The organism is Glutamicibacter sp. NPDC088483 (genome assembly GCF_044753145.1).
Lineage (GTDB): Bacteria > Actinomycetota > Actinomycetes > Actinomycetales > Micrococcaceae > Glutamicibacter.
The window spans coordinates 113,488-342,755 of the sequence record NZ_JBIVMP010000004.1 but is presented as its reverse complement, the minus strand read 5'-3'; the positions used below and the strand labels follow the sequence as shown (position 1 = coordinate 342,755).

The following is a 229,268-nucleotide window of genomic DNA, read 5'->3' as shown; positions in this document are numbered from 1 at the left end:
GCTGGCGGCCAGCGCATCAAAAGCGTGGGTGATCGCGTTGAGGACCAATGGCGTGAGCACCACCTGCGCCTGGGCGCTGGCCAGCTCTGCCGCATCGTTGGCTGCTTCGTCCTCTTCCCCGGTCACCTCGCCGGTGTGCAGCGCCTGCGCAGTTTCATAGGCTCCCTGCAATGCCGTCGACACTCGTTCCACCGTTGCCGCGGCAGCGAAGGCCGCCGCGGAGACCTCGCCGATCACCTGCAGCAGCTGCGGGTCTTCGGCCGCCAGATTGGCCGCGGCATGGCTGAAGGTCCGCTTGCGCGCCTTCAGCTCGGCGGCGAAGTCGCGCTCGGCTGCTTTGGCGGAGCCGGCCAGAACAGCGAGCAGCACCTGCTGGTAGAAAGCTGTCTGGTACTTGAAACGCGTATCGAAGTCGATGAGGTCTTCTTCGGCGACAATCGCATCGGTGAAGGTGGAGGTGCCGGTACCCGTGGTGCGCTGGCCGAAGCCATCCCAGTCATCGGCCAGCTCGACGCCGGGCTGGTGGCGGTTGACTGCGGCGATCACGCGCTTTCCGGTGTCGGTGCGCTCTGCGTAGGTATCGAGCCAGTCGGCGAAGATCGAGCCGGTGGAGTAGTACTTGGTGCCGTTGATCTTGAATCCGCCCTCGCCGTCCGGGGTGACCTTGGTGATCACGTCCCCGACCTTGACGGTGCCGACCTCGGTCCAGGAGTTGCCCACCAGTTCTCCCGCCACGAAGCGGGCCAGCCACTTGTCGCGCCCCGGGCCGGGGGCCGCAACCAGACGGTCCTCGACGAAGGCGAAGTGCGCGCGCAGCGCTTGGGCAATATTGGAATCCGCGGCCGCGAGATCCACGAAGAGCTCGAAGAGTTCGGGCAGCGTAGCACCGGCACCTCCGTGCGATTCCGGGATCCGAACCGCACCAAAGCCGGCAGCAGCCAGGTCCGCGACCTGCTGGTAGGGCAATTCGCCGGTGCGGTCGCGTTCGGCTGCGCCCTGCGCAATGCGCGCGAAGAGCGGTGCGAAGCGGTTTTTGAGTCCTGCGAGTCGATTGCCAGTTGCCAGTACAGTCATCGTTCAGTCCAATCCGGGAGAAGTTTTCTTAGGTGTACAGCGAGAGCGGCTGGGACTCTCCGCGCAGGAAGTAGGCGCCGACCTCGATCTTCTTGTAGTCCACTGGGTCGTGCAGCGAATGGGTGCGCACATTGCGCCAGTACAGGTCCAGACCCACCGAGTTCGCAGTCGAAGATGAACCGGTCACCTCGAAGATCCGGTTCGCCACATCCACTCCCACCTCAGTGGAGACCACCTTGGCTTCAGCAATTTCCACGGCCAACGCCGCTCGTTCGGGCTGGGTGACTTCCCCGGCCTTCGAGAGCAGGGCATCGAATTTCCGGCCCAGCTTCTCGGTCAGCGCCGCCACTGCTGCAGTGCGGGCTTTGAGCTCTCCGACGGTGCGCTGGAAGATCGGGTCCTGCGAGTAGGTCTCTGCCTGCGAGAACAGCCAGGCGTTCTTGCGGCCCAGCAAGATCTGCTTGCCGCGCTCCAGTGCTCCCTGGGCGATGCCCAGGTAGAAGTTGGCGAAGGCCAACTGGATACCGGGGGTAAGCAGGGTGGAGACCGGTTCATCGGTGACGAATCCCAGCAAGTCCCCTGCTTCGAGCCGCACGTTGTGGAACTTCAAGGAATTCGACGCGCTCAGCCGCTGTCCCAGGTAGTCCCAGTCGTCAACGATTTCCAAGCCATCGATATCGCGTGGCAGAACCAACGCGAGAATCTGCCCGTCGTATTCTCCGCCCTGGACCAGCGCGTTGATGACGATGACCTCGCCAACACCGGAACCCGTGGAGAATCGCTTGGCTCCATTCAGTCGGTAGCCGTCCCCTTCGGCGCTCAGCGTCAAATCCGGATCAACTGGATTCACCGAATCGCCCCAGAGCCAGCCACCTTCCACGGTGCGCTGCCACCATGCCCCTTGGGCTTCTGCCGGGGCATAGAACGCAATGCCGGACTGGTTGATGTAGTGGTAAGCCAGCAACTGCGAGATGGATCCATCAGCTGCGGCCAGTATGCGGACCGCTTCGAAGGCCGTTTCCCAATGGGCTCCGGCTCCGCCGAATTCTGCAGGCACCAAGAGATTGAGCAACCCGGCTTCGCGCAGCAGCTGCACTTCGGCGAAAGGCTGGGCGTTCTTTCGGTCGCGTTCGAGCGCGTCAGCCGCCAGCTTGTCAGCTACTTGCTGGGCGACGTCGCGCCAATGAGCCAGTTCAGCTTCATCAGCAGTGCCGGTGTAGGGCACGCGCGGCAATTGGGTATCCAGTACAGTCATCTTCGTTCTCCTCTTGGGCTATGGATTCCGAAGGATGCAGAAAATCTGCGGATCCATCGAACCTGGCGTTAGCACTACCTGCGGAGTGCAGGCTTGCTGCGGCGTCTCGGAGCCAGGCCTCTCAGCCGCTCTGGATGGGTTGTGCTCCGAGTCAAGCATTACTGGCAGGTCCTCGGGAAGGGCGCTGTCATGCGGAGGAACAGCAGGACAAAATACGTCATCTTCGCGCCTTCGCCCTGCCGGAAAACGGGCAGATAAGACGTCATATGACCTTCGCATGACGCACTTGGCATGCCGGAACTGGATCTCAAGAGCGTTCCCGCAGGCATCGATTGGGAACACAGCGTGGATCAGGGCACTTCCATGCGACCGCATAGAATGGCCATTCAAGATCAATCGGCAGAAGAGGCGGCAAGTGGATCCAGCAGGCGTGATTGCCTTCATGTTCGGGTTGCTGAGCATAACGCTGGTCGCAGCGTTCCTCGCCCCGATGGCACGGGACCGGAAGCTCGCTCGCAATGCGGCGATCGGCATCAAGACGCGCCACACCTTGGCCAGCGATGACGCCTGGTTCGCCGAGCATCAGCAGGCTGCGCCCCTGCTTGCCGCGGCTTCCTGGGCCGGTTGGGCGGCATTGGCCAGCGCAGCAGTTCTCTGCCTGCTGGGCCAATTCGGTTTCGCCTTCGCCGCGATCGGAACCGGCTACCTGGCCGCCATCGCGTTGCTGGTGATCTCGACTGCCACAGCGAATAAGGCCGCGCGGAGCTTCCCGGCGGCAGGCCTGGGCTAATCCAGCACTGCTTAAAGCAACGGATCGCGCCATCTGCCGATGGAGCGATCCGTTGCTTTCTTGGAAGGCGTGCTGCTAAAGCAGTACGGCTCCCAGGACCAGTACAGTCAGGAACCCCGCGGTGCCCTGGATGGCGGTAGCCACGCTCAGGGTCTTGTAGGCGGTGATCACCGGAATGCGGCTGAGCTGCGAGACGACCCAGAAGTAGGAGTCGTTGGCGTGCGAGACAACCATCGCACCGGCACCTACGGCCAATACGGACAGCACCATGCCCAGCTCCGAACCCAATCCCAGGGAGCCGAGCATCGGAGCGACCAGCGCGGAAGTGGTCACCATTGAGACGGTGGACGAGCCCTGGGCGGACTTCAGTGCAGCGGCGATCAGGAATGGCACAGCCAGGCCCAAGCCCAGTCCGCTGAGTGAATCCGAAAGAATCGTGGTCAGATCCGACGCGGCCAGGACCGCGCCGAAGCCGGCGCCGGCACCGGTGATCAGCAAGATCGGAGCAGCGGTGCGTACAGCTTCGTTCATCTGCTCATTGAAAACCGCCAGCTTGCTGCCACCGCTCAAAAGGAAAGTCGAGGAGATCAAGCCGAAGATCAGTGCAATAACCGGCGTCCCCAGGAAGGAAAGGATTTCCAGGGCAGCGCCTTCGCCCATCGGGTGCGAGGGCAGCTTCGCAATGGATGCGGCACAGATCAGCACCAGCGGAATCAGGATCGGCATGAAGGCCAGCGCCGGGCTGGGCAATTTTCCGAAGCTTGCACGCAGCTGCTCATAGTCGAGTTCGGAGATGTCATTGTGGTCGTCGCTTGGCAACGGGGTCCATTGGGATTTGTTGAAGCGGCTGGCGTAGGCCAAGCCAGCAAGTGCCGAGATGGCCGCAACGGGCAATCCGACTGCGATGATCAAGCCCAGGTTATCGGCAATGCCGATGCTTTCGGCCGCGGCCAGCGGGCCCGGAGTTGGAGGCACCATGGTGTGGGTCGCGTACAGGCCGGTCATCAGGGCGATGGAAGTTGCCAGCCCGGAGACCCCGGTACGCAGGGTGATGGCTTTGCGCAGCGAGTTGAGCACCACGTATCCCGAGTCGCAGAAGACCGGAATGGAAACGATGTAGCCGATAATCGATAGCGTCAGGTTGGGGAACCGGGTACCCAGGACCTTGATCAGCGCATCTGCCATGGAGATCGCGGCGCCGGATTTCTCCAGGATGACACCGATCATTGTTCCGAACAGGATCACCAGTCCGATATTTCCCATGGTGCTGCCGAAAGCCGTGGTGACCGTCGAAGCCACGTCGGCCAGCGGAATCCGGTAGGCGAAGGCCGCCAGGATAGCGGCGCCAACGAGGGCGAGAAATGGGCTGATCTTCAAGCGTGCTGTGACCATCACGATGGCCACAACAAGGATCAGCAGAACTAGCAATTCGTACACGGCGGGTTGGCTCCTTTGCCAATATCGGTAGTTCAATGCGCCCAGCCCGCAATGGCTCAACGGGTGGACCAGCCCTATCGGCAAAGCCGCTCAAGGCTTTGCCCGTTGGGCTAGATGCCACCGTGCCACCCCGGGTTTCGGGCGCAAAGATCGATCATCCTGCCAATACTAGGAAAAGTGACCCCGAATACCTATGGGCACACGACCACATTTGCCTGGGTTCGAAAGAGCCAATGTGTGCAAACATCCCACCCTTCCCAGCCCCGGCGCCAGCTCCCCTAGTTTCCAGGGCCTAGAAAACATGCAGCTGGCCCAAGGCCACTCTCGCGTAGATGGCATGCTGGAGTTTCAGGGACTCGCTGGACCGCCGAATATCGATGCCGCTGACCTGGCTTATCCGCTCAAGTCTTTGAACCAAGGTATTGCGGTGAATATGCAGATCCGTGGCTGCTTGGCTCATCGAAGCAGCTGTCGCAACGACCAGCAGGGTTCTGGCTTGTTCCTCATTGAGCTGCATCGCTGGAGCAGCTGCATGGTCCAGGCTGCGGGCTGGGGTGCGGGCGATAGCCACAGCAATTTCCCGGCTCCACATGCGGCGCCGCGCGTGGGATGGCACGAGTGCCGGATAGCCCACCAATACGCGCAGCACTTCGGTTTCGGCCATGAGATCCTCGGCCTTTTCGACAGGCGCGGAGACCAGGAAACGTTCCTGGTCCATGCGCTCGGGAGCGAAAGCTGTCTCACTGGCAGCGCAAAGCCTCCAGTACGCGCCGGAAAGGCTAATCCATGACGTGCGGTGATGATCCTTCGCCGGCTCTTCGAGCGACGGATCCCCCACGCTTCGGGGCAGCCAAGCTTCAATGCATTTCGGCCCGCGCAAACCATGCGCTGCGAGCGAGCGGTCGATCACTTCAGGTGCAACGCGACCGGCGATCAACGCAGAAATAATGTCGCGGGCTTCGGTCTCGCGCCGCGCGCTGCGAGAGTGCTCGCGTTCTTGGGCAAAGAGCAATTGAACGGTCAATGCAATCAGGCCGGCCAGCGGTTCCACCTCGTGGGGAGCTCCGGTCACGCCCACAACGCCGCAGAGCTGGTCGTTCAGCACCAGCGGCACATTGACCCCTGGCTGGGTTCCGGCCGAGCCGTCGGCCTGGCTGACACGGATGATGCCGTTGCGTCGGATCGCCTCTGCGCTGCCGTCGTGGTGGGTACCGATACGCGCAGCATCCGTAGAAGCAATGATGACTCCGTGAGCATTCATGATGTTCACATTGCGGTTGATGGTCGGCGCAATCGTGTCGACGACTTTCTGCGCCAACGCGCTAGCCAGCCGGGGTTGCTCCTTTTCGCGCATGAGCTCATCCTATCCGTCACATACAGCTGAACGACGGAAACGCGCGTCTGGCGGCCGAGTCCCGTCGCCTGCGCCCAGGACATGGTTACTCGAACCTCTCTGCCTTAACAACCCGTGATCAGGACGATGTGAGGAAGCTCACTGGCAAGGTCCCGCTACCCGAGTCCACCGAAAAGAAAGTTTTCTCATCTCAAAAATACATTTTTAGCTTGACAGTGCAATAGATCACACGCAATATGTTTATAAGCTTCCGGCCAGGGTGCACCTCGCACAAATGCATTTCCTGTCCGAAAAGAAAAGATGGGGAGTAGAAATTGTGAAAAGAATCAGGTCATCCGGGGCGCTCCTAGCGCTTTTCCTATTGTTCATCTGCGCCTTTTTCGGCTACCCGCTGGCAATGCTTGTTTACGGAACCTTCCGTAGCGGACAGCCGGGCACGGATGGATCGTTCGGCCTCGCCGGAATCGTCGACGCTTATGGTGATCCTGCAACTTGGGATACTTTGTGGGCATCGGTCATCTATGCGGTGGCAGTTCAGAGCATCGGCATTATCGGCGGATTCATCTTCGCCTGGATATCCATGCGCACCAAGACTCCCGCGGGTCGAGCCATCACTCCGATCATGGTTACCATATTCGCCATCCCAACCCTTTTCTTCGCTATCAGCTGGGGAATGATGACCTCGCCAACTGGCCTGCTGACCCTGATCTTCGGGGTCTCCGGCGACGGAATGCCTCGGCTGGATGCCTACTCCTGGATGGGCTTGATCGTTGTCAGCGGATTGAAGAGCATCTCGGTCATGTACCTGTTGCTGCTGGGTCCGGTTCGCGCGCTGAACCGTTCACTCGAAGAAGCTGCTCTGCTTTCGGGCGCCAACCGACTGCGCCTGTTCCTTGATATCAACATCCCGATCCTGCTGCCTACGCTTTCGGGCCTGGCAATTCTCGGCTTTGTCAACTCTCTAGGCCAACTGGATGTCGCCCTGATTCTCGGTGTGCCGGCAGCCATCTACGTGTTCCCGACGCAGATCTACGATTTCCTGGCCACCACCCCGATTCGCTACGACTCTGCGAGCGCACTGGCCCTGCTGCTCATCGCTATCATCTACATCCTGGTCGCTATCCGCTCCAAGGCCATCGGCAACCGCAACTTCATCACCGTCACGGGCAAGGCCTACCGCCTCGAAAAGGAAGAAATCGGTCGTTGGAAGTGGGCAGGTTTTTCCCTCTTCGCAGCCTACGTCCTAGTCGCCCTGGTACTCCCCCTGGTCCAGCTGATCATCGGTTCCTTCCAACCCGTACTCGGCGTCGCTGGCTTCACCTTCAAGCATTATGCGGGATTGTTCGAATCGTCGAAGGTCATCAGGGCGTTGGAAAACACCTTGGTCATGGGCATCATTGGCGGCCTGTTCGCCACCATCTTGGCCGTCTTGATCAGCTACGTGGCATTGCGCAGCAAGAGCCGGTGGGCTCAAGTCCCGGAAATGATTGTTTGGGCTGTAGTTGCGGTTCCAGGCATCGTGCTAGCACTGGCAATCACCTGGGCGTACCTCAGCGTTCCGGGCCTGAAGAATTTGTACGGCTCGATCTGGATCGTGCTGATCGCACTGGTCATCGTGGTGACTCCCATTGCGCAGCGCGCCACCTCGGGCCCAGTTGGCCAGCTAGGTGTTGAGCTGGAAGAGTCCGCTCGCATCTGCGGAGCCTCCGCGCCGCGAATGATGGTCACCATCGTAGTTCCGCTGATCGGCCCGACCTTCTTGGCTTCATGGTTCATAACCGGCGTGATGGCCGCTGGCAGCTTGGATATCCCTATCCTCCTCTCCAGCGCCAAGACGGAAACCGTCTCCCTGCTCGTATACAACTACTACACGCAGCTTGGCAACGGTTCTGCCGCCGCAGCCCTCTTGCTGCTCCTCTTGGCCCTGCTGGCGGCCGGGGGCGGATTGCTTCTCGCCGCCGGAGCGCTGCTCAAACGCCTCAACTACCGCAAGACCACCAAGCGGGGGCAGCTGGTTGACATTGCTGCTCCGTCCCAGAGCTTCGACCCTGCAAAGTCCAAGGCTGTCGAAGCAGACAACGATCCAACTACCCTGCGTCGAGTTCCGACCTCCGCTTCCAAGTGATAGGAAATTCCATGGCACACGTAAGTATTGAGTCACTAGAAAAGAAGTACTCGCCGAAAGCGCCAGCTGCAGTGGAATCACTGGATCTGGAAATTCAAGAGGGCGAGTTCCTCACCCTGCTGGGCCCATCGGGTTGCGGCAAGACCACCACCCTGCGCTGTGTCGCCGGCCTGGAACGCCCAACCGGCGGCCAGGTCTCCATTGGCGGCAAAGTTGTGGACGCACCGGCGCAGCGTATCCATGTTGCCCCGGACAAGCGAGATATCGGCATGGTGTTCCAGAGCTACGCCCTGTGGCCGCATATGTCGGTGGCTTCCAACGTCGCCTACCCATTGAAGATGCGGAAGATCAGCGTGGACGAACGTGCTCGCCGGGTCCGCGAAGTCTTGGAAATGGTCGGGCTGGAAGAGTATGCAAGCCGGATGGCTACCGATCTCTCCGGCGGCCAGCAGCAGCGCGTGGCTTTGGCTCGCGCCTTGGTTGCAACTCCGCAGCTTCTCCTCTTCGACGAGCCCCTGTCCAACCTCGACGCTCGTCTGCGTCAGGACATGCGTTCGGAACTGCGTGAAATGCATAAGCGCGTTGGCACCACCTCCATCTACGTGACACATGACCAGGAAGAAGCGGTCTCCCTGTCCACTCGTATCGTCTTGCTCAACAAGGGCGCTATCGAACAGGTCGGCAGCCCGCGAGAGATCTACTGGCACCCGGTCTCGCACTTCGTCGCTGACTTCGTTGGATACGACAACTTCGTGAGCGCCACCGTTGTCTCCACCGATCAGTACGGAGTCAAGGTCCTGCTTGACGGAACCGATGTCCGCTTGGCTTGCCCACCACGCAACGACGTGCATGAGGGCCAGCAGGTCGATATTGCGGTCCGCTCTTCCTCGGTGATCCTGGGGCCTCCTGCCTGCGAAAAACCAAACCGGTTCCAGGGTGTCATCACCGACGTGATGTACCTGGGCGATGACTTCATCTACGAACTGCAGTTGGGCCCGCACAAGGTCAAGGTCTCCATTCGCACCGCAGAAGTGGCCAACATCTGGCCAGTTGGCGCCCCTCGGGTCGGCGACTCCATCTCCGGAGCCATCGCTCCGGATTCGCTGGCATGCCTGCCAGCGCTCAATTCCAAGGTACCGGCCCTGGCCTAAGGCGAAGGCCTCGGGAACATCAGCCAAAAACGAAGTCACTCCTCGTCCATCATTATGAAAGGCACGACCATGGGGATCAAGAAGAACAAATTTGCAACCATCGCAGCACTCGGACTTTCCTCCGCTCTGCTGCTCAGCGCTTGCGCAGGCGGCAGCGGCGACGCTGCCAGCGAGGGTCTGGGAGAACGCGAAGGCGTCGATACCGTTGCCGCGCTGGGTGGCGAAGAAGCCAAAAAGCAGATTGAAGAGCAGTACGCCGCTGCCCTTGAAGCCGGCCAGGACTCACTGAACATCTACACCCCGCTGACGGCCACCTGGCCATCGGTTTTCGAAGCCTTCAACGAGCGATTCCCAGGCATTGAAGTTGAGCCGTTGCAGATTGTCGGCGCCGAGTTGGACACCAAGATTTCCCAGGAGCAGTCCTCCGGCCAACGCATCGCAGACATTGTCATCACCGGCGACGTGGGAGCGGTCTCGCTCGCCGATCGGGATTACTTCAGCGAGTTCCGGCCTCTCAATGCGGAAAAGGTCACCAAGGATCCACAGCTATCGCTCGAGACCGGAACCCTCACCCCGGTATCCGCATCTCCACGCGGCCTGATCTATGACACCCGTCAGGATCTGGGCAAGACGCCGGATAGCTGGCAGTCTCTGTTGGATCCTGCCTACAAGGGAAAAATCACCATGACCGATCCTGCCACCGACGGTGGCGGCATGCAATGGGCAGACCTTGTGCTCAATGACAAGGATCTGGGTAAGGACTACCTAGAAAAGTTGGCGGCACAAGATCCCATCATCTCTTCAAGCACCGCTGAGTGCCACAACGCCGTAGTACAGGGCCGCGCTTATGTCTGCCTGATGGGCGCAATGGGCAACTACCTGACCTTGACCGGTGATGGTGCGCCAGTTGAGATCTCCTACCCGATCGAGGGTGGCAACTGGGCAACCTACTGGTACGCCGGAGTCATCGATGGCGCTGAAAACGCGCAGGCCGCTGAACTGTTCATCACCTGGTTGAACTCCCCAGAGGCTAATGAAGTCAAGGCCAAGGCTGGCCACGGACCAATCGTGAACGCTGAAGATCTGGACCTTCCATTCGAAAACCCGGCAGACGTTCCACTGCTGCCGCGTCCGGATCTGGTTGATGTAACTGATCGCCAGCGCAAGGGCCAGGAAAGCGTCAGCAGCATCTTCAGCCGCTAGACATTCTCCGAACGGTGGGTATCGCAACGCGGTACCCACCGTCTTTATATCCCTGGAAGTTTTCACAATGAAAGTGGTTTTACGTTGAGTACTGGAATGACCGTTTATTCCTTGGGAACAGCCGGAGGTCCGCTCCTCCGCCGAGGTCTCGATAACGGCCATCGTCGAGGCATCGCCACAGCCGTCGTCGTAGATGGCAGCACCTATCTGATCGACTGCGGACATGGTGTGGGCATGGGGCTGGCAGACGCAGGGCTCTCGCCAACGAGTCTGCGCGCCATTTTCATCACCCATCAGCACTCCGACCATGTCATCGACCTGAATTCGGTCATGGTGCTCGGCGGCCTCGCATTCCGTGGCAACCCAGAACTACGCGTACGCGTTGTAGGTCCCGCAGATCGCGGCATGCTCCCGGAGGTCCAGCATGCCGAAAAGGATGTCCCGACGATCTACCCTCAATCACCTACTCCAGGCACCAAGGAAATGGTTGAGCTGATGCTTCGATCCCATGCCACCGATCTCAACGATCGCCGGCGGGATTCTGGAGCTCCAGACATCTCGAAAATCTTTATTGGAGAAGACATCCGGCTTCCCGAAGAAGTGGATTTCCATCCCAACACGGCAAACCATCCTGCGATGGAGCCGTTCGAAGTCTACTCGGACAAGTTTGTCACCGTTACGGCCACGTTAGTGCAGCACCAGCCGATCGCTCCGGCCTACGCCTTCCGCATTGACAGCGCATACGGCTCCGTGGTCGTTTCCGGGGATACGGCACCGAGCCAGAATCTCGTGGGCCTGGCACAGGGATGTGACCTTCTTTTCCATGAAGCCATTGATCTCGATTCCGTCATTCGCAGCTATCCCAATGCCACCAAGCAAGAGCTTGAAGCAAGCATGGGACACCACAGGCGAGCACATACGACACCTCAGGATGCCGGCGCAATTGCCCAGCAGGCAGGGGCGTCTCATCTGGCGCTTCACCATTTAGTTCCTGCTTCTTCAGACCTCGAAGTCTGGCAATCAGCTTTGACGCAATTCCGCGGCAAGTTGTTCGTTCCATGCGATGGTGACAGTTTCAGAATTGACGATGGGAATGTAACTCATCAAACCAACTCCTAGCTTTTTCACAGTGGCACACTGTTGCAGCTCTCTTGATTGCCATTATCAGGATGCTAGGCTCACTGCAGCACGTTTTACCCTCGGAAGGTTTGCCATGAGTTCAGCTACCTGTTACCTGACCGGCGGATTCCTGGTGTCGCTCTTAGTTGCTTTCAACCTCACGTGGAGTAAGCATCTGCCGGGTCTGTTCGGGTCCGCTGCAGTACTTGTCAGCCTCCTCGGCCTCGTAAGCTGCGTTTTATATGCCACCCGGTCGACCCCGCGCCCGCGCAACTGAGGTCGAGCTAGACAGATTTCGAACGGCAGGCCGCCAACCATGTTCCCGGTTGGTGGCCTGCCATTCAGCAGTTCGTGTGCAGACACTACTTGTCGTCCTTGGCTGCACGTTCCTTCTCGATGGCCTGAACCTGGGTGACCGTATCCGGTGAGAAGGCGTAGAGCTTGCCGTCTGCCTGGTGAACCCAGAACCGTCCGCACAGATCAGTCGTGCTGGCCTGCGCGCTCTGTGGCCACCACTCCGCTTCCAAGGTACGGGTCTTGGACAGCTCTTCGGGCTTCATGTTCTTGGTGCGCGAATCAGAAGCATAGGCCTGGGCCAATTCGGCATCGGTGGGCTGTCCGGTAGTCTTCAGTGCCTTGCACTGCTCGCTATCGAGCTTGCCCTCGTAGTTCATGATGAAGATCCGTTCAGAACCGGTGTTGCGTTGAACCAGCTGCACATCAGTGCCGCCGGCCGGCACCCAGTCGGGCAGCACGCCATCTTCAACCGCTTTCTGAGAAGTTTTGGCGGTTCGCGTGGTGGATTCATCGAATTTATCGGAAAGGAGATCAGAACCGCTGCATCCAGTGAGCAGAAGTGCAAAGGGAAGGGCAAGCGCGCCAGCGGCGAGGTACTTTTTCTTAAGCATGACTCCATCGTAGAAATTCCAGCGCCCTTGGACATCAGCGATGCGAGGTAACCATCCCGCTTCCTACTCATACCCTCGGTTGAGATATTTTCCGTTGGCCTCAACCCAAAAAGCCCATCTCACCTATTGAAAGCATTCGCCAATAACCACAATTCGCTACGGCTTATTGGTAAATTACCTACGATCATAACGCTAATTAGGAGCTGTCAACGTTGAGCACTTTTGACCCTGTGAGCCTTGAATCGGAACTGCGCACTGCAGAAGACCAGCGCCTTTCGGCCATGCTTGCTGGTGACCTTGCGACCTTGGAGAGCCTGCTCGAGCCGGACTTGCAGTACACGCATTCCACCGGTCGGGTCGATAACCGCGATTCGCTGCTGGAATTGCTTGGCTCAGGAGCCACCGAATATTTGGCACTGAAGCACGACTTCGGGTCAGTCACCCAGCAGGGCGGCGTGGCGGTTGTCGAAGGCACCATGAAGATGCATCTGATTTCCGGCGGAGTGGAGAAGCATCTGGAAACGATCAACCGCACGGTGTGGGCCAATACCGATGGACAGTGGAAGCTGCGCCTCTTTATCGGGACTAAAGCAGAATAGGACTGCACCTGAACGTTTAATGCAGCAGGCGGCAGGTTGGATATCCAACCTGCCGCCTGCTGCGTACTGGCTAAAGGCTCAGTGCTTAGACCTGGCCGCCATGGCGAGCCACGACTTCACGAGCCAAGGTCTTGCCGAACTCGGTGTGGGCAGCAAGTGCTGCTTGGGCTGCTGGGGCATCGCCGGCAGCCAGTGCCTCGGTCAGTTCTGCAACGTGGCGGTGTTCGAGCTGGCGCGACCACTGCTCTGCGGTCAATGCCTGACGCCATACGGTGCCAATGCCCAGACGGCGGAAGGAATCAACCAGCTGGCTGGAGCCGGCAACGCCGACCAAAGTGTCGTGGTAGGCCACATTCAGGGCCAAGAACTCTTCCAAGTCGGACTCGGAGGTCTCGCGCAGGGTGGCCAGTTTCGCGGTGATCTCACGCAGCGTGGAGATGGTTTCTGCTGACACCTTGCCCAGGTGCGATGCGATGACGCCGGACTCGATGGTGGCGCGCGACTCATAGGCCGAATCGGTCAGCTCTGCGGTGATCGGCTTTGGCTGGTACTTGCCGTTCTCGGTGCGGAAGACCAGGTGCTCGCTTTCCAGCTTCACCAGTGCATTGGAGACATGATCGGCGTCGGCGCGGGAAGCGGCGGCGATTGCATCCACGTCGAGGTCTTCGCCCAGCGGGCTGGTGCGCAGCAGCACCCAGTTGCGGGTGGCCTGGTAGGCAGCTAATTCCTTGGTCGGCTCCAAGCGTCCCATGGTGCCGCGGTAGTAGGCCAGTGGTTCGCGGTCGTGGGCTTCAGCGTGGCTGACCAGTCCCAGGAACACGGTGTGGGTGCCGCCGGTTGGAGTCTCGGCTACGTGGCATACGATCGTGGCCAGTGCGCCGTCAATCAGCGGGATGCCTTCTTCGGAGAGGGTGTGCGGCACGGTGGCGAACTTGTCTTCGCCCTTGCGTCCGAAGTGGAAGGCCAGCGCACCCTGGTCTTCCGCCAAGATGTTGATGCCGAAGACTCCTGCTTCCACCACGCGGTCGTGGGTGGAGCTGGAACGGTTCAGGCAGGCGAGCATCATTGGCGGTTCCATGGACAGCGAGGACACTGCCGAGGCGGTGGTTCCGTAGAGCTGGCCGTCCACGGCGGTGGTGATCACCGTGACACCGGAGGCGAAGTGGCCTACGACGTTGCGGAAGGTGTTCATGTCGACGGGGGTGACCGAGTCAAGGTTGGTGATGCTCATGAGAGTTGCTCCTGGTAATTCGGGGTGAAGTTTTCAGCTGGGTCCAGCGCTGCGATCAGATTCCTCAGATCCGGTGCGCTGGCAAGGTGTTCGAACTGGTCAAGCAACGCGTCCTTGCGTGCCGCCAATTCAGGATGCGAGAACTCGAGATTCTTCGAGAACTTCTCAACTACCTGGTCATGCTCCAGGGGTGTGCGCAAGATGTTTCCATCCGGGTGCTCCACGCGTATGTGGCGCACTTCGCCGTTGCGCAGCCGTGCGGTGATTTCTGCGGTCAGCCGCTGGCTGTTGGGCAGGGTGCCGGCCAGTTCAATGCGTCCGAGCATCTGCGCCAGTTCCTGGTCCGCCAGCGCGCTGGCGGTCAGGTGCTCGGGGCGGACCGTCCCGTGGATCAAGGCGATGGCCGCGGTGGCGTGCACCGAGAACAGCGCTGCCACAGTGCGGGTATCCCCGGCTTCGAAGCGTGCTCCTACGAATCCGTTCAGAGTCCGTTCGCTCAGGTGGACGGTGAGGCATTCGATGTCCTTGTAGTTCACCGTGCCATCGGCCACCAGTTGCGCGCAGGCCTGCAGCGATGGCTGCGCGGCGCGGCAGCTGGCAAATGGCTTGATGGTGCAATCGCCGTGGAACACCACGCCGAGGCCCACCACTGCCAGTTCCGGCTGCGCGTCGATGCCGAACTGCTGGAAGTAGCCGTGCTTGCCGCTCAGCGGATCATCCGCCGCCTGCAAGCCGGCCTTGGCCAGCTGCGCTGCGGAAATTCCGGAGCGGGCGGCGAAGGCCATGGGCAGCTTGAAGCCGTTGGCGCCATCGAAGATCGCAGCTACATTGCCCGAAGCTTGGTTGACCGCGATGCCGATGGCATGGCGTGCCTGCACCTTGCTCAAGCCCAGCATCCGGCTGGCGATTGCCGCGGCGGCCAAGGCGTTGAGCGTGCCGGTATTATCCTGGCCGGAGTACACATCGAATCCGCCGGCGATGGCCAGACGCGCGGCCAGGTCATCTCCCAGTGCCAACGCAGCCAGGGTCTCTTCGCCGTTGGCGCCGGTTGCCTCGGCCAATGCCAGGACCACCGCCACGGTGGTACCTGAAATGTGGGCGGCGACTTGCTTGCCTTCCGGCCCTTCGGCTTCCACCGGCTCGAAGTCGAAGGAGCGGATCAGGGCCGCGTTGACGAAGGCGGCCGAGGTGGCCGGGAGCTTGATTCCGGTCCCCAGTACGGTTGCTTCTTGACCGCTGCCCCAGGCGCGAGCGACCTCGATGAGCCCTGAGGCATCATCGGCACGGTGGCCTGCCACCCCAACGCCCACCGAATCGAGCAGGCGCTGGTTCACACGCTGGATCGTGGCCGTCGGCAGCTGGGAATACTGGGTTTCCAGCAGGTGCTCCAGCAGCGCATCGAGCACATCGGGTGTTGGGTTAGCCATGATTTTCTGCTTTCCTAGGCGCGCGTTGCCGCGGCGTCCAGATCCAGTCCGGCGTGTTCGGCAATGACCGGGTTGATGCCCAGCTCGGCGAACATCGCCTCGAAGGCACCGGTTTCGCCCTTCATCTGCGCCTTGCGGTGGTCCAGTCCGCGGGCACGGCCTACCGAGCCCAGGTAGAAGCGCTCGTAGAGTTCGATGCGGCTGCCCAGGGCGGATCCGGCGAAGTCCCATGCGGTGCGGAAGATCTTGGCACGCTCTTCTGGTGCGATGCCGTTGGCCCCTGGCAGGTACTTCTTGAGCAGTGGGCCCAGGCGCGGATCCTCGAAGGAGGCCGCGGTTGGGGTGGCCAGCAGGTTGTGGCTGCCCATGGACTTGATGATGTCGTTCACGCGGGCCATCCACAGCGGCATCATGGTGCGCAGCGCGGAGATGTCGTCGTGGCAGAAGAATGCTCCGCCGCCCCATTCCGAGGCGTTGACCTCGGCCGAGTGGATTACGGCGCGGGCGATGCGCAGGTAGGAGTAGATTTCGCCGAGCATCGACGCGGTTTCCGGCTTGTTGTCGGTGGCGGTGACCTTGGCCATCTGCACGCACAGGTCGTAGGCGAATTCCAGCTTCACCGAGGCGCGGATGGCAGTCTGCTGCTGGGTGTTGCCGGTAGCGGTGCCCGAGTTCAGGGAGTTGTAGACATCGAGCTGGCCGTCGATGAACACGCGGTCCCATGGAACCAGCACGTCATCGAAGATGATGACCGCATCCTGCTCGTCGAAGCGCGAGGAGAACGGCTTGTCCACTACGGGCTGGTCGACGCCGTAGTGGTCGCGGCATACCGAGACCACTCCCGGGGTGGCGACCGGGATCGCGAAGGACAGCGCGTATTCCTCGTAGCCCTTCTGGATTGGCACCGCTGGGTAGACGTAGAGTTCGTCTGCGATCGGGCCCAGGGTGGCGAGCATCTTCGCGCCGCGCACGATCAGGCCCTCTTCGGTGCGCTCCACCACGCGCAGGGTCAGCTCTTCGTTGATGCCCTGCAGTTCGCCCACCGACTTGTCGATGGCTGCGTGCACGATGGTGTGGGTCAGCGCCAGGTCGTTTTCCTGGACGTGGCGCCAGTAGTTCTCCAAGCGCTCGTAGTAGACCGGGTCGCCGGATTTGGCGAAGATGTCCGGACGCGAAGCGTGGCCGGCCAGGACGACGTTCACGTAGTCAGGGGTGCGGCCGAGCATGCCGTTGGAGTAGCGGGCCAGGCGGTCGAAGGCGCGGTGGCGGCGGGCGATGTCTTCTGCGTTCTTCGGACGAAGCAGCGAGACGTTATGCTGCTCGCCGGTCTCTTCATCGACCATCAGGCAGTCATCGGCATACTTGTGCTGGTAGTCGAAGTAGGCGGCCATGCCGTTGATCGAGCCTGCAAATGCAGGATGCTCGGTCACGTCGATGCGCTGGTCGCCTAGCCAGACCTCACGGGAATCCTTGAGCCCTGCCAGGTACTGCTCTCCAGTGCGTGCACTCATCTTTGCTGCTCCTTATCGGACGTCCCGACTAGCGGGTCAAAAATATATTCTGTGCATCAGTTTATATAACTCATGTGACCCAGATCAAGCTCTGGGTTAAAGATTTTTTTAGAAAACCCGGAATTACGCGGTTTTTGACCTCAAAAGAAAATATTCCTAGTCATAAAATGCGTAAAAAGTAGACAAGATCAGTGAAATGGGCCACTATGGCTTAAGTCACAAACCGCGATCAGGAAAGGTTCCCAACGTGTCCGACTCGCAACAGAACCAGCCAGTGCCGGCATCGAAGCCGAACGACTCCCTCAACACCAAGGATTTGCGCCGCATTCTCGGTTCCAGCTTCTTGGGCAGCGTCATCGAGTACTACGACTTCATCTTGTACGCCACTGCGGCGTCGCTGATTTTCGACAAGGTCTTCTTCGGCAACCTGACCCCCGGCTTGGCGCTCTTCGCCTCCTTCGGCACCCTGGCAGTCGGCTATATAGCCCGTCCGCTGGGCGGCATCATCTTCGGTCACTACGGCGATCGCTTGGGACGCAAGAAGATGCTGGTCCTTTCCATGATGATGATGGGCTTTGCCACGATCGCCATCGGCCTGCTGCCAACCACCGCAACCATCGGCATGGCAGCACCGATCATCCTGATCCTGCTGCGCGTCATCCAGGGTGTTGCCGTTGGCGGCGAATGGGGCGGTGCCACCTTGATGGCACTTGAACACGCACCGGCTTCCAAGCGCGGCTTCGCCGCTTCCTTCGCCAACGCAGGAGCTCCTGCCGGCGGCCTGCTGGCAACCTTCCTGGTTTCCTTCGTCTCCTTCTCTACGGGCGATGCCTTCTTGGAATGGGGCTGGCGCATTCCGTTCGTCTTCTCGGCAGTATTGATCATCATCGGCATGGTTATTCGCCTGAAAGTGGCCGAAACCCCGATCTTCCAAGAGCTCGACGCGAAGGCCGCGAACCGCAAAGAAGAACGCAAGACCCCTATCGCACTGGTGCTCAAGAACCATTCCCGCACCGTGATCATCACCCTTGTTGCTTCGCTTGGCTTCTACACCTGCCAGGGCGTATTGACCTCCTGGGGCGTCTCCGAAGCAGCCGCCCAGGGCGTGGACCGCTCCTTCGTTCTGAATACCAAGGGATACGCGGCCATGGTCACCATCCTGGTTTGCTTCTTGGCCGCCAAGCTTTCTGACAAGTACGGCCGCAAGGCGATCCTGACCGTTGGCGGTACCGCCGGCATCCTGTGGGCCTTCCCTGCCGTCTTCTTGATGAGCAATGGCACCGGATGGGGCTTCGCAGTTGCCGTCATCGTCGGCAACGGCGTCATCCAGGGCATCCTGGCCGGACCAATCGGCGCCTATATCTCCGAACTGTTCCCCGCCGACGTCCGCTACACCGGCGCTTCGCTGGCCTACCAGGGCTCCTCCACCGTTGGTGCCGGCTTCACTCCAATGATCTGCACCGCGCTGGCTGTCAGCTTCGGCATCACCGCGGTAGGCATCTTCTGGGCAGCCATCTTGGTTATTGGCCTGATCGCCATCCGCATGAGCCCCGAGGGTGCGGCGCTGCCAGCCAAAGGTGCTGCAAAAACCAAAGAATTCTTGAACGCCTAAACTTCAGCACGGTCCGCGTATCACTTGGTGCGCGGACCTGCTTTTACCAACTAACATCAATTTTTCTGAATTCTAAAGCGCAAAAGTTCTCTATTTACTACTTTAGGGACTCTTGAAAACATGGTTTCAGCGCTTCCCCTCGCATTCGCAGGAAAGGATGAGTTTCAATGACTCCCAAAAACCCCCAGCACATGGTGCTCACGACCTTCATGCTCCCAGCCGGCTACCACAAGGACTCGTGGCGCATGGACGGCTCGCGCTCCGAAGAGCTGGCAAACCTGGACTTCGTCTACGACCTGACCAAGATGGCTGAAGACGCCAAGCTGGACGCCATCTTCTTCGGCGACATCGTCCACGCCAACACCGTGATGCGCGGCGATATCAAAATGAACGGCTTCTACGAGCCGATCTCGGTGCTTTCCGCTCTGGCAGCGCGCACCAAGAACATCGGCCTGATCGGCACCGTTTCCACTTCCTTCTCCGAGCCATACAATCTGGCTCGACAGATGGCAGGACTGGACCACATGTCCGGTGGCCGCGCCGGCTGGAACATCGTGACCAGTTCCGATGGCTTCGCCAACTTCGGCATGGATTCCGCGCCGGATCCAGCCACCCGCTACCGCCGCGCCACAGAGTTCGTCGAGGTCGCCAACCAGCTGTGGGATTCGTGGGAAGACGACGCCGTCACCAACGACAAGGAATCTGCTTGGTACGTCAACACCGACAAGATCCACCCGATCAACCATGAGGGCGAATTCTTCAAGGTGCAGGGTCCGATCAACATGCCGCGCAGCCCGCAGGGCCGCCCGGTGCTGGTCCAAGCCGGCTCCTCGGGACCGGGCATGGAACTGGGCTCCTCGGTGGCCGATGGCATCTACACCGCGCAGCCGTTGAAAGAACCATCTGTGGAGTTCTACGCCAAGTTCAAGGCCATGGCAGCTGCCAAGGGCCGCAACCCCAACGACATCAAGATCATCCCGGGCATCCTGCCGATCCTCGGCGACACCCAGGCTGAAGCAGATGAGCTGGCCGAAGAGCTGGCCAACCACATCCACCTGGAAAACGGTCGCGTGCAGGTCGGCGCGGATCTGAAGATGGACCTGTCCTCGCTGGACTTCAACGAGAAGATCCCTGCCGACTGGTTCTCCGATGATCCGGCTCTGGGTTCGCGTTACCAGATCTACCGCCGCAAGTCGGTGGACCAGGGCATGACCCTGCGTGAGCTGATCGTTGACCTAGCCCGCTCTACCGGACACCAGTGGATGGCCGGCACCGCTTCGGCAGTGGCTGACCGGATGATCGACTGGTTCGATTCCAAGGCCTGCGACGGCTTCAACCTGAACGCCCCATTCAACCCGGGTGGGTTCAAGCTGATCTGCGACAAGCTAGTCCCGGAATTGCAGAACCGCGGCTACTTCCGCACCGAGTACGAGGGCACCACCCTGCGCGATAACTTCGGGCTGTCCTACCCGTCCTCGATCCGCGCGCGCGTCTAGCCGCTAGCTGCGCCGGCCGGCATCCTCGAAGAGCTCGGCAGCTACTTCCACCCACGCTTGGGCACGGGAGTTCAGCCGAGAGCTGCGGGGCCAAGCCACTGAAACTGGAACTACAGCGATATTCTCGTCATCGAGTTTCAGTGGCTTGAGCACCACGTTCAACTCTTCATAGGGTGCTTCCAGGGCCGGCTGCTGGAACAGGACCGCCACCCCACGGCCGGTACTGACCAGCGAGCGAACCGTTGCATAGGAACGCGAACGGTGCCGGATAACCGGCTCCAGCCCGCTACCTTGGTACAGCCCCAAGATGCGCTGGGTGATCGGTTCGGATTCGAAAAGCACCAACGGATCCGTAGAGATTTCACGCAGTGACACCGACGGGCGTGCGGCCAGCGGATGATCCGAAGGAAGCAGGATCTGGGCTTCGGCCATCGCCACGGTGGCCGAACGCAGCGCCGGAGAAATCTCCGAACCGTAGAGGAAGGCGACGTCGATGGAACCATCGAGCAGCGCATCCTGCATTTCCTGGTGGAACCCTTCCAAAAAGTCGACCTCTACCTTGGGGCACTGCTGGGCAAAGGCACTGAGCATGGGAGGGATGATGATCGGCCCCAGAGGCATGAAGCAGCCAACGGTCAGCGGGCCGGCCAGCTCTTCACGGGTTCCCTGGCCCATGGTTTCCAGATCGTGGGCGCGTTCGAGCAGTTCGCGGGCCTGGAGCAGCACGGTCTTGCCGCTGGCGGTCAAAGTCAGCCCCTTGGCTCGGCGCTTGATCGCCAGCTCGGCACCGACGATGCGCTCGAGTTCAGCAATGGACATGGAGATCGCAGAAGGGGCCAGATGCAGCCTGCGGGCAGCTTCGGCCATGGTTCCGGCTTCGGCGGCAACAACGAAGTGCCAAAGCTGGCGCAAGGTCAGCTGCGGGTGGGACACAAGATTCATGTCATCAAGCATATTGATGACGGTGAGAAACAAAGCAAATTTTTTAGATTAAGACAGTGAGGCCGCGGCACTAGCCCGCAGCCAGTGGAAGGGTGAATCATGGATCGTCGTGAAGAATTTCTTCAGGCAGCCAAGGAAATCGTTGGCGCAGAAAACGTTGTTTCATTGGGAGATTCCGAGGGCTATCTTGATCCCTACCCGCTGAACCCGGGACGCACCCCGTGGCCGGGCATCCGCCCGGCCAATACAGAAGAAGTCCAAGCCGTCGTCAAGCTGGCTACCGAGCACGAAGTTCCGCTGTGGACCTTCTCCTGCGGCAAGAACCTGGGCTATGGCGGCCCGGAACCGCGCGATACCGGCATGGTGGCGCTGGATCTGAGCCGCATGAAGCGCATCATCACCGTCGATGACCGCCTGTGCTACGCCGTGGTGGAACCCGGCGTCACCTTCTTCGAGCTCTTCGAATACATCAAGGAACGCGGCCTGAAGGTGTGGATGTCGGTACCGGCCCTGGGCTGGGGTTCGGTGATGGGCAACATGCTCGACCGCGGCTACGGCATGACCCCGCTGGGCGACCACGTGAAGTCCCTGTGCGGCATGGAAGTTGTCCTGCCCGACGGCGACCTGGTCCGCACCGGCATGGGCGCGATGGACGGCACCGAGCTGGGCCCGATCTTCCAGGGCGGCTTCGGTCCGACGCTGGACGGGCTGTTCACCCAGTCCAACTACGGCGTGGTCACCCAGGTCGGCCTGTGGCTGATGCCGGCGCCGCACACCTACGTCAACGGCGATATTTTCGTCGACGATGAAGCCCAACTGCCTCAGCTCATCGACATCCTCACCACCCTGCGTCGTGAAGAAATCATCCAGAACAACGCACTGTGCGGCAACGTGGTGCGTGCCGCGACCATGCGCGGGAACCGGGCGCAGTTCTGGGATGGCGAAGGCTCCATCCCGGACTGGCGCCTGGAAGAAATGCGCAAGGAATTCGGCGTCGGGCAGTGGAACTGCAAGTTCGCCTTCTATGGCGATAAGGAACTGTGCGAGCGCCGCCTTGAAATCGTCAAGGAACGCATCAGCTCCATCCCAGGAGCCCGCGTAGATGCCCGCTTCTACTCCGGCGTTGAAGGCATGGCACTGCAGCATGAGGACATTGCAGATTTGGACCGCACCCAGATGGCTGGCGTGCCGACCTTGAAGCCGCTGTCCACCGTGGGCTGGGCAGCCGAAAACGGCGGCCACATCGACGCTGCGCCGATCATCCCGGCCCGCGGCGAGCTGGTGGCCGAGTTCTACCAGGAAGCCAAGAAGCTCTACGCAAAGCACGGTTTCGATCTGTACATCGGCTACCACCTGTACCCACGCCACATGGTGCACGTAACCATGATCTTCTTCGAGCGTGGCAACGAGGAAATGCTCACCCGCGCTCGCGCCCTGTACTCCGAGTTGCTCGACGCGGCCCGCGCACGCGGCTACGCACCGTACCGCAGCCACGTGGACTACATGGACCGCATTGCCGATGGCTTCGACTTCAATGACAACGCGGCGCGTCGACTGCAGGAGAAGATCAAGGACGCCTTGGACCCCGCCGGCATCCTTTCCCCCGGCAAGCAGGGCGTCTGGCCGCAGCGCTTCCGTGCCGAGCGCACCAGCGCCCAGAGCTAAACCCGGCGATATTCAGCATCAACGCGTGCGGGTCTTTCATCAGAAACTGCTGGTGAAAGACCCACACGCGTTTGTCGTTAAGCGGTTCTGAACAATCTGGTTTCCCGTTGCGGCCAAATTGCCGCATCCGGTTCAGTTGGCCCTTGCGCCTAAAGCAGTTCGCGGCAGTCGCTTGCGTCAGGGGTTGGGCTGCTGCTTCTTACGCCGGCGATCAAGCAATGACCCGCCTCCGCAGAACACTAGGAAAGCGAATAAGGTTGTCAGCGCGGAGAAAAGAGAAGGATTCTCAGAAGAATCCCAAAAGTAGGGGCTTGCGAAGGCAATCGCGATGGAGAGCACGCTTCCGATACCTACAAACACTTGGCAACCTTTCAAGTTGGGTCGTTTGAGTTTTTCCCAGAGCGCTTTTTACAGGACAAGAGATGCGCAAATTCACGGTCCGGCTCATTTGCCAACCGTAGCAAGCGAAGTTTCTGAGGTAAATCATCCTTTAGCAGGAGGGAGCCGTATTATTCATGCACGCCAGAACAGAGCGCTGGCAACCGAGAACCCCTCCTGAAGATGGCCCACAAACCTTCGCCAATCAAGCCTCGGTTCTCGGCCATGCCCATTGGCTTCCTCCGAAAACGCAAATAGTCCCTTGCCAGCAGTTACCGGCAAGGGACCACCATGCTCGAACAGTTAGACGGACCGTGCCACTCCACCGTCGACGCGAAGATTCTGACCGGTCATGTAGCTGGATTCATCGCTAGCCAAGAAACGCACAGACTTCGCGATCTCAACAGCGCTAGCGGCCCGACGCAACGGAATCTTCTGGGTCCAGGCTTCTGGAACCGTACTCGGATCCTCCTTGGTAAAGCCAGGAAGCACGTTGTTCATCCGGATTCCCTGCGGGCCATATTCGTCCGTGTACAGCTTGGTGAAAGAAGCTAGAGCTGCACGGAAAGTCGCCGAGACCGGATACTTGGGATTGGGTTCAAACGGTGAGCTGGTAGAGATATTGACGATGGTTCCTCCCCCGCTCTGCTCGAAATGGGGCGTGACAATGCGGCACATGCGAATTACGTTCATCAGGTACATTTGCATGCCCAATTCCCAGTCCTCGTCTCTGAGCTCCAGAACTGGTGCGGAGGCTGCATGCCCCGAACCGTTCACTACAAGATCGATTCGGCCATAAGTCTCCATGGCGAGGTCAACCACTGCCTGCAGGTCTTCGGTGTTCTGGTTGGATCCGGCCAGCCCTACCCCGCCGAGTTCTTCTGCCAGTGCCTTCGCCCTGCCAGAAGGCGAGAGCGCCACGATCTTATACCCGTCGCGTGCAGCCAGTTCTCGCGCTACCGCCGCACCGATTCCGGAGCCAGCTCCAACTACTACAGCTACTTTTTCACTCAACGTCATTTGCTCTCCTTCGCGGTTACACGCTCTACTTCACGGGCGACCAAGGCATTGATCGCAGCGGAAGACAGCTCTGCAAACTCCAGGTAATCAATGTCGTCACCTGCCGAGGCGGCAACGTAAAAACCATCGGTGAGGGCTCGGCCCAACACCACCATTTTTCGACCAAAATTCGGATCTGCTTCAAGCACCACATCCGGGATCCCCGGTTCTACCCGGGCGACCATATGCTCGAACATTTCTTTTCTAACTTCCAGATAGCGCTCGCGAGCCAGGTTGCCTTCCAAGCGCTTTTCCAAAGCGAATAGCAACGCAAGAATCCAGAAGGCTTCAGTCTCATTTTCAGGGTTAACCGAACCACCGGCAGATTCAGCAATACTGCGTCGCAACAGATCACGGTTGGTGGGCCCGGTATGGTCAATTTTCCATTGGGCAAAACAGAAATCGATCAGCTCAGAAAAGAGATGTTCCTTGTTCTTGAAGTGCCAATAAACAGAGCCAATAGGCAGGCCCGAAAGCTTCGCAACCTTGGACATCGTCGTGCCCTCATATCCAGCCGTAACCGCTAGAGTCAGCGCTGCTGAGAGAATCGCTTTTTCATTCTCCGGGGTTCCTTGATGGACTCCAGCACGTCTGGCCACGGTGTTCTCCTTATTCTGAGCGGCACAGGTCAATACAGCCGAGACTACATGTACGCGGAAGCAAAATTGCTCGCTCCCGCGTACATGTAGTAAATACTTGCCCTATTCAGTTAAGATATTCATATTCATCGGCAAGCACGTTTTCAGTGGCTTCCCAATATTCGATATTCGTAAACGGCCAGACCTGGGAAACCCTCCCCTTGCGGTTCTGGTACCAGGTGCGGACATAGGGCTGTCCCCATGCCATCTGCCGGTTCTCCGCATCCACCCAAGCGGTGAAACGGTCCAGCGCCGCCTGGGTTACGTCCAAGGCCTTCGCATCACGCTTGAGCACTTCGTGGACTGCCTTCAGAGCGTATTCGCTGGCTCGTTCCAGCATGAAGTGCAGGCTGCCGGCAACTACGCCGCCAACATTGGGTCCATAAACCATGAAGAAGTTCGGGAATCCTGGCACGGTGACGCCGTTATGTGCCCGGGCATCGCCCTGCCAGTAGTCATGAATTCTGGTGCCTTCACGACCCACAATTTCAATTCCGTCGAGGTAATCCGACGGCTTGAAACCGGTTGCGTAGATGACGATATCAACCTCGTGGTTGGTGCCATCTGCCGTGACAATACCGTTCTCGGTGAACTCGCTGATGGGTGAGACCTCTAGGGTGGCGTGTTCTGCGGTGAGTGCTTTCGCCCAAACTCCGTTATCACGCAACATTCGCTTGGCGCCTGGCGGGTAACTCGGAATAGCATGCTTGAGCAGTTCAGGATGACCCGCGAATTGTTTGCTCAGCATCCCGATGAGTTCTTCACGAACCTGATGGTTTTTGTGCGAAACGCTCAATGGTGCCTGAGACCAGTTTTCCTCGGCGCGCACCGTGTGGAACCGACCTTGGATACCCAGCACCGTGGTCCACAAGCGGAACCACTGTGCATAGCATGGCACCTTGCGAACCAGCCAGGCGAAGGTATCGCTGACTTCTGCATGGTAGGTCGGCGCTGGAAGCATCCATGGAGCGTTGCGCTGGAAAACAACAAGTTCGGCGACCTCTTCATAGATAGCCGGAACAATTTGGTAGGCGCTCGCGCCGGTACCGATCACTGCGACCTTCTTGCCGCGCCAATCAACATTCACGTCCCACTCTTGGGAGTGCATCTGGATTCCGGTGAATTTCCCCTGGCCCGGGAATTCCGGAACGTTTGGAATATCCAGCTGCCCCGAGGCACTAATCACGGCGTTGAAATGCCGAACTTCGGTTTCCTGTCCCTGCTTGGAAATGGCGGTTTCCCACACACCGGCAGCTTCATCCCAAGTAGCGCTGATCAGCTTGGCACCGTACTCGATCTTCTGCGACAGGCCAGCCTTCTCGGCCACCGTTTGCAGGTAGCTGCGGACCTCTTCGCCCTGTGCAAACTGGTGCGGCCAATCGGCCTTCTGCGCAAAGGAATAAGAGTAGCCAAAGGTAGGGGTGTCAAGACGCACTCCAGGATACTTATTCTTCTGCCAGGTCCCGCCTAAGCGATCACTGGCTTCAATGATTTCAAAAGGAACGCCAGCCTGCGCGAAACGGTGTGCTGCTGCGATACCGGCAACGCCGGAACCCACGATCAAGGCTTTGAAAGTCCTACCTGCTGGTACGACATCTTCATAGCACCATGTCGGTGCGCCGCTATTTTCCGGCGTCAAACCCAGCTCATGTTTGAGCATGTTGTTCCACTCGGAATGCCCGTTGCTCAAGAAACCGAGAATGTCCTCAGCAGCTTCAGCGTCCAAACGCGGGGTGGCAGTAATCTGCTGATCGCGTAGCGCGATGAGCCCCGACAAAGCAACCGCTTTGGCTTTTTCTACAGCCTCGGCGCTCATCCCACCGTGGGGGTGGTTCTTGGTATCCACCGGGGTCAACGGCGGGCGCAGCTCTTCGGCAAGGATTTTGGTGTTTCCAGTGGCTGCAGCCAAAGCTGCCAGAAGCGCTGGCAGGTCAGCTTGATCCACTAGCTGCGCGAGCTGTTCATCGTTCTCGGTAATTGGCTCATAGCATTCCTGCCAGAACAGGTCATCCACTGCAATTTCCAAGGTATCAATACTGTTTTCGCTCATGCCCTTACTTCCTCGCGCCGCGGCACATCTGAGTTGCCTTCGGTGTTGGTCTTAGCGCGCTGCACCTGCTCGTATACCTCGGAGCGAAGTTCACCGAAGCGTGTTTCGCTGCGAGTCAGCAACTGGTTGCGCTCTGCCGGCAGATCGATCTCGATATCGTTCTGGATGACAGTTGGCGAGCTGGAAAGCACGAGGACTCGGTCAGCCAAGTAGACGGACTCGTCAATATCGTGGGTGACGAACAGGATCGTCATATTGTGCTGCTTCCAGATCCGGCGCACCAGATCTTCCAGCTCGGCTCTGGTCTGAGCGTCAACTGCCGCAAATGGTTCATCCATCAGCAAAACGCTTGGCTGCGCAGCCACCGCACGGGCAATTGCCACGCGCTGCTGCATACCGCCAGATAGCTGCCAAGGGTATTTCTTGCCGGCCTTGTCCAGACCAACCGATTCCAAGGCATCCTGCACACGTGCGGCGCGTTCGGCTTTGGAAACACCGCTGGTTTTCAATGGCAGATCTACGTTGGCTTCGACGGTCATCCATGGGAAGAGGCTGCGGCCGTACTCCTGGAAGACCACTGCCATGCCCTTGGCCGGGCCGTTGACCGGACGGCCATCGAGAACCACGTTTCCGGCCGTAGCGTTCATCAGACCAGCAATGCACTTGAGCAAAGTAGTCTTACCGCTGCCCGATGGGCCTACCAGGCAAACGAATTCGCCCTCGTGCAGGTCGAAGGTCAACGAGCGGACCGCTTCAAATTCCTTGCCGGAGGACAGCTTGTAGATCTTCTGGACCTGGCTGACTTCAAGCCGAACATTGCGTTGTTGATTAGTCATTTTCGTTTTCCTTTAATCCTTCGTACCAAGCAAGAGTGCGTCGTTGAATCCACTGGAAGACTGCCGAGAGGACAACACCGATGAGACCGAGCAGGAATACACCGCTCCACATTTCGGGAATCGCAATACGGTTCTGGAAGTTGATGGTCCAGTGTCCGATGCCATCGGTTGAAGCGAACATTTCTGAAACCACCATGAGAATCAGGGCCACTGCCAGGCTCTGGCGGATACCTGCCATGATCTGCGGTGACGCCCCGGGCAGCACCAGGTAGCGCATGCGATCCCACTTCTTCATCTGCATCATCTGCGAGGTATTTTTCAGAACCTCATCCAGGGAAGTCACGCCGGCCACGGTGTTCAGCAGAATCGGCCAGACACAACTGAGCACGATCAGCGTGATCTTCATGGTGTCGTTGATGCCGATCAGCAACAACAGCACTGGAATGAGGATCGTGGATGGTACTGCGCGGATGAATTCAAAGAGCGGTTCCAGCAACCACCGCAGCCAGCGTACCGAACCGACCAGGATACCCAGCAGGATCCCCACAACAATCGAGATTCCCAGGCCGGTCAGCAGTCGGTAAAGGCTCGGGATGACATCCGAGAAGAATCGTTCGGTAAACCAAATGCTCACGAACTTGTCTAAGAGATCAAGCGGTTCAGGAATGAAGAAGTTGGAGTTGAAAGAGGTATAAATGAACCACGCTGCAACCAGAATAATTGGCAGGCCTAGGAGATATCCGGTCTTCTTGAGCAATGTCATAGCGATGTTCCTCCTCGAACGCTTTCATGCCAGAACAGGGTCTTGCGTTCAATGAATCGCATGAGCATGTTGATTGCGATGCCCAGCAATCCACTGGTGATGATCAGTGCATAGATTGCCGGAGCAGATCCATTAATCTGCGCAAAGGCTACTTCTTGTCCCAACCCCGGAGTGCCCACGATCAGCTCCACGCTGATGGCGAGGATTAGCGCGATAGTCGCAGAAAGCCGCAGGCCAGTCATCAAGAACGGCAGCAGGGTCGGGAAAATCAGGTACCGCACGCGCTGCATGAAATTCATGCCCAAGGTGCGGGCGGTATCGACAGCGACCTTGTCGAGGTCGGAAATTCCGTAGAAGACCTGAATCAGCACTACCCAGAAGCAGGCGTAGATGATGATCATCAGCTCTGTACCGATACGAGGTCCGAAAAGAAGAGCCGCGATAGGGATCAGGGCCACCGCAGGAATCGGACGGAAGAACTCCACCGTCGAGTGCGTTGCCTTGACCAGGAACTTGCTGGAACCGATGATGATGCCGAAGATGATTCCAAGCACCGTGGAGATCACCACGCCGAGAATCCAGGCCTTCATGGTGTTGCCGACGGCTACCCAGAAATCTGCATAGGCGAAGTTCATCACGAAGCGTTCCAGCACCACGGTGGGCGGCGGCATGTGGGTCGGATTGACCAATTCCAAGGTGGAAGCGGCCTGCCAGATGGCGAGGAAAACGATGATCCCCAAGGCGCCCAAGGTTACTGGGCCAATCGTTTGCAACGAAGCATGTCGGCGCTTTGGCATGCTCTTTACTCTGCGTGCTGTAGTCGCAGGAATCGCTGGATTACTCATGAGCTCCAGCCCCCTTTCAAATTTCGCTTTCGGTATCGAACGGCGAGCGCCTGCCCGGCAGGCGCTCGCCAAACAGCTTTGGCGCTACTTGGCCCAAACCGTTTTTTCGATATCCGGACGCTCGTCAACCAGGCTGTACTTCTTCATCAAGTCCGCGAACTGATTCAACGCATCCACGTTCAGTTCGGCATCCCATTCGATGAAGTCGGTCTTGGCAGCGGCTTCTTCAGAGGTGCCAAGTACTTGCGGGAGCAGGCCGCGAACCTCGTCCTGGTGTTCTTCTGCGTAGCTCAGGGTCTTATCCAGTGCCGCATTGAAGCCGTTCACCAGCTCCGGATCCTTCTCGGCCAGCGCACCGCTGGAGACAATCACCAGTTCCGCACCTCCCAGCTTCGACTCGTTGATGAAGTCGCTGATGACGCTGCCGCCGCTAGCAACGATCTGCTGCATGAATGGCGGACCTGCCATGCCTGCATCGATCTCGCCGCTTTCCAGCTGTGCGGCAACTTCGTTGAAGCCAAGCTGAACGAAGTTCACCTTGCTTGGATCTCCGCCATCCAGTGCGATTGCTTCGCGGATGCCGATGTCGCCGATGCTGCCCAGCGCGTTGATGGAAACGGTCTTGCCTTCCAGATCCTTGGCACTTGTGATGTCCGACTTAGGACCAACCAGCACTGCAACGGAGTCTTCAACAATGTCTGGACGGTTCTTCGCGTAACCGGCGACGATCTTCACGTCCAGGCCCTTGGTGGTGGCAACCAGTGGGGTAGTTGGACTGGCCAGCATGAATTCAAGGCTGCCTGAGGTCAGCGATGGAAGCTGAGCGGCACTTCCCTGCCCCAAAAGCAGTTCGAGGTCGATGCCCTCCTCTTCGAAGTAGCCCTTGTTGACGCCCAGCTGGATTGCGCCAACTGCCGAGGATGGGAACAAGCCGATGGTGGCCTTGGTCAGGCCTGAAGAGGAGCTTGAGCCGGTGCTGGAGTCGGTGCCGCCGGAGATCGATCCCTGGGCGCAACCGGTCAGGGCCAGTGCTGCGATGAGGGCTGCTGCGGAAAGCTTGCGAGTGGTTTTGAGGTTCATGAGAGTTCTTTCTTTCATGGATGATCTTGCATAATCGGTCATCGAACAGCTCGACGCCGCGTGCTGGCGGAGTCGTGCGGCATGCCCGCGTCCTAGCTGGCTGCGCTGATGTCAGCGGCCAGCGCTTTCGCAGGCGAGATGCTGGCCTTTTCGAGCAGCTGAGTCAGGATCTGCTCAAGATCCTGTGCCAGCGATTCGGCCGCAACAACGTGATCTGGCCGTACAATGACGGCCGAAACTGGACGCTTGTGGAACCATTCCTTGAGTACTCCGGCAGGGTCCCCCAATACCTGGACCCCCGGCGAAACGTGCTTCTCGGCCCACGGCAGCTGTGCGCTAGGAACCACCTGCACCAGGGTTGCGCCCAGTGCTTCGAAGCGGCGCCGGGTTTCCTCGCTCAAGAACTTCGACGGGTCGTTATTCCACGAGTAGATCCTCCAGCCCAACTCGGTTGCATCATCCAGCAGCACTTCGCGACGCTGTGCATCGGTAACCTTTGGCTGCGGGAAGAGCATCCCTGTGATGGACTTTGCGCCCTCTTCCACCGGTACCGACTTGGAATCCTTCCAGGTATCGTGCACCACCACGCCTCGGGTGTACTTGGGCATCGGCTTGAAGCCCTGGCCCGAAACATAGGACTTCAGCTTTGGCAGATGCTCAATGACCGCCGCGGTCGCATCGCGTACCGCCGAGGTGACCTTGCTTCGGTTGGTGACCACCTTGGACATCCCCACCGACAGTTCCACCATGGCCTTGACGTGGTCGCGGCGCTCGACGGCGTAGGTATCAAGCAGCTTCTCATCTGCCAGGCCACGGGTGACAGCATGCAGCTTCCAGCCCAGGTTCATGGCATCGCGGATGCATGAGTTCCAGCCCTGGCCGGCAACTACCGGCATGACGTGGCCGGCATCGCCGGCCAGCAGCACGCGTCCCTTGCGGAAGCTCTCGGCAATGCGCGCGTGGTGCGCGTACACGCGGCGACGGATGATATCCAGGCTCGATGGATCTTCGACGTGGTCCTTGAGCAGCTTGTGCAAGAATGCCTCGCTGTTCACGAGCTCGTCGCTCTCATCTTCCAGGAGCATGAACTCCCAGCGGCGAATGCCATGCGGCAGGCTCAGGGTTGCGTAGCCGCGTGCCGGGTCTCCGCCGAAGACTGCGTGCGGGGTGCCCAGCGGATCATTGGCCACATCGATCACCAGTCCGCGCTGGGCGCGGGTGGTGCCTGGGAAGCCGATCCCCAGCTTCTTGCGGGTGAAGGATGCGCCGCCTTCGCAGCCCACCACATAGTCGGCGCGGATGGTGCGTTCGGCGCCCGCCGGACCCACAGTCACGGTCACGCCGCCAGCGTCCTGCACCAGGTCCAGCGCCTCGGCGCCGAAGATCACCTCGACGCTCTCGAAGCGACGGGCCCCGTCCAGCAGCACTTGGTCAACCAGCGGCTGCACGAAGCCGTTGCGGCGCGGCCAACCGAATTCACGGGTAGTGGGGTTGATCCCTGCGATCACCTTGCCGGTGCCGTTGACAATGCGCACCTGCTGATCTGGCACCGTATGGACCAGTACCTCATCTACCAGGCCCAAGGTCTGCATCGCACGCAGAGACTCGTCGTCAATTCCCACCGCGCGCGGGTAGTCGATCAGCGCGTCGCGGGCCTCGATGAGAATGGTGCGCACGCCCTTCATCCCCAACAGGTTCGCCAGGGTCAGGCCGGTTGGCCCGGCGCCGATGATCAGGACTTCAGTTTGCTCGCTCATGCTTTGTCCTCCAGTGCCGCGAGTGAAACCCGTGCTTGTTTTCCGACGTATAAAAGGTCAATTCCCAGACCGGCAAAGGCCAGCTCATGGATGCGCATCTGCTTCAGGGCAAACGCCGCATCGCTGCAGTACAGGCCCAGCCCGATCCCTGCATCCTTGGTGATCGCGGCCAGTTCCCCAACCGCTTCGGCGACCGGACCGTCTTCCCAGTCCGCGCCACCGCCCAGCCCGTAGGTCACTGCCAAATCGGAGGGACCCACATAGAGGGATGCGATGCCGGGTACCGCAGCGATCTGCGCTGCTGCACTGACGCCCGCCGCCGATTCGATCTGCGCCACGGCTGCTACCGCTGCGTTTCCTGCGTCGCAGTAGTTTTCGCCCGGGTACAGATTCGGACGGCTTGGCCCCAGGCTTCGCCCGCCCAGGGGCGGGTACTTCACCGCGTGCACCAGCGCTTGGGCCTGTTCCACGGTTTCAACGGTGGGAGCCACGATGCCGCGGGCGCCGCTGTCCAGCAGCCGGCCGATTGCCCCCGAGTCGATGCTTGCCACGCGTGCGTAGACCCACGGATTGCCCCGCGGGATCGCACGCAACAGGTTGCAGGCCTGGTCCAGCCCGATCTCCCCATGCTGCAGGTCGATCATGACCCCGTCATAGCCGGCGTTCAGCGCACTCTCGATCACTGCCATGGAAGGAAGCGCTACGTGCAGCAGCACCGGAGAGGCACCGGATGCGCGACTCATTTTTCGCCACCTGCGGCTACCTTGGCCGCATGCTTTGCAGCGTTTTCGGCACCGAAGACCGGGACGATTTCACGACGCTGGATCAGCCACTTGCCCTCAACATTGACGTATTCCTCTTGGAATTCGCCCACGCTGGCCGGGTGCAGCGGATCTGGCTGGCTGTCGCGGAAGGTCATGTAATAGGTGGTGCTCTTCAGCACGCCATCCTCGAAGTAGACCCGGGTGCCGCCGGAGAAGTGGCGGACGATCCCCGCGTTGATCTTGCTGCGGCGTTCTCCCCAGGCCTTGATCGTTTCGCGGCCTTCCATCACACCCATCGGCCCTACCGAAAGGCCGTCCTCAGCATAGAGCTCATGCAGCTTGTCTGCGTGCCCGTGATCAAGGCGCCAGTGGAATTCGGAAACCAGGGCCAGGATTTCGTTGCGGATTTCAGCGGTTAACTCAGCCATTGCGGGCCTCCTTGGTGACCAGGGTTGCGCTGACTTCGCCGAAACCGTGGGAGTACTTGGCGGTATAGGTAACGTCTTCGTCCCAGTCCATGATCAGGCCCAGCGAACCAGAGAGCAGGATTTCGCCGGCACGCAGTGGCTTGCCGACGCGGATGGAGGTTTCGGCCAGCCACGCGATTGCGTTGATCGGGCCCTGCAGGACGTTGCGCCCCACGCCGCGGGTGATTTCTTCATCTCCGCGGTACAGCACCATTTCAACTTCGTCGAGGTTGACCTCATCCAGGGACTTGTGCACGTTGCCTACCACCAGCCCTTCGCAGGCGGCATTGTCTGCCACGGTGTCCAGGATGCTCATGCGGTAGTTGTGGTACCGGCAATCGACCAGCTCGATAGCCGGAACCACGTAGTCGATGGCTGCCTTGATGCTGTCCATATCGGCTTCGAGAATGTCGCTCTTGAGCACGAAGGCCAGCTCTGCTTCGATCTTGGGGCGGATGAAGGCCGAGCGCGGACGGTCAACCGGGCTCTGGAAGACCATGTCATCCAGGACGATGCCGTAGTCCGGCTGGTTTACTCCGGCTCGTTCCTGCACCATCGGGTTGGTGAGCCCTACCTTGCGGCCGACTCGGCGCAGGTTGAATTCTTCTTCGCGGCGCTGGGTGTTCAATTCCGAGATTGCATAGGCGGCATCCAGATCGCCCTCGGCCAGCTCGTGGCGGATGAAGTCGATGGAGGTTAGCGTCGTGCGTGCCTCGTAGAGGTCATCGGCCAGCTTCTGAATAAGTTCGGACATGTTCAGGCCTTCCTGGCTAGAAAATCGATGGCTGTCGCATTGAATTTCTCGGGGTCTTCCCATTGCGGCCAATGCGCCGCGTTTTCAATAACCAGCAGCTCGCCATCTGGAAGATGCGATGCCAGCTCATGTCCCGTATCCACTCCGCCGGTTGGCTCGTGGTCGGTCCAGACCAGCAAGGTTGGAACCGCTACTGCTGCGAAGTCCTCTTCGGTAACTCGGTTGCGGAACCGGATTTCAGGATCCTGCAAGGCCAGGATGTGCCCGATGGAGGTGCCGAATCCCTCGCGGGAGTAGACGGCCTGGCGCATTCGCACCAGCTCATCGGAGATCAGATCCGCATCGTGAATCACTACCTGCAGTCGCGCCTTGACGTTCTCGAAGGTTGGATTGTCCACCGCGTCGCGGGTGACCGAGCGTCCCTTGCTCATCGCCGGCTTGCCAACGATGCGGCCGCCCGGTGCGCTGAGGATCAGCGTGCGGACCCGGTCTGCATGCTTCTGCGCGAACTTCAGCGCGACCCATCCGCCCAGGGATTCGCCGCACAAGTGCGCGCGTTCCAGCCCGAGCACATCGAGCAGGCCAAGCAGATGCTCCTCATAGTCCGCGATTTCCAGGTCGACTTCTGCCAAGCTGGAGAAGCCATGTCCCGGGTAGTCGTAGGCGACTACGCGGTGGTTCTGCGCCAGCACGCGGATGTTATGCGTGAATGCTTCGAGGTGGCCGCTGGTTCCAGCCAGCAGGATAATGGTTTCTTCGCCCGCGCCTACCGTGAGAACGCGGGTGTTCCACTTGCCCACCTGAACGTATTCCAAGGTATGGGGCAGGTCACCGATGGCCTGCCACATTGTGCTCATATCCGTGCTCACGCGGCACCGTCCGTGATTGCTGCGACGACGCCGAAGCCTGCGCCCCAGGTTTCCACTGGCCAGTACTTGTCCACGGTGAAGCTGTAGCTTCCCTGCGTTGCCAGCGCGGCGAAGGCGGCGATCCAGGTACGCACTTCATGTGCGCCGCTGCCGCCTTCGCTTCCAAACCATTCATTGGTCCAGGAGTCCACTGCCGAGAGGTCGCCGCTGCGCAGCACGTCGAGCACTTCGTTATCCCATGCTTCGTTCAGTGGCTGGGTCTGCGCCTTGCCTTCGGCGAACTTACGGATGTTGGCGAGCATGGTCGATTCCTTGACCTCACGCTGTTCCGGAGTCATCTCCTGGCGGATCAAGCGGGCGCGAACTTCATCAGGAACGTCATCCCATACCGGGATTGGCGGGTTGTGCGACAAACCGCCCGACGCGAACAGCAGCACCTTCTTGTCCAGCTTCTTAGCTGCACGGCCTAGCGCCTCGCCCAGCAAGCGAACACGGTTCATCGGGGTCAGGGGCAAGCCGACGGAGTTCACGAAGATTGGCACGAATGGGTTGGTGAAGCCGTGGCCGTAAACGAATTCCAGTGGCTGCAGCACGCCGTGGTCCACCAGCAGGTTTTCCGAACGAGCAATGTCGATGCCGTCTTCAAGGATCAGCTTGTGCAGTTCGCGGGCAGTCTCGCTGTCTACCGGAAGCGGGCCAGCGGCCGTTCCCCAGTCGCCTACCCCGTCGGCCTGCGCGCCGACGCAGAAGGGAGGCATCATTTCATACATCACGCCGTTGAAGTGGTCTGGGCCCAGGGCGATGGTGATGTCCGGCGCGAAGTCCTCGACGAATTTGCGCACGCCTTCAATGGCCTCATTGATCTCGGCGAAGATCGTTCCGCCCGGATCAACATTCCCAAACGACGGTGCGTGGGACATGGCAGCAACTGCAAGTGTCATTTCGTTTCCCTCAGAGATTATTGGATCGATCCCCATCGCCTGCTTCAGCTAAATGTGATCTAGATCATTACTTCTAGAACTTAGATTCTAGAGTCTTGGATCACATTAAGCTAGTGCGGTCTGCGAAAGAATTTAAAGACGCCAAAAATTTCCCACCCCTGAGATCTCGGGGATCATGAGAAAAACTTGGCCTACTTTAATGAGAAAAATATTTTTTATGCAGGTCAGCAACACCTGAAGCGCAAGCCCGCTAGAGGTCCTCATGCAGAACTTCCGCCGATGCCTGTAGGGCTAACGACGTTAAATGGAAATCGGGCGCCTCCCCATAGGGGAGGCGCCCGAAAATGCGGCAACTAGCGCGCTACTTCAGCGCTTTCACATGCGGCAGGCAGGCCAGGCCTACCTCGCCGCCATTCTTCACCGCGCTGAGCGTGGTCTCGTAATGCGCCCGCAAAAGCTTGCCTGCCAAATCAGCGTCACGATCCAGCGCCGCATTCAAGATGTCGCGGTGCTCCTTATCCAGGTCGCGCTTGGCATCACGCGTTGCCGGGCCGGCCCAGCGGCCGTAGAGCTGAATGAGATCCGAGAGGGTGCGGGTCATTTCGGTCAGCAGCGGAACGCCGCAAGCCTCGACGAGCTTGTCATGGAAGCGCTGATGAGCATGATTCCACTGAACCGTATGGTTATCCGGATCCTCGGGATTTCGGCGCGGGGTTCGCTCCAGGGTGTGGTGCGCGGCCATGAGCTCGCTCTCCCATTCCAGCGGGGCGCGCTCAAATCCCATGGACACCGCGAGCTGTTCGTTGACACAGCGCATTTCCACAATGTCGCTGAGGTCTGCCAGGGAAAGCTCCGGAACGAAGAATCCCTTGTTGGGACGCAGGGTGACGAGCTTGTCACCCACCAGCCGGGTGAGCGCCTCGCGGATGACGGTGCTTGAGGTCTCGTAATATTCCGAAAGGTGCGTCAACTGCAGACGAGCGCCCGGTTCCCAGCGCCCATCAAGGATATCTGTGCGCAGAGTATCGCGGATGTGCTTGGACATCGTCTCTGAATCGGTACGTTTCGCCATGACGTAAATCATACCAAAGTCCGCAAAGAATACATTTTTAGTTGACTTATGCATAACGCAGAGGTGACACTGGTTACATCACGCGCCTTACCTGACTCTGTCGAGCAAGGCCCGAAAAGACTTGCAAGGAGTAAAACCATGAGCGAATCACTGATCGAGACCACCGCTGGCCAACAGGTTGATGACCTGTACTGGCGAGATAATTACTCGCCAATCACCCACAGCGATGAGCAGCTACGCCAGCTAGTTTCCAGCACCGAGTTGCCACCACTGATGGTGGCCCTGGCTGCTGCCACCGGCGATTACTCGATCCTGCGTGATGAGCTCCGTCCACCACAGCCACCAGTTGACACCGTTGGCCAGCCACACGGCGGCATGGACGCTGCGGCTCAGGAAGCAGCCCGCGAGCTAGCTTTCGAAGCACTACGCAAGATCCGCGACGAGAAGATCACCTCCGTGGACACCCTTAGCGACGAGCAGGCCACCGTGATCCTGGACTGGATCACCAACCAGGCCACCTCCGATTACCACGAGATGCTCAAGCACGATATGTCGCTGGTTCCTCAGGTCTCCGGCGCACCAGAATTCACCAAGGCCCAAGTTGCCCCAGAGCGTGACTTCACCGTTGCAGTCATCGGTTCCGGCGTCGCCGGCATGGCCTCGGCCTACCGCCTGAAGCAGGCCGGTCTGGATTACACCGTCTTTGAAAAGGGCCACGAAGTCGGCGGCACCTGGTGGAAGAACACCTACCCAGGCGTCCGCCTGGATACCCCTAACTACGCTTACTCCTTCTCCTTCGCGCAGCGCGATGACTGGCCACAGCAGTTCTCCGAAGGCGCCGAAATCCACAAGTACACCCGCGACGTGGCAGAACGCGGCGGCATCACCGAGAACATCCAGATGGGCACCGAAGTGCTGTCTGCGACCTGGGATGAAGAAGATGGCCGCTGGGTGCTGTCCATGATCGTGGACGGCGGCGAAGTGGAAGAACGCCGCTTCAACGCGGTACTTTCGGCAGTAGGCCAGCTGGACCGCCCGAAGTTCCCAGATACCCCGGGCCGGGATAAGTTCGCTGGCGTGCAGGTACACTCGGCCGAATGGAAGCCGGGCATTGAGCTTGCCGGCAAGAAGGTTGCGGTCATCGGTTCCGGCGCCAGCGCCTACCAGATCGTGCCAGCCATCGTTGATGAGGTTGCCGAGCTGAAGGTCTTCCAGCGCTCCTCCCCATGGATGCTCCCTACCCCGTTCTACTACGAGAACATGCCAGAGTCGGTCACCTACCTCGTTGAGCATCTGCCACAGTACGGTCAGTGGCTGCGCTTTTGGCAGCACTGGCTGGGTGTCGAGGGCCGCCAGCACACCACCGCCGCGGATCCTAACTGGACCAAGGAAGGTTCGGTCTCTGAGATCAACGAGCGCGTGCGCACCCAGCTGACCGAGATGTTCAAGGAACAGTACGCCGACCGCCCGGACCTGCTGGAAAAGGTCACCCCGGATTACATCGTGGGCGGCAAGCGCATGCTGCGCGATAACGGCGTCTGGGCTGCCAGCCTGAAGAAGCCGCAGACCACCCTGGTCACCGAGGGCCTGAGCGAAATGACCGAGGCCGGCATCATCGACGGCGAGGGCAACCTGCACGAACTCGATGTCATCATCTACGCCACCGGCTTCCAGGCTTCCGAGTTCTTGGAACCGCTGCGTATCACCGGCCGCGACGGCAAGGATCTGCACGAGTACTGGGGCGGCAACGCCACCGCATACGCCGGTGCTACCGTGCCAGGCTTCCCGAACCTGTTCATCGTTTCCGGCCCTAACACCGGTCACGTGGTCAACGGTTCCCTGTTCTCGATGATCGAGTACGGCCTGACCTACATCCTCGATGCACTGAATATCGTGCTGGAAAAGGATCTGAAGGCACTGGATCTGAAGCAGGATGTGCTCGATAAGTTCGTTGCGGACATCGACGCCGCCAACCAGCTCAAGGCCTGGGGCCACCCAGATGTGCACACCTGGTACAAGAATAAGTTCGGTCGCGTCTCGCAGATCTGGCCTTACCCAATCGTTGAGTACTGGAACATCACCCGTGCGGTGGATGCTTCGCAGTACACGGAAATCCGCTGAATATGAGCGTTTACAGCTACGCTACGCGCGGCGCCACTCGCTTTGAGAAGCTCAGGGCCGTGCCCGGGCTTCTTCAAGCGCAGCCGGCAATTTTCCCGCAGACCCCCGGCTCCCTGGACTGGCTGTTAGGTCCTGCCCTGCAGGAGCTGCCCCAGTCCGAAGACGCCTTCCAGGTTGCGGTCTTTGCTCCGCAGGATGCCAAGGACCTGCCGGTCATGGTCTTCCTGCCCGGTGGCGGCTTCGTTTCCGGGGCCGGCACCGTGCGCTGGTATGACGCGCAGAATTTCGCCGAAACGCAGAACTGCGTCGTGGTCATGGTCAACTACCGGGTCGGCCTGCTGGGGCACAACCAGCAGGTTGGCGGCGGAAATACGCCACCTGAGGAACTGCTTTTGGCCCTTGAATGGGTGCAGCGAAATATTGCCGAACTCGGTGGCGATCCGCAGCAGATCACCCTGGCAGGTCAGTCCGCAGGTGCCTTCTGGGCCTTCGCGTTAGCCCAGCTTGAGGCAGCCCGCGGCTTGTTCAACCGGCTCTATGTTGGCTCGCTGTCCTTCCAGCCGCCGATGAATGATGCTCAGGCGCAGGAACGCAATGCGGTGATTGCACAAGCACTTGATGGCGCTTCCTTGGCCGAAGCGAGCACCGAGCAGCTGCTGGCTGCCGGTGGCGCGCTGGCCAAGGCCTGGGCCGGTCGCGGCCTGGGCCTCTACCCGAGCGCCGACGAGGCTGTTCCGGCGGATCTTTTCGATACCGCGCAGGCAGCTAAACGCCTGCATGTGGAGCAGCTCTTGCTGACCTACACCGGCGATGAGGCAAATGCCTTCATTGGCATGGCACCCGAGCAGGCGTTCAGCCTCGATAGCGTGCGTGGATTTATTGCCGGCAACTTCAACGAACCGCAGGCCGTCTTCGAGGCACTAGTTGCGCAGGAGCCGCAGGCGACAGCTAAGTCGCTGATGGTTCGGGCGATGAGCCTGCACCAGATTCAGCTCTATGCAGCGGAATTGGCCGATGCGGCAGCAACTGCCGGCATCCAGGTGCAGCTCCTAGGCTTCGAGGTTCGCTCTCCGTTGCCTAACGCGGGTTCGGCGCACTGCTTTGAGTTGCCGTTCCTCTTCGATAACCGTGAGCGCTGGCAGGATGCGCCAATGCTCTTTGGCATCAGCCAGGAGCTCTTCTCCACGACAGCGAAGGTTCTGGGCGACACGCTGGGGTCATTTATTCATCATGGCCTGGCCACCACCGGCACCAGGCAGGCTCTTCCAGTGCATCAGGCCGGCAACAAGTCGCTGAACACACTGGATGAAACAGGTCTAGTCAAGCGCGAAATTCCGCGTCAACTCAGCACCCAGCGACCGGTTTTGGTCTAGTCTTTGCGCGCCCACCCAAGCGGCCCGGCAGGTCCGCTTGGGTGGGCGCGCAAATCTTTTTTCAAAAAGACTAGACAATCTAACTTAATGTAAATAATCTAATTATCTAGATCACAATATTTTGTAGCTTCAGGAAGGATCCACCATGGCTTGGGGATTAATTAGGGAAATGGGCCACGTGTCCATCCAGACCAATGACATCGAAGGGTCCATCTTCGACGCTACGCAGCTGCTCGGCCTGCGCGTTACCGAACGCACCGACAATGAGGTCTACCTCGCAGCTAACTCCGTGCACCATGAACTGACCTATGTAGAGTCCGAGGTCAACGGCATCCACTCGCTCGGCCTCATCGCCCAGAACGGCGACGCACTGCGCGAAATCCGCAAGCGTGTAGCCAACGAAAACTTCAAGATCGTCTCCGAAACCCCGGTCTCCGCCGGTGTGCAGGACGGTTTCTCGTTCATCGGCCCAGAAGGCTGGATCTTCGAGGTCTACACCGGCATGCAGTCCAACGACCGCGGCCTGCTCTCCTTCGGTCCGGACCGCTACGGCCACATCAACTTCCACCCGCGCGATGTGCGCGGCATGATGGAATTCCTGCGTCGCATCTTCGACTTCCGCCTCTCGGATGTCATTGGCGATGACTTCGCCTACTTCATGCGCTGCAATCCGGATCACCACGGCATCGCGCTGATCAAGGGCCAGGGCACCTTCCACCACCACGCCTGGCAGGTCCAGTCCATCGGCGACCTGGCAAAGCTCGGCGACCGCCTGGGCGCAGCCGGCCGTGAACTGATCTGGGGTCCGGTCCGCCACGGCGCCGGCCACAATATCGCAGCCTACTACGTCGAAACCTCCGGCGCAGTCGTCGAGCTCTACACAGACCTAGAGCAGATCTACGACGATCAGCGCGACCCAATTATCTGGGGCGAGGACGAAAACTGGTGGAACATGTGGTCCAACCGCCGCACCGAGGACTTCCGCACCTTCGGCATCCCAACGGTCACCGAACTGAAGACTTTTATCTAACTTAGAACTTTTTTCGAAAGGCAACATCACCATGCAGTACGTATCATTCAAGGCAGCAAACGGCACCGAGACCTGGGGCGTGTCCATCGACGGCACCGTCCACGACCTGGGCCCAACCGGCAAGAACCTGGCAGCCGACACCCGCGACGCCATCGAAAAGGGCATCTTCGGCACCGAACTGGACCTCACCGGTGCACCAACCGTCGCAGAAGCTGAGATCGAATTCCTGCCATCGGTCACCAACCCGGGCAAGATCATCTGCATCGGCGTGAACTACCTGGCCCACCAGGAAGAGTCGGGCAAGACCGGCCAGACCGCGCCAACCGTCTTCACCCGCTTCGCCGATTCGCAGATGGGCCACCTGGCTCCTGCCGTGAAGCCTACCTCCACCACCAAGTTCGACTACGAAGGCGAAATGGCCCTGGTCATCTCCAAGGATGCCTTCCACGTGGAGAAGGAAGACTCCTGGGATTACATCGCCGGCTACGCCTGCTACAACGACTTCTCGGTCCGCGACTGGCAGAAGGCTGCGAGCCAGTGGATCCCGGGCAAGAACTTCCCGGGCACCGGCGGCTTCGGCCCATACCTGGTTCCAGCAGCTGACCTGGGCGACATCACCACCGCGGTACTCGAAACCCGTGTCAACGGTGAAGTACGCCAGAACGCCCCGGTTTCCAACCTGGTCTTCGACATCCCAACCCTGATCAACTACGTCACCGGCTTCACCAAGCTGAGCGCTGGCGATGTCATCGTCACCGGCACCCCGGGCGGCGTTGGCCTGTTCTACGGTCCAGAGGGCCTGATCAACCACGGCGACGTGGTTGAAGTTGAGATCACCGGCCTGGGCATCCTGCGCAACATCGTCGCCGATGAGGCATCGCTGAACGCTGCGGCAGAAGCCACCGCCGGCGCAACCGCATAACCGCGTACCCACGCAGCAAGAAGCACGTTTAGCAAGAAGGAAGTAGCGGGCAGTGGCACAGTCTCATGAAATCGACGTTTTGGTCATCGGCTCGGGCCCAACCGGCCTGACCGCGGCGAGCCTCCTGGCCGATTCCGGCCTGCAGGTTGCATTGATCGAAAAGAACCCGGGCAGCGGCGATGAGCCGCGCGCCATCAGCGCCACCGATGAAACCCTGCGCGTCATGGCGCATCTGGGGATCATGGATGAGCTGGGTCCGCAGATGCTCATGGACACCGGTGCCCGCTACTTCGGCCTGGGCGGCAAGGTCATTGCCGATGTCCGCCCCGGCGCACCCCGCCTAGGCCAGCCCGGCAAGAGCCAGTTCGACCAGCCAATCATGGAGGGCCTGCTCTACGAGGCCGCCACGCTGCGCCAGAACCTGGACCTGCACTACGCCACCGCGGCCACCAGGATCCAGCAGTTCTCCGATCACGTGATCGTGCACGCCACCCGCACCGGCGAAGCCACCACCGGCTTCAACGGCGCCAAGGCGGCCGACACCGGCCAGGACCCCTACGCGGCGCTTGAAGGCGAAGAAACCGCCCTGGAGTTCAAGGCCAAATGGGTGCTTGCCTGCGATGGCGGACGTTCCTTCGCGCGCCGCGAACTGGGCATCGGCCTGCAGGGATCCACCCAAACCGAACGCTGGATCGTGGTGGACCTGCTGGACGTGCCGGGCAACCCAGAGCCTTTCGCTTCCTTCCACTGCAACGGGCAGCGCCCGGCCGTAGTGGTCCCCGGGGTGGACGGCCGCCGCCGCTACGAATTCATGCTCTTCGACCACGAAGACGGCGACGCGATGATCACTCCCGAATCCATCGCCGCATTGGTGGCGCCCTTCCAGGACACCGAGGTGGTCACCGTGCGCCGCGCCGCGGTCTACACCGCGCACCAGCGCATTGCCGACACCTACCGCAAGGACCGCGTTCTGCTGGCCGGCGACGCCGCGCACCTGATGCCGCCCTTCGCCGGACAGGGCCTGAACGCAGGCATCCGCGACGCCGCAGGGGCCGCCTGGCGCCTGGCCGCGGTCATCAAGGGCGAGGCCGACGAGTCGCTCATCGACGACTACGAGACCGAACGCCGCCCGCATGCCGCGGAAATGGTCAAGCTCTCCAAGCGCATCGGCTGGGTAGTGATGAACACCAACCCGGTCATCACCCGGGTCCGCGATGCCGTGGTGACCGGAACCCGCATCATCCCGCCGCTGAACCGCTGGCTGACCGGCATGTGCTTCCTCAAGCAGCCCCACTACACCACCGGCACCGTGGCTGCGCCGCTTCCCGGCGTGCCGCAACTGGCCCAGAACTTTGTTGGCCGCATGCTTCCGCAGCCGGACCTGGACGTCAACGGGGCCATCGTGAAGCTCGATGAGCTGCTGTCAGCCGGGTGGAACACCATTGAGGTGGCCGCCGGAGCACAACTGGTCTTCACCAACCAGGATGGCGACAGCGTGACGGCCAAGGACCTCCACCGGGTCTTCGATACCGCCACCGGCACCGTGCTGCTGGTGCGCCCCGACTACTATGTAGCAGGCATTGCACCAGCTCGCGAGGCCGATGCGCTGCTGGAGGCGCTGAGCGCCAAGGCCACCGTGCTACGCACCTTCGGCGCAGCCAAGCAAGGGACCCGTGGCTAGGCCAGCAGAAGCAGCCCTGTCCGGGATCCGTGAAGCCATCCTCGATGGCGCGTGGATGCCCGGCAAGCGTCTGGCTCCCCCGCATCTGGCGCAGCGCTTTTCCACCAGCACCACCGTCATCCGCGAATCCCTCACCCGGCTTTCCGGCGAGGGCCTGGTGGCGGCGATCCCCAACCGCGGGTTCTTCGTGCCGGAACTGAACCTGCAGCAGCTGCAGGACCAGACCGAGCTGCGCTGTGTCACCGAGGAGCTGGCGGTCAAGCTGGCCATTACCCGCGGGGATCTGGAGTGGGAGTCGGCGCTGATTGCCGCGCACTACAAGCTCTCCAAGGCGCCCCGACGCCAGGAGGACCAGCCCGAGCAGTTCACCCCCGAATGGGGCAAGGCGCACCGCGATTTCCACCAGCTGCTGCTGGCCCCTTGCGCCTGCCCGCAAATCCTCGAGCTTTCGGCCAACTTGGCCAACTCCACGCTGCTCTACCGGCGTTGGGCGGCCGCCTCCCAGGGTGCCACGCACCGAAATGTGGAGGCCGAGCATGAGGCCCTGCTGCAGGCGGCGCTTGATCGTGATGCGCCTGCCTTGGCTGTGCGCCTGCGTACCCACTATGAGGCTTCAGCCAAGATTATTCTGGATGCTGGTCTGCTCAAGCTGGATATCTTCTAGCGCCTAGCGCAGGAAGGTTCGGGCCACGCTGAAGGCGGTGCGTTCGGCCAGCTCCATGGTGTCTGCTGAAAGTTCTGCCAGCGTGGCCGGGCCTGGCGCAATCGAGTACGCGGCCAGGATTCCCGAGGCTTCCAGCTGCTCATCGGACAGTTGCACCGAACCGGCCACCACGATCACCTCGGCCTGTTCACCGGCAGCCTGCAACACCCCGGAGACGACTTTGCCGTCCAAGGATTGCGCATCCAGCCGGCCTTCACCGGTGATCACCAGCTCAGCGTCGGCCAGAATTTCATGGGCACCAAGTACCTTGGCCACCAAATCCCAGCCCGGCACCAGCTCCACCTCGAAGTAGGATCCTAGGCTCACCGCAATCCCGCCGGCAGCCCCCATGCCCGGCTGCTCACGCAGTGCCCGGCCGGTATCGGCTTCTAAAACGTCAGCCAACCGCGCCAACCCGCGGTCCAAAATCTGGACTTCCTTTTCGCTGGCGCCCTTTTGCGGCCCGAAGATCGCCGCCGCGCCTTTGGCACCCAGCAACGGATTGGTGACATCGCAGGCGATCTGCCAGCTAACCTGCCCTGCCCGGGCGTCCAGCTCTGACACATCGATCCGCGACAGCTCATTCAATGCCCCGCCCCCGGCCACAAGCCGCTCCCCGTTGGCATCGAGGAATTTCGCGCCCAGCGCGCTGAGCAGCCCGGTGCCGCCATCGGTGGTAGCTGAACCGCCCAGGCACAGGATTATTTGGGTGACCCCGAGATCCAAAGCGTGGCGAACCAAGGTGCCCAACCCATAGGTAGTGGCAGCCAGTGGCTGTCGTGGCACGTCGCTGACCTGTGGCAACCCGGCGGCCTCGGCAGCTTCCACCACGGCGATTTTTCCATCTGCCGACAGGCCCAGCCGGGAGGTGACAGGACGTCCCAAGGCGTCGGTGGTCTCCAACGGGATAGCTTCGGTCTCCCAGGTGTCGATCAGCGCTTCGAGGGTCCCCTCACCGCCATCGGCAAAAGGTACTGCGGTAATCTCGACCGCCCGAGACCGGCTAGCCGCACCCCTGCTAAAGCCCCGAGCCAAGGCCGCTGCCACCTCGCTGGCGCGGGCGCTGCCCTTGAAGGAATCGGGCACAATGGCCACATTGCAGGTCATCGGATGCTGGGTTGAAGTCATACTCACCAGCCTAGGCACTCTCGACTCCCGAGCCTATGGTCTTTTATCCATAGTTCGCCGGAGAACCGCGGCTGATTTATGTGCATTTCGCTGGGTCCGCGAACCTTCTCAAGTGCATCGCTAATAGCTAGCTCCGCCAAAGGAATGGCACAGAAAGCGGCATTAGAGTTTAAGACACCTCTTGAAGGTGCGAGTGATGATCGTAAAGATTCCCGTCGGATATTGCCCGGCGGGATTTCTTCTTTAACCGCGCTTGGACTCGCTGTATTCCTCGATCGAGATGTTGAAGCGATGCAGGTACTTGGCGAACTGATCAATGTCCTCGGGAGCCCAGTCCCCCATGATGCGTTCCAGCGCATTGATCGACAAGGCGCGCGCATCTCCAAGCTTCTGGTTGCCAATAGCGGTCAGTGCGATCTTCCGCGCCAGGCTGCCGTCCGGGTCAGTGACGCGTTGCAGATAACCTTCCTTGACTGCGTTGGTCACCTGCCGTTGTAGCGTGGAAGCATCCAGTCGCAGCGCATGGCTCAATTCTGCGATGGTCATGGCCCCATGGCTGTCAATCCGGCTCATCAATAAATAGACGCTGCGGTCCAGCCCGCCTGCTTGTCGCTGCTGGGCAATGGTGTACCGGCTGAGCATCATCTGCTCATATTCAATGTCCGCAATGCGCTGCTGCATTTCGCCCTTTCTTCGGCCTAGCTTTCCATCATACCCTCAATGTGTAATATACATATTGCATGTAACTTACACATACCTTGAAAGGTTCCCGTGTCCCCTTCCATCAAAGCCAGCGCACCCAGCTCCGGCTTCGTTGTTGGCGTCCTGGCTACGGCCGGCATCGCCTCATCGCTCACCCAGACCATGGTCACGCCGCTGATCCCTGAGCTTCCGAGCATCTTCAACACCACCGCCGACAACACCGCGTGGATCATCACCGCAACCCTGCTCGCCGCCGCAGCAGTCGTGCCGATCTCCGGCCGCCTAGGCGACATGTTCAGCAAGCGCAAAATGCTCCTCATTCTGGCTCTTCCGCTGATTATCGGCGGCTTGGTCTGCGCATTCGCACCCAATGTTTCGGTGATGATCATCGGCCGCGCACTGCAGGGCATGGGTTCGGGAATGGTGCCGCTGGGCATCGCAATGTTGCGCGATCTGGTGGACAAGGAAAAGTTGCCCTCAGCCATTGCCACAGTCTCAGCGACACTCGGCGTGGGTGGAGCCATCGGGTTGCCCCTGTCCGCCGCGATCATCCAGTTCTCTTCCTGGCGCGTACTCTTCTGCTTCGGAGCCGCGGTGACGCTGATCGTCGCCGCACTGATCTTTAAATTCATCCCGAATGCCGGCACCCCGGGTGCACGCCAGCGCTTCGACTGGCCAGGTGCCATCGGACTGGCCGCCGGCCTGATCAGCCTGATGCTCGGCATCTCCAAGGGCTCCACCTGGGGATGGAGCTCGCCGCTCACCCTGAGCACCATCATTGCCGGCGTCCTGCTGCTGGTGGCCTGGGGATTCTGGGAACTGCGCGCCACGGCACCACTGGTTGACCTGCGCACGGCCGCAGTGCCACGCGTGCTGCTGACCAATATCGCCTCAATCTTCGTGGGCTTCGGCATGTACGCCAGCATGCTGGTCATGCCGCAGATTCTGCAGATGCCTGATGCCACCGGCTACGGGCTGGGACAATCGGTCTTGGCAGCCGGCCTGTGGATGGCCCCTGCTGGCCTGATGATGCTCTTCCTCGCCCCGGTCAGCGGACGGCTAACCAGCGCCAAGGGTCCGAAGTTCACTCTGGTGCTCGGCATCCTGATCATGGCGGCAGGCTACTTGGTGGGACAGCTGGGCATGGGCTCGGCTTGGGGCCTGCTGCTCACCGGCGTGGTCATTAACAGCGGCGTGGCCTTCGCCTATGGCTCGATGCCGGCCATCATCATGGGTGCGGTTCCGCGCAGCGAAACCGCGGCCGCCAACGGCTTCAATACGCTGATGCGCTCGTTGGGCACCACCACCGGCGCTGCGGTGATCGGACTGGTACTGGCGCAGATGACCATCGACTTTGGCGGAACCCAGATCCCATCGTTGGATGGCTTCCACATGAGCTTCTGGCTGGGCGCTGGCATCTGCGTCGTGGCAGCCATTTTCGCGGCGCTCATTCCGGCTGCCGCCAAGCCTGTGGTTGAGCAGATTGACGCGAAATCGGCTGAGTCGAAGGCCTGATCTACCGAAAATGCGGCGCTACAGCAGGTAGCGCCGCATGGGTTCGGATGGCAGCTGGCACGCGCGGCACTCATGAGTTGCACGCATTCAACCGCCCAGCGAGGTGATAGCTGCAGGTGCGAGCTGGACGCAGGTGGGACTCAATTCACGTTGCGTCGCCAAGCTTGCGAGAGTTCTCTACATGCACACCACCGTGAACCTCGGCTTAGTGATCAAGGCGAATCATGCCCCAGGCTTGGTCGAATTTGATTTCAGCTAGTCGTTTGAGCGCATCCAGACTTCAAATACGTCATTCCATTCGGGCACGGCATTTCTGTTGCTCAATGCACTTCTATCCCTATTAAAACTGACTGGTCCCGCGATCCACCAAAGGTTCGCGGGACCAGATGTCGACTATCCGAATATTTCTCGGATAATCGGTGCTGCAGTACGTAAGCTTGAGATTCCAACAAGCGCAGTGATTTCCAAAGTTTCTACGATCTCTTCGAGGCTAGCGCCGTGCTTGAAGGCATTCTCAATATGCGGCCCGACACCTGCGGTAAACAGATGTGTAGGTGACAGATCAATAGCAATATAGATCAGTTCACGCAGTTTAGGAGTAAGATCGCCGTTGATCCATGGATGCGCTGAATAATCAGTGTAGGCCGCGAACCAATCATGGTCTACGCGCAGCAGCATCTCATTCATGCCACTCCAGTACCCACGCTTAGATTCAAACTTTTCTTTGGTCGCCAACTGCTTGTCACTGAGCTCGCGCCCGTCAACGAGCTGCAGGCCGCGAGATTGCGCAACCGATTCAACCTCAGGGAACCCGGTTACCACGGTATGCACGCCGAGAACCGAGACCAATTGGATTACTTCCAATGCCTGTTCACGGGTAGCACCAGCTTCACGCGCCTGAACAGCCGCGGTACGAATGCCTTCCGGATCAAGCGTCGTGACGCAAGCGCTGACAGCCAGAGAGATCAACGCGCGGGAGGCGCCGTCCAGGCGAGCCCTACGTTCAGGAACTCGGGCCAGGTCCAAATAGGCGGCCACGAATTCGGGATCGATTTCTACGGCAGCCTGCCAGTTTTGATCCAGTTCACCCACAAGCTGTTGAAGAGCAGCTGCGACCATTGCCTGTGCTTGAGCGGGAATTTCTTCGGCCAGGTTGTTCTGAGTCATCGTCGTGCCCCTTACTACTTGTTGTTTTCCGGTTTGCGGGCCCAGAACAACTCGATGCCCTTCCACTCCATGATCTGCGGGTTTTCAACGCGGTCGCCGAAAGCTTCACGGATTTCTTCGCCGGAGTAATACGGGATATCTGTTGGCAAGATCTGTTCGTAGAGCTTGTCGAACCACTGGCGGAAGTGAACATCAGAGTTGACCCGGTTGTGGAAGTTTGGTCCGTTGAGCACTGCCTCAGCAAGCACGATACGACGCCCTGGCTTGAGTACTCGCAATAGGTCTCCAGCGGTTTCCTCCCAATCATCGGCGTGCTGAGTTGACTGCAGGATGGCTACAGAATCGTAAGATTCGGAGTCCAGTTCGTCGGTGTAGTCCCAGCGCCAACAACCGGTCATGCCGCTACGTCCGCGCTTTTTGCTGTGTACGGCTTTGCGCCCGTCGCGGATGATTTCCACAACGTCGACACGCCCCTCGGGACCGGCTAAATCGCGCAGTTCACGATCCCAACCGGCTGGCTCGACGCCCTCGCCAATGAGCAGAATCTTGTCACCCTTGCGCACTTCAAGCAGGCCGTAACAGATCTCCGTAATAGGGCGGGCCAGCTCCTGCCAGATGTAAGGCAATCCGCCAGCTAGACGGATAGCCAGTTCCCAGATGCGACGCTGCTGTGGATCGCGAACGGCTTCACCAAGCAGTTCTACATCCCACTCCTGAACGTAGTCCCAGGGGTTACCGCCGCCAAAATTCTTTTCGCCGTAGGTCTTTGGCTCATATGACTTTTCCAAGATGGAATCCTTACTGCGTTGAAAGACTAATTCGTCAGACTCGCCACGCTTAGCGCAGCATCCGTCCGCCATCCATGACGATAGTTTGGCCGGTGATATAGGTGGATTCGCCCGAAAGTAGGAAAGTCGCGGCATAGGCGGTGTCCCATGACGTACCAAAACGTCCGATCGGGATGTTGATCTGATTTCGCTCTGGACGCTGACGACCTCCCTTACGTCCCAGCGGGGTATCAATCAGCCCTGGCGCGAGGATGTTGCAACGGATACCACGGTTAACATTTTCGTTCGCTACGTGATTACGAATGCCCTCCAAAGCAGCCTTGGAAGCACTCATGGCTGGTACACCACCGGTTGAGGTGTAAGCAGAGGTTGAACTGATCAGCACGACGGAACCACCCTGGTTCATGAGCGGCAGGGCCGATTTGCACGCTAGGAAGTGAGATCGGGCGTTCACCGCAAAAACGGTATCCCAAGTTTCGGCACTGGTGCCGGCCATCTTGTGCCCACCATCGATTCCTACGTTAAGCACCAGACCGTCCAGTCCGCCCATCAGCTTGTGAGCCTCCTCGACGATGCGCTGGACTTCTGCTTCCTTGGTGGCGTCTCCTACTACTGCGAAGGATTCAACACCCTCATTCTGCACATATTTAACGGTATCCCGGGCGCTGTTCAGATCCAGATCGGCGACCGTCACGGCGGCGCCTTCGCGTCCGAACAAAATGGACATGGCTCGCCCGTTTCCGTGCAATTCTTCGTCGTTACCATAGTCGGCTTGGCCGCCACCGACAACAAGGATTTTCTTGCCTAGAAGGCGGCCTCGCCCTGGCGCATGCCCCAGTGCTTCGGCGGAAAGTTCGAGCAGGTTGTTCTCGCTCATGGGTAACGGTCCTTTCGAGCTGTGGCGCAGTGGCGCCTGAAATATGAAAAGTGGGGTGTGCAGCCTCTATATGACTGCACACCCAGGTTTCTCAAGAAATGAGACGCTTAATTAGCAGGTGGCAACACTTCGCCGTTGATCTCTACCGGAGCGGCATCGAGCAGGACGAAAGCAACCTTCGACATCGAATCGGTAGCATTCCTCCACGTATGGATGGTTCCTCTCTGAATCGCGACATCGCCAGCCTTCACAACAGTCTTTTCCCCGTTGTCCAGCTCCAATTCCAGTTCACCCTCCAACACGATCGCGTAATCTAGCGAGTGGGTTCGGTGGTGCTTGGACTCTGTGTGCGGGAACATGCTGACGAACTGCAGCACCGACCCTCCTGGGGAGACTCGGCGCACTTCACGCAGTGCACCATCAAAATCGTCATTGTTGTCCGAAGGGAATTCTGCGGTGGTCCAAGGAACAACCATTTCAGCTTCGGTACCAAAAACCTTGGTGTCTAGCACGCTATCCGACTTGATAATTGCGTTGCCTTCATTGTCGTGACCGGTAACGACGCGACGGACGTTGAGATAAGCCATGGGGATCTCCTTTACGAGAATGTGTCTCAGGGGCGGAGCCGTGAGAGTCAATTGTCTATACTTTGTGTGGGTCGTCAGCCGTTGTTTTGTGGCTTTGACTGGCAACCCGTTCTCTGCTGGGCGCAGCGATTTGCTATGCCGAAGCGGTAGCGGATTCGAGGGCAGCTCCTAAGGTGAAGCCTTCGAATCCGTTTGCTTCGTGAGCTTCCAAGACTTCGCGGTATTTCTTGACCCCATCGAGGTAGGTCAAGAAGTACTTCGGACGAGGCTTTTCAGCGATGTTGGCACCCGACCACCATGATTCGGTCTTCAGCAGCAACGTTGCTTCCGCTTGCTTCTGGACCATGTCGGCCCATTTGAACTCCGCTTCGGCAGTTGCCTCGACGCGATCGATTCCCTGCTCAACCATGTGGCCAATCATGCGTGCGGTCCAACCCACATTGAGTTCGATGCCGAACAAGAAGTTAGCCATAACTGAAGGGCTCTGGGGGCCTTGGCACATGAACATGTTGGGGAAGCCTTCCGTGGCGATGCCCAGATGTGCCATGACCTCGGCGCCGTTCTTCCACTTCTCGCGAAGGGTCTGGCCGCCGACTCCTCGAATGTCCATGTTGAACAGGGTTCCGGTAACAGCATCGAACCCAGTAGCGAAGATGATCATGTCCAGCTCATAGAAGCCATCCTTGGTCTGGATTCCGTTGGCAGTAACCTCGACGATTGGTTCTTCCTTCAACGCAACGAGATCAACGTTTTCGCGGTTGAAAGTTTCGTAGTAGTTGTCAGCCTTGATCGGGCGCTTGGTTCCAAAAAGGTACGTTGGCATGAGCTTGCGTGCCGTTTCCTGATCGGTAACAATCTCAGAGATCTTGTCGCGTACGAACTGCGCGGCGAAACCATTGGCTTCCTCATTCGACGTAAGGTCGTTGTAGGTCGCTAGGGCGAATGCTTGGGCTCCATACTCCCAGGCAGCTTCGAAGACTTCCTTCCGTTGTTCCGCGGTGTGCTCAAATGCAGAACGGTTAGTGCTAGTTCCTGGCGCTCCGAACGAAGAGTTCTTCATTTCCTCGACCAGAGCTTCCAAATTCTCCTTGCGCTCGCGAACAACATCCTCGCTTAGCACCATTTGCTTAGCCGGTGTGATGTACTGCGGGGTCCGTTGGAAGACGACCATGCGATCGACCTTTTCCGCGATACCTCCATTGCAGATCACCTGTGCGCCAGAGGAACCTGTACCAACGACTGCGATCTTCTTGCCAGAGAACTTAATGTCTTCGTGTGGCCAAGTCGCCGTATGATAAACCTCGCCCGAGAAGCCCTCAAGCCCCGGCAGAGTTGGGACATTGGCGGTCGAAAGTGGCCCAGAAGCGGTTACAAAGAAGCGACTGGTCAGAACCGTGCCGTCGTCGAGGCCAACTTTCCATGTATTGCTTTCTTCCTGGAAGTGGGCGAAAGAAACAGCCGTTTGGAACTGGATATCCTTGCGCAGGTCCAAGCGATCGGTGACATACTCCGCGTAGCGCTGGATTTCCTCGCGAGGAGCGAAGCGCCGCGACCACGTCCAGTCGTTGTACAGAGCCTTGTCGAAGGTGAAGCTGTAAGAAATTGTTTCGGTATCGCACTGCAGACCCGGGTAGCGGTTCCAGTACCATGTACCACCGACGGCGGTTCCACGCTCAAAGACGCGAACAGTCAGACCCTGTTCACGCAGACGGTGCAGCATGTAAAGTCCGGAGAATCCGGCACCTACAACAATCGCATCCAAATCAGTCTTCACGATGTTTCCTTTCATAGGATTAATGGCCTCATGGCTTTGGCTTCTGCGCCGAGCCGGAGGAAAGTTCTATGACAGACAAGACGAGTTCAATTCCCGTCGCCATGCGCCTACATACAACTGTGATTCACCGCATAAATAAAATGAAGTACTTATTTTGGCATCCACTAATACCTAAAGATTCATAATCGGCGATGGGTGGGCAGAGCTCTGGAGGGAACCTGCCAATGGCAGGTTCCCTCCAGATGTTGTTACTTCATCAGTACTTTTAGATCGTGGGGGCTTTGGTCCCCGGATGGTTCTGCGTGAAAATTTGCGAAATGATCTGCTTGCGATACTCTGCAAACTTGGGCTGGGAGCGGGTCTCGATTTGATTACGTTCCGCACCCAAATCAATGTCCAAAACCTGCTTGACGTGAGCCGGTGGACCGCCCAAAATCGCCACCCTGTCTGAGATATAGACCGATTCGTCAATGTCATGTGTAACGAAAACGGTCGTCATGGAATGCTGCCGGTGGATGCCACGAATCAAGTCTTCGAGGTCTAGGCGGGTTTGCGCATCAACCGACGCGAACGGCTCATCCATGATCAACACGTCCGGACGATAGGCAATGCCACGGGCGATAGACACGCGTTGCTGCATACCTCCGGAAAGTTGCCAAGGGTATTTCTTTCCAGCCGCAGATAGTCCTACGTCGCGTAGCGCTTCGTTGACCACCTCGAAAGCGTCTTTTTTCGCCATGCCGCGAGCCAGCAATGGCAGAGCCGCATTCTTTTCAACACTCATCCAAGGCAAGAGCGAACGGCTGTAGTCCTGGGAAACCATGGCGATTTCCTTCGGTGGTTCGGTGACGAGATTGCCATTGACTTTCACCGAGCCGGCGGTGGGTTCCATAAGTCCGGACAGGCATCGCAACAAGGTGGTTTTGCCGACGCCGGAGGGCCCGACGATTGAAACGAATTCTCCGGGATATACGTCGAGAGTGACGTTCGCGATAACGGTGTTGGTCCCGAAGGATTTGCTCAGCTGCTGGATGGACAAAGTAGGTTGCACAGTTTGCTCCTGATTAATGGTCCAGGCGGATGTTGTATGCATCATCGGGTTGCCTCCCGGCGACCGCGGTGCCATGCCAGCAGCCTGTATTCGACCAGACGTACTGCAAGGTTGGCGAGATAGCCGATGACGCCCAAAAGGATGGTGGCCGCCCAAGTTTCGGAGATCGCAAAGGTCTTCTGGGACATGGTGAGGTAGAAGCCGATGCCTTTGGTGGCGGAAAACATTTCGCTGGAGACCATGACGATGATCGCCAGCGATACGGACCAGCGAATACCAACCATGATTTGTGGCATTGCTGCGGGTAGTTTGATGAATCGCCATACCATTGAGGATGGAATTCGGTAGCTGCGGGTCATATCCAGCAGTGCTGGTTCGACCGAGCGTACGCCTTCGACGGTGTTCAGCAATACTGGCCAGAGCGCGGCGAAAGCGATAAGCCAGATCTTTCCGCTGGAGCCGATGCCGAATACGGAAATTGCTACTGGAATCAGTGCGATCGGCGGAATGGCTCGGGAGACTTCCAAGAACGGCCGCGTCGCGCGGTCAAGCTTCGCTGAGGATCCAATGAAGGTTCCCAACACGACGCCGACGACCAATCCAAGGCCCAGCCCCACGCCGAGGTTAGTCAGTGAGGGAAGGATATGCTTAGCTGCATCGCCAAACAGGATGTCCTGGAAGAACACCGTGAGCATCTGTGACAGCGGGATCCAGTACTTGTCAGTGCTGGAGGCCGAGGATACCCACCAGGCGGCGAGCAGGAGCACCGGTAGCCACAGCTCCCAAACCAGCAATTTGGGCCAAGGAATCCGCTGGGTCTTGGTGGGTTTAGTTGCCAGGCTAGTCATTAGCGGGCCTCCGTGATGAGTGCCAGTGGAAGAGTTTGTTTTCGCCAGTGACCACGGCTGTGTTCACGATGACCGCCAGTACGGTAGTCCAAACCACATAAGCGAGCAGCAGGATTGAATTGCCGACTTCTTGGGCGACAGCCATTCGGTAGCCAAGGCCAGAGATACCGCCGATTAGTTCGATGCCCAAAACCGCGAATAGACCTAGGACGCTGACCACACGCAGCCCACTGGACAGATAGATCCCCACACTGGGGACTAGGATCCACTTGAAGTTTTGCCAGGTTGAGAAACGGAAGCCGCGACCCATATCTGCGGTAACGGGGTCGATATCTTTGACGCCCTGGGTGACTTGCACCGTCAGCGGCCAGATGCAGGCAGCACCAACCAATATGATTTTCAGGTCTTGACTGGCACCGAGCAAGATCAAGCCAAGCGGAAGGAGGGCAACAGTGGGGACCGCGCGGACAACATCGATCAACAGCTTGGAAGAACCATCGGCGAATCGATTGCGTCCCAGGAAGGCTCCGAGTGGGACGGCTATGATCGCTGCCCCAAGGATGGACAGCGCCCAACCGTACACGGTTTGCCACATGGCAACCCAGAAGGACTTCTCCGCTAGAAGTTCAATGGCTTTGGGGAAGACTTTGGTCGGTGGCGGCAAGACCGAGGCGTCCAGTACGCCGCTGCGTGAGAGTGCTTCCCAAGTCCCAGCCGCTAGGAAAAATACGCCAAGTTGCGCGAGTCGCAGGGGAAGCTGCGAAGCGGTGCGTCGCGTGGTTTTCGAAGCTACGCGCTGTGTTTGGAGAGTCAATGTACTCATGGTGTTCTCCTAGATGACCCGGCTGCTATTTACCGGTGAGATCAGTAAGCACGCTGGCCGGATCGATCTCCTGGTTGATAACACCGTAGGTTGCGAGCAGGTCTGCCATTGGCTGGAGATCCGCTGCGGTCAAGGTGCGCTGGTAAGCAGGGATGCGCATCGTATCGGCAACATTCTGATCCAGTCCCTGCTCCACGGCGACCGCGCGCAGGATAGCCGAGTCCTCTTCGATAAGCGCTGCTGCTTTGTCCATGGCGCGAAGGAAAGCCTGGGCGTCGTCAGGACGGTCCTTGGCGAAGTCATCAGAAACGAACCAGGAGAACGCGAGGAGGTTGCCCGACTTTTCAGGGTATTCCAGAACTTTGGCGCCGTCGGACAGCGCCACAGTCAGGGACGGGTCGGTCATGACTGCGGCTTGAATTTCTCCTCCCTTCAAGCTTTCCCACTGCTGCCCCGAAGGAATCGCTACGAACGTGGTGTCATCTTTGCTGATGCCGTCCTTATCCAAGGTTCCAAGCGCATCAAGGTGCGGTGCATTCAGTAGGTTTGAGACTGCTAGCGTCTGGTCTTTGAGCTGGGAAACATCGGTAATGCCCTTCGACGGATCGATCACGATGCCACGCAGTGCCTTGGCGGGATCGGTTGAAGAGACGTCGGAAAAGGGCAGGATTTTGACCGACATCCCCTGGGCGGCTGCGGTCAGTAGTTCTGCTGGACCAGAGCCACCTATGTCGAGGGTGCCGCTTTCCATGAGGGCTACCTGCTGGGAGGCGCTGGTGACGTCGGTGAGTTCCACATCCAGGCCCTCCTCATCGAAAAACCCCCTTTCTTCGGCAACCCGGGCTGTGTAGAAGTGCGCGATTGGTGCGGCGCCGACGCGGACCGTGCTGGAGTTTGTTTCGCTGCCGCTAGCGTTGCTTGAGCTGGAGCAGGCGGCTAGAGAAAAGGCAGCAACGGCGGTGAGCGCGAGTGCGACAGATGTGATGGTGCGGGACATCCCGACCTCCTGAATGTGAAAGGGTGGTGGTCCTAGCGGCGCTGGGTCAGATAACCAATCAGCCGGACGCAAAAATTGTCATGAATTGCAGATCGCCTATCTGCTAAGCAGGACAAGATGAAAGCTATAACTCATGGATGTGACTGTCAACACACTTCGTTTGGGGATTGCGGTAGCGACCTGCCAAGCAATGGGTTTTTGAATACAAAAAAACGCCGCGACATGTGTAAATACGTGTCATGGCGTTAATTTGGACCAGTTTGATATGGGTGTTTAGCCGGCCGCAATTTGTAGTTTGGAGCTGATCTTCTCGGCACTCATACGTAGTGCTCGGATAATTTTTAAACGCTCAATCTGATTGACGCGGCTACCCAATGCAACTATGCTCAAACCCGCGGTCACTCTGCCCTCGCCATCAAAAATTGGTGCAGCCATGCCTAGTGCATCGGTGTCGACTTCAGCATGGGTCATGCAATATCCGACTTCTCGAATTTGGTGTAGACGTTCGATCAGCTCATCGGTTGTGGTGAGCGTCTTGTCAGTAAAGCGCGGTCGCTGAATGGATTCAAAGAGCGCACGAGCCTCAGCGTCATCGAGCCAAGCCAATAACACCAGCGCCGAGGCACCCGCAGTCAAGGGGAGCTGGCTGCCTCGCTCGTAGGAGATCCGTAATAGCTGCCCGAGGGGGACTTCTCGCTCAAGGCAGACAGCTGCAGTGCCAGCCCGGCGCGTTAGCAGGACAGTCTGGCCGACCTGATCACACAGCTGGCGCATGATCGGCAGCGCTATGTCAGACAGGCCGAATCCCTGACGTGCGAGGTGAGCTAGCTCTAGGATCCGCAGCCCAAGTCGGAAACCTCCAGTAGGAGACTCTTCTATGAACCCTCGAGAAACCAGCGACTCAAGATAGCGGTAGGCGGTAGAGCGAGCTACTGACAGAGCAGTTGCTACTTCGAGAGCAGACACCGATAGTTTGGTTTCGGTGAACATGTCAAGGATTGTCAGGGCTCTGTCGGCGGTACTATTACGGTCGCGGTATCCGCTGGAGGAAGTCTGTGGGTCCATAGTCCTTAGCTTAGCTGTGAGGTTGAGGCCTTCAACGCACGCTGCCCCCTGCCTCAACGGCTAAGCCGTGGAGGCAGGGGGCAGAAGTACGATATTGCGATGGGGATTCTAAGCGCCTACTAGACCCGCTCGGCGACGACCTTATTGCTGACGGTCCCAACACCTTCAATGGTCACTGAGACGGTATCGCCGTCCTTCATGAACAGCTGGGGGTCGCGGCGGTATCCGACGCCCGACGGGGTTCCCGTAAGGATTACGTCACCCGGCTCCAGAGCCGTAAACTCGGAAACGGTGGCGATCAGGTTCGGGATGCTAAAGATCAGATATGAAAGATCTGATTCCTGCACAGTCTGCCCGTTCAGCACCGTCTTGATGCCGGCTTTGCTCAGGTCCACTTCGTCCGGAGTGACAACGAAGGGACCAACCGGAGTTGAATTGTCCCAGGCCTTGCCCTGCATCCACTGGTGGGTCTTGTACTGGTAGTTGCGCACCGTCACGTCATTGGCCGCGGCGTAGCCCAAAACATGGTCCAGCGCGTTACTTTCGGAAATGCGACGTCCACCCTTGCCTATAATGACCGCCAGCTCACCTTCATAGTCGAGCTGGGTAGCTTCCGGAGGAAGCTGAATCTCTGCATCTGAGCTGATCAAGCTGGAGGAATACTTTGGGAACATGACCGGGTAGCTCGGAAGTTCACGATTGGTTTCTGCTACATGCGACTTATAGTTCAAGCCAATGCAGAGAACCTTTCCTGCTTCGGGAGACGCGCTACGCAAAGCCACCTGGGACACCGCTACTGCTTGGTCTTTCAGACGTTCAGCGGTTGCCAGGACCTCAGAGGGGGTGCTGGAATTAATACTCTCGATGCCCTGCAGCGGCACCAGTTGGTCACCGAAAACCTCACCGACGAAGTTCTGACCCTGATAGATGTAATTGGCGTACGCCATGGGATATTCTCCTGAATTTTATGAAATGGATGGTGCGAATTCTGCTTAGCCCGATACCTTGCGCCAGTTCGGCAATTGGCCGCCCCAGAGGTTGACGCTGACAGGGGTTGGCTCCCAGCGACGGGGTACGTAGGTCACTCGGTCGTCGTAGAACTTTTCCATTTCCGCGGATAGCTCGATGTGGTTGCCAGCAGGATCATCGAAGAATACGAACAGATTGTTGCCTGGCCCATGGCGTCCTGGCCCCCAGGCTACAGGCACATCTAGTTCAGTCAGGCGGTCGCACCATGACTTAAAATCTTCCCATTCAGCGAGGTCGTAAGAGTAATGGTCGATGTCACCACCCTTGCCAGTGAAAACAACGGCCAGTGTGTGATGATCTTTGTCAGAACGCAACCAGCAGAAGTTTCCATCGTGCAGTTGATCTGAGATGCGGAAACCGACAAGTTTGGTGTAGAACTCTACAGTTCGAGCCACGTCGGCGGTACCGATAGTGGTGTGCTGGAACTTGATAGGACGACGGCCTGGATCGGCTGCATTCTCGCCCTGGCGCTGGACCTGCGAATGGAAGTGCACCTCTGTGCCATCTGGGTCGGTGAAGACAATTCCCTTGGCCACCCCCGACGGTTCAGTGATGAAGGAAGGGTCTAGGTCCTTAACTTCATGCCCTGCGGCCAGCAGGCGTTCGCGGATGCCTTCAATGCCGTTTTCATCACGAACTTCAAAACCGTAGTGCGCCAGTGATTTCTCCCCCTGAAGCAGGTCCAGAACGTGGTGGCCGGTGCCCCAACCCATGCGCACGCCGTTTTCAATTTCGGCATGACGCACCAAACCCAACACGCGATTGTAGAAACGCTCGGCGGCGGCAACGTCGGGGACGTAGAAGCCGATGTGGGAAGTGGCGGTTTCGCGTAAGGTGCCTGCGGCACCAGTCTCTTCAAGGATGACACGTGCAGGACGTTCCATGATATTGCTCCTTTGCTTTGGACTCACAGAGTCTAGAAAATGAGTGGGTTAGTAAAGTATTAGCGAGGCGTGGTAGCCAGCACCTGATCTGGCAGCTGAAGCGTGCGGGCTTGGGTCAACAGGTCTGTTGTTTGTTCAGGTGAGAAAACTGCCGCGATGAAGTGATCCGGGCGAACCAAAACAAACTTTCCACCAAATCTTTCGAACTCGCGGTAGAGCGATCCATCAAGATCGATCAGTAGACCGTCTGTTTGGGCATCACGTGGTTGCACGTCACCGAAAGGGATGTACCAGCGGGAAGCTCCGAAGACGCGGGCCAGCTCCTTGACCTGTTCCCAATCTTCGACGGTGACATCTGCTCCGAACAGCGCCCACCCATTACCAACAACGTGATCCAGTCGGGCGGTGCGCCTTGATTTCGCATCGAACACCAGAGGTTGGCCGATCGCCACGCCCGCGTCTTCAGTCAGGGACAGTTTCGAGTCGTATTTGGCCAGCGGTCGGTAACGCATTTCCTCGAAGTAAGCCAGCCCCTCAGCCGAGGCGATGGTTTGCTTGATCGCCGCGTCTCGGTGACGGGCAACCCGTTCATTGGTGGTCATTACGACGCTGCCTAACCGAACGGACTGCGCAATGATTGCCGCAGCGTGTGGCTTGCGTTCGAGCTCATAGGTATCCAACAGCGAATCCGGTGCCTTGCCATTGATTACCTCAGCGATTTTCCAAGTCAAGTTCGCGGCGTCGCGAATACCCGAGTTCAACCCCTGCCCAGCGAACGGTGGCATCATATGAGCTGCGTCGCCAAGTACGAAGAACTTTCCCGCACGGTAGCTGTCGGCGTTGACTGCATTGAAACGATAGTTCACCGAACGTTCAAGTTGATGCGGTTCTATCTCGCGATACGGGGCGACTAGCTTCTTTACCAGCTCAATATCCGGTGCATCGCCAGGCTTACCTTCCCCCTCGAAAAGACGGAATTCATAACGACAACGACCATCCAGGCCTGGCACGATAACATGCGGCCGTCGCGGATCGCCGTGGTGCATACCGTAACGCTCGGTATGTGGATCCTCCAAAGTATCAGCTACCAGCCAGACGTCTGAGTAACTGCGACCGCTCATCGCGTTGTCCATAGTCTTTTCGCGAACTACTGAACGTCCCCCGTCGGCGCCCAGTACATACAAGGCGCTGATGGTTTCTTTCCCCTGCGGTCCTTCAACAGTGAGGTAGGCGTTTAAAGCATCCTGATCCACGTCAACGACCCGGGTGTTGTATTCAACGCTTACCAGCTCATGCTCGGCCAAGCTCTGGGCCAATACACGTTCCAGATCAGGCTGAGCGAAGGGATTCTTGAAAGGGTGACCAAGACGGTATGGCACAGCGCCACGAGCTTGGAAAACCGGATTGTTTTCCGAGTCATAGTAGCGGGTTCCAGTACCTGGAACGATGATGCTGGAGACCGCTTCGTCTATGCCAGCCTGCTGATAAGTGCGCAGCGCCTCATCATCGATGCTGATGGCCTTGGGCTCGTTGCTGGTGCCAGCGTTCATTTCCAGCACGATGACATTGATTCCGCGGGAGGCTAGAAGGGCCGCGGCAGTCATACCGACTGGCCCAGCGCCGACCACGACCGCATCGGCGGACCGGGAGACCGTACGTTCGTTCATGTGATTGTCCTCTCTCGAACTTGCTCGGATTCAGCATAGGAAAATGATGTCCTATTTTCAAGGGCGATAGTAGCGAAATTCAGGACAGCGCGAAAAAAGTGGCGATATGACGCGAAGAATATGCCAAGAAAATATTTAATGACTGGCTCATCTATACTCAATCAACATGGATGTCAGGAATGCTCAAGCCTTTATCGCCGTCGCCGAAGAGCTGCATTTCGGTCGCGCTGCAGCCCGTTTGCATATTGCCCAGCCACCGCTAAGTCGGCTAATCCGCCAATTGGAAAGCGACCTCGGGGTCCCCCTATTTCAAAGAAATACGCGAAAAGTCGAGCTCACTAGGCAAGGCCAAGCCTTGCTCGAACCCGCAAGGGAGCTAGTGATGCTTTCCCAGCGCATGAGGGAAATCGTGAAACAGGCAGACCTCGGCGAGACGGGTCAAGTCAGCTTGGGCTTCGGCGAAGCCGCAGCGAACCCGATCGTGGGTGAACTAGCGCGTCGAGTACGGCATGATTACCCGGGGATCAGCCTAGATCTGGTCAATTCCCAGTTCTGGCACATGGGCCTCGAGAAACTCTTAGACGGTCGACTGGATTTGCTCATTGGGCGCTGGGACCAAATTCCGGCGGAGGTCGACTCGTTTGTCATCTCCTCAGAAGATGAGCTGATTTGCCTGCCCGACGACCACCCCCTAGCTCAAGCCTCCAGCGTTTCACCCATCGATCTAGCCCAAGAACCATGGGTGGTACTTCAAGGCGGCAACTCGCATCTGCCAAACCGCATCAATCAGCTTGCGCGATCTGGCGGGTTCATACCTCGCGTGGTGCAGATGGCTCCGGACTCTTCCACGCTAATGATGCTTGTAGGCGCCGGCATCGGCATCACCATGACGCTGGAATCCATTCGAGACAACCTTCCATCGCATGGCGTGGTCTTCAAACCCGTCATACCGCGCAATGAGCCCTTGCAGGTACGCATGATTTGGCGGCGGGAAGAGACTAACAATGCGATCCACAGAGTGATCGACTTAGCACGCGAGCTCTCTGGGGGTCAAATATCCCCAGCACGTCTTTACCAATCTGGTATTACTGACGGTCAGAAATAGTACTTGTCTTATTCTGTGCTTGGCATCACAGTTGATTCAGTGAGGTTGAGAAATAACAAGCAGGCCTGATGCATCGAAGGGGCCCGCCGGCAAGATGGTTAAGGCATACGGTGAAGGATACCGGTGTCTCTAGACCACGAGGCTGGCACTTCGGTTCACTAAAACCTGTTCAAACGGGAAAGGACCCGCAAGGATTCCGGTCCCTAGCCAAATCGCTCCTCCACGAATTCTATAAACCAATGGTTCTGAAATAGCACAATTTTCTAGACTACAAGCGCTCTGATCCGAGATATCTTCCTCGGGACCAAGTTCGGCACCGTCAGCGTTTGATTCTTAGCTATTTCGAATGCCTTCGAGGAAGAAGCTCCCCTTGGAAAAAATAAACCCTGCAGCACTGATCCAGGATGCCAAGTTCAACAAGTTTCACCTGGGATTGGCGTCGCTCAGCTTCCTGCTGATTGTCTTCGACGGTTACGACGTAGCAATTTATGGTGCGATTACACCCACCCTGATGGATGAATGGGGCATCGACGCGGTCAAGGCCGGAACTATCGGAAGTGCCGGGCTCTTTGGCATGCTGATCGGTGCTTTCATTTTTGGAACTTTGGCCGATAAATTGGGCCGCCGTCGCATAATTCTCCTCACCGTCGGACTGTATAGTTTCTTCACCGCGCTTTGTGGATTCGCCCAAGAACCGCTGTTCTTCACAGTATGCCGTTTCATCGCTGGTATGGGATTGGGCGGCGTCATGCCAAACGTCATCGCCCTTCTTTCAGATTTCTCACCCAAAAAGCATGTTGCCACCATCACGACTTTTGTCCTCACTGGTTTTGCAGTCGGCGGATTGTTAGCACCGGTATTGGGCATCTTCATTATTCCAAATTTCGGTTGGGAATGGTCCGTATGGATCGCAGCATTCCCGCTAGCCCTACTGCCCTGGATCGCTAAGACAACACCAGAATCTTTCGCCATACTGGAAAAGAAAGGCCGTCAGACCGAAATCGCAGCACAGGTTCGTCGCATTCTCAAGGATTCCTTACCATCTCCTGATCATGTGTTTATTGTCGAGGAACGTTCTAAGAATGCGCTTCCTATCTCGGATCTCTTCAGCGAGCGACGTGGTGCTAGCACCATACTCTTCTGGGTTGCATTCTTCTGCCATCTGATGTTGGCCTACGGCATCTTGAACTGGTTGCCGAAAATTATGATGGAGGCTGGATTTAGCTTGACCAGCTCGTTGACCTTCTTGGCTTTCTGGCAGATCGGCGGAATAGTGGGAACGATTCTAGCCGGGCGATTGGCCGACAAGTTTGGCGCGAAGAGCATTGTCATATCCCTGTACGCCATCGGCGTGCTCGTGATTATCGGAGTGGGCTTAAGCAAGAGCGTTGTGCTGACCTTTGCCCTCGTCGCCTTGGCTGGCGGCACTATTACCGGTGTACAGAATCTGGTTCAGGTCTACATCTCACAGTTCTATCCTCCCTTTGCTCGCGCTACCGCGCTCGGCTCGGCGTCAAGCATCGGTCGTCTCGGAGCCATGGTTGGCCCAATCCTAGGTGGCATGTTGCTAACCAGATCTTTCAGTAGCGAAGCGATCTTCTTCAGTTTCGCAATTCCGGGCATCTTTGCAGCCCTAGCCATCTTGCTAGTAAAAAACAATCGCGGATATCACGTCACCTCGGCTTCACCGAGGGGAACCGATTTGTCCAAGCCGGCAAAGGAATCTGCCCCAAGTATTAAAGTTTCTAGAGACTGACCATAAAGGAGTCAGACTATTCGTGGCCGCTGCAACACCTGACTTTCAGGGGTACAGTGGCCATGAAACGGTTAACCGCTGCAGTTCGGCAGCACCGTATTTGCTCGTGCGCTTAATGATCTGTCCGGCATTCAACAACAAGCCAAGCGACTTATAGAACGTGTCAATAGGTGGCCGTTAATTCCCAAAGTTTTCGATTAGGCTATGAAACTCCCCGATACCTCAACCACGCTTCTCGGATCAGACTGCGCATCAAAATTATGCTGTTTGCATTGCTGATCTTGGCTTCAATGACCTTAGCCTTGTGCCTGGCCCAGAGCGCCACTTTGTTGAAGCCAGGCTTGTTCCACAAGCCGTACGTTTCATGCCCCCTATGGGCCCCGGCTTTCAAGGATCCCCATTTGGAACTGACTCCCATTCGCACCTAACTCGATTAGAAGGTAGCGTGCACTATTCCTTTCGCAGCCGGCATGCGGATGGACTTCCATGCGTTCTGGCAACTGATAGCAGAATCCGGAAAGACGTTCCAACGTCGGGCGCCGCAGCGGGGATCCGCGTCGGTTGGATTGACGCAATCGATAGAGCTGCTTTTCCATCGGCGATACAGAGCACTTTGCGCCTTATTTATTATCATCTACCGGGAATCTGCCGGATGTTCAACCTTCGAAGGGCAGTTTAACTAGCCGTCGATGGCGAGGTTCCCTAGCTCGCCCGATCAACGGGTCGTAGTCATCGAGATAGGCCTGCTCCAAGCCGAGGAAGACCCCAGCGGCGATCCGTTCGGCGCGGCTACGTCAGTTGGCGGTTGCTGAGCACATTGTGTCGCTGATTTTCTCGTAGGCCTAATCTAGTAAGAGGGTTTAGGCGATCTTGTCGAAAAGGTACCAGTCGCTGATTCTGGACTTATGGAACCTCAGAAGGTGGCTGGCATAGTTTACGGGGCGCAAGGCCTCGAATTGGTGCCAAAAGGGTCAAAAGGGTCAAAAATGAAAGATGCTCGGCAGGCTCACGATATTCTGCATCAAAGATTTCCTTGGTAGAAAAATGCTCAACAGCATTAATGCCTAACGTACGTATGGACTCTGAATGGCGCGATCTATTAATAAACAAGAATTCATGATCTTCGAAACCCTTCGTGGGCGAGCCTAATAGGACATATTTTTGGTTACGACAAAACCTCTCCTAACTCTCCTTAATTCATAATAAATCATGAGTCTCGTGACACCAGATAAGACAGCAGACATGGTTATGAGGTTCGGAATTCGATCTTTAGCAAAAAATTTGTGTAGACCTGATCCTGGCCCAGAAAGTCGGGAATAATCAAGATTCTCATGGACGTAGAATCCATGAGTCGGAACTCACTGAACTGTGAATATAGACGAAACTGGTCTGGGATCGACTCGCAAGCTGTAAACCGGCCGTCCTACATCTTAATGCGACTCTTTACTGGACTGACCTTGAACAGGTGCCTTTGGTTGATCCTGCGTTTCCATTTGAGTCCACGCGACCCGGACTCGCTTGCCCAGCCACGACTGTAGATTGGCATAGAATCCGCCCCTGGCCCGCACGTAGAACGTTAAAAATCGATGCCACGTTTTCTGCCTAGACTGACGTCCAGACGGAAAACGCGGCATCATATATTCGGTCAGCAGACGACCAACAAGGACTGACCGAGCTCTAGGAGTTACGGGACCAATACAGTTTTGCCCGTTGTTTCTCGGTTTTCTAAGGCAGCATGGGCCTGCGCTGCTTCGGCTAATGGGAAGGCCCTGCCGACACGGATCTTAAGCTTGCCCTCAGAGACGAGCTGTAATACGTCATTGATACGTCGTTGGCGTTCTTGGTCGGTTCGCAGGTAGTCGCCCGTTTTTGGCCTGGTGACGTAGAGGGAGCCGTACGTGTTTAGTCGCTGCAGCTGGAATGGAGGAACCGGTCCCGAAGAGCCTCCAAAGAGCACTAGGGTGCCTCTGACCTTCAAAGATTCCAGCGAGCCATCGAAGGTGTCCTTGCCGACGCCATCGAAGACTACGTCCACACCAAGTCCCTCGGTGAGTTCACGTACTTTTGCAGCAAAGCCTTCGTATCCAATCACGAAGTCGGCACCGGCTTCCGTAGCAACCGCAGCTTTGTCCGTGGTGGAAGTAGTAGCGATAACAGTTGCCCCTGCCAACTTGCTCAGCTGAATAAGAAGACGTCCAACACCTCCGGCACCTGCATGAATCAAGACAGTATGTTCTTTGCGGACAGGGTAGCAATCAACGCTTAGGTAATGAGCGGTAATTCCCTGTGAAAGCATAGCCGCTGCTGACTCGAACTGAACGTTATCAGGAATGCGCACAGCCTTCGAAGCTTCAATTAAAGTATGGGTTGCGTAGGTCTTTTTCCCCCACATAGTGGCAACTCGATCACCTACGGAAAAGCTAGTAATACCATCCCCGACGGCTACGACGGTTCCGGCGCATTCACTACCCGGGACGAAAGGGTAATCCACCGCGTATTGACCAGCGCGACGGTAGGTTTCAATGAAATTAACACCAGTCGCACCGACTTCCACCAGTAACTGCCCAGATCCAACGGGTGGCAGTTCCATCGGCTCGTATTTCAGCACCTCTGGACCGCCAGCTTCATGGGCAACTACATTGTGCGAAATCATCTAAATTTCCTTTGTTTAACGCCAGGGATAGCTGCGCTCGACCCTGACCGACCAGAGAGTTCGGCCAGTGGCGCAGATGTTATCTTTGAGTATCCAATAAATACCTAAAGTGATCAATTGAATTTGGCACATATACCAAGATAGTAATTATAAGTATCAGAAAAAGTATGATTCATATTCTTAGGTATCCACACCCATGAAAATTCGGACTATCGACACCTCGGAGCATAACTGGACTTATATTGGTTCGCGCATATTGCTACTGTCCAATATGGGGCTCACTTGGCTTAACTAACTCAGAAGTTGAGGCGAACGAAATGTGCTCAACGAACGTCAAGGGGCACTTAGCAAACTAACAAGATAAAGAAATCGCTTTATTCCTTCCTTGTAATTTTGCGTTAGCGCACTTGAAGCAAGCTGATAAAGCGAGAATGCTCGTATCACCATCGGTAGACCCTCCGGTGCGTCATAGAACATCCAGTCGAAGTGATCCATGAACCGAGCTTCTGAAGCACACAAGTACCATTCTCCCCCAGACACAGACGTTGCATTGAACCCTGTACGCTGGCGGATTCTGGCGGTGTTACTAACTGCGCAGTTCATGTCGCTGGTAAGCGTCAGCATACTGAATGTGGTGCTACCGGCGCTTCAAACGGGACTAGATGCCACCGAATCCGATCTACAGTGGGTACTATCAGGATACGCTCTGGCCTTCGGTATAGTACTTGTCGCGGCTGGACGTATTGGTGATATCTACGGTCGAGAAATACTCTTTCTTCTTGGCATCGGCCTATTTATTAGCGCAAGCCTTGCGGCAGGACTCGCTCATGATGCATTTGCATTGAACCTAGCCAGAGTAGTACAAGGACTCGGCTCCGGGCTGATGAATCCCCAGATTATGGGGATTATCCAGCAGAATTTTAAAGGCCGGGAACGAGGACGCGCCTACGGGATGTTAGGCACGATCGCTGGGGCATCGGTAGCCGTCGGACCATTACTCGGAGGTGCATTCGTGGCACTACTGGGTACCGATCTGGGATGGAGAAGTACCTTTTGGATTAACGTGCCAATCGGCTTGTTGATCATTCTGCTTGGACTAGTTTGGTTTCCCCGGGCATCATTTCGCAAACGCCGCCGGGAGCACGGAGAAGTGCCAGTACGAGATCTTGACCCGATTGGCGCGTTGCTCTTAGCCACGGGTATTTTCATGGTGCTTTTCCCTATCGTTCAAGGGCGCGAATCAACATGGGTGTGGTTCCTGAGCCCTCTGGGACCGGGCCTTATCGTGTCCTGGGTCTTTTGGGAACTGGCGTACAAGAAACGTAACCGCTCACCCATGATTAACTTAGAACTTTTTAGAATTCGCTCCTTCAGTTACGGCAGTATCGTTGGCGGACTCTACTACCTAGGCGCTACGAGCGTCTGGGTTTTGGTAGCCATATATACGCAGCAGGCGTATGATTTCAGTGCTGTTCACGCTGGTCTGCTGGGTCTTCCATCTGCCATTTTGGCTGCTTTAGGTTCAGCTTGGGCAGGTAAACGGGTTACCGATTACGGGCGAAAAATCGTTATTGCGGGAACGTATTTTGCTCTTTGCGGACTTTCCCTTAGCGTTGCGGCTATTTATCTGCACCATCTTGTTGGTTTGAGCCTCTGGTGGTTACTGCTGACTTTGTCATTAATGGGTGTTGCGCAGGGGACCATTATCTCTCCAAATCAGGCTTTGACGATGATGGAGATCCCACCTGAACATGCTGGCAGTGCCGGTGGGTTAGTCCAGACTTTCCAACGTGTCGGTACAGCAGTGGGAGTCGCGGTGATGACCGCAATATTTTACGTTGCGTTGCCATCGCTCGGTTGGGACCATGCAATGTCCATTTCCTTCGGTGCCATTGGACTCGTAATTCTTTTAACCTTGATCGTGGGAAAAATGGACCAGAGGGCTCGGGGCAAAATTACAAAATGATTTCTGTGGCCCGCTCGAGCCTGCAACCCATTTCAACCCCAGCAGACCCTTGACCGCGTGGGCCAGAAACTGCGTTTTTATAGAGTCTTGCGCAGACGGTCCAGCAGATCATTCGAATCGACATTCCCGGACCTTTCCTGACCAACATGGTTTTCGTTGGAAAACATGGCGTTCCTCTTATCCAGTGGTCTGTTTTGGTTCTTAGCTTGTGTACGTTGGCATTCCACCGCGTTCCCCTGACCCAACGCTATGCTGGCTCCCGTTCATCTTCTGCTATGCCAGTTTTACCTTGGAAATACTGGGCGTCGAGTCATGAGTAGTCAAACGTTGCAATGTCGCATTCATTTTTAGTGGCAAAGCATCTCCACATGTGGCCTCAGAGCGCAGCTTTGTAATGTATCCGCCTAATTCTTGGGCTCCTTGAAACATCTAGATACCCGAAGTGCTGTTCATCGCCAGTCCGGATATCTCGGAACTGCAAATCCTGGAACTCGCAAAACTCGATGCGTTCCGCATGCCCCGCTCTCGTCCGGATCCCTGCACACGACGTCGTCTATTGTCTAAGCCAAGGCGCTGGAAGCGAACGCGTTGGCCCGCTGCAACCGCCGTTCCTCGCGGTGGTAAGGATCCGCTGCTGGCCGCGCCGCCAGCAGCGCCCGGGTATATGGATGCTCGGGCTGCTCGAACAGTTGCTCGGTCGTGGCCTGCTCCACCAGCTGACCGGCATTCATCACGGCCACCCGATGCGAAATATGCCGCACAATGCCCAGGTCGTGGGCGATGAACAGATAGCTGACCCCGGTGGATTCCTGCAGTTCCGCCAGCAGGTTGATGATCTGCGACTGGGTGGATAGGTCCAGCGCGCTGACCGCTTCGTCGCAGACCACCAGCCGCGGCTGCAGCACCAGCGCGCGGGCGATCGCCACGCGCTGGTTCTGTCCCCCGGAGAGCTCGCCTGGATAACGATGCAGGTGCACCGGCGCCAGCCCGACCTTCTCGAAAGCGTCAGCCACCTGTTGCTTTCGCTCCGCACGGCTGCCCACGCGATGCCGGGCCAGTACTGCATGCAGACCCTGGGACACCGGCTGGCGTGGATTCAGTGAAGCGCCGGGGTCTTGGAAAATCGACTGCACATCGCGGCGGTAGGACAGCGGGGTCTTCTTGCCCAATGCGGTGACTTCGGTTCCGTCGAAGCTGATGTTGCCGCTGGCCGCTTGGACCAGCCGGAGCACTGCCTTGCCGGTGGTGGACTTTCCGGAACCGGATTCCCCCACAATGCCTAGGGTCTGACCAGGAGCAATCTCGAAGCTGACCCCGCTGACTGCGGGCTTTGCCGTGCGGGCACGCCATCCGGTGCCGTAGCGCACGCTTAAATCCTTGACGCGCAAGAGCGCAGTGCTGTTCAGATTCACCGGATCACTTCCTTCAGCTCATCGGCCAACTGGGCGCTGCGCACGCAGCGCACCTGTTCTTCCAGTGCGATCGGCCCGGCGCTGCATGCGTCGGTGGAAAAAACGCAGCGCTCTGCAAAGTGGCAGCCCTGCGGCCAGGCTCCGGCCAACGGTACCCGCCCCTCGATGGTCGGCAATCGGCCTGCCTCCCGCACCGCAGTTTGGCCAGCAGCACCTTCTGCTGATTGCCACCCGAGAGGGAGCCGACCGGCGGATTGGCTCCGATGGATACGACCCCGAAGCGCTGGCGCAATTGCGCGGCCCGGGCGTGCAGTTCCCGCCAGTTGACCAGCTTCCTTCGCTCAGTGCGGTCCTTGGCCATCAGGATGTTCTCATCGATACTCAGCCCGCCCACCAGCCCGTAGCCCAGTCGGTTCCCGGCAATGCAGCGCAGTCCGCTGCGCAACGACGCAGTGATGCTGCCTGGCCGGACCAGCGCGCCATTCACATGCAGGGTTCCAGCGTCCGGCTTCAGCCGTCCGGAGAGCACCTCGAAGAGCAGCGACTGCCCGTCCCCCGCAGGCCCGAGCACGGCCGTTACCTGCCCCGCCCGAGCGACGAACCCGAGATCCTTGAGCCGGTGGCCAACGCATATGCCGGACAGCTCCAGCTTCCCCTCCCCCGCCTCGCGCTCAATGGCAGGCCGGTCCGAAACCACATGATCCCCGACCATCGCGTAGATCAGCTGCGCCATCTCCAGTTGGGCATTCTCCACAGTCAGCTGCCATTTGGCATCGCGCAGCACCGTGATCCGGTCAGCCAGCTCGAGGATCTCCTCCAAGTGATGGGAAATGTAGACAACCGTCTTGCCCTGCGCGCGCAGCCGCTTGACCAATGCCCGAACCTCGACCGCGGCATGTCCCCCGAGGGCTGCTGTCGGCTCATCGAGAATGAGCACCCGGCCGCCGCGATGCACTTCGCGCGCGATCTCCACCATGGTTTGCTCGGCAGCGCTGAGCGTCCCGGTGATCGCGTCGACATCGATCTGGATGCCGATTTCAGCCAGCGCCGTACGGGCCACCTGCCGCACCGCTTTCCAGTCCACCACACCAGCCCTGGTTGGCAGATCGCCCATCAGCAGGTTCTCGGCCACCGAGAGCTGCAACACCAGATCGCGCCGTTGCGGAACCGTGGCAATGCCCAATTCACGGGCCTTGCGCGGGTCCAGCCCGTCCAGCTTCTGGCCGTCAATGATGATGGCGCCAGCATCCGGCCGGTGATTGCCCGAAAGCACTCCGATCAGTGTCGACTTACCGGCACCGTTCATGCCGATCAGCGCATGGACCTCCCCGGGCCGCAGGTCGAAATCGACCTGGTCCAAGGCCTTCGCGTCGCCAAAGATTTTTGTAATTCCGCGCATGGCAAGCAGCTCTTCGACGCCGTCACGCTGTTGGGAGGGATAGCGATGAGCGGCAATCCGCCCACCTTGCTCGACTTCCATACTTTTGTTCATGCCTGCAGCTTCCAAGGCTCGTGATCCGCAGAGCCGCGAGTCGCAGCACCCTGTCCTTCACACCAAGGACAGGAAAACGGCTCGTGGGATCAGCAATTTCCTTACACGGCAAACCCTTAGTGTGGTTCAGCTCACTCGTGATTGATATGCAGAGATCCTATAAATATAGTTATGGGTTCAGTACCGTCTTTTTGTCATCAAATAGCTGCAGAATGGGTATCGACCGCAACGCCGATCTGGCCGGTTCGTAGATTAGCCCTGCCGAATCCATGGCCTACGCGCAGTGCCTGCTAATCTCTTCCACAGGCTGGCGCTTTAGAGTTGTAAGTACCTCATAAAGGTGCGAGTGATGACGTAGAAACTGGCACTGTCGGTCTTGCGACAGTGCCAGTTTCTGTATCCAAAACCATTTTCTCCCCCAGTTTTCGATACCAACGTGCAGTTGATACCCAGTGCCGGCACAGCTTCTGGAACTACATTGGTAAGTACCCCTTAAAGGTGCGAGTGATGATCGCTCTGTCCCAGCCGGAACCCCCAAGTTCGGCTGGGACAGTGTTTTTAAAACGACCTTTTTGGCCCATCAGATGGCCAAGGAAATGTCTGACTAGCCGAATCACAGGATTTTACGTCGCGTTGTTCCAGTTGTTAATCATGGATATGCTTCAGAACATGAGTAGCATGCAACCAATTCGGCCGAAGGTTTCCCTCACCGAGCAGGTGACCACGATGATCCGTGCCGCCATTATTTCTGGTGAAATGACCCCGGGAGAACATTACTCGGCGATTGGAATCTCAGAAAAGCTGGGAGTCTCACGCACCCCAGTACGCGAAGCGTTGCAGCTGCTGGAAAAAGAAGGCATCGTAACCGTGGCGAAAAATCGCGGGGTACGGGTGAACCAGATTTCATTGGAAGATATCGTCGAAGTCTTCCAGCTGCGATTGGCGATCGAGCCACCTGCCGCGGCACTTGGTGTACGAAATGCCAGTGAATCTGATATTGCACGACTAAAGGATCTGCATCAGCGGATGCTCGAAATTGGTGAAACTGGGGACGGCCGCGCGACCCTAGAAGCAGACAAAGAATTTCACCTATACCTATTGGGCCTTGCCAAGAACAGCAAATTGGAAGACGTCGCCGGAGAGCTACGCAACCTCGTATTAGCCCACGGCCAGACGACGGTCCCCTTCGCACGATCCAGCCAGGATCTGGCTGGAGATCGGGATGAAATCATGCAGGCCATCCTGGCTAAGGATCCCAAGGCGGCCGCAGAAGCGGTCCGCGGCCACGTCAGGCGAACAGCACAGATGCTCGTTCGGTCCGTATGCTCGCGCACCCCTGGACTAGAAGCAGAACCCTTTTTGAAACGTCTTGACGAGCTGATCATCTGAGCAATTTGCAGTAATTTCTGAATTCGCTATTGCCAAGGATTAACTACGCGACATAGAGTAGCATGCAACATGTAACTAGAAATTGTGAGTGAAATGGTGGTGTGAAAGCAAATGAGCCAACCTCTTGCCGGGATCAAAGTCATCGATCTCTCACGCATTCTGGCCGGACCGTTATGCACTATGACTCTGGCAGATTTTGGTGCAGACGTGCTGAAAGTAGAAAGCACGGCTGGAGACGAAACCCGTAGCTGGAAGCCGCCGGTTAATGCGCAGGGAATTAGCACCTACTACTGGTCCGTGAACCGAAACAAGCAGGCTGCCATCGTTGACTTTGCAGATGCTTCGGCATTGCAAGCGCTGCGCGAGCTGATCCGCGAAGCAGATGTCTTAGTAGAAAACTTCCGCCCTGGGGTTCTTGCCAAGTTCGGCCTGAACTATGAGAACCTCAAGGAATTAAACCCAACGCTGGTCTACTGCTCCATCTCAGGCTTTGGAGAAGATAAAGGCGCTATGTTGCCGGGCTTTGACCTATTGGTGCAGGCCGTCGGCGGGCTGATGAGCATTACCGGCGAACCGTCGGGACCTCCCAGCAAAGTAGGCGTGGCCCTAGTAGATGTCCTAGCCGCACAAAATGCTGTGACCGGTATCCTTTTGGCTCTGCGCGAGCGGGATACCAGCGGTGTAGGCCAACGGGTAAGCGTGAACCTGCTCAGCTCACTACTGTCGGGACTGACCAACCAATCCAGCAGCACGCTGGCCACCGGCGAATCGCCAGCTCGCATGGGCAACGCACATCCAAGCATCGCACCGTATGAAACCTTCAAATCCGCAGACGGGGTCGTGGCCATCGCCGTGGGCAACGACCGGCAATTCCGGGCACTCAGCGAACAGCTGGAACAACCCGAACTCGCCGTGGATCCCAGATTTTGTACCAACATTGACCGAGTCGCCCATCGCGAAGAGCTCAAAGAAATCATCGAGACCGCTACCGTCAGGCAATCCTCTGCTTACTGGGCATCGACTCTCATGAGCTCTGGGGTGCCTGCGGGCAAAGTCAATTCCATTGCGGAAGCCATTGAATTTGCCCAAGAACTGGGACTGGAACCGATCGCAACCATCACTGATCCGGACACCGCCGTAGTAACCAGCCAGATTGCCAGCCCCATTGGACTTTCACGGAGCCCTGCCCAATATCGAAGCGCACCCCCAGCGCACGGGGCTCACCAAGAGCTTTTAAGCCCAGTTCATTAAATATTCAGCACTTTCAAGGAGCACAACCATGAGCACTGCAACTCACCTTCTGGACCCAGCAGACCTGATCAATTTCGACTCGATGCTCGCTGCCGAAGAATTAGCGCTCCGCGATACCGTACGCGGATTCGTCAATGAGAACATCAAACCCAATATTGCCCAGTGGTACAACGACGCCGTCTTCCCGCTCGAGATCGTTCCAGAGATGGCAAAGCTCGGCCTGTTGGGAATGCATCTGAACGGTTACGGCTGCGCCGGACGTTCAGCTGTGGAATACGGTATCGCCGGGGCAGAGCTCGAAGCCGGTGATTCCGGTCTACGCACCTTCGTCTCGGTCCAGGGTTCCCTGGCCATGAGCGCCATTTACAAGCACGGCTCCGAGGAGCAGAAGCAGGAATGGCTGCCAAAAATGGCTGCGGGCGAAGCCATCGGTTGCTTCGGCCTGACTGAGCCAACAGCTGGATCTGACCCTTCGAGCATGAAGACCTTCGCCCGTCGCGATGGTGATGACTGGGTCATCAATGGCTCCAAGCGTTGGATCGGGCTCGCCAACGTGGCCCAGGTTGCCGTGATTTGGGCGCAGACCGATGAAGGAATCCGCGGCTTTGTGATCCCGACCAGCACCCCGGGCTTCACCGCAACCCCTATCGAGCAGAAGCTGTCCATGCGGGCTTCAATCCAGTGCGAGATCGACTTGGTGGATGTACGCCTGCCCGGCTCGGCTGTCCTGCCCAACGTCATCGGCTTGAAGGGCCCGTTCTCCTGCCTCAATGAGGCACGCTACGGAATTTTGTGGGGTTCCATGGGCGCTGCTCGTGACTCATTTGAAGCTGCATTGGCCTACTCTCAGGAACGTCTTCAGTTCGATAAGCCTTTGGCCGGATACCAGATGACCCAGCAGAAGCTGGTGGATATGGCCTTGGAAATCAACAAGGGATTCCTCCTGGCACTGCACATTGGTCGGCTCAAAGACGCAGGGAAGCTAGATCTGCACATGATCTCGGTGGGCAAGCTCAATAACTGCCGCGAAGCTATCGCCATTTGCCGTGAAGCACGCACCATCCTCGGCGGCAACGGGATTACCCTGGACTACTCGCCGCTGCGCCATGCAAACAACTTGGAATCGGTGCGCACCTACGAAGGCACCGATGAAGTCCACACCCTCATCCTGGGCAATAAGCTCACCGGTGTGCCGGCCTTCCGCTAAACCAGTCCCTGTTGGTCAGTGAGCACTAGGTGCAAAGCACCACAACCTGCCCTCTTGGCAAGATCCATCAACCAAGTTTTAAGTAAGGAACGCACGATGGCGATTGAACGAATTTTGGTGATTGGCGCGGGCACGATGGGGCGTCAAATCGCAATGAATTGCGCATTAAGCGGATACAGCACAGTGCTTCAAGACATTTCGAACGAAGCGCTTTCTACCGCCCGCGCTGAACTCGAGTCCTGGGCTGCGGGCCGAGTTGCTAAAGGCAAACTAGAACAGGCCACCGCAGATGCTGCCCTGCAGCGGCTAAGCCAGGAGACCGATCTGGCTGAAGCGGCAGCGGTGGCGGATTTGGTCATTGAAGCTGCCGTAGAACGGCTGGACATTAAAGAACAGATCTTTGCGTCGCTTGGCAAATATGCACCGGCTCATGCAATTTTCGCAACGAATTCCTCTACGTTCCCCTCGTCGCGAATTGCTGCGGCCACCGGGCGCCCGGAGCAGGTCTGCAATATGCATTTCTTTAATCCTGCACTGGTTATGAAGTGCGTCGAAGTTGTTCGTAACGAACAGACCAACGATGCAACCATCGAAGCAGTCTCGGCGGTGGCGACACGTCTGGGAAAGAGCCCAGTGCTAGTCAATAAAGAGATTCCTGGGTTTATTGCCAATCGCATCATGGGGGCCATAAACGCCGAAGCGCTGGATCTAGCTCAGGCTGGGATTGCGAGCATGGAAGACATTGATACCACCGCTAAAACTGCGCTTGGCCACCCCATGGGACCCTTCGAACTTATGGACATGGTAGGCCTTGATGTCATAGATTTCATCGCGCAGGCAACTTTTGCTGAAACTGGAAACGAAACCGATCTTCCGCATCCCTTAATTACTGAGAAGGTTAGTTTAGGAAAGCTCGGCCGCAAGAGCGGTGAAGGTTTCTATCTTTACTAATAAGTATCCACAGGCCGACTCAGGATGCTTCGCCTCTCATCAGCTTGGCCAGGAAAAACGCAAACCTGTTCATAATTATCGACGCTATTTTCCCGTTAGATTGTGTCGTTGACAGCTCCTAAGCCCTAGGAATACGGGCGATGTGGAGCGACCAATCTCGAGATGACGCCTAGCCCCGGCCTATTCAGTAGTCCGGGGCTCTGCAGCGGATGCTAAGTCATCTGATTCTCCATCTGCGGTGCGCCGCTGAAAACGGCCCCGCGCATCGGCCAACAAATCCAGGGTTTCTTCGCTGGCGCAGGTCCTAGGCTTTCAAGACGGCGTTTTAAACTCCTCTGCGTTACCCCCGGTGCGATACCGTAGACGGGTTCCCACTTTTCTTTCCCTGGGACAGCTGACGAAACGGAGCCCCGGTGAGTGCCGCGATCGCTGAACTGACACCCCTGCAACGACAGTCGGTGCTGCGCACCCTGAAGTCCCCGCGGCTGCTCAAAACCGAGCTGCTTGCCGGCCTGGTGGTCTCCCTGGCGCTGATCCCCGAGGTCATCGCCTTCACAGTGATCGCCGGCGTGGATCCGCGCGTGGGCATCTTCGCCTCGTTCACGATGTCCGTGGTCATCGCCATTACCGGCGGGCGACCGGCGATGATTTCGGCAGCTGCCGGCGCGGTGGCTCTGGTGGTCGCCCCGCTGGTGCGCGCCCACGGCGTGGAGTACCTCTTCGCTACCGTGGTCCTGGCCGGCGTCATCCAGGTGAGTCTGGCGCTGCTGGGCGTGGCCAAGCTGCTGCGCTTCATCCCGCGCCAGGTGATGATCGGCTTCGTCAACGGCCTGGCCATCTCGATTTTCTGGGCGCAGATGCCCGAGCTGCGCAATGTCCCGTGGATGGTCTACCCGCTGGTGATCCTGGGCGTGGCCATCGTCTGCTTCTTCCCGAAGATCACCAAGGCGGTGCCGGCTCCGCTGATCGCCATCGTGGTGCTCACCGCGATCACCATCTTTGCCAAGGTTGCCGTTCCGACCGTGGGAGAGAAGGGCGAACTGCCTGATTCGCTGCCGATCTTCCACCTGCCCGGGGTGCCGCTGGACCTGGAGACCCTGCAGATCATCGCGCCCTACGCGATCGCGGTGGCCTTCGTGGGGCTGCTCGAATCGCTGCTGACCGCCAAGCTGGTCGATGACATCACCGATACCCCGTCAAGCAAGACCCGCGAGTCCTGGGCGCAGGGCACCGCGAATATCGTCACCGGCTTCTTCGGCGGCATCTGCGGCTGCGCGATGATCGGCCAGACCATGGTGGGCGTGAAGGTCTCCGGCGGGCGCACCCGCATCTCCACCGCCTTCGCCGGCATCTTCATGCTGCTGCTCGCGGTGCTGCTCGGCGACATTGTCGCGCAGATTCCGATGGCGGCCCTGGTGGCGGTGATGATCGTGGTTTCGGCGACCACCTTCGACTGGCATTCCATCCGACCGAGCACGCTGAAGATGATGCCCAAGAGCGAAACCTTCGTCATGGCCATCACCGTGGCGCTCACCGTGATCACCAGCAACCTGGCCATCGGCGTGGGGGCGGGCATCCTCTCGGCGATGGTGCTTTTCGCCAATCGCGTGGCGCATATGGTCACCGTGGATCGCAGCGCAACCCCGGATGCCGCCGTGTACAAGGTCAACGGCGAACTGTTCTTCGCCTCCTCGAACGACCTGTACACCCAGTTCGACTACGCGCAGGACCCCGAGAAGGTCATCATCGACATGTCCGATTCGCACCTGTGGGACGCCTCGACCATCGCCGCCCTGGACTCGATCCGCACCAAGTACCAGAACTACGGGAAAACCGTGGAAATCCGCGGCCTGAACGAGGCCAGCCAGAAGATGCAGGACCGCCTGGGCGGGAAGCTGAACTAGGGCACGGAGCTCAGCTTCCCTCCGCGCTCTTTCCGCGTTCGGCCGTCCGCAGGCGCTTGGAGGAGTACATGTCCCGGTCGGCCCGGAGAATCATCGTGCTCAAGTTGTCATCCGTGCGGGCTTCTGCCGTTCCGAAGCTCCACGCCAGCGGCGATGAACACTCGATGCGCTCCATCAGCACCTGAGCCTGGCCACGGGTCGTATTTGGGAAGACCAGCACGAATTCATCGCCGCCCAAGCGGCTGACCAGGTCCCCTGCCCGCGTGGCACTGCGCAGATGCCGTACCAGTTGCTTCAAGGCAAGATCCCCGGCTTCGTGGCCGCCTTGGTCGTTGATCTCCTTGAATCCGTCCAGGTCCAGCAGCGCCACAGCCAGGGGCCTGCGGTATTTCCGGGAGGAGAGCAAGGCGGCATCGCCGCGCACGGCCAGCCCGACGCGGTTCAAGGCCCCGGTCAATGCGTCGATCTGGGTTTGCTGGCGGAACCGGCGCTTGACGTAGAGGCCGACGAACATCCCGGCGACGGTGAAGAACACCAAGCTCAGCACGTTCAACAGCCCGCTTTGGTGCTCGGTGCCCACAGCAGGGCCGGAGAACACCGAGTAGGGAATCGTGAAAGCCATGATCGGGTAGATGGTCCACCGGGTGATAGCCGGTGGAAAGAGCCACGACATGTACAGTGCGATGAGCGGAAATTCCTGGAGCCTGAACACGATCTGCTCATGGTTGACCGAAAAACCCACGAAGACCACGAAGGCCGAGAGTTCGGCCAGGGCCCCGAGATAGGCGATCCACAACGGAAAACGATCCAGCATCCACCACACGGCGATCACCAGCCCCAGCGCCCCGGCAACCCTGGCTACCGCCAGCTTCTGGAAGAGCGGAGAGCTGAAATCATTGCCCAGGTTGACCACATAGAAAAGCAGCAGGAAAACTGCCACCATCCCTGTGACAGCCACTTCCAATCGCTTGATGCGGCGGAGCCTGGCTGGAAGGAACCGGCTCCACCAAATTCCATCGTCGTTTGACCGCCGGTCCATTGTCCTCGGCATGCCATCACCCGCTTTCTCTTAAATTCATCTTAACCGCGTGATCCCGGCCAGTGGCGCGGTAAGATCTCATTCGTAGCAACAGCCTAATCAGCAATCAAGTTGCCAGCCCATACCGCCAGGTTAGGTAGTCCATGAAGTTCGTATTCCAGCCACTGATCAACCTGCGTTCCACAACGCTGCTGGGTTTCGAGGCACTGGCGCGCTTCAGCGACGGGCGCAGCCCTGACGAGCATTTCTCCGCAGCCCGCGCCGAAGGCAACCTGGTTGAACTGGAGCTTCGCGCCCTGGAGCGCATCGTCGAATCCAGCCAAGGCCTGCCCGAGGGGCTGCTGCTCACCATGAATGCTTCGGGTCCAGCGATCAGGGCGTTCGCGCACGCAGGGCCGGCACTCGATCCCCGGCTGCTCTGGGGCCTGGAACTGCACGAGCAGTCCGCGCCGGAAGTTTGCGATGCGGCCCGCATCCATGCAGATGAGCTCGGCTGCCTGCTGCTGGTTGACGATGCCGGCATCGGCTACGCAACGCGGGGGCGCATCCTCCGGCTGAAGCCGCACATCGTGAAGCTGGACCGGTCGCTTTTCCTCCACTACCTGGCATCGACGCAGGCTCGCGAACACGTTGGCATCCTGCTGGCCGCTGCCCGTGAGATCGGTGCCAGGACTCTGGTCGAGGGGATCGAAACCGGTGAGCATCTCGATCTGGCCCGCAAGCTGGACTTCGACTATGCGCAGGGCTTCTATTTCAGCCCCGGCGTCGAGCTTGCGGGCTTGCCAGCTGCGATGCATGAGCTACACGGACGCCTCGGGATCGATATTCCGGGTTTCTGAGCGCCGTTCCCGTCCCCGCGAGCTGCGGATCCGGATCACCGGCAGCAGCTTGGCCAGTCCCAGAACCAGATAGAGCACGGTGTTGATCGCGACGAACGAAGCGAGCACGGCGAACCAATCACTGAGCAGAACGCTCTCGGGAAGAATGATTCCACGTGGAATCTGGACGAGGTGATTCATCATGAGGTGCTTTCCTTACGTGCGGCGCCCGCGTGGTCGACGTGCTTCCAATCCGCGCTCCGGGCAAACGCGATATCCCCTACGCCCTTGAGGAACGCAAGGTCCAGGAAGGCGTCATAGACCAATTCCGGAATCACCAGCGCGGCGATGATCCTGGCTTTCCAGCCGCCGTGCCAGACCGTGACCACGCGCTCGACAGCGAAGAGCGCTCCAAGCAGCATCCAGAAGGGGAACCACACCCAGTTGTCCATGGAGACCAGCATGATGATCATCAGCGCGAAATAGCTGAACAGCGCGATCACGCCGTAGCCGATGCCGATCTGCTGGGCCCAGTACCGCGTGGTCTGCGGGGTGACTCCGTACGCGCCCAGGTTCTCCAAGGCGCCGCGCTGCCAGCGCAGCCGCTGCGCCCACAGCATCTTCCAGTTGGGCATCAGCTCGGTGACCACCGTGCAGTCCTGCGGCGATGTGGTCAGCGCGCCAAGGGTTTTGAGCGCAATGGTCAGTTCGTTGTCTTCGGTCAAAGCCGCCGTGTCGTAGACCTCGCCGAAGGTGCCCGGCAGCATGCTCCCGCGCGCCGCAGCCACTTCGCGCAGGGCCGTCGCGCGGAATACCGAGGCCGTACCGGTCAGCACAAAGACCCGGCCGTCGCGACGGCCGATTTCGCGTTGGTAGCGGGTGTACTCATTGCGCTGGAACTGGCCGATCAGCCCATGGCCCTCTTCTCCGTGGAACAGCCCGCCCACGGACATCAGCGCGCGGTCCCAGGTGAAGCGGTCCCGGGCGGTTGCCAGGAAATCCGCGCCGATCTGGCTGTCGGCATCCATCACCATGACGCAGTCGTTATCGCCCATCCCGGGCAGGATCGAGTGCAGCGCCTGGTTCAGCGCGCCGCCCTTCTTGTGCGTGTTCTCCACCGATTCGAACACCTCGACCCCGTGCTCGTGGGCAACTTGCACGGTCCGGTCGGTGCAGTTGTCGGCAACCACGATGACGCGCGAGGGAGCAAAGCTCTGCTCCTCCAGTGCTTTCAGGGTGTACGGCAGGGAGGCTTCTTCATTGTGCGCCGGGATCAGCACGGTCACGGTCACCGGCCCGGCGTAGATGCCCCGCGTCCGGGCCATCACCGCCTTGGGCGCCAGCGGCCGGCTCGATTTCTGGATCGGCGTCCGGCGATAGCGCCAGGTGACAAAGCGTTCGCCCAGGACCACCAGCAGCACCAGGACGACCGCTGCGGCGACGGCGAAAGCGAGGATGGACAGATCCGGCAGCTCGGTGCTGTAGAAAGTAGTCCAGAGTTTTCCGATATGGACCTCGATCGGGTTCCACATCAGCGCAGGCTTCCCGCTCATGCTCAACGACCAGGCCAAGAGCGAGGCCGCGAGAACGACGATCAAAATGACAGCGATGCCCACTAAGCGGCTGAAATGTTTCTGCAAGTACGCGCCCCATTCACGTTCGGATTCCTTGGCAACCCCTGGCCTGGACCTGATCTGGATCAGCAAATCATGCCAGGCTTGCCCAAGGCAAGCTACTTGGAAAACTAGCAGTCGGAAAAATCATCGACGCAGTATTTATGTCCAAGGTCACCTCCACCCAAAGCAACGCTGTGCCTTGCGCCCTGCCTGGTGGCATTTGGCTACAGTTCGAGCACTTTCGCCGCATCCTCGCGCAGCTGGTTCTTGCGGATCTTCCCGGTGACGGTGGTCGGGAAATCCTGCAGGATCTGCACGTAGGCGGGGATCTTGTAATGCGCCAGATGCCCGGTGCAATATTCGCCGATGGCCGCAACGTCCAGGGGTTCGCGGCCGTCCCTCATGCGGATGCAGGCGCAGATCGCCTCGCCGTACTTCTCATCGGGCACCCCGACCACCTGCACGTCCTCGATATCCGGATGCTTGTAGAGGAATTCCTCGATTTCCGCCGGGTAGATGTTCTCCCCGCCACGGATCACCATGTCCTTGATGCGGCCCACGATGGTGCAGCACCCGTCCTCGCGCATCACCGCCAAGTCGCCGGTGTGCATCCAGCCTTCGTCGTCGATGGCCGCCCGGGTCTTGTCTTCGTCGTTCCAGTAGCCGAGCATCACCGAGTAGCCGCGGGTGCAGTATTCGCCGGTTTCCCCGCGCTGCAGGGTTTCGCCGCTCACCGGGTCCACCACCTTGATTTCCACATGCGGGTGCACCCGGCCGATGGTGGAGGTGCGGCGCTCGATATCGTCGTCGCTGCGGGTCTGGCAGGAGACCGGCGAGGTCTCGGTCATGCCGTAGGCGATGGACACCCCGTCCATGCCCATCTCGTCGATGCAGCGGCGCATCACCTCGACCGGGCAGATGGATCCGGCCATGATGCCGGTGCGCAGCGACGAAAGGTCGTAGTCCTTGAAATTGGAGAGGTTCTGCATGGCGATGAACATCGTGGGCACCCCGTACAGGCCCGTGCAATTCTCCTCCGCCACCACCCGCAGCGTGGTTTCGGCGTCGAAGCCCGGGGCCGGGATGACGATGGTCGCGCCCCGGGAGGTGCAGCCCAGGTTGCCCATCACCATGCCGAAGCAGTGGTAGAACGGTACCGGGATGCACAGCCGGTCATGCTCGTCCAGATCGATCATGCCGGTGACCTGGTAGCCGTTATTCAGGATGTTGCGGTGGCTGAGCACCGCGCCCTTGGGGTAGCCGGTGGTGCCCGAGGTGTACTGGATGTTGATCGGGTCCCCGGGCTTGGTGGCCGCCAGATGCCGGGCCAGCTCCTCGTCGCTGACCTGCTCGCCCTCGCCCAGCAATTGGGCGAAGTCCCCGGTGTCCACGTAGACCACGCGTTCGAGGCTCGGGGTGTCGGCGCGGGTCGCCTCCACCATCGAACGGTAGTTGCTGGTCTTGAATTCGGAGACCGCCAGCAGCAGGCGCACCCCGGAGTGGTTGACCGCGTAGGCGTATTCGTGGGTGCGGTAGGCAGGATTGACATTGACCAGGATGACGCCGATCTTCGCGGTGGCGTACTGCGCGAATACCCATTCCGCGCAGTTAGGTGCCCAGATGCCCACCCGGTCTCCCGCCTCCAGGCCGGCGGCCAGCAGGCCCTTGGCCAGGGAGTTGATCTGCGCATCCAGTTCACTCCATGACCAACGCCGTCCGCTGGCCGCTTCGACCAGTGCTTCTGCCGGCCCGAAGCGGGCAGTGGTGCGTTCGAAGTTCGCTCCGATCGTCTCTTCGATCAGCTGCGGTCCGCTCTCGCCCTGGGCATAAGCCTTCATCTGCGTACCCCTTCATGGATCGCCTCGTCGGAATTGGCGGGGACACGAAACATGTGCCCAGCGTCACATTCACACCCTAGCCGCGAGCTGTCCCGCTGCCAAGCGCCAGGAAGGAGCCGCGCCGGTGGCCAAGTGGCGGCATGGGGCAACATGGGGCCCGTGGCAGTCCAGTGCCTCCCGGCATAATTCAACCCTGGAAATCAATCGTTGAATACAGTGCGGCCCAGTCATTCATACTTGTAGACTCTCAATCGACCCAGAATAAGTATTTCACCCTCTTGGACCGCCGCGTTAGAGTTGCCAGCAAGCGTCTTCTGCGCATTCGACGCGCGGTCCGACGATCGGAGCACCATGGACACGAGACTACTTCGCTACTTTGTCGCCGTCGCCGAAGAACGCCATTTCGGCCGCGCAGCGGCGCGCCTGCATATCGCGCAGCCCCCGCTCTCCCAGCAGATCAAGCAGCTCGAAGAGACCCTGGATACCCAGCTGCTGATCCGCACCACGCGCAAGGTGGAACTGACCAACGCCGGCGAGCTGCTGCTGCGCCGCGGACGCATCCTGCTCGCAGAGCTCGACCAGCTCTCCCGCGATGTGCGCACCGTGGGCCAAGGCGCGCTGGGCGTGCTGCGACTGGGTTCCACCGGCAGCGCCACCTCGCGCATCATGCCCAAGCTCATCGAAGCCAGCTCCCAGCAGATGCCGGGCCTGCAGCTGAACGTGCAGGGCGAAATGCTCACCCCGCAGATGGTCGAGGGACTGGTCGAAGGACGCCTGGACCTGGCCATCCTGCGCCCGCCGGTGCGCGGCACCGAGGTGGACTACATGCTGCTGGACCGCGACCACCTGGCCGTGGCGCTGCCGCTGGGCCACCCGCTCGCCGCCCACGATGAGCTGGACCTGGAACAGCTGGCTGGCGAGAAGTTCATCTGCTACCCGCCATCCTCCGCGGTGAACAACATCATCATGGACTCCTGCCGCCGCGTGGGCTTCGCCCCGCAGATCGCGCAGGTGGCCAGCGAGACTTCCACCCTGCTCACCTTCGTCGCCGCGGGCCTGGGCATCGGGTTGCTGCCCACCACGCACTACCTGCCGCACAGCAACCGGATCACCTTCCGGCCGCTGCGCAACGCACCGGCCGTCGACCTGGCGATCGCCTGGAAGGCCGGCAACGAGTCTGCGCTGGTGCGCAACTTCCTGGAACTTTGCACATTGCTCAACCCCCTAGAAAGGCTGGACCCCGATGCGAATCCAGCGGATTGAAACAATCCCCTACGCCATCCCCTACAACCACCCGCTGCGCTTTGCCAGCGGCGAGGTGCACACCGCCGAGCACGTGCTCATCCGCGTGCACACCGACGAAGGCGTGATCGGCACCGCCGACGCCCCGCCGCGCCCGTACACCTACGGCGAGACGCAGAAGTCCATCGTCGCGATCGTGCAGGATGTCTTCGCCCCGCAGCTGATCGGCCTGGAAATCATGGACCGCGCCAAGATCCGCCAGGTGCTGGATAGGACCATCCACAACCAGGTGGCCAAGGGCGCGATCGACATCGCCATCTGGGACGCCATCGGCCAGGCGCTGGGCACGCCGGTGCACAAGCTGCTCGGCGGCTTCACCGACTCGATGCGCGTGAGCCACATGCTCGGCTTCAAGCCCGCCCAGGAGCTGCTCGACGAGGCCCTGCGCTTCGGCGAGCAGTACGGAATCACCACCTTCAAGCTCAAGGTCGGCCGCCGCCCGCTCGCCCTGGACATCGAGGCCTGCCGCGTGCTGCGCGAAGGGCTGGGCGAGGACGTGGAGCTCTACCTGGACGCCAACCGCGGCTGGAGCGCGAACGAGTCCATGGAGGTGCTGCGCCAGACCGAGGGCCTTGGCCTGACCATGCTCGAAGAGCCGTGCGATGCCAAGGAAGCGATGAGCCGACGCCGCCTGGTCGAACGCTCCCCGATCCCGATCGTCGCCGACGAGTCCGCGCCCACCGCGGGCGATGCCTCGCGCGAACTGCTCTCCGGTGGCGCGAACGCAATCTGCATCAAGACCGCCCGCTCGGGCTTCACCGAAGCCACCGAAATCCTGGGCCTGTGCACCGGGCTGGGCGTGGATGTCACCATGGGCAATCAGATCGACACCCAGGTCGGCTCGCTGGCCACGGTGACCTTCGGCGCGGCCTTCGAAGCCACCAGCCGCCGCGCCGGCGAACTGTCCAATTTCCTGGACATGTCCGATGACCTGCTCGCCGAGCCGCTGCAGATCGTCAACGGCCGCATTCCGGTGCGCACCGTGCCCGGCGTGGGCGCCGCCATCGACGAATCCAAGCTGGCGCGCTACCGCCAGGACCACGTGCTTTCCACCTCGAACTAAAGGAGATCCCCATGTTGTTCCTCGCCCGTATGGACGTTGTTTTCCCGGACCACCTGACCAATGAGCAAGTCGCTGACTTCCAGGCCCGGGAAAAGGAGTACTCCGCAAGCCTGCAGCGCAGCGGCAAGATGCAGGGCATCTGGCGCGTGGTCGGCGAGTACGCGAACCACTCGCTGTACAACGTCGAATCCAACGACGAACTGCACGAAATCCTCAGCGGCTTCCCGATGTACCCGTACATTAAGATCAAGGTCACCGCGCTGGCCAAGCATCCGAATTCGCTGGCCTAGGACTTTTCCGGACCGGCGGATTCCCTCCGTGTCCCAGCCCACAAGCATTGATATTCAGAACGTTCCAATGACCGCCAAATGAGTATTTCACTTGGCATAGACGCTGCACTACATTGAATATCAATCACCCGGGATGATGGGGGTCACAGTATGGATCCGCATCCGCCACACCACATAATTTAGGGGAGTCACCATGACCACTGAAACTCCAGCAGACGCAACTGCAGCCAAGTCCGGCAACGCCGCCACCGACAGCTTCCGCAACTCCGGCAAGCTCGGCAGCATCGCGACCTCCACCGAGCGCGTGAACATGCTTGCTTCCAAGCTCGTCAAGGCCGCCAACGACATCATCCTCGAAGAGCGCGTGAGCTACGACGAGTTCAATGCCCTGAAGGCATGGTTGATCAAGGTTGGCGACGACGGCGAATGGCCATTGTTCCTGGACGTGTGGCTGGAGCACTCGGTGGAAGAGGTCGCCACCGACCACCGTGAAGGCAACAAGGGCTCGATCGAAGGCCCTTACTACGTGCCCGAAGCGCCTTCGCAGAACACCCCTGCAACCATCTCGATGCGCGAGGACGAGAAGGGCACCAACCTGCTCTTCCAGGGCCAGGTTCGCTCCACCGACGGCTCGGCGCTGAAGAACGCCAAGATCGAGCTGTGGCACGCAGACGAAGAGGGGTTCTACTCGCAGTTCGCCCCTGGCATCCCCGAGTGGAACCTGCGCGGCACCTTCATTGCTGACGAGGAAGGCAACTTCCAGATCAACACCATGCAGCCAGCCCCGTACCAGATCCCGACCGACGGCGCCTGCGGCCAGCTGATCGCCGCCGCCGGCTGGCACGCGTGGCGCCCAGCGCACCTGCACCTGAAGGTCTCCGCCGAGGGCCACGAGCTGCTCACCGCCCAGCTGTACTTCCCGGGCGATGCGCACAACGACGACGACATCGCCACCGCGGTGAAGCCGGAACTGATGCTCGACGTGCAGCCAGCAGCATCGGGCAACGGCAAGCAGGTCACCTACGACTTCGTGCTCGACCCTGTGAAGTAAGCCCCAGCGCGCCTCAACACGGCGGGGGTCCCGGCAGCATTGGCCGGACCCCCGCCGTTGCCGTACCCGGAACCTCGACGAACGGGCGAACACCCGCCAATCCAATGGGAGTGCAGCATGAATGCTTCAACACTGAACGATCCAGCCGGGAAGTTCCAGCCCCAATCCATCGCGCACCGAGCTGCCGATGCCAGTGAACCCCAGAACCACTGGGCCTGGACCGGATGGATGCCAGAAGAGGAGCACGGCATCTCGATGCTTGCCGCCTAGGGCTTCTGCCCTCAGCACTACCGACGCGAAGCCGAAGGTCCCGACAGCAATGGCGCTGACGGGACCTTCGGCGCACTTGAGGACTGACTCCAGGCAATGCGGCTGCCTGCAGCGGGCGCACTGTTCATCTGGCGGCCAGCTAGCTTGCTCGGGATCAGCCCGCGGCCTTCTTCACCAGTTCCCGGATCCTGTCTTCCGTTGCAGAATCCAGCGAGGTGATAGTCCATGCAACTGGATGCATGCGGGAGCCTTCCTCGTAGGCTGGATTCACGACTTCTCCAAAACCGAAAGCTACGAAGTCCTTGTCAGGCTTGATGTAGCAGACGTCTTTGCCATCCCGGACGTAAAACGGAAGTCCCCAGCGGACGATCGGCTCCAGCGATGGTGCGCTCTGCATGATTATGGCGTGAAGCCGTTCGGCAATCTCGCGATAGGGTGCTGGAGCTGTGCTGAGCTTGGCCAGAACTGCGGCGTCGCCTTTTTTGGTGAAGATCATCCCTAGTCTCCTTCTAACGGTTGGCGCTGCATTGCGGCGCTGGGTGGTATCGCTCGCGCGATCGCTTTGGGCTCCCGATCGGCACATAATGCACCTTACCGACTAAGGGCATCTGCTTCACGGATTCTTGCACTGGAATACAGACAGCTGGCATCAGGACAGCTTGATCGTGCAAGGACGTAGCACGGACGTCCAGCTCATACGCTTATTGGTTATCCCACCGAGTTGACTAGCGCACTGTTAGGCTACTGACATGCGTAAACTTCTAGCTATCTCCGGGTTCGCCATGATCGTGGCTTACGCGGCTTACGGCTCACTGCTCATGAACAATTGGGCCGTGACCGCAGCAAGTGGGCTTCCCCTCGATGAAACCATTTCCGAGATGGCCTCAATGGACCAGAATTACGACTCGCTTGGAGGGTGGGTCTTCGCAGCCATTGGATCCGCTCTCGCCATCTCCTGGCTCGTTCCGGTAGTTTCCGCCGGACGCAAGCTGCCCGCCTGGGCGGCTATCGGCGCATGGAGCCTGATCATTGCCTTAGGCGCACCGGCTTATTTCTTCGCTTCTTTCGCCAATATGAACTCGGTGGGCGACACCTTTGCCGATTGGAACGCCGATGCCGCCGCGGATCTAGACGCACCCCTGTACATGGCCAGCGTCCTCGCCTTTGCCATACTCGCAGCCATGGCAGCCCGTGGCATCCGAACTGCCTTCACCCGTCCGCCGCGCCCCCTGCATCCAACTAGCAACTAGCAACTAGCACGGCACCCATTACTGCCTTCCCTGGTCTAGCGATTTTCGCGCCGGAATCACGCTTAATCGCATTCGCATAAACTTTCTAGAACTTATCCACAATTGGTTTCGAACCAGAAGATACTGTCGATAATCTGCGCGAACGTTAACTATGACTATTCCCGCATATCTAGACGATCACGACGATGAACATCGCCTTCCACTGCGCCCGCCGGGCATCCGCATGGAGTCGCACAGAGCGTCAGCACTCGACGCCCATCGCGAGCACCAGTTGTTCTTCGGACCCATCAAGCAGGTTGCTGACGAACTATTCAATGCGGGCCCCGTGGATGGGCCCGGAGACGCATTGGAACGCCTGAAGAAACTCCAACGCCTGATGAGCAGCGTTGAAGCCGCTATCTGCGTTTTGCTGGCAGACGGAGTCGAGCAGGTCAGCGCGTCCTTCAATGACCTGATTGCCACCGAGCATGCCCACACCCCAGACGAAGAAGCCGAAGCCAGCAAGAGTGCCGAATACTATGGCATAGACCGTGGCAGCGAGCAGGTCATCAACTCCAATTTCGTAGCTGAGTCAGCTGTCGCATTGCGCGAATCCGTCCGTAAAGTCAGCAAACGGATGTTCCATGCCAAGGGCTTGCGCCACGCCTGCAAAGCCACCCTTGCCGCGCTCGCTGCAGGTGAGATTACCGTTAAGGCCGCCCACGACATCGTCAAATACTCGCAAGACCTTTCTCCGGAGCAGGTCGGCCGCATGGAGGAAAACTTGCTGCCTCTGGCAAGAACAGCCTGCGACGAAACCGTCTACCAGCGGGCCCGTCGCTTTCACGACCGGATGAATCCCAATTCGGCAGAGAACCGGCAGAAGAACGCATTCGCAGCCCGTAATCTCAAGGTGTGGAATGAGGAGAATGGCATGGCTACCTTGCAGCTGCATCACCGAGCTGATGTCATCCATTCGATTCGCAACTCGATAAAGCAGGCAGCCGCCCAGATCACTGATTCCAAGGATCTGCGCACGCAAACGCAGGTTGAAGCCGATGTGCTTGCGGACGTGTATCTGCATGGCTGGCCCGGAATGGAAGGCATGCCGCTGAAGCCACGGGTTGCCATCACGATCCCAGCCATTGAAATGCTCGTGAATCCCGCTCGCGCCCTCGCTGATTTGGAAGGTTACGGGCCGATCCCAATCGGCGTAGCGTTGGAAATCGCCGCGGATGCTCCGTCGTTCCAGCGCGTTCTGACCGACCCATGGACGGGAGCCGCAATTGATGTGGAGCCCAAGAAATATCGGCCTTCCCAGGGGTTGCGCGATTTGCTGCGTTACCGCGACCAGCATTGCGGTTTCCCTGGTTGCCGCCGCCTGCCCGATCGTTCGGAAATTGATCACATCGAAGCGTATGGACAGGGCGGCCACACTACCCGGCAGAACACCCATCTCTTGTGCAAGCAGCATCAGATGTACAAGCACGTGCTTGGCTGGAAGGTCTTCGCTTGCCCGGATGGCTCCAAGACGTGGGTGTCTCCGCACGGGCTGCGGTCAATCACGGTTCCCGAGAGCGTGGACAACGTGGAGAAATTTGATCATGTCAACGATCGTTGTCCTCAACGTCCCCAGGAGGCTGCGGCCTGCGAGGTGCAATTGACCCCCGAAGTGCGACGAGTACTGGGGCTCGGCCAAGATGAGGGCCTGCCCGGAACCGGAACCAGTTAGAGCCAGTACCTGATTTGGATTTCGAGTGATAAATTTTTTCAGTCACTAGCACCACCACACCACCCATACTTCGCAGGAGCAACGGCTTTGAGTCCGGTTGCAATGCTGGCCGCGGCCTGAATCAAGAATCCCGGCCGCGTTCGCTTCAAGCGATTCGTGCTGAATGAAAAAATCTACAGTCACAGCGCGCAGGTCAACTCGAACTCCGCATGGTTTTGCTGCCCTCGGGAATGAAAATTTTTCTCAGTCGGAAGGCACTATCCCTCAAGGTCGAAACGCGCCAGCGCAGCAAGCTCAGTACGGTTTGAGACCGCCAGCTTCGTGTAGATCTTGGTCAGGTGGTATTGCACTGTCTTGGTGCCTATATACAGCTCTTCAGCGACACGTCGATTGCTTGCACCTTCGCAAACCAGCTTGGCCACGGCTTGTTCCTGCGCCGTCAGCGTCGACCAGTCAGCACTCTCCCTGCGCAGCATCCCGGTTCCGCTTGCCTGGAGCTCACGAGTGCAGCGGTCGATGTACACGGATGCATCGAAGTGCGTGAAAATCGCCAGCGCACGGGTCAACGGCGCAACGCATTCGGCTCGCTTGCCGGCTCGGCGCAGGCATTGCCCGTAGTAGAAATCAATTTTTGCCCGGTGGTAGACCGACCCGATGCCTTCCAAACGGCGGATGGCATCTTCAAAGGCCAAACGGGCTGCGTCGATATCACCGCGGGCTGCCAGCAAGGTGCCTTGCACGCTCAGGAATCGAGCGGCTCCGCTCTGGTGGCCTGAAGCGAGAGCACTCTCCAGCAACGGCTGTACGAATTTCTCTGCTTCATCCAGGCGTTCGCAACGGATTAGCGCCATGGCGTATGTATCCTGCCAGGTCCAGAAACCTGCTTGGTCGATGCCCTGCGTACGGTCCAGCCGAAGCAATGGTTCCAGCGTCCGCACAACCTCTTCATGGTTTGCCTGCGCCCGGGCAATCTCGGCCCGCGCCATCCGGTAAGGCATCTCCATAATGGCATAGCTGCCGGTGCGTGCCCACGACTTGCGAAGGTGCAGATCCGCCTGCTCCCAATTGCCGCGCAATGCGTGAATCTGCACCGCCGTCAGCTGGATCAGCGGACGCAGGATCTGGATTTCAGAACGCTCCTGCAGGGACTGCGCGGATCGAACCGTCTCCAGCGCTTGGTCCCAGTCGCCCATGAGGAATTCAGCGCGCGCCGACCAGGCTTTGGCCCACAGCGAGATGCGCAGGGAACCATCGCTGAAGTCCGTGGAGCTGGCTGCGGAGAGCTCGTGCCGGGCTAGCTCCACGCGATCGGTCGCGAGGTAGACCCAGCCCAGTGACATTTCTGCGCGCTGGCGCTGTGCTCCTGCCGGAAGGGTGGCCAGCAGGTCCATCAAGACCTGCTCCCCCTCATCAGGCCGGCCCATCATCGCCAGGCCGAGCCCTTGGATGGCTGCATTCTCAATGGCCAGCGGGCTGCCCACCTGGGCAAGGCGCAGCGATTGCTCAGCCCAGTCAATGATCTTCTGCCCCTTCAAACGGCACAGCGAATCGAGGACTTGGCGTTGGGCGATCGCGGCCATCACATCGTTGTCCTGATGCTGGACCGCGTTCTGCCAGGCACTGGACAGCCAGCGCTGCGCGGTGTTGGCGCGGCCTTGCAGGATCGAGATGTATCCGGAAAGCACGTCCCGTTCCGGACTGCTTTCCAAGCTCGAAAGCTGATGCGCGAAGGTTTGCGCCCGCGGCAGCTCGCCGGCGGCGACAATCGCATCCACTGCGTTGAGCAGCAGGGAGTCGCGGCGCATCGGTTCCGGGGACAAGTGCATGGCCCTGAAGTACGCGGTAGCGGCCGAAGACCACTCGCCCCGCTTGCCTTGGGACCGCGCGTAGTCTTGCAGTTCCATCGACAAGCTGCCATCGGGCAGGATGCTCGCATCGGCCCGATGGCCCAGCTTGGCCCCCTGGTCCTCGACGATGTCCGCGGCACAAGCATGCAACCGGATGCGGGTGCTCAGCGGGATCTGATGGTAGACAGCCATTTGGGTCAATGCGTTCTCGAACCCGAGCCGCACCTTCCCGCTATGGCCGTGGGTTTGCGCCAGCGAGGAGTCGAGAATCTGCTGGATCGGCAGCAGCGGATCATCCTCGCCCACCAGCTTGGCGATATTGTCGATCCGGGCCTGCGCGCCGAGCACCGCAGCCGCTTCCAGCAGCGCCCGCGCCCGCGGTTCCAACCCCTCCAATAGCTCGATGACGTGCAACGACAGGGCGCGAGGGGCAGGCGGCCAGCGGTCGAACTGCTCCCAGCTGTGCTCCGGATTCTCCTGGGCCAGCTCGATGACCACCTGCAGGTTGCCCTCGGTGTAGTCCACCAGCTGCTCGACGGCCATGGGCGGCAGGTCGATCCCCGTCCTGGCGCAGATGATCTCGCGCGCATGCGTTGGATCGGGCACTTGAAGCTGCAGGATCTGCAATTGGCTGTCGGCCAGGAATTCACGGGTTTCCGGTGAAAGCCTGGCCAGGTTCTGGTCGCGCATCACCAGCACGATGAGTACCGGTTCATTGCACAAGCGCCGCCATGCGTAGTGCAGCGCCTGGAAGCTGAGGTCATCGACCCATTGCGCATTTTCCAGCACCAGCACACGGGGTTGCGGCGCCTCCCTGCGCAGGTATTCCAGCAAGGCCTCGCCCAGCGCCCCGGCCGAGCCTGCGTGGCTGCGTTGCAGCAACGGGCCCAAGGCGGCTCCGGGCTGCGCGGTTTCCCAGCGCGAGGCGGTCACCAGCTGCACCGATTGGCTGGCCAACCGGGTTAGCAGCGCCTTGATGATGGTGCTCTTGCCGCTGCCGCGCGGACCCTTCAGCACGGCCAGGGTACTGCCAGTTTGCTGGGCTTCGCGGGAAAGGCCGATGAGCGCATCCTGGCCCTGCTGGGCACTGAGCATGGCGTTCACCAGCCTTCCTGCGTCGCCGCGTTGCGTTTCGATGTGCTGCTACTTCCCTGCTCCCGCGGCAGCCAGCTCTTCTTGCGCGCTGCGCTGCGCGGCCGAACGGGTCCTCGGGACGCAGGTGGTGACCAGCGTTCCAACGATAGCAACTGCGGCGAAGACATAGAATGCGGTTCCCGGGGAAACTCCCGCCGAAAGCAGCAGTCCGCCCAGCAGCGGGCCGAAGATCCCGCCCAGCCTGCCGAATCCGGCGCACCAGGCCACCCCGGCCCCGCGGGCGGCACTGTGGTAGTAGTTCGACACAAATCCGTAGATCAGCACCTGCGTGCCGATGGTTCCCACACCTGCCACTGCCACCAGGGACAGCAGCAAGCCCAGCGGGAGCTTGAGGGTCAGCAGCACCATTGCCAGCGCGGCCAGGAAGAAGGTCAGCGCCACGACCTGCTTGGGGCCGACGCGGTCGGCGGCCACCGAAGCCAGCAGCCCGCCGAAGACCGCGGCGAGGTTCAGCACCAGCAAGAAGAGCAGCGAATGGGACTTGCCGTAGCCTGCCTGCTGCATGATTTCCGGCATCCAGGTGTTCAGCCCATAGGTCAGCAGCAGTCCGGCGAAGCTCATCATGCCCAGCAGTGCGGTAGGCAGCGCGTAGCGCCTGGTGGCCAGCGCGGCGAAGCCGACACGTTCGGCCTTCAGCTGCCCGGCATCGGCGTCGCTGGGAAGTTCCAGCAGCATTCCGGTGCGCGCAGCCACCTCACGGGCTTCGGCCACGCGGCCGCGGGAGAGCAGCCACTGCGGGGATTCGGGCAGCTTGAACCAGGCCATCGGCAGCAGGAACAGCAGCGGCAGCGCGCCGATGAGGAACAGCCCGCGCCAGCCGATCACGTCGCTGAGCACCATGGCCAGTAGCGAGGCGAGCACGCCTCCGGCCGGCACGCCCGAGTAGACGATCGCGTTGTAGTAGTTGCGGCGGTTCTTCGGGGCGAACTCGGCCACCACCGCGCCAGCGGTGGCCACGATCGCGCCCACGCCCATGCCGGTGAGGAAGCGCAGGATGCCGAACCACAGGGTGTCGGGGGCCAGCGCGGTCAGGCCCATGCCGACGGAGAACCAGATGATGCCGGTGATCATCGCCTTGCGCCGGCCGATGTAGTCGCCGATCGCGCCGGTGGACAGCGCACCGACCATCACGCCGAGCAGCGCGTAGCTGCCCAGCAATCCGGCGGCGGCTTCATCGAGCTGGCCGAGCTGGCTGGGGTCCGCCAGCAGTGTGGAGACGATGGTTCCGAAAACCACCAGGTCGTAGCCGTCGAAGATCAGGGCGATGGCGGCGATCACCACCACCCAGCGCACGGCGCCATTGGCGGCGTTGCTGGATGTCATTGGGCTGGTATTCACGTGTTTTTCCGTTCGTTTGCGGTGACCGGGGAACCTCGTTGTTCCCCGGAAAATACGTGCCCGGCGCTGGAAGCACGGCCGGGATGGTGCTGGATGGAACAAACGGCCCGTGATCACGAGCCGTTTGTTCCATGGTGGTGCGTTTGCGGTGCCGGGACTGCCGCTAGCCGAGGTCTCCTCCGGCCACCGCGAGGGTGGAACCGGTGATGTAGGAGGCCTCATCCGAGGCCAGGAACACGATGGGCGCCGACTGCTCGTCCAAGGTGCCGTAGCGCTTGAGCAAGGTGGAGTCCACGGTCTGGTCCACGATGGCCTGGTACCAGGCTTTTTCCTGCTCGCCGGTGGGCGCCGGCCCGCGCTTGACTACCCGCTCAGGGGCTTCGGTGCCGCCCGGCGCGGTGGCGACCACGCGGATGCCCAACTCGGCGCCCTCCATGGCCAGCGCCGAGGTGATGGCCTTGACCCCGCCCTTGGCCGCCGCGTACGGGACGCGGTTCATGCCGCGGGTGGCGACCGAGGAGACGTTCACGATGGTTCCGGATCGGGCCTGGACCATTTCCTCGAAGACCGCACGGCACATCCACAAGGTCGGGAACAGCGATCGCCGGATTTCCTTTTCGATCTCCTCGGGCGCGTAGTGCTCGTAGGGCTTGGCCCAAATGGTTCCTCCCACGTTGTTGACCAGCACGTCGATGCGTCCGAACTGGTCCTTCGCGGCGGTGACCGCAGCCAGCGCGCCCTCGTAGGTTTCCAGGTCGGCGGTCACGCTCAGCGCGGTGGCGCCGTCGGCGCGCAGGGCCCCGGCCACCTCGTGGATCAGCGCCGCGCGGTCCACGAGCACCATTTCCCCGCCCTCGGCGGCGATGCGCCGGGCCACGGACCAGCCGATGCCCTGGGCGGCGCCGGTGACCATGACGACCTTGCCGGCAAAGCGGCCCGGATGGAAGGACTCGGGCAGCCCGGCGCTCACTGGGCCGCTGCCTTGGAAGCGGCGGCCATGGTGGCCTTGGCGTGCTGGTTGTGCGCGGTGATCGCTGCGCGGGCAGCGGCGATGTCCTGCTTCTCGAAAGCGGCGACGATGCCCAGGTGGTCGGCGTCCACGGCCCCGTCGATCCAGTGCTCCTGGCGCAGCACGGCGGCCATCAGCGCCGGCACGTCCAGGCGGCGGTAGGCCTGCAGCAGGTGCTCGTTGCCCACGGCCTTGAACAGGAATTCGTGGAAGGCGTCATTGGTGACGGTGAATTCCTCGGCGTTGATGAACTTCTCGCCGTCCAGGGTCTTGCCGGCCAGTTCGGCCAGGACCTTGAATTCGCCCAGCTGGCCCTCGGCCAGCTTGCCCATGGTCAGCTCGACGACGGCCAGTTCCAAGGCCATGCGCGCATCGAACTGGGCCTCGAAGCTGGCGTGCTCCTCGCCGATTTCGTAGCCCTGGTCGGCGGCGGCTTGCGCGGCGGGCGCCTCGGCAGCCGGGGCGGCAGGCTCGGCGTCCGGAACGACGGCCAGCGCGAACTTCTCGTAGTAGAAATTCTGCGGCTTGAGGCCTTCGGCTTCCAGGTGGCGGCGCACGCCCTCCACCATCGGAGGCGGGCCGCAAAGGTAGATATCCACGTCGCCCTCGGCCAGGTGCTGCGGCTCGAAGTGGTTGGTGACGTAGCCCTTCTTCTGTGAAGCGCTGTCCGGGTCACCCACCACGGTGTCGAAGCTGAAGCCCGCGATGCGCTGGGTGTAGTCCTGCAGCACATCGAGTTCGACCAGGTCGATGTCGGTGTTCACGCCGTAGATCAGGTGCACCGGGTGCGGGTTGTCCATGCCGGCCAGCTTCTCCAGGATGGCCAGCAGCGGGGCCAGGCCGGTGCCGCCGGCGAGCAGCAGCGATTGGCGCTTGGGTTCGCGCAGGAAGAAGCTGCCCATCGGGCCGGTGAAGGTGATGCGGTCGCCCACCTGCGCGGTATCGCGCATGTAGGTGGACATCAGACCGCCGTCGGTGATGCGGATCAGGAAGGAGACGATGTCCACTTCCGGGCCCGAGCTGAAGGAGTAGGAACGGGTTTGCCCACCGGAGCCGGGGACCTCGATGTTCACGTACTGGCCCGGCAGGAAGGAGAGGTCTTCGCGCTTGTCCACCTCGAGGCTGAAGGCGTAGGTGGTTTCGGAGATGCGGCGGATCTCGCTCAGCGTGGACTCGAAGGAGGTGGCCGAGGTCTTGGCGACATCCGAGGTGGTCGGGATCTGCAGCACGAGGTCGGATTCGGGGACCATCTGGCAGGGCAAGCAGTATCCGGCCTCTGCCTCGTCGTCGGTCAAGGCTTCTTCGATGTAGTCGCCGCCGTCGTACTTGCCCGACTCGCAGAAGGCCTTGCAGGTGCCGCAGGCGCCGTCGCGGCAGTCCAGCGGGATGTTGATGCGGGCTTTGTAGGAGGCATCGGCGACGGTTTCGTTCGCGCCGACCTTGATGAAGCGGGTGATTCCGTCTTCAAAGGCGAGGGCTACCTGGTGGGACATGGCATGCTCATTTCACAGGATTCGGGGATGGGCGATTCGGCGGGGCCTGCACTGGCCCCGCCGCCCAATGGGTGTCGCTTAAATGTGGTAGATGTCCACGACGTGGTGGATGTAGTCGTTCTTCAGGACGACCTTCTTCGCGGTGATCACCGGCGCGGTGCCGGAGTAGTCGATCGTGTAGAACGAGGTGCCGAAGTAGGTGTCCACGTTCTGGTAGCGGTAGTACAGGGTGAACCAGTTGAAGCGGATGTCCACCTTGTCGCCGTCCACGGCAACGATCTCCACGTTGGTGATGTTGTGCCCGGTGCGCGGCTCGGGCAGCGAGGTGGCCGAGGAGCGGTCGGTCTTGATGCGGAAGACGCGGTCTTCCAGGCCGCCGCGGTTGGCGTAGTAGATCAGCGAGATCTCGCGCTGCGGGTCTTCGGTCAGCTGCTCGTCATCGGCCCAGGCCGGCATCCAGAAGGTGGCTTCCGGGTGGTAGCAGTCCAGCCAGCGGTCGAAGTCCCGGTCATCGAGGAAGCGGGCTTCCTGGTAGAGGAACTGCGCGATATCCGCGGTGGTGACTGCGCCGTTGGAAGTCGGCGCCTCGGTCAGTGCGATGGTGCTCATCTGTCTTGTCCCTTCGGCCTTAGTTCTGTGCTTCGCGTTCGTTATCCACGGCTTGGCGCATGGTCTGCAGCCAGTAGCCGTGCTGGATCGGGTACAGGCCCTCGTCCTCGGTGCGCGCTCCGGAGGAGATGGGCTTGAGGCCCACCTTGTCCGCGTTCTCATCCGGGCCGGTGATCTGGTGGACCTGGCCGCGCGAGAGGTCATTCCACTGCGCCGAGGTGGCCAGGTAGGTCTTCTGGCAGGAGCGGAATTCTTCCAGGTCATCCGGGGTGGCCATGCCCGAGGCGTTGAAGAAGTCCTCGTACTGGCGGATGCGGGCCGCGCGCGCGGTGTCCGATTCGCCCACCGGGGCGAAGCAGTAGATGGTCACCTCGGTCTTGTCCACGGAGATCGGCCGGAAGACGCGGATCTGCGAGCCGAACTGGTCCATCAGGTACACGTTCGGGTACAGGCACAGGTTGCGCGAAATGCCGATCATCCAGTCGGCCTTGGCTTCGCCGAACTTGGCGACCAGCTCGTCGCGCTTCTCGGCCAGCGGGCGGTTGGCCGGGTCCAGCCATTCGGTCCACAGCAGCAGGTGGCCGTGCTCGAAGGAGTAGTAGCCGCCCTTCTGCTTGTCCCAGCCGCCGGCGTCCATGGTCTTGGTGTCGTTGGAGGATTCGCCGTTGGCGCGGCGGGCCTGGGTGGCGGCGTAGTTCCAGTGGGTGGCCGAGACGTGGTAGCCGTCGGCGCCGTTCTCCGCCTGCAGCTTCCAGTTGCCGTCATAGGTGTAGGTCGAGGCGCCGCGCAGCACTTCCAGGCCTTCTTCGGACTGGTCAACCATCATGTCGATGATCTTCGTGGCCTCGCCCAGGTGCTCTTCCAGCGGCAGGACATCGGCGTTCAGCGAGCCGAAGAGGAAACCGCGGTAGTTCTCGAAACGGGCGACCTTGGTCAAATCGTGGGAGCCGTCCTTGTTGAACTGCTCCGGGTAGCCAGCTCCCCGCGAATCCTTGACCTTGAGCAGCTTGCCGGAGTTGTTGAAGGTCCAGCCGTGGAACGGGCAGGTGAAGGTGGTGCGGTTATCGGTCTTGCGCCGGCAGAGCATGGCTCCGCGGTGGCTGCAGGCGTTGATCAGCGCATTGAGTTCGCCCTGCTTGTTGCGCGAGATGATGATGGGCTGGCGGCCGATGTTGGTGGTGTAGTAGTCGCCGATGTTCGGGATCTGGGACTCGTGGGCCAGGTACACCCAGTTGCCTTCCCAGATGTGCTTCATTTCCATCTCGAAAATCTCTTCGTCGGTGAAGATATTTCGGTTGGCGCGGAACTCTCCGGTTTCCGGGCTGTCAACCAGCGCGTTATCCAGCAGGCTGGATACCTCGTTCAGGGTCTCGGTCATGGCGTGGTGTGCTCCGTCCATTCAATGCTCGTTTAAAGGGGAAACCGCTGCAGCCGGTTTGCATGGATTCAACCTTGGCAGAAAGTGCGGGCGGTCACACTAGGGTTATGCCTAGGCTTGGGCTAGGCATCTGACCACTATGTTTTCGATCGTCTGAATTCACACCTGTTGCCTATCAATGCATCGGCGTATTCTTTTGCTACGACCACCAGCCACTTTTTCGAAGCAGGCTTGCCCATGCGCGATGAAGGACCCCCTGATCTCCCGCCGGCCCACGGCCAGAACCCCGAAGTTCCGCCGCAGGGCCAGCGCTCTTTCATGCACATCCTGGTCAACACCGCCGTCGCGAACCTCACCACCAGCTACCTGTGGTTCGCGCTGACCTTCTGGGTGTACCTGGAGACCGAGAACGTCATGGCCACCGGCATCATCGGCGGCGCATTCATGCTGCTGATCTCCGTGTTCTCCATGGTTTTCGGGACGATCGTGGACAACCACCGCAAGAAATCGGTCTTCGTCTTCTCCGCGATGATCACCGCTGTGGCCTTTTCCCTGGCTGGGCTGATCTACCTCTGGCTGCCCACGAAGGACATCCTGGATATCGGCGGATGGCAGTTCTGGATCTTCTGCCTGGTCATCCTGTTCGGCGCGATCGTGGAGCAGATGCGAGGCATCGCGCTGTCCACGACGGTCACCTTGCTGATCCCGGTCGAGCGCCATGCCAACGCCAACGGGCTGGTGGGCACGGTGCAGGGCATCGCCTTCATCATCACCAGCGTGTTCTCCGGGCTGTCCATCGGACTGCTGGGGATGGGATGGACGCTGGCCATTGCCATCGTGATGGTCGTGGTCACGATGCTGCACCTTTTGGGCATCTCCATCCCGGAGGAGGAACCGGAAAAGGAGGAGGGGCGGACCAAGACCAGCGACCTGCGCCTGGGCTTCACTACAGTGATGGCCATCCCTGGCCTATTCGCGCTGATCATCTTCTCGATGTTCAACAACTTCATCGGCGGCACCTACATGGCGCTGATGGATCCCTACGGGCTGACCATCATGCCGGTCGAAGCCTGGGGCATCACCTTCGGGCTGGCATCCACCGGCTTCATCATCGGCGGCTTGGCCATCGCCAAGTTCGGCCTGGGGGCCAACCCGATCCGCACCATGCTCCTGCTGGTTGCCGTCATGGGATTCCTCGGCGCGATCTTCACCATCCGCGAATGGACGTGGCTCTATGTGCTGGGCATCTGGCTCTACATGATGCTGATCCCGGCGGTGGAAGCCTCGGAGCAAACGGTGATCCAGAAGGTGGTCACCTTCCGCCGCCAGGGCCGGGTGTTCGGCTTCGCCCAGATGATGGAAGCCGCCGCGGCGCCGATTACCGCTTTCCTGATCGCGCCGATTGCCCAGTACCTGGTCATCCCCTTCATGCGCTCGCCAGCGGGCGACGACCGATTCGGCTGGCTGGTGGGGCAAGGCCAGGCGCGCGGCATCGCCTTGATATTCCTGGCCGGCGGGCTGATCATGATTGTGGTGGCGCTGCTGGCCATGGGCACCAGCCAGTACCGCAAGCTGTCGACAATTTTCCAGGCCGAATCACCTGGAGCACCCGAGGAGGCATCACTTGCCAACAAGTCAGAAGACCCTTCCAACTGAGGCCAGCGTGGAGGAATTCATTGAGGCGGCAACCCCGGCCAAGCGCCGGGTTGACGGCCACGAACTGGACCGCATCTTCCGCGAAGCCACCGGCGAGCAGCCGGTGATGTGGGGACCGAGCATGGTGGGCTACGGAAGCTACACCTACATCTCCCCTGCCAATGCGCGCACCACGGGCATCTGGCCCAAGACCGGTTTCTCGCCGCGCAAGGCCCAGCTCTCGCTCTACGGGCTGAAGGACCTTCCCGAGGGCGCCCAGCTCTTGCCGCAGCTGGGCAAATACACCGAGGGAGCCGGTTGCGTGTACGTGAAGAAGCTGGAGGACATCGACCTGGAGGTGCTGCGGAAACTGATCTCCATCGCTGCCTCGCGGCAGGACGACCAAGCTCGATAGTCTCCAGGGGCTTCGCCCCGCCGCCTAGTTCGCCACGGCGGCCAGCCGGGCTTTCCTGAAACGCCTGAAAATTGCCCGCCCGCCTGCAACTGCTCCCAGCGCAATTGCCACCGCACCCGAGAATAGCGAGACGGCCATGGGAAGCTGCGGGCTGGCGGAATCCGGGAAAGCGTCAAAGAGCAGTAGCGTCCAGAAAAGGCCGGGAACCACCCCGGCGGCCAGGGCGCTGAAGCTGAACACCAGAGCGTGCAGCCAGTGCTCGGTTGCGCTTCCCAGCCATGCCATCACGCCGGCAACTGCCAGCCATGGAAGCAGCGGGAACGCCAAGGGCACCCACAGGTCGGGTTCGGACCACCATGGGGCATCCGCGATCAGCGGATCCACGATCAGCAGCAGCACCGCAAAGAGGATCCCGCTGGCTGCAGCCAGCCAGCTCATTGGCCAACTGATTTTCTTGCCCATTAGCGATTGCCTGCTTGCTACTAGCGAATATCTTCCTAGGTTGGATGATACCCGCAGACTGGTGCCTCTGCGGGTATCATCCCCTGCCTTATTCGGCTTCTTCGAAGAAGGCCTCGACCTCTGAGATGCCGGCGGAGATGACCGGAACCAAGCGCTCGTCGATGCTGTAGTGCTCGCCGTCCTTCGAAATCAGACCGTAGCCAACCAAGGAATCCATGGCGGTGCGGGCTTCTGGAAGCACGGCATCGTAGATCTTCGGACCGCAGTTGCGGCGCAGGCCCTCCAAGTCCCCTTCGCGGCCGGTGGATGCGGTGACCAGCAGGTTGCGCAGCACCAGGTAATGGGCTTCATCCCGCAAGGTGACATCGAAGGTCGGGTTCAGGTGCGCCTGGACGCAGCCGACAGCCATCTCGAAGAGCAGCTGCGCACTGCCCGCTTCCTCGCCGGCAACCAGTAATTCGTAGGCGTCCGGATCCGTGCGCAACACCGATCCTTCCGACTCCACGACGGACATCCGGCCGGCGCTCCAGATGTAGTTGAAGGCTAGTGGCGCCGGGCCTTCCGGGTCGAAGGTTTCGGCGTCCAGGCCAACGGCAGTCAATACCTTGGCGCGCGGCGCTTCGGCTGCTGCACTGAAGTCCTCCATGTCCACGCCTTCGGCCACCGCCTGGGCATAGGCCTTGACCTGGCTGAACAACCTGGTTTCGCGCAGCAATCCGCATAGCTCCGCGTCGCCCTCGGCAAAACCATTGAGCGTATCTTCCAGCATCTCGCGCAGGGCTTCGAGGTTCTCCGCAGGACCCTGCCAGAGCATGCGCTGCTCGACGAAGCTGAAGTATTCCAGCCATGTGGTGAAGATCGGCTCCGGAGCCAAGGATTCCGGCAGGTCGCCCAGGTGCTCAGCCAAGGTCTCGCCGAAGACATCGATGTCCAGGTCGAACAGGTTCGAGCTGCGGGCGTTCTCGGCGTACTGGCCTGCGATCTGCCCGATGACGTCCAGCTGCATGCCCGCTGCCTGCGCCGCCTGCTCAGGCGAGAAGGCAGGAACCTGCTGCGCTACCCAAGTTGTGTAGTCATGGCGAAGCGCATTGATCTGCTGTTCAGCCTGGATCAGGAACACGCTGCGACCGCGTGCTGCCGCCTTGGCAGGATTTCCTGCGCCCGAGTTCTTCTTGCCTTGACGCTTTTTACTGGCCATGAGCCGTCCTTTGGTTCCGAAATTGGTCTCTGGTTAAAGCCTACGGTGCCCGCCCGAAGCCGGGCGAATAGCGCGATGCGGCTCACCTGCGTGGAAGCGTGCCCGGGTGACCCCGCCGGACCGTGGACCTTTGGTGTTCAAGGTGCTCACTTGCTGTTTTCTTGTCCACTTTCATTGACCAATGGCGCTGAATCCGACAAGATGAACAGCAAAGACAGACGTAGCCTGCGACACAATGCTTTCAGCTCTGCAGAAAATCTGCGCCGTGGCCTATTAATGAACTTGGATTTCCTAGTAGTTTCGGCGGGGGCCGCTTCAGTGGTCCGCGAAGCCCCGGATCATTGGTGATTTCCAGCCATCGGATGTCCTGGCAGATGCTACTGCGATAAGAGGGAGAAAATAATGAAGATCGCGGTTTTGATCAAAGAAGTCCCAGATACCGGAGAGGACCGCCTGCTGGATCTGGAGACCGGCCTGGCCGACCGTGCCGCTTCAGAAGTGGTGCTCGATGAAATCGGCGAGCGGACCTTGGAAGTTGCGCTGAAGCATGCTGATGCGAACCCTGGAACTGAAATCACCGTGCTGACCATGGGCCCGGATTCAGCTCAGGCCACCCTGCGCAAGGGCTTGGCCATGGGCGCTGCCAGCGCCGTGCATATCAGCGACGAGGAGCTTCTCGGCGCCGATCTGGTCCTCACCGCGCAGGTCCTGGCGGCGGCTTTGCGCCGAGGCAGCTACGATCTGGTCCTCACCGGCAACATGTCCACCGACGGCTCCGCGGGCATGCTCCCGGTCATGCTGGCCGAGCTGCTTGATCTTCCGGCGGCGACCTCGTTGTCCTCGGTAGAAATTGCCGACGGCGCGATCAGCGGATTGCGCGAGCTGGATGGCGCTGCCGCCCAGATCAGCGCTCCATTGCCAGCGGTCGCTTCGATCACCGAGGCATTGCCAGATGCCCGCTTCCCGAATTTCAAGGGCATCATGGCCGCGAAGAAGAAACCGGTCGAGTCCCTGTCCCTGGCCGATTTGGGCGTCGAGTCCCTGCCTGCGGATACTGCGCGTTCCATCATGGTTTCGGTGGCCCAGCGCCCGCCCCGCACCGCCGGAACTGTCATTGCCGATGACGGCGATGCCGGTAACGCAGTGGCCGAATTCCTCGTCAAGAACAACCTGGTGTGAGCGGAAAGAAAACCATGACTTCCTTTGCTTCTGATTCAATTCTTGTTTTCCTCGAGACCACGGCCACTGGAACGCTGGCCAAGAACCACGCGGAACTGCTCGGCGCCGCCTCTGCCGTGGGCACCCCGGTAGCGCTTGTCGCCGCTCCGGCCGGATCCCTTGATTCACTGGCGGCGCAAGCCAGCGAGTCTGGCGCCGCGCAGGTACTCACCGCCGCCGTCGACTCTCCAGTGCTGACCGCGCCGATGGCTGACGCGCTGCAGCAGGCCTTCGGGCAAATCCAGCCACAAGCCGTGCTGCTGGGGCATACCCTGGCTTCGCGCGAGGTGGCCGCACGCTTCGCGGTGCGCCACCGCTTGGCGCTGAGCGTCGATGCGCTCGGTGTTTCGCGTGATGACCAGGGAATCATCGCAGCCCACTCGATCTACGGCGGCGCGTATTCGACCCACAGCGCCCCGACCTTCGGCGCGCCGGTGATCACCGTGCGCGTGGGCAGCATCGAAGAGCGTGCCCAGGCCCAACCGGCGAGCGCGATCCCGCTGGAAGTAGCCGCCAGCGGCAAGCCGGAGGTCGAGGTCAAGGAACTGAGAACGGCCGAAACGGCATCCACCCGTCCCGAGCTGCGTTCCGCGGCACGCGTGGTCTCCGGTGGCCGCGGGTTGGGCAGCGCGGAGCAGTTCGACCTGGTGCACCAGCTGGCCGATGCCTTGGGCGCTGCCGTGGGCGCGTCGCGTGCGGCGGTGGATGCCGGATACGTCGAGCATGCCGCCCAGGTGGGCCAGACCGGCGTGGCAGTTTCTCCCCAGCTGTACGTGGCACTGGGCATTTCCGGAGCCATCCAGCACAAGGCGGGCATGCAGACCGCCAAGACCATCGTCGCCATCAACAAGGATGCCGATGCGCCAATCTTCGAGATCGCCGACTTCGGCGTGGTGGGGGATGTCTTCAAGGTCGTGCCCCAGCTGATTTCCGCCTTGGAAGCACGCAAGGCCTGATCGCCATGAACGCACCAAATCAATCCATCCGCCAGGGGCTGCCGCGCGTCGCCGGCGGCGATCCCTGGCCGCCAGCCGAGCTGCTCGCTCCCGCTGCAGGCGCCGCGGTCCCGGCAGGGCCTAGCGCGGTCGAGGATGCTGCAGAACCGGTTCTCGACCAGCCCGTTGGCCCGTCGGTTCCTGCGGAACCAACGCCTGCCCAAGCACCTGCTAGTTCCGCAGCCAGCGCACCGGCCCCGGAACCTGTTGCAGATCAGGGCGCGGTTGCCGGACTACTTCGCCAGGGCCTGCCACGGGTTGCCGGCGGCGGGCCGTGGCCGCCTGCGGGAACGCCAGTCGCCGCGAACGCTCCAGCCGCATCGCAGAACGCTTCCGCTGCACCAGCATCCAAGCCGGTTGCCGAGCTAGTTGCCGAGCTAGTTGCCGAACCGGCTGTGGCACCAGTAACTGAATCAGCGCCGGCATCCCCCGAACCAGTTGCCACCGCGGGTACCGCCCCGGCCGCAGCGGTTTCCAGTGCCGGGGCACCAGCAGTTCGCCGTGGCCTGCCGCGCACCGCCGGCGCAGAACCGTGGCCCCCAAGTTCATTCGTGGCCGCTCCCGTTGTTGCCGCGGCTGCAGCGGCCCCAGCGGCTCCAACGGCTCCAGCGCCTGCGCTCCCGCCGGCACCGGTTGCGGAAGCTGCCCAAGCCCAGGCCGCACCGGCCATCCCGCCGAGGGCAGAGCCAGCACCCGCGGATCCGGTGGGCCAGGCATCCGGCGCCGCGCTGGTCTCGGAGCCTGCGGCCGCCGAGGTGCAGGCTGCTCCTGCCCGTACCCGCATGGGTGCGCAGGAACCTGCCGCGCCAGCAGCCGCGGCAAGTAACGCGTCGACCGCCGGGCGCGCGAGCAAGCCGGCACCCCAGGCAGCGGCGAAGAGCAAGAAAGAAGCGGCCAAGCATGGCCCGCTGACGACCAAGCAGTGGGTGCTGGCTGGAATCCTTGGCGCATTCTGCGCCTTGGGCATCGCCACTGCCGTGGTGCTCGTTGCCCGCGGCATTGCCGGCATCGATGCCGTGGAGTCATTCATGGAACGCTACCCGGGTGAGTACCACCTGCCGGACTCGGCACCTCTCGGGTTCCCTGGCTGGCTGGCATGGAACCACTTCTTCAACTTCTTCCTGATGGTCCTGATCATCCGTTCTGGCATGCTGGTCAGGCACCAGAAGAAGCCGCCTGCCTATTGGTCGTCGAAGCGCAGCCCGAAGGTGAGCATCAACCTCTGGCTGCATCAGGGTCTTGACCTGCTGTGGATCATCAATGGCCTGGTGTTCCTCGTGCTGCTGTTCGCCACAGGCCACTGGATGCGCATCGTCCCGACGTCGTGGGAGGTCTTCCCCAACGCGATTTCGGCGGCCTTGCAGTACCTGACGCTGGATTGGCCCACCGAAAACGGCTGGGTGAATTACAACTCGCTGCAGCAGCTGGCCTACTTCACCACCGTGTTCATCGCGGCCCCGGTCGCGGCGATCACCGGCTTCCGGCTCAGCGCCTTCTGGCCGAAGAACATGCCAGCACTGACCGCGAAGTACCCGATCGAGGTTGCCCGCGCGCTGCACTTCCCAACCATGCTGTACTTCGCTGTGTTCATCCTCGTGCACGTGATCCTGGTGTTCTCCACCGGGGCGCTGCGCAACCTGAACCACATGTACGCGGCCCAGGGTTCCACGGATCCAGCCGCGTACGCGGATAACTGGACCGGACTGCTCTTCTTCGCGCTCTCGCTGCTCGTAATCGCCGGCGCCTGGCTGGCCTGCCGGCCAATGATCCTCGCATCCATTGCCCGGCTCTTCGGCAAGGTCAGTGCAAGGTAGGAGCAGCGATTCTTGCCTCTGGCGCAAAACTGATCGCGCATGGGGTCGATCGTCAGTAGGGTCGATAACAACGGCCTTACTGACGAATGGGGAACAACGAAAATGAGCCACCACCACGAACACCACACCAAAGAACATGATGATGTCGCCTTCTGGGAGAACCACTACGGCCAGTCCGAGCGGGTCTGGTCAGGCAAGGTCAACCAGGTCATCGAGAACCTTGTCGCCCCGCTGGCCCCCGGCACGTCGCTGGATATCGGCTGCGGGGAGGGAGGCGATGCGCTGTGGCTGGCCACCCATGGCTGGAAGGCTACCGGGGTCGACATCTCGCCCACCGCGGTGAAGCGCGCGCAGGAAGAAGCGGCCAAGCACGGTCTGGACGCGGGGCAGACCCGCTTCATCGCCTCGGATCTGGCTGCGTGGAATACCGGGGAAACCTTCGACCTGGTGACCTTGAGCTTCTTCCAGGCACCCTTTGAATTCCCTCGCGCCAGCTTCCTGCGCAAGGCAGCGACCCTGGTCGCACCCGGCGGCCACCTGCTGGCCCTGTCCCATGCATCGATGCCGTCCTTCGCCAGCAAGCCCGATCACCAGATGCCCGTGTTCCCCAGCCCCGAAGAGGAACTGGAAGCTTTGGCTCTGGATCCGGCGCAGTGGGAGGTGCTGTGCGCCGAGGTCCGCGAACGCACCATCATCGGTCCCGATGGCAATCCGGCGACCCTGGAGGATGCCGTGGTATTCGTGCAGCGCAAGGTGTAAAAAGTTCGACCCTCCAGCCCCATCGGGCTGGAGGGTCAACGACGGCCTAGATATCCCACACGGATCTAGGCCAGCTTCAGGGCCTGCGACGGGGCGTAGGCGCCTAGCGGCACCGAGTCGCGCACCACGTCGCGCAGGTTCAATGCATCACCACCTGCAGGCATAGCCGCCTGCAACTGCACGAGCACGTTGCCCAGGGCGGTGCATTCCACGGGTCCGGAAATGACCGGCACGCGCGCATGGTCTGCAGTGCGCTGGCACAGCAGCTGGCCTTGCGAGCCGCCCCCGACAATATGGATGTTCTCCAGCTCAAATCCACCCAACCGCGCGGCTTCTGCAGCTTGGCGGGCGAAACTCTGAGCCAGCGACTCGACGACCACCCTGATCACTTCGGCAGGTGAGCACGGGCGCTGTCCGCCGGCGGCTTCCACCGCATCGCAGATGCGCTGGGCCATCTGGCCAGGAGCCAGGAACCGCTCGCTTTGAGGATCGATCAGCATCTGGGGAACAGGCAATTCCGCGGCCTCGGCAAGGAGCTGCTCCAAGCTGGTTTCTTCCCTTCCGGCGGCTTCCGCGTCGTCGTTCCATTGGCGGATCGACTCGCTGAGCAGAAAGGTTCCGGCGACGTTCTTCAGGAACCGGACACTGGAATCCAGCCCCAGCTCGTTGGTGAATCCCGCTTGATGCGCTTGCTCGGTGAGTACCGGGCGGTCCAGCTCCACACCAACCAATCCCCACGTTCCGCAAGAGATATAGGCGGATTGCCCGCTGGAGAGCGGGGTCGCGACCACTGCGCTGGCCGTGTCATGGGAAGCGACCGCTACTACCTGGACTTCGTGGCTGGCTCCGAATTCCGCAGCCAGCTCGGGCAGCAGTGCGCCCACCGGCTGGCCAGGGTGCACTAGCTGCGCGAGCTTTCCCGAAAGCCCCAGTTCAGCAACCAGATCCTCGTCCCATGTACCGGTGCTGTGGTTCAGCAACCCGGTAGTGGAAGCGTTCGTCCACTCGCTGCGCCGCTGCCCTGTGAGCATCCAGTTGAAATAGTCGGGAACCAGCAGCAGCTCCTCGGCGTCCGCCAACCGGTTTTCCAACTTCTCGGCTTGCAGCTGGTACACGGTGTTGAACGGAAGGAATTGCAGCCCATTGCGTGCAAACAACTGGCGCCGGCTGAATTTCTGTTCCAGCGCAGCAACCGCGCGCTCATTGCGCGGATCCCGGTAATGCCGCACTTCTCCCAGGCGCTTGCCGTCCTTGAGCAACGCATAGTCCACCGCCCAGGAGTCCACCCCGATGCTGGCGATATCCCCGCGTTGCGCGAAAGCCAGCGAGAGGCCGTGGCGAATTTGCGCCCAGAGCTCATCGATATCCCAGGCCAGCGCTTCTTGCCGCGCCCCTGGTTCCAGGCTCGACAGCGGAACCGGTCCGTTGGCGAAACGGTGGACGGCAGTGAGCTGGAGCTTCCCGTCCACCATCTGGCCGATCATGACACGTCCGCTGGTGGCGCCGAGGTCGATAGCTGCGACCGGCGCGCTCTCTGCTTGCTTGCTCATCGCAGGAAGGCTGCCGCCACTCCGGAATCCACCGGAATGTGCAATCCGGTGGTCCGGGTCAGTTCCGGCCCGGTCAGCACGAACACGGCATCGGCAATGTTCTCCGGGATGACCTCGCGCTTCAGGATCGTGCGGTTTGCGTAGAACTGCCCCAGGTCCTCCTCTGCCACGCCATAGGTCGCCGCACGCTGGGCACCCCAGCCGGAGGCGAAGATCCCGGAGCCGCGCACTACGCCATCGGGGTTGATGCCGTTAACGCGCACGCCATGCTCGCCCAATTCCACGGCCAGCAAGCGCACCTGATGCGCCTGGTCGGCCTTCGTGGCCGAGTAGGCAATATTGTTCGGACCTGCGAAGACCGAGTTCTTGGAGGAAATATAGATGATATCGCCGCCGAGCTTCTGCTCGATCAGCACCTTGGCCGCGGCCTTGGAAACCAGGAACGATCCCTTGGCCATCACATCATGCTGCAGGTCCCAGTCGGCCTCGGTGGTTTCCAGCAAGGGCTTCGAAAGCGAGAGGCCCGCGTTGTTCACCACCAGGTCCAATCCGCCAAATGCCAGCACCGCCTCATCGATAGCACGTTGCACGGCGTGCGCATCGGCCACGTTGGCGGCGACGCCAACGGCCACATCTGCGGTGCCCAGCTCCGCCGCGGCGGCCTGCGCCTTGTCCAGATCCAGGTCTGCGATGACCACGCAGGCTCCCTCGGCTGCCAGCCGCTGAGCCACGGCCTTGCCGATGCCCGACGCGGCACCGGTGACCAGGGCGATGCGCCCGGCATGGGATTTGGGCTTGGGCATGCGCTGCAGCTTGGCTTCCTCCAGCGCCCAGTATTCAATGCGGAACTTCTCGGCATCGGAAATCGGCGTATAGCTGGAGACCGCTTCGGCGCCGCGCATGACGTTGATGGCATTCAGGTAGAACTCGCCAGCGACCCGTGCAGTCTGCTTATTCGCCCCATAGGAGAACATGCCGACGCCCGGGACCAGCACGATCAGCGGGTCGGCCCCGCGCATCGCCGGGGAGTCCAGGTCCTTGTGGGCCTCGTAGTAGGCCTGGTAGTCAGCACGGTACTGCGCATGCAGTTCTTCCAGGCGAGCGATCTGCTCCGATACGCCTGCGGTAGCGGGAAGATCCAGCACCATCGGCTTGATCTTGGTGCGCAGGAAGTGGTCCGGGCAGCTGGTGCCCAGGGCCGCCAGCTGCGCCAGCTTCTGGCGCGAGAGGAAATCCAGGACTCGCTGGTCATCGCTGAAGTGCCCCACCATGGGCTTGTCGGTGCTGGCCAGGCCGCGGATGCTCGGGGCCAATGCGGCGGCGCGGGTCCGGCGTCCCTCCTCGTCCAGCGGCTCGAATCCTGGAACCACAGGACCGAAGGGCTCCGGTGCACCGTGCTCGTCAAGGTAGGCAGCGGCGGTGTCGATGATCCACAGCGAGTTGGCCTCGGATTCCTGGGAGGTATCGCCCCAGGCGGTGATGCCATGGCCGCCGAGGATGCAGCCCACGGCCTGCGGATTGGCGTCCTTGATCGCGGCAATATCCAGTCCCAGCTGGAAGCCGGGGCGGCGCCAGTCCACCCAAGCCACCTTGTCGCCGAAGATCCTTGCGGTCAGCTCCCGGCCGTCCTTGGCAGTGGCAATGGCAATGCCGGAGTCCGGGTGCAAGTGGTCGACGTGGTTTGCGTTGACCAGCCCATGCATTGCGGTATCAATGGATGGCGCGGCGCCTCCCTTGCCGTGCAGGCAGTAATCGAAGGCCGCGACCATCTCGTCTTCGCGCTCCACGCCCGGGTAGGCGTCCACCAGCGAGCGCATGCGGTCCAGGCGCAGGGTCGACAGCCCCTTTTCGGTCAACGTGCCGAGGTCCCCGCCCGATCCCTTGACCCAGAGCAGCTCAATTTGCTCACCGGTGACCGGGTCTTTCGCGGTGCCCTTGGCCGAGGTGTTTCCACCGGCGTAGTTGGTGTTCTTCTTGTCTGCACCCAACCGGTTGGATCGTTGAATCAGTTCCTGTGCGGTGGTGCGTGTCGCGATGGTGTTGCTCATGGTGTTCTTGTCTTCCGACTCGTTAGTGTGCATGGGGGCAGTGGTTCTCAGGCGTCGACTTTGGTGGCCCTGGTTTCATATCCATAGCGCTCCAGTTCGATCTCTTCCAGCGACTTGCCTCGCGTTTCCGGCGCCCAAATGGTGCCGATCAGCAACGCAACGACCAGCAGGCCGATGATCAGCAGGCCAAGCTTTTCCAAGCCCAGGTTGGTGAGCAGTACCGGGAACACCAACGAGAGCAGTCCGACAAGCACCCGGGCAAGCATGAACAGCACGCCCTGTGCACTGGCGCGGTAGCGCGTGGCGAAGAGCTCCGCGGTCCATAGCCCGTAGAAAGCCTGCGCGCCGATGCCCGCCGAGATGCCCCAAGCCACTGCGTAGAACAGCAGGGAGAAGGCACCTGGAGGAGCGAAGATCAGCACGGTCCAGGCCGCAACACCCAGCAGGGCGCCACCGAAGTAGAGCCAACGCCGCGAGACCTGGTCTCCGTATTTCATGAATCCGAAATAGGTTGCGGCGGCGGTCAGCACCCAGACCAGCACCTGGAGCAGGTTCTGCTGGGTAGCGGATTCAACGCCAGCGGCAGCATAGACGCGAGGCTGGAAAATGCCGGCCTGCCCTGCCACGGTATTCCATAGCCCATAGACGCCGAGCAGGAAGAAGAGGGCGCTCCAGTTGCGGCGGTCGGCCAGCAGCCCGCGCATGCCGGAGAAGAACGAGGCTTTCACGCCAGCTGCCGTTTCCGCGGCGCGTTGCTCCTTCCACCTCCTGGACTCGGGCAATCCGCGGCGGACCCACCAAGTGACAGCGGCGATCAGGAAAAGATGGAAGAAGATTGCCCGGGAGCCGTTCACGCCCCAAGGCTCAACCAGGATCGCCAGCGCGAAGCCGATGGCTGGGCCAATCGACCACGCCAGCTGAGCGGTGCCCACGTGCGCAGCACGCGATTCCTGCGGAGCCTCCTCGGCAATGTAGGTCCAGGAAGCTGGAACGCCTGCGCCCACGGCAATGCCCATGAGGACCACGCCGATGATCAGCAGGCTCGTACCGGAGGAGAAGGTGATCATCAGGGCGCCGACCATGAACACGATCAGGTCGTAGGTATAGATGAACTTGCGGCCCAGACGGTCGCAGAGCGGTCCGCCGATCAGTGCACCCAGGGCCGCGCCGAACGCGTTGGCCGACACGGCAGCGATGACACCGACCAGCGCGTCGTCGAATCCGAACGCGCCCTGCCACAGGCTGAGGCTGGTGGCCAGCGCAATGATGGCTCCGGCTTCTATGTAATTGCTCATGGCTACGGCAATGGTGGCTTTCCACCCGGAGATGCCGCGCTTCTTTGCTGCGGTGCTCATGATCAGGCTCCCCATCCTGCTTGCACGCCACCAGCGCGCGATGCTTCGATTCGGCTCTGGTAATCGGAGGTGCGGAAGGCCTGCAGCGGATCGGCTGGCAGGCCGCGCGTTGCGCGCCATGCTTCCAGGTCGGCCCGCACGTCGGTGTAGAAGGCATCCATGAAGATCTCGTTGGCGGCCAGGACATCACCGGAAATCTGTGCTTCAGTCAGCGCTACGCGGTCGATCAGCAACGCCCGGGCCGTCATTTCCTGCACGTTCTGGACGCTTCTGATCTGGCCCAGGATCTTGTTCTCCACGTTGTGGCACTGATCGAGCATGAAGGCCACAGGCGTGTCCTGGTCCAGTCCGCCACCGCGGATCACCTCGGCCATGATGCGGAACAGCTGATACGGGTCTGCCGAGCCAACGATCAAGTCGTCATCCGCGTAGAAGCGGGAATTGAAGTCGAAGGATCCGAGCTTGCCAAGCCGCAGCAGCTGCATCACGATGAACTCGATATTGGTGCCTGGCGCATGGTGCCCGGTGTCCAGGCAAACCATGGCCCGATCCCCCAAGGCCGCAACCTGGGCATAGGACGTTCCCCAGTCGGGCACGTCGGTGTGGTAGAAGGACGGTTCGAAGAACTTGTACTCCAGCACCAGGCGCTGGTCTCCGGAAAGCCGCGCATAGATTTCGGCCAGCGAATCGCCTAGCCGGTCCTGGCGCCCGCGCATATCCGCTTGGCCTGGATAGTTCGAGCCCTCTGCCAGCCAGATTTTCAGGTCCTGGCTTCCGGTGGCATCCATTACGTCGATGCATTCGAGGTGGTGGTCGATTGCCTTGCGGCGGATCTTCGGATCCTCATGGGTCAAGGCGCCGAACTTGTAATCGTCATCCTGGAAGGTATTCGAATTGATGGTTCCGAGGCTGACGCCCAGGCCTTCTGCGTGCTCGCGCAGCACGGTGAAGTCCTGGACCTTGTCCCACGGAATGTGCAGGGCCACCGAGGGAGCCAGTCCGGTCAATCGGTTGACTTCAGCCGCATCGGCGATTTTTTCGAAGGGATCGCGCGGGGTCCCGGGGGTCGAATAGACCTTGAAGCGGGTGCCCGAATTTCCATAGGCCCAGGAAGGGACTTCGATGGCAAGGCGGTCAAGGATTTGCAGGTGCTCAGGGTTCAGCTTCGAGCTCATGGAACTCTCCATTTCTAGTAATTCTGCGGGCTTCTACTGCTGGGATGCGGCAAGTGCGGCCAGCTGGTTTTCGAGATTGAAGACCTCGCGCAGGCGCGGCGCTTGCTGATCTGGCCGGCCGCCCAGGCTGAGGAAGAATCGGCTCATTTCCGCTTCCCACGCTGCGGTGCGCGGGTCGGAGTCCAAGGCGGCCTGGGCAATGCTGTCGTCATCGGTTTCGTAATAGCCGATCAGCAACCCGTCCTCGCGCAGAAAGAGTGAGTAGTTGCGACGCCCGGCTTCTTCGATGGCTTGGAGCATCTGCGGCCACACTTCCCGGTGGCGCGACACATACTCGTCGATCAGGTCGGGATTGACCTGCAATTGAAAGCAAACTCGCATCGTACTACTCTTCCGGACCGCTGGAACTGGGTGGGCAAAACTGTGCGATCCGATTCGTTTTGCGCAAAAATGAATCGTTTCAATCGCTTCGAAATTCGAGTGTAGAGCAGGTCACACTTGAATTGCAAGCGGTTGGTCGAGCGAATGCCGCATTCTTTTGAATCCTTTCAAAAAGCTGTCGGAATTCCAGTTCCCATCCGTGCGCCAGTTATACTCGCAGAAGAACAACTCACCGAAGAACAGGAAAGCTCTGTGGCCGTCAGCGTCAAGGAAGTTGCCGCCGAGGCGGGCGTTTCCGTAGGCACCGTCTCCAACGTGCTCAACCGGCCCCAGGTTGTTTCCGAACACACCGTTTCTAAGGTCACCGCAGCCATCGAGAAGCTCGGCTTTGTCCGCAACGATGCGGCCAGGCAACTGCGTGCCGGCCGCAGCCGGAGTTTCGGGCTCGTCGTCCTCGATGCACGCAACCCGTTCTTCATGGACGTCACCCAGGGCGCCCAGCATCGCGCCCTGGACAACGGCTACACCGTGCTGATGGGAGCCAGCGACAACTCACTGAGCACCGAACAGCAACTGCTGGATCTCTTCGAAGAGCAACGCGTCGCCGGAGTACTCATCTCCCCCTTGCACAGCGACTTGAGCCGGCTCTGGCGGATCCGCGAAGCGGGCACGCCAGTGGTGCTGGTGGACCGCGGAAGTGGCGACCGCAGCTTTTCATCGGTCTCCGTGGACGATGTGGAAGGCGGAAGAATTGCCGTACGGCACCTGCTGGACATTGGCAGAAAGCGGATCACCTTCGTCGGCGGACCGCAGAGCATCGAACAGGTCCAGCACCGTTTAACGGGGGCCCAATCGGTATTGGCGCAAGCCCCGGATGCCGTGCTGGAGCACATGCCTACCAAGAACCTGACTGTGCTGGAAGGACGGGCAGCCGGAGAGCGTATTCTTGCCATGGATCCTGCACAGCGCCCCGACGGGATCTTTGCGGCCAACGACCTGCTCGCGTTGGGCATCCTGCAGGCCCTGGTGATGTCCGGGGAACTCAGCGTTCCCGAGGATATTGCTCTGGTGGGATACGACAATATCGACTTCGCCGAGTCGGCCGTCATCCCGATTACCACCGTGCGCCAGCCAGCAGAAGAAATCGGGCGAACCGCTGTTGACGTCTTGCTGCGCGAAGCAGAAGCGGGCGACCAAGCGGTCCGCGAGCAATTCGTTTTCACTCCCAAACTCGTTATCCGTGCATCGACTGTGGCCCCGAGCCAAGCGCGCTGACGATTACCTTAGGGGTTCCTGAAAAGCGGGTTCTGCAGCTTCTGATGCCCGCCGGTTCTTGCTAGGTTGGCATTCCAAGCAACGAGAGGGATGGATTTATGAGCGAGAACAACCCTGAAGCCCAACTGCACAAGGCAGAGGCCCAAGAGCCCGATACCATTTCCGACCCTGCATTGAATGATGAAGTTGGCCAGGACTGGACCGATGAAGGCGGAGCGACACCGCATGGAGCCGCGCTAGACGACGACTAGGCCAGAGGGCCAACCAGCCGAAAACCAAAAATGCCGGTGGGTTGCCAAGCTTGAAAGCTTGGCAACCCACCGGCATGTTCACTGGCTTGAATCAGCCGCCTAGAACTCGAACTCCAGGTGGGCATTGACTTCGTCCTTGTTGAAATGCCCCGGATCGATCTCGTATTCCTCTTCGTAACCGAGGTTCGAAAGCCAGTCTTGCACTTCCTCGTACTCCGGGTCCGTTGGATCATCGAGAATATCCAGCTTGGCTTCCCAGCCACCGATCCCGCCGCTGTCCTCCATCGGAGCCATGCGCCGGCCGCCGGTGCATCGCGGCAGCTGGCCGCCATCGGCATCCAGGATCTTCTCGACGTCGATGCGCACTTCCCAGTTGTCCCCGAAGTCGTACAGGTAATCCAGGCGGTCTTTTTCCTTCTGCAGCAACGAGGAAACCAGGGTTTCCGACTCGTTCTTCTGGTAGTCCATGTCGTCAATCTCTGGACCATATGAAGTGCCGCCGAAGCCACCCTCGTAGAAGCTGTGCAGGTGCCCGTCGTACCAGTCGAAGCTCGCTTGGATGATGTCGTGCAGGTCGCCAAGGTTCAGATCCATGGGCACCAGCACGCGACGCCAGATCGGCGGCTTGGCGTCCTTGAGGGTCAGCTTCAGCTGCAGCACCTTGCCGGTATACGGCGTTTCGCGCTTCAAGCGTTTCGGCTCGTCATCGTCCGGGCCGAAAATCGCGTCGAGATCGGTGTCGTCGAATTCATCCTCATCGAGCAGGTCCTGTTCAACGTCGGTAATCGCCAGGCGGACGATGGTGGGCACCGAGTACGCTTCACCGTCTTCGATAAGGCCAAGTACGCGCAGTTCATGCATGCGCACATGCGCGGTTTCCCATACCTTTGGCGACCATTGATCATCTCGCGGGTCAGCCACGCGATGCGGGTTGCCTTCGATTCCCTCGACGATCCAGAACGCTGCCAGCCCCCAGGCTTCAAGGCTGGCTTCATCACCGTCTTCCGGCTTTTCCAGCAACGAGTCCAGGCAGGCCTGGATGAAGTAGAAGTTCGGCTCGAAGGAGTCGGCATCTTCATGCTGCATGATGTCTTCGTACGTCACGCCGCGCTCCGGCTTGCCCTGTTCGGGCAGCTTGATGGCGCTGACCGATTCCAGTGCCGAGAGCACGACCGCAACCATCAGGCCCCTGCGCGATTCGTCGACTTCCGGAGGCAGCTGGTCGGCGAGCGCTATTGCGGCCGTTTCCATGAATTCAGGTGCCGGCAAGCTGGCCCACAGATTCTTGCCCTCGGTGAGGGTCCAAGACAAGGAGGCACGACCCAGCTTGCTGATCGGCATGGCGGCTATTTCTGCCAGGGCCGCTTGAGAGGCCTCGTCAGATGCCATGATCTCGTCAATTTCATCGTTTTCATCGATGCCGTCATCATCGGCGAATGGATCCTGGGCTTCCAGCGACTTCCGGAACCACTCCAGGCTTTCGGCCTCGCGCTCCCACAGACCGGCATCGCGCAAGAACTCGACGTAATCCGCCCAGGCCATATAGATCATGGTTCCCAGCCCATTATCGGCGGCATCGGGATTCTCGGCCTCTTCGAATTCAATCATCGAGCTGAGCACTGCCAGCAGTTTGGGCGGATCAAAATCGGTGACCTTGTCCAGGCCCACGACTTCGGCGTAGATGCCCAGGGTTTCGCGCACTGCGGCAAGGACCATCAGGGCCAGTTCTGGGTCATCGCGGTTCTCGGAGAACCAGCGTACGAACTGCGGCGTGAGCGCGTCCAGGCCGCGCCCCACCTTCACCCGGTCCAGGGAGACCACGCCCTCTTGCAGGCGTGCCGGATGCCCCTGCTTGGGCTTCTGCTTCTTCTTTTTCTTCGCCATCGGACTGCTTTCCTGGTCGTTTGCTTCTCCCCCTAGGCTACGTGGCTGCTGGTTCCTGAAGAAGCATGCCTGGCACGTGTTCTGCTGGACAGCTTCCTGCCGTCGCAGCCAGGCACCGCCAGTGCCCACACGGCGCGGATATGAATCGAGTCGCTTTCGATATCTATGGCGTAACCCGTACTGCTGGAGCGCCCGCGTTGGTAGGGTGACTTCATGATCAATACTGCTCGTTTGCACTCGGACATGTCACGGCTCAACCGCGAAACCGCGATGATGTCGGCCACGATCGAAACCCTGTCCACCGAAGAAATGGCCGCTGCCTCGCTGTGCGAAGGCTGGAGCCGGGCGCAGGTCATTGCGCACTTGGCCTCCAACGGCCGGAGCCTGGTCAAGCTCATCGACTGGGCCACCAGCGGAGAACCGCAGGAGCTCTACGCCTCGCGCGAGGCCCGCGACGCGGAGATCGACGAGCTGGCGGCCCTGCCGCGCGAGGAACTGGTCAAGAAGTTCCAGGACGCCGCCGCATACTTCGCCGAGCAGTGCGAACGGCTCAGCGGCGAACTGGCCGTGGAAGAGGTGGACCTTCACGGCAAGATCATTCCGGCGACCTCCATCGTGGCCCTGCGCATCTCAGAGGTGGTCATCCACCACCATGATCTGGATACCGCGTGGACCATCGAGGAAGCCGACCCGGATTCCCAGGAGAACGCCGTCGAGGCCGCCGTGCGGACCATGCGCGTCAAGAACGCTCCGGGCATGACGCTGGTGACCGAAGAGGGCGACGAATGGGTCATCGGCGATGGCGCGCTGAAGGTGCGCTCGGACCGCGAAGGCTTGATCGAATGGCTGGCCCGCGGCCAGGCCCGGCATATCGAGGCCGATGGCCCGATTCCGGTACTGCCTGCCTGGTAACCGCTATCCGGCACGCGTGTCAGCACGCGACAACGGTTGGCGCAACGAGGAGAATGGACTCGGCCCGCTTGTCGAAGTGAAAAGGAGCCGGCATTGATCCCCGTCATCGTGCTCACCGGATATCTGGGTGCAGGCAAGACCAGCCTGCTCAACCGCTTGCTGACCCGCCCGGGCACCCGCGTCGGGGTCATCATCAACGACATCGGCAAGGTCAACGTGGATACCGGGCTGATCACCGGCCAGATCGATGCGGCCGAATCCATTGCCGGCGGCTGCGTTTGCTGCCTGTCCGATAGCAGCGGCCTGGACGAGCTGCTGGAGAAGCTGGGCCAGCCGAAGCTGCGCCTGGATGCCATCATCGTGGAGGCCAGCGGCGCGGCCGACCCGCTGAACGTGGATCGGCTGCTGCGTTTCGGCAAGGCCCACGGGGTACGCTTCGGCGGCATCATCGACGTGATCGACGCGGTGGAGCATGAGCACACCGTGGATACCGCGGCGATGGCCCCGGCCCGCTTCAGCGCCACCAGCATGGCGGTGGTCAACAAGCTGGACCGCATTGCCCCGGAACACCGCGACGCGGTCCTGGCCAGGATCAGCGGACGGATCCGCGAAATCAACCCGCACGTTGCCATCATCCCGGCGTCGCACGCCGCCATAGACCCCGAGCTGGTCTTCGACATCGCCCTGAACGAAGACCCGATCGACGAGTTGCCGTTGGCGGCTGCCTCCCGCCCGCACCACGACCACGAGCATGCTCCTCACGCCAACGCGGTGACGGTGCGCTGCCCCGAAGCGGCGGATCCGGGTGCCCTCTTGGACCTGCTGGAGCACCCGCCGGTTGCGGCCTACCGGCTCAAGGGGCATGTAAAACTGCGCACCGATCGCGGCACGCAGCGTTTCCTGGTCAATATGGTGGGCCGGCAGATCCATTTCGCGAAAGCAACGGCCCACAGCGATCCGGCCAATAACGCGCTGGTCGCCGTGGGAATGAACTTGGACGAGGAAGCGGTTGGCGCGGCATTAGCGGCCGCCTTGGAACCAGTAAGCGACGGTCACTCAGAGCGCGACCTAGTGCGTTTGGAACGGAGATTGATCCTCAGCTCGCTTTCGGCCGGAGCTGGCATAGCCACAGCGAGAGCCGACACCAATACCCATTCCAATCGATACCGTCAACAAAAGAACGACTGCAATGGCAACTAGCCCTCAACCGGGCTTCTGACCTGCACTGCTGCCATCATGTTCAAGTTACACCACTGCCTTACCTAGATTTGAGGACAGTGGTACTTGATTACCTATTTCGAGAAGTTTTCCCATGTCCAAGAGTCATGGTTTCGCTAGGATAACAGGTAGGTTATGCGGTTGACTCTGGGCGTGGGGACGTCTAGGGCCGCGAACTACCGGCTTGGGGGCAGTAGTAGTTTCCGCTTAAACCACTCGCAGGGACTCTGCCACGCGAAGGTGGCAGGGTCCCATCTGTGTTTTGTGATAACCAGCCTCCTAGCGTGTTCGCATCTGCCTCGGCTTGAGAATGCCCTACGGACGACTCGGTATAAGGGATCTGGAGCATGGAGTTCCAGAACATCACGTCACAAAGTGTCGATGTACGGCATCTGAAGGGCGTGTAGCCCTTGTTCAGGATACGATTACCCGTGATTCACGCAGGGGTAGACTTCAATGCACTTCGAGCTTTTCCCGGCAACCATGACGAGTAGATACCGGGAGACTGCTATGAGCGAAATGGCTGTCTCGCCGAACTCTTCTGGGGGCGTGTTGCCTTCCCGTATTGATGCAGCCCAGGCTGCTCTCGAAGCGGCCCAAGACGGCGGCCAGATTTTCGTCGTTGGCGACAGTGGCACAGGTTGCACAACGTTCTCACTGCAGCTTATGGATCGCATTTGCTCCAACTTCAACTGGATCACCGGATCCAAGGCGCTGGCGGCCGTTCCATTCTCCACTTTAAGTGTGTTGGCCGCTCAGCTTTCCGGACCTCCGATAGGCACAACGCCAACAGAACTCGTAACTGGGATTGGCCAGGCAGCAAGAACATCGGTTCTTTGGATACTCCTTGACCGCGCCGAATTTGTCGATGAGCAAAGTGCGGCAGTTTTGCGTCAATTCTGCGTAACAGGCCAGATCCGCCTGCTGATAGCAACGTCCGCAGTTCGGTCGATGCCCGCTGACCTGCAGTCGCTAGTTGCCTCACCTAATTTCTTTAGGGTCGACCTAGCATCCCTCACCTACGATGATGCCGGTGCGGTACTAGCCGGAGTTCTCGGCGGCGTGGTTAATTCCAGCACCATAACCACCCTATTAGAGCATTCGGGCGCACAACCACAGGATCTTCGCGAACTCGCACTCGATGCCCTGGCTACAGGGGCCCTGAGCCTCCAACAGGGATATTGGACACTCAATCGCAGTTGGACCCCTCAAGGCAAAAGAACGGCTGACCTTATCAGCCGTCGCTTGAGCGAACAACCCGGCAATGTCCTAGGCACTTTGGAACTCCTGGCTATTATTGGACCAATCCCATTGGAGATCGCACGCAAGCTCGCCGGGTCTAATATCGACGAGGCAATTGATGCCGACCTAGCGCGAGTTGATCTGCTATCCAGAAATCCGGTGACAGGCGAACGCAAAGAACGCCTAAAGCTGGCTCCTGGATTATCTTCGCAGCTAATTGTCAACTCCCTCAGCAAGTTGTCCTTGCGCAAGCATCTGGAAACGATCAAGAAAAAGCTGTCCTGGGATGAGTTTGATCCTGATGCACGCAGCCAATACACGAGGCACAGACTGGAAGTCGGGATCCAAGTTCCCTCCGGGGAGCTGCTCTCAGACATCGAACAGGCTTCGCAAGCAAGGCAGTTTACCCAGGTGATTTCCTTAACCGACACACTTGACCGCAGCCGAGCCGACTCACCTGACCAATGGGAACGATTAATGGCAGCCAGAGCCGACGCCTTGTATGAACTTGGCATGCCGGAAGCGGCTCTCGCATTGCTTGAAAAGCTGCTACCCGAGGGTTCAGCTGAAATACGTTTTCTCTCAGCCAAGATCGCCTATGCCGGTCTGGGGCGGCTGGAGATGGCGGAGCAGATGCTGGAAACTCGTCCCGGGGATCCTCCCGGAATTGCCGCTTACCTCATGCTGATTCGCTCTCGGGCTAACAAGATTGTCGATCAAGAAAAACTGCGAGAATACTCATCCATGCCCCAGTTGCCCATCGAGAATCGGGCAGCGTTTCTAGCTCACGTCTTTATCGAAATGTCATTCGCAGGCCAGGCAGAAGACGCCATTACCGAGTACGCGCAGCTTTCCTCATCGTCTCAGTGGGAGGAATGGCCTGCGGCAGCCCGCTCGGAACTGCTCTTCTCATTCCCTGCCATGGCTTTTGCGCTAGGTTTGAATCCCGCTCATTTCCACGATACTTCAGTGGGTGCTGAGCTGGAACATGCCAATGTCGATCACGCTAACGTGCTCGTGAGCATAGGCATGGGATATCTCGAATCTGGCATGGCTGCCCAGGCGCTAGCAACCTTGGAACAAGCAATTGGACTACTCTCTGTTGGAGATCGATATCTCGTCAAGGGATATGCGGCGGCCTTAGCTGCCTACGCTTCGATTCTTATTGGCGACAAGTCCAAGGCCGCACTCTATCTGGGTCTATACCGAGCTGAGCCAGATGTTTCAGGTCAGATCCTAAGGCCGATAGCAGAGCGTTGCCTTGTCTCCGTCCTCGCAGCACTCGGCAGCAGGCAAGCGGCTGAGCAGCATCTGCACGAACAGCTTTCGCGGGCAATGTCGTTTGGACGAAAGAACCTGGCCATGCGCCTGCTGCTTGAAGCGTGGCAGTGCGGATTACACACCGACCCTGCGAAATTGTCGGAAATCGCCCAGCAGGTACAAGGACCTCTGGCAAAGATTCTGGCTGGCTACACGGAGGCGCTTGAGAACCCTGCAGAATCTAACGTAGGTCCGTTAGTGACAGCACATCTTGCGGCGGGGCAGCAGCTACTCGCTGCCCAACTAGCTGCGGCGGCCTCACGACGCGCCCGGGATCTAGGGCGTCGTAAGGCCGCCGCATACCTATTTGCACTCTCAATTGAAATTTCCCAGACGCTAGGATCAGTAAATACACCAGCGCTAGGCCGCGCGCTAGTCGATGACAAAGTCCTGACCTCCCGTGAATACGAAATTTGCGCGCGTGCCGCCGCAGGGTCAAGCAATCTAGAAATCTCGAGTGAACTTTTCCTCTCCCAACGCACAGTTGAAGGCCACCTGCAGCGAGCTTACGCTAAATTAGGTGTTACCGACAGGCGCCAGCTTCTGCTCGGCCCAGGAACCATTGAGCTGGGGGAGCCGCCTCATGCCGATAGGTCCCCTGCACGCGAGAGCAGCGCACGCTAACCTGACTATCATTGGACACTCGCCATTCACGAGCATGGTGAAATCTGTTGCTCGCTGACAGGAGGCCTACTGCTCCGACAATGTTGCTGGTGCGCGGAGGAGCCCGTAGCTGCCAGCGTTTCTATCCCTGACAGAGTGCGCCTGAACACCTGAATCTGCACGCAACAGCCAAGCAAAACGGCCATCGAGTTGCCTTCAGCATCCTGGCAATGCAACACGTGACGGGGTCCCGCGAGCAGGTCGCAGCCGTCCAGATTCATTCTCCCCCGACTGCAAAACACAGGGAGTAGACGCTGTCCAGTCCCATAGTTCTCCTAGGCCGGGGCTTCACTCGCTGCCTGGGCGGAATACTTTGCCGCTGAGCCGGACAGCCAATCTGGCTCCAGCACCGGGCTACAGCTTGATCTGGCGGTTCTGATCCTTGTAGAGCAGGTAGCGGAAGTTCTCCGGGCCGCCGGCGTAGCAAGCCTGCGGGCAGAAGGCGCGCAGCGACATGTAGTCCCCGGCCTCGACCTCGACCCAGTCGCCATTCATCCGGTACACGCCCTTGCCTTCCAGCACGTACAGGCCGTGTTCCATGACATGGGTTTCGGCGAACGGGATGGATGCGCCCGGTTCGAAGGTCACGATATTCACGCCGAAATCGAAGGCCACGTCGTTGGGATCGAGCATGCGGGTGGTGCGCCACTTGCCATCGGTGCCCGGCATCGGGCCAGGTTCGATGTCGCGCTCATTGCCCACGACCGGGCCCGGCGCGGCGACGCCGGCCAGGACTTCGTAGCGCTTGCGCAGCCAGTGGAAGCTGGTGGTCTCGGTGCCGTCATTGCGGGCGGACCAGGTAGCGCCGGCTGGCAGGTAGGCGAAGCCGCCGTCCACCAGCACATGCTCGGTGCCCTCGATGAGAAGGGTCAGCTGCCCGGTGAGCACGAAGATGAATCCCTGCACCTGGGCCTGCGGCTCCGGCTTGGTGGCGCCGCCGCCCGGGGCAACTTCCACGATGGCTTGGGAGAAGGTGGTGGCCCCGCCGGCGACCGGGCGGTTGAGCACCCAGGCACGGGTGTTGGTCCACTCGGGGAAGACGCTGGTGACGATGTCGCGCAGCACGCCCTTGGGGATCACGGTATAGGCCTCGGTGACGATGGCCCGGTCGGTGAGCAGATCGCTCTGCGGCGGGTGGCCGCCGAAGTCCGAGTAGTACGACGAGGAGTTCTGGATGGCTGGAACAGTCATGGTGTTGTCCTTAGGCGTGGGAGCGGTTCAAGGCGATCGCCTCGAGTTCGGGCAGGGTGATCTGGGCTAGTTCGGTGACCTCGTCGGCGCTCACCGCACCGCAGGCCACCCCGCGGTGGATGTAGCGGGCCAGGGCCCGTGCGGTGGCCGGCTCGTCCATGATGGCCGAGTTGATCTGGTGGACGTAGTTGCGCAACCGGGTTCCGGCTGCCTGCAGGCCCTCGCGGAAGAAGGCGAAGGTGGCCAGGTAGCGGGTGACCAGCTGGTTCTCGTGCATGTCCCAGCCCTGGTAGATGCCGCGGGACAGGTGGCGGGAGACCAGGCGGGCGTGCAGTTCCCAGGCGGCCGCAATGTTCTCCGGGTCGCCGGCCGGGATGATGTTGGTGGAGCCGTCGGACAGTTCCACCCCGGTGCCGGCCACGGCCACCTGCATGACGTCCTTGGCGAAGTCCGCTACCGGGTGCTCCATGGACTGGTATCCGGCGGCCACGCCCAGCGACGCGGAGTAGTCGTAGGTGCCGTAGTGCAGCGAGGATACCCGGCCCTTGCCCGAGGCGATCAGCTGGGCCACCGGATGGGTTCCGTTGGCGGCCAGGATGACCTGCGGGGTTTCCACCTGCACTTCGAAGCGGATGCGTCCGGCTTCCAGCCCGTGGGCTTCTTCCAGCTTCTCGGCCAGGTAGACCATGGACTCGACCTGGGCCACGGTGGTCACCTTGGGCAGGGTCAGGCGCAAGCCCTCGGGCAGCGGACCGTTGGCCACAAGCCGGGTGATGAACAAATCCAGCGTGCGGATCCCGCGTGCCCGGGTGGGTGCTTCAAAGCATTTGAAGCGGATGCCGATGCAGGCCGGGGCCTTGCCGGCGGCCACCGCGGCGGATACCGAGTCGGCCGCGGCAAGCACTGCGGCGTCCTCCTCGGCATCCGTGCGGTTGCCGTAGCCGTCCTCGAAATCGAGGCGCAGATCTTCGATGGGTTCGCTTGCCAGCTTCGCGCCAACCAGTTCCGCCAAGCGCTCTGGTTCGGCCAGCTTGAGCTTGGCCGCCAAGGCGGATAGGCCAATCAGCCCTCCGGCAGTGGCTACTGCATTGTGGCCCCAACGTTCTGGGAGGTCCGCGGTGTACTTGTCCCCGGGGACGTACACGGTATGGATCGGCTGGCGGGCTCCGGTATCCCCCGGGTAGGAGGTTTCCAGCAGCCGGTCGGTGGCGGCCAGCTTTGCTTCTACGCTGGCAAGCGTGGACTCATCGAAGGTGTTGCTCATGGCTTGGTCACGTATTCCTTTTCCAAGAGTTCGTAGGCTGGGGTGGTGAGGAAGTCCGCGAAATCCTCGTCCTTGCCGCTGGTCAGTTTCGCGATCAGTTCCGCTGCCGGCTGGTAGTAGGCGTTGAAGTGCTCTTCATTGTCGACCTCCGCGCGCAGGCGTTCAACCTCTTCGGCGAGAATGCCAGCAACCAGTTCGGCGGTGATGGTGTTGCCGGTGTCGGCGGCGACCACCTGGTTGCGGATCTGCTGCCAGATCTGCGAGCGCGAGATCTCCGCGGTGGCGGCGTCTTCCATCAGGTTGTGGATGGCGACCGCGCCGTTGCCCGAGAGCCACACGGCCACGTAGTTCACTGCCACGTAGAGGTTGGCGCGCACGCCGGCCTCGGTGACATCGCCAGGAGCGCTGGCCACGTCCAGCAGCTGGGCCGCGGTGACCTCGACTTCCGGGCGCTGGCGGTCGATCTGGTTCGGCTTCTCGCCGAGCTTCGCGTCGAAAATCTCCTTGCACAGCTCAACCAGGTCCGGGTGGGCGACCCAGGAGCCGTCGAATCCGTCGTTGGCCTCGCGGGACTTGTCCTCACGGACCTTGTCGAAGGCGGCGGCGGTAACTTCTGGTTCGCGGCGGTTCGGGATGAACGCGGCCATGCCGCCCATGGCGAAGGCCCCGCGCTTGTGGCAGGTCTTGACCAGCAGCTCGGTGTAGGCGCGCATCATCGGCGCGGTCATCGATACGGCCGAGCGGTCGGGCATGATGAACGCTTCGCCGGCTTCGCGGAAGGTCTTGATGATGGAGAACAGGTAGTCCCAGCGGCCCGCATTCAGGCCAGAGGCGTGCTCGCGCAATTCGTAGAGGAATTCCTCCATCTGGAAGGCGGCCGGGATGGTCTCGATGAGCATGGTGGCGCGCACGGTGCCGTGGGCGATGCCCAGCTCGGCCTGGGCGAAGGTGAAGACCTCGTTCCACAGGCGCGATTCCAGGTAGTGCTCCATCTTCGGCAGGTAGTAGAACGGGCCCTGTCCCGATTCGGCGAGCACCTTGGCATTGTGGAAGAAGTGCAGGCCGAAGTCGACCAGTGCACCGACCGCCGGCTTGCCGTCGATGAGCACATTGTTCTCCGGCAGGTGCCAGCCGCGGGGGCGGACCACCACGACCGCGCGCGGGGCGTCGGTGCGCAGCGCGTAGGACTTGCCGGTTTTCGCATCGGTGAAGGCCAAGGTGCCCCGGGCGGCGGCCGAGAGATTGGAGATCGCATCGATGACATTGAACCAGCTCGGAGTGGAAGCATCTTCCAGGTCGGCCAGCCAGACCTTGGCGCCGGAGTTCAGCGCGTTGATGGCCATCTTGGCCGGGGAGGCCGGGCCGGTGATCTCCACGCGGCGGTCGCGCAACGCCTCTGGGGCTTCGGCGACCTTCCAGTCGCCGGTGCGCACGGATTCGGTCTGCGGATCGAAGTCGATGGACTTGGCATCGGAGAACTGCTGGCGGCGCACGCCGCGTGCGGCCAGCAGCTGATCGCGGGTGCCGGCGAACTTCTGGTGCAGCTTCTCGATGAAGGCCAGCGCTTCGCCCGAGAGGATCTGCTGGGCATCGGCGGCGTCGGGGATGCTAGTGATTTCAATACTCATGGGTTGTTCCTTAACCTCTTGTGCTCTGTTCCAATGAAGGGTGCGTTGACATGCACCCTAGGGTCTTGCTGCGCAGCACCTACTTGGCGGCGGCTGCGTCCTGCACTGCCATGGCCACATCGGAGGCGACCTGTGGGTCGAATACCGACGGGATGATGAATCCGGGGTTCAGCTCTGATTCGCTGACCCGCGCGGCAATGGCGTCCGCGGCGGCCAGGAGCATGGCGTCGGTGATCTCGGTGACGCCTGCATCCAGCAGCCCGCGGAAGAAACCTGGGAATGCCAGGACGTTGTTGATCTGGTTGGGGAAGTCGCTGCGCCCGGTGGCGACCACCGCCGCGTGGCGGCCGGCCAGTTCCGGGTCCACCTCGGGATCCGGGTTGGCCATGGCGAAGACGATGGCGCGCTCGTTCATGGCGGCGATATCGGCTTCGTCCAGCACGTTCGGGGCCGAGACGCCGATGAAGACATCCGCGCCGGCGATGGCTTCTTTCAGGGTGCCGGTGAAGTTCTGCGGATTGGTGTTTTCCGCCAGCCAGGTGCGGTGCGCATCGGCGTAGGCTTCGTTGCGGGTGATCGCGCCATTGCGTCCGCAGGCGATGATGTTCTGCGCGCCGCGGGCCATGAGCAACTGGATGATCGCGTTGCCGGCCGCGCCGACCCCGGAGACCACGATGCGCAGGTCCTCGATCTTCTTGTCCACGACCTTCACCGCGTTGAGCAGCGCGGCCAGGGTGACAATTGCGGTGCCGTGCTGGTCGTCGTGGAAGACCGGGATGTCCAGCTCTTCGCGCAGCCGGGCCTCGATTTCGAAGCAGCGCGGGGCGGCGATGTCTTCGAGGTTCACCCCGCCGTAGACCGGTGCCAGCGCCTTGACGATCATGATGATCTCCTCGGTGTCCTGGGTGTCCAGGCAGACCGGCCAGGCATCGACATCGGCGAACTGCTTGAACAGCGCCGCCTTGCCTTCCATGACCGGCAGGGCTGCGGCCGGGCCGATATTGCCCAGTCCCAGCACGGCCGAGCCGTCGGTGACCACGGCGATGGTGTTGCGCTTGACCGTCAGGTTGCGGGCATCGGCAGGGTTCTCGGCGATGGCCATGCAGACGCGGGCGACACCCGGGGTGTAGGCGCGGGAGAGGTCATCGCGGTTGCGCAGGGCGACCTTGGGGGTCACCGAGAGCTTGCCGCCAAGGTGCATCAGGAAGGTGCGGTCCGAGACGTTGCGCACGCTCACGCCATCGAGGCTATCGAGCGTCGCGCGCACGGTCTCGCCGTGGGCCACGTCGGTGGTGTTGCAGGAAACGTCCACCACCATGTGGGTGTGGTTGGACTCGGTGACATCCAGGGCCGTGATGTGCGCGCCGGCCGAACCGACCGCGCCGGCCAGCTCGCTGGTCGCGGTAATCGACGCAGGTGTCTGGACGCGAAGCGTGAGTGAATATCCCGGGCTTGGTGCTGCCATCTGATCCTCCTGTAAAAGTTTCCGTATAGTGGATACTATTATCCTCAAAATGAAAATGCAAGAGTGTTTTGTGGCGCCCAGCACGATTTTTTGCCGAGTTAATATCGGATCGTGGAAGAAAAGCCTGATTCTGCGCTATTCTTGGGACTAGGATTTCGCATCGTAGAAGTAATGCGCAGCCCTCTTCCGAAACCAGTGCCTTTATTAGGAGCAAAGATGACGCAGACTTCCAGCAAGTCCACCACCGGCGGCGTCCAGTCCGTCGAACGTGCTTTCGAGCTCCTGGAAGTCATCGCCCGTGCCGGCGGCGAAGCGGCGCTCAGCGAGCTTGCCGCCGATACTCCCCTGCCATTGCCCACCATCCACCGCCTGCTGCGCACCCTGGTCGGCGTGGGTTACGTGCGCCAGCTGCCCAACCGCCGCTATTCACTGGGTCCGCGGCTGATCCGGCTGGGCGAGGTAGCCAACCGCCAGCTGGGCGCCTTGGCCTCCCCTGCGCTGAAGGACCTGGTCGCGAAGCTGGGCGAATCGGCGAATATCGCGGTGCTCGACGGCGACATGGTCACCTACATCGCCCAGGTGCAGTCAGCCCACTCGATGCGCATGATCACCGAAGTCGGACGCCGCGCCATGCTGCACAATTCCGGGGTCGGCAAGGCCGTGCTTTCGGTGCTGGATGACGAGCGCGTGCAGCGTTTGGTCTCGCAGGCGGGCATGCCCCCGAAGACCGCGAACACCATCACCACCCTGGGCAAGCTGTTCACCGATGTCGAGGCCACCCGCGAACGCGGCTACGCCATCGACGAGGAAGAGCAGGAACTAGGGGTTCGCTGCATCGCCGTGCCAGTACCGGGCGCGCCAACGCCGATGGCCATCTCGGTTTCCGGGCCGGTGACCCGCGTTGACGAGGCCTTCATCGACAGCGCGGTGCCGGTATTGCTGGAGGCGGCCCGCGAACTGGGACGCCAGCTGGTGGCAGCGGCGGACTAGCCGCGCCGGATCTTCCTGCCCGGTCGGACAGGCCGGCGCACCGTGGATGCAAGGTGTCCCTCCCAGCGGGACTGGGCCCCCGCACCACCAGCGGCTCGGCTAGCGTGGGCTGACGAAAGGGCTGAAGCCCGGCACCGCGCAGAGGAGTCCGACATGGCATCGAAAACCGTTCTTGCACCCGTCACTATCGATCAGCATGAAGTCGACCTGCTGGTCATCGGATCCGGCACCGGGCTGGCCACCGCGCTGGCTGCCAAGGAACTCGGCCTCAACGTTGCCGTGGCCGAAAAAACCCAGTACGTGGGAGGCTCTACCGCCCGCTCGGGCGGAGCCTTCTGGATTCCTGCCAATACGGTGCTCAAGCGGGACGGCGCCGTCGATTCCCTGGAGCGCGGCGAAAAGTACATCGCATCCGTCGTGGAAGGATCCGGCCCGGCCGAGCGCTGGAAGGCCTTCATAGAATCCGGCGACGAGACCGTCAAGATGCTCGAGCGCATGACCCGGCTGAGCTTCTTCTGGTCCAAGGGCTACTCCGACTACCATCCCGAATTGCCAGGCGGCAGCGCTGCGGGCCGATCGGTCGAGTCGCGCCCCTTCGACTTGAACAAGCTTGGCGACCAGCTGATCCGCTTCCAGCCAGCCACCATGTCCGCCCCCATGCCGATGCCAGTGACCGGTGCGGACTACAAGTGGATGAACCTCATTGCCAAGGCCCCGCACAAGGCCTTCCCGCGCATCGTCAAGCGCCTCATCCAGGGTGCCGGAGGGCTGTTGATCGGCCGTAACTACAGCGCCGGAGGCCAGGCCATCGCCGGCGGCATGTACGCCGGGGCGCTGGATGCAGGCATTCCCATCTGGACCGAAGCGAAGCTGGTCGATCTCGAATTCAGCGATTCGGCGGTCACCGGAGCGGTCCTGGAACAGGGCGGGGAACGGGTGAGCGTGCGCGCCAAGTACGGCGTGGTGCTGGCTGCCGGCGGCTACGACCATAATATGGCGATGCGCCAGCAGCACCAGAGCCCGTCGCTGGTCGAGGACCTGAGCCTGGGCGCCAAGGGCAACCACGGCGACGCCATTGCGTTGGCGCAGCAGCACAACGCCCAGCTGGCGAGCATGCAGCAGTCCTGGTGGTTCCCAGCCGTTGCCCCGCTCAAGCCCGGATCCTCGCCCAAGATCCTGCTCGCCGAGCGTTCGCTGCCCGGATCGTTCATGGTGGACCAGTCCGGACGCCGCTTCATCAACGAGTCCACCGACTACATGAGCTTCGGCCAGGAGATCCTGCGCCGCGAGGCGGACGGCGACCCGGTTGGATCGATGTGGCTCATCTTCGACCAGGCCTACCGCGACAGCTACATCTTCGCCGGACAGTGCTACCCGCGCATGGCCCTTCCCGAGTCCTGGTACAAGGCCGGGGTGGCCCACAAGTCGTCGTCAATCAGCGCCCTCGCGGGCAAGATCTCTGTCCCCCCGCGGGTTCTGGAACAGACCCTGGAGGCGTTCAACGAGGGCGCCGGAACCGGCATCGACGACCAGTTCCGCCGCGGCGAGTCCGCCTACGACCGCTACTACGGCGATCCGACCCAGAACCCGAATCCGAACCTGCGCGCGCTGGAAGGCAAGACCTACTACGCGGTGAAGATCGTGCTCTCGGACCTGGGTACCTGCGGCGGCGTGATGACCGATGCCCATGGCCGCGCACTGGACACATCCGGCGAGGTCATCCAGGAACTCTATGCCCAGGGCAATACCGCCGCGAACATCTTCGGCAATGTCTACCCAGGTGCCGGAGCCACCATTGGGCAGGGACTGGTCTTCGGCACCATCATCGCCACCCATGCCGCGCAGAAGGCAGGCGAACTGGTCGCCAGCGCTTAGCTTTCGACGGTTCCGGGACCGGCCGCGCCGGCCAAGGCCTGGCGCTCAGGGCCAGACGTGCTACTGCGCGAACTGGGTTTCGTGCAGCTCGCTATAGCGCCCGCCGAAGGCCAGCAGCTCGCTGTGGGTTCCGCGCTCGACGATGCGCCCGCCCTCCACGACCAGGATCTGGTCCGCCGAGCGGATGGTCGACAGGCGGTGGGCAATGATCAGCGCCGTGCGGTCTGCCAGCGCCTCGCCCAGCGCCGCCTGCACCGCCGCTTCATTCGACGAGTCCAGGGCCGCCGTCGCCTCATCCAGGATGACTACCTGGGGTGCTGCGAGCAGCAGACGGGCAATGGTCATGCGCTGGCGTTCGCCACCGGAAAGCCGGTAGCCCCGCTCGCCCACCACGGTATCCAGGCCATCGGGCAAGGAAGCGATCACCGGCTTCAGCCGGGCACGCTCCAGCGCCTCCCAGATCTGCTCTTCGGTCGCTTCGGGCCGGGCCAGCGTCAGGTTGGAGCGGATGCTCTCGTGGAAGAGGTGCCCGTCCTGGGTCACCATGGACACCGTCGAACGCAGCGAATCGAGCTCAAGCTGGCGGATATCCTCGCCGGCCAGTTCAACACTGCCCGAATCCACGTCGTACAGGCGCGCCAGCAGCGAGGCGATGGTGGACTTGCCCGCACCCGAGGAGCCCACCAGCGCGTAGGTTTGGCCCGCGGGGATCTCGAAGTCGATATCGTGCAGGACCTCTTCGCCGCCGCGGGTGTCCAGGATGGCTACTTCTTCCAGCGAAGCCAGCGAGACCTTGTCGGCGCTCGGGTAGGAGAAGCTCACGTGGTTGAATCTCACCGGCACCGCCCCGGCCTCAAGTCGGCGGGCGTTCGGGGCATCGGCAATCAGCGGCTCCAAGTCCAGCACCTCGAAGACGCGGTCGAAGCTGACCAGCGCGCTGGTGATTTCCACGCGCGCGTTGGCCAGTGCGGTCAGCGGCGTGTAGAGGCGGGTGAGCAGCATGCCCAGGACCACCACGTCGCCGGCGGCCAGATCGCCACGTACCGCGTACATGCCGCCCAGACCGTAGACCAGGGCGAGTGCCAGGGCAGCAACCAGGGTCAGCGCGGCGACGAAGTAGAACTGGCGCATGGCCATCTTGACGCCGATATCCCGCACCTTGCCGGCACGCAGCGCGAACTGCTCGGACTCGTCCTTGGGACGGCCGAAAAGCTTGATCAAGGTGGCGCCGGGGGCGGAGAAGCGCTCGGTCATCTGGTTGCCCATGGTCGCGTTCAGGTCCGCGGATTCACGGCGCAGCAGGGCCACGGACCTGCCGAAATGGCGGGCGGGCAAGAGGAAAATCGGCAGCAGCACCAAAGCGATCAGCGTGACCTGCCACGAGGTGGTGAACATGACCGCAGCGGTGAGCACCAGCGCCACGGTATTGGAGACCAGCCCGGAAAGGGTTCCGGCGAAGGCGGATTGCGCGCCGATGACATCGTTGTTCAAGCGGCTGACCAGCGCACCGGTCCTGGTGCGCGAGAAGAATGCCACCGGCATTTTCTGCACATGGTCGAAGACCGCGGTGCGCAGGTCATAGATGATGCCCTCGCCCAAGCGCGAGGAGAACCAGCGGACCACTACGGACACCACCGCATCCAGGATCGCGATCCCCGCCATGACCAGAGCCAAGTTGATGATCGTCCGCACCCCGGATTGCGCGACGACTTCGTCGACCACCCGTCCGGCGAGCACCGGGGTGATCACGGCCAGGACGGCGGCGAAGATGGAGAAGACGACGAAGACCAGCAGCCGGGACTTGTAGCTGGCTGCGAACTTCAGCACTCGCTTAGGCGTGGTTGGAGCGTAGGCCTTGCCCTTGTCTCCTGACAGCTTCCATAGCGAATGCCAGGCGGCGCTTTCCATGCTCATAAGTGAGTGCTCTCAATCCTGCTGGAAGTAATCGGTGGGTTCCACCTTTGTCCATGATCCCAGTAAGCCATCCGCGACTTCCAGGGAGGGTCAGCTTACGGCGGCCAGCCCGGGCGACACAGCCCGATTGCCCGACGCGCAATAACCGGGATCCCTGCATCAAGAACAGCGGTACCCCCGGGTTCATTCCTCGCCGGCCCCGCGCGGCACAGCACGAGCCCCCGATGGCGCGTGACACGCCCAACGCTGCCGCCATCGGCACAGCGGTACTCGGAGCTAGATAAATGCCTATCAAACACGGATTAATTCCATAATCCAGAAGGAATCCATTCCGCATAACGAAATTATCTTTTTTCATTGCGGAATATTGTGACGTGCCTTACAGTTGACACCATCCAAGCCACGGGCACATACCTCGGAGCGAGTCCATCCTCAGGAGCAGCCATGAAAATCAAATCCGCAGACGACTTCCGGGTCGCTGAGCCAACCCCCAAGAAACCTTTCTACACTTCCCTGTTCTTCCAGCTTGGCGTCGCAATCGTCGCCGGCGTCTTGATCGGCCACTTCCTGCCGAAGGTCGGATCCGAGTTGCGCCCGCTGGGCGACGGATTCATCATGCTGATCAAGATGATCATCGCCCCGCTGATCTTCCTGGTGATTGTCACCGGCATTGCGGCGGTGGGCGATGTCAAGGCAGTGGGACGCGTTGGCGTCAAGGCATTGGTCTACTTCACCTGCGCCACACTCTTCGCCCTGGTCTTCGGCCTGATCATTGCCAACCTCTTCCAGCCAGGCGCCGGGTTGAACATCGACCCGTCATCCCTCGACGCCGGGGCCATCGAAGAGAAATCCGGAGAGGCCAAGGGGGCCGCCGACTTCATCCTGGGAATCATCCCGGTCAGCGTCATCGGCGCCTTCGCGGATAATAATTTGCTGCAGGTGTTGTTCTTCTCGGTCTTCTTCGGCGCAGCCATCGTGGTGGTCGGCCAGGAACGCTGCGCACCACTGCTCGCGGTGTTCGAGAACGTCCTGGAGCTGATCTTCAAGGTCATGAGCTGGGTCATGCGGGTCGCACCCCTGGGTGCCTTCGGCGCCATGGGCTTCATCATCGGCCAATACGGCATCGAGACACTGGGCACCTATGCGAAATTGATTCTCGCCTGCTACGCCGCGGCCCTGCTGTTCATCGGCATCCTCTTCCTGATCGCCTGGGGATTTGCCCGGGTTCCGCTGTGGCAATTCATCAAGTACACCCGCGAGGAATTCCTGCTGGCCCTGGGCACCGCATCAACCGAGTCGGTGATGCCTCGCATCATGACCAAGCTGACCAACGCCGGATGCTCCCGCGCCACCACCGGCTTGGTGGTCCCGACCGGATATTCCTTCAACCTCGACGGTGCGGCCATCTACTTGTCCATCTCGCTGCTGTTCCTGGCCCAGGCGTTCGGCCACAATCTCAGCTTTGGCCAGCAGCTTGCCGCCCTGGGCATCCTGCTGCTGACTTCCAAGGGCATGGCCGGCGTCCCTGGATCCTCGTTCTTGGCCCTATCGGCGACGGCAGCCGCCCTGGGCATCTTCCCGGTGGCCGGCGTGGCCCTGTTGCTGGGCGCGGACCGCATCATGGATTCGATGCGCGTTGCCGTGAACCTGCTGGGCAACTGCGTGGCCACCTTCGTGGTCGCCAAATGGGAAGGGCAGTTCGACCGCGAGGCAATGAAGCGCGCCTTCGCCGGGGAAATCACCAATGAGGACTCGGCCCGCATGCTCGGACGCGATGAGGAATGGGAAGCCATGGAGGCCGAACGCGTAGCCAACGGCGGCCAGCCTTCACCGAAGTTCGGCGGTGGCCCCACCCCGGAGGCCCTGCTCAAGTTCGATATGAGCCCGGCAACCGAAGCCGAAGCAGCTGCGGCCACGCAAAAAAGCTACCCCGATGAGGAACGCGCAGAAGCGCGCAGCTGAGTCAGGCGGTTGCCGCACGGAAAACTGCGGGGACCTTGAGAGCTAATCGGCCGGGGTGCACTGGAGCTTTCCAGTGCACCCCGGCCGATGGCCGTTCCACCTGCTGGCAGGGAAACTCGTCTCCAGGCAGGCCTTGCTAGATGGCGCTCCAGCCGATATCTGAAGCCAGGACCACGCCGTTGATGTTGGTGCTGTCCTCGCTGAGCAGGAAGGTGATCGAGGCGGCGAGCTGGCTTGCGGTAGCCATGCCCGGAATGATGCCCATCAGCGGAGGGATTACCTGCTGGGCAAATTCGGAGGCCATTGGAGCCTCGATATTGGTCTGCACCGCACCCGGAGCCACTGCGTTGAAACGCAGCCCCTTCTTGCCGTACATGACAGCCGAGTTCTTGGTCATGCCGATGACCGCGTGCTTCGAGGCCGTGTATGCGACGCCGGCGGCCGAGCCGCGCAGGCCAGCTTCCGAAGCCACATTGACCACGTTGCCCTGGCCGGCCTCGAGCATCAGCGGGACCACCGAACGGGTCAGCTTCAGAACGGAATTGACGTTCACATTCATGACCCGTTCCCAGGTCGAGTCCTCGATCTCGTGGATCGGCTCGAACTTGTCCATAATGCCGGCGACGTTGGCCAGCGCATCGATCCGCCCCTCGCCAGCTGCCACTACCTGGTCCACTACCGCTTGGTCGGTGATGTCGCCGGCCACAACGGCAACGTCCAGATCCGGGTTCTCGGCAACAAGCTCATCGAGCCGTTCGCGGCTGATGTCCGCGGCGATCACCTTGCCGCCTTCCTTGGCCACGCGCAGCGCGGTGGCCTTGCCGATGCCCGAACCGGCGCCAGTGACCACCACTGTCTTGCCGGCAAAACGTTCTGCGGTGACCTTTTCCTGCCATGCGTTTTCCATGCCCATAACCGTTCCTTCTGGTTGCCGATGAATTGGTAGTTTCATGTTATGACACACTGTGTCTTAACTCAATGGGCCATAATTGGGATATGCCTGACACCCGAGATTCCGTTGCCACGCACCTGCCTGGGCGCCCGCAGTCCATTGATCCCGACTCCGTGGCCCGCACCGCCCTGGCGCTCTTCGCCAAGCATGGCTATGGCGAAGTCTCGATGGCGCAAATTGCCGAAGAAGCGGGAATCGGACGCAAGAGCCTCTACCGCTATTTCGCTTCCAAGGCGGATTTGGTGTGGGGCGGCCTGCTGGAAGCTTCGGCCATTTCAGACGGCGCCTTCGCCTCGGCGAAGCAGGAGGGCCACGACCTGGTGGGTGCCATGCACGCTGCTGCGGTGGCAGCTTTCGATTCGCTGCCGGATCCGGAGGTCACGCGAGGACGCTTGCGGCTTATCGCGGACCAGCCCGAGCTCCTGGCCCAGGCGTCGATGCGGATGGGCAAGGACAACGAGCGGGTGCTGCGGCATTTCTCGGAAGGCGGGGTCAGCGCGCAGGCGGCGCCCTATCTGGCGCTGGCATTCGGCACGGTGACTTTTGCAGCATGGATCAGCTGGGCGCAATCTGCTGACCCCAGCCCGGAACCGTACTTGGCCGAGGCGATCAAGGTGCTTCGCTTGCCGTAGCCTGTAGCGGTTGCTAGCGCTTCTCCGCCCAGTTGTCATCGATCATGGCGGCGAAGTCGAAGGCTTCGTCGAGGATCTCGCGAAGTGTACTGCCCGCCGTCCCAACCCAACGGATCAGTGCATGGTCGTAAAGGGCCAGACCCAGCAACGCGGCGGTTTCAGCCAGCCGCTGGTTCGCGCAGAACGGCGACAGCGCCTGGGCCAGCGCTACCTGCTGCTCTCGCCGGGATTCCTGCCAGCTGGCCCGGAGCGCAGGGGTGCTCCTGACCAGCTCAATGCGGCCCTGCATCGCCACCGGATCCTGCTCAGCGAATACTACTGCCGATTCAAAGCTGCGGCGCAAAAGCTCCAGCAAGCTCTCGCCCGGATGCGAAGACATGGAGCTGGCCATGTCGGAGAAGTGCGCGGTCATGGAACGCAACGCAGTAACTACCGCGTCCTCTTTTGACGAGAAGTACCGGAAGAACGTGGCACGGGATATTCCGATTGCCTGGGCTGCCTGCTGGGCGGTGACGTTCTCCAGGCCGCGTTCGGCGAACACGGCATAAACCTGTTCCGCCAACTCGACTTTCATCTTTTCGCGCACTCGATCGCGAACCACGCTTCCCATGGCAAGAATTTTACTCTGAGATTCAAGGGCAGAAGTGAGACACAGTCTCTTGATGCTGGTCATTGCCACTTTAGCTACGGTGTGTCGTTTCGCTCGCGGTTCACGGAACTCAATAAATCACGGAACATGATGACCGCTGAATCCTGCTTCGCTAGGCTCAAGAAGAGAGAAACTGACTACTCGAAGGACCACCATGGCACAGCAGATCGCAAACAGCATCGACCTCGGCCAGGGGTTGGAAGCCACCTCGCAGGGTTTTGGTTGCATGTCCCTGAGCGGGCCCTACGGATCGGCCGACGATGCCGAATCCCTGCGCACCTTGAACCATGTTCTTGATCGCGGCGTCACGTTCCTGGATACCGCAAACATCTACGGCGAAGGGCACAACGAAACCCTGCTCTCGCAGGTGCTCAAAACCCGTCGCGGCGAAGTCACCCTGGCAACCAAGGCGGGCATCGTGCGTCCGAAGAATCCGGGAGACCCACGCGCTAATGGCGACCCGGACTTCATCAAGAAATGCATGGATGCGAGCCTGCAGCGGCTGGGCGTAGACCACGTTGACCTGTACTACTACCACCGGGTGGATTCCCGGGTGCCAATCGAGGAGACTGTCGGAGCCTACAAGGAGCTAGTCGAAGCAGGGAAGGCCCGGCACATCGGCTTGTCCGAAGTGACTTCCGAGGAGCTGCGCCGAGCCCACAAGGTGCATCCAATTTCCGCGATCCAGATGGAGTACTCGATTTTCAGCCGGGACATCGAAAGATGGCTCTTGCCAGCCGCCAGTGAACTCGGCGTGGGCCTGGTGACCTACGCGTCGCTGGGTCGCGGGTACTTCACCGGGGAAGTTGATTCCCTGCAGCAGCTTGAAGCCAACGACATCCGCCATAACTTCCCGCGCTTCGAAGCGGCCCGCATGCAGCACAACCATCCATTGCGGCAAGTCATCGCGGAGGTGGCCCAGCGCGAAGGTGTTTCAACCGCCCAGGTGTCACTGGCGTGGGTTTATGAAAAAGCACGCGCATTCAATGTGGCCGTCTCCCCGATTCCGGGGACCCGCTTCAGCACGCACTTCGAGGATAATCTGGGGGCGCTGGATGTCCGCTTGTCCCTGGAATCAATGTCGCAGCTGGATGCCTTGGCTGCCCAGGTGGACGGTGAGCGCCAAAAGGACGTGATGTCGGTGTCCAAGGGCCGTGAAGAGGTGCAGATGGCCCGGATGTAGCTTCGCTGATCGCTACTGCGTAGAGTCGTGAAGGTAGCGCATAGCCAGCAGCTGGCAGCAGGAAAGGACTATCCCATGAGAATCGCTTTGGCGCAGGTTCTGAGCACCGCTGATCCGCAGCGCAATCTGGTAACAGTGCGCGATCATGCGCGCCGGGCAAAGGAAGCCGGCGCCACGCTGGTGGTCTTCCCCGAGGCCATGCAGGTTTCCTTCGGCCACGATCTCGCCAAGTACGCGCAACCCCTGGATGGGCCCTGGGCTACACTGATCCGCCAGCAGGCACGGGATATAGGCATCACCATTGCCGTGGGCATGTTCACCCCTGGGGAAGGCGGCCGGGTACGCAACACCTTGCTGGTCGCCGGTGAAGGCGTAGATACCCACTATGACAAGATCCACCTCTACGATGCCTTCGGCTATGCCGAGTCGGACTCGGTGACGCCCGGAACTTCTCCGGTGCAGTTCGAGCACGAAGGAACGACGATCGGCTTGGCCACCTGCTACGACTTGCGGTTCCCGCGCTTGTTCACCCGCCATGCGAAGGCTGGTGCAGCGGTCAACATCGTCAGCGCTTCGTGGGGCCAGGGCGAGGGCAAGGCCGAGCAGTGGACCACCCTTGCGCAGGCCCGCGCCTTGGACGCGACGACGTTCGTGGTGGCAGTGGACCAGGCTGATCCTGAAAGCATTGGACGCAAGATCACCGGTACCGCGCCTTTGGGCGTCGGGCACTCGGTGGTGGTTGATCCGCTAGGACGCATTATTGCCCGGGCCGGTGCGGAACCCGAGCTGCTGGTAGTCGATCTGGATCTCAGCCAGGTCGAGGCCGCTCGCAAGCAGCTGCCGGTGCTGGCCAACGCGGTCGACCTGTAGCCAAACGGTTGGCTCAGCCGTTGAGGCTTGCCAGCCAGCCCATCGCTGGCGCCGGCGGCGAGGATGGGATCCCGGATAGCACTGCGCGCTTCCAGCAGGACCCTTGAGGGGATGTGCTCGCCCAATCCGAGTTTCCGCCCGTGCGCTTTTCGATGCCAGGGATATCCCGCTGGATCTAGTCGCGAATTCAGCGAAAGCGCGGCAGAAGCGTAGCGGTGTTGCGGTCGCCGGATGAATCGCCAGCACTACTCGCAGCCCGCCTGCCGGCCTGCCCATCGTGGCCCGAACGCCGCCCTTGGCGGTGACGAGGATGCACACTGATTCACCGAGGATGCCCTGGGGCCGCATACCGCTATCCCCCGGATGCTAATGAACGGTGAACGGGTTTTTCACAGCAGCGGTACTATTCGGCAAGATCCAGCATCGGTGCTTTGCGCTTGAATCCGCCAGTCACGTAGGCGAGATACACCAGGCCCAGCCCGATCCAGGCCAAACCGATCACCAGCGAGAGACCGCTGAGGCTTGTCCATAGCCAAATTGTCAGGGCCAGGCCAATCAACGGCAGCACCAAGTAGTTGATCGTAGCCCCCATTCCGCGCTGGCGGTGGGCCAAGAAGAAGTACTTGATTACGGCGAGGTTCACTGCAGAGAAGGCGACAAGGGCGCCGAAGCTGATCATCGCGGAGACGATTTCCAGGCTCGCGAACAGGGCGGTCAGCGAAATCAGTGAAACGATGATGATTACGAACGTCGGGGTCTTGAAACGGGGGTGCAGGTACCCGAAGACCCGTCGGGGAAGCACGCCGTCGCGTCCCATGCTGTAGAGGATTCGCGACACCGATGCCTGCGAGACAAGCGCCGATCCCATTGCGCCGCAGATGAATCCAGCGGTGAAGAAGATAGAGAGGAATTGGCCGCCCGCTGTGAAGACCACATCAATGGAGGCCGAATCCGCGTTCGCGAATTCATGGCTCGGGTAAACCAGATGCGAGACGTAGGCCAGGGCCACGAATAGGAAGCCGCAGATCAAAGTCGTCAGCAAGATGGCGCGGGGCAAATCGCGCTTGGGATTGCGGGCTTCCTCGGCGAATGTCGTGATCGAGTCGAAGCCGAGGAAGGAGAGGCAGAGGATCGCAGCGCCCGCGGCCAGTGGAGCGAATCCGCCCGCCTCCCCGGAACCGCGCAATGGGGCAAAGAGGTCAACGGTGGCCTGCCCGCGGAGGTAGGCAATGGAGAAGCCGACGAACAGGATGATGAACAGGAACTGGAAGCCGATAATCACGATGTTCGTTCTGGCCACAGAGACAATGCCGATGACATTAAGGACTGTCACCAGCACCATCCCAGCCAACATGAAGGCCCAGGGCGGAATCACCGGGAAGAACTCGTTGAGGTAGATCCCCAAGAGCAGATAGTTGATCATGGGCAGGAAGAGGTAATCAAGCAGGAGCGCCCAGCCGGCCATGAAACCGATATTCGACCCGAAAGAGCGCTGGGTGTAAACGTAGGCAGATCCGCCTACCGGGAAAGCCTGCGACATCAAGCCGTACGATCGTGCCGTGAAAAGCATCGCGACCAAGGTGATCGCGTAGGCTACCGGAAGCCGGCCACCGGTAATTTCGGTGACAATGCCGTAGGTGCTGAAGATGGTCAGCGGCACCATGTACACCATGCCGAAAAGCACCAGGTTAGGCAGTCCGAGCACCCTGTTCATCTGCGCGGGCGCTTCCGCTGCGCTTCGCACGCCTTGCTGTACCTGCTTCATCGCGGCTCCTTCTGTGCAATTGCCCCGTCGCCACTCCATGACGAGTCAGACGTTCCAGGGCGTCCGTACTCACTGCCCCAAATAATGAATATCGTTCACTCAATGTAGTGACATGGCTCACCGATAACAAGGGGGACCTACCCTCAAGGCGCTGTTTCCGGCAGGTAAACCGGGTCGAATATTGGCCGCGGAACCCACACGGGCAAGGCGGATCACCTGCATGACTTGGAGCTTGTTGATGAAGGCAAGCGGTGGGGGCCTCCCGCTTCAGGAGGGCCGGCGGATCAAAATAAATTTATATTATTAATTTCGGGGAAACATCCGTCTGCAGAAATCAGCACGTCGCTAGGACTGGGAGACTTCCCGCTCGACCGCGGAAATGATCGCCCGGAGCCCGAACTCAAATGATTGGTAGCTGACGCTGGTGCGAGCCTGCCGCGCATAGGCCTCTCCCAATTCCATCACTTCGCCGTGGCTGCTGCGCACAGTTCCCCGGTCGTCTGCAGGCACGGTGGCAACATGAGCCCCCGGGGCGACGATATCCAAGGCAGCCCCGACAATCAGCGACTCGATCGCCACCATGACCATGAGAATGCGAGGCACGGCCACACCGGCCCGGCGCAGGATACGCCCCATTTCCTCATAGATGACACCGGATTCCGATTCCTCGGAAATGGGCGTGGCGACAATCAGTTCCACTGCCGCGGGAACGCGGAGCAGCGCTTCGCGAAAGAGCACTGCGAAATGGAACAGCGCTTCGGTCCACGGCAAATCGGCCAGCATGTTCCGCTCAATGGATCTCACCATGTCGCGGCGCATCAGGTTCACCAGGTGCTGGCGGTTGTCCACGTGGTTGTAGAGCGCAGGCGTGCGCACGCCCAGGGAGCGCGCCAGGCGCCCCATGGAGAACTCCTCCGGACCGATTTCTTCGAGCAGGGCAAAGGCCGCATCGACAATGCCCTGCTGGGTCAGGATCGGCGTGGCCGGCCGGCCGGCGACTCTTTGCGACATGCGAACCATCCTCGTTGTGGGTTAATCCGCTTCCATCCAACCATGGACAGCTGACTCAGCTCCGTTTAGACTCAAAAATAATTAATGCCATTAATTTGAGGAGTCGAACGATGACCGGTCCGCAGACGGTGCTTTATGCAAGGACCATCTACACGCTGGCCCAAGAACACCCTGCCAGCGCTTTGGGGATCACCGATGGCCGCATCTCGCATGTGGGCACCAAGGAGCAGGCCCAAGGGTGGATCGCAGACGGAACCGCGGTTATCGACTACGGCGAAGCCGCGATTACCCCGGGGCTCGTCGATGCGCACATTCATCCGGTCTTCGGGCAGTCAGTGGCCCGAGGCGTCTTCCTCGGCGACGCCAGGACACTCGATGAGGCCAAACGGCTCATCGCAGGGCATGCGCAGGCCGGTGCGCCCGGCGATGTGGTATTCGGCCATGGCCTGAACGTGGCGATCTTCGGCACCGCGGAGCCCAGCGGGCAGTTCCTCGACGAAGCCGCCCCGGGGCGGCCCAGCTACGCCACCTGCTTCGATGCGCATTCAGCCGTGGCCTCTTCGGCCATGCTCCAGCTAGCAGACATCGACGGCAGTGAGAGTTTCGCCGACGGCTCCAGCGTCGTAGTGGACTCCGATGGCCGACCCACCGGCTTCCTCCGGGAATTCGAGGCCATGGCACTAGCCGAAAAGGTCCTGCCGGTGCTGGGCATCGACGACAAGGTGGAAGCAGTCTACCGGCTGCTGCGGGACATGGCGGCCAGCGGGCTGACCGGCGGGGAAATGCTGGATCTGGCCGATCCTGATTCATTGGAGATTTTCCGGCGTCTGGAGCTGCGCGGCGAATTGCCGATCAAGCTGCGCATCGCCCCGTGGATCATGGCCAGCGATCCGGCAGAAACCCTCGACCAGGTCATCGCGCTGCAGGGAGAACGCGGACGCCGCTGGCAGGTGCGCGGCGCCAAGCTGATGATCGACGGGACGGTGGACAACGGCACCGCCTGGCTCTACGAGCCGGACATCGAAGGCGAATCCACCGAATCCCTCTACCGGGATCCAAGCCGCTATGTGGCCAATCTGCGCGCCCTTGCGCAGGCCGGCGTGACAACCACGACCCATGCCATCGGCGACCAGGGCATCGGCTTCGTCATTTCCGCCATTGCATCGCTGCCCGACAATGGGCTGCGCCACCGGATCGAGCATCTGGAAGAACTCAACGACGAGGATTTCTCCCGGCTTAAGGCTTCCGGGGCCACCATCAGCATGCAGCCCACGCATTGCACACATTTCGTCCGCGCCGACGGATCGGATGCCTGGTCCCGGCGGCTGGGCCAGCATCGCGCCAGCTTCGCCTACCGCCTGCGTGATGTCAAGGATGCCGGCATGGTGCTGGCGCTGGGCTCCGACTGGCCCATCGCTCCTTTCGACCCGCGGCTGATCATGGCAGACGCGCAGACCCGCAGGCGCACCGAAGTGCCCGGCAGCGACAGCGTGCAGCCACGCCATCGCCTGTCGGCTCGCGAAGCCCTGGAAGGCTACACCGTGAACGTCTACGAAAGCACCGGGGCCACTGGCGGCCGCTTGGAAGCCGGGATGCCTGCGGACCTGACGATCTTCGCTGCAGATCCGCTGGCCGCAGCCCCCGAAGTACTTTGCACCATGGAGGTGCTGGGCACCTATGTCGATGGCAAGCTGGTGGATTTGGAAGCCGGTCTTGGGGCGGCCGACGCGGAGCCGGCGAGCGCGCGCCGGTAGTGGGCAAGCGCCTGCTGCCACGCTGCTGGGATAGCTCTTCCACTCGGACAAATGTCCACATAGGGTAGAAGTAGCCATCTGACTTTACCTGCCATCGGAGCCTTCAGTGCCACTCGCCTTACCCGAATCCACGCTGCCCCATCCCTCTTCGGCTCCTGCGCTGAATTGGGGCATCCTCGGGCCGGGGTGGATCGCTTCGCAGTTTGCCGCATCGCTGAACGATTTGACCGCCAGCCGGCTCGCAGCAGTCGGCTCGCGCACCTTGGCCCGATCCGAGCAGTTCGCACGCACCTACGGAGACACCGGGACCCGGGCCTTCGGCTCCTATGCCGAGGTGCTCGGGGACCCTGGGGTGGATGTCGTCTACATCGCCGTCCCGCACAGCGGCCACGCAGAACTTGCGCTCGAGGCGATCGCGGCTGGCAAGCATGTCCTGGTGGAGAAGCCAATGAGCCTGGACGCCGGGCAAACTTCCCGGATCATCGAGGCGGCCAAGGCTGCCGGAGTTTTCGCCATGGAAGCCATGTGGTCACGATTCCTGCCCATCGGCAATGTGGTTGCACAGGTCGTCAAGTCCGGCATCCTGGGGCAGATCATCACCGTCCAGGCTGATTTCGGCGCCAAGTTCGAGGTCGACTACGACTCGCGCATCTACGACCCGGCGCTCGGCGGCGGGGCCCTGCTGGATGTCGGCGTCTACCCTATTGCCTTTAGCGCCATGGTCTCCCCTGCCAAGCAGCTCCTGCACGCTTCGGGACGGATGGCCAAAACCGGGGTTGACGCTACCTTCACCGCGGTGCTTTCCAATGAAGACGGTTCCACGGCAACGGTCTTCAGCAGCATCGAAACCGATTCGCCGCAGGGCGCATGGATTGCCGGTACGCAGGGCACCTTGGAACTCCAGCGCCCGATTTGCTGCGGTTCCGGGCTGGTGCTGCGCAGTGCCGACGGCAAGATCGCCGACAGCCGCGAGTTCACGGAAACCTCGCCTACTGCCGGTTTGGGCTGGGAAGCGGCCCACGTGGCCCAGTGCATTGCCCAGGGCCTGGCCGAATCCCCGGTCATGCCGTTGGCTGAATCGCTGGCGATTGCGCAGACCATGGATCAGATCGCGGCCACGCTGCGCACCAGCTAGTTTCCCAGGCCGCTGCGCTTCAGCTTGGTGCGGTCAGCCGCGCTGGGCCGAAGCCTTCCAGGCGCTGTGGACCATCTGCTGCAGGCTATGGCGCATCTGCCAATCAAGGTCGCGGGCGGCCAGCTTCCCGTCGGCGACAATGCGCGCCGGGTCGCCCGGGCGGCGCGCTTCTTCCACCGCGGTGAAACCGATGCCGGTGGCCTTCGCTACCGCATCCATGATCTGGCGCACCGAGACGCCATCGCCGGAGCCCAAATTGTAGACCGGCTCCAATACCTCGCCGGCTTCCAGTTTACTGGCCGCCTCCACGTGCGCCAGCGCCAGGTCGGCGACGTGCACGTAGTCGCGCACGCAGGTGCCGTCCTCGGTGTCGTAGTCGGTGCCGAAGATCTTCGGCGTCTTTCCGGCATTCAGCGCCTGGAACACCAGCGGGAACAGGTTGTGCGGGCTGGCATCGTAGAGTTCTTCGCTGCCCGAGCCGACCACGTTGAAGTAGCGCAGCGAGGTGTGCTTCAGCCCGGTAGCCACCGCCTGGTCGCGGATCAGCCATTCCCCCACGAGCTTGCTCTGTCCGTACGGGGATTCGGGGAAGGTGCCGGTGGATTCGGTCACCACATCTTCGTCCGGGGTGCCGTAGACGGCTGCCGAGGAGGAGAAGACCATGTTGTGCACGCGGGAGGCCGCCATGGCTTCGAGCAGGTGCGCGGTGCCGGTGACATTCTGCTCGAAGGCCAGCAGCGGGTGCTTCACCGATTCGCCGGCATACTTGTAGCCGGCCAGGTGGATGACCCCGGTGACCTCGTGGCGCTTCATGATTTCCACGAGCTTTTCGGTCTGCAGGATGTTCAGCTGGTAGAACGGCACCTGTTCGGGAACGAAGCCGTGCACCCCGCTGGACATCGAGTCCACGACGACCGGCTCAAGGCCTGCCGCGGACAGCGAACGCACCACGTGGGATCCGATATATCCGGCTCCGCCGGTCACTAGCCAACTCATGCCCGGCCTGCTCCTTCGTCTGCAATTACGGTGAAAATGGCCGGCTCGACATAGCCGGCCTGGTCAAAGGCTTCGCGGACGGCCTGGCTGACCGGTTCGATCTGCTCGCGCTTGATCAGGGCAATGGCGCTGCCGCCAAAACCGCCACCGGTCATCCGAGCTCCGATCGCTCCGGCCGCCATGGCCGCTTCCACGGCCGCGTCCAGTTCCTCGCTGGAAATCTCGTAGTCGTCGCGCATGGATTCGTGCGACTGGCAGAGCAGCTTGCCCACCGCGAGCAGGTCGCCTTCGCGTAGCGCCAGGACGGTATCCAGGACGCGGCGGTTCTCGGTCACGATGTGCTTGGCGCGGCGCTTGGCTACCGGGTCACCGATGGCCTCCAGTTCTTCGACGCTGTGCACCTCGCGCAGCGATGCTACCTCCAGCACCGCGGCGGCCTGCTCGCAGCTGGTGCGGCGGGCGGCGTAGCCGCCATCCACGTGCGAATGCTCTACGCGGGTGTCCATGACCAGGACCACCGCGTCATGCTGCGCCAGCGGCAGCGGCACGGATTGGGATTCCATCGAACGGCAATCCAGGAACAGCGCATGCTGGGCATGGGACATCAGCGAGGCGCTCTGGTCCATGATCCCGGTCGGAGCACCCACGAATTCGTTCTCGGCACGCTGGGTCAGCTGGGCCATCTGCACCTTGGACAGGCCCAGGCCGTAGAGATCGTCCAGCGCCACGATGGTCGCCACTTCCAGGGCATGCGAAGAGGACAAGCCCGAGCCCACCGGGACATCGGAGTCCACCATCAGCTCCAGCCCGCCAATCTGCACGCCATCGAGCTGGCTCAGCGCCCACAGCACGGCGGCCGGGTAGGCGGCCCAGCCGGGCACCGCGCGGGGCACCAGCTCATCGAGGGTAATGGAGGTGACCGGCGGTTCGCCGCCCGCCCCGTAGGTGGAGGCGAAATCCAGCACCTGGCTGCCCGGCTCCAGCTGCGACTTGCGGCGCACGGCCACCAGCGCGTTCTTGTCGATGGCGAAGGGCAGCACATAGCCCATGTTGTAGTCGGTGTGCTCGCCGATCAGGTTCACCCGTCCCGGGGCCCGCCAGATGCCTTCCGGGTGGTGGCCGTAGGCCTTGGTGAACTTCTCGCGCAGGGCGTTGACGCGCGCCGCGGTTTCCTTCGTTCCGCTGCGGCTCATGGCATGACCTCGCGCAGCCGTGCAGCAGTCTGCTCGGCCGGGACGTCGTTGATGAAAGCGCCCATGGCAGCTTCCGATCCGGCCAGGAACTTCAATTTGTCAGCGGCCCGGCGCGGGCTGGTCAGCTGCAGGTGCAGCCGTGAGGCCTTGCGGGCCACGGGCTCCAGCGGAGCCTGGTGCCAGGCGGCGATGTACGGGGTGGGCGTCGGGTACAGCGCGTCGAATCCGCGCAGCAGGTCCCGGTACATCACGGCCAGCTCGGCTTTTTCGTCCGCATTGAGCGCGGCGAAGTCCGGCACGTGGCGGTGCGGCACCAGGTGCGCTTCCAGCGGCCAGCGGGCCGCGTAGGGCACGAACACGGAGAAGTGCTCGCCCTCGGCGACCATGCGCGTGCCCTCCTTGCGCTCGAAGTCCAGGATGTCGCCCATCAGGGTGCGCCCGGTCTTCTCCAGGTGCGCGATGCCCTGGCCGGCCATCTTGGCGGCGGTTGGCGCCAGGTACGGGTAGGCGTAGATCTGCCCATGCGGGTGGTGCAGGGTCACGCCGATATCCTGGCCGCGGTTCTCGAAGACGAACACCTGCGCAATGCCCTCCATGGCGGACAGGGCGGCGGTGCGCTGCGCCCAGGCCTCGATGACGGTGCGCGCCCGGGCATCATCCAGCGATGCGAAGGAACCGGTGTGCTCGGGGGTGAACACCACGACCTCGCAGCGCCCGTAGGCCGGGGCCGGCTGCTGCACCGGTGCGGCCGCTGGAATCCGGCCCAGTGCCGGGCCCAGGGACGGGAAGCGGTTCTCGAAAACCACCACGTTGAAGTCCTCGGCAGGGATTTCGCTCTGCCGCCCGTGGACGCTGGGGCACAGCGGGCATTCTTCCTTGGGCGGGAGGTAGGTGCGCGACTGGCGGTGGGCCGCTACGGCCACCCAGTCCCCGGTCAGCCGGTCGTAGCGCAGTTCGCCAGGCTCCCCGCGCGGATCCAGCGGCCGGGTGTCGGCCACCGGTTCGGGCACGGCGGCATTGGCGTCGGCGAAGAAGATCGCCTCGCGGCCATCGGCCAGGTGATGGACCCGGTGGGTCGGTTCATGTGCTGCGGAGCCCTGCGGCATTGCAATCTCTCCAGTTGACTCGTGGTGGTTCCAAAGGTGGGTGGCGCCTGGGGTGCTAGCGCGGCTGGACCGGGCCGATCAGCCAGCTGGCTTCGTGGCTGGCGCCCGGTGCCAGGGCGATGACGTCCTGGCCGGAGTTGTAGCCGCCCGGCGGGCAGGTCATCGGCTCGATGGCCAGGCCGGTGCGGTCCAGGGCCGGATCATCGCGGTCGGCGGTGTGTATCTGGACCCACGGGCAGGCTTCGTCCCAGGTGATGTGCGATCCGACGCCCCCGGCGTCGGTGATCTCCGCGCGGAAAGAACCGTCCGCGCGGGCAGCCAGGCCAGTGTAGGCATGGTCGATGAAGAGATCCCCGATGGGCTTCGGGGTGCGGAAATCCAGCTCGGTGCCGGCGGCCTGAACCGTGTCGCGCGGCAGCAGGCGCGGGCCTTCGGTCAGCTGCACCTTGCCAGCTGGCAGGGTGAAGGTCCATTCATCCGCCTTCTTGCCCGGGGCGACCAGGTAGGCGTGCGAACCCCAGCCGAAGGGCGCGGTGCCCGTCCCGAGGTTGGTGGCGGCAGCGACGGTGCGCAGCCCGCCGGCCTCCAGCCGGTAGCCGATCACCAGCTGCACCTCGTACGGATAGCCGGCGCTCGGGGCGATGACGGTGCGCAGCTGGGCGAAGTCGGCACGGTGCTCGATGATCTCGAAGCCGGTATCGATCACCAGGCCGTGCAGCGCATGGCCGCGCTCCGGCTCGGTGATCGGCAGCTGCAGCTCTTGGCCTTCCCAGCTGTAGGCCCCGTCGATCACCCGGTTGGGCCACGGGGCCAGGATGGCGCCCGCGAAAACCGGGCGCGGCCCGTGCGGGTCGAAAGCGCGCACCAGCGGGCGGGAGCCGTACTGGAGGGAAACCAGGGTGGCGCCCACCGTGGCCACTTGCGCGGTGAAGCCATGGACTTGCAGCGTCAGCACCGTTCCATTGGCGGTGTCCTTCAGGGGCAGTGCGAGGCGGTCCATGTCTTCATCCTTCTTGCTGGGCCATCGAAAACGTCGGGCACGCATGGGCCCTCCCGCAATCGCGTGCGGGAGGGCCCATGGCACCAGTGGCAGGCTAGTTGCCGGCGCCCGCGCGGCGCTTGTTGTAGATGTCGAAGGCGACTGCCAGAAGCAGCACAACGCCCTTGACGATCTGCTGGGTGGAGGCGCCCACGCCCATCAGCTGCATGCCGTTGGAGAGCACCGCCATCACCAGGCCGCCGACGATCGCGCCGGTCACCCGGCCCACGCCACCGGTGGTCGAAGCGCCGCCGATGAAGCAGGCCGCAATGGCGTCCAGCTCGAACATGTTGCCGGCACCCGGCTGGGCGCCGTTGGAACGCGAGGAGAAGACCACGCCGGCCACGCCCGAAAGCAGGCCCATGTTGATGAAGATCCACATGTTGATCTTCTTCACGTTCACGCCCGAAAGCTTCGCGGCGGACAGGTTGCCGCCGATGGCGTAGACGTGGCGGCCGAAAACGGTCTTGGTGGTCAGCACGTGGTAGCCCAGGATCAGGGCAGCCAGGATGATCAGCACGATCGGCATGCCGCGGCTGGTGGCGATCTGCCAGAAGAACCAGAGGATGATGATGCCCGAGATGATGTTCTTGGCCAGGAACATGGCCATGGATTCAACGCTCTGGCCGTACTTGGCGCGTCCAGCGCGGTTGCGCCACTGCGAAACGAACAGTCCGGCCACGGCGATCACGCCGATGATCACGGTGAACAGGTCGAATCCGTTGCCGCCCAGCAGCCCGTTGAGGAAACCGCCGGCGATCTGGCCGTATTCGCCGGGGAACGGCGAGAGCGACACATTGCTCAGCACTTCGTAGGTCAGGCCGCGGAAGAGCAGCATGCCGGCCAGGGTCACGATGAACGCGGGAATGCCCACGTACGCCACCCAGAAGCCCTGCCACAGGCCGCACAGGGCGCCCACGGCGATGCCGGCGAGCATGCCGACCCACCAGGGCAGATCCCCCTTGATGACGATGACCGCGGAGACCGCACCGGTCAGCGCCACGAGGGAGCCGACCGACAGGTCGATGTGCCCGGCGACGATCACCAGGATCATGCCCAGGGCGAGGATCAGCACGTAGGAGTACTGCAAGATGATGTTGGTGATGTTGATCGGGCTGAGCAGCAGCCCGTTGGTCAGGATGGTGAACAGCACCACGATGAGCACGAAGGCAATGTAAATGCCCGAGGTGCGCAGGTTCTTGGTGAAGATATCCTTCAGCTCGCTTGTGATGGTCATCGGGTGCTTTCCTTCTCGATGGTCATGAGTTCCATGAGGCGTTCCTGGGTGGCTTCGCTGCTGGGCAGCTGGCCGGTCATTCGGCCGTAGGCCAGGGTGTAGATGCGGTCGCAGATGCCCAAGAGCTCTGGCAGTTCGGAGGAGATCACCAGCACGGCCTTGCCGGCAGCCGCCAGCTCGTTGATGATGGTGTAGATCTCGTATTTGGCGCCGACGTCGATGCCGCGGGTGGGCTCGTCGAGGATCAGCAGCTCGGGTGCGGTGTGCAGCCATTTGCCCAGCACGACCTTCTGCTGGTTGCCGCCCGAGAGGTTCCCGACCTTCGCCATCACGTTCGGGGTCTTGATGCGCATGGACTTGCGGTAGTGCTCGGCAATCTGGATCTCCTTGTTGCCGTCCACGAAGCCCTTGGAGGAGATCTTGTCCAGGCCGGCCGCGGTGGTGTTCACGCGGATGTCCTCGATCAGGTTCAGCCCGAACTTCTTGCGGTCCTCGGAAACGTAGGCGATGCCGGCCTTGATGGCCTTGCCCACGGTGGAGGTGTCCACCGGCTTGCCGTCCATCTTGACCGTGCCGGTGATGTTCCGGCCATAGCTGTGGCCGAAGATGCTCATCGCCAATTCGGTGCGCCCGGCGCCCATCAGTCCTGCAATGCCGACGATTTCGCCGGCGCGGACCTCCAGGTTGGCGTCTTCCACCACGGTGCGGTCCTGCTGGACCGGGTGCTGGACCGACCAGTCCTGGACCTCGAAGACCACGTCGCCGATCTGCGGTACGCGTTCCGGGTAGCGGGAGGACAGTTCGCGGCCCACCATGCCGCGGATGATGCGGTTCTGGTTGGACTCGGGATCGGCCATGTCCAGCGCCTCGATGGACTGGCCATCGCGGATGATGGTGGTGGTGTTGGCAATGTCCTCGATCTCGCCGAGCTTGTGCGAAATGATGATCGAGGTGATGCCCTGTTCGCGCAGTCCGCGCAGCAGGTTCAGCAGGTGCTCGGAGTCGTCGTCATTCAGCGCGGCGGTCGGTTCGTCAAGGATCAGCAGCTTGACGTTCTTGCTCAGCGCCTTGGCGATTTCCACCAGCTGCTGCTTGCCCACGCCCAGCTGGCCAACCGGGGTGACCGGCAGTTCGTCCAGGCCCACGCGGGCCAGCAGGTCCGCGGCGCGGTGGTTGGTCTCGTTCCAGTCGATGAAGCCGCCGCGCGCGGTTTCGTTGCCGAGGAAGATGTTCTCGGCCACCGACAGGTACGGCACCAGCGCCAGCTCCTGGTGGATGATCACGATGCCCTGGGCTTCGGAGTCCTTGATGTTCGAGGCCTTGAGCTCTTCGCCTTCGAAAATGATCTGGCCCTCGTAGCTGCCGTGCGGGTAGACCCCGGAGAGCACCTTCATGAGGGTGGATTTTCCGGCGCCGTTCTCTCCGCAGATAGCGTGGATCTCGCCCTTGCTAACCGAAAGGTTGACGCCGTCCAGCGCCTTGACTCCGGGAAAAGTCTTGGTGATGTCCTGCATGTGCAGGATCGTGGTGTCCATAGTGCAGACGTCCTTGGTGTGTGCTGTGAGCGGTGCATCCGGTGGGCCGGAGGGCGGCTTGCCCTCCCGCCCACCGGATTGCGGCCTGGGAGACTACTTGGTCTGGCCGGCCTTGACTTCCTCGGCCGTGTAGTACTCGGAGTCGACCAGCAGGGAGGTGATGTTGTCCTTGACGACGATGTCCGAATCCAGCAGGTAGGAAGGAACAACCTTCTTGCCGTTGTCGTAGGTTTCGGTGTCATTGGCTTCCGGCTCGCCGCCGCCTGCGTAGGACTTCACTGCCTCGACAGCCTGGGTAGCCAGCTTGCGGGTGTCCTTGAAGATGGTTGCGTACTGCACGCCATCGTCGATCAGCTTCACCGAAGCGATTTCTGCATCCTGGCCCGAGATGATCGGCAGGCCGGCCTCGATGGTCTTGCCGTAGCCGGCGTTGGACAGTGCGGTGATGATGCCGCGGGAGATGCCGTCGAATGGCGAGAGGATGCCGTCGATCTTGGTCTTGCCGCCCTGGTAGTGGGCGGTGATCAGGTCTTCCATGCGCGACTGGGCTTCTTCCTGGCTCCAGCGCAGGGTAGCTGCCTGCTCGATCTTGGTCTGCCCGGACTTGACCGTCAGGGTGCCGTCATCCAGGTAGGGCTTGAGGGTATCCATGGCGCCCTTCCAGAAGAAGTGCGCGTTGTTGTCGTCGATCGAACCGGCGAAGAGCTCGACGTTGAACTTGCCCTCCTTGCTGGTGCGCTTGCCTTCCTCATCGGCCAGGCCCATGCCGGTCAGCAGCGAGGTTGCCTGCTGGACGCCGACGTTGTAGTTGTCGAAGGTGACGTAGAAGTCGACGTTCTCGGTGCCGTTGATCAAGCGGTCGTAGGAGATGATCGGGATGTTCTGGTCCGCTGCGGCCTGCAGCTGGGTGGACAGCGCGGTGCCGTCGATGGAGGCGACTACCAGGATGTCGCTGCCCTTGGTGATCATCTGGTCGATCTGCTGCTGCTGGGTGGGGATGTCGTCATTCGCGAACTGCAGGTCGACTTCGAAGCCAGCGGCTTCCAGCTGGGACTTGACGGCTTCGCCGTCGGCAATCCAGCGCTCGGAAGTCTCGGTTGGCATTGCCACGCCCACCTGGATGTCCTCAGGTGCAGTCGACTCGCCTTCGCCGGCTCCTGCTCCGCCGCCAGCGCCACCGCCGCTGCACGCTGCCAATGCGCCGACCAGTGCCAGCGATCCCATGGTCGCCGCGGCCTTGCGGGTCCAATTATTCCATGCCATCTTTTCCTCCTTGAAAGGTTGCCATATCTGCGAGTGAGACTGGACTCACACTATGTTAGCGCTAACACAGTGATTTCAGCCACCCTCTATGTAAATAAATTAAGATTCCTTACTCATTGGTAATGCACGCCCCGCAACGGGGCGCGCATTACCTGGGCAAGGGTTGTTCGAACCGCTAGAAACCCTGCGCCAAGCGGTAGTAGCTCTGGTTCACGCGAATCTGCTGCGCGAAGTTCCGGCGGGTGGTTTCCTCATCGATAACCAGCAGCTCGGTGCCTGCGATTTCGGCGAAGATCTCGAAAGCCTCGATCCCCGCGGCCGTGGACATCACCGTGTGGTGCGCACCGCCGGCAGCCAGCCAGGACTCGGCGGAAATATTGAAGTCCGGCCGCGGGCTCCACACCGCGCGCGCCACCGGCAGGTTCGGCAGGTCCGCCGGCGGGGTGACCACATCCACCACATTGGCAGTCAGGCGGAAGCGCTCGCGCATATCGGCCATGGACACGACCACCGCACCTTCGGCAACGTCCGCGTTGAAGACCATGCGCACCGGATCCTCGCGGCCGCCGATGCCCAGCGGGTGGATTTCAACCCGCGGCTTGGAGGTGGTCAGCGACGGGCAGACCTCGAGCATGTGGGCGCCGAGGATCAGCTCCTTGCCGGGAGTCAGGTCGTAGGTGTAGTCCTCCATCAGCGAGGCGCCGCCCGGCAGGCCCTCGCCCATGACCTTGGCGGCACGCACCAGTACCGCGGTCTTCCAGTCGCCTTCGGCGCCGAAGCCGTAGCCCTTGCCCATCAGGCGCTGCACAGCCAGGCCCGGCAGCTGCTTGAGCCCGCCCAGGTCCTCGAAGTTGGTCGTGAACGCCATGGCGCCGGCCTTGGCCAGGAACGCTTCCAGCGCAATTTCCTGGGATGCGGCATAGCGCAGCGACTCGTGGCGGGCACCGCCGGCGCGCAGTTCGGGCACGACGTCGTAATCGCGCTCGTACTCGGCAACCAGCGCGTCGATGTCGGCCTCGGCCACAGCCTGGACCGCTTCGACCAGGTCGTTGACGGCCCAGGTGTTCACCGAGACGCCGAAGCGGATCTCCGCCTCGGTCTTGTCCCCCTCGGTCACCGCGACGTTGCGCATGTTGTCGCCGAAGCGGACCAGGTTCAGGTTTTGCACGGCGTTGAAGCCGGCAGCGCCGCGGATCCAGGTGCCCACGCGGCGGGATACGGCAGGGTTGGAGACATGGCCGACCACGGTGGTGCGGGCCGCGCCCAGGCGGGTGGCCAGGTAGGCGTACTCGCGGTCGCCGTGGGCGGCCTGGTTCAGGTTCATGAAGTCGAAGTCGATCGAATCCCAGGGCAGTTCGACATTGGCCTGGGTGTGAAGGTGCAGCAGCGGCTTCTGCAGGGCCTTCAGGCCGTTGATCCACATCTTGGCCGGGCTGAAGGTGTGCATCCAGGTGATGACGCCCAGCACTTTGTCATCCGAGTTTGCTTCCAGCATTGCGCGGCGGATCGATTCGGAGTCCTTCAGGACCGGCTTCCACACGATCCTTGCCGGAACGTCGGCGGACGCATCCAGCGCCTGCGCGACCTCGGTGGACTGCTGCGCCACCTGGCGCAGCGTCTCTTCGCCGTACAGGTCCTGGCTGCCGGTGAAGAACCAGATTTCTTGGGTGTTATATGCCTTGGCCATGATGTCCTTACTGTCCGTAGACGTTCTGGTAGCGCTCGTAGAGCGAGTCGATATGCTTCTGGTCGATCGCGACCGGGTTGCCCAGCTGGCGCGAGATGTGCACGGTTCGTGCCACTTCCTCGCACATCACCGCGGCTTTGACTGCGGCCTTGGCGTCCTTTCCGATAGTGAAAGGACCGTGGTTGCGCATCAGCACGGCCGGGCTGCGGGACTCGCTCAGCGTGGACACGATGCCGCGGCCAATCGAATCATCGCCAATGATGGCGAAGGGGCCTACCGGGATCGGGCCGCCGAATTCGTCGGCCATCATGGTCAGCACGCAGGGAATTTCCTCGCCGCGCGCCGCCCATGCGGTGGCGTAGGTGGAGTGGGTATGCACCACGCCGCCCACCTGCGGCATGTGCTCGTAGGTGTAGGCATGGGCCGCGGTGTCCGAGGACGGGGCGCGGGTGCCATCGAGCAGCTTGCCGTCCAAGGTGCAGACCACCATGGACTGCGCGGTCAGCTCGTCGTAGGCGACGCCCGATGGCTTGATCACGAACAGGTCCGCGGAGCCGTCGGCGATTTCCGGGTGGCGCACGCGCTGCGACACGTTGCCGGCAGTCCAGACCACCAGCTCATAGCGCGGCAATTCGGCGTGCAGGTCGGCAACAATCTGGCGGACCGTGGCCACCTCGTCCTGCATTGACTGCGGGTAATCCGCCAGGATTCGTGGTTGATTCATCGGTTTCTCTTTTCGTCCGAAACTGTGTGCGATGCCTAGATGGCGGTAATGGCGGTGCGCTGAATGGCCAGGCCGGCTTCATAGGTTTCCAGGTAGGCCTCGAAGCCGGCACGGTCATCGGCCTGCGGCTCCGCGAGGCTCAAAGCGGCACCGGCGAAGACTTCGGAATCCAGGAATTCAGGCAGGGACTGCTGCAGGCCATCGAGGACTCGGCGCCGGTACGCTGCCAGGACGGCGATGCCCCATGCACCTCCGTGTCCGGCGCTGTCCCCGACAAGGACGGGAGTGTTGATCGCAGCGGCCAGCAGCCGTTGGGCCACCCCGGCGGTGCGGAAGATGCCGCCATGGGCAAACATCTGCTTGACCTCGACGCCTTCGGCGGCCAGCACGCGCAGTCCGAGGCTCAGCGTGGCGAACATGGCGTACACCTGAACACGCACGAAGTTGGGCAGGTTCAGCGTGGAGTCCGGGGTGCGCAGGATGGCCGGACGGCCTTCGGCAAGACCCGCTACCGGTTCGCCGGAAAGATTGTTGTAGGCCAGGAGCCCCGCACCATCGGCAGCACCCTGAAGGGCCGAACGCAGCAGGGTTTCGAAGACCGCGTTGTCGTCGGCGTCGCTGCCCAGCGCCCGGGCGAACTGCCCGAAGACCTGGGCCCAGGCGGCAAATTCGCTGGCGCCGTTATTGCAGTGGACCATGGCTACCGGATGCCCATCGGGCGTGGTGACCAAGTCGATTTCGTGGTGCACTTCCTTGAGCGGCGCGTCGAGGACCACCATCGCGAAAATGGAGGTTCCGGCGGAGATGTTGCCGGTGCGCTGGGCTACCGAATTGGTGGCCACCATGCCGGTTCCGGCGTCTCCTTCCGGTGGGCACAGCGGGCTGCCAGGCTGGAGCTGGCCGGTGGGGTCCAGGAGCAAGGCCCCGGCTTCGCTAAGCGTGCCAGCATCTGCACCGGCGGGCAGTGCCGCGGGCAGCATTGAGGAAAGCCCTGCGGTCGCGCCATGCCGGGCAGCCACCGCGTCAAAGGCGGAAAGCATCCGTGCATCGTAGCTGCCGGTGGCTGAATCGATGGGGAACATTCCCGCGGCATCGCCCACGCCAAGCACAAAATTTCCGGTGAGAAGCTCATGCACGAATCCGGCCAGCGTGTTCAGGCGGGAAACTTTCGACACGTGCTCTTCGCCGTTGAGCAGCGCTTGGAAGTAGTGCGCTACGGACCAGCGCTGCGGGATATTGAAGTCCAGTTCCTCGCTGAGCATCGCCGCCGCTTTTGCCGTGGAGGTGTTGCGCCAGGTGCGGAAGGGAACCAGCAGTTCCCGGTCGGCGTCGAAGGCGAGGTAGCCATGCATCATCGCGGAGATTCCAACGGCTCCTAGCTGCGTTGGGCGTACTCCGTGGCGCTCTTGGGCATCTTCCAGCACCTGGGCCATAGAGTCCTGCAGGCCGGCGACGATTGCTTCGCGGGAGTAGGTCCAATTCCTGTTTTCGTACTGGTTCTCCCAGGCGTGGCTGCCGCTGGCAAGCTGCTGGTGGCCGGGGCCGATCAGGCTGGCTTTGATATTCGTTGAACCGAACTCGATGCCCAGCACGGCTTCGCCGTTGCTGATGATCTCGCGGGCGGTTGGCCCGTTGAGCTGTGTTGCCATGAAATCTCCGTTCGCACAGCTCGGTGAGCAGCGCCATAGCCATCGTTTCCTGCTCCACTCGCGAAAAATGCGCTGGCAGAACAAAACCTCGATCCAATGTTAGCGCTAACAATTTGTGATCCGCAATACCGGATCCCGGACTCGGGGAATGAAGCGCTTGCCTAGCGGGCGTTGGGCGGTGCGGTACTCGCCCGGATTACCAGCGTTGGCGCAATCACTTTCGGGACCCTGTCAGCCGTGGCGCCTTCCAGCAATTCCATCAGCGCAGCATGGCCGACATCGCGGAAAGGCTGGCGAACCGTGGTCAGCGAAGGGATCAGGAAATTGGAGATTTGCAGGTCGTCGAAACCGATAACCGAAACGTCATTGGGCACTTCCAGCCCGGCTTCCCAGAAAGCACGCAGAACACCGGTGGCAAGGTAATCATTCGCTGCGAATACTGCCGTAACTTCGCCGGCGCGTATCGGGTCAACCAGACGCTGGCCTGCCTCATAGCCGCTCTGGGCCTGCCAGGATTCAGCTGGCACCTCAACAATCGGGGCCTTGGCTTCCAGCATTTTTTCCCGCCAGCCGATCTGCCGTTCGGTGGCGTCGAACCAGCCGGTCGGCCCGGACACGTGGACGATCTTGCGGTGCCCCAGGGCCAGAAGATGACCAGTGGCCAAGCGCGCGCCTTCACGCTGGTCGATGTACACGTAATGCGCCGGATCCGCGTCGGGAACCTCCGTGCGAGCGGCCACGACCACCACTGGAATCGTCAGGGCAGCATCATCCAGGGCATCGATCACCTTTTCGAAGGGCGCAACCATCACCACGCCATCAACGCCCTGGTCCACCAGGTGGCTGAGGGCTTCGCTCGCGCTGTGCGCGTCATAGCGATCCAGTGCGGTAACGGTCACGAAATATCCCTGCGCACGGGCAGCGGCCTCGATGGCCAGCACGGTGGATTGCGGTCCGAAGAATTCGCTGCCGATGGTCAGAATGCCGATAGTGCTCGAGTGCGATGTGGCCAGTGCCCGCGCGGCTCGGTTGCGGCGATAACCCAGCTGCCGGATGGCATCCAGCACCTGGTCGCGGGTTCCCGCCCTGACGTTTGGATGGTCGTTGAGCACGCGGGAAACCGTCTGATGGGACACCCCAGCCAAGGCCGCCACATCCGCCATCGACGGGGGCCGGTTTCCTGGGCGCCCTTCACCGGGCTGAGCAATGTTCACAACGGTCATTATTGCAAACACCTTCGAAACAGCCACTGTCGCGGGCGAATATCCAGTCAATCAGCGAGCCGGATTACTGCATTCCCTTGAAGGTATATAACGCACTTTCGCCTTGAACCATTGAAAAACCGGTGATGAACAGACGTATCCTGCACTCGCAGACCAGCCTAGCGGCGGCTCGGAAAAAACTCATGGAGAATTTGCCCGAGCGTATTACTTTCCGGGGAGCAGTGGGCATATGATCTTGGAAGCACCTTTGTACTGACAACTGTACATTTCGTTTCCACGCATGCATTCCACACGCCAAGGAGGACCAATGGCAAAACTGTCCATGAATGTCACAACAAGTTTCTACGGGAATGTTGCCACCGACATTGCAACGGCACGGTCGGCCGGATTCGGCGGCATCGAGCTGCAAAGCCCGAAACTCTATCGCTATCTTGATGCCGGCTTTTCTGTGCACACGCTTCCAGAAATGCTCACGGGCCTTGAAGTGACAGGAATCGGCGCAGTCCTTGACCTTGAACGCCAAGGCACCGCACGGGATGACATGCTCCGGGAAGTCAGGCGGATGGCCGAAATCGCCACAGTGGTCGGCGCACCGATCCTGCAAATGTGCACCGGGCCAGTGGACTGGAATGTGGTCAAGGATTTCAAGTCCGGAAAACTCGCAGCATCTGATGATCGCTACCGCGGGACACTCGGCCTCTCGGAACCGGAAGCCATGGCCATTGCCGCCGATAATGTATCTGCTGCCGCCGGGATCGCCGCAGAGCACGGGCTGGAGATCTACTTGGAACCGCTGGCTTGGTCCAATATCAATCGGTGTCGGCAAGCCCTGGAAATTATTGAGCGCTGCGGCCGCGAGAACGTTGGCATCGCCTTGGACACCTGGCATTTCTGGACCGTCGGGGACACCTTGGAAGAAGTGGCCGCGTTGCCCAAGGAACTGATCAAGGCGGCCCATATTTCCGACGGGTTGGATCTGGATCGGCGCCATGAGGTTCCGGCCCAGGACGTGCACCGCAATGTCGTCATCGGCGGTGGCGCCATCCCATTGCAGCAGTGGGTGGACGCGATCAAGTCCACCGGCTATGACGGCTGGTGGGTTTCCGAGATGTTCTCTGACCGCGCCAATGAGCACGACTTCCACAAGGTTGCCAGCACCATGCGCAATCTTCTGGACATCATGGTCTCCTGACTTCAACCAACTTCACGAGGTGCCTTCAATGCAAAGATTCGCCCTGATCGGCGCCGGCTTCATCGGCTCGGTGCATGCACACAACTTGGCCGCACACCCGGAGATCGACTTTAAACTGGTCTACGACATTGACCCTCAGCGAGCTGCTGCTCTGGCCTCGCGACATGGCGCCAAGGCAGCAGCAACGCTCGACCAGATTTTCGGCAATGACGGCCTGGACGCAGTGTTCATCGCGTCATCAACGGATTCCCACGCCCAGAACCTCCGCCTTGCAGCCGATGCGTGCCTGGCGGCTCTCGTCGAAAAGCCAATCGACCTCGACTTGGAAACGGCAAAGGCGACGGTAGCCTACGTTGAACGTTCAGGAATCAAGGCCATGGTCAATTTCAACCGGCGCTTCGATCGCGCTCACGCAGAGCTCAAGGAGCTCGTGCACTCCGGGCGAATCGGCGATCTGGCTTTGCTCCAGTTGACTTCGCGTGGCCCGGGATTGCCACCACTGGATTACCTGAAAAATTCTGGCGGCCAGTTCCGCGATCAGGCCGTGCACTTCTATGATTTGGCACGCTGGATATCAGGCCAGGATCCCCTGCAGGTGCACGCCTTCGGCTCGGCCCTGTCCGCCCCGGAGATTGCGGAGTTTGGCGATGTGGACACTTCGATCAGTTCGCTGCAGTTCCCTAGTGGAGCGATGGCCCAAATAGATTGTGTGCGCCATACGAATTACGGCTATGACGAACGCATCGAAGCGCTGGGGTCTGAAGCCATGGCCGCATCTGAACGGCAACCCTCGGGGCACGTCAGCCTGTTCCAGGGGCAGCACGCGCAATCCCACGGGCTGCACGGCAACTGGTTCGACAGGGTCCAGCCAACCTATGCCGCCAGCTTGGGGGCCTTCGTTCAGGCACTGGACGAAGACCGGGAAGTACCTGTCACGTTGCGTGAGGGGCTCAAATCCCAGGCCATCGCCCAGGCCGCGGTGCGTTCCATCGCTACTGGCCATAGTGAAATGATTGACTACTCGCTCTAAGCACTGGGACAGCTAAGGCCTGGGCTTCTTCACCATCGCGAAGAAGCCCAGGCCTTAGCTGCGGTTGGGTCAGGCTGTTGCTTGAGAGTTCGCGCCCGCCTCTGCCTCTGCCAGCTCTTCATCATGTCCACCAAGCTGTTCAAGCTCATGAGCCAGTTCAGCGAGTTCAGCGCCACCGGCCATCTGGGCGGTTAGCTCTTCGACGGTGATTTCCGACTTCGAGTAGTACCCGATGGAGCGGCCGCGTTTCAGCAACAGGAACGAGTCCCCTACCGGATACGCGTGATGCGGGTTGTGCGTAATGAAGATGACACCCAACCCGCGGTCGCGCGCCTGGAGGATGTAGCGCAGCACCACGCCGGACTGCTTGACGCCCAAGGCGGCGGTGGGCTCATCGAGGATCAGGACCTTGGCTCCGAAATATACCGCGCGAGCGATGGCTACGCACTGGCGTTCACCGCCGGACAGCTGGCCGATCGGCTGCTCGACGTCACGCAGATCAATGCCCATGTCGGAGAGCTCCTGCTTGGTGATGTCCTTCATTTTCTGCACATCAAGCTTCTTGAACGGCCCAACCCCGGTGGTCAGTTCCGAGCCGAGGAAGAAGTTGCGCCAGATCGGCATCAAAGGAACGACCGCCAGGTCCTGGTAGACCGCGGCGATGCCGGCATCCAGTGCGACGCGGGGACTCTTGAGCTTGATGGCCGAGCCATGCAAACTGAACTCTCCTTCATCGTGCTGGTGCAAGCCGGCGATGATCTTGATCAGCGTGGACTTGCCGGCGCCGTTATCCCCGAGAACGCAGGTGACCTTGCCCGGATCCACCACCATGTCGACACCGCGCAGGGCGATGATGCTTCCGTAGTGCTTGCCAACTCCCTTGAGGGTCAGCAGGTTGTCGCTGATCTTGGGCTCGAGCTTCTCGAGCAGGTCTTCGGTCTTCGTATTCTTGCGAGTCTTCATGATTTTTGTCCTTGGCTTCCTACTTGCTGGATTCCGCACGCTTTTTCACCACGATGTTGACCACCGTAGCCAAGAGCAGCATCAGGCCAAGGAAGAACTTGAACCAGTCCGGATTCCATTCCGCGTACACGATGCCCTTGTTCGCCATGCCGAAAATGAACGCCCCGATAGCGCCGCCAATGGCTGAACCGTAACCGCCGGTGAGCAGGCAGCCGCCGATGACCGCGGCAATGATGTAGAGGAATTCATTGCCGATGCCTTCGCCGGACTGCACCGAGTCAAAGGCGAAGAGGTTGTGCATGCCCAGCACCCAGCCGCAGAATCCAACGGCCATGAAGAGTCCGATCTTGGTGCGGACCACTGGAACGCCGACGGCGCGAGCGGCCTTCTCATCCCCGCCTACGGCGAAGATCCAGTTCCCGATCTTGGTTCGGAGCAAGATCCAGGAAGCGATGATCACCATGGCGATCCAGATGAACACGGTGATCTTGACGTCGATCCCGGCGATATTGACTGAAGAGGCAAAGACCGCCTTTGCGCTCTGGAATCCTTCAATATCCGCAATAGATGGAGAGGACACCGAGCCGCCAATGGCTCGCGTCAGGCCCAGATTCAGGCCGGTGAGCATCAAGAAACTGGCCAGCGTCACGATGAAGGATGGCAGCTTGGTCTTGATCAGGATGATTCCGTTGATGAAACCGATCAGCAGCGAGACGACCAGGGCCAAGGCAATGCCGACCCAGACGTTGAGACCGAAGTACCAGGAGATCATCGATGCACTGAGCGCCGAAGAAATGACGGCCACACCGGTGGATAGGTCGAACTCGCCACCGATCATCAGCAGTGACACGCCAACGGCCATGATGCCGATGGTCGAAGCCCCATAGAGGACGGTGGCCAAGGATGCGGGAGCCAGGAAGACCGGAGCGACGACGGCGAAGAATACGAAGAGGGCGATGGCGCCCACGAGAGCACCGATCTCCGGACGGCCCAGAAGGATAGACAATGCGCTTTTCTTGCTGACGCGCTCGTCCAGAGCCGGAGATTTTCTCTTTTGAGAGGGTGAAGCTGTTATAGATGACATGGGATTTCCTCCGTGTCCAGGCTGCGCGCCGGATCGCCGCTACCGGCAGATCAGGCGCGCGCCGAGGGGATGTGGCTAGCGGACGCCTTCTTGGGCGAAACTGGTAATTTGCTCAGCGACGGCTTTGTCTACAACAGCCGGGCCGGTCAACGTCGCCTGTCCACCGCCGATGGTGAAGCCGCCACGGTTGTTCTGCCACAGCGCATCAACTGCCATGTAGCCCTGCAACCAAGGCTGCTGGTCAACGGTGAACATCACATTGCCCTTGGTGATTTCTTCAACCAACTGCGAGTTCATGTCGAAGGAAGCTACCTCGACCTCGGACTTCGCCGTGGCTTTAGCCTTGAGCAGTGTCATCGTGATGGGTGCGCCCAGGCCGATGATCGCGTCGGCTTGCTTATCGGCTTGGAGCTTTGCGGTTGCCGTTGATTCAACCTGGGTCATGTCAGTGCCCTGCACGTAGAGTATTTCGGTGTCTGGGACGATTTTCTTCACGCCGGCGCAACGTGCTTCAAGCCCAACGTGCCCCTGTTCCTGGATGACGCATATCGGCTTCTTGATTCCCGCCTCCTTCAGCTTTTCGCCAGCGGCCTGGCCTGCAAGCTGCTCATTGGAACCGAAGTGGGCAAATGCTCCGAGATCCTTGAATCGGGCTTCACCGGCATTCAAGCTGACAATGGGGATCCCGGCATCGGCAGCCTTGCCTAGCGCTCCAGCCATGGCGTCGGGCTTGGCCAGGGTCACGGCGATGCCGTCGACGCCCTGGTCAATAGCCTGCTCGATCAGCTGGGACTGGCGTCCGCCATCAGGATCACTCAGATACTGGAGTTCTACGTTGTCCTTGGCCGAAGCTTCTTCAGCGCCCTTTCTAAGAATGTCCCAGAAGGTATCTCCTGGAGCCGCGTGGGTGATGACCGCGATTTTGATGCGGTCAGTAGCCGCCACCGCACCGCCACCGGCATTGCTTTCCGGTTCCGGTGCACGCCCGCCAGTGGACGAGCAAGCCGCCAGCCCCAATGCTGGAATGATGGCGAGCGTGATTGCGAGTTTGCGCCAAATTGGCTTTCCCATATTCGTTTCCCCTTCAGGAATCCCCGGCGCACCCCGATTGTCCCCTGGGGCGGGCCGCCTTAACAAGATGTTCCGTGACTTGAATCACAAGATGCCTAAAGTGTGCGTGACGAAAAGCGATCCGTCAAGACTTTGTTAAGACATAAGGATGTGCAGACGAGTAATTTGCCGACCTCGACAAGCACGGCGAAACGCCGCTTTCACAGGGTTCAACGGTGCAGCTGCGACGAGGAGCGCACGATAAGCCGCGGTGGAATCATCAACTGACGTGCAAATTTTCCTTCCGGATTCCGCATCAATTGGAGCAGCAGCCGCACGCTGCTGCGACCGAGATCTTCCGAATCCGAGCCGATGCTGGTCAGCGAAATTCTTCCCAGCGACGATAGGGAAATATTGTCGTAGCCAGTCACCGCCGCAGACACGCCAGCCTCATCCAGAGCCTGCAGCGCCCCAATGGCGGAAAGATCATTGAAACAAGCCAGCGATCCAGGCCGTGCCCCCGAGGCCAGCAACCGCGCTACGGCTTCATGCCCGGCCTGAATCGTTGGCCCGGCTTCCACCACCTGTACATGCTGGCGCAAGCCATGGCGCAGCATCGCCCGATGATAGGCAGCTTCGCGCATCGCAGAAACCGGACCAGCGCCACCGGCTATATGGGTAATCCGCGCATTTCTGCAATCGACCAAGTGGTCAATCACCAAACCGAAGCCCTGCTCATCATCAACCGAAACCGCGCCAGTGCCTGATTGGGCCTGGCGCCCGCCGCCAACAAATACCGCGGGAGTCTCACCCAAGGCGGCTTCGAAGCTGACGGCGTCATCGGCTGATCCGACGATGAGAATTCCACTGACCCGCAAATCGCGCAAGGTCTGCAATTCCGCAGGCCCAACGCCCTGCCCGTCGTGGATCGCGGCCGCGCTGAACAGCACGTCAAGTCCTGCTGCTTGCAACTGTTCGCGCACCACTTCCGCGACGCTCAGAACCCAGGGATTATGCAGTTCCCCCAGGACAACGCCAATGGCATGCCGGTTCTCGGCCGAAAGCGAGCGCGCTGCCAGGTTGGGCTGATAGCCCAACTCGCGGATGGAGTCCTCGACCAGCGAACGCCGCATCGAACTGACCTTGCTAGGATCCGAGAGCACCAGGGAGACCAAGGATTTTGAGACCCCGGCATGCTTGGCGACGTCCCGGATCGTGGGGCGGCGGCGCGACGAGTCAGGCATGGCGGTCAGTATTGCACACTCGCAGCGCGCACCGGCTCATCCAGCGCCTGCCACGTGCCGCTTGCGGCAGATGCTTCGGCCGCTTCGACCACTGCGGCTGCGGCCACCGCATCGGCGATGGTGGAGTTCGTTTTCTCTCCACCGGCGACAGCCAGCAGGAACTTCTTGGCCTCGATGGTCTTGAGGTCGTCAAAGCCCATCGCGTTCCCTGGGCCTGGCTGGAACCGGGAGTATTCGCCATGCTTTGGCGAGCCGATCACCGTCGTGAATCCCTGCTCTTCATTGTCTCGACCGAGCACGACTTCCAGTTCATTCATGCGTTCAAAATCCCACTTGACCGAACCTTCCGTGCCGTAGATTTCCAGTCGGTAACCGCACTGCGGTCCCACAGCCACCCGGGATGCCTCGATAGTTCCGATCGCGCGGTCCGCCACGCCTTCTGGGCTGAAACGCACCAACGCTGCGGCGTAGTCCTCATTCTCGACTTCACCTTGGTCACCGCCTTCGATCAGGTCGAAGTGCGTGCCCTGGCCCATGGATAGTTTCGGCCGGGACGGGATCATGACATTGGTGGATGCGGAAATGCCCTGGATGGGGCCGACAACATGGCTGCATAGATCAGCTGCATGGCTGAACAGGTCAGCAAGCACCCCGCTGCCGGCCAGCTCCCGGTTGAAGCGCCACGATAAAGCGGCCCGGGGGTCTGACGCATATCCGGCAAGGAAGCTGGCGCGGACATTCGTGATGGATCCCAGCCGGCCTTCTTGCACCAGCTGGCGGGCGCGTGCGATAGCTGGCGCATGCCGGTAGTTGAACCCGACCGAGGTGACTACGCCATTGCGGATGGCGGCTTGCTCGATAGCCTGCGTTTCGGCCAAGCTTCGACCGGCGGGCTTTTCGATCCAGAAGTGCTTGCCGGCCTCTGCTGCGGCGATCGCCATGTCGGCGTGCAGGAAGTTCGGAGCGCAAATCGAGACGACATCCACCTCGGGATCGGCAAGCACCTGGTGGTAGTCCAGTGTTCCGCGCTCGAAGCCCAGTGTTGAGATCGCGAAGTCGACTCGCGACTGCTCGGTGTCCGCGGCTATGACCAGTCTTGGCTTGATGCCCAGCTCTGGATAAGCATAGGGCACCGAACTGTAGGCGCGAGCGTGCAGCTTGCCCATCCATCCCACCGAGATCAGCCCCACGCCGATGCTGCGCTGTTCATTCATGATGTTCTCCTGTCTGCGGCGTTTAACGCCGTGATTCCCTGTGGCTGCCGCGGCTCGCCTCAAGCCTTGGACCGTTCCAAAAAACCATATGTGCCACTGGAATCCTCGGGCAATGGAATCTGCCGAATTTTTTATCAGGACAATTGGACAATCCAACCTGTTGTCCAATCCCCCTTGTCGGACCGCATGTCTGACTCGAACCCCTCAGTTGGCAACGCCGCTGGGGATCACCAACTAGCGTGGAGAATGCTTTGGAACGAATGGAGTTCCAGCCAAAGGATGCCCAAATCGTGAACTTTCATATATAGTTTGTCCTGTCAAAGCGACATATCATGACAAAGTCGCCGGCAAGGAGCAACTGTGAGCACACCACTGAGCATCAAGATCGACCGATCTTCGCCCATTCCCCTCTACCACCAGGTAGCGCAAGGCATCGAAGGCGCGATCCGCGACGGTTCGCTGGCCTCGGGCACTCGACTGGAAAATGAAATCGAGCTGGCCCAGCGGCTGCGGCTTTCACGGCCCACCATTCGCAAGGCCATGGATGACCTAGTCCAGTCCGGCCTGCTGGTGCGCAAGCGCGGTGTGGGAACGCAGGTTGTTTCCAGCCAGATCCGCCGGCATCTTGAGCTGTCCAGCCTGAATGACGACCTTGAGCGCGCCGGGAAGAAGCCTTCTACCACCCTGCTCAGCTTCGAGCACATTCCCGCTCCGCCGGAGATCCAGGATCTTCTTTCGCTGCCCAAGGACGTCTCTGTCTACCACTTCACCCGGCTGCGTTCTGCCGGAGGCAGCCCGCTGGCCCTCATGGAGAACTGGGTTCGCGACGACATTGTCGAGCTGGACGAAAAGTCCTTGCAGGCCCATGGCCTCTACGAGCTCCTGCGCGAAGCAGGGGTGAACTTCCGCCTGGCCCAGCAGCGCATCGGGGCCACGACCGCAGATGAAGCCCAGGCCAAGACCTTGGACGCAGCGGCCGGTTCGGCCCTGGTGACCATGCAGCGCACCGCGGTGGATGACACTGGGCGCAACGTGGAAACCGGCTCCCATGTTTATCGAGCAGACGCCTACAGTTTTGAAATGACCTTGGTGCAACGCTAGGCACCTGTCCCCCGCCGTCGAAAGGATCGACTAATGACCGATTGGATTTACCCTGCAGGTTCGGCCGCTAACGGAGAATGGAGCATCTCGCTCGGTGCCCATGACTCAGCCGTTTCCATAGACGGCTGGGCACACACCGGACTCAAGGTAGCTGAGCTGGCCCCTGGCCAAACAGTTGAACTGGAGGCCTGCGGCGAAGAACGGATCGTGGTCCCGCTCAGCGGCGAATCATTCACTGTCGCCATGGCAGGAACCGAACATGTTCTCAAGGGTCGCGAATCAGTCTTTGCTGGACCTGCTGATGTCCTCTACACCGGCATCAACACGGCGTTGTCCATCAGCTCCGCCGAAGGGGGCCGGGTCGCCGTCGCACTGGCCCCGGCCAAGCAGTCCTACCCGACCCGGCTGATCAGGGCAGAAGAGACCCCTGTGGAGCTGCGCGGCGCAGGAAACTGCTCCCGCCAGGTCCACAACTTCGGCACCCCGGCCGCCCTGGAAGCGGACCGATTCATCGTCTGCGAAGTCATCACTCCGGCGGGCAACTGGTCTTCCTACCCTCCGCATAAGCATGATCAGGAGAAGGAAGGCGAAACCAGCCTCGAGGAAATCTACTACTTCGAGACGCAGCTAGCCCAGGGCATGCCCGCCGAGGCGGCAAGCGATCCCATCGGCTACGCGCGCGTTTATGCCTCGGATGAACGCCCCATCGATGTAAATGCCGAGGTCCGCACCGGGGACGTTGTCCTGGTCCCCTACGGCTGGCATGGTCCGGCCATGGCCGGGCCGGGATACGACCTCTACTACCTGAACGTCATGGCCGGCCCGGGGCGGGTGCGCGATTGGCTGATCAGCGATGATCCCCACCACGGCTGGATCCGCCAGACTTGGGATTCGCAGAGCATGGATTCGCGCTTGCCTTTCGGCGCTGGCGCGTAGCTTCTCGGAACGCACGCCAAGTGGCGGCAGCAGGTTTTCCTGCTGCCGCCACTTGGCTTTAGACTCTCATTCCGATGCTCGGTGCATGATGGCTAGCGCGCCACGGTCTTGGACAGCGGTGAAAACGCCTGGGCAAAGGCCGCGATGGCTCCTTCGGAATCTGCGCTGGCGTAGGCCTCCATGCCGATCGGGCCAGAATAACCCAGCTCGGCCAGCACACGGGCGACGGCCAGATAGTTGATCTCCCCGGTGCCCGGCTCGCACCGTCCGGGTACGTCTGCGACCTGGATTTCCCCAATGTGCGGAAGCGCCGAGCGCACCAGTTCGATGAGGTTCCCCTCGCCAATTTGGGCGTGGTACAGGTCCAGCATCATCTTCACGTTCGGGTGCCTGACGGCCTTGACCAGGGACATCGTGTCCTTGGCGCGTCCCAGCGGGATACCAGGGTGATCCAGGATCGTGTTCAGGTTCTCCAGCATGAAGGTGACCTGGTGCTCTTCGCCGATGCGGCCCAGTGCTTCCAGCGTTCGCGCTGCGGTGAGCCACATCTCTCCGGTAGCCCGGAATTGCGGGCTGGCCGCCTGCCCGTCAACGAGCTGGGCCGGATGCACAACTAGCCGGTGGATGCCCAGCTGCTGGGCTGCCGGGATCAATTCCTTGGCGGTGCGAACAACTTCGCCCGCGCTGTCCGGATCGCAGAGGCTGCCTGCGCTGTAGCCTGTCATGGAGCCGAAACGGGCGCCGGTGGCCGCCAATGCCGGCAGGTCCTTGCCCCGGATACCCCAGAGTTCTATTTCAAAGCCGGCCTCGTCCAGGCGCTTCACCCGGTCGATCAGCGGAAGGTCCAGGAAGACCATTTCGGCACAGACCGCCAGTTGCCCGTTCACGGGTTCACCGCAAGGCGGGTGGCGGATTCCAACTTGACCGGCAGACCGGATTCTGCGGATTCCAAGGCCGCCAGTGCGATGCGCAGGGCTGCGCGGGCGTCGGCGCCGGTGGGGACCGCCAGGGCCGCATCAGCCGTATCCTCGCGCAAGCCCCGGATCTTGCGGGCGAAGACCGAGAGCTGCTCGCGGTAGGCCTGGGCGAATAGCTCGATGTTCAACCGTTCGGTTGGCGCATGCACTCCCTGGCTGTCGAAGCTGGCCGCGGCCAGCTGCACCGGATTGCCTGCCTGCACCATGCCCTTTGAACCGAAGACTTCTCCGCGCACGTCATAGCCGTAGCTGGCCGAGAAGTTCGCCTCGGCCACGGCGATTGCCCCATTGGAGTAGCGCAGGCTCACCACGGCGGTATCCAGCAAACCGGAGCCCCGGTGCTCAGGGGCCACCAGCGCATCGGACATGACGTGGACTTCCACTGCTTCGGCTCCCGGGTTCAACCAGTTCAGGGTGTCAAAATCGTGGATCAGGGTTTCAGTGAAAATGACGTGGGAACGGATCTTTGCCGCGTTGGGCAGCCCGCCGGCCACTTCTGGATCCCGGGTCAGCGAGCGCAGCAGTTGCGGGGTGCCAATAACTCCGGAATGCACCTGTTCCGCCACAACGGCGAAGTCCCGGGAGAAGCGCCGGTTGAAACCGATCTGCAGCAGCACCCCGGAAGCCTCCACAGCGTCAAGCGCGGCGTCCAAGTCCGACAACGCGTGCGCTGCCGGCTTTTCGCAGAAGATATGCTTTCCGGCTGCAGCGGCTTGGGCGATCAAGCCGGCATGGAAGCTCGAAGGCGCCCCGATAACCACGGCGTCCACGCTGTCGTCGGCCAGCACGTCGGCGATGTCTTCGGTGTAGTTCGGGCAACCAAGCTCAGCGGCCAGTTCAGCGGCCCGGCCCGGCGCCGGGTCCGCTATGACATGCAATTGCGCATCCGGCAGATGCTGCGCCACAGTGCGGGCGTGGAATGCTCCGATCCACCCGGTACCGATAACGGCCAGGCGCAGCGGCTTTACTGAAGTTTCTGGCAGGGTCTGGTAAGCCATGAAGTCTCTCCTAGAACGTTCTAGATTTAGTGTTCAGGAAAATCATGGCACACTGGATAGCAACTGTCTATAACGTTCTAGAAGAAAGTTCCGCCCATGCCGACACCCCCTGCAAAACGCCCCACACTGGCCGACGTCGCCCGCGCCTCTGGGGTCTCGGTAGCGCTGGCCTCGATTGTCATGCGCGATGCCGAGGGTGCCAGCGAAGAATCCCGGTCCCGAGTCAAGCAGGCGGCCGCGGAGTTGGGCTACCGCCCGGATTCGCGCGCGCGGTCGCTGCGCAGCAGCCGCAGCCGGACCATCGGTCTGGCCCTGGCGCTGGGAGAACCGTTGCATGCAGAATTGGCCGATGCCCTGTACGAGCAGGCAGACCAGAACGGCTTCGAGATCATCCTGGGCGCTACCGGCAGGCACCGCGATGAACGCCGAGTGCTCAATACGCTGATCGATGCGGGAGTCGAAGCGGTGATTGGACTGTTCCCGGAACTTCCGCCGGCTCAACTGGTCCACGCCTCCAAGCAGCTTCCCATAATCAGCCTGCTGCGCACGATTGACGGCATCCCATCCGTCATTACCAACGAAGCTGCCGGCGTTGAACAAGCCGTCAGCCATGTGGCCCAGCTCGGCCACACACGGCTGCTGCATCTGGATGGCGGATCTGCCATCGCGGCGCAACAGCGGCGCGATGCCTTTGCCGAATCCGCCGCCCGCGCCAACGCGCACGGCCAAGTGCTCCCAGCTGGCCCCGATGACGCCACCGCTTTCACGGTCCTGCGCGAATACCTGGAAGCAACTGCCCCAGCCGAACGCGCCACAGCGGTACTGGCCTTCAATGACCGTGCGGCGCTCGGCGCCCGCCAAGCAATCGACCTTGCCGGCCTGCATGTTCCCGAGCAGATCTGCCTGGTCGGCTATGACGACAGTGAATTCGCCAGGCTGGCGCACGCCGATCTGACCAGCGTTCGGCAAGATGTCGCGGCACTGGCCCAAGCCGCCATGCACGCGGCCCTGAACGCCCCGGGCGCTTCCAGCACCCATGCCCCGCAGCTGGTAGTGCGAGGCAGCACGGCAAGGCCCCGGGCATAGCAGCGAGCCCAGCCCCCTGCCACGTGGCGGGGGCTGGGCTTGCCAGCTCAGCGATGCGCCGCGATTCAGGCGTTGACCGCAGGCTTGACGTGGTAGATCGCTCCGGTGGAAACATCCTCTTCCAGCGCTTCCAGCGAGCGTCCACGGGTTTCAGGCACCTGCGTGGCTACGAAGAACAGTGCCAGCACACCGATGCCAGCGAAGATGAAGAAGGACCCGGTAATCCCGATCCCGGAGACCAGCGATGGGAAGAACAGTGCCAGCACGCCGTTGGTCGTCCAGCCGAAGAACACCGAGATGCCAATGCCCAGTCCGCGCATATGCAGCGGGAAGATTTCAGCCAGCCATACCCAGACGGCCACGTTCAGGAATGTCTGCATGGACATCACGAAGGCAACCACCAGGATCAGGATCACCACTGGCCGGATCGGGCTGCCAACCGGCAGCAGCATGCCCGCGATAGCCACCAGCAGGTGGCAGGTGGTGGTCAGCGACAGGCCAATCAGGAACGTCTTGCGGCGGTCCATGCGGTCCATGTTGCGCAGGGCAATAATTCCGCCAATGACAGCAACCACGCCAAAGGCGATATTCGCCAGTACTGCCTGCTGCTCTGACATCCCGGATTCTTCCAGCACGCGCGTGCCGTAGTACATGATCGAGTTGATGCCCGTGAGCTGCTGAGTCATGGAGACACCGATGCCAATGGCGATGATGCGCATCAGCCATTTGTTCTTCAGCACCGCTTTGATGCCCACCGGCTTGTTAGCCAGCTTTTCCTCGTCGGCGACAATCTCGATCTCGTGGACTTCAGCCAGTGCGCGCTCAGGCGAGCGCACGGTCTTGAGCACCCGCAACGCCTCGGCATAGCGGCGCTTTTCCACGAGCCAGCGAGGGGATTCAGGCATGCGCAGCATGCCGAAGAACAACGCCAACGCCGGCAAGGCGCAAATCGCGAACATGATACGCCAGATGCCATCCACGGTCCCGCCCAGAACGGTTCCAATGATCGCGTTCATGACGAAGGCGGCCAGCTGGCCCGAGACGATGGCCAACTCATTGCGGCCGGTGATCGAGCCGCGAATTTCATACGGTGCCAGTTCGGCCAGGTATACCGGTACGACCGTAGATGCGCCGCCGACGGCCAATCCGAGCATGATGCGTCCGGCAATCAGCACGCTGTAGCCAAAGGGCGAGAACGTTCCCAGTTCCGGTCCAGCAGGCGAAAAGACAACCAGCAGGCTTCCCGCGAAGAAGAGGACTGCCAGCATGATGATGGTTTTCCGCCGGCCCCACACGTCAGCGATCTGCCCACCGACCAGTGCGCCAATTGCGGCGGCGAAGACCAGCGAGCTGATCACCACGCCAATCTGCAGGAGATTCAGGCCCAGCTCGGCGGCCATCGGGCCTTCAGCACCGTTGGCAACACCTGTGTCATAGCCGAAAAGCAGACCGCCGAAACAGGCAACGATGGAGATTAAACCGAGACGTTTTGCATGGGGGCCCGGACTAAGGGGCGGCAGACTCGACTCTGCAGAAGCACTCTGCGCACTGGACATGGGGACTCCTTTGGATTGCCCGGGTGGAAGCGTGGCTGGCCTGCGGCCATCCATCGGATCAACTGCGATCCGGCTTCCTCCACTCGGTGCCGCGGGGGCCATTGAGCATTATTCCGGCCCCGTCGATAATTGAAAGTGATGGGCTTCACAGCCCTTATGTAAGGACAATACGTCATCAGTGTTTTCTGGGCAAGCATTCTTGGACATTTTGTCCTGGCAGATACTGCTTTTTGGACTGCCGCAGCCTCCCGATCCGCCACTTCCCGGGACCATGCCCACAGATCATCGCGGCATTTTGCGGCTCTTGCTGGATCCGCCTTCTGCGCAGGAGGCCCCCGGGCAGGATGACGAAAGCCGAACCCTTGCGGGTTCGGCTTTCGTCATGTTGCAGTTCGGCTCGGGATGCCGGTTTGGCTAAGCGTGCACGGCACGGGCAGCGTCAACGCGGCTGCGCATCTGCTCCAACTGGTATTTGGCGACTGCCACGGCGTTCTCATTCTCAGCAAAAACGCTGGAGACCATCACGCTGTCCTGGCGGTCGGCAAATCCGTTGGCCACGAGGCCGGAGAAGAATTCGTCCCAGTTCACGTCGCCATCGCCAAGCTTCAGATGCTGGTGCACGCGCACCGCATTGCCCGGCGGGTTGGTGATGTAGCGCAACCCGTGCGAGGCATGATGGTTCATGGTGTCCGCCACGTGCACCACGCGCAGCCGCTCTCCCACTGCCTGCATGATATCCAGCGGCTTGTCCTTCATGTGGAAGGAATGCGAAGCAACGTAGACGAAGGACAGATTCGGCGAGTTCACCCCGCGGATCACCCGCCAAGCGGCCAGGCCTTCTTCGACAAAATCATCCGGATGCGGGTCAATGGCCACATTGATGCCCTCGCGCTCAATGATTGGCACGAGCTCTTCCATGGAGCGGTAGAACGCCGCCTCGGACTCCTCGGCGCGTTCCGGCCGCCCGGAGAATTCAGTGTTCATCTGGTTCACGCCGAGATCCACGGCAATCTGGATGGCGCGCTTCCAGTAGCGCACCGCGGCCTGGCGCAAATTCTCATCGGGCGAGGCCCAGCGCAGTACCGGCAGCACCGAAGCGATCTCCACCCCGGAAGCCCGGCAGCGGGCCGCGAGCTGCGCGACCAGGTCATCGTCGGCCTTGGGGTGGGTGAAGAACGGAATCATATCCGCATGCGGTGTCAGCTGGATGCTGTCATAGCCCAGCTCCGCTGCCAGTTCCGGGAACTGGAGCAGCGAATGGGTGGAATGGAACGGGGTCGGGTCCAGTGCGTATTTCATGATGCCCTTAGCTGTAGAGATCCGGCTTGCTGTTCAGCTTGACTGCCACCTTTTCGCCGGTGCGCTGGGCTTCGACTCCCGCCTCGCAGCAGGCCGCGGTGGCGTAGCCGTCCCAGGCGCTGGGCCCGCCCAATTCGCCTCGCAGCGCGGCGTCCACCCATGACTGGATTTCGGTATCGTAGGCGGCGCCGAAACGCTCCTCGAAGCCCGGGGTGACCTTGCCGCCCCACTGCCCGGCGGTACGCACATACGGTCCAGCGTCATTGCCGATGGACACGATGCCCTCCTCGAAGGAAGCCTGGGTCGCCACCTCGTAGCCGAACTTCGCGTTGACGTAGATCTCCACGTCGGCGAGCACTCCGGTCGAGGTTTCCAGCAGCACGTGCTGGGGGTCGTGCTGGCCGTTGGGAGCATTGCGGGTGGCCTTGCCCAAGCGCACCTGCACCGAGGTGATCTCGTCACCGGTGAAGTAGCGGATGGCGTCGAACTCGTGGACCACCGAGTCGTTGATCAGCATCTCATTGGTGAAGCCCTCCGGGGTGGAGGGGTTGCGGTGCTGGTGGTGCAGCACCAGCAATTCGCCCAGGCTCTCATCCTCGATCAGCTGGCGCAGCTGCCGGTACTCGGCGTCGAAACGCCGCATGAAGCCCACTTGGATGCGCTTGCGGCCCAGCTTGGCCTCGGCCTCGACGATCTCCCAGGAGGAAGCGGCATCGGGGGTCAGCGGCTTTTCGCACAGCACCGGAATATCTGCCTCGAGCACCGCCAGCAATGCATCGTGGTGAAGGAAGCCGGGGGTCGCCAGCAGTACCGCGTTGACCTCGCCGTCGGCGAGCGCCGCGGACAGGTCGGCGTAGCCCTTGGCACCCGGGATCCCGTCGATGGCCGCAGCGACCCGGTCGGTGTCGATATCGACAACGGCCGCGACTTCGGCTCCGGAAATACGGTGGTGGATCCGCTGTATGTGGTCGGCGCCCATGCGCCCGGCTCCAACGACGGCGACGCGCAGGTTATCTGGCACGATATGTCCTTTCAAGAATTCTTGGCTAGGTGGGGATTGCTTAGACGCGGCTGCGCGAGCCGCAGCTGAGCAGGTAGTCGCGGGTGCGGGTGGCGATGGGCAGCGGCACCGAGAAGTCGGCCACCGGGTACATGTCCTGTTCGACAATTCCGAAAATCGGACGGCCCAGCTTCTCCACTTCCTTCAAGACCTCGTTGAGGTCAGGCAACCCGGAAGGCGGTTCGCACATCACCCCGGCCAAGTTGGCCGCGGCCCAGGTCATGCCCTGTGCGCGGACCGTGGCCAGGATGTCCGGGTTGATCTGCTTCAGGTGCAGGTACCCGATGCGCTCCGGGAAGCGGCGGATCAAATCCACGCTGGAAGCTCCACCGTATTCGGCATGTCCGGTATCCAGGCACAGGGTGGTGAATTGCGGGTCGGTGAGCTCAAGGAACTTCTCGATGTCGCCCTGGCCGCAGACATGGGAGTCGGCATGGGAATGGAACTGCTGCTTGAGGCCGAATTCCTCCTGCAGGATCCTTCCCAGCCGGTCATGGCCCTTGGCCAGCGAATCCCAGGCCGAACCGTCCAGGGTGCCCGATTCGATGGCCTGGCCGGTGACGTCGTCGCGCCACATGGCAGGGATCACCACAATATGCTCGCCTCCCATGGCGGCGGTCAGCTCGGCCACCTTGCGGGCTGGTTCCCAGGCTTCTTCCCAGGCGCTGGCGCTGCCGTCGATGCCGCGGTGGAAGGCGGTGAAGACGGTGCCGGCGCAGACGTTCAGGTCGCGGGCGGCCAGCTCGTCGGCCAGCTGCGCGGGGTCGGTGGGCAGGTACCCGTAGGGACCCAGTTCGATGGTCTTGTAGCCGGCTTCAGCCACTTCGTCGAGGAAGCGCTGCCAGGGTGTCTGCTGGGGATCATCGGCAAACCAGACTCCCCAGGAGTCGGGGGCAGTCCCAATGGTGATGTTCTGTGCCATGGTGCGTACCTTATCTTCTGTTCAAGGTGCCTAGTTGGAGGGGAAGTTGAAGGTGGCGGCCGTGCCCTGAGCCGGCTCCGGCCAGCGCTGCGTGATGGCCTTGCCCCGGGTGTAGAAGCGCACGCCGTCGGGGCCGTAGATGTGGTGCTCGCCGAACAGCGAGTCCTTCCAGCCTCCGAAGGAGTGCCAGGCAACCGGCACCGGCAGCGGCACGTTGACCCCGACCATGCCTACCTGGATGCGGCGGGTGTAGGTGCGGGCGTGGGCACCGGAGGAAGTGAAGATGGCCGTGCCGTTGCCGTAGGGGTTCGCGTTGACCACTTCGATGGCTTCTTCCAGGCTGTCTACGCGCAGCACCACCAGCACCGGGCCGAAGATCTCCTCGGTGTAGGCGCTCATCTCGCGGCTGACCTTGTCGATGATGGTCGGGCCGACAAAGAACCCGTTCTCGTGGTCCTTGACCACCAGGTCGCGGCCGTCGATGACCAGCGCGGCGCCAGCTTCCTGCGCCTCGCCAACGATCTTCTGCAGGCGGGACTTCGAGGCCGGGGTGATCACCGGTCCCATATCCGCCGTCTCATCGAAGCCGTTCGAGACGTTGACGTTGCGGGCATGCTCGGCGAGCTTGTCCACCAGGCCATCGGCGGCATCGCCCACGGCGACGGCCACGGAGATGGCCATGCAGCGCTGGCCCGCGGAGCCGAAAGCCGCGGCGTTGATGTGGTCGGCGGCCAAGTCCATATCGGCATCGGGCATGATCACCGCGTGGTTCTTCGCTCCGCCCAGGGCCTGCACGCGCTTGCCGTGCTTGGTGGCGGTTTCGTGCACGTACTTGGCGATCGGAGTGGAACCGACAAAGGAGATGCCATCCACATCCGGGTGGGTGAGCAGCCCGTCCACGGTTTCCTTGCCGCCGTGCAGCACCTGGAAAACGCCGTCGGGCAGGCCGGCTTCCTTGAACAGCTCGGCGATCAGCAAGGCGGCCGAAGGGTCGCGCTCAGAAGGCTTGAGGATGAAGGCGTTGCCGGTGGCAATGGCCACCGGTGCCATCCACAGCGGCACCATCACCGGGAAGTTGAACGGGGTGATGCCGGCGACCACGCCCAGCGGCTGGCGGAAGGAGAACACGTCGATGCCGGTGGAGACCTGGTCGGAGTATTCGCCCTTCAGCGACTGGGAGATGCCGCAGGCATACTCCACCACTTCGATGCCGCGGCTGATCTCGCCGGCGGCGTCGGAGAGGACCTTGCCGTGCTCGGAGGTGACGATGCGGGCCAGCTCGCCGGTGTGCTCGGTGAGCAGCTGCTGGAAGCGGAAGAGGATCTTGCTGCGCTTGGCGATCGATACTTCGCCCCAGGTTTCGGAGGCGGCCTTGGCCACGGCCACAGCCTGCTGCAGGTCCTCGCCGCTGGCCAGGTGCAGCTGGCCGGTGATTTCTCCGGTTGCCGGGTTGTAGACCGGCTGGGTGGCGGTGCCGGTGCCGGCGCTGGGCTTGCCGTTGATGTAGTGCAGGATTTCGGTGACTTCGGTAGCGGTAGCAGTCATGGGTTCACGTCTTTCGGTATTCGAGTTGGTCTGGTGCGGTGCGCCTAGCCCAGCAGGGGCTTCTGGCGGGATTTGTGCTCGGCGTAGGTCTTGCGGGCCTGGGTGGTGGAGTCCAGCTCGGCGACCTCGCTGACCGGCACATCCCACCAGGACTCGCTGGAGGGAGCATCGGCGTAGAGGTCGGATTCGATGTGGATCAGGATCGGTCCCGAACCCTCGGGCGCGGCCTTGGCCTGGGCGATGGCCGCCGAGAGCTCATCGATGGCTTGGGGCCCGGGCTCGATCCGGATGACCTTCACGCCCAGCGACTCGGCGTTGGCAGCCAGGTCCACTGGCAAGGTCGCACCATCATCGAAGCTGTGGCGCTGGGCATCGAGCGTGCGGTACTTGGTGCCGAAACGCTGGGAGCCCAGTGATTCGGACAGGGCTCCGATGGAGGCGTAGCCATGGTTCTGTATCAGCACGGTGATCAGCTTCAGGCCTTCGGCCACGGCGGTGACCAGCTCGGTGTGCATCATCAGGTAGGAGCCGTCACCCACCATCACCACGACGTCGCGGGACTCTTCGGAGCCTCGCGCGGTTTCAGCAAGGGCGGCGCGCTTGATGCCCAGCCCGCCGGCGATCTCGTATCCCATGCAGGAGAAGCCGTATTCCACGTGGTAGCCGAACGGGTCGGAGACCCGCCACATCTTGTGCAGGTCCCCGGGCAGCGAGCCGGCGGCGCAGACCACCACATCGCGCGGATCCATGGCCTGGTTCACCGCTCCGATGATGGCGTTCTGGCTGACCAGCGGGCTCAGCCGCTCGGCGAAGGCCGCATCAACGGTCGCGTCCCAGCGCTGCTTCTCGGTGGCGGCCTGGACTTCCAGGGCTCCCTCGACCCGGTATCCGGTCAGCGCCTCGCGCAGCGCGATCAGCGCCTTGCGGGCATCGCCGACCACCGGCAGCACGGTGCCGTGCTTGTAGGCGTCCAGGGCGGCGACGTTGATGTTCACGAACTTCACGTCCGGGTTCTGGAATGCGGTGCGGCTGGCGGTGGTGAAGTCCTCATAGCGGGTGCCGATGCCGATGACCAGATCCGCCTGCTCGGCCAGCGCATTGGCCGCGGTGGTGCCGGTGGAGCCAATGGCGCCCAGGGAGTACTTGGAATCCCACGGCAGCACGCCCACCCCGGCCTGGGTATTGCCCACGGGGATGCCGGTGGCTTCGCAGAAGGCAGCCAGCTCCTCGGTGGCGTAGGCGTACAGCACGCCGCCGCCTGCGACGATCAATGGGCGCTTGGCTTCGCGGATCATGACCGCGGCGGCCGCGATGTCCTCGGATTCCGGTGCCGGGCGGCGGATCTTCCACTCGCGCTCGGCAAAGAGCTCTTCCGGGAAGTCGAAGGCCTCGGCCTGCACGTCCTGCGGCAAGGAGATGGTCACCGCGCCGGTTTCGGCGGGGTCGGTGAGCACCCGCAACCCGTGGTGCAAGGCACTGGCCAGCTGCTCGGGTCGCGTGACCCGGTCGAAGTACTTGGACAGCGGGCGGAAGGCGTCGTTAACGGTGATGTCGTAGCCGTGCGGCATTTCCAGCTGCTGGAGCACCGGGTCCGCGGCGCGGGTGGCGAAGGTGTCCGAAGGCAGCAGCAGCACCGGCAGGCGGTTGGCGGTGGCCAGCGCCGCACCGGTGAGCAAGTTGGAGGACCCGGGGCCGATGGAGGTGGAGACCGCGTAGGTGGCGCGCCGGCGGGTGTGCCGCGCGTAGGCGACGGCCTGGTGCGACTGGGCCTGCTCATTGCGGCCCTGGTAGTACGGCATGAGGCTCGGGTCCTTGGCCTGCCACTGCTTCAGCGCCTGGCCCACCCCGGCAACATTTCCGTGGCCGAAAATCCCGAACATGCCCGGAATCAGCCGTTCGCGGTAGTGCGTGCCGCCGATGGAATCCACCGTGTACTGGCGGCCCAGGAATTCCACGACCGCCTGGGCAACGGTCATTGTGCGTGTAGTCATCGAGCTTCGTCCTTCTCAGCTGCGTACGGTTGCGGTGGTGTCCAGTAGCGATGCGGCGGTTGCCACGGCGGCGGCCACATCCCCGTCCTCGGGATACAGCAGGGTCCGGCCTACGGTCAGCCCCTGCACCGAAGGCAGGGCCAGCGCCGCCTGCCACGAGGCGAAGACCTCGTCGGGACTGCCCGATGGATCCCCGCCGAGCAGGACCGTGGGCAGGGTGGTCGCGGCCATGACCCGTTCCATCTCCTGGACCACGGGAATCTTCAGCCAGGTGTAGGCGCTGGTTTCGCCCAGTCCCGAGGCGATGCCCATGGACTTGATCACTGCCTCCGGGCGCAGGTCGTTGACTACCTTGCCCTCGGCCCGCTTGGAGATGAACGGCTCGACCATCGCCACCAGCTGGTGCCGGGCCAGATCCGACACGGCGTCGGCGGTAGCGGCCAGGGTTTTCACGGTGTCCGGATCCTCGTAGCTGATCCGGGTGAGCATCTTGCCGCCGTCGGCGCCCAGGGCAGCCAGGGCGGCCGCGCTGTGCCCGGTAAAGCGGTCGTCGATCTCGTTGACCAAGCCGGTGAGCCCGCCGCGGTTCATCGATCCGAAGACCAGCTTGCCTTCCAGCGCGCCCAGCAGCAGCAGGTCATCGAGGATATCGGGCGAGGCCAGCACCCCGTCGCAGGCGGGGTTCTGCAAGGCGATCTGCAGCCGGTCCAGCAGCTGGCGGCGGTCGGCCATGGCCGTGGCGCGCTTGCCCACGGACAGGGCGCCGCGGGCCGGGTGGTCGGCGGCGATGATGAAGTTCTGCCGTCCCAGCACCGGGCCGGCGTGCTTCCGACGCAGCGAAGCGGCGCGCTGCACCGAGGCCGGGTCTTCCAGCCGCTGGCGGGTGATGGATTCGTAGCGGCGCGGGTCTTCCCGGTCCACTGGCAGCTCTGATGCCTGTTTCATATCTAGACCAGGTCTTTCTGGGAGTCGGGTACGGTGCGGCCGCGCTCGGCCAGCAGGGCATTGACTTCTTCCGGGTCCGGCATGGCGTCGGAGCAGGCAACCTTCGAGGCCACAATGGCTCCGGCGGCATTGGCGTAGTCAAGCACCTGTTCCAGCGGCCAGCCGGAGAGCAGTCCGTGGCAGAAGGCGCCGCCGAAGGAATCTCCGGCACCCAGTCCGTTAGCGGTCTGCACCGGGACCGGCGCGGAAACCACGCGCTCGGTGCGGGTTTTGGCCATGACCCCTTCGGGGCCGAGCTTGACCACGGCAATCTGCACACCGGCCTCCAGCAGGCGGTCGGCCTGCTCATCCGGGGTGCCTTCGCCGACGGCTACCGAGCATTCGGTGTCGTTGCCGATGGCCACGGTGGCCGATGGCAGGGCACGCGATACCTGTTCGCGGGCCTGTTCCACGGAGTCCCAGAACATCGGGCGGTAGTCCAAATCCAGAATGGTGAACTGCCCCTGGGCCAGGGAATCTGCTGGGCGGGCGGCATAGGCCGCCAATTGCGCGGTGCGCGAAGGTTCGCGGCTCAAGCCGGTGACGGTGCTCCAGAAGATCCTGGAGTCCTTGACGGCTTGGAGGTCGATGTCGCTGCTGTCGATGTTCCAGTCCGGCGCCATCGGGAAGCGTCCGTAGAAGTACAGCGGGAAGTCGTCCGGCGGCATGATGGCGCAGAAGGTGACTGGCGTCTGCAACGTGGCGTCGCGGGCTACCTGGGTGCGGTCCACGCCGAAGCGGTCCAATTCGCGTTCCAGGAATGTGCCGAAGTCGTCGTCGCCGATTTTGGTGATCACACCGGCTGCTCGGCCGTGCCGGGCGGCCGCCACGGCGACGTTGGTGGCGGAGCCGCCGAGGTACTTGCTGAATGTGTTCACATCCGCGAGGGAAACGCCGATGTCATTCGGATACACGTCGACGCTGATGCGTCCGAGGGTGAGTACGTCGTAAGTCACGCAGATCGACGTCCTTTCGAGTCAGAAGTTCAGGGATCGGCCAACTGCCGAAGATGTGAACGGTGCCACAAGAAATACTTTGCACCATGAATTCGGCACTGTCAAAGGTTTGTACTGACATATTTACAACATGAGTAACATTGTGTGGACAAATCCGCGGAATTCCGGGGTATTCCATCTGTTTCGGACGTTGAAAATAAAAAAATTTCCACATGCCATGTCTTGGCTTCATGGCGTGGCCCGCGAAGTTCGACGAGCAGAATCCACCCCCGCACGGCCGTGCGCTCGAGCAAAACGCTAGGCTCTTAACGAGAACAACCGACACCCCAGGAGGAACTGTGGCCGCAGAACGCCGTCGAGCGACCATCTACGACGTTGCCCAGGCCGCAGGTGTTTCCAAGTCGCTGGTGTCCCTGGTGCTGCGCGGCTCCCCCAGCGTCTCGGAAGCACGTCGCGCGGCAGTACTGGCCGCCATCAAGGAACTGGATTACCGTCCCAGCCAGGCCGCCACAGCACTTGCCGGCGGCACGAGCCAGACGGTCGGCGTGGTCATCGACGACTACACCAACGTCTGGTTCGTGGAACTTCTTCGCGGGCTCCAAGAAGGACTGGCCAGCGCAGGATTGCGCATCGCAGTTTCCGACCGAGCGCTCAACGCCCACGTCGGGTCGGACCCGCTCGATGGATTCCTCAGCACCCGGGTAGAGGCTTTGGTACTGGCCACCGAACCGACTCCTGCCATGCGCTTTTCCGCGCAGGTTCCGGTCATTGTGGCCGGCAATCGCGCCACCCAGGTTCGCGGCGCGGACATTTCTTCCAGTGACGACAGGCTCGGGGCACGCCAAGCCATCGAGTACCTGGTTTCGCTGGGCCACCGGAATATTGGCCACATCGCCGGTGGCGGCGGAGCCTCGATGCTGCGCCTGGCCGGGTACCAGGAGGCAATGAAGGCCGCGGGACTCGAAGAGCGCATCGTTTCGGTCAGCGAACTGACCACCGAAGACACCGGCTACCAGTGCGCACGGCAGCTTTTGGGCGAAGCCCCGGAAACAACGGCCATCTTGGCCGGCAACGACTCAATGGCCATGGGAGCCATGGCAGCCGCCCGGGAAGCCGGCCTGTCGACACCTGGGGATTTGTCAATCATCGGCTATGACAACTCGCCGCTATCCGGCACCCACCTGCTGCGCCTGACAACCGTGGATAGCCGCAACCACGAGCTTGGATTGCACGTGGCCCAGCAGGTGCTCTCCCGGCTCGCCAATCCCGAACGCGAAGCCCAGCGCGTGCTGATGGAGCCACTGCTCATCGAGCGCGGCACCTGCGCGGCACCACGCCGGCCCTGATTCCTTCCGCTTCCAAACCTTCTCCTGCAGACCCCTTGACCGCGATCTGAAATAGGTTCTAGACTCTTTTGGAGCGCTCCAAAATATTCCATGAACAGCTTTCATCCAGGAGAATTCCATGACAAAAACCATCGGCATTGCCGTCATTGGCGCCGGCATGGCCGGGCTGTCCCACATCGCTGGGTACCGCACAGCACCCACCCTCTACAGCTCCGACTTGCCGCCGCTTCGCTATGTTGCCGTGGCTGATGTGAACACCGAGCTCGCGGCCAAGGTCGCCAAGCGCTACGGCTACGAAAAGGCGCTCGGCTCCTGGCAAGAGGTGGCCGCAGATCCAGATATCGACGTGGTCTCGGTAGTTATTGCCAACCGTTTCCACCGTGAAGCCGTCGAGGGCCTGCTGGCTGCCGGCAAGCACGTTTTGTGCGAAAAGCCGCTGGCTGACACCCTTCAAGAAGCTGAAGCGATGGCCACCGCGGCCCGCAACGCCGACTCCGTGGCCCGCGTTGGCTTCACCTTCCGCCGCACCCCGGGCATCGCCACGATCCAGAACCTGATCGCCGATGGCACCCTGGGCAAGGTGCTGCATTTCTCCGGACGCTACTGGACCGACTACGGCCACAACCCGCAGGCCCCGATGAGCTGGCGCTTCAAGGGCCAGCCAGGCTCGGGCGCACTGGCCGATGTGGGAAGCCACCTGGCCTACGTTGCCGAATTCCTGGCCGGCGAGATTCTTTCGGTCAGCGGCGGCCAGCTGAGCACCAGCATCACCGAACGCTTCCTGCCAGCCGGCGCCGTCACCGGCCACGATCTCGTGGAACTGAGCGACACGTCCGAGCCGGTAGAAAACGACGACTACGCGGCGTTCAACGTACAGTTAGCCGGGGCCGCAGGCAGCCTGGAAGTTTCCCGCGTGGCAGCCGGCCACCCCAATACGCTGACCTTCGAGGTCTTTTGCGAGAAGGGCGCCGCACGCTTCAGCCAGCTGCGTCCAGCGGAAATCGAAATCATGCTCACCGAGGGGCCTTCGGCAACCAATGGCTACCGCACGGTGAATCTCGGCTCGGAACACGCCTACCTCAGTGGCGGACTGCCCATGGATGCGCCAGGTGTCGGCTTCGGCCAGAATGATGCCTTCGGCTACCAGGCGCGCGCCTTCCTCGACGAGGTCTGCGGCCTGGGCAATGCACTTCCCATCAACGCAACATTCGACGAGGGCGTGCACAATATGCAGGTCCTCCAGGCGGTCGTGCAGTCCGCTGCCAATGACGGAAAGAAGGTTTCACTGTGAAACTCGGAGTCTACAACGCAATCCTCCACAACCGCCCGCTGGCCGAAGCCCTGGAGGTCATTGCCGCCCAGGGACTGACCGGCATCGAGTTGAATACCGGTGGCTTCTTGCCCCCAGTGCACGTGCCGAACATCGATGAAATCCTGGAATCGGACATCGCTCGCGATGCTTTCCTCGCCCAATTCGAAGGCACCGGCGTGGAAATCTATGGGCTGAACTGCAACGGCAACCCGTTGCACCCCAATCGCGAAATCGGCCAGAAGCACGCCGAGGACATTCGCCGCTCCATCAAGCTGGCCGCGCGCCTAGGCCAGACCCGCGTGGTCACCATGTCCGGTCTGCCCGCTGGAGACCCCAATGCTTCGACCCCGAATTGGGTAGTCAATGCCTGGAATTCGGCAGCTCTGGACCAGCTGGACTATCAATTCGGGATTGCCGCGGAATTCTGGAAAGAAATCGATGAGCTGGCTGTCGAACACGGAGTCAGGGTCGCTCTGGAGCTGCACCCGCAGAACCTGGTCTTCAACCCTGCAAGCTTTCGAGAGCTGTTGAAGCGGGCCGGTACCAGCAACATCGGAGTTGAACTGGATGCTTCGCACCTCTTCTGGCAGCAGATGGATCCGGTGGCCGTTGTCCGCGACCTGGGCCCATGGGTCTTCCACGCAGCAGCCAAGGATGTGCGCGTCAATCCGAATGCGGCCATCCAGGGCGTATTGGATAACAGCTTCCGCAAACTGGGCGAAGACGAACCACGCACCAACCTCGGCGGGGATGAATGGGCGAACGAGTGGCCGAAGAATTCAGCCTGGGACTTCGTGGCTTTGGGCAAGGGACATGGCGCCGCATTCTGGACCGAGTTCTTGCGCGCATTGCACGAGGTGGATCCGGAAATGATGGTGAACATCGAACACGAGGACACCGAGCTAGGTGCCGTTGAGGGCCTGGAAGTCGCCGCCAAGGTACTCATTGAGGCCGACGCAGCCCTGCAAGCTTCATTGGCCGCAACCTCCTAGGATCCTCCCGCTGGCGTGCAGAAGCCCGGAATTCACCGTGTGAATTCCGGGCTTCTGGCGCATGCCGTTTTCGAAGTACTCGATGCACCTAGACGGTGCGGACAACTGCTTCGTAGTCGAAGCGTGCTTTTGGCGAGCCGATCTCGCTCTCGGCTGGCTGGCCGATATTCACGACCAGGAAGCTCTTCTGCTCTCCTTCCGGGAAGAACGATGCGTCGATGGCGGAGAAGTCCGCGCCGGTCATTGGACCTACCGCGAAGCCCAAGCTGCGCGCGGCGAGCATGAAGTAGCCTGCCTGCAGGTGTGCGTTGTTGTTGCCGGTGGATGCGGTGAAGTCCGCATCAGCATCGTACATGGCCTTGGGCGCGTTGTAGCCGGGCAGGAAGTTGTCCCACTGTTCGTGCCATGCCGTGTCATAGCTGAGGATCGCTACCAGCGGAGCTGCTGCGGTCTTGGCTTTATTGCCGTTGGAGAGCGCGTCGACCAGGGTGGCGCGGGCTTCGTCCGACCGCACGTAGGTGACGCGCAGCGGCTGGGAATTGAACGCGGTTGGACCGAACTTGGCCAGTTCGTAGATTTCCTGGGCCTGCTCCTCGGTAACCTCTCCGGTGAACGCGTTAGCGCTGCGTGCCTCGCCAAAAATGGCCTTGAGCGTTGCTGTGTCGGCCTGGATTTCCTGGGATGCAACTGTCATTGATTGCCTTTCAGATCTGTCCGAGGCCACTGGTTCGGGCCATTGCCGGATACGGTTTTCCTCTATCAATGCCCAACGAGGATCGACTGCGCCTCATTCCGGCAAACCACGTGTTCTCTGCCACACGCAGACCGGGGCCCACTGGAGCTCGGCTGTGTTGCCAGCAATGCCCGCCGCACGCAGGCCTAGGGTCCGGCAGGGATTCGCGAGTTTGCAGAATCGTCCCAGCGGCGATGAAGCCTGGCGCACCCGATTGCGCACAGTGCGATGATTGCGCCGAAGCAGGTCACTGCCATCGATTCGCCGCTAATCTGCCCTACCCAGCCCAGCCCCAGCGCCCCAAGTGCGGTCAGGGCGTAGCCCAGTACCCAGAAGGCGGAGCTGGCGCTGCCTCGATGCCGCAGCTCGATGCGCCGCAGTACGATGCCCAGTCCCACCGGGAACAGCGCACCATGGCTCAGTCCAGCAACCACTAGGCCAACCAGGTACACCGTGACCGCCAGGCCCCCGCCTAACCTCGGGGCAATAGCTATCAGCACCGCGCCCACCGCCAGCCCGGCATAGCCCAGCTGCACTTTTTCGCTGACCAGCTTCCCGCCCGCTTTCTGTCCCACGGCAGTGGCGGCGAAAATCAGCGAACCGATGAGCCCCAGCAGGCGCAGGTCGGTAATCCCAAAGGCACGGACCACCAGGATGGACGTCATGGCTGTACAGCCGCCCATGACCGCAAAACCCAGGGTCATCAGTCCGCCCACGCAGAAGTCCCGTCGTGCCAAACGCGGCACCAGCGGAAGGCTGAGTTTCCACCCGCCCCGGCGGTGCGCAACACTGTCGGGGATCATGGTCAGCAGCACGATGCACAGGCCCGAAAGCACCGCGTGCACGCTGAAAGCGATCATGGGGGTAGCCGGGAAGAAGAAAGTCAGAAATGCCGCCAAGGCCGGCCCGCTGCCTAGTCCCGCCATATTCGCCAGGCTGGAAATGGCGGCACCGCGTCCGGAGCTGGAGACCAGATCCGCCAAATAGGCTGTGGCCGTTCCGGTGACCAAGCCGGCGCACACCCCGGACAGGGCCCGGGCAATGAACAGCATGGGAGCGTCGGTGGCCACGGCATAAAGCATCCCGCTGGCGGCCGAGGAGAGCAACCCGAGAATCATGACGGGCTTGCGGCCAATGGCGTCAGAGAGGGAACCGAAGATGCACAGCACCGTGAGCACCACAAGGGCGTATATCGCAAAAAGCTGGGTCGAGGCGGCGGTGCTCAGGCCGTGTTCATCCTGGAGCATTGGATACAGCGCGGTTGGCATGGTGGTACCGCACATGGCGACCGCGTAGGTTCCCAAAACGACTGCTAGCGGCCAGCCACGGGTCTGCGGCGGCTTCTCTGGCAGGACCATGCCGGAACCTCGCTCTCGTGTTGAATAACAACCTGAGCCTAGATAAGACCTAATGTCCTGTCAATGTTTATTGCTGTTGATTGAACCTCGCCAAATCAGCAGCCCCGATCAGGCCTGCCACCGGACCCAATTCGGCTTGGCTGATCTTCGCAAAGGGACGGTAGCCCCTGCCGGAGAGGGTGCGGCGGTAGGTCTCTTCCGCGGTGGCCACCAGTTGCTTTGACGCCGCGCCCAAGCCGCCGCCGATAACGATGGTCCCCGGATCCAGAACCGAGACCAGATTCGAAATGCCCAACCCGAGCCATTCGCCCATATCCGCAATGAGGTCGGCGCACGCCGGGTCGCCCTCTGCGGCAAGTCGAGTTACCTCCGCCCCGGTAACGGCCTCCGGATCATCGCCCACGGCCTCGCGCAGGCGGAAGGCCACCGGTGATTTGCTGCGCACAAGTTCGGCTCCTTCCCGGCCCAGGGCATTGCCAGAGGCGTACTGCTCCCAGCAACCGCGGTTTCCGCAGGCGCACCGATGGCCGCCGGGAACGATCACCTGGTGCCCGAATTCGCCAGCAATCCCGGACTTGCCACGGTGGATTTGCCCTCCGAGGATGACCGCCCCACCGATCCCCGTTCCGAGGGTCAGGCATACCATGTCGCTTTCGCCCCGGCCCGCGCCAAAACGATGCTCGGCCCAGCCGGCCGCATCAGCGTCGTTGACCAGGGTCACTTCATGTCCTACCAGCTGCATCAGACGGTCGCGCACCGGTTCATTGCGCCAAGACAGGTGGGGGCTGAACAGCACGTTCTGCCCCTTGCGGTCCATCCATCCCGCGGCTCCAATGCCCACCGGAAGACCTTCGTTGCCCTTCAAGAGCTCACGGATCATCTCAGCCAGGGCACGTTCGGTCCCCGCCACGTCATGGTCAGGTGTCTCGCGGCGGATTTGCCCGAAGGCGTTCCCCTCTTGATCCACAAGGGCTGCAAGGATTTTGGTGCCACCGATGTCAACGCCGATGGAAAGATTTGCTGAACTCACAGTCATCTAGCTTAGACCCTCGCAAAACGCCGATGCTCCCGCTGCCGCGCAGGAGCCCGGGACTGGTCCGGTGCCTGCACGGAACATCCAACGAAGTCCAGCACTTGGGCCAGCCCTGCGCCAGGTGCCCGGAAAACTCGTCCGGCGGTGCTCCCTGGCTGTTCGCGCTGTGAAGTGCAACTGCTCGAGCTCGCGCAAAATGCCCGCAAACCGGAGTTTGCGAGCATTTCGCGCTAGCTGCTACTTCTCGTCATCGAGCAATTCCTCGGCGTCGGGTTCGGATGGGGCCGATTCCTCAGTGCCCTGATGTCTCGGCAGGCCTGGGTACAGGCATCTGGATGGCTCCGGTCTGGATCTGCTCGAATTCATCGGGCGTGACCACCGGAATTTCGTAGCCTTCCTTGTCGATGAGCTTGCCGCCCACGTAGTGGTCGCCATCGAGCAATCCGCAGATCTCCTCGGTCTTGACCATGCGTGGCGGAGCCGCCGAGAAGACCGATGCATCCTTTGTATTCCCGAACTTGAGTTCGTTGAACAGCAGGTTCAGCAGCACGGCCATCACGGCCGCCGAGGAAATCCCGGAATGGAAGATCGTCTCGAACCACGTGGGGAATCCAGCGTAGAAGTCCGGCTTCACAATCGGGATGCAGCCAAAGGCAATCGATGCCGCGACGATCACCAGGTTCATGCCGTCGTACTTCACCTTGGACAGGGTCCGGATCCCGGAAGCGGCGACGGTGCCGAAGAGCACGATGCCTGCGCCGCCGAGCACCGGAGTCGGGATGGCAGCGACCACTCGTCCGAGGATCGGCAGCAGGCCGAGCACGACGAGGATGCCGCCACCGGCCGCGACAACGAAGCGGCTGGTGATTCCCGTGATGGCCACCAGGCCGACATTCTGCGCAAAGGCCGACTGGGTGAAGGTATTGAAAATCGGCGCCACTGCGGAAGAGGCCATGTCGGCACGCAGGCCGTCGGCAATGCGCTTGGAGTCCACCTTCGATCCGGCGATCTCGCCCACAGCGAGGATGTCTGCGGTGGTTTCGGTGAGGATCACCAGCACCACGATGGTCATCGAGATGATGCCGCCGATTTCGAAGACCGGCATGCCGAAGGCCAGTGGCTGCGGGAAGGCGAAGATCGCGCCGTGCCCGACCTGCGAGAAATCGGCCATGCCCAGCAGCGCTGCGGCGACGGTGCCCAGCACGATGGCCAGCAGGATCGACATGCGGGAAATCGCCGCATTGCCGACCTTGGACAGCAGCAGGACCACCAGCAGTGTTCCGGCGGCCAGGCCGATGTTGGCCAGCGACCCGTAGTCATCGGCCTTGGCGTCCCCGCCCATGGCCCAGTTGGCCGCGACCGGGGTCAGCGAGATGCCGATCATCGTAATGACCACGCCGGTGACCACCGGCGGGAAGTACCTGACAATGCGGGCGAAGAACGGCGCTATGAGGAAGCCGATCAGCGCTGCGACGAGCACGGCCCCGAAGACCGCCTGGATTCCGCCTCCCCCGTTGACGATGGCCACCATGGTAGCCACGGATGCGAAGGACGTGCCCTGGACCAGCGGCAGCTGCGCCCCGAAGAACGGGATGCCCACGGTTTGCAGGATGGTGGCCAGCCCGCCGACAAACAGGCAGCAGGCGACCAGCAGGCCCACCTCGTCCGGAGCCAAGCCGGCAGCGTTTCCGATGATCAGCGGCGGGGCGATAATGCCGCCGTACATCGTCAGGACATGCTGCAGGCCATAGGCAAAGGACTTCCCCAGAGGGAGCTTCGCGTCCTCGGGACGATTGCCTTTGATAGATTCATCTTGTGTAGCGCTCAAGGCTGACCTCCTACGTCAGTCGCTGCCAAAGGTGTGCCGGCGTGCCAGCGCCGGCCCACCTTCAACGCCGTTCAGTTAGATAAATGCCGGAATATTGGCCCAGATGGGGTGATTCGCCTCGGTGCCTTCGCGGGTGATCGTCGCTTCGATCAGGCCGTATGGGCGATCCGCGGCGAAGAAGACCTCATTGGGGTTGTCTTCGCCGAAGACTTCCAGGTCAACCAGGAAGTGGTGCTTGTTCGGCAGGGACATCTTGATTTCGGCGATTTCCGGATGCGCTTCGAGCACTGCCTGCCCCATCTGGAACATGGTCTGCTGCAACGCGTACGAGTGGGTGTCGGCGAAGCGGGTCAGCAGCAGGTGGCGCACCGAGGTGTAGACCGCGTCGAAGTCGATGCCCTGGGCGATGGCCTGGCCGGTGTAGCGCCAGCGCGCAGTCACGTCGGTGGCCAGGATGCGGTCGGTGGTTTCCTTCAGGGTCGTGTACTTGTCCACCGGGAAACCGTGGAACTCGCTGCCCGTGGACTTCAGGACGGTGAGGTCCTCCAGGCCGGCAACGATGGACTTCTTGCCTTCGGCGTCGATTTCCAGCACGGCGGTGCGCACTTCGGACTTGTTCTGCGAGAAGGCGTGGTCATGGTCGTTGATGCGGTCCCAGAAGAACTGCTGGGCTGCCCAGCGGCCGCCGGTGATCCACTCGAATTCGCCAGTGAAGTGGTTTCCCAGCTGCACCAGGAACTCCTCGATGGCGCCCACGCCGTTGCGGGCCAGGCCATAGACGGTGTTCTTCTGGGTGTCGGTGGCGACGACGCGGCCGTTGTCGCCGTCCTGGTGCGCGGCGGTGAAGTCGCCGTGCAGCTGGCTGGTGACGTTCAGGTCCTGGATCTGGTGGCGAACGGTGTCGCGGGTGATCTTGACCAGGCGGACTTCGGCCTTGCCGTACTGGTTGGAGCCCAGCACGATCTTGGTATCTGCTGGGGCGGTGATTTCGGTAGTCATTGTTCTAACTCCCTCGGTACGTGGAATATGCAAACGGGCTGATAAGAAGAGGTACGTGGTAGTGCTCGTCGACGTCGTTGACGAAGAAATCGATGCTTACCGCGGGGAAGAAGCTTTCCGTTCCCTGCTTCCCGAAGTAGCCGCCGGTTTCAAAGGAAATCCGGTAGCGGCCGGCTTCAACCTGTATCGGTCCGAGGTTCTTGATGCGGCCATCGGCATCCGTGGAACCCGAGCCGATTTCTTGCCAGCCGGATGCCGTCTTGGCTTCCAGCGTGGCCTTGACACCGGAGGCAGGCCTCCCGGTCCCGGTGTCGAGTATGTGGGTGGTGATGTGGCTGCGTTCGCCGTTTCCATCTGCCATGTTCATCTCCTGGCTGTCGGAGGGATTGGTATCGATAAATGCGCAGGGTTCACCCCGGGCATGGGCTTAGTTGTCCACCGAGTTTTCCAGCCGCAGCAGCGCAATCTGGCGCAGCTGCTCTGCTACTTCAAGCAGTTCAGCCTGTTCTGCGTTGGCCAGCCGGCGTTCGCATTCGGCAAGGATTTCTTCGGTGCTGCGGCCGGCGGCGCGGATGAGGAATACCCTGTTGAAGCGCTGCTCATAGGCCCGGTTGGCTGCTGCCAGGCGGCCGGCGACATCGTCATCAAGGTCCAGGCCTGCCTGTTCGCCGCGGGAGAGGTCCGCTTCCTTGCTGCTTCCCTGCGCCTGTTCGCCGATGCGCGGATGGTGGGCCAGGGCGGCGGCAATTTCCTCGCGGCTGAAGGGAGCGACGTCCTGGAGCGCAAAGCTGGAAAGCGCATCGAAGCTGCTGAAAGGACGGGCGGAAACAAGGGCATCGATCCAGCGGTCGACATCGACGCAGGGGCGCAGGAAATCAGCGGCCTCGGCTGCGGGCAATTGGTTGAATACGTCTAAACGCATCGGGTGATCAGCTCTTTTCAAACGGTCGTTCTTTCCACGGACCTTGGCTGAACACCCTTACCACCGAAGGAGACTTCGGCTTCGACTCGATGCTGGTTTCGTGGAACCTTGTGTGACCACTGTAATCCACCTCACAGCGTCGCAGTCAAGCGAAAGCTGGAAAAACTTTAACAAGTGTGACTTTTTGCCGGTTTCCATATTGTGGATAGATAATTTTGCGCCCAGCTATTGCAAACGCTCCGACATAGCCTACATAATGGTTTCACAACACAGAAGATAATTTCCATATTATGGAAATGAGAAATCGCGAAGGAGGGTCGCAATGACCGCTATCAACCCAAGCAAGATCAACTGCACACCGGAGGACCAGCGCCTCATTGCCACCACCGACGCCTTGCGCACCGGACTGTTCCAGCCCATCGAGAACCTGGATCCGGATATTGCCCGCCAGCCGCGGATCACCCGTGAGGCCCCCTCGCTGTGGAGCCGCCTGTTCGGCCAGCACCCGGGACGCTAGGCGTCCCCTGAAGACCACGCAGAGGCCAACCCCTGAGGCGTCGGGACCTGGCCTCTGCGTTTTTTAATTCCGGCTGCAGCGCCTCGCGCCAGCCCGGCTAGTCCTCGCCGAATCCCATGAAGTCGGCCGCAGCGGTGCTTGGCGCCGCCAGCATGCCGACCATGGAATCGACCAGGAAGTAGCCCAGCGACTCCCAGTTGCCCCGCTGCTTGCCTTCATTGACCGTGCGCTCGTACTGCGCGCACAGCCCCAGGAACATCGGACCGAGAATCAGCGCACGCGACCTGACCACGACCTCCGGAATGCCCTCGAATTCCTTGCGAGCACGTCCTGGGCCCGCCACGCTCAGCACCTCGTCGCGCAGGCTGTCGCCCACAATCGCCGGCAGGCCTGGATGCAGCCGTGCCTGGTAGAGGAATTGCGCCCGCCAGGAGGGCCGCGGCAGCGCGTCAAAGGAATAGATCCAGGGAAGGGTCCGCACGGTGACCACCTCGCGCAGGCTCGCCTCCGGTCCGCCAGCAAGGGATGGCAGGCGGTTGCGGCAGCTGCGCATGTCGCCCAGCGCCCGCTGGAGCATGGCCTGCAACAGGTCCTCGCGGCTCCCGAAATGGTATTTGATCGCCGAATGGTTGGCAGTACCGGCATGCTCGGTAATTTTCCGATTCGATACGGCATCTATGCCGTGGCTCGCGAAGAGCTCTTCTGCCGCATCGAGCAAGACCTCCCGCGCCTTATCGCCGTGTCGGCTCACCGTTCCCGCCTTTCCTCGCATCATCTCGTCCCGGCGCCCAAGGAAGTGAACCTCGGCACAGTTGCAGACAATTTTACGCCATGTGGCGTAAATTAGTTGTTAGTATTCAACTAAAGACCTTGGCGGGTTGCCTCGCACCCCGCTGCAGACCGAGAATCCAAGGAGCATGCGCAGTTGAGCAACGACGCCGCAGTCACTGAAAACCCGCCGCCCTCCCGCAGGGCCAAGCGCGAGAAGCAGCCTCTTTCCGAGCAGGAAGCGGCCGCCAAACGCGCCAAGGCCGAAACGATCGGCAGGACTGTCGCAGTCTTCATCATGCCATTGATGATCGTGGGCATGATGATCTGGGGCTACCTGGGGGCCATGCACCACCAGTCGGCCACGAACATGCCGGTGGCCATTTCGGCCACCAGCAGCGCAGCGGCCGGTGACTTTGCCCGGGCGCTGGAGGACAGCAATGCTGAGGCCGTGGACCTGCGCATCGTGGACTCGGCCCGCGAAGCCCGCGAGCTGGTCTACGACCGCGAAGTCACCGCTGCGGTGGACCTCGATGGCGATACGGCCACGCTGTACACCGCCAGCGGCGCCGGCATGTCAGCCACCTCGGCCATCACGGCCGTGCTCACGCCGGTCATCATGGAGCAGTCGCTGGAACTGGCTTCCCAGGATCTGGTGCCGCTTCCGGAGAACGACTCCATGGGCATGGGCGCCATGCTGCTGGCCACCGCGATGATCACTGCCGGCTACATGCCCTGGTCGATGGCCTTCTCGAACTCCCCGGAACTGCTCAAGCGCCGCCGCGCGCTGCCGCTGCTGGGCGGATGGTCGCTCCTGCTCTCCGGGCTGGGCATCCTCGTCGGCGGCCCGATCCTGGGCGTCATTCCTGCCGCGAGCATCCTGCCCGCGTGGTCGACCCTGGCCTTGGGCGTCTTCGCCGTGGGCGCCGGGCAGCTGCTGCTGACCCGCATATTCGGCGCCATGGCCGTCATCCCCGGAATGTTCCTGTTCATGGTGCTGGGCCAGCCGGCCTCCAATATGGGCATGTCGGTCTACACCCTGCCGAAGATCTTCCCGTTCCTGCACCAGTTCCTGCCGATGCCTGCCCTGGGCGAAGCCATGCGCTCGGTGCTGTACTTCAACGGCGACGGAGCGGCCCGGCATATCCTGATTCTCGCCGGCGGTGCCGTCGCCGCGCTGCTGCTGGTCGCCCTGCTCGATGCCCTGCGCATCGCCAAGGGCAAGAGCGATATCCCCACCCAGATCAATGTCGCTTCCCTGCATGGCGGCCCGCGCCCCAAGAACAAGGCGTGGCGCTACATCACCTTGGCCGCGCTGCCTTTCGGCATGATCGCCATCATGCTCAGCTCGATGCTCGGCGCCATGCAGACCCCGGTGCCACGCGACATGCCGGTAGCCGTCGTGGGCTCCTCCGTGGAGCAGGCCCAGCAGACCGTGGATTCGCTGAACGAATCCATGGAGGGCATGTTCGAGTTAACCGCCATGGACAATGCCGCTGACGCCCGGTACCTGGTCGAGTCCCAGGAGCTGACAGGGGCCTTCGTGCTGCCTTCGGAGCAGAGCCCGGAAGCTGCCGTCTATACCGCCCAGGCTTCCGGCAACGCCGCATCGCAGCTGCTGGTCCAGGTGTTCACGCAGATCGGCCAAGGGCAGCAGATGGAAGTGGACCACCAGGAGCTGGCCCCGCTTCCGGAACACGACAATATGGGCACCGTGGCCATGTACCTGGGCATGGGCTGGGTGATGGCAGGCTTCATGGTCATCATGGTCGGCGCCACCGCGGCACCGCACATGGCCCCGCTGCAGAAACTGGTCCCGCTGGTGGCCGTGTACTCGGCCTTCATGTCCGCCGTGCTCTGCCTGATCGCCGGCCCGTTCACCGGGGCAGTGGAGGGCCACTTCGGGCAGCTGTTCAGCGTCGGCATGCTCGCGATTTTCGCGGTGGCCATGCTCACCACGGTATTCAACCGCCTGCTGGGCATGGTCTGCCTGGTCCCGACCATGCTGATCGTGATGTTCCTGGGCGTCCCAGCCTCCAATGGCGGGCTGTCCATCTACATGGAACCGCGCATCTTCACCATCCTGCACGACATCCTGCCGATGCCGGCTGCCGTTGAAGCCATCCGCGCGATCGTCTACTTCGACGGTGTCGGACTCGGCTCCCACCTGGTGGTCCTGGCTATTTGGGCCTTGGCCAGCCTGGCCGTGACCATGGTCATCGACCAGCTCAAGCCGGTGCAGACCTCCAGCCACCCGGTTTCCGCCGAGGAGCTCGCCGCGCTGCAAGGCCGGGCGCTTGAAGCCAAGGCGAGCGAAGCCGCGGCATCCGCCGACGCCATCGACGCTGAAGCCGGGGACTTGGCAGACGCCGAAGCCGCGGCCGGCGAAAGCGGCACTGGAGACCGGGAGAAGGACGCGGTCAGCGTCTAATCAGTCCTTCTCCCCTGCAGATGCGGGCCGGTTCATGGATGTGAACTGGCCCGCATTTTGCTGTCCCCTAGCGATCGATCTTGGCTACGGTGAGCAGCACGCTGGAATCCTGCGTGGCGCTGATTTTCAGCCTCCCCTCGGGAAGCACAATGAGATCCTGGCTGCGCCCCTCCCACTGGTTGCCCAGGGATGAAACGGTGACCCTGCCCTGGAGGACCAGCAGTGTCGCTTCGCCGGGATTCACATGTTCTTGCAGCTCAGTGCCGGCCGTGAGCCCAATGACGGTTTGGCGCAGGGTGTGCTCATGTCCGCCGAAAACCGTGCTGGCAGCTCGGCCATTGGTTGCATCCGCGGCTTCCCTCAGCTGGGTTCGGGCGATGGCGGCCAGCGAAAACTTCTTCATCAAATCCCTGCATCTCATCTCTCGGGCTGGATACTCCGGGCCGATTAGCCTGTGCTGCTACAAGACTGTCCCCGCACCGGGGCAAAGGTCAAGGAAAGCGCGGGGACTACTTCAGTACCAATTGAGCCAGCACCGGCAAGGCAATGACCGACAGGACGCAGGTGATCACGATGGCCACCGCGGTCGGCTCGCCATCCCCGGTGTCGCTCTGGGCCATGATGTAGGCGGTTGCGCTGACCGGCATGGCCGCCATGAGCACCGCGGCATTGAACCAGATGCGATCCAGATCCGGGGCGAAAACAAGCAGCATTGCCACCGTCAGCGATGGCATCGCCACGAGTTTGCCCAGCACCATGGCCGCGATGGAGGTTCTCGCCCAGCTGCCGCCAGCCGCAGAGCCATCCGGAGCAACCGGTGCATGCTTCCTGGCACGCGAACGGTCAATGGTCCGCTTCAGCGACATGCCGATGACGAAGAGCGCACCCGGGGCGGCCGCGGCGGATATCAGGTCAACGGTGTCGTCCACAGGCCGTGGTACGGGCACATCGAGGATTGCTACCGTGCCGCCAAGGACCATGGCCCAGGTGACCGGGCTGTAAACCAGGGCATTGCGGATGGTCCGGGCGATGCGCGCGGCGCTTGCCGGGTGCTGGCCTCCCTTGCCGTTGGGCAAGAGAATTTGGGCGAGGATGGGGAATCCGACCATGAAGATGATGTTGTGGACCAGTTGCCCCATGCCCGCGGCGAACCCGGCTTCGGCGCCCATGACGCCGAGGATAATCGGGATTCCCAAGTACGACACGTTGCCGAAGCTGGTGGTCAGCATGCCGGCGAGCGCCCGCGCCCGGTTTGCGCGCAGCAGATAGCGGAAAGCCAGCCAGCTGAGCAGGGCGAAAAGCAGCGCGGAGACGATACTGATCCACAGGAATGCAAGCGGCACGCCTTCGCTGATATCCGCCCGTGCAACCACCTTGTAGAGCAACGCAGGCAAGGCGACATAGAAGACGAACACATTCAGTGCCGGTTCCACGCTGGCCGGGAATTTGGGTGCATGGCTGGCGCCGTAGCCGATGAGCATGACGAAGAATAGCGGCAGCACGCCATAGAGCACGTCGAGGAACACAAGCCTCCTTAGGGGATGTACGGCCGGGGTTGCGGGGACCGAGCACTTCAAGGTTAGTTGCTTGCCAGGCTGATCCGGGAAATGCGCTCGGGGGCGCTTCGCAACATGCAGGCGAAAACTGGGGTTTGGCGGCGCAAATTCCTAGGATGAGACCACGCGCCTCGTCCCATCACTGTTGAGCTTTCCGCAAGGAGAATTGATGTCCCACGCATCTGGAGTCCCGCATGCCCCGCGCACGATTGCCATCACCGGCGCAGGATCAGGCATTGGCCGCGCCACCGCACGCCTGCTGCTGGCGCAGGGATGGAATGTGGTGCTCGCCGGGCGCACCGCGGCTAACCTGCATGAGACGGCGCAAGGCCACGATTCCGCCTTGGTGGTTCCCACGGATGTTAGTGATCCGCAGGCTGTGGAACACCTGTTTGCCGAAGCGGCGCAACGTTTCGGCACGGTCAATGCGCTGTTCAATAATGCCGGGATTTTCGGTCCCTCGGCAGCCATCGATGAGCTGAGTCCGGCCCAGTGGGATGAGGTTTGCCGGATCAACCTCACCGGGGCCATCAACGCGGCCCGCACGGCCTTTGCCCATTTCAAGGCCAACGACGGCGGACGCATCATCAACAATGGATCGATTTCAGCGCAGGTTCCGCGCGTGAACTCCGTTGCCTATACCGTCACCAAGCACGGCATCGCCGGCTTGACCAAATGCCTTGAACTTGATGGACGGGAGCACCGGATCAGGGCCACGCAGCTCGATATCGGCAACACCGCCAGTGACCTGCTCGATGATTTCGGTGCCACCCAGGGTGCCTTGCAACCGGGCGGCCAGCGGCTCGTCGAGCCGACATTCCCGCTGGCCCAAGCCGCTGAGGCCGTTGCGTACATCGCCGGGGTTCCGCTCGGTACCTCCATCAACCAATTCACCATCACGGCTGGCGGAATGCCCTACATCGGGCGAGGCTAGGCCGCAGGCAACCGGAGGAAGGAATCGGCGTGCAAGTCGATGCTCCGGTTGCGTGCGCACACGCTGCGCGCCATCGGGTCATCATGGGGCATGAACCTGCCAGAACTGCGCCAGCGGCGGCAAGGAAACGCCTTTCAGCCACATGCCAGGCTTTGCCTCCGCCGGCAAGAGCGCGAAACTGGCAAGCGTTCGCAGCTGCTTTGCTGGTTCTTCCCCTGCCGTACTAAAGGCCTAGAAGAATTCCGCCAGCAGCGCTTCGAGCTTCGCAAAAGCGGAATTCCATGCCTTGGTGCTGGATTCGATAACCTCATAAGGCAATGGGGTTTGGGTCAGCGTCAGCATCGTCTGCCCGGCGAACTCCTTGAATTCGATACGGGTTTCAATCACGAGGTCCAAGGTCATTTCGTGCGGGCCGTCGGCACTGACCAGGCATTCGTATTCGTCAAAAGACGTCAGGACCGCCTTGAGCGGCACCTTGGCATCCGGGTTATCAGCCTGCACCATGTTCAGTTCATGCCGGCCGCCGACCTTGGCTTCGAATACGACGGAATCTTCCTCGACAAGCCAGCCATCGGGACCCCACCACTGGGCGATGATTTCCGGCTCGACGAAGGCAGCCCAAACGGCGTTCTTCGGTGCGGAAAATTGCCGGGCGACTACGAGTTCAGTCATCGATTCCATAAGGTCAATATTATCGCGGCCCGCCATCAGGTTCACCTGCGGGCGCCGCTATCCCTGCGGACGGCGAGGCTCCATGCGGCTCGCGGTGTACACCGTTTGCTCATCCGGCGAGGTTCCGGCAGCTTCATGGGCGCGCATGACCTTCATTGCGCGGTCCCATTTGATGCGTTCGCGAGGGCTGGCGAGGACACGGCGCTCGGCCGGACCGAAGATGGACAATCCCAAGTACTTCAGACGCCAGAATATGCGGTAGCCGACGCTTAGTCCGGTGGTATCGGAAATGATCGGCAGGGGTGATTCATCCATGATCGTCGTCCTCTTCGGTCATTGGGTTTGCGAGTACTGGCACTTCAATCATACGTCATTAGTTGGTGCACCAACTAAATGGGGTTCTAGCTTTTCGGAGCGTTCGAACCTGCAGCAATAATGCGGTCCAGGATGCCGCGCAGCTCCAGCACATCCTTGTCGGTCAGGGCAAGCCGGGCCATCATTTCGCGAGGCACCTCCACCGCTTCAGCACGCAGCGCGGCGCCCTTCTCCGTGGGCTGAATGATGACGGCCCGCTCATCGTCCGGGTTCTTCGTCTTTGCCACCAAACCGGCAGTTTCGAGGCGCTTGACCAACGGTGAAAGCGTTCCCGGATCCAGGTGCAGATGCCCGCTAAGGGCACGGGCGCTGATCGGCCCCAAGTCCCAAAGGGCCAGCATCACCAGGTACTGGGGATGCGTCAGCCCCAGCGGATCCAGCACGGGCTTGTATGCCGAGATCACCGAGCGCGAGGCTACGGCCAGGCCGAAGCACACCTGCTTTTCCAGCTTGAGGAGATCTTCGTCGCGAAGAATAGCACTGTCCACGTTGTCGCAAGCTCCTTGAAAGATGCCTAATACCACTGCATTGATCGTACCGCGGTCGAGAATACCGTGCCCGGGCCGAAAGCTGCCCCGGGTCGCAGCGCCAATTCCAGTTGCGTTCGAATCGGTGGCGCAAGTAGTCAAAGCGGGCCACAGTGAATAGCCTTGGCATATGAGCAATCTTGAGCACCGGCCTGAGGAGATCGGCTGCAGTGCAGTGCGTTCCCAGGCAGAGGTTGAAATCCTGGAACCACGCGAAGTGCCCTTGGGCGGTCCGCGGGCAATGACGGTCTTCCGGACACTGCCGCAAAAGCAGCGCAGCCTGATCGGCGCTTGGTGCTTCCTGGACCATTACGGTCCTGACGATGTCGCAGTCACCGGCGGGATGAACGTGCCTCGTCACCCGCACACCGGACTGCAGACTGTCTCTTGGCTCTTCACCGGAGAGATCAACCATATGGATTCGGCCGGGTTCAAGGCGACCGTGCGACCCGGCGAGGTCAATCTGATGACCGCCGGGCACGGAATCAGCCATTCGGAGATCCTCACCGAAGACACCACCATCCTTCACGGCGCCCAGCTATGGACCGCGCTGCCGGATCATGCACGGGATATGGAACATACTTTTGAGAACTACCGCCCGGAAGCGCTCACCGCTCCCGGCTGGTCGCTGTCGGTCTTCCTTGGCACCTACGGGGTGTCGGGCAAGTCGTCCACCTCCCCGGTGAAGACGCACACCGAGCTCGGTGGCGCCGAACTGCGCCTTGAACCGAACACCGAGATCGAAGTGGTTGTCCCCGGGCACCATGAGCACGGGATCCTCCTGGACTCCGGCAATCTTGAAGTCAACGGCCATGAACTCGCTCCACGCGATCTCGGGTTCGTGCGTGCGGGATGCACGACCCTGCGCCTGAAGTCCGGGGACCAACCGGTTCTGGCGCTGCTCATCGGCGGAGAGCCGCTGAAGGAAGACATCCTGATGTGGTGGAACTTCGTAGGCCGCACCCATGAGGAAGTCCTCGCGTTCCGCGCGCAATGGCAAGCCGAGATCGGGGCCGAGCCCGGGGATGCCTCCGAGGATCGCTTCGGGCCTTTCCCGCCTAATACTCCGGCAGCCTTGCCGGCTCCAGCACTTCCCACCGTTCGCCTGCGCCCGCGCGTGAACCCCGCCTAACCAGTAAGGAACTCCCAATGAGCGACATCAAACCAGTATTCCTGTCCGAGCGCCAGCGCTTCGCCCTCGACGATGACGGCAAGATCATCGGAGCGGCGCACTACCGCGATTTTGATGGGGCCCAAGGCGTCGAGCGGATCTTCTTCCACACCACCGTGGATGAGGAATACGGCGGACAGGGCCTAGCCAGCGTCATGGTGAAATTCGCGCTGGAGAACACCATCGCCAGCGGTGCCAGGATCGTTCCGGTCTGCCCGTACGTGAAGGCCTACGTTGCCAAGCACACCGAGTATGCGCAGCATATCGTGGAACCGGACAAGGACCACCTGGGCGTCCTGCCGCGCGGCTAAACCGGAGACCTCAGGGGTTCATCTTGAGGCCGCGTGCGGCCAGCTCGTCGCGGAGAATGCGGATGGCTTTCGGGCCGACGCCGTGCAGCGCGAGCAGCGCCGCGGTGCCGGCCTGCCCCGCCTGCTCGAGACTGGTGATGCCGGCCTGCTCGAAAGCCCTGGCGGCGGGGTTGCTCGTCTTGGGAAGCTCTGTGTCCATGATCCCAGCGTAGTCAGGCTGCTGGCTGCGCAACAGGTTTGGTGCGCGGCGAGATCGCGATCAGGACCAGAATCAGCAAGAGGCTGAAGCTGAAGACCGAGATGAACTCCATCCCGGTGGCGGCCATCGCGAAGATGACGCCACCGACGGCGGTGGTTCCGGCGTTGCCCAGGGAGTCGGCCACGGTCATTGCCGATGAGTTGAATCCCTGTTCATCCTTGGCAGACAGGGCCAGCATGTTCACGTTTTGCCGCGGGAAGATCATCCCCATGCCGAAGCCGCCCACGGCCCATCCGCAGACCAGCACGAGGACCGGCGGATGGAAGATCGCGGTGGCCAATGCGGTTGAAATCGCTACGCTGCCGGCGATCGCACCCACGGTGATGCAGGTGGAGGATTCCACCTTATCCCCCAGCTTTCCTTGCAGCCATGAACCCACCGACCAGCACAATGCCGAGGCCGTCAGGATCAGGCCCGCCCGGTCGGGACCCAGCTGGTAATCCTCGCGCAGCAGGTACGGCAGATAGACTTCCACGCCGAAGAAGGCCCCGGCCACGAAGATGCGGGTCATGATGGTGGACGGCAGCCCCTTGGCCAAGCTGAACGTGCCCTTGGGCAGCAACGGGCGAATTGCTGCAAGGGCTACCGCCAATGCCAAGACCAGTCCCAGAAGGGACCAGCTGCCCTGCGCATTGCCGAGCAAGTTCATGCAGATGACAGCCAGTCCAGTCAGGCCGGCCAGCATCAGCCGCTTCTTGGAAATCGGCCCCAGGTCCGGATTGCGCTGGGAGCTCAGCGACTTCAACGCCGGCACGATCCCGCAGAAGGCGAGAACCACCAGCACCGCCACGCCGGAGAACACCCAGCGCCAACCGAGGTGCACGGCCATCAAGCCGGCCAGCCAGGGGCCGATCATCGCCGGGACCACCCAGGCGGTAGCGAACAGGGCGAAGATCTTGGAATGCAGATGCGCAGGATACGCGCGGGCAATGAGCACGTAGATGGCGACGGTGATCGCGCCACCGCCAATTCCCTGCAAGATGCGCCCGGCAATCAGGACCTGCATGTTCTCGGCTGAACCGCAGATCAGCAGCCCAATGCAGAAAACGGCCACGGCGATGGACAGCGGGTGCTTGGGCCCCCACCGGTCGGTGACTTCTCCGGCGGCAACCATCCCCAGCATCCCGCTGGCGATTGGCGCGGCAAAGGCCAGGGCGAAGTAGCGTTCGCCCTCCAGCAGCTCGCTGACCAGTGGCATTACCGTGGTCACGGCCATGGATTCGAAAGCGACCAGGAAGACGAGCACGAACATGCCAAGGGTGGTGGCAAGATACTGCGGAGCATAGATCGTGGACTCGGCGCGCTCGGCTGATTGGCTGCTGCGGTTCAGGGGCATGCATCCATGATCTCAGGTTTCCCCTAGCCGCCGATCACGTGCAGGCTGAAGGCCGCCAGGAAGCCCGAGGTCACCAGCAACCCGGTGTAGTCGTGCTCCACCGTGTAGGCTTCCGGGATCATGGTGTCGGCGATCATCGTCAAGATGCCTCCGGCAGCGACCGCGGTGGCGAAGGCCAGCACTTCACCGGGCATGGATTCCAGCAGCAGCGCTCCGAGGAAGGCAGCGATGCCGCAGGAAATGGCTATCGATCCCCAGAGCAAAACGATCGAGGACCCCTTGCGCCCGGACTCTTTCATCTGTGCGGTACTCGCCAGCCCCTCGGGGACATTGGAGATGAATATGGCGATGAGCATCGCCGGATTAATGCTCGCAGTGGCGACCACGGAAAGTCCAAGGGCCACGGACTCGGGAATGCCGTCGATGAGTGCACCGACCGCGAGCGCGGTTCCCGATGACTCCTGCTCTCCTGCGCGCTGCGCCTGCCGCTTTGAGGTTCTCCACGCCAGCAGCCGGTTCGCGCCGAAATACAAGGCAGCGCCCACGATCACGCCGCCCAGCGTCGCAACGAGGCCGCCGGTTTCATAGGCTTCGAGCACCAGCTCGAAGGCCAGTGCGCTGACCAGGACCCCGGCACCGAAGGCCATGATGGCGCTGACCCAGACCTTGGGGATCTTCAGCCACCAGGCCGCGCCAGATCCCAGCAGCAGGGCCGAGCCGGCCACAGTGCCCCACAGCAAAGCCTGCATCGAAGCGAACATGGCACCCACTATAGCCAGCAATTCGCTGGCTTAGTAGGTGCCATATGAGTTCTGACTGGGACTAACCCTCGGTGGACATGTTGTTGAAGCGCGAGTAGTGGCCTTGGAAGGCCACGGTGATGGTCTTGGTCGGACCGGCACGGTGCTTCGCGATAATCACGTCAGCTTCGCCCGGACGGTTTTCCTTGTCGTAGACGTCATCACGGTGCAGCAAAATCACCATGTCGGCGTCCTGCTCAATCGAGCCCGATTCGCGCAGGTCCGAAACCATTGGCTTCTTGTCGGTACGCTGCTCGGAACCACGGTTCAGCTGCGACAGCGCAATCAACGGAACGTCGAGTTCCTTGGCGAGCAGCTTGAGGTTACGCGAGAACTCGGAAACTTCCTGCTGGCGCGATTCCACACGCTTGCCCGAGCTCATCAGCTGCAGGTAGTCCAGGATGATCATGCGCAGCTCGTTGCGCTGCTTGAGGCGACGGCACTTGGCACGGATTTCCATCATGGACATGTTCGGCGAATCATCAATGAACAACGGGGCTTCGTTCAGCCGGCCCATGGTCGTGGCGATCTTGGTCCACTGCGCGTCTTCCACCGAGCCCTTGCGCAGATCCTGGAGCTGGATGGATGCTTCGGCCGAGAGCAGGCGCATCGCAATTTCATTGCGGCCCATTTCCAAGGAGAAGAACACGGTGGCCATATTGTGCTTGATGGCAGCAGAACGGGCGAAGTCCAGCGCGAAGGTTGACTTGCCCACCGCAGGACGGGCGGCGATGATGATCATCTGGCCGCCCTTCAGGCCCTGGGTCAGCTCGTCGAATTCATAGAATCCGGTGGGCACACCGGTAATGCCATCGCCCGCGTTGGCCGCGTTCTCGATTTCATCAACGGTGTCTTCGATGATGTCCGAAAGGCGCACGTAGTCTTCACTGCTGCGGTTCTCGGCCACCTTGTAGACCTCTGCCTGGGCTTCGTTGACGATTGCGTCAACTTCACCATCTGGCGAGTAGCCCATCTGGACAATACGCGTTCCAGCGTCAACCAATCGGCGCAGCACGGCGCGTTCGCGCACAATTTCTGCGTAGTACCCGGCGTTGGCTGCAGTTGGAACCTGCTGGATGAGATTGTGAAGGTAGGCGGCGCCACCAATGCGCGAGATTTCGCCGCGCTTGGTCAGCAAGTCGGCTACGGTGACCGCATCGGCTGGTTCGCCACGACCGTAGAGGTCGACAATCGCCTCGTAAATCGATTCGTGGGAGGGACGGTAGAAGTCGGTGCCGCGAATGGATTCAACGACGTCAGCAATGGCGTCCTTGGAGAGCATCATGCCACCGAGGACCGACATCTCGGCCTCGATATCCTGTGGCGGCTTGCGCCCTGCGTCGGAATCTCGTCCTTCGTAAACCGGCTCAGCACTCATTGCAGACACTTCCATCCCCTATTGACCCGCTGGGAAAAATTATCCTTGCCTCATGGCAACGCTTCATCGTGTCAGTCGATACGGACATTTGGATGTCAGGCGCCTGTGGATATTTCTCTCCCGAACCCAACACTAGGGCTGTTATTAACAGGCGTAAACCTCATTATCCACAGAATATGTGGATAACACTCCTCTACCTGTGGAGTTCCCTGTTCACAGTCTGGGGAGAACTCTGTGGATTACCCCACTCTACGTATCATTAATATCTGTTGACTTGGTTGTTTGTATTCGCACACCTGTGGACAGAAACTTAATTCATTGAAGCTCACGCCAACCGACCCAAGGTTATCAACACCCTTAATCGCCCAGTTCCCGGGGTTTTTCACCCTTTGTACACATTTGCCCACGTCTTGTCCACAGTTTTGTGGATAACCTTGTGGATACTGGTCAATTTACAAAACCCTAAGTCACCGTGGATTAAATTCGCCAGCAAGGCCGGATCTTCCAGTAGTCCACAATCGGCTAGGGTTTCTGCGTTCGGGGGCGGTGGATAACTTAATGTGTGCAACGACTCTGCGGGCGAACCTGGATCAGCGACTGGGCTGCCGGCGCACTCTCGCCACTTCGCGTCCGCAACGCGCGCCAGTGAAGACGCCATAAAGCGCCGGTTTCATTTGTGATGCGCGGCCTTTGCATGGCTCGGAAACCCCATCCGAGGGTTGCCGGCAATTCGCTGCCACTCTGGTCCAGCGTGCAGCGAGGATCCATGAGCTACCTGCGCGGTTCTGTTCGACAGCCCAGGCGGGTGGCGGATATGGCGAGTTCAAGGTTTCTCGCGACAGATACTTTGATGACGAGGTTATCGCCAAATGCCTGGGGCAGCTGACCCAAGATGGCAGGCCATGAGATTGCCAGCCATCTTGCCACGTCTTCAGGGTGGCGAGAGAGAACGGGCATTGCCGGTGTCGAGGGCTGCGGGGAACGGCTCAACCCGCCTAACCGGAATTCAAAAAGCTCCGGCCAGATCGATGATTTGATCTCGCCGGAGCTTTGGAAGATGCGAAGCGCTTATACGAGCTCAGGAATCGGCAGCGAATGGAACCGCGAATCATGGAAGATCTGTGGCGAGTGCTCGGAGGTGCGGTGCCCGTGGACTTCCATCAGGACTACCCAGTGATCCCCCGCTTCGACCTCGTTGTAGATCGAAGTCTCCAGCCACAACGTGGAGTCGTTGACGAAGAGCGCGCCCTGATCCGAGGAATAGGTATCGATTCCGCGGAACCGGTCGCCATTTTTCGACGCAATCTGAGCGCAGACACCATCATTGCGTTCGCTCAGCACTGAGACGCCAATGCGGCCAGCTTCGCGCAGCTTTGGCCAAGTGTTCGAGCACTTCTGCACGGCGAACATCACCAGTGCAGGTTCGAGGGAAACTCCCACGGTAAACGATGAAGCGACAATTCCGGTCTTCACGCCATCCAGTTCTGCACAGAGGGCGGCTACCCCTGATGGATGCTGAGCGAAAACCTTGCGCAGGGTCAACGGGTCAAGTTCAAGATTCAATGACATGGCTCGATTCCTTTGGGTCTTGCCCACCGCGCAGTAGCCTGCAAGCATTGGCTTCTCGTTACTCGAAGCCGCTTGGGCTGAAGTTCCGCGCCGTGTGCGGTACTTGTTCCAGCACATTTTGTGTGGAACCGAATCCTCACCTGGAGCACCCCACTACCGTTGAGAGGGTTGCCGATCAGCAAGCCAGGGCTTATAGCTGATGCTCTTGATTCTGTTTAAAACGATATGGCTCATGACGAACAGCCGTCAAACATTTCACTTCGCAAATCGCAATATTCGACGCAATATTCGATCCAAGGCCCCGCCAGAAGTCCTTGGGCAGTCTTTTATTCGCCATACGCCGCGCTTCTTGAACGCCTCGGCCCCATGATCGCAGCAGGCTTCCGCCGCTCTTGATTCGGCAGAACACTAACGCCTCCCCTGGGCTCGGTGCCCTGGCGCGAATTCCCTACCGCCCACCGTAATGAAACTTGGTTTCCCGGCATGACGCTGAGGTTCATGCCACTATTGGTCATGGAGTGCATTGAGTCACACTCCTGCTTATTGTTCTCCGTAACCATCGATGACGATTGAGGAATAGCCACACCATGGTAGAGATTCAGGCAAACCATTCAGAATTGACCCCACTGCGTTTCTTGGAACGCACAGCCGAGGCCTATCCGAAGAAGACCGCCGTCATCCATGGAACTCGCAGCTTCTCCTATGAAGATTTCGAAGCACGGGTGCACCGCTTTGCCCAGGCGCTGAAGGCTCGCATTGAGCCGGGCGACCGCGTGGCCGTGCTGGCACCGAATACTCCCGAAATGCTCATGGCGCATTACGCCGTACCGCTGTCAGGCGCAGTCCTCGTTGCCCTGAACACCCGACTTTCGGCCCACGAGCTGCAATACATCATTGATCATTCTGCTGCCAAGCTGATGCTTGCCGACACAGAGCTGTTGGAGAACACGAAGACCCTGCGCCGCGAGAACCCAACGCTGGAGGCGCTCATCGAGATCACCGATGACCAGTACGCCGGAGAACGTCCGGACGTGCCCGTGGACGCCACCTTGGACGAGCTAATCGCACAAGCCTCGGATGAAAGACTTCCCTACGCCATCGCCGATGAGCGGGCTCCGATCACTCTCAATTACACGTCGGGCACCACCGGCAAGCCGAAGGGTGTGCTCTACTCGCACCGCGGCAGCTACCTGAACTCGTTGGGCGAAGCGCACCACCAGGGCTTCACCGCCAAGACCCGCTACTTGTGGACCCTGCCGATGTTCCACTGCAACGGCTGGTGCACTCCATGGGCCGTCACCGCGGCGGGAGGAACCCACCTGTGCCTGCGCGGCGTGCGCGAAGATTCCGTTTGGGATGCCATCGAGAATCTTGGAACCACCCACTTGTGCGGCGCTCCGACCGTCTGCTCCATCATCGCCGACTCCACCCGCGCCCACCAGCTCGATGCGCCACTGCGCATCACCACCGCAGGAGCTCCCCCGTCCCCGGCAATCATCTCCAAGCTGCAGAAGCTGGGCATCGAGGTAGTCCATGTATATGGCCTCACCGAGGTATACGGACCGTACACGGTGTGCGAGTACCAGGATGAGTGGGATGCCCTCGATGGCCCGGACCGGGCCGCGAAGCTCGCCCGCCAAGGCGTTGGCATGATTACCGCCGAGTCCGCACGCATTGTTGACGAGAACATGAACGATGTCCCGGCGGATGGACAGACCATGGGCGAAATCGTGCTGCGCGGCAATAACGTCATGATCGGCTACTATCGCGATGAAGCGGCCACTACCCAAGCTTTCCATGGCGGCTGGTTCCACACCGGCGATCTGGGTGTCATGCACCCGGATGGCTACATCCAGGTGCGCGACCGGGCCAAGGACATCATCATTTCCGGCGGCGAGAACATCTCCACCATCGAGGTGGAGCAGGCGCTGGCCTCGCACCCCGAGGTGCTGGACCTGGCCGTCATCGGCATAGCGGACGAGAAATGGGGCGAGCGTCCGGTGGCATATGTCATCCGCGCCAGCGGATCCTCCCTGGACGCGCAAACGCTGATTGAATTCGCCCGCGAAAAGCTGGCCGGTTTCAAGGTGCCGCGCACCATCGTCTTCCCGCAGGATCTGCCGCGCACCTCCACTGGTAAGGTGCAGAAGAATGTCCTGCGCGCCCAGGCGCTAGAAGCCAGCACACCGAACTAGCCCGAGGATCACCAATTGGATATCTCAGCACCACGGATTCCCAACAAGTCCAGCCGTTTCAGCGAAAGCATCGGACTGGAATTCGATGAAATCACAGCCACTGAAGTACGCGGCCACGCGCAGTTGGACGAGAACCACCACACCCCCTGGGGCGTAGTCCATGGCGGCGTGTACACCTCGATCATCGAGAGCGCAGGATCGGTGGGCGCCAGCTACGCGGTGGCCGAACGCGGGCAATTCGCAGTCGGCGTGCACAACGCCACCGACTTCCTGCGCCCTTCCACCGGAGCACGGGTCCAGGTGATCGCCACCGCGCTATTCCAAGGGCGCACCCAGCAGCTCTGGGAGGTCATCATCACCGATGAATCCACCGGCAAGCAGCTATCCCGCGGCCAGTTGCGCACCCAGAATGTGGATTTGCCTGAGAAATAAGACCCTCATGCCGGATGGGATTCGACTACGTGGCTTGCACGGCAACTCGACATGGGCAGGTCTACTTCGACATGAAGAAGGCCCGTGCCGACGGCACGGATTCTCATGCTCTGGAAATGGGCAAGTTGTTAAATCAATTCAGCTCAGCGCAAGCCAAGACTCCATGTGCCAAACCAGCTACTAGTGCGCTGGGTTTGCAAATAGTGAAGGCAGCGGCAGGGATACCCTTGGGCTGTTGGCGGTCCAGTTCAGTGAGCTTCTACTTCACATAATGTTTCTGCAATCCACTGAAGTAGTCCTCTCAAGCAAAGAAAGAAGTTGCGCAAATGAACGTCTCCTCCAAGAAACTCATCGGCAAATGTCCCCTATGGACTTGGGTGATGATGGGACTGGCGCTTGCATCGGCCCTGGCCCTAGTTGATTGGAACGGCTCAGGGGAGGCAAAGCCGTTGTGAATGTTTTTCCTACCTAGCGCATTTGGCTTAGCTGGTGGCATTATCGCCACAGCGAAGAAAAGCTATGGATGGGGGCTCATATCCGTAGCTCTTGGCGTACTGGCCGTGCAACTATTAGCGCTCGGAGTCACCCTTGTTCAAGGACCATAGAGGTCTCCTCGGTATTTTCGGATTCCAAGTATCTTGGTATGTGTCAAGACAACTCGGAGCAGGGACCCTAGATGCACTCTAAGCGAACTTGCGAGTCCTGCGAGAGGCACCATACCGAGCACGTGAAACACCGCATCCTCAGAAGGACGAAGCGGCCAGTTGCATATCCAGAATATGGATTTGCCTGAGAATCCGGCCTAGCTGGTTTTCACACCGCGAGCACGGGCGTACGGTAGGTGGCATCTAACGCTCAAGCTCCAGGAGATTCGCCATGAGTGCGACCTATACCTTCGATGTGTTCAGCAGCCTCGATGGCTTCGGCAGCGCCGCCGGCGATTGGGGCGGCTACTGGGGAAAACAGGGGCCAGAGCTGTTAGCCCACCGCCTCGCGCTCTACACTCCGGCTTGCCGCATGGTTTTCGGAGCCAACACCTTCCGTCTCTTCAGCCGCTTCTGGGCAGAAATCGAGGCGAATCCCGAGGTTGAGGACGCGTGGGGTGTGGCCCTGCACGACAAGCCCGCCACCGTCATCTCCACCACCCTGGAAGAGCCGCTGTCCTGGCCAAACCCCACGCTGGAGCGAGCTGATGCACTGGAAGTCGTCGCACAGCTCAAGGAAACTTCAGATGTGCCGCTGCGCTCCCACGGCTGCTTAGCGATGAACCATTCCCTGCTGGCGGCAGGTCTTGTGGACTTCATCCAGGTGACCATCTTCCCGGTACTGACCGGGCATAGCGGTTCTGCCCCGGTACTTGGCGGGGTCGATGACTACGATCTGGAACTTGTCGAGTCCAAGCTGCTGGACGGACGGATCCAGGAACTGACTTATCGCCCGACGCGCCATCAACCAGCCCATGCATAGCAGCTCGATGAAGCGCATTCTGGGTACCTGCCTAGTGCTCGGCGCAGAGTTCCTCGCCGGATGCTCCGCGCCAACCCCGCCTTCAGCTCCAGCTACCGAATCGCAAACTGTTCCAACTCCCCTGGCCACCGGCTTGGACGCCCCATGGTCCATGGTTTACGCCCAAGACAGCCTGCTGGTCAGCGAACGTGATTCTGGGCGGATCGTGGAGATTCCAGGATCCGGACCAGGCCGCGAAGTGGCTCGGATCGACGATCTCGTAGCGACGGGAGAAGGCGGATTGCTGGGCCTGGCCTTCCTCGCACCGGACCGGCTCTATGCGTATTCCACCGCGGAATCCGGCAACCGCATCCAGCGGTTCACGTTGCAACGCAGCGCCGGGAATCTTTCACTGTCGGCCCCGCGCACCTTGATTGACGGGTTGCCCTCGGCCAGCATCCACAACGGCGGGCGGTTGGCCATCGGTCAGGACGAGATGCTCTATGCCTCCGTGGGCGATGCGGGCAATCCCCAGCAAGCCCAGGACCTGCAGCAGCTGGGCGGGAAGATCCTGCGCATGGCACCTGACGGCAGCGTCCCGGACGACAACCCGTTCGAGAATTCCCTCGTCTACAGCTATGGGCACCGCAATGTGCAGGGCCTGGCGTGGAGTGCTGATGGCACCATGTACGCCAGCGAGTTCGGACAGAACACCTTCGACGAGCTGAACATCATCGAAGCCGGGGGAAACTACGGCTGGCCCGAAGCCGAGGGAAAAAGCGGCGGAAATCCGTCGTACACCGATCCGATTGCGCAGTGGTCCCCGTCCGAGGCCAGCACCAGCGGCATCGCGATCCTCGATGGCACCCTCTACCTAGCGAATCTGCGCGGAGAAGTGCTGCGCGCGGTGGAACTGGACGAGCCGGCCACCGAGCATGAACTGCTCGATGGCCGGCTCGGCCGGCTACGCGACGTGCTAGTGGATCCTGACGGCGCACTGCTGGTGCTGACCAACAATACCGACGGGCGCGGCCAGCCAGGGGCGGGCGATGACCGCATCCTGCGCATCGATCCCCGCCTGGCCGGCGACTAGCTGGCCGGGCGCATGTCTCCGGTCTCCTGGAAGCGCTGGTGCCAGGACAGGGCCTCGCCTAGCAGATGCGGGGTGTGCTTGCCGTAGCTGTCCTTGCACGCACGGTCGAAGTAGTCCTGCAGCATCGGGCGGTACTCCGGGTGGGCGCAGTTATCGATGACCAGCTGCGCACGCTGCTTTGGCGAGTGGCCGCGCAGGTCGGCCAGGCCCTGTTCGGTAATCAGGATCATGGTGTCGTGCTCGGTGTGGTCCACATGCGAAGCAAAAGGAACGATGCCCGAGATCTTGCCGCCCTTGGCGGTCGACGAGGACATGAACACCGACAGGTAGCCGTTGCGGGCGAAGTCGCCCGAGCCGCCGATGCCGTTCATCACGTGCGATCCCAGCACGTTGGTGGAATTCACGTTGCCGTAGATGTCGGCTTCGATCATGCCGTTCAGCGCAATGCAGCCCAGCCGGCGGATGATCTCCGGGTGGTTCGAGATCTCCTGGGCGCGCAGCAGGATGCGCTCGCGGTAGTGGTCGACGTTGCGGTTGAATTCCTCGATGCCCTCCGAAGACAGCGAGAAGCTGGTGGCGGAGGCGAACTCGATGGTGCCGTCCTTGATCAGCTCCAGCATTCCGTCCTGGATGACCTCGGTATAGGCGGTCAGGCCCTTGTAGCCGCCACGGGCTAGGCCAGCGAGCACTGCGTTGGCGATATTGCCCACGCCCGACTGCAGCGGGAGCAGCTTCTCGGACAGGCGTCCGGCACGGATCTCGGAATCCAGGAAGGTCAGCAGGTGATCGGCGATCTTCTCGCTGGTCTCGTCCACCGGGGCGAAGGGGCTCAGGCGGTCTGGCGCGTCGGTTTCCACGACGGCGACGATCTTGTTGACGTCGACGTCCATGTACTGCTGGCCGATGCGGTCACGCACGGTTCTCAGGTCGATCGGCTTGCGGTGCGGAGGCAGTGCGGTGCCGTAGTAGACATCGTGCATGCCCTCCATGGCCGCAGACTGCTGGGAATTGACCTCGATGATGATCTTGTCGGCCATCTCCAGCCAGGTCTTGTTGTTGCCCACCGAGCTGGAAGGGATCAAGTCGCCCTCGGCGGTGACGCCGACAACTTCGACGATGGCCAAGTCGATCTTTCCGTAGAAGCCGAACCAGGCGTGCTGGGCGACATGGGACAGGTGGATGTCCATGTATTCCATGTTGCCCTCGTTGATGCGGCGGCGCAGCTCGGGGTCGGACATGTACGGCAGGCGCAGGTTCATGCCTTCGGCCTTGGCCAGCACGCCATCAAGCTCAGGGGCGGTGGAAGCGCCGGTAAGCACGTTGATCTTGAAGTCCTTGCCCGCAGCGTGCTGGCGCTCCATCTGCGCTGCCAGTGCCCCGGGCACGGCCTTCGGGTATCCTGCACCGGTAAAGCCGCTCATGGCGACAGTCATGCCTGGCTTAATGAACTCTGCAGCTTGCTCGGCGCTCATCAAGCGATCAGCAAAGGCCCGGTGGTGAATACGTTCGTGCAAAATAACCCCTTCAGAACTTCCTTGTGACACAGGTCTATAACCCGCGTCTCACCGGAATACTTTAGCTGGTCGGCACAGTGATTCAGGCCTCGCTGTGCGCTCCTGAGCGATGGGTGGCATATTTATCGATGAGGTGCGCTCTATTTGCGCTGACCGGTCGGTCAGGAATGGCAGCTTGGCAGCGACCGCCGGGAGCTCGATCGCTAGCCAAGTTCGGCGTGCGTGCCCTCGCGGATCGCTTTCACTTGCAGGCGGGCGCCCATGGCTTCTGCGTAGCGGCGCAGGGTGGCCAGCTGGACTCGATCAAGGTCCCCGGTCTCCATGCGGGCGATGCGGTCCACGCTCAGCTTCAGCACGGTGGCAAGTTCTACTTGGCTCAGTTCTGCCTCTTCGCGCAGCGCACGCAACGACAGGCGCCGGGACTCGCTTTGCACACGGCGCTGATGCTCTGCCACAGCTTCGCGTTGCGCCTCGGTCAATACTTCAGGATCCGCATACGCAAAACCCATTTGTTCCACCGCTTCTCTCGATCGTGCTGGCTTTGGACGTACTCATCTTCGAGGCTATTGCTGCAAATTGGCCAAGCCAATGATTATGACGCATTGGACGCAAGACGATCTGGTGAAATGTTAGCCACTTCTAAGTGACCATGACCAGTTCCGGCTCGGAATTGAATCGCCGGATGCTGCTAAGCCAAGATCATCCGAACGAAGGATAGAAATGCACCTATGTAGGATTCATACTTAAGTCATGTCACAGAGCAGAGTACTTCCACAGGTGAAGCGTTCCATGCTTCCGGTCGTTCTTCTAAGCTTCCTGGCAGAAAAACCCGAACACGGATACTCCATGCTGGCTAAGCTCGAAGAGCTCGGAGTGCCTGGCATCAAGAGCGGGACTTTATACCCACTGCTTCGAACCATGGAAGAGTCCGGGGACATCGTCTCCGACTGGCAAATCACCGCTCGCGGACCCGCACGCAAAATCTTCGAAATCACCAAGCAGGGTCATCAGACCCTGAAATCAGTCAAAAACTGGTTAGAACAGTTCAACTAGGAGCCTTCCATGGAAAGTAACCTCAAAACCTACATCGACGAACTGCGCTACAGCCTTTCACTACGAAACGTGGATATGGCCACCATCCGCGATATAGCCAGAGAGGTCGAGTCCGAAGCCACCAGCTACGAAGACGCGACAGCCAACTTTGGATCTCCTGCAGAATATGCGGAGTCCTTTCCCGCAACAGCATCTCCAAAGAGCCACTCTGCCTTCATTCTCGTAGGCGTGGCCTTAGGTTTTCTTTGGCCTTTGCTGGCGATATTCCTACGGGATCGCGAAACAATGGTTTTCTCCGGATGGGCGATCACCTGGTTACCTGCATTCGGATTTATCGTGGCAGGAATCATCACAGATTTCTCTCGTTCGCTGATGCGATCTCGCGCCAGCCGGTAAGCGCCGAAAGCGTGAACGAACTCAAGATTCTGAATTGGCTTTGAGCCTATTCGAAGGTGGGACTTGCTATTCGTTGACCCGGGGGCCCAAAGAAATCCGGGTTAACGCCAAGAGGTGGCGTGCTCTCCTTGCGGAGTGCACGCCACCTCTTGAACAGAAGCTGAGTCTAGAAGACTTACTTCTTGGCAGCAGCTACAACCTGCAGGCGCAGGTTTGCAAGAACGTCAGCGTGAACGCGAACGGTTGCGGTGTAGTTGCCAGTCGACTTGATCTGGTCGTTGACCTCGATGTTGCGCTTGTCGATCTTACCCAGACCGGCAGCCTCTACGGCAGCAGCAATTTCGGTGGTCTTAACGGTGCCGAACAGGCGACCGTTCGAGCCAGCCTTCATGGTGATCTTCACCGGCTGGGACTTCAGCTTAGCTGCAAGTGCCTGAGCATCCTCAAGGTTTGCAACGGCGCGAGCAGCACGTGCAGCCTTGATCGACTCCACCTGCTTCTCACCGCCCTGGGTCCAGACGATTGCGAAGCCGCGTGGCAGCAGGTAGTTACGGGCGTAGCCGTTCTTTACCTCGACAATATCGCCAGCAGCACCGAGACCGGATACTTCGTGAGTCAGAATGATCTTTGCCATTTTGCTATCCCTCTTCCTTAGCCGCGGCCAGCGCCGGAGTAAGGCAACAGGGCTACTTCACGTGCGTTCTTGATTGCCTGTGCGATCTTGCGCTGTTCCTGAACGGAAACGCCGGTTACACGACGAGCGCGGATCTTACCGCGGTCGGAGATGAACTTGCGCAGCAGTGCGGTGTCCTTGTAGTCGATGACAGTGATGTCAGCGGCCTTCAATGGGTTGGACTTTGGTTTGGGCTTACGGATTTCAGCCTTAGCCATCGTGGAGCTCCTTAGCTTTGGAGCCCGCAGAGTGATCTGCGGGATGGTGAATAAATATTGTTTAGAAAGGCGGTTCGTCTGCGCCCGGGTTGCCCCAGCCGCCACCGTTGTTTCCGCCGGTGCTCCATGGGTCTGCGGCTGGAGCATTCCATCCGCCACCCTGCTGAGGCTGCTGCTGACGCGGCGCCTGAGCTGGTGCACTTTGCTGCGGTGCGTTGGAGAAGCCTCCACCACCGTTGCCGAAGCCACCGTTGCCACCGCCGGAGCGCTGGGTACGGGTGACCTTGGCGGACGCGAAACGGAGCGATGGGCCGATTTCATCGACTTCAAGCTCCATGACGGTGCGACGTTCGCCTTCCTTGGTGTCGTAAGAACGTGAACGCAACCGGCCCTGGGCGATGACACGCATGCCCTTGGTCAGCGTTTCAGCAACGTTCTCTGCAGCTTCGCGCCACACCGATGCGCGCAAGAACAGGGCTTCCCCGTCCTTCCACTCATTGGACTGGCGGTCAAAGGTGCGAGGAGTCGAAGCGATCGTAAAGTTCGCTACGGCTGAACCGGACGGCGTAAAACGCAGCTCCGGATCGGCAGTCAGGTTTCCGATAACGGTAATAACAGTCTCGCCTGCCATTGACTCTCCTTAAAAAGATTGAACGTTAATTCCTACGACGGAAGGTTGCGCGTAATTAAACGCGTGCCTCTTCCGGACGGGTGACCTTGTGGCGCAGGATCAGTTCGTTGATCTTGAGCTGGCGCTCAAGCTCAGCCGAAGCTGCTGGCTCTGCGGTGTAGTTCACCACTACGTAAGTGGCTTCTGCCTTCTTCTTGATCTCGTAGGACATCTTGCGACGACCCCAGACATCAACCTTTTCGATAGTGCCACCGTTGGAGCGGACAACCTCGAGGTACTTCTCGATGGTTGGCTCTACGGTGCGGTCATCGACCTCTGGATCAATGAGGACCATAAGTTCATAAGCACGCATGTGAACCCACCTCCTTTGGGCTAAACGGTCGCGGTATTTCCGCAACAGGAGGTTCTTGCGTTATCTGTGCACCAGACGCCCAACTTTCGGGCATGCAGTGGCACAGACCTTCCAATCCTACCCGAGAGACCCGAACTTGCATAAGCCTTGGTGTCCTAAATCATGCTGGGCTACTCGGAATCCAAGGCAGCCTCGATCCTTTCGCCAAAGATCGGGGCCAAGGTACGCATGTAGGTATCGCTGATGTGGTGCTTGTCCCGGTAGACCAAGACATTCCCCACCACTGCCGGGCAGGTTCCATCCATGCAGAAGTAATCGCTGAAGTCGAGCACTTCGACGCGCGGCTCCAGTTCGGCGGCCTGCTTAGTGGCATCGCCCATTTCGTAGGCTCCCTTTTCCGGGAAGGCGCACTTATCCGGGTCCTGCACGTTTTCTTCTACGCAGTCTCGCGCATAGGAATCCTGTGGCGGCCGCGGGGTGTCCACAATGGCATAGACCGGCAGGCCCGCGTCTTCAAGGGCCGACCACGTCGAAGCCAGCCCCTGTGCCGCGTCAGTGGTAAAGGTGGCTCCTCCCCAATTCGAGGTGATCACCGCGTTGATGTCATCGCGCGCAGCCAGAGCTTCCATGGTCTGGTCGATGGCTTCTTCGCAGTTGATGCTGCCATCCCGATCCGCCTTGCGCTGGGCCTCGGAGAACGGGCAGGAATTCTTCAGATAGGTCACCACTTTCCAGCCCTTGCTTTGGGCGTATCGGCTGACGGCCTCGAACCAATGGGCTGCATGGGAATCACCTACCAGGGCTACGGTGTAGCTGGCGTCCTCGCTGCCAAATTCGCATTCCTTGATCTGCGTGGACTTCGGTTCCTGGACGCAATCTCCCAGTTCGGGCTGGTCCTCGGCAGCCGTCGCAGGAAGCGGGACGACCTGGCGATGGCCGGCAAGGTACGCAGGTGCGCCCTGGCCCACGGAGGCCGCGCCAAAACCAACTGGCGGGTTTTGCATCATCGCGCCCAGCTCACGCTGCTCCTGGCCCACAAGATGCTGCTGCATGGCACCTGGCAATAGCGCGATGGACGCGGCCAGCCCGACCATCGCCGCCCCTGCAATCAAGGAGCGGGCAGGAGAACCGGCTATGGGGCGGAAGTGGCGCATGGGAGTTTCAACCCACTTCAAGCTGGCCCAAGCCAAGAGCAGGGACCCGGCCAGCAAGGCCAGCGACTGCAATGGGTCCGGGTTGCCCCCGGCCAGTTCGATGAAGAATACGATCAGCGGCCAGTGCCACAGATACAGCGAATACGAGGCGAGGCCGACCCATTGAACGGGAGCCCAGTTCACCAGCGGGTGCAGGGAACCAGGTCCTCGCGTACTGCCCGCGGCAATCACCACGGCGCAGCCAAGAACCGGGAGGGCCGCCGCAATCCCCGGGAAGACTGTTGTGGCATTGTAGCTGAATGCCGCGAAGCAGATCGCCGCCAAAGCCACGAGTACGGCAAGATTTCTGAACTGCCAGCTGGTTGCCCACGGTGGAAGCTTCAAGGCGCCGTTGGCGTGCGCCTGGACTGCCAAGGCCAGCAGTCCGCCGACGGCCAGTTCCCAAATGCGGGTGGTGGTGATGAAATACCCGGCGCTATTGCCTGAGTAACCGGCATAGGCCGAGTATCCCAGCGACAAAAGTGCGGTGGCTGAGAAAATGATCCAGAGCATGCGGCGCCGCGGGGCGAATCCATCGCCACTGCTAGCGTCCGCATTCGGTTTGGCCAACAGGCACACGGCCAAAACCAGCAACGGCCAGAAAAGGTAGAACTGCTCCTCCACGCCCAAGGACCAGAAGTGCTGCAACGGCCCGGGTGCTTGATCCGAAGCGAGGTAGTCGACGGAGTCGGCGGCGAGAACCCAGTTCTGCACCGAGAAGGCAGAGGCGATGGCCTGGGTGCCCAAGGCACCCCACTGGGTTTTGGGAAAGATCAGCAGGCTTGCCACGACAACTACCAGGATCACCAGCATGGCAGCCGGGAGGATTCTTCGCGCTCGGCCGGCAAAGAAGGCTGGGAGGCTGACCCGGCCGGTGCGTTCGGCTTCACGCAGCAGGTGCGAGGTAATCAGGAAGCCCGAGATGACGAAGAAGATGTCAACCCCGATATAACCGCCTGGAACTGCGGATGGCTCAAGATGATAGGCAACGACCAGCAGAACCGCCAAGGCGCGGAGCGCTTGGATCTCCGGGCGGAAATTCTTGACCTGCAGGGAATTCGAACTCATAGTCATTGATCAGACCAGCAGGGGGTAAACAGCAGGTTATTAATGGGCAACAGGCGGTCTAACGACCCGTGGGAACCTCATGGGCGGTCCCTGGGTTTGCGCTTCGCAGCGTGGACCTAGCCCAGCAGTTTCCGATTTGCCGTGGACAGCGGGTATTTGGCGTCGAGTTTGGCATCCAGGCTTAGACGGAAAGCAGCCTCAAGCAGCAGCTGCCCGACGCCCCAGTACACCGGGATCAGCAACCAGATGTACCACCCAAAGTTGCCGGTGGTAGCCAAGATGACCGTGCCGAAGGTGACCAGGATGCCCAGCCCGCGGAACACGGCCAGGATCCCCTTGGTTGCCGAATCCCGACGATCTTGATCTGCTTGGGCCCGCGCTTCAAGCCCATCCACGGCCTCGGAGAACTTCGGAGTCTGGACGCTTTTGAACAGGTCTCCAACCGGCACCTCCAAGGCCTTGGCGACCAGTGAGATAGTCTCCAAGCTCGCATCATTTCCGGCTTCGAGCCGTTGGACCGTTCTGACAGTGATGCCGCTTTCGGCGGCTAGACGTTCTTGCGTCCAGCCCCTGGCGCGGCGAAGCTCTGCAATCCGTGATTCATTCATGCCACTTACGCTAGCCAATGGCGCCCCGAAAGCACCACGACATCGACGTGACAGTTACCCGACTGCAACGCGACAGCATTCCTGAACCTACGCTGGCCTGCCATGAAGAAGTATTCCTGGCCGCGACTATCTCAGCTCCATTATGATTTGCGCTGTTGCTTCTCACGGATCAAATCCAGTGCCAGCACCGAGCCGATCACTGCCTGGCGTTGCTGTGCGTTGAGGTTTTCCGCCAAGCGCAGGGCGTAGGTCGACTTGCCCAGCAAGGCGTTGCCCATCCCGGACCATTCCCGGGTCACGGTTCCCAGAACTCCGCCGGGACCGGTGATCCGGAAGTCGAAGTCCCAGATGCTACCCAGTAACTCGAGCTCTTCGCCCAGCATCGAGATGGAGACCCTGGTTTTGAAGAAAGTGATCCTCTTGACCAGGCTGGCCAGCGGGGCAGCGTTGCCATCAAGGATTTCAAAACGATCGCGGCCCATGGTCATCGTGTCCTTGACCATGACAACCGGATTGCCTGGTCCGTCAAAGACGGTCAGTTCGCGAGCCCCGACGAACATGCGGCCCAGCGCGCTTCCGCCGGTATCCACGTGGGCAATCTGCATCCCGGACGAATCAAGGATCGCGAAGTCGTTCTTCGAGATGCTCTTCGTCTGCTGGAAGATCAACGTGTTCTGGTTGAGGATCGTCATGGTGCCGATTATGCCACCAGTAAACCGTATCGGGCGAAGATCCCCCGGGGAGGCGAAAAGCCAGCCCGCAGGCGGCTTTTCAGGTTGGACTTGCTAGGCTCCGAAGAACTCGCGAGAGACCTTGGACAGATACCAAGGGTCGTCAACGCCGCACATCTCGCGGGCCGAGTGCATGGACAGCAGCGCGACTCCCACATCCAGGGTGCGAATCCCCAGTCGGGTCGCGGTCAATGGTCCAATGGTGGATCCGCACGGTACGCGGTTATTGGACACGAACTCCTGGTAGGGAACTCCCGCCGACGCGCACCAGTTGGCGAATGCGGCAGCACCCACCGCATCGGTGGCATAACGCTGGTTCGCATTGATCTTCAGCAGCGGGCCGGCATTCAGCTGCGGACGGTTGGCTGGGTCGTGGCGCTCTGGGTAGTTCGGGTGAACCGCGTGGCCAGCATCGGCTGACAGGCATACAGAATTCGACAGGGCGCGAGCGGTGTCTTCAACTGAGGCATCCATGGATGCCTGGATGCGGTTGATCAGCTCTTCCAGGAATGGGCCGCAAGCGCCCGAGCGCGAGGAGGAACCCAATTCTTCGTGGTCGAAGGCAGCAAGCATGGCAATGCGGTTGCCTGCTGGCTTGCGGGAATGGCCCGTCAGCGCAATCAGGCCTGCGTGCACCGAAGTGAGGTTATCCAGCCGGGCGCTGGCGAAGAAGTTCTTGCCCTCGCCAAAGACCTCGCCGCGCTGCGCGGGCGCTGTCAGGATGTCGTAGCCGGCTACCTGGGCCGGGTCGACACCTGCAGACTTCGCCAGGATCGCCAGGATGTCGGCATCCGCCAGATCGCCGGCGCCAAAGATTGGATTGGTGTGGGTCTGCTTGTCCAGGGTCAGGCCCTCATTGACCTGGCGGTCCAGATGGATCGCCAGTTGCGGGATGCGCAGGATTGGTTCGGTCTTCGCCAGGTGCTCGGAACCGTCCTTGAGCACCAATCGGCCGGCGAGCACCAGTTCGCGGTCCAGCCAGGAGTTCAGCAGCGGTCCGCCGTAGACTTCGACCCCTGCCTGCCACCAGCCGTTGGAACCGGTGGTTGGCTTCGGCTTGAGCTTGAAGCCCGGCGAGTCGGTGTGGGCGCCGAGGATATGGAATCCGCTGGTCGCAGTGGCAGCTTCTGGCTGCACCCAAGCGATGATCGCACCGTCGCGGACCACGTAGTAGGAACCCGGGACCAGGTTCCAAGCCTGCTTTTCGTCCAGACCGGTGAATCCAACAGTGTCCAAGCGCTGCGCGGCCGAGGCCGCGGCGTGGTAGCTCGATGGCGAGGTTGCGACGTATTCGGCCAGATCTGCAATGTGGGCCATTGCTGCGGCTTGTGCCATGGCTGGTTACTCACTTCTTTCTGTCAAGAGATGTTTGTCAGACGGTTCTTCAGGTTTTGGTTCCCGCCTGAAAAGTCGAGTTGCCTCCCAGCTTAGTAGCCTGAACCACATTTGCTGATGTCCTGCTGGGCCTGCCTCCGCCCTGGCAACCTGGCAGACACCCCTATCCGGGTCTTGACTTGGCACCTCGCTCTCGACGAAGCTGAAAGCAGTCCCGGAGACAAGGAAAGCGAGTTCATCATGGCTACGGCTGATCGAACACCAGAGCAAGAGAACATTCCAGCAGAATCACGCGAGGTCGAAGTGGAGACCACCGTACCGATGGATTCCAAGGTCCAACGGGCCAAACCTGCCGGTGCAGATAAGCTCCCAGCGACCAAGTTGGGTCGTATCTGGACCGCTACGATCTTCGGCTTGCTCGTGCTGATCCTGCTGATCATCTTCATTGCCCAGAACCAGGAGCAGGTGACCCTGAACTACTTCGCGTATCAGGGACAGGTCAACCTCGGGCTGGCATTGTTCTTTGCCGCTATTGGTGGCGCCCTAGTGGTCGCGATCGCCGGGGTGGCCCGCGTGATACAGCTGCGCTCTACGGCGAAGAAGCAGCGCAAGGCCAATAAGCGCTAGAAAGCTCCATGGCCGCCGGGCGGAACCCCATGGGGTTTCAACCGGCGGCCATTTTGCTGCCTCAGCGAAGCCTAGTAGTCCAGGCCTTGGGATGGAATGACCAGCCCGGTCTCATAGGCGTACACCACCGCTTGAACACGGTCGCGCAGATGCAATTTGGTCAGGATGCGCCGCACGTGGGTTTTCACCGTCGCTTCGGAAAGGAAGAAACGGTGTGCAATCTCGGCGTTGGATAGTCCCTCGGAAAGCGCACGCAGCACTTCCTGCTCACGCGGGGTGAGATCATCGAGCAGCGGGTCATGCGGAGTTTCGGCCGGCTGGTTCCGATTCCCGGCGCCAGCGTTGCGCACATAGGTTTCCAGCAGGCGGGCAGTCACCCGGGGTGCCACCACAGCGTCGCCGGAAGCTACCAGGCGCACCGCTTGGACCAGTTCTTCCGGGGCCACGTCCTTGAGCAGGAACGCACTGGCTCCTGCCTGCAGCCCTGAGAAGGCGTACTCGTCCAGGTCAAAGGTCGTCAGGATGATGATCTTGGTTTCCGGATGGTCCTTGGCGATGCGTTCGGTCGCTTCCAGGCCGTCCATCTTGGGCATGCGCACATCCATCAGGACCACATCGGGTTTCAGTGCGGCCGTCTGGGCAAGGGCATCGAGTCCATCGACAGCTTCGCCGGCGATGACGATGTCGTCTTCACCTTCGAGGATGAGGCGGAATCCCATGCGTAAGAGGGGCTGGTCATCGACCAGCAGTACCTTGATTTTGTCTTCCACGCTTATTCCTTCACTGCCTTCTGGTTTTCGTTCTGCAAGCTGCATTCGGGTAGCTTGAGGACTGCTTTCACAATCCATCCGCCACTGGCTACCGGTCCGGCATCAACCGTTCCGCCAAAAAGCGCGGCTCGTTCGCGCATGCCGCGCAGCCCGCGTCCGCTGCCGATACTCGGAACTCTCGTTGCATCTCCGTTGTCCATGATTTCCATGCGCAGTTCTTCGCGGCGCCGTTCCAGGCGAACCTGCACATCACTTACGTTACGGGCATAGCGCAAGGAATTAGTCAGGGACTCTTGAATGATACGGAAGACGGTCAGCTGGAAGGTGGTGTCCTCCGGCAACGGATCGCCCGTATGGGTAAATGAGACCGGCAGACCTGCGGTACGGAATCCTTCGAGCAATTGCTCCACGTTCCCGCCGGTAGGCTGCGGGGCCAGCTCTCCGGATTCTTCTTGGCGAAGCACGCCCAGCATGCGGCGCATATCCGCCAGGGCGGCGCGACCGGTTCCAGAGAGCTCATTGAGCACTTCGTCGGCACGGACCTGATCGCGCTTGGCCACCACTCGTGCCCCCTCTGACAGGGCAATCATCACCGAAAGCGAATGGGCGACAACGTCGTGCATTTCGCGGGCGATGCGGTTGCGCTCTTGCACCTGGGCCAGTCCGGAGACCTGCGAGGCCCAGTGATTCAGTTCAGCTTCGTGGATGCGCGCGTTGCGCACATTCATGCCCACCGCGGCTGCGGCAATGTAGAAACCGATGACGAAGCTGCCCGAGACGGCGATGATGACGCGCGTGAAGATGGTTTCGTCGATTCCATCTTGCGGGTCGAATTCCATTCCGGCCATGTCGGGGAAGCCCATCAGCACCATCAGGACCGTCTGGAAGCTGCCGGCCAAGATGGCCAGCGGGATGGTGCGTTTGGCCGAATAGCTGGTGGCGACCGTGTACAGGGCGATAATCATGCCTACCCCGCCCAGTCCACCTTGCGGACCAGCAATCACCAGGGCCAGGCATTCGAAAATGAACACCAGGATGATCACCGTCATCGGCGCCCGGCGCCGGTACAACAAGGCAGCGCTGACGGCGAGGGTGACGACCAGCAGACCGGTGGCGTTGGCTTCTGGCATCGCTGCCATGACCAGGACACCGGGCAGTGTGAGCAGCAGATAGATGACTACCGCACCGATGACCACCAAACGTGGGTGGGTACGCAAATAACGGCGTATCCGGCCCATGCGCTTGGCGGCCAGTTCATCGAAGGAAACCACAGTTTCCTGCAGCGTCGGTTGGCTCATGTTTCCAGTCTAGTTTTCTCGATCAATCCCTGCGCTACTTGATGTCCCGCTTGGTCAGCAGGATTGCACCCAATACCAGTGGAAGCACCACCCAACCCGCCACGCCCAGCAGTTGCTGCCAGGTCTCCAAATCGGTGACAACACTTGCGGGCGTCGCCAACCCCATGCCCAACTGGTCAGGGGTGAACTTCGCGATATTCTGCGCCCAGTCGGTCAAGGCGGTCAGGATGGAAAGGATGATCGGCAGCACGAAGAACAGGGCAGCGAGGCTGGTGATGCCGCCGGCCGAGTTGCGCAGCAGCATCCCCAACGCCAAACCGATCAACGCCGCCATGGTCACCGCCAGCGTTCCGTACCAGAGCACCCGTTGGAAGGCATCGCTGCTGAATTCCAAGTTCATCTGGTAGTTCTCGGCAATCGGCTTGCTGATCGCGAAGGCCAAGAGCGAGCTGACGATCTGGACGACGGCAGTGAGCAGGATGATCAAGATGCCCTTGGCGGCCAGGACTCGCAGTCGCCGCGGGCTGGCCAGGAACGTGCTTACCGCTGAGCCGGTGGTGAATTCACCGCTGAAGAGCAGGACACCAAGCACGCCAAGGATCAGCTGGCTGAAGACCAGGCCCGAGCCGATGAGCTCAGCGGCGAATCCCGGGGCCGATAGGCCTTCCATGCCCGGCATCTGATCCGTGTCGCCCATGCTGGCACTGAGCGAACCAATGCCCCACGTGGCCACGGCTGCAATGCCCACATAGAACACGATGGCCAAGAGAACCAGGATGCGGGTGGAGTTCAGGGAGAAGAAACGGATGGATTCACTGCGCAGCACGCCGAAGAGGGTGACCTTGCCATGCGGTGCGGTTGCTAGATGGTTAGACATGTCCTTACTTCCCGCCGCCAGTCTCGGCAACTGTGTTCGAGTGGTATTCGACGGCATCGCGGGTCAATTCCATGTAGGCGTCTTCCAAGGTGCGTTGCAGCGGACGCAATTCGCTGAGCACCACCCCGTATTCCAAGGCACGGCGGCCAATGGTTTCTGAATCGGGGCCGGTAACTTCCAGGCCATGCCCATCAATCCGGCGTAGCTGAATACCTTCGCCGTTCAACGCATTCATCAAGATCTCAATGTCGGCTGAACGCACAATGGTCTGGTCAAGACCGTTGTCGATGAATTCAGTGATCGGCGCATCGGCCATGATGCGGCCACGGCCAATCACGATCAGGTGATCCGCCGTCTGGGCCATTTCACTCATCAGGTGGGACGAGATGAAAACGGTTTTGCCATCGGCCGCCTGCTGGCGGGCCAGGTTGCGGACCCAAGCCACGCCTTCGGGATCCAGGCCGTTGACCGGCTCATCGAGGATCAGCACCTGCGGATCTCCAAGCAGGGCCGTGGCAATGCCCAGCCGCTGCCCCATGCCCAGCGAAAAGCCGCCGACCTTCTTGCGCTGCACGCTAGACAAGCCAGTCAGATCCAGCACTTCGTGCACTCGGGACTTCGGGATCCCCGCGGTAGCCGCCATGGCACGCAAATGCGCCAGCGGAGTCAGGGATTTGTGCACCGACTTAGCTTCCAGCAGGGTGCCGACTTCGGTCAGCGGGTGACGTGATTTCTTGAAATCGTGCCCGTTGACCAGCACTTCACCGCTGGTAGGTTTGGCCAGTCCCACGATCATGCGCATGGTGGTGGACTTGCCGGCACCATTCGGACCGAGGAACCCAGTCACCATGCCTTCTTGGACCGTGAACGACGCATTATCGACCACGGTTTTTCCACCGTATTTCTTCGTCAACTGCTCTGCCTGGATCATATTTCCAGCCTAGGGAATTCGAGCCCAGCTCTCACCGCCCCCAGTGCTGATTTATGGCTCAACCAAAAGGGTGATGGCAGGGAAGCGAAAACTGGGCCCATGCACCAGATGGTGCATGGGCCCAGGGTGCCAAGGAAGTTAGAAGGTCGTCGTGAGCACGAACATCATCCCTGCGACGGCTAATGCGAAGGGCAGGGCCAGCAAGATCATCAGCTTCTTTTGATCCCGCACGATCGCAACGCATTCCCTGAGGAAGGCACTCGGACGGTAGTAGGCCGCCGTTTTCCCGCCGAAGGCACGGGCATCCAGGCCGAGCTTGCGTGACGCCATCGCTGCACGCAGCGCATGATAGTCGCTGGTGACCAACCACAGCTGGCCATCCGGACGCTGGGCACGGACCAAGGCGTCGGAGAACTCCAGGTTCTCAAAGGTGTCCCTGGCCCGGTCTTCAACCAGAATCTGTTCATCGGCAATGCCCTGCTCACGCAGGTAGCGGGCCATGCTTACGCCCTCTGGTTCTTCCTCATCATGGCCCTGTCCCCCGGTCGGAACCATGAAGGGGCGAGGAGATGGCTGCAGTTGATGCAGGTCTATGCCCTTGTCCAAGCGGCCACGCAGCAACGGGGTGACCTTGCCATTGATTGTGCGGGCGCCAAGGACCACCACGGCGGCGGCTTCGCCCTTGGATGGGTATCTGGCGTGCACCCATGCGTACAGCAGCAGCATGGCGAACAAGCTCGCCGTGAAGACGGAGGCCATGAACAGGACGAAAGCCAGCGAATAGGTCCACCAGGATTCGATGCGAATCAGCAGCACCGCAATGACTGGCAGGACAAAGACGGATAGCCCGGCTGCCAACGACAGCAGATTCGCAGGTTTGGCTCCTTCGCGCCGGCACATCAGGATCCCGTTGTAGATCAGCGCGGCACCGAAGACAATGACCATCAGGGGGGTCAGCACCAGCACTATGGAGAAGAGGAACCCAAACCCGGGGATCACACTGGTCAATAGGTCGACGACCGCCGAAATGGTGAAGAACACCAGCGGCAAGAGAAGTGCAGCCAGACCCAAGCGGCGTGGGTCCTTGCGGTATTGCCGGATAAACAACCACCAGAGTGCTGCCAGGAAAACCCAGCCAACGAGCTGCGCGAGCACAGATTCCATTGCCTCTCAGTTCACCGATTTCCAATTTGCGATTCCGTATTCCCGCTTGAGCATCGATTGCGCTCCGAGGAATCCGCCCATGCCGTGCACCGACGGCCCCGGAGGCGCAGCCGAGGATACCAAGTACAGTCCTTTGGACTGCAGGTACCACGGGTCGGTCGAGATCCGAGGCCGCTTGATGCTGCCCAGCAGGTCCATGGTTCCCCCGGAAAGATCGCCACCGACCAGTGCCGAGTTCTGCACTTCCAAGTCCTGGGCGGTGACAATATGGGATTCAATGATTGTCTCGCTGAAACCAGGAGCTGCCTGTTCAATCATTTCCTTCAGTTCCCGGCTCATGTCTACCGGAGAATCCAGTGGCACGTGGCAGTAGGCCCAGATGACGTGCTGGCCCTGCGGTGCCCGCGAATCATCAAATTGCGAGGGCTGGGCAACAATCATGAACGGCTTCGCCGCTCCCCCGCGCACTGCGGCGCGTTCGGCCTTCCCGACCTGCGCCGCGGTGCCGCCCAGGTGCACGGTGCCGGCCTTGCCCAGAGTCTCATCGCGCCATGGAACCGGTGCCGAAAGGACGTAGTGCACCAGGCAGCTTCCCGGCGAGCGCCGGATACTGCTCAAC

Annotated in this window: 200 protein-coding genes, 1 pseudogene and 2 riboswitches (2 of these 203 only partly in view); of the genes and pseudogenes, 71 read left to right on the top strand and 130 right to left on the bottom strand. The window is 61.0% G+C overall.

Annotated elements, in window-relative coordinates:
- Both ACIP6G_RS10650 and ACIP6G_RS10645 read right to left on the bottom strand, forming a co-directional pair.
- Positions 1-1,074, bottom strand: partial view of an acyl-CoA dehydrogenase family protein gene (locus tag ACIP6G_RS10650; RefSeq protein ID WP_400289961.1) — the 5' portion only. The gene continues 156 nt to the left of window position 1, outside the view; 1,074 of the gene's 1,230 nt are visible here — the first part of the coding sequence; its start codon is at positions 1,072-1,074; its stop codon lies off the left edge, out of view.
- 28 nt (positions 1,075-1,102) lie between these two features.
- A complete protein-coding gene (locus ACIP6G_RS10645; RefSeq protein ID WP_332727586.1) occupies positions 1,103-2,329 on the bottom strand; it encodes an acyl-CoA dehydrogenase family protein in 1,227 nt (408 codons plus the stop codon).
- A gap of 50 nt (positions 2,330-2,379) precedes the next feature.
- Positions 2,380-2,470, bottom strand: a riboswitch (SAM riboswitch).
- 274 nt (positions 2,471-2,744) lie between these two features.
- Here ACIP6G_RS10645 and ACIP6G_RS10640 point away from each other — a divergent pair.
- Positions 2,745-3,119: an SdpI family protein gene (locus ACIP6G_RS10640; RefSeq protein WP_400289959.1), complete on the top strand. Its 375-nt coding sequence runs from the start codon at positions 2,745-2,747 to the stop codon at positions 3,117-3,119.
- A gap of 75 nt (positions 3,120-3,194) precedes the next feature.
- Here the strand turns inward: ACIP6G_RS10640 and ACIP6G_RS10635 are convergent, their stop codons facing one another.
- Both ACIP6G_RS10635 and ACIP6G_RS10630 read right to left on the bottom strand, forming a co-directional pair.
- Positions 3,195-4,556, bottom strand: a complete 1,362-nt coding sequence (locus tag ACIP6G_RS10635; protein ID WP_400289957.1) for a GntP family permease — start codon at positions 4,554-4,556, stop codon at positions 3,195-3,197.
- A 292-nt stretch (positions 4,557-4,848) separates the two neighbouring features.
- Positions 4,849-5,910: a CdaR family transcriptional regulator gene (locus ACIP6G_RS10630; protein ID WP_400289955.1), complete on the bottom strand. Its 1,062-nt coding sequence runs from the start codon at positions 5,908-5,910 to the stop codon at positions 4,849-4,851.
- A gap of 316 nt (positions 5,911-6,226) precedes the next feature.
- On the opposite strand from ACIP6G_RS10630, the gene ACIP6G_RS10625 reads away from it, so the two are divergent.
- The 4 genes from ACIP6G_RS10625 (at position 6,227) to ACIP6G_RS10610 (ending at position 11,508) form a co-directional block, all read left to right on the top strand.
- Complete coding sequence (locus ACIP6G_RS10625) at positions 6,227-8,035, top strand: ABC transporter permease (protein ID WP_400289953.1); 1,809 nt, start codon at positions 6,227-6,229, stop codon at positions 8,033-8,035.
- Between the two features lie 11 nt (positions 8,036-8,046).
- Positions 8,047-9,186, top strand: a complete 1,140-nt coding sequence (locus ACIP6G_RS10620; protein ID WP_400289951.1) for an ABC transporter ATP-binding protein — start codon at positions 8,047-8,049, stop codon at positions 9,184-9,186.
- Positions 9,187-9,255: 69 nt separating this feature from the next.
- A complete protein-coding gene (locus ACIP6G_RS10615; protein ID WP_400289948.1) occupies positions 9,256-10,389 on the top strand; it encodes an ABC transporter substrate-binding protein in 1,134 nt (377 codons plus the stop codon).
- Between the two features lie 96 nt (positions 10,390-10,485).
- Positions 10,486-11,508 (top strand): MBL fold metallo-hydrolase, encoded by a 1,023-nt coding sequence (locus tag ACIP6G_RS10610; RefSeq protein ID WP_134779151.1) that lies wholly within the window; start codon positions 10,486-10,488, stop codon positions 11,506-11,508.
- 362 nt (positions 11,509-11,870) lie between these two features.
- Here the strand turns inward: ACIP6G_RS10610 and ACIP6G_RS10605 are convergent, their stop codons facing one another.
- Complete coding sequence (locus tag ACIP6G_RS10605; protein WP_400289945.1) at positions 11,871-12,416, bottom strand: hypothetical protein; 546 nt, start codon at positions 12,414-12,416, stop codon at positions 11,871-11,873.
- Positions 12,417-12,628: 212 nt separating this feature from the next.
- Between ACIP6G_RS10605 and ACIP6G_RS10600 the strand changes: the two genes are divergently transcribed.
- Positions 12,629-13,015, top strand: coding sequence for a nuclear transport factor 2 family protein (locus ACIP6G_RS10600; RefSeq protein ID WP_134779149.1), 387 nt, complete (start codon positions 12,629-12,631; stop codon positions 13,013-13,015).
- 85 nt (positions 13,016-13,100) lie between these two features.
- On the opposite strand, the gene ACIP6G_RS10595 is transcribed toward ACIP6G_RS10600, so the two are convergent.
- Genes ACIP6G_RS10595 through ACIP6G_RS10585 form a run of 3 tightly spaced genes read right to left on the bottom strand, consistent with a single transcriptional unit; the run spans position 13,101 to position 17,184 of the window.
- Positions 13,101-14,246, bottom strand: coding sequence for a flavin reductase (locus ACIP6G_RS10595; protein WP_189638340.1), 1,146 nt, complete (start codon positions 14,244-14,246; stop codon positions 13,101-13,103).
- Positions 14,243-15,673: an MmgE/PrpD family protein gene (locus ACIP6G_RS10590; RefSeq protein WP_400289941.1), complete on the bottom strand. Its 1,431-nt coding sequence runs from the start codon at positions 15,671-15,673 to the stop codon at positions 14,243-14,245. Before ACIP6G_RS10590 ends, ACIP6G_RS10595 begins: the two co-directional genes overlap by 4 nt.
- Positions 15,674-15,687: 14 nt before the next feature.
- Positions 15,688-17,184: a 4-hydroxyphenylacetate 3-hydroxylase family protein gene (locus ACIP6G_RS10585; RefSeq protein ID WP_400289938.1), complete on the bottom strand. Its 1,497-nt coding sequence runs from the start codon at positions 17,182-17,184 to the stop codon at positions 15,688-15,690.
- Positions 17,185-17,431: 247 nt separating this feature from the next.
- On the opposite strand from ACIP6G_RS10585, the gene ACIP6G_RS10580 reads away from it, so the two are divergent.
- On the top strand, positions 17,432-18,796 hold the full coding sequence (locus ACIP6G_RS10580; RefSeq protein WP_400289935.1) for an MFS transporter: 1,365 nt from the start codon (positions 17,432-17,434) through the stop codon (positions 18,794-18,796).
- A 167-nt stretch (positions 18,797-18,963) separates the two neighbouring features.
- Positions 18,964-20,292: an NtaA/DmoA family FMN-dependent monooxygenase gene (locus ACIP6G_RS10575; protein WP_400289932.1), complete on the top strand. Its 1,329-nt coding sequence runs from the start codon at positions 18,964-18,966 to the stop codon at positions 20,290-20,292.
- A 3-nt stretch (positions 20,293-20,295) separates the two neighbouring features.
- On the opposite strand, the gene ACIP6G_RS10570 is transcribed toward ACIP6G_RS10575, so the two are convergent.
- Complete coding sequence (locus tag ACIP6G_RS10570) at positions 20,296-21,234, bottom strand: LysR family transcriptional regulator (protein WP_400289929.1); 939 nt, start codon at positions 21,232-21,234, stop codon at positions 20,296-20,298.
- A gap of 99 nt (positions 21,235-21,333) precedes the next feature.
- On the opposite strand from ACIP6G_RS10570, the gene ACIP6G_RS10565 reads away from it, so the two are divergent.
- Positions 21,334-22,899: an FAD-binding oxidoreductase gene (locus ACIP6G_RS10565; protein ID WP_400289926.1), complete on the top strand. Its 1,566-nt coding sequence runs from the start codon at positions 21,334-21,336 to the stop codon at positions 22,897-22,899.
- A 681-nt stretch (positions 22,900-23,580) separates the two neighbouring features.
- On the opposite strand, the gene ACIP6G_RS10560 is transcribed toward ACIP6G_RS10565, so the two are convergent.
- The 14 genes from ACIP6G_RS10560 to ACIP6G_RS10495 form a co-directional block, all read right to left on the bottom strand.
- Positions 23,581-24,297: an SDR family oxidoreductase gene (locus ACIP6G_RS10560; protein WP_134779142.1), complete on the bottom strand. Its 717-nt coding sequence runs from the start codon at positions 24,295-24,297 to the stop codon at positions 23,581-23,583.
- Positions 24,294-24,935, bottom strand: a complete 642-nt coding sequence (locus ACIP6G_RS10555) for a TetR/AcrR family transcriptional regulator (RefSeq protein ID WP_189638339.1) — start codon at positions 24,933-24,935, stop codon at positions 24,294-24,296. The genes ACIP6G_RS10560 and ACIP6G_RS10555 overlap by 4 nt, the downstream gene beginning before the upstream one ends.
- A 106-nt stretch (positions 24,936-25,041) precedes the next feature.
- Positions 25,042-27,024 (bottom strand): flavin-containing monooxygenase, encoded by a 1,983-nt coding sequence (locus ACIP6G_RS10550; RefSeq protein WP_400289922.1) that lies wholly within the window; start codon positions 27,022-27,024, stop codon positions 25,042-25,044.
- On the bottom strand, positions 27,021-27,860 hold the full coding sequence (locus ACIP6G_RS10545) for an ABC transporter ATP-binding protein (protein WP_134779139.1): 840 nt from the start codon (positions 27,858-27,860) through the stop codon (positions 27,021-27,023). The genes ACIP6G_RS10550 and ACIP6G_RS10545 overlap by 4 nt, the downstream gene beginning before the upstream one ends.
- The gene (locus tag ACIP6G_RS10540; protein WP_134779138.1) at positions 27,853-28,623 is read right to left on the bottom strand and encodes an ABC transporter permease; all 771 of its coding nucleotides are present in this window, start codon (positions 28,621-28,623) and stop codon (positions 27,853-27,855) included. Before ACIP6G_RS10540 ends, ACIP6G_RS10545 begins: the two co-directional genes overlap by 8 nt.
- Positions 28,620-29,420 carry an ABC transporter permease gene (locus ACIP6G_RS10535; protein ID WP_223261411.1) on the bottom strand — a complete coding sequence of 267 codons (801 nt, stop codon included), beginning with the start codon at positions 29,418-29,420 and terminating at the stop codon, positions 28,620-28,622. Before ACIP6G_RS10535 ends, ACIP6G_RS10540 begins: the two co-directional genes overlap by 4 nt.
- A gap of 132 nt (positions 29,421-29,552) precedes the next feature.
- Positions 29,553-30,548, bottom strand: a complete 996-nt coding sequence (locus tag ACIP6G_RS10530; RefSeq protein WP_189638338.1) for an ABC transporter substrate-binding protein — start codon at positions 30,546-30,548, stop codon at positions 29,553-29,555.
- Positions 30,549-30,640: 92 nt separating this feature from the next.
- Entirely contained in the window at positions 30,641-32,305 is a 1,665-nt protein-coding gene (locus ACIP6G_RS10525) for a bifunctional 3-(3-hydroxy-phenyl)propionate/3-hydroxycinnamic acid hydroxylase (RefSeq protein WP_134779136.1), read from the bottom strand.
- The gene (locus ACIP6G_RS10520; RefSeq protein ID WP_134779135.1) at positions 32,302-33,048 is read right to left on the bottom strand and encodes an HpcH/HpaI aldolase/citrate lyase family protein; all 747 of its coding nucleotides are present in this window, start codon (positions 33,046-33,048) and stop codon (positions 32,302-32,304) included. Before ACIP6G_RS10520 ends, ACIP6G_RS10525 begins: the two co-directional genes overlap by 4 nt.
- Entirely contained in the window at positions 33,045-33,497 is a 453-nt protein-coding gene (locus tag ACIP6G_RS10515; RefSeq protein ID WP_134779134.1) for a nuclear transport factor 2 family protein, read from the bottom strand. Before ACIP6G_RS10515 ends, ACIP6G_RS10520 begins: the two co-directional genes overlap by 4 nt.
- The gene (locus ACIP6G_RS10510; protein WP_134779133.1) at positions 33,490-34,290 is read right to left on the bottom strand and encodes a 2-keto-4-pentenoate hydratase; all 801 of its coding nucleotides are present in this window, start codon (positions 34,288-34,290) and stop codon (positions 33,490-33,492) included. Before ACIP6G_RS10510 ends, ACIP6G_RS10515 begins: the two co-directional genes overlap by 8 nt.
- A gap of 2 nt (positions 34,291-34,292) precedes the next feature.
- On the bottom strand, positions 34,293-35,147 hold the full coding sequence (locus ACIP6G_RS10505; protein WP_134779132.1) for an alpha/beta fold hydrolase: 855 nt from the start codon (positions 35,145-35,147) through the stop codon (positions 34,293-34,295).
- An 8-nt stretch (positions 35,148-35,155) separates the two neighbouring features.
- The gene (locus tag ACIP6G_RS10500; protein ID WP_134779131.1) at positions 35,156-36,100 is read right to left on the bottom strand and encodes a 3-carboxyethylcatechol 2,3-dioxygenase; all 945 of its coding nucleotides are present in this window, start codon (positions 36,098-36,100) and stop codon (positions 35,156-35,158) included.
- Positions 36,101-36,461: 361 nt separating this feature from the next.
- The gene (locus ACIP6G_RS10495) at positions 36,462-37,172 is read right to left on the bottom strand and encodes a GntR family transcriptional regulator (protein WP_189638337.1); all 711 of its coding nucleotides are present in this window, start codon (positions 37,170-37,172) and stop codon (positions 36,462-36,464) included.
- Positions 37,173-37,310: 138 nt separating this feature from the next.
- On the opposite strand from ACIP6G_RS10495, the gene ACIP6G_RS10490 reads away from it, so the two are divergent.
- The 6 genes from ACIP6G_RS10490 (at position 37,311) to ACIP6G_RS10465 (ending at position 44,963) form a co-directional block, all read left to right on the top strand.
- On the top strand, positions 37,311-39,293 hold the full coding sequence (locus ACIP6G_RS10490; protein ID WP_134779129.1) for an NAD(P)/FAD-dependent oxidoreductase: 1,983 nt from the start codon (positions 37,311-37,313) through the stop codon (positions 39,291-39,293).
- A 2-nt stretch (positions 39,294-39,295) separates the two neighbouring features.
- On the top strand, positions 39,296-40,666 hold the full coding sequence (locus tag ACIP6G_RS10485; RefSeq protein WP_400289913.1) for a carboxylesterase family protein: 1,371 nt from the start codon (positions 39,296-39,298) through the stop codon (positions 40,664-40,666).
- Positions 40,667-40,811: 145 nt separating this feature from the next.
- Complete coding sequence (locus tag ACIP6G_RS10480; protein WP_134779127.1) at positions 40,812-41,696, top strand: VOC family protein; 885 nt, start codon at positions 40,812-40,814, stop codon at positions 41,694-41,696.
- 31 nt (positions 41,697-41,727) lie between these two features.
- Complete coding sequence (locus ACIP6G_RS10475) at positions 41,728-42,618, top strand: fumarylacetoacetate hydrolase family protein (RefSeq protein WP_400289910.1); 891 nt, start codon at positions 41,728-41,730, stop codon at positions 42,616-42,618.
- 52 nt (positions 42,619-42,670) lie between these two features.
- Positions 42,671-44,299 carry an FAD-dependent monooxygenase gene (locus ACIP6G_RS10470; protein ID WP_400289907.1) on the top strand — a complete coding sequence of 543 codons (1,629 nt, stop codon included), beginning with the start codon at positions 42,671-42,673 and terminating at the stop codon, positions 44,297-44,299.
- Entirely contained in the window at positions 44,292-44,963 is a 672-nt protein-coding gene (locus ACIP6G_RS10465; RefSeq protein ID WP_400289904.1) for a GntR family transcriptional regulator, read from the top strand. The genes ACIP6G_RS10470 and ACIP6G_RS10465 overlap by 8 nt, the downstream gene beginning before the upstream one ends.
- 3 nt (positions 44,964-44,966) lie before the next feature.
- Here the strand turns inward: ACIP6G_RS10465 and ACIP6G_RS10460 are convergent, their stop codons facing one another.
- Together ACIP6G_RS10460 and ACIP6G_RS10455 are read right to left on the bottom strand one after the other, a co-directional pair.
- Entirely contained in the window at positions 44,967-46,130 is a 1,164-nt protein-coding gene (locus tag ACIP6G_RS10460) for a glycerate kinase (protein ID WP_400289902.1), read from the bottom strand.
- Positions 46,131-46,373: 243 nt separating this feature from the next.
- On the bottom strand, positions 46,374-46,811 hold the full coding sequence (locus tag ACIP6G_RS10455; RefSeq protein WP_400289900.1) for a MarR family winged helix-turn-helix transcriptional regulator: 438 nt from the start codon (positions 46,809-46,811) through the stop codon (positions 46,374-46,376).
- Positions 46,812-46,901: 90 nt separating this feature from the next.
- Between ACIP6G_RS10455 and ACIP6G_RS10450 the strand changes: the two genes are divergently transcribed.
- The gene (locus ACIP6G_RS10450) at positions 46,902-48,347 is read left to right on the top strand and encodes an MFS transporter (RefSeq protein ID WP_400289898.1); all 1,446 of its coding nucleotides are present in this window, start codon (positions 46,902-46,904) and stop codon (positions 48,345-48,347) included.
- 393 nt (positions 48,348-48,740) lie between these two features.
- Here the strand turns inward: ACIP6G_RS10450 and ACIP6G_RS10445 are convergent, their stop codons facing one another.
- The 13 genes from ACIP6G_RS10445 to ACIP6G_RS10385 form a co-directional block, all read right to left on the bottom strand.
- On the bottom strand, positions 48,741-49,514 hold the full coding sequence (locus ACIP6G_RS10445) for a carboxymuconolactone decarboxylase family protein (protein WP_400289896.1): 774 nt from the start codon (positions 49,512-49,514) through the stop codon (positions 48,741-48,743).
- 14 nt (positions 49,515-49,528) lie between these two features.
- Positions 49,529-50,302, bottom strand: coding sequence for a hypothetical protein (locus tag ACIP6G_RS10440; RefSeq protein WP_400289894.1), 774 nt, complete (start codon positions 50,300-50,302; stop codon positions 49,529-49,531).
- 49 nt (positions 50,303-50,351) lie between these two features.
- Positions 50,352-51,179 (bottom strand): SDR family NAD(P)-dependent oxidoreductase, encoded by an 828-nt coding sequence (locus tag ACIP6G_RS10435; protein ID WP_400289892.1) that lies wholly within the window; start codon positions 51,177-51,179, stop codon positions 50,352-50,354.
- A 107-nt stretch (positions 51,180-51,286) separates the two neighbouring features.
- Positions 51,287-51,766 (bottom strand): cupin domain-containing protein, encoded by a 480-nt coding sequence (locus ACIP6G_RS10430; RefSeq protein ID WP_400289889.1) that lies wholly within the window; start codon positions 51,764-51,766, stop codon positions 51,287-51,289.
- A gap of 133 nt (positions 51,767-51,899) precedes the next feature.
- Positions 51,900-53,540 carry a flavin-containing monooxygenase gene (locus ACIP6G_RS10425; RefSeq protein ID WP_400289887.1) on the bottom strand — a complete coding sequence of 547 codons (1,641 nt, stop codon included), beginning with the start codon at positions 53,538-53,540 and terminating at the stop codon, positions 51,900-51,902.
- A gap of 265 nt (positions 53,541-53,805) precedes the next feature.
- Positions 53,806-54,636 (bottom strand): ABC transporter ATP-binding protein, encoded by an 831-nt coding sequence (locus ACIP6G_RS10420; RefSeq protein WP_400289884.1) that lies wholly within the window; start codon positions 54,634-54,636, stop codon positions 53,806-53,808.
- The gene (locus ACIP6G_RS10415) at positions 54,633-55,439 is read right to left on the bottom strand and encodes an ABC transporter permease (protein ID WP_400289882.1); all 807 of its coding nucleotides are present in this window, start codon (positions 55,437-55,439) and stop codon (positions 54,633-54,635) included. The genes ACIP6G_RS10420 and ACIP6G_RS10415 overlap by 4 nt, the downstream gene beginning before the upstream one ends.
- Positions 55,432-56,103, bottom strand: a complete 672-nt coding sequence (locus ACIP6G_RS10410; protein ID WP_400289880.1) for an ABC transporter permease — start codon at positions 56,101-56,103, stop codon at positions 55,432-55,434. Before ACIP6G_RS10410 ends, ACIP6G_RS10415 begins: the two co-directional genes overlap by 8 nt.
- A gap of 184 nt (positions 56,104-56,287) precedes the next feature.
- Entirely contained in the window at positions 56,288-57,259 is a 972-nt protein-coding gene (locus tag ACIP6G_RS10405) for an ABC transporter substrate-binding protein (RefSeq protein WP_400289877.1), read from the bottom strand.
- A 273-nt stretch (positions 57,260-57,532) separates the two neighbouring features.
- The gene (locus tag ACIP6G_RS10400) at positions 57,533-58,324 is read right to left on the bottom strand and encodes an IclR family transcriptional regulator (protein ID WP_400289875.1); all 792 of its coding nucleotides are present in this window, start codon (positions 58,322-58,324) and stop codon (positions 57,533-57,535) included.
- Positions 58,325-58,443: 119 nt separating this feature from the next.
- Positions 58,444-59,271 carry a fumarylacetoacetate hydrolase family protein gene (locus tag ACIP6G_RS10395; protein ID WP_400289872.1) on the bottom strand — a complete coding sequence of 276 codons (828 nt, stop codon included), beginning with the start codon at positions 59,269-59,271 and terminating at the stop codon, positions 58,444-58,446.
- Between the two features lie 45 nt (positions 59,272-59,316).
- Positions 59,317-60,237 carry a VOC family protein gene (locus tag ACIP6G_RS10390; RefSeq protein WP_400289870.1) on the bottom strand — a complete coding sequence of 307 codons (921 nt, stop codon included), beginning with the start codon at positions 60,235-60,237 and terminating at the stop codon, positions 59,317-59,319.
- A 59-nt stretch (positions 60,238-60,296) separates the two neighbouring features.
- Positions 60,297-61,904, bottom strand: coding sequence for an FAD-dependent monooxygenase (locus tag ACIP6G_RS10385; RefSeq protein ID WP_400289864.1), 1,608 nt, complete (start codon positions 61,902-61,904; stop codon positions 60,297-60,299).
- A 166-nt stretch (positions 61,905-62,070) separates the two neighbouring features.
- Between ACIP6G_RS10385 and ACIP6G_RS10380 the strand changes: the two genes are divergently transcribed.
- Both ACIP6G_RS10380 and ACIP6G_RS10375 read left to right on the top strand, forming a co-directional pair.
- Complete coding sequence (locus ACIP6G_RS10380; protein ID WP_400289862.1) at positions 62,071-63,009, top strand: LysR family transcriptional regulator; 939 nt, start codon at positions 62,071-62,073, stop codon at positions 63,007-63,009.
- 370 nt (positions 63,010-63,379) lie between these two features.
- Positions 63,380-64,765, top strand: a complete 1,386-nt coding sequence (locus tag ACIP6G_RS10375; RefSeq protein ID WP_400289861.1) for an MFS transporter — start codon at positions 63,380-63,382, stop codon at positions 64,763-64,765.
- A gap of 1,684 nt (positions 64,766-66,449) precedes the next feature.
- On the opposite strand, the gene ACIP6G_RS10370 is transcribed toward ACIP6G_RS10375, so the two are convergent.
- Positions 66,450-67,415, bottom strand: a complete 966-nt coding sequence (locus ACIP6G_RS10370) for a quinone oxidoreductase family protein (protein WP_400290092.1) — start codon at positions 67,413-67,415, stop codon at positions 66,450-66,452.
- 496 nt (positions 67,416-67,911) lie between these two features.
- Between ACIP6G_RS10370 and ACIP6G_RS10365 the strand changes: the two genes are divergently transcribed.
- A complete protein-coding gene (locus ACIP6G_RS10365; protein ID WP_400289860.1) occupies positions 67,912-69,384 on the top strand; it encodes an MFS transporter in 1,473 nt (490 codons plus the stop codon).
- 560 nt (positions 69,385-69,944) lie between these two features.
- On the opposite strand, the gene ACIP6G_RS10360 is transcribed toward ACIP6G_RS10365, so the two are convergent.
- The 3 genes and pseudogenes from ACIP6G_RS10360 to ACIP6G_RS10350 form a co-directional block, all read right to left on the bottom strand.
- Positions 69,945-70,796: an ATP-binding cassette domain-containing protein gene (locus ACIP6G_RS10360; RefSeq protein WP_400289858.1), complete on the bottom strand. Its 852-nt coding sequence runs from the start codon at positions 70,794-70,796 to the stop codon at positions 69,945-69,947.
- Positions 70,793-70,990, bottom strand: coding sequence for a hypothetical protein (locus ACIP6G_RS10355; protein ID WP_400289857.1), 198 nt, complete (start codon positions 70,988-70,990; stop codon positions 70,793-70,795). The genes ACIP6G_RS10360 and ACIP6G_RS10355 overlap by 4 nt, the downstream gene beginning before the upstream one ends.
- Positions 70,991-71,001: 11 nt before the next feature.
- Positions 71,002-72,195 (bottom strand): annotated as a pseudogene (locus ACIP6G_RS10350) (sugar ABC transporter ATP-binding protein); the annotation flags it as partial.
- Positions 72,196-72,957: 762 nt separating this feature from the next.
- Between ACIP6G_RS10350 and ACIP6G_RS10345 the strand changes: the two are divergent.
- The 5 genes from ACIP6G_RS10345 to ACIP6G_RS10325 all read left to right on the top strand — a co-directional run bounded on the left by ACIP6G_RS10345 (position 72,958) and on the right by ACIP6G_RS10325 (position 78,990).
- Positions 72,958-73,677, top strand: coding sequence for a GntR family transcriptional regulator (locus tag ACIP6G_RS10345; protein WP_400289856.1), 720 nt, complete (start codon positions 72,958-72,960; stop codon positions 73,675-73,677).
- Between the two features lie 111 nt (positions 73,678-73,788).
- Entirely contained in the window at positions 73,789-74,928 is a 1,140-nt protein-coding gene (locus ACIP6G_RS10340) for a CaiB/BaiF CoA transferase family protein (protein ID WP_400289855.1), read from the top strand.
- Positions 74,929-74,956: 28 nt separating this feature from the next.
- Positions 74,957-76,135 (top strand): acyl-CoA dehydrogenase family protein, encoded by a 1,179-nt coding sequence (locus ACIP6G_RS10335; RefSeq protein WP_400289853.1) that lies wholly within the window; start codon positions 74,957-74,959, stop codon positions 76,133-76,135.
- A gap of 96 nt (positions 76,136-76,231) precedes the next feature.
- Positions 76,232-77,086 carry a 3-hydroxyacyl-CoA dehydrogenase family protein gene (locus tag ACIP6G_RS10330; RefSeq protein ID WP_400289851.1) on the top strand — a complete coding sequence of 285 codons (855 nt, stop codon included), beginning with the start codon at positions 76,232-76,234 and terminating at the stop codon, positions 77,084-77,086.
- Positions 77,087-77,499: 413 nt separating this feature from the next.
- Complete coding sequence (locus ACIP6G_RS10325; RefSeq protein ID WP_400289848.1) at positions 77,500-78,990, top strand: SulP family inorganic anion transporter; 1,491 nt, start codon at positions 77,500-77,502, stop codon at positions 78,988-78,990.
- Positions 78,991-79,000: 10 nt separating this feature from the next.
- Here the strand turns inward: ACIP6G_RS10325 and ACIP6G_RS10320 are convergent, their stop codons facing one another.
- Positions 79,001-79,948, bottom strand: coding sequence for a GGDEF domain-containing protein (locus ACIP6G_RS10320; RefSeq protein WP_400289845.1), 948 nt, complete (start codon positions 79,946-79,948; stop codon positions 79,001-79,003).
- 224 nt (positions 79,949-80,172) lie between these two features.
- Between ACIP6G_RS10320 and ACIP6G_RS10315 the strand changes: the two genes are divergently transcribed.
- Entirely contained in the window at positions 80,173-80,868 is a 696-nt protein-coding gene (locus tag ACIP6G_RS10315) for an EAL domain-containing protein (RefSeq protein WP_400289843.1), read from the top strand.
- Here the strand turns inward: ACIP6G_RS10315 and ACIP6G_RS10310 are convergent.
- The 3 genes from ACIP6G_RS10310 to ACIP6G_RS10300 all read right to left on the bottom strand — a co-directional run bounded on the left by ACIP6G_RS10310 (position 80,830) and on the right by ACIP6G_RS10300 (position 84,301).
- Positions 80,830-81,051: a hypothetical protein gene (locus ACIP6G_RS10310; protein WP_286172179.1), complete on the bottom strand. Its 222-nt coding sequence runs from the start codon at positions 81,049-81,051 to the stop codon at positions 80,830-80,832. The two genes, ACIP6G_RS10315 and ACIP6G_RS10310, sit on opposite strands and share 39 nt — an antisense overlap.
- Positions 81,048-82,463 (bottom strand): glycosyltransferase, encoded by a 1,416-nt coding sequence (locus tag ACIP6G_RS10305; RefSeq protein WP_400289842.1) that lies wholly within the window; start codon positions 82,461-82,463, stop codon positions 81,048-81,050. Before ACIP6G_RS10305 ends, ACIP6G_RS10310 begins: the two co-directional genes overlap by 4 nt.
- Positions 82,464-82,687: 224 nt before the next feature.
- Complete coding sequence (locus tag ACIP6G_RS10300) at positions 82,688-84,301, bottom strand: AMP-binding protein (protein WP_400289841.1); 1,614 nt, start codon at positions 84,299-84,301, stop codon at positions 82,688-82,690.
- A 351-nt stretch (positions 84,302-84,652) separates the two neighbouring features.
- Here ACIP6G_RS10300 and ACIP6G_RS10295 point away from each other — a divergent pair, with 351 nt between their 5' ends.
- The 5 genes from ACIP6G_RS10295 to ACIP6G_RS10275 all read left to right on the top strand — a co-directional run bounded on the left by ACIP6G_RS10295 (position 84,653) and on the right by ACIP6G_RS10275 (position 88,277).
- Entirely contained in the window at positions 84,653-85,564 is a 912-nt protein-coding gene (locus ACIP6G_RS10295) for a LysR substrate-binding domain-containing protein (RefSeq protein ID WP_400289840.1), read from the top strand.
- Positions 85,545-86,666 carry an enolase C-terminal domain-like protein gene (locus ACIP6G_RS10290; protein WP_400289838.1) on the top strand — a complete coding sequence of 374 codons (1,122 nt, stop codon included), beginning with the start codon at positions 85,545-85,547 and terminating at the stop codon, positions 86,664-86,666. Before ACIP6G_RS10295 ends, ACIP6G_RS10290 begins: the two co-directional genes overlap by 20 nt.
- Positions 86,667-86,677: 11 nt before the next feature.
- Positions 86,678-86,956, top strand: coding sequence for a muconolactone Delta-isomerase (catC, locus tag ACIP6G_RS10285; RefSeq protein ID WP_400289836.1), 279 nt, complete (start codon positions 86,678-86,680; stop codon positions 86,954-86,956).
- 193 nt (positions 86,957-87,149) lie between these two features.
- Complete coding sequence (gene catA, locus ACIP6G_RS10280; protein ID WP_388024814.1) at positions 87,150-88,007, top strand: catechol 1,2-dioxygenase; 858 nt, start codon at positions 87,150-87,152, stop codon at positions 88,005-88,007.
- A gap of 117 nt (positions 88,008-88,124) precedes the next feature.
- Positions 88,125-88,277, top strand: coding sequence for a hypothetical protein (locus ACIP6G_RS10275; protein WP_332594567.1), 153 nt, complete (start codon positions 88,125-88,127; stop codon positions 88,275-88,277).
- Between the two features lie 154 nt (positions 88,278-88,431).
- On the opposite strand, the gene ACIP6G_RS10270 is transcribed toward ACIP6G_RS10275, so the two are convergent.
- Entirely contained in the window at positions 88,432-88,773 is a 342-nt protein-coding gene (locus ACIP6G_RS10270; protein WP_400289834.1) for a DUF1801 domain-containing protein, read from the bottom strand.
- Positions 88,774-89,026: 253 nt separating this feature from the next.
- On the opposite strand from ACIP6G_RS10270, the gene ACIP6G_RS10265 reads away from it, so the two are divergent.
- Together ACIP6G_RS10265 and ACIP6G_RS10260 are read left to right on the top strand one after the other, a co-directional pair.
- Complete coding sequence (locus ACIP6G_RS10265; RefSeq protein WP_400289832.1) at positions 89,027-89,527, top strand: hypothetical protein; 501 nt, start codon at positions 89,027-89,029, stop codon at positions 89,525-89,527.
- 151 nt (positions 89,528-89,678) lie between these two features.
- Positions 89,679-91,238, top strand: a complete 1,560-nt coding sequence (locus ACIP6G_RS10260; protein WP_400289830.1) for a DUF222 domain-containing protein — start codon at positions 89,679-89,681, stop codon at positions 91,236-91,238.
- A gap of 257 nt (positions 91,239-91,495) precedes the next feature.
- Here the strand turns inward: ACIP6G_RS10260 and ACIP6G_RS10255 are convergent, their stop codons facing one another.
- From ACIP6G_RS10255 to benA, 6 genes are all read right to left on the bottom strand, one after another.
- Complete coding sequence (locus ACIP6G_RS10255; RefSeq protein WP_400290089.1) at positions 91,496-94,180, bottom strand: LuxR C-terminal-related transcriptional regulator; 2,685 nt, start codon at positions 94,178-94,180, stop codon at positions 91,496-91,498.
- 48 nt (positions 94,181-94,228) lie between these two features.
- Positions 94,229-95,563, bottom strand: coding sequence for an MFS transporter (locus tag ACIP6G_RS10250; protein WP_400289828.1), 1,335 nt, complete (start codon positions 95,561-95,563; stop codon positions 94,229-94,231).
- Between the two features lie 178 nt (positions 95,564-95,741).
- Entirely contained in the window at positions 95,742-96,548 is an 807-nt protein-coding gene (locus tag ACIP6G_RS10245) for a 1,6-dihydroxycyclohexa-2,4-diene-1-carboxylate dehydrogenase (protein WP_286134080.1), read from the bottom strand.
- The gene (benC, locus tag ACIP6G_RS10240) at positions 96,545-98,080 is read right to left on the bottom strand and encodes a benzoate 1,2-dioxygenase electron transfer component BenC (RefSeq protein WP_332594569.1); all 1,536 of its coding nucleotides are present in this window, start codon (positions 98,078-98,080) and stop codon (positions 96,545-96,547) included. The genes ACIP6G_RS10245 and benC overlap by 4 nt, the downstream gene beginning before the upstream one ends.
- 78 nt (positions 98,081-98,158) lie before the next feature.
- Entirely contained in the window at positions 98,159-98,689 is a 531-nt protein-coding gene (benB, locus tag ACIP6G_RS10235; RefSeq protein WP_105656489.1) for a benzoate 1,2-dioxygenase small subunit, read from the bottom strand.
- 19 nt (positions 98,690-98,708) lie between these two features.
- A complete protein-coding gene (benA, locus tag ACIP6G_RS10230; protein ID WP_400289825.1) occupies positions 98,709-100,067 on the bottom strand; it encodes a benzoate 1,2-dioxygenase large subunit in 1,359 nt (452 codons plus the stop codon).
- 237 nt (positions 100,068-100,304) lie between these two features.
- Here benA and ACIP6G_RS10225 point away from each other — a divergent pair, with 237 nt between their 5' ends.
- Positions 100,305-101,723: an MFS transporter gene (locus tag ACIP6G_RS10225; RefSeq protein ID WP_105656491.1), complete on the top strand. Its 1,419-nt coding sequence runs from the start codon at positions 100,305-100,307 to the stop codon at positions 101,721-101,723.
- Complete coding sequence (locus tag ACIP6G_RS10220) at positions 101,692-102,117, top strand: DUF1801 domain-containing protein (protein ID WP_105656492.1); 426 nt, start codon at positions 101,692-101,694, stop codon at positions 102,115-102,117. The genes ACIP6G_RS10225 and ACIP6G_RS10220 overlap by 32 nt, the downstream gene beginning before the upstream one ends.
- Positions 102,118-102,141: 24 nt before the next feature.
- Here ACIP6G_RS10220 and ACIP6G_RS10215 read toward each other — a convergent pair whose 3' ends face one another.
- Both ACIP6G_RS10215 and ACIP6G_RS10210 read right to left on the bottom strand, forming a co-directional pair.
- On the bottom strand, positions 102,142-102,579 hold the full coding sequence (locus ACIP6G_RS10215; RefSeq protein ID WP_400289823.1) for a hypothetical protein: 438 nt from the start codon (positions 102,577-102,579) through the stop codon (positions 102,142-102,144).
- An 88-nt stretch (positions 102,580-102,667) separates the two neighbouring features.
- Complete coding sequence (locus tag ACIP6G_RS10210) at positions 102,668-103,777, bottom strand: hypothetical protein (RefSeq protein WP_400289821.1); 1,110 nt, start codon at positions 103,775-103,777, stop codon at positions 102,668-102,670.
- Between the two features lie 402 nt (positions 103,778-104,179).
- Between ACIP6G_RS10210 and ACIP6G_RS10205 the strand changes: the two genes are divergently transcribed.
- From ACIP6G_RS10205 to ACIP6G_RS10190, 4 genes are all read left to right on the top strand, one after another.
- Positions 104,180-104,956: an electron transfer flavoprotein subunit beta/FixA family protein gene (locus ACIP6G_RS10205; RefSeq protein WP_105656495.1), complete on the top strand. Its 777-nt coding sequence runs from the start codon at positions 104,180-104,182 to the stop codon at positions 104,954-104,956.
- Between the two features lie 14 nt (positions 104,957-104,970).
- Complete coding sequence (locus ACIP6G_RS10200; RefSeq protein WP_400289819.1) at positions 104,971-105,951, top strand: electron transfer flavoprotein subunit alpha/FixB family protein; 981 nt, start codon at positions 104,971-104,973, stop codon at positions 105,949-105,951.
- A 5-nt stretch (positions 105,952-105,956) separates the two neighbouring features.
- Positions 105,957-107,804: a cytochrome b/b6 domain-containing protein gene (locus ACIP6G_RS10195; RefSeq protein ID WP_400289817.1), complete on the top strand. Its 1,848-nt coding sequence runs from the start codon at positions 105,957-105,959 to the stop codon at positions 107,802-107,804.
- A gap of 102 nt (positions 107,805-107,906) precedes the next feature.
- Positions 107,907-108,563 carry a bifunctional 2-polyprenyl-6-hydroxyphenol methylase/3-demethylubiquinol 3-O-methyltransferase UbiG gene (locus tag ACIP6G_RS10190; RefSeq protein WP_105656498.1) on the top strand — a complete coding sequence of 219 codons (657 nt, stop codon included), beginning with the start codon at positions 107,907-107,909 and terminating at the stop codon, positions 108,561-108,563.
- A gap of 65 nt (positions 108,564-108,628) precedes the next feature.
- Here the strand turns inward: ACIP6G_RS10190 and ACIP6G_RS10185 are convergent, their stop codons facing one another.
- The 5 genes from ACIP6G_RS10185 to ACIP6G_RS10165 are packed head-to-tail and all read right to left on the bottom strand — an operon-like array spanning position 108,629 to position 115,072.
- Positions 108,629-110,113 carry a rhamnulokinase family protein gene (locus tag ACIP6G_RS10185; protein WP_400289815.1) on the bottom strand — a complete coding sequence of 495 codons (1,485 nt, stop codon included), beginning with the start codon at positions 110,111-110,113 and terminating at the stop codon, positions 108,629-108,631.
- Positions 110,110-112,161, bottom strand: a complete 2,052-nt coding sequence (locus ACIP6G_RS10180; RefSeq protein WP_400290087.1) for a bifunctional aldolase/short-chain dehydrogenase — start codon at positions 112,159-112,161, stop codon at positions 110,110-110,112. Before ACIP6G_RS10180 ends, ACIP6G_RS10185 begins: the two co-directional genes overlap by 4 nt.
- 47 nt (positions 112,162-112,208) lie before the next feature.
- On the bottom strand, positions 112,209-113,516 hold the full coding sequence (locus tag ACIP6G_RS10175) for an MFS transporter (RefSeq protein ID WP_332730802.1): 1,308 nt from the start codon (positions 113,514-113,516) through the stop codon (positions 112,209-112,211).
- A 2-nt stretch (positions 113,517-113,518) separates the two neighbouring features.
- Positions 113,519-114,691, bottom strand: a complete 1,173-nt coding sequence (gene rhaI, locus ACIP6G_RS10170; protein WP_400289813.1) for an L-rhamnose isomerase — start codon at positions 114,689-114,691, stop codon at positions 113,519-113,521.
- A gap of 33 nt (positions 114,692-114,724) precedes the next feature.
- Positions 114,725-115,072, bottom strand: coding sequence for an L-rhamnose mutarotase (locus ACIP6G_RS10165; RefSeq protein ID WP_400289811.1), 348 nt, complete (start codon positions 115,070-115,072; stop codon positions 114,725-114,727).
- A gap of 252 nt (positions 115,073-115,324) precedes the next feature.
- Between ACIP6G_RS10165 and ACIP6G_RS10160 the strand changes: the two genes are divergently transcribed.
- Both ACIP6G_RS10160 and ACIP6G_RS10155 read left to right on the top strand, forming a co-directional pair.
- Positions 115,325-116,347: a LacI family DNA-binding transcriptional regulator gene (locus ACIP6G_RS10160; RefSeq protein ID WP_208294242.1), complete on the top strand. Its 1,023-nt coding sequence runs from the start codon at positions 115,325-115,327 to the stop codon at positions 116,345-116,347.
- A 98-nt stretch (positions 116,348-116,445) separates the two neighbouring features.
- Positions 116,446-116,598, top strand: a complete 153-nt coding sequence (locus ACIP6G_RS10155; protein WP_400289809.1) for a hypothetical protein — start codon at positions 116,446-116,448, stop codon at positions 116,596-116,598.
- A 99-nt stretch (positions 116,599-116,697) separates the two neighbouring features.
- On the opposite strand, the gene ACIP6G_RS10150 is transcribed toward ACIP6G_RS10155, so the two are convergent.
- On the bottom strand, positions 116,698-118,482 hold the full coding sequence (locus tag ACIP6G_RS10150; protein ID WP_400289808.1) for a plasmid pRiA4b ORF-3 family protein: 1,785 nt from the start codon (positions 118,480-118,482) through the stop codon (positions 116,698-116,700).
- Between the two features lie 213 nt (positions 118,483-118,695).
- Here ACIP6G_RS10150 and ACIP6G_RS10145 point away from each other — a divergent pair, with 213 nt between their 5' ends.
- The 3 genes from ACIP6G_RS10145 to ACIP6G_RS10135 all read left to right on the top strand — a co-directional run bounded on the left by ACIP6G_RS10145 (position 118,696) and on the right by ACIP6G_RS10135 (position 123,798).
- Positions 118,696-119,394: a maleylpyruvate isomerase family mycothiol-dependent enzyme gene (locus ACIP6G_RS10145; protein WP_400289806.1), complete on the top strand. Its 699-nt coding sequence runs from the start codon at positions 118,696-118,698 to the stop codon at positions 119,392-119,394.
- A 93-nt stretch (positions 119,395-119,487) separates the two neighbouring features.
- Positions 119,488-120,594: a CobW family GTP-binding protein gene (locus ACIP6G_RS10140; protein ID WP_400289804.1), complete on the top strand. Its 1,107-nt coding sequence runs from the start codon at positions 119,488-119,490 to the stop codon at positions 120,592-120,594.
- 528 nt (positions 120,595-121,122) lie between these two features.
- Positions 121,123-123,798 (top strand): response regulator transcription factor, encoded by a 2,676-nt coding sequence (locus ACIP6G_RS10135; protein ID WP_400289802.1) that lies wholly within the window; start codon positions 121,123-121,125, stop codon positions 123,796-123,798.
- Positions 123,799-124,191: 393 nt separating this feature from the next.
- On the opposite strand, the gene ACIP6G_RS10130 is transcribed toward ACIP6G_RS10135, so the two are convergent.
- The 4 genes from ACIP6G_RS10130 to ACIP6G_RS10115 form a co-directional block, all read right to left on the bottom strand.
- A complete protein-coding gene (locus ACIP6G_RS10130) occupies positions 124,192-125,028 on the bottom strand; it encodes a bifunctional allantoicase/(S)-ureidoglycine aminohydrolase (protein ID WP_400289801.1) in 837 nt (278 codons plus the stop codon).
- A 10-nt stretch (positions 125,029-125,038) separates the two neighbouring features.
- Positions 125,039-126,292 (bottom strand): DUF6986 family protein, encoded by a 1,254-nt coding sequence (locus ACIP6G_RS10125; RefSeq protein ID WP_400289799.1) that lies wholly within the window; start codon positions 126,290-126,292, stop codon positions 125,039-125,041.
- On the bottom strand, positions 126,289-127,920 hold the full coding sequence (aceB, locus tag ACIP6G_RS10120; protein WP_400289798.1) for a malate synthase A: 1,632 nt from the start codon (positions 127,918-127,920) through the stop codon (positions 126,289-126,291). Before aceB ends, ACIP6G_RS10125 begins: the two co-directional genes overlap by 4 nt.
- Before the next feature lie 79 nt (positions 127,921-127,999).
- The gene (locus ACIP6G_RS10115; protein WP_400289796.1) at positions 128,000-129,385 is read right to left on the bottom strand and encodes an NAD-dependent malic enzyme; all 1,386 of its coding nucleotides are present in this window, start codon (positions 129,383-129,385) and stop codon (positions 128,000-128,002) included.
- Between the two features lie 216 nt (positions 129,386-129,601).
- Between ACIP6G_RS10115 and ACIP6G_RS10110 the strand changes: the two genes are divergently transcribed.
- Together ACIP6G_RS10110 and ACIP6G_RS10105 are read left to right on the top strand one after the other, a co-directional pair.
- Complete coding sequence (locus ACIP6G_RS10110) at positions 129,602-130,375, top strand: IclR family transcriptional regulator (protein WP_400289794.1); 774 nt, start codon at positions 129,602-129,604, stop codon at positions 130,373-130,375.
- 153 nt (positions 130,376-130,528) lie between these two features.
- Complete coding sequence (locus tag ACIP6G_RS10105) at positions 130,529-132,250, top strand: 3-ketosteroid-delta-1-dehydrogenase (RefSeq protein ID WP_400289792.1); 1,722 nt, start codon at positions 130,529-130,531, stop codon at positions 132,248-132,250.
- 60 nt (positions 132,251-132,310) lie between these two features.
- On the opposite strand, the gene ACIP6G_RS10100 is transcribed toward ACIP6G_RS10105, so the two are convergent.
- Entirely contained in the window at positions 132,311-134,164 is a 1,854-nt protein-coding gene (locus ACIP6G_RS10100) for an ABC transporter ATP-binding protein (protein WP_105656511.1), read from the bottom strand.
- A gap of 444 nt (positions 134,165-134,608) precedes the next feature.
- Between ACIP6G_RS10100 and ACIP6G_RS10095 the strand changes: the two genes are divergently transcribed.
- Positions 134,609-136,126, top strand: coding sequence for a cation:dicarboxylate symporter family transporter (locus ACIP6G_RS10095; RefSeq protein WP_105656512.1), 1,518 nt, complete (start codon positions 134,609-134,611; stop codon positions 136,124-136,126).
- 136 nt (positions 136,127-136,262) lie between these two features.
- On the opposite strand, the gene ACIP6G_RS10090 is transcribed toward ACIP6G_RS10095, so the two are convergent.
- Entirely contained in the window at positions 136,263-137,033 is a 771-nt protein-coding gene (locus ACIP6G_RS10090; protein WP_400289790.1) for an SDR family NAD(P)-dependent oxidoreductase, read from the bottom strand.
- A gap of 89 nt (positions 137,034-137,122) precedes the next feature.
- On the opposite strand from ACIP6G_RS10090, the gene ACIP6G_RS10085 reads away from it, so the two are divergent.
- Positions 137,123-137,710 carry a TetR family transcriptional regulator gene (locus ACIP6G_RS10085; RefSeq protein WP_365945708.1) on the top strand — a complete coding sequence of 196 codons (588 nt, stop codon included), beginning with the start codon at positions 137,123-137,125 and terminating at the stop codon, positions 137,708-137,710.
- Positions 137,711-137,723: 13 nt separating this feature from the next.
- Here ACIP6G_RS10085 and ACIP6G_RS10080 read toward each other — a convergent pair whose 3' ends face one another.
- Positions 137,724-138,320, bottom strand: a complete 597-nt coding sequence (locus ACIP6G_RS10080; protein ID WP_400289788.1) for a TetR family transcriptional regulator — start codon at positions 138,318-138,320, stop codon at positions 137,724-137,726.
- 193 nt (positions 138,321-138,513) lie between these two features.
- On the opposite strand from ACIP6G_RS10080, the gene ACIP6G_RS10075 reads away from it, so the two are divergent.
- Positions 138,514-139,542 (top strand): aldo/keto reductase, encoded by a 1,029-nt coding sequence (locus tag ACIP6G_RS10075; protein ID WP_365945706.1) that lies wholly within the window; start codon positions 138,514-138,516, stop codon positions 139,540-139,542.
- Positions 139,543-139,617: 75 nt separating this feature from the next.
- Complete coding sequence (locus ACIP6G_RS10070) at positions 139,618-140,412, top strand: carbon-nitrogen hydrolase family protein (protein ID WP_365945705.1); 795 nt, start codon at positions 139,618-139,620, stop codon at positions 140,410-140,412.
- Between the two features lie 403 nt (positions 140,413-140,815).
- On the opposite strand, the gene ACIP6G_RS10065 is transcribed toward ACIP6G_RS10070, so the two are convergent.
- Positions 140,816-142,177 carry an APC family permease gene (locus ACIP6G_RS10065; RefSeq protein ID WP_365945704.1) on the bottom strand — a complete coding sequence of 454 codons (1,362 nt, stop codon included), beginning with the start codon at positions 142,175-142,177 and terminating at the stop codon, positions 140,816-140,818.
- 345 nt (positions 142,178-142,522) lie between these two features.
- The gene (locus ACIP6G_RS10060; protein ID WP_365945703.1) at positions 142,523-143,188 is read right to left on the bottom strand and encodes a TetR family transcriptional regulator; all 666 of its coding nucleotides are present in this window, start codon (positions 143,186-143,188) and stop codon (positions 142,523-142,525) included.
- 110 nt (positions 143,189-143,298) lie between these two features.
- Between ACIP6G_RS10060 and ACIP6G_RS10055 the strand changes: the two genes are divergently transcribed.
- Positions 143,299-144,942 carry an amidohydrolase gene (locus tag ACIP6G_RS10055; RefSeq protein ID WP_365945702.1) on the top strand — a complete coding sequence of 548 codons (1,644 nt, stop codon included), beginning with the start codon at positions 143,299-143,301 and terminating at the stop codon, positions 144,940-144,942.
- Positions 144,943-145,048: 106 nt separating this feature from the next.
- Positions 145,049-146,077 carry a Gfo/Idh/MocA family oxidoreductase gene (locus tag ACIP6G_RS10050; protein WP_365945701.1) on the top strand — a complete coding sequence of 343 codons (1,029 nt, stop codon included), beginning with the start codon at positions 145,049-145,051 and terminating at the stop codon, positions 146,075-146,077.
- Between the two features lie 33 nt (positions 146,078-146,110).
- On the opposite strand, the gene galE is transcribed toward ACIP6G_RS10050, so the two are convergent.
- From galE to ACIP6G_RS09995, 11 genes are all read right to left on the bottom strand, one after another.
- Positions 146,111-147,073 carry a UDP-glucose 4-epimerase GalE gene (galE, locus tag ACIP6G_RS10045; protein WP_365945700.1) on the bottom strand — a complete coding sequence of 321 codons (963 nt, stop codon included), beginning with the start codon at positions 147,071-147,073 and terminating at the stop codon, positions 146,111-146,113.
- On the bottom strand, positions 147,070-148,266 hold the full coding sequence (gene galK / locus ACIP6G_RS10040) for a galactokinase (RefSeq protein ID WP_365945699.1): 1,197 nt from the start codon (positions 148,264-148,266) through the stop codon (positions 147,070-147,072). Before galK ends, galE begins: the two co-directional genes overlap by 4 nt.
- Positions 148,263-149,372, bottom strand: coding sequence for a galactose-1-phosphate uridylyltransferase (gene galT / locus ACIP6G_RS10035; RefSeq protein ID WP_105656521.1), 1,110 nt, complete (start codon positions 149,370-149,372; stop codon positions 148,263-148,265). The genes galK and galT overlap by 4 nt, the downstream gene beginning before the upstream one ends.
- A gap of 55 nt (positions 149,373-149,427) precedes the next feature.
- Positions 149,428-150,372 carry an aldose 1-epimerase family protein gene (locus tag ACIP6G_RS10030; RefSeq protein WP_105656522.1) on the bottom strand — a complete coding sequence of 315 codons (945 nt, stop codon included), beginning with the start codon at positions 150,370-150,372 and terminating at the stop codon, positions 149,428-149,430.
- Positions 150,373-150,466: 94 nt separating this feature from the next.
- Complete coding sequence (gene mmsB / locus ACIP6G_RS10025; protein WP_105656523.1) at positions 150,467-151,648, bottom strand: multiple monosaccharide ABC transporter permease; 1,182 nt, start codon at positions 151,646-151,648, stop codon at positions 150,467-150,469.
- Positions 151,645-153,183: a multiple monosaccharide ABC transporter ATP-binding protein gene (gene mmsA / locus ACIP6G_RS10020; protein WP_365945698.1), complete on the bottom strand. Its 1,539-nt coding sequence runs from the start codon at positions 153,181-153,183 to the stop codon at positions 151,645-151,647. Before mmsA ends, mmsB begins: the two co-directional genes overlap by 4 nt.
- A gap of 93 nt (positions 153,184-153,276) precedes the next feature.
- The gene (gene chvE, locus ACIP6G_RS10015) at positions 153,277-154,446 is read right to left on the bottom strand and encodes a multiple monosaccharide ABC transporter substrate-binding protein (RefSeq protein ID WP_105656525.1); all 1,170 of its coding nucleotides are present in this window, start codon (positions 154,444-154,446) and stop codon (positions 153,277-153,279) included.
- Positions 154,447-154,621: 175 nt separating this feature from the next.
- Positions 154,622-156,133 (bottom strand): L-arabinose isomerase, encoded by a 1,512-nt coding sequence (gene araA, locus ACIP6G_RS10010; RefSeq protein ID WP_365945697.1) that lies wholly within the window; start codon positions 156,131-156,133, stop codon positions 154,622-154,624.
- Positions 156,134-156,140: 7 nt separating this feature from the next.
- Entirely contained in the window at positions 156,141-156,857 is a 717-nt protein-coding gene (locus tag ACIP6G_RS10005) for an L-ribulose-5-phosphate 4-epimerase (protein ID WP_105662251.1), read from the bottom strand.
- A 35-nt stretch (positions 156,858-156,892) separates the two neighbouring features.
- A complete protein-coding gene (locus ACIP6G_RS10000; RefSeq protein WP_365945696.1) occupies positions 156,893-158,506 on the bottom strand; it encodes an FGGY-family carbohydrate kinase in 1,614 nt (537 codons plus the stop codon).
- 161 nt (positions 158,507-158,667) lie between these two features.
- Positions 158,668-159,729 (bottom strand): substrate-binding domain-containing protein, encoded by a 1,062-nt coding sequence (locus ACIP6G_RS09995; RefSeq protein WP_105656529.1) that lies wholly within the window; start codon positions 159,727-159,729, stop codon positions 158,668-158,670.
- Between the two features lie 307 nt (positions 159,730-160,036).
- Between ACIP6G_RS09995 and ACIP6G_RS09990 the strand changes: the two genes are divergently transcribed.
- Complete coding sequence (locus ACIP6G_RS09990; protein ID WP_105662249.1) at positions 160,037-160,921, top strand: sugar phosphate isomerase/epimerase; 885 nt, start codon at positions 160,037-160,039, stop codon at positions 160,919-160,921.
- A 28-nt stretch (positions 160,922-160,949) separates the two neighbouring features.
- On the top strand, positions 160,950-161,951 hold the full coding sequence (locus ACIP6G_RS09985; protein ID WP_365945695.1) for a Gfo/Idh/MocA family oxidoreductase: 1,002 nt from the start codon (positions 160,950-160,952) through the stop codon (positions 161,949-161,951).
- A 69-nt stretch (positions 161,952-162,020) separates the two neighbouring features.
- On the opposite strand, the gene ACIP6G_RS09980 is transcribed toward ACIP6G_RS09985, so the two are convergent.
- From ACIP6G_RS09980 to ACIP6G_RS09960, 5 genes are all read right to left on the bottom strand, one after another.
- Complete coding sequence (locus ACIP6G_RS09980; RefSeq protein WP_365945694.1) at positions 162,021-162,914, bottom strand: ATP-binding cassette domain-containing protein; 894 nt, start codon at positions 162,912-162,914, stop codon at positions 162,021-162,023.
- A gap of 19 nt (positions 162,915-162,933) precedes the next feature.
- Positions 162,934-163,998 carry an ABC transporter permease gene (locus ACIP6G_RS09975; RefSeq protein ID WP_365945693.1) on the bottom strand — a complete coding sequence of 355 codons (1,065 nt, stop codon included), beginning with the start codon at positions 163,996-163,998 and terminating at the stop codon, positions 162,934-162,936.
- 75 nt (positions 163,999-164,073) lie between these two features.
- The gene (locus tag ACIP6G_RS09970) at positions 164,074-165,069 is read right to left on the bottom strand and encodes a substrate-binding domain-containing protein (protein WP_105662246.1); all 996 of its coding nucleotides are present in this window, start codon (positions 165,067-165,069) and stop codon (positions 164,074-164,076) included.
- Positions 165,070-165,278: 209 nt separating this feature from the next.
- Positions 165,279-166,292 (bottom strand): LacI family DNA-binding transcriptional regulator, encoded by a 1,014-nt coding sequence (locus ACIP6G_RS09965; protein WP_365945692.1) that lies wholly within the window; start codon positions 166,290-166,292, stop codon positions 165,279-165,281.
- 5 nt (positions 166,293-166,297) lie between these two features.
- Positions 166,298-167,506 carry a Gfo/Idh/MocA family oxidoreductase gene (locus tag ACIP6G_RS09960; RefSeq protein ID WP_365945691.1) on the bottom strand — a complete coding sequence of 403 codons (1,209 nt, stop codon included), beginning with the start codon at positions 167,504-167,506 and terminating at the stop codon, positions 166,298-166,300.
- A gap of 360 nt (positions 167,507-167,866) precedes the next feature.
- Here ACIP6G_RS09960 and ACIP6G_RS09955 point away from each other — a divergent pair, with 360 nt between their 5' ends.
- Both ACIP6G_RS09955 and iolB read left to right on the top strand, forming a co-directional pair.
- Positions 167,867-168,607 carry a GntR family transcriptional regulator gene (locus tag ACIP6G_RS09955; RefSeq protein WP_332486354.1) on the top strand — a complete coding sequence of 247 codons (741 nt, stop codon included), beginning with the start codon at positions 167,867-167,869 and terminating at the stop codon, positions 168,605-168,607.
- Between the two features lie 33 nt (positions 168,608-168,640).
- Entirely contained in the window at positions 168,641-169,543 is a 903-nt protein-coding gene (iolB, locus tag ACIP6G_RS09950) for a 5-deoxy-glucuronate isomerase (protein WP_365945690.1), read from the top strand.
- 92 nt (positions 169,544-169,635) lie between these two features.
- Here the strand turns inward: iolB and ACIP6G_RS09945 are convergent, their stop codons facing one another.
- Both ACIP6G_RS09945 and ACIP6G_RS09940 read right to left on the bottom strand, forming a co-directional pair.
- Positions 169,636-170,400, bottom strand: coding sequence for a TIM barrel protein (locus ACIP6G_RS09945; protein WP_400290085.1), 765 nt, complete (start codon positions 170,398-170,400; stop codon positions 169,636-169,638).
- 26 nt (positions 170,401-170,426) lie between these two features.
- A complete protein-coding gene (locus ACIP6G_RS09940; RefSeq protein ID WP_400289779.1) occupies positions 170,427-171,518 on the bottom strand; it encodes a Gfo/Idh/MocA family oxidoreductase in 1,092 nt (363 codons plus the stop codon).
- Between the two features lie 96 nt (positions 171,519-171,614).
- Between ACIP6G_RS09940 and ACIP6G_RS09935 the strand changes: the two genes are divergently transcribed.
- Positions 171,615-172,604, top strand: coding sequence for a LacI family DNA-binding transcriptional regulator (locus ACIP6G_RS09935; protein ID WP_400289777.1), 990 nt, complete (start codon positions 171,615-171,617; stop codon positions 172,602-172,604).
- Between the two features lie 65 nt (positions 172,605-172,669).
- Here ACIP6G_RS09935 and ACIP6G_RS09930 read toward each other — a convergent pair whose 3' ends face one another.
- The 8 genes from ACIP6G_RS09930 to iolC form a co-directional block, all read right to left on the bottom strand.
- The gene (locus tag ACIP6G_RS09930; protein ID WP_133833848.1) at positions 172,670-174,160 is read right to left on the bottom strand and encodes a sugar porter family MFS transporter; all 1,491 of its coding nucleotides are present in this window, start codon (positions 174,158-174,160) and stop codon (positions 172,670-172,672) included.
- Between the two features lie 414 nt (positions 174,161-174,574).
- On the bottom strand, positions 174,575-175,459 hold the full coding sequence (locus tag ACIP6G_RS09925) for a sugar phosphate isomerase/epimerase family protein (protein WP_400289775.1): 885 nt from the start codon (positions 175,457-175,459) through the stop codon (positions 174,575-174,577).
- 7 nt (positions 175,460-175,466) lie between these two features.
- The gene (locus ACIP6G_RS09920) at positions 175,467-176,480 is read right to left on the bottom strand and encodes a Gfo/Idh/MocA family protein (protein ID WP_133833847.1); all 1,014 of its coding nucleotides are present in this window, start codon (positions 176,478-176,480) and stop codon (positions 175,467-175,469) included.
- Between the two features lie 40 nt (positions 176,481-176,520).
- Positions 176,521-177,441, bottom strand: coding sequence for a sugar phosphate isomerase/epimerase family protein (locus ACIP6G_RS09915; protein ID WP_400289773.1), 921 nt, complete (start codon positions 177,439-177,441; stop codon positions 176,521-176,523).
- Between the two features lie 30 nt (positions 177,442-177,471).
- Positions 177,472-178,986 carry a CoA-acylating methylmalonate-semialdehyde dehydrogenase gene (locus ACIP6G_RS09910; protein ID WP_105656546.1) on the bottom strand — a complete coding sequence of 505 codons (1,515 nt, stop codon included), beginning with the start codon at positions 178,984-178,986 and terminating at the stop codon, positions 177,472-177,474.
- Positions 178,987-179,030: 44 nt separating this feature from the next.
- Complete coding sequence (gene iolD, locus ACIP6G_RS09905) at positions 179,031-180,962, bottom strand: 3D-(3,5/4)-trihydroxycyclohexane-1,2-dione acylhydrolase (decyclizing) (protein WP_400290083.1); 1,932 nt, start codon at positions 180,960-180,962, stop codon at positions 179,031-179,033.
- A gap of 30 nt (positions 180,963-180,992) precedes the next feature.
- Positions 180,993-181,922, bottom strand: coding sequence for a deoxyribose-phosphate aldolase (locus tag ACIP6G_RS09900; RefSeq protein ID WP_105656548.1), 930 nt, complete (start codon positions 181,920-181,922; stop codon positions 180,993-180,995).
- Positions 181,923-181,924: 2 nt separating this feature from the next.
- Positions 181,925-182,917: a 5-dehydro-2-deoxygluconokinase gene (iolC, locus tag ACIP6G_RS09895; protein ID WP_332594582.1), complete on the bottom strand. Its 993-nt coding sequence runs from the start codon at positions 182,915-182,917 to the stop codon at positions 181,925-181,927.
- Positions 182,918-183,255: 338 nt separating this feature from the next.
- Here iolC and ACIP6G_RS09890 point away from each other — a divergent pair, with 338 nt between their 5' ends.
- From ACIP6G_RS09890 to ACIP6G_RS09880, 3 genes are all read left to right on the top strand, one after another.
- Positions 183,256-184,263, top strand: a complete 1,008-nt coding sequence (locus ACIP6G_RS09890; protein WP_400289771.1) for a LacI family DNA-binding transcriptional regulator — start codon at positions 183,256-183,258, stop codon at positions 184,261-184,263.
- A gap of 118 nt (positions 184,264-184,381) precedes the next feature.
- Entirely contained in the window at positions 184,382-185,554 is a 1,173-nt protein-coding gene (locus ACIP6G_RS09885) for a Gfo/Idh/MocA family protein (protein WP_400289770.1), read from the top strand.
- Entirely contained in the window at positions 185,551-186,567 is a 1,017-nt protein-coding gene (locus ACIP6G_RS09880) for a sugar phosphate isomerase/epimerase family protein (protein WP_400289769.1), read from the top strand. Before ACIP6G_RS09885 ends, ACIP6G_RS09880 begins: the two co-directional genes overlap by 4 nt.
- Positions 186,568-186,655: 88 nt before the next feature.
- On the opposite strand, the gene ACIP6G_RS09875 is transcribed toward ACIP6G_RS09880, so the two are convergent.
- The 7 genes from ACIP6G_RS09875 to uraD all read right to left on the bottom strand — a co-directional run bounded on the left by ACIP6G_RS09875 (position 186,656) and on the right by uraD (position 193,440).
- Positions 186,656-187,261: a malonic semialdehyde reductase gene (locus tag ACIP6G_RS09875; protein WP_400289767.1), complete on the bottom strand. Its 606-nt coding sequence runs from the start codon at positions 187,259-187,261 to the stop codon at positions 186,656-186,658.
- 185 nt (positions 187,262-187,446) lie between these two features.
- Entirely contained in the window at positions 187,447-188,658 is a 1,212-nt protein-coding gene (locus tag ACIP6G_RS09870; RefSeq protein WP_400289765.1) for an MFS transporter, read from the bottom strand.
- Positions 188,659-188,725: 67 nt separating this feature from the next.
- Positions 188,726-189,688 carry an ROK family protein gene (locus ACIP6G_RS09865; RefSeq protein ID WP_400289763.1) on the bottom strand — a complete coding sequence of 321 codons (963 nt, stop codon included), beginning with the start codon at positions 189,686-189,688 and terminating at the stop codon, positions 188,726-188,728.
- 295 nt (positions 189,689-189,983) lie between these two features.
- Positions 189,984-191,519 carry a nucleobase:cation symporter-2 family protein gene (locus ACIP6G_RS09860; RefSeq protein ID WP_105656556.1) on the bottom strand — a complete coding sequence of 512 codons (1,536 nt, stop codon included), beginning with the start codon at positions 191,517-191,519 and terminating at the stop codon, positions 189,984-189,986.
- 75 nt (positions 191,520-191,594) lie between these two features.
- Complete coding sequence (pucL, locus tag ACIP6G_RS09855; protein ID WP_400289761.1) at positions 191,595-192,518, bottom strand: factor-independent urate hydroxylase; 924 nt, start codon at positions 192,516-192,518, stop codon at positions 191,595-191,597.
- Between the two features lie 4 nt (positions 192,519-192,522).
- Positions 192,523-192,879 (bottom strand): hydroxyisourate hydrolase, encoded by a 357-nt coding sequence (gene uraH / locus ACIP6G_RS09850; RefSeq protein ID WP_105656558.1) that lies wholly within the window; start codon positions 192,877-192,879, stop codon positions 192,523-192,525.
- Between the two features lie 66 nt (positions 192,880-192,945).
- Positions 192,946-193,440 (bottom strand): 2-oxo-4-hydroxy-4-carboxy-5-ureidoimidazoline decarboxylase, encoded by a 495-nt coding sequence (gene uraD, locus ACIP6G_RS09845; protein ID WP_105656559.1) that lies wholly within the window; start codon positions 193,438-193,440, stop codon positions 192,946-192,948.
- A gap of 322 nt (positions 193,441-193,762) precedes the next feature.
- Here uraD and ACIP6G_RS09840 point away from each other — a divergent pair, with 322 nt between their 5' ends.
- Positions 193,763-193,957: a hypothetical protein gene (locus tag ACIP6G_RS09840; protein ID WP_133833838.1), complete on the top strand. Its 195-nt coding sequence runs from the start codon at positions 193,763-193,765 to the stop codon at positions 193,955-193,957.
- A 97-nt stretch (positions 193,958-194,054) separates the two neighbouring features.
- Here the strand turns inward: ACIP6G_RS09840 and ACIP6G_RS09835 are convergent, their stop codons facing one another.
- Positions 194,055-194,708 (bottom strand): TetR/AcrR family transcriptional regulator, encoded by a 654-nt coding sequence (locus ACIP6G_RS09835; RefSeq protein ID WP_166650753.1) that lies wholly within the window; start codon positions 194,706-194,708, stop codon positions 194,055-194,057.
- A 174-nt stretch (positions 194,709-194,882) separates the two neighbouring features.
- Here ACIP6G_RS09835 and ACIP6G_RS09830 point away from each other — a divergent pair, with 174 nt between their 5' ends.
- Positions 194,883-197,156 carry an ABC transporter permease gene (locus ACIP6G_RS09830; RefSeq protein ID WP_400289757.1) on the top strand — a complete coding sequence of 758 codons (2,274 nt, stop codon included), beginning with the start codon at positions 194,883-194,885 and terminating at the stop codon, positions 197,154-197,156.
- A 67-nt stretch (positions 197,157-197,223) separates the two neighbouring features.
- On the opposite strand, the gene ACIP6G_RS09825 is transcribed toward ACIP6G_RS09830, so the two are convergent.
- Positions 197,224-197,559: a LuxR family transcriptional regulator gene (locus ACIP6G_RS09825; protein WP_400289755.1), complete on the bottom strand. Its 336-nt coding sequence runs from the start codon at positions 197,557-197,559 to the stop codon at positions 197,224-197,226.
- A 106-nt stretch (positions 197,560-197,665) separates the two neighbouring features.
- Positions 197,666-198,682 (bottom strand): AEC family transporter, encoded by a 1,017-nt coding sequence (locus ACIP6G_RS09820; RefSeq protein WP_400289753.1) that lies wholly within the window; start codon positions 198,680-198,682, stop codon positions 197,666-197,668.
- A gap of 199 nt (positions 198,683-198,881) precedes the next feature.
- Between ACIP6G_RS09820 and ACIP6G_RS09815 the strand changes: the two genes are divergently transcribed.
- Complete coding sequence (locus ACIP6G_RS09815; protein ID WP_332731079.1) at positions 198,882-199,646, top strand: SDR family oxidoreductase; 765 nt, start codon at positions 198,882-198,884, stop codon at positions 199,644-199,646.
- 231 nt (positions 199,647-199,877) lie between these two features.
- Here the strand turns inward: ACIP6G_RS09815 and ACIP6G_RS09810 are convergent, their stop codons facing one another.
- The 3 genes from ACIP6G_RS09810 to ACIP6G_RS09800 all read right to left on the bottom strand — a co-directional run bounded on the left by ACIP6G_RS09810 (position 199,878) and on the right by ACIP6G_RS09800 (position 201,181).
- Positions 199,878-200,318 (bottom strand): SRPBCC domain-containing protein, encoded by a 441-nt coding sequence (locus ACIP6G_RS09810; protein ID WP_166650752.1) that lies wholly within the window; start codon positions 200,316-200,318, stop codon positions 199,878-199,880.
- Positions 200,319-200,375: 57 nt separating this feature from the next.
- A complete protein-coding gene (locus ACIP6G_RS09805) occupies positions 200,376-200,633 on the bottom strand; it encodes a hypothetical protein (protein ID WP_332594590.1) in 258 nt (85 codons plus the stop codon).
- Positions 200,634-200,719: 86 nt separating this feature from the next.
- Positions 200,720-201,181: a MarR family winged helix-turn-helix transcriptional regulator gene (locus tag ACIP6G_RS09800; protein ID WP_105656568.1), complete on the bottom strand. Its 462-nt coding sequence runs from the start codon at positions 201,179-201,181 to the stop codon at positions 200,720-200,722.
- Between the two features lie 169 nt (positions 201,182-201,350).
- Here ACIP6G_RS09800 and ACIP6G_RS09795 point away from each other — a divergent pair, with 169 nt between their 5' ends.
- Positions 201,351-202,352 carry a pirin family protein gene (locus ACIP6G_RS09795; RefSeq protein ID WP_105656569.1) on the top strand — a complete coding sequence of 334 codons (1,002 nt, stop codon included), beginning with the start codon at positions 201,351-201,353 and terminating at the stop codon, positions 202,350-202,352.
- Between the two features lie 17 nt (positions 202,353-202,369).
- Positions 202,370-202,702 carry a GNAT family N-acetyltransferase gene (locus ACIP6G_RS09790; RefSeq protein ID WP_400289750.1) on the top strand — a complete coding sequence of 111 codons (333 nt, stop codon included), beginning with the start codon at positions 202,370-202,372 and terminating at the stop codon, positions 202,700-202,702.
- Between the two features lie 10 nt (positions 202,703-202,712).
- Here the strand turns inward: ACIP6G_RS09790 and ACIP6G_RS09785 are convergent, their stop codons facing one another.
- The 5 genes from ACIP6G_RS09785 to ACIP6G_RS09765 all read right to left on the bottom strand — a co-directional run bounded on the left by ACIP6G_RS09785 (position 202,713) and on the right by ACIP6G_RS09765 (position 208,044).
- Positions 202,713-202,901 (bottom strand): hypothetical protein, encoded by a 189-nt coding sequence (locus tag ACIP6G_RS09785; RefSeq protein ID WP_105656632.1) that lies wholly within the window; start codon positions 202,899-202,901, stop codon positions 202,713-202,715.
- Positions 202,902-202,914: 13 nt separating this feature from the next.
- Positions 202,915-204,297 carry an MFS transporter gene (locus ACIP6G_RS09780; RefSeq protein WP_400289748.1) on the bottom strand — a complete coding sequence of 461 codons (1,383 nt, stop codon included), beginning with the start codon at positions 204,295-204,297 and terminating at the stop codon, positions 202,915-202,917.
- 23 nt (positions 204,298-204,320) lie between these two features.
- Complete coding sequence (locus ACIP6G_RS09775) at positions 204,321-205,058, bottom strand: ZIP family metal transporter (RefSeq protein WP_400289746.1); 738 nt, start codon at positions 205,056-205,058, stop codon at positions 204,321-204,323.
- Positions 205,059-205,119: 61 nt separating this feature from the next.
- Positions 205,120-206,475 (bottom strand): replicative DNA helicase, encoded by a 1,356-nt coding sequence (gene dnaB / locus ACIP6G_RS09770; RefSeq protein ID WP_105656572.1) that lies wholly within the window; start codon positions 206,473-206,475, stop codon positions 205,120-205,122.
- A 1,068-nt stretch (positions 206,476-207,543) separates the two neighbouring features.
- Positions 207,544-208,044 (bottom strand): flavin reductase family protein, encoded by a 501-nt coding sequence (locus tag ACIP6G_RS09765; protein ID WP_400289745.1) that lies wholly within the window; start codon positions 208,042-208,044, stop codon positions 207,544-207,546.
- A gap of 94 nt (positions 208,045-208,138) precedes the next feature.
- A riboswitch (SAM riboswitch) is annotated at positions 208,139-208,255 on the bottom strand.
- A 376-nt stretch (positions 208,256-208,631) separates the two neighbouring features.
- Here ACIP6G_RS09765 and ACIP6G_RS09760 point away from each other — a divergent pair.
- From ACIP6G_RS09760 to ACIP6G_RS09745, 4 genes are all read left to right on the top strand, one after another.
- Positions 208,632-210,239, top strand: a complete 1,608-nt coding sequence (locus ACIP6G_RS09760) for a long-chain-fatty-acid--CoA ligase (RefSeq protein ID WP_400289743.1) — start codon at positions 208,632-208,634, stop codon at positions 210,237-210,239.
- Positions 210,240-210,254: 15 nt separating this feature from the next.
- Positions 210,255-210,671, top strand: a complete 417-nt coding sequence (locus tag ACIP6G_RS09755; RefSeq protein ID WP_400289742.1) for a PaaI family thioesterase — start codon at positions 210,255-210,257, stop codon at positions 210,669-210,671.
- A gap of 876 nt (positions 210,672-211,547) precedes the next feature.
- On the top strand, positions 211,548-212,138 hold the full coding sequence (locus tag ACIP6G_RS09750; protein WP_400289740.1) for a dihydrofolate reductase family protein: 591 nt from the start codon (positions 211,548-211,550) through the stop codon (positions 212,136-212,138).
- Positions 212,139-212,145: 7 nt separating this feature from the next.
- The gene (locus ACIP6G_RS09745; RefSeq protein ID WP_400289738.1) at positions 212,146-213,210 is read left to right on the top strand and encodes a PQQ-dependent sugar dehydrogenase; all 1,065 of its coding nucleotides are present in this window, start codon (positions 212,146-212,148) and stop codon (positions 213,208-213,210) included.
- Here ACIP6G_RS09745 and ACIP6G_RS09740 read toward each other — a convergent pair.
- Both ACIP6G_RS09740 and ACIP6G_RS09735 read right to left on the bottom strand, forming a co-directional pair.
- Positions 213,207-214,724 carry an acetyl-CoA hydrolase/transferase family protein gene (locus tag ACIP6G_RS09740; protein ID WP_400289737.1) on the bottom strand — a complete coding sequence of 506 codons (1,518 nt, stop codon included), beginning with the start codon at positions 214,722-214,724 and terminating at the stop codon, positions 213,207-213,209. The two genes, ACIP6G_RS09745 and ACIP6G_RS09740, sit on opposite strands and share 4 nt — an antisense overlap.
- A 203-nt stretch (positions 214,725-214,927) precedes the next feature.
- Positions 214,928-215,233 carry a helix-turn-helix domain-containing protein gene (locus ACIP6G_RS09735; protein WP_105656585.1) on the bottom strand — a complete coding sequence of 102 codons (306 nt, stop codon included), beginning with the start codon at positions 215,231-215,233 and terminating at the stop codon, positions 214,928-214,930.
- A gap of 268 nt (positions 215,234-215,501) precedes the next feature.
- On the opposite strand from ACIP6G_RS09735, the gene ACIP6G_RS09730 reads away from it, so the two are divergent.
- Positions 215,502-215,777, top strand: a complete 276-nt coding sequence (locus ACIP6G_RS09730) for a PadR family transcriptional regulator (RefSeq protein WP_400289735.1) — start codon at positions 215,502-215,504, stop codon at positions 215,775-215,777.
- A 9-nt stretch (positions 215,778-215,786) separates the two neighbouring features.
- Positions 215,787-216,173: a hypothetical protein gene (locus ACIP6G_RS09725; protein WP_400289734.1), complete on the top strand. Its 387-nt coding sequence runs from the start codon at positions 215,787-215,789 to the stop codon at positions 216,171-216,173.
- 175 nt (positions 216,174-216,348) lie between these two features.
- Here ACIP6G_RS09725 and rplI read toward each other — a convergent pair whose 3' ends face one another.
- From rplI to ACIP6G_RS09685, 8 genes are all read right to left on the bottom strand, one after another.
- Positions 216,349-216,807 (bottom strand): 50S ribosomal protein L9, encoded by a 459-nt coding sequence (gene rplI / locus ACIP6G_RS09720; RefSeq protein WP_105656588.1) that lies wholly within the window; start codon positions 216,805-216,807, stop codon positions 216,349-216,351.
- Between the two features lie 17 nt (positions 216,808-216,824).
- Positions 216,825-217,064: a 30S ribosomal protein S18 gene (gene rpsR, locus ACIP6G_RS09715; RefSeq protein ID WP_013350683.1), complete on the bottom strand. Its 240-nt coding sequence runs from the start codon at positions 217,062-217,064 to the stop codon at positions 216,825-216,827.
- Positions 217,065-217,125: 61 nt separating this feature from the next.
- Positions 217,126-217,695 carry a single-stranded DNA-binding protein gene (locus tag ACIP6G_RS09710; protein WP_013350684.1) on the bottom strand — a complete coding sequence of 190 codons (570 nt, stop codon included), beginning with the start codon at positions 217,693-217,695 and terminating at the stop codon, positions 217,126-217,128.
- A 55-nt stretch (positions 217,696-217,750) separates the two neighbouring features.
- Positions 217,751-218,047 (bottom strand): 30S ribosomal protein S6, encoded by a 297-nt coding sequence (gene rpsF, locus ACIP6G_RS09705; protein WP_060703203.1) that lies wholly within the window; start codon positions 218,045-218,047, stop codon positions 217,751-217,753.
- A gap of 170 nt (positions 218,048-218,217) precedes the next feature.
- Positions 218,218-220,308 carry an acyltransferase family protein gene (locus ACIP6G_RS09700; RefSeq protein ID WP_400289732.1) on the bottom strand — a complete coding sequence of 697 codons (2,091 nt, stop codon included), beginning with the start codon at positions 220,306-220,308 and terminating at the stop codon, positions 218,218-218,220.
- A 116-nt stretch (positions 220,309-220,424) separates the two neighbouring features.
- Complete coding sequence (locus tag ACIP6G_RS09695; protein ID WP_105662213.1) at positions 220,425-220,916, bottom strand: helix-turn-helix domain-containing protein; 492 nt, start codon at positions 220,914-220,916, stop codon at positions 220,425-220,427.
- 140 nt (positions 220,917-221,056) lie between these two features.
- Positions 221,057-221,608 (bottom strand): LURP-one-related/scramblase family protein, encoded by a 552-nt coding sequence (locus ACIP6G_RS09690; RefSeq protein WP_181149064.1) that lies wholly within the window; start codon positions 221,606-221,608, stop codon positions 221,057-221,059.
- Between the two features lie 93 nt (positions 221,609-221,701).
- Positions 221,702-222,982, bottom strand: coding sequence for a M18 family aminopeptidase (locus ACIP6G_RS09685; protein ID WP_400289730.1), 1,281 nt, complete (start codon positions 222,980-222,982; stop codon positions 221,702-221,704).
- Positions 222,983-223,222: 240 nt separating this feature from the next.
- Here ACIP6G_RS09685 and ACIP6G_RS09680 point away from each other — a divergent pair, with 240 nt between their 5' ends.
- Positions 223,223-223,609 carry a lipopolysaccharide assembly LapA domain-containing protein gene (locus ACIP6G_RS09680; protein ID WP_133833776.1) on the top strand — a complete coding sequence of 129 codons (387 nt, stop codon included), beginning with the start codon at positions 223,223-223,225 and terminating at the stop codon, positions 223,607-223,609.
- 71 nt (positions 223,610-223,680) lie between these two features.
- On the opposite strand, the gene ACIP6G_RS09675 is transcribed toward ACIP6G_RS09680, so the two are convergent.
- From ACIP6G_RS09675 to ACIP6G_RS09650, 6 genes are all read right to left on the bottom strand, one after another.
- Positions 223,681-224,424 (bottom strand): response regulator transcription factor, encoded by a 744-nt coding sequence (locus ACIP6G_RS09675; protein WP_105656594.1) that lies wholly within the window; start codon positions 224,422-224,424, stop codon positions 223,681-223,683.
- On the bottom strand, positions 224,382-225,677 hold the full coding sequence (locus ACIP6G_RS09670; RefSeq protein ID WP_105656595.1) for a sensor histidine kinase: 1,296 nt from the start codon (positions 225,675-225,677) through the stop codon (positions 224,382-224,384). Before ACIP6G_RS09670 ends, ACIP6G_RS09675 begins: the two co-directional genes overlap by 43 nt.
- 34 nt (positions 225,678-225,711) lie before the next feature.
- Entirely contained in the window at positions 225,712-226,554 is an 843-nt protein-coding gene (locus ACIP6G_RS09665; protein WP_133833775.1) for an ABC transporter permease, read from the bottom strand.
- Positions 226,555-226,558: 4 nt separating this feature from the next.
- On the bottom strand, positions 226,559-227,485 hold the full coding sequence (locus tag ACIP6G_RS09660) for an ABC transporter ATP-binding protein (protein ID WP_400289727.1): 927 nt from the start codon (positions 227,483-227,485) through the stop codon (positions 226,559-226,561).
- A 138-nt stretch (positions 227,486-227,623) separates the two neighbouring features.
- Positions 227,624-228,649: a YdcF family protein gene (locus tag ACIP6G_RS09655; protein ID WP_359189206.1), complete on the bottom strand. Its 1,026-nt coding sequence runs from the start codon at positions 228,647-228,649 to the stop codon at positions 227,624-227,626.
- Positions 228,650-228,655: 6 nt separating this feature from the next.
- A protein-coding gene (locus tag ACIP6G_RS09650; RefSeq protein WP_400289724.1) for a phytoene desaturase family protein crosses the window boundary here: on the bottom strand, positions 228,656-229,268 show its 3' portion. Its footprint extends 821 nt past the window's final position; the window shows 613 of its 1,434 coding nt (coding positions 822-1,434); its start codon lies beyond the right edge, outside the window; its stop codon occupies positions 228,656-228,658.

Excerpts from the sequence above, each read along its gene's own strand:
- ACIP6G_RS10505 (WP_134779132.1), bottom strand. The coding sequence starts at position 35,147 with ATGAGCACAATGTGGCAGGCCATCGGTGACCTGCCCCATACCTTGGAA.
- ACIP6G_RS10260 (WP_400289830.1), top strand. The coding sequence starts at position 89,679 with ATGACTATTCCCGCATATCTAGACGATCACGACGATGAACATCGCCTT.
- ACIP6G_RS10610 (WP_134779151.1), top strand. The coding sequence starts at position 10,486 with ATGACCGTTTATTCCTTGGGAACAGCCGGAGGTCCGCTCCTCCGCCGA.
- ACIP6G_RS10495 (WP_189638337.1), bottom strand. The coding sequence starts at position 37,172 with ATGGCGAAACGTACCGATTCAGAGACGATGTCCAAGCACATCCGCGAT.
- ACIP6G_RS10215 (WP_400289823.1), bottom strand. The coding sequence starts at position 102,579 with ATGGGCAAGAAAATCAGTTGGCCAATGAGCTGGCTGGCTGCAGCCAGC.
- ACIP6G_RS10605 (WP_400289945.1), bottom strand. The coding sequence starts at position 12,416 with ATGCTTAAGAAAAAGTACCTCGCCGCTGGCGCGCTTGCCCTTCCCTTT.
- ACIP6G_RS09990 (WP_105662249.1), top strand. The coding sequence starts at position 160,037 with ATGGCAAAACTGTCCATGAATGTCACAACAAGTTTCTACGGGAATGTT.
- ACIP6G_RS09685 (WP_400289730.1), bottom strand. The coding sequence starts at position 222,982 with ATGGCACAAGCCGCAGCAATGGCCCACATTGCAGATCTGGCCGAATAC.
- ACIP6G_RS10520 (WP_134779135.1), bottom strand. The coding sequence starts at position 33,048 with ATGAGTCGCGCATCCGGTGCCTCTCCGGTGCTGCTGCACGTAGCGCTT.
- ACIP6G_RS10255 (WP_400290089.1), bottom strand. The coding sequence starts at position 94,180 with ATGCTCAGTGCCCAGCAGGGCCAGGATGCGCTCATCGGCCTTTCCCGC.
- ACIP6G_RS10115 (WP_400289796.1), bottom strand. The coding sequence starts at position 129,385 with ATGGCAGCACCAAGCCCGGGATATTCACTCACGCTTCGCGTCCAGACA.
- rplI (WP_105656588.1), bottom strand. The coding sequence starts at position 216,807 with ATGGCAAAGATCATTCTGACTCACGAAGTATCCGGTCTCGGTGCTGCT.
- ACIP6G_RS10080 (WP_400289788.1), bottom strand. The coding sequence starts at position 138,320 with ATGGGAAGCGTGGTTCGCGATCGAGTGCGCGAAAAGATGAAAGTCGAG.
- rpsF (WP_060703203.1), bottom strand. The coding sequence starts at position 218,047 with ATGCGTGCTTATGAACTTATGGTCCTCATTGATCCAGAGGTCGATGAC.
- ACIP6G_RS09655 (WP_359189206.1), bottom strand. The coding sequence starts at position 228,649 with ATGGAATCTGTGCTCGCGCAGCTCGTTGGCTGGGTTTTCCTGGCAGCA.
- ACIP6G_RS10500 (WP_134779131.1), bottom strand. The coding sequence starts at position 36,100 with ATGACACTTGCAGTTGCTGCCATGTCCCACGCACCGTCGTTTGGGAAT.
- ACIP6G_RS10095 (WP_105656512.1), top strand. The coding sequence starts at position 134,609 with ATGAAAATCAAATCCGCAGACGACTTCCGGGTCGCTGAGCCAACCCCC.
- ACIP6G_RS10345 (WP_400289856.1), top strand. The coding sequence starts at position 72,958 with ATGAGTAGCATGCAACCAATTCGGCCGAAGGTTTCCCTCACCGAGCAG.
- ACIP6G_RS09840 (WP_133833838.1), top strand. The coding sequence starts at position 193,763 with ATGACCGCTATCAACCCAAGCAAGATCAACTGCACACCGGAGGACCAG.
- ACIP6G_RS10100 (WP_105656511.1), bottom strand. The coding sequence starts at position 134,164 with ATGAGCATGGAAAGCGCCGCCTGGCATTCGCTATGGAAGCTGTCAGGA.
- ACIP6G_RS10405 (WP_400289877.1), bottom strand. The coding sequence starts at position 57,259 with ATGTCCCGCACCATCACATCTGTCGCACTCGCGCTCACCGCCGTTGCT.
- ACIP6G_RS10515 (WP_134779134.1), bottom strand. The coding sequence starts at position 33,497 with ATGGCTGAGTTAACCGCTGAAATCCGCAACGAAATCCTGGCCCTGGTT.
- ACIP6G_RS09675 (WP_105656594.1), bottom strand. The coding sequence starts at position 224,424 with ATGCAGCTTGCAGAACGAAAACCAGAAGGCAGTGAAGGAATAAGCGTG.
- ACIP6G_RS10570 (WP_400289929.1), bottom strand. The coding sequence starts at position 21,234 with ATGAATCTTGTGTCCCACCCGCAGCTGACCTTGCGCCAGCTTTGGCAC.
- ACIP6G_RS10150 (WP_400289808.1), bottom strand. The coding sequence starts at position 118,482 with ATGGCGAAGAAAAAGAAGAAGCAGAAGCCCAAGCAGGGGCATCCGGCA.
- ACIP6G_RS10130 (WP_400289801.1), bottom strand. The coding sequence starts at position 125,028 with ATGACTGTTCCAGCCATCCAGAACTCCTCGTCGTACTACTCGGACTTC.
- chvE (WP_105656525.1), bottom strand. The coding sequence starts at position 154,446 with ATGGCATGGAATAATTGGACCCGCAAGGCCGCGGCGACCATGGGATCG.
- ACIP6G_RS10595 (WP_189638340.1), bottom strand. The coding sequence starts at position 14,246 with ATGAGCATCACCAACCTTGACTCGGTCACCCCCGTCGACATGAACACC.
- ACIP6G_RS10365 (WP_400289860.1), top strand. The coding sequence starts at position 67,912 with ATGAACCGAGCTTCTGAAGCACACAAGTACCATTCTCCCCCAGACACA.
- galE (WP_365945700.1), bottom strand. The coding sequence starts at position 147,073 with ATGAGTTGGCTAGTGACCGGCGGAGCCGGATATATCGGATCCCACGTG.
- ACIP6G_RS09780 (WP_400289748.1), bottom strand. The coding sequence starts at position 204,297 with ATGCCCCTGAACCGCAGCAGCCAATCAGCCGAGCGCGCCGAGTCCACG.
- ACIP6G_RS09900 (WP_105656548.1), bottom strand. The coding sequence starts at position 181,922 with ATGAAACAGGCATCAGAGCTGCCAGTGGACCGGGAAGACCCGCGCCGC.
- ACIP6G_RS09760 (WP_400289743.1), top strand. The coding sequence starts at position 208,632 with ATGGTAGAGATTCAGGCAAACCATTCAGAATTGACCCCACTGCGTTTC.
- ACIP6G_RS10645 (WP_332727586.1), bottom strand. The coding sequence starts at position 2,329 with ATGACTGTACTGGATACCCAATTGCCGCGCGTGCCCTACACCGGCACT.
- rhaI (WP_400289813.1), bottom strand. The coding sequence starts at position 114,691 with ATGAGCTCGAAGCTGAACCCTGAGCACCTGCAAATCCTTGACCGCCTT.
- ACIP6G_RS10125 (WP_400289799.1), bottom strand. The coding sequence starts at position 126,292 with ATGAGCAACACCTTCGATGAGTCCACGCTTGCCAGCGTAGAAGCAAAG.
- ACIP6G_RS10290 (WP_400289838.1), top strand. The coding sequence starts at position 85,545 with ATGCGAATCCAGCGGATTGAAACAATCCCCTACGCCATCCCCTACAAC.
- ACIP6G_RS09725 (WP_400289734.1), top strand. The coding sequence starts at position 215,787 with ATGGAAAGTAACCTCAAAACCTACATCGACGAACTGCGCTACAGCCTT.
- ACIP6G_RS09795 (WP_105656569.1), top strand. The coding sequence starts at position 201,351 with ATGAGCAATCTTGAGCACCGGCCTGAGGAGATCGGCTGCAGTGCAGTG.
- ACIP6G_RS10205 (WP_105656495.1), top strand. The coding sequence starts at position 104,180 with ATGAAGATCGCGGTTTTGATCAAAGAAGTCCCAGATACCGGAGAGGAC.
- ACIP6G_RS10585 (WP_400289938.1), bottom strand. The coding sequence starts at position 17,184 with ATGAGTGCACGCACTGGAGAGCAGTACCTGGCAGGGCTCAAGGATTCC.
- ACIP6G_RS10330 (WP_400289851.1), top strand. The coding sequence starts at position 76,232 with ATGGCGATTGAACGAATTTTGGTGATTGGCGCGGGCACGATGGGGCGT.
- ACIP6G_RS09665 (WP_133833775.1), bottom strand. The coding sequence starts at position 226,554 with ATGTCTAACCATCTAGCAACCGCACCGCATGGCAAGGTCACCCTCTTC.
- benA (WP_400289825.1), bottom strand. The coding sequence starts at position 100,067 with ATGACCGAGACCCTGAACGAGGTATCCAGCCTGCTGGATAACGCGCTG.
- ACIP6G_RS10560 (WP_134779142.1), bottom strand. The coding sequence starts at position 24,297 with ATGACGTTGAGTGAAAAAGTAGCTGTAGTAGTTGGAGCTGGCTCCGGA.
- araA (WP_365945697.1), bottom strand. The coding sequence starts at position 156,133 with ATGGCCAAGGCATATAACACCCAAGAAATCTGGTTCTTCACCGGCAGC.
- ACIP6G_RS09745 (WP_400289738.1), top strand. The coding sequence starts at position 212,146 with ATGAAGCGCATTCTGGGTACCTGCCTAGTGCTCGGCGCAGAGTTCCTC.
- benB (WP_105656489.1), bottom strand. The coding sequence starts at position 98,689 with ATGAGCACCATCGCACTGACCGAGGCGCCGACTTCCAACGGCGCAGTC.
- ACIP6G_RS09815 (WP_332731079.1), top strand. The coding sequence starts at position 198,882 with ATGTCCCACGCATCTGGAGTCCCGCATGCCCCGCGCACGATTGCCATC.
- rpsR (WP_013350683.1), bottom strand. The coding sequence starts at position 217,064 with ATGGCTAAGGCTGAAATCCGTAAGCCCAAACCAAAGTCCAACCCATTG.
- ACIP6G_RS09925 (WP_400289775.1), bottom strand. The coding sequence starts at position 175,459 with ATGAAATACGCACTGGACCCGACCCCGTTCCATTCCACCCATTCGCTG.
- ACIP6G_RS10380 (WP_400289862.1), top strand. The coding sequence starts at position 62,071 with ATGGATGTCAGGAATGCTCAAGCCTTTATCGCCGTCGCCGAAGAGCTG.
- ACIP6G_RS09965 (WP_365945692.1), bottom strand. The coding sequence starts at position 166,292 with ATGCCTGACTCGTCGCGCCGCCGCCCCACGATCCGGGACGTCGCCAAG.
- ACIP6G_RS09930 (WP_133833848.1), bottom strand. The coding sequence starts at position 174,160 with ATGTCCAGTGCGCAGAGTGCTTCTGCAGAGTCGAGTCTGCCGCCCCTT.
- ACIP6G_RS10315 (WP_400289843.1), top strand. The coding sequence starts at position 80,173 with ATGAAGTTCGTATTCCAGCCACTGATCAACCTGCGTTCCACAACGCTG.
- ACIP6G_RS09940 (WP_400289779.1), bottom strand. The coding sequence starts at position 171,518 with ATGGCTTACCAGACCCTGCCAGAAACTTCAGTAAAGCCGCTGCGCCTG.
- ACIP6G_RS09660 (WP_400289727.1), bottom strand. The coding sequence starts at position 227,485 with ATGATCCAGGCAGAGCAGTTGACGAAGAAATACGGTGGAAAAACCGTG.
- ACIP6G_RS10310 (WP_286172179.1), bottom strand. The coding sequence starts at position 81,051 with ATGATGAATCACCTCGTCCAGATTCCACGTGGAATCATTCTTCCCGAG.
- ACIP6G_RS10400 (WP_400289875.1), bottom strand. The coding sequence starts at position 58,324 with ATGGACCCACAGACTTCCTCCAGCGGATACCGCGACCGTAATAGTACC.
- catC (WP_400289836.1), top strand. The coding sequence starts at position 86,678 with ATGTTGTTCCTCGCCCGTATGGACGTTGTTTTCCCGGACCACCTGACC.
- ACIP6G_RS09700 (WP_400289732.1), bottom strand. The coding sequence starts at position 220,308 with ATGAGTTCGAATTCCCTGCAGGTCAAGAATTTCCGCCCGGAGATCCAA.
- ACIP6G_RS10540 (WP_134779138.1), bottom strand. The coding sequence starts at position 28,623 with ATGACATTGCTCAAGAAGACCGGATATCTCCTAGGCCTGCCAATTATT.
- ACIP6G_RS10525 (WP_134779136.1), bottom strand. The coding sequence starts at position 32,305 with ATGAGCGAGCAAACTGAAGTCCTGATCATCGGCGCCGGGCCAACCGGC.
- ACIP6G_RS10030 (WP_105656522.1), bottom strand. The coding sequence starts at position 150,372 with ATGGACCGCCTCGCACTGCCCCTGAAGGACACCGCCAATGGAACGGTG.
- ACIP6G_RS10225 (WP_105656491.1), top strand. The coding sequence starts at position 100,305 with ATGCGCGATGAAGGACCCCCTGATCTCCCGCCGGCCCACGGCCAGAAC.
- ACIP6G_RS10195 (WP_400289817.1), top strand. The coding sequence starts at position 105,957 with ATGAACGCACCAAATCAATCCATCCGCCAGGGGCTGCCGCGCGTCGCC.
- ACIP6G_RS10385 (WP_400289864.1), bottom strand. The coding sequence starts at position 61,904 with ATGAACGAACGTACGGTCTCCCGGTCCGCCGATGCGGTCGTGGTCGGC.
- ACIP6G_RS10265 (WP_400289832.1), top strand. The coding sequence starts at position 89,027 with ATGCGTAAACTTCTAGCTATCTCCGGGTTCGCCATGATCGTGGCTTAC.
- ACIP6G_RS10200 (WP_400289819.1), top strand. The coding sequence starts at position 104,971 with ATGACTTCCTTTGCTTCTGATTCAATTCTTGTTTTCCTCGAGACCACG.
- ACIP6G_RS09980 (WP_365945694.1), bottom strand. The coding sequence starts at position 162,914 with ATGAAGACTCGCAAGAATACGAAGACCGAAGACCTGCTCGAGAAGCTC.
- ACIP6G_RS09695 (WP_105662213.1), bottom strand. The coding sequence starts at position 220,916 with ATGAATGAATCACGGATTGCAGAGCTTCGCCGCGCCAGGGGCTGGACG.
- ACIP6G_RS10005 (WP_105662251.1), bottom strand. The coding sequence starts at position 156,857 with ATGAATCAACCACGAATCCTGGCGGATTACCCGCAGTCAATGCAGGAC.
- ACIP6G_RS09870 (WP_400289765.1), bottom strand. The coding sequence starts at position 188,658 with ATGGTCCTGCCAGAGAAGCCGCCGCAGACCCGTGGCTGGCCGCTAGCA.
- ACIP6G_RS10250 (WP_400289828.1), bottom strand. The coding sequence starts at position 95,563 with ATGACATCCAGCAACGCCGCCAATGGCGCCGTGCGCTGGGTGGTGGTG.
- ACIP6G_RS09765 (WP_400289745.1), bottom strand. The coding sequence starts at position 208,044 with ATGTCATTGAATCTTGAACTTGACCCGTTGACCCTGCGCAAGGTTTTC.
- ACIP6G_RS09970 (WP_105662246.1), bottom strand. The coding sequence starts at position 165,069 with ATGGGAAAGCCAATTTGGCGCAAACTCGCAATCACGCTCGCCATCATT.
- ACIP6G_RS10070 (WP_365945705.1), top strand. The coding sequence starts at position 139,618 with ATGAGAATCGCTTTGGCGCAGGTTCTGAGCACCGCTGATCCGCAGCGC.
- ACIP6G_RS09805 (WP_332594590.1), bottom strand. The coding sequence starts at position 200,633 with ATGGATGAATCACCCCTGCCGATCATTTCCGATACCACCGGACTAAGC.
- ACIP6G_RS10090 (WP_400289790.1), bottom strand. The coding sequence starts at position 137,033 with ATGGAAAACGCATGGCAGGAAAAGGTCACCGCAGAACGTTTTGCCGGC.
- ACIP6G_RS09680 (WP_133833776.1), top strand. The coding sequence starts at position 223,223 with ATGGCTACGGCTGATCGAACACCAGAGCAAGAGAACATTCCAGCAGAA.
- ACIP6G_RS10065 (WP_365945704.1), bottom strand. The coding sequence starts at position 142,177 with ATGAAGCAGGTACAGCAAGGCGTGCGAAGCGCAGCGGAAGCGCCCGCG.
- galK (WP_365945699.1), bottom strand. The coding sequence starts at position 148,266 with ATGAGCCGCAGCGGAACGAAGGAAACCGCGGCGCGCGTCAACGCCCTG.
- ACIP6G_RS09995 (WP_105656529.1), bottom strand. The coding sequence starts at position 159,729 with ATGACCGTTGTGAACATTGCTCAGCCCGGTGAAGGGCGCCCAGGAAAC.
- ACIP6G_RS09790 (WP_400289750.1), top strand. The coding sequence starts at position 202,370 with ATGAGCGACATCAAACCAGTATTCCTGTCCGAGCGCCAGCGCTTCGCC.
- ACIP6G_RS10435 (WP_400289892.1), bottom strand. The coding sequence starts at position 51,179 with ATGAGCGAGAACAACCTGCTCGAACTTTCCGCCGAAGCACTGGGGCAT.
- ACIP6G_RS10415 (WP_400289882.1), bottom strand. The coding sequence starts at position 55,439 with ATGACTAGCCTGGCAACTAAACCCACCAAGACCCAGCGGATTCCTTGG.
- ACIP6G_RS10180 (WP_400290087.1), bottom strand. The coding sequence starts at position 112,161 with ATGAGCAACACCATCGCGACACGCACCACCGCACAGGAACTGATTCAA.
- ACIP6G_RS09960 (WP_365945691.1), bottom strand. The coding sequence starts at position 167,506 with ATGAATGAACAGCGCAGCATCGGCGTGGGGCTGATCTCGGTGGGATGG.
- ACIP6G_RS10275 (WP_332594567.1), top strand. The coding sequence starts at position 88,125 with ATGAATGCTTCAACACTGAACGATCCAGCCGGGAAGTTCCAGCCCCAA.
- ACIP6G_RS09670 (WP_105656595.1), bottom strand. The coding sequence starts at position 225,677 with ATGAGCCAACCGACGCTGCAGGAAACTGTGGTTTCCTTCGATGAACTG.
- ACIP6G_RS10550 (WP_400289922.1), bottom strand. The coding sequence starts at position 27,024 with ATGAGCGAAAACAGTATTGATACCTTGGAAATTGCAGTGGATGACCTG.
- ACIP6G_RS09785 (WP_105656632.1), bottom strand. The coding sequence starts at position 202,901 with ATGGACACAGAGCTTCCCAAGACGAGCAACCCCGCCGCCAGGGCTTTC.
- ACIP6G_RS10105 (WP_400289792.1), top strand. The coding sequence starts at position 130,529 with ATGGCATCGAAAACCGTTCTTGCACCCGTCACTATCGATCAGCATGAA.
- ACIP6G_RS10165 (WP_400289811.1), bottom strand. The coding sequence starts at position 115,072 with ATGCGAGTTTGCTTTCAATTGCAGGTCAATCCCGACCTGATCGACGAG.
- ACIP6G_RS09690 (WP_181149064.1), bottom strand. The coding sequence starts at position 221,608 with ATGACGATCCTCAACCAGAACACGTTGATCTTCCAGCAGACGAAGAGC.
- ACIP6G_RS09735 (WP_105656585.1), bottom strand. The coding sequence starts at position 215,233 with ATGGGTTTTGCGTATGCGGATCCTGAAGTATTGACCGAGGCGCAACGC.
- ACIP6G_RS10485 (WP_400289913.1), top strand. The coding sequence starts at position 39,296 with ATGAGCGTTTACAGCTACGCTACGCGCGGCGCCACTCGCTTTGAGAAG.
- mmsB (WP_105656523.1), bottom strand. The coding sequence starts at position 151,648 with ATGACCATCACAAGCGAGCTGAAGGATATCTTCACCAAGAACCTGCGC.
- ACIP6G_RS10390 (WP_400289870.1), bottom strand. The coding sequence starts at position 60,237 with ATGGAACGTCCTGCACGTGTCATCCTTGAAGAGACTGGTGCCGCAGGC.
- ACIP6G_RS10545 (WP_134779139.1), bottom strand. The coding sequence starts at position 27,860 with ATGACTAATCAACAACGCAATGTTCGGCTTGAAGTCAGCCAGGTCCAG.
- ACIP6G_RS10000 (WP_365945696.1), bottom strand. The coding sequence starts at position 158,506 with ATGGCAACACAGCTCAACGGGCCAACCGCCCGCGAGATCATCAGCAAC.
- ACIP6G_RS10455 (WP_400289900.1), bottom strand. The coding sequence starts at position 46,811 with ATGCAGCAGCGCATTGCGGACATTGAATATGAGCAGATGATGCTCAGC.
- ACIP6G_RS10510 (WP_134779133.1), bottom strand. The coding sequence starts at position 34,290 with ATGTCCGAACTTATTCAGAAGCTGGCCGATGACCTCTACGAGGCACGC.
- iolB (WP_365945690.1), top strand. The coding sequence starts at position 168,641 with ATGACCGATTGGATTTACCCTGCAGGTTCGGCCGCTAACGGAGAATGG.
- ACIP6G_RS10475 (WP_400289910.1), top strand. The coding sequence starts at position 41,728 with ATGCAGTACGTATCATTCAAGGCAGCAAACGGCACCGAGACCTGGGGC.
- ACIP6G_RS10530 (WP_189638338.1), bottom strand. The coding sequence starts at position 30,548 with ATGAACCTCAAAACCACTCGCAAGCTTTCCGCAGCAGCCCTCATCGCA.
- ACIP6G_RS10190 (WP_105656498.1), top strand. The coding sequence starts at position 107,907 with ATGAGCCACCACCACGAACACCACACCAAAGAACATGATGATGTCGCC.
- ACIP6G_RS10490 (WP_134779129.1), top strand. The coding sequence starts at position 37,311 with ATGAGCGAATCACTGATCGAGACCACCGCTGGCCAACAGGTTGATGAC.
- ACIP6G_RS10575 (WP_400289932.1), top strand. The coding sequence starts at position 18,964 with ATGACTCCCAAAAACCCCCAGCACATGGTGCTCACGACCTTCATGCTC.
- mmsA (WP_365945698.1), bottom strand. The coding sequence starts at position 153,183 with ATGGACACCACGATCCTGCACATGCAGGACATCACCAAGACTTTTCCC.
- ACIP6G_RS10460 (WP_400289902.1), bottom strand. The coding sequence starts at position 46,130 with ATGACTTCAACCCAGCATCCGATGACCTGCAATGTGGCCATTGTGCCC.
- ACIP6G_RS10085 (WP_365945708.1), top strand. The coding sequence starts at position 137,123 with ATGCCTGACACCCGAGATTCCGTTGCCACGCACCTGCCTGGGCGCCCG.
- ACIP6G_RS10185 (WP_400289815.1), bottom strand. The coding sequence starts at position 110,113 with ATGAGCAAGCAAGCAGAGAGCGCGCCGGTCGCAGCTATCGACCTCGGC.
- ACIP6G_RS09775 (WP_400289746.1), bottom strand. The coding sequence starts at position 205,058 with ATGTTCGCTTCGATGCAGGCTTTGCTGTGGGGCACTGTGGCCGGCTCG.
- ACIP6G_RS10565 (WP_400289926.1), top strand. The coding sequence starts at position 21,334 with ATGGATCGTCGTGAAGAATTTCTTCAGGCAGCCAAGGAAATCGTTGGC.
- ACIP6G_RS10620 (WP_400289951.1), top strand. The coding sequence starts at position 8,047 with ATGGCACACGTAAGTATTGAGTCACTAGAAAAGAAGTACTCGCCGAAA.
- ACIP6G_RS10480 (WP_134779127.1), top strand. The coding sequence starts at position 40,812 with ATGGCTTGGGGATTAATTAGGGAAATGGGCCACGTGTCCATCCAGACC.
- ACIP6G_RS10535 (WP_223261411.1), bottom strand. The coding sequence starts at position 29,420 with ATGCCAAAGCGCCGACATGCTTCGTTGCAAACGATTGGCCCAGTAACC.
- ACIP6G_RS10075 (WP_365945706.1), top strand. The coding sequence starts at position 138,514 with ATGGCACAGCAGATCGCAAACAGCATCGACCTCGGCCAGGGGTTGGAA.
- ACIP6G_RS10445 (WP_400289896.1), bottom strand. The coding sequence starts at position 49,514 with ATGACTCAGAACAACCTGGCCGAAGAAATTCCCGCTCAAGCACAGGCA.
- ACIP6G_RS10055 (WP_365945702.1), top strand. The coding sequence starts at position 143,299 with ATGACCGGTCCGCAGACGGTGCTTTATGCAAGGACCATCTACACGCTG.
- ACIP6G_RS10110 (WP_400289794.1), top strand. The coding sequence starts at position 129,602 with ATGACGCAGACTTCCAGCAAGTCCACCACCGGCGGCGTCCAGTCCGTC.
- ACIP6G_RS10060 (WP_365945703.1), bottom strand. The coding sequence starts at position 143,188 with ATGTCGCAAAGAGTCGCCGGCCGGCCGGCCACGCCGATCCTGACCCAG.
- galT (WP_105656521.1), bottom strand. The coding sequence starts at position 149,372 with ATGCCGCAGGGCTCCGCAGCACATGAACCGACCCACCGGGTCCATCAC.
- ACIP6G_RS09945 (WP_400290085.1), bottom strand. The coding sequence starts at position 170,400 with ATGGTCTTCCTGGACCTTCCGCTGATCGACCGGGTGAAGCGCCTGGAC.
- ACIP6G_RS10210 (WP_400289821.1), bottom strand. The coding sequence starts at position 103,777 with ATGGCCAGTAAAAAGCGTCAAGGCAAGAAGAACTCGGGCGCAGGAAAT.
- ACIP6G_RS10270 (WP_400289834.1), bottom strand. The coding sequence starts at position 88,773 with ATGATCTTCACCAAAAAAGGCGACGCCGCAGTTCTGGCCAAGCTCAGC.
- pucL (WP_400289761.1), bottom strand. The coding sequence starts at position 192,518 with ATGACTACCGAAATCACCGCCCCAGCAGATACCAAGATCGTGCTGGGC.
- ACIP6G_RS09910 (WP_105656546.1), bottom strand. The coding sequence starts at position 178,986 with ATGACTGCTACCGCTACCGAAGTCACCGAAATCCTGCACTACATCAAC.
- ACIP6G_RS10145 (WP_400289806.1), top strand. The coding sequence starts at position 118,696 with ATGATCAATACTGCTCGTTTGCACTCGGACATGTCACGGCTCAACCGC.
- ACIP6G_RS10135 (WP_400289802.1), top strand. The coding sequence starts at position 121,123 with ATGAGCGAAATGGCTGTCTCGCCGAACTCTTCTGGGGGCGTGTTGCCT.
- iolD (WP_400290083.1), bottom strand. The coding sequence starts at position 180,962 with ATGACCGTTGCCCAGGCGGTCGTGGAATTCCTGGGCCGCCAGTACACG.
- ACIP6G_RS10295 (WP_400289840.1), top strand. The coding sequence starts at position 84,653 with ATGGACACGAGACTACTTCGCTACTTTGTCGCCGTCGCCGAAGAACGC.
- ACIP6G_RS09915 (WP_400289773.1), bottom strand. The coding sequence starts at position 177,441 with ATGGCACAGAACATCACCATTGGGACTGCCCCCGACTCCTGGGGAGTC.
- uraH (WP_105656558.1), bottom strand. The coding sequence starts at position 192,879 with ATGGCAGATGGAAACGGCGAACGCAGCCACATCACCACCCACATACTC.
- ACIP6G_RS09825 (WP_400289755.1), bottom strand. The coding sequence starts at position 197,559 with ATGAAGAAGTTTTCGCTGGCCGCCATCGCCCGAACCCAGCTGAGGGAA.
- ACIP6G_RS09810 (WP_166650752.1), bottom strand. The coding sequence starts at position 200,318 with ATGACTGAACTCGTAGTCGCCCGGCAATTTTCCGCACCGAAGAACGCC.
- ACIP6G_RS09750 (WP_400289740.1), top strand. The coding sequence starts at position 211,548 with ATGAGTGCGACCTATACCTTCGATGTGTTCAGCAGCCTCGATGGCTTC.
- ACIP6G_RS10335 (WP_400289853.1), top strand. The coding sequence starts at position 74,957 with ATGAGCACTGCAACTCACCTTCTGGACCCAGCAGACCTGATCAATTTC.
- ACIP6G_RS10420 (WP_400289884.1), bottom strand. The coding sequence starts at position 54,636 with ATGATGCATACAACATCCGCCTGGACCATTAATCAGGAGCAAACTGTG.
- ACIP6G_RS09975 (WP_365945693.1), bottom strand. The coding sequence starts at position 163,998 with ATGTCATCTATAACAGCTTCACCCTCTCAAAAGAGAAAATCTCCGGCT.
- aceB (WP_400289798.1), bottom strand. The coding sequence starts at position 127,920 with ATGAGTATTGAAATCACTAGCATCCCCGACGCCGCCGATGCCCAGCAG.
- ACIP6G_RS10630 (WP_400289955.1), bottom strand. The coding sequence starts at position 5,910 with ATGCGCGAAAAGGAGCAACCCCGGCTGGCTAGCGCGTTGGCGCAGAAA.
- benC (WP_332594569.1), bottom strand. The coding sequence starts at position 98,080 with ATGTCCCACCAGGTAGCCCTCGCCTTTGAAGACGGAATCACCCGCTTC.
- ACIP6G_RS10615 (WP_400289948.1), top strand. The coding sequence starts at position 9,256 with ATGGGGATCAAGAAGAACAAATTTGCAACCATCGCAGCACTCGGACTT.
- ACIP6G_RS10300 (WP_400289841.1), bottom strand. The coding sequence starts at position 84,301 with ATGAAGGCTTATGCCCAGGGCGAGAGCGGACCGCAGCTGATCGAAGAG.
- ACIP6G_RS10340 (WP_400289855.1), top strand. The coding sequence starts at position 73,789 with ATGAGCCAACCTCTTGCCGGGATCAAAGTCATCGATCTCTCACGCATT.
- ACIP6G_RS10590 (WP_400289941.1), bottom strand. The coding sequence starts at position 15,673 with ATGGCTAACCCAACACCCGATGTGCTCGATGCGCTGCTGGAGCACCTG.
- ACIP6G_RS10395 (WP_400289872.1), bottom strand. The coding sequence starts at position 59,271 with ATGGCGTACGCCAATTACATCTATCAGGGTCAGAACTTCGTCGGTGAG.
- ACIP6G_RS09885 (WP_400289770.1), top strand. The coding sequence starts at position 184,382 with ATGACAAAAACCATCGGCATTGCCGTCATTGGCGCCGGCATGGCCGGG.
- ACIP6G_RS09875 (WP_400289767.1), bottom strand. The coding sequence starts at position 187,261 with ATGACAGTTGCATCCCAGGAAATCCAGGCCGACACAGCAACGCTCAAG.
- catA (WP_388024814.1), top strand. The coding sequence starts at position 87,150 with ATGACCACTGAAACTCCAGCAGACGCAACTGCAGCCAAGTCCGGCAAC.
- ACIP6G_RS09710 (WP_013350684.1), bottom strand. The coding sequence starts at position 217,695 with ATGGCAGGCGAGACTGTTATTACCGTTATCGGAAACCTGACTGCCGAT.
- uraD (WP_105656559.1), bottom strand. The coding sequence starts at position 193,440 with ATGCGTTTAGACGTATTCAACCAATTGCCCGCAGCCGAGGCCGCTGAT.
- ACIP6G_RS09935 (WP_400289777.1), top strand. The coding sequence starts at position 171,615 with ATGCCGACACCCCCTGCAAAACGCCCCACACTGGCCGACGTCGCCCGC.
- ACIP6G_RS10430 (WP_400289889.1), bottom strand. The coding sequence starts at position 51,766 with ATGGCTTATCTCAACGTCCGTCGCGTCGTTACCGGTCACGACAATGAA.
- ACIP6G_RS09985 (WP_365945695.1), top strand. The coding sequence starts at position 160,950 with ATGCAAAGATTCGCCCTGATCGGCGCCGGCTTCATCGGCTCGGTGCAT.
- ACIP6G_RS10155 (WP_400289809.1), top strand. The coding sequence starts at position 116,446 with ATGAGCGAGAACAACCCTGAAGCCCAACTGCACAAGGCAGAGGCCCAA.
- dnaB (WP_105656572.1), bottom strand. The coding sequence starts at position 206,475 with ATGAGTGCTGAGCCGGTTTACGAAGGACGAGATTCCGACGCAGGGCGC.
- ACIP6G_RS10175 (WP_332730802.1), bottom strand. The coding sequence starts at position 113,516 with ATGAGCACCGCAGCAAAGAAGCGCGGCATCTCCGGGTGGAAAGCCACC.